We start from the raw sequence: 224405 nt of genomic DNA, 5'->3' as shown, positions 1-224405 counted from the left end.
GGCTCGACCTCGGCCGACGAGGACGGGTTCGCGGACGTACGCAACCGATCGACCAGCTGGACCAGCCGCACCTCGGCCAGCTCGGTGGCGGCGTCGCGCAGTCCGGCGAGCTCGCGTACCAGGCGCTTGCGGAAGCGCAGCGACAGCAGGATGGAGGCGACCACGGCGAGCAGCCCGGCGCCGCCCGCCACGCCGATCTTGGCGAGGATGCCGGCGGCGGCGGGCGTGATGCGCTCCGCGACGGCCTGGCTGGAGTTGCGCTGGTTGCGCTCGATGGCCTTCCACAGGTTGTTCGCGTCGACCGGCCAGGTGGCCGCGGTGGCGGGCAGGCCGTTCATGATGGCCTGCCCCTTCATGGCGTCCTCGGTCTCGATGAACTCGGTGTAGATCGGCGAGATGATGAGCCGCTGGTACGGCGTGCGCAGCTCGTCGTCGAGGTTGGACAGCGCCTGGGACCAGAGCAGGCGCCGGGTGGCGACCATGTCGGCGAAGGCCTCACGCTCGCCGGTGCCCATCCTGCCCCGGCTGACGATCAGCGTGATCATGGCCCGTTCGCGGGACAGCAGCTCCTTGGCCTCGCCCAGCATGGCCAGCGCCTTGACGTTGCGGTAGAGCGACATCTCGGGCACCAGGATCATCGCGTCGTACAGGCGGAAGGACGCGTCCACGATCTGGCTGTAGCCGTTGATCAGGTCGAGCGGGGTGGAGTTGAGGCTGTCGACCTCGCGCCTGAGCTGAGGGAGCTGGTCGAGCTTGCGGTAGAGGTTGGTGAGCTGCGCGGTCATCTCCGGGCTGAGGTTGCGCTGCGCGCCGGCCAGCTCGCGGAAGGACCGCACTGCCTTGTCGGTGATGTCGCGCTGGACGACCAGCCCGGTGTTGTTGCGTCGCGCGGTCACGTACTGCACCGAGGACAGGCGCTCGTTCTGCAGGTGGGTGGTGAGCTGTTCGGAGGGGGCCGCGAGGTTGGTCGCCAGCTCGTCGATCTCCAGCATGCGCAGCCCGTCGCCCGCGGTCAGGGCGGCGGCGAAGGCCCATAGGCCGACCAGCGAGGTCAGGGGTACGAGGAGGAGGATGAGGAGTTTGATCGCGATAGGGCGGCCACGTGTGGGGGGCATGCGACCTCCGGGTGCATGAGGAGAGCGCCTCGCAGATTACACCCCCCATGCCGGAATGCCGCGAATCTCCGGGCGGATCCTCCGGCGCGAGGGCGGCCGGCCCCCGCGCCGGTGAGGTCACCGCGCGGTTTTCTCCGTGCGGCCGGCGACCAGCCGGTCGTCGGTGGTGCGCTCGTGTTCGAGCTTGCGCTCCAGCTCCCGCTTCTCCTCCTCCAGCTTGGCCACGCGGTCGGAGGCGTCGGCGCGGACGCTGCGCAGCCGGCGACGGCGCTGCGCCGACCTGCGCGAAGCCTGTGCGATCAGCCAGATGCCCACCAGCAGGACGGCCGCCGTGGCCGCGCCCGCGAGAAACATCTCGATGTGGTTCGGCTCGAAGGTGACGCCGAACAGGACATACCTAGCGCTCTCCTCGGTGGCGATCAACACGACCGCGGCACCGGCGAGCAGAACCAGTAACAGACCCAGGAAGATCATTTGAACTCACCCCTTGTCTCAGGCGAGTCTCAACTGCCCACACTCCGGCGCGGTATGCCCTCTGTGGCAGGGGGTTGCGGAGATGATGGCGTTCATGAGACCGGAGCCGGGCCAGGTGCTGCACTTCTCCGAAGATCCGACCATCGAGCGGTTCGTCCCGCACGTCGCGCCGACCTCGCAGCTACGCGAGCCGTACGTCTGGGCGGTCGCCGCCGACCGCTGCCCTGACTACTGGTTCCCCCGCGCCTGCCCGCGAGCCATGGCCTGGAAGGGCCCGAGAACCACCGAGGAGGACGCCGGGAGGATCATCGGCGCCGGGAGCGGGGACCGGGTGCACGCGGTCGAGTACGGCTGGCTCAGGGCGATCATGGATGTCCGCCTGTACGCCTACCGGCTGCCCGCCGAGCACTTCTCGCCCGTCGGGGAGCCCGCGCACGCCGTCGTCGCGCGGGTGCCGGTGCGGCCGCTCGGCCCGCCGGAGCCGGTCAGCGACCTGCTGGAGCTGCACGAGCAGGCCGGGATCCAGCTCCGCGTGCTGGACAACCTCTGGCCCTTCTGGAGCCAGGTGACGGCGAGCACGCTGGAGTTCAGCGGGATCCGGCTGCGGAACGCTCGTCGATGAGCCCGGACAGCGTCTCCAGCTCCATCGAGCCCGGCCGCCGCCTCTCCCGCGCGAACCTGTTGGCCTCGCGCTGCAGCACCGCGTTGGCCGGGGTGGGGATGCCGAGCTCGCGGCCGAGCAGGACGATCTCCCCGTTGAGGTAGTCGGCCTCGATCGAGCCGGTGCCCCTGGCGAGGCTCTGCCAGGACGATCCGCCGTCGCGGGTCTCGCCGCCGATCGGCAGCACCTCCACCCGGTCGCGGCGGAGCTCGCGCTCCTCGCGGGGCGTGGAGTAGACGAGGCCGGCCTCTTCGAGCACCGCCATGCCCTCCGCACGGGCCTGCTCCATGATCTCTTCCACGCCGGGCCCGTGGCCGACGAGGGCCTCGACGGCGTTGTTCAGGTTGCCCAGCAGCTTGCCGTACTTCCAGCGCATCACCTCGGGCGAGGGCAGCGCGATGAAGGAGCTGCCGTCGAGGTCGGTGGCGATCTGCTTGGCCATCGCGTCGGCGCCGTGCGGGTAGCAGCCGATGTGCAGCAGACCCGAGCGCGGTGATCCGTAGCAGGCCACGACGCCGGGCTCGGTGTGCTGGGCCGGCAGCCACACGCACATGCCGTAGACCCGGTCGAACCTACGCAGGGCGACGCGTTCGTTCTCGACGCCGTTCTGCGCGCAGACCACGGGCAGGTGCCTGGGCCACGGGTCGAGCGCGGCCACCGTGTCCTGGGACTTGGTCGCCAGGATCAGCACGTCGTCCTCGCGGACCGGCACCGGGCCGGCCGCCACGGGGATGTGCATCCGGAGGTCGTCGTGCGGGGTGATCAGGCGCAGGCCCGCACTCTTCAACGCTTCGTAGTGGGGCCCCCGGGCGATCAGCAGCACGTCGTGCCCGCTTTGGTGCAGCCGGGCTCCGATGGTGCCGCCGATCGCCCCCGCTCCGATCACGATGTAGCGCATGATTCAGAGGATGTCATCTCTCACTTCACGAGTGCCACCTGGGTCCTGGGCGCGTCCGCCGCGCGAAATCGTTCGCGCAGGATCGTCCTGAGCACACGCAGGCCGTCGCGCACGGCGTGCAGGTTGCTCTCGCCGTGGATGCGGCAGCGCTCGTGGCTGGGCACCTCCCGGATGGTCAGACCGGCCTGGACGGCGCGGACGTTCATCAGGGTCTCGATCTCGAAGCCGTCGCAGTCGAGGTCGAGGGCGGCGAGGTGGTGGGCCCAGAAGGCGTTGTAGCCGTAGCACAGGTCCGTGTACGAGGTGCCGTACAGCAGGTTCGTCAGGCCCGTCAGGGCTCTGTTGCCGAGCGAGCGGAGTCGGCTGAGGTCGTCGGAGCCCCCGCCGGGCGCGTAGCGGGAGCCCTTGGCGAAGTCGGCGCCGTCGACGAGCGCGGTGACGAACGAGAAGATCTCCCTGCCGTCGGTGGATCCGTCCGCGTCGATCATGACGATGATGTCGCCCTTGGCCGCCGCGAAGCCTTCGATGAGCGCGTTGCCCTTGCCGCGCCTGGTCTGGGTGACCACGTGCAGATCGGGGCGGAGGGTGCGCGCCACCGCGACGGTGTCGTCGCTGGAGTTGCCGTCGACGAGGATGACCTCGTCGATCCATGAGGGGAGGGTCGCGAAGACGTGGGGCAGGTTGTCGGCCTCGTTCATCGCGGGGACGATGACGCTTACGCTGACGGAGAAGGGCTGCCTGTTCATGTGGTCAAGGTTCACCATCACACATGCAAGTCGCTTGACTACGCCTTGCATTGATTGCGGACCTATGTGTTCACCTGGGACTGTTTTCTTCCCGTGACCTGGGGTCACATGTGATTCAGGAGCACTGTTGTCCGACTTGACCTGATAGGTCAAATATGTGCGGCTAGCGTAGCAGGGGCAGTCTGCCCGTGTGGCGCTCCACCTCCGCGCGCGGCCCGAGCAGGCTCACGGCGAAGTACGACAGGTCCTCCACGGCGGCGCCGGCGAGCTCGGCCAGATAGTCGTCGTAGACGTCGGCCCGCTGCGCGATCGCCGCCATGTCCGTGACGAGCAGCTCCGGATCGCCCGCCGCGTCGTCCCTGACGCGCTTGACGACCGCGGCCGGGGCGGCCAGCACCGTGCAGCCGGTCCACGGCAGGCCCGCGTGAGCCTGACCGGAGGCGTCGAACCCGCCCGAGCCCAGGATCGCCGGCGCCGCCTGGCTCACCGACGCCGCCAGACACGCCGCCGCGTTCGCCTGCAGCCCGCGGGGCAGGTCGCGATCCACCACGATCACCCATTTGACCGGCAGCTTCTTCGTAGGCAGGTCGCTGCGGCGGTCGATCTCCATGATGACCATCAAGGTCTCCCTCTGTCCGAACTTGCTAAGGAAGACTCGCGCTTGTCTCGGCGATGGAGCAACGTCAACAGGCCCATTCCGAAGAAAGTTCGGAACATCGTGAGAGCATGGGCCCGTGGACGAACTTGATACGGCCATCCTGGTCGAGCTGCAGCGTGACGGCCGCCAGACCAACCGCGAACTCGCCGAACGCATCGGCATCGCCGCCTCCACCTGCCTCGAACGGGTGCGCTCGCTGCGCGGCGACGGCGTGATCGAGGGCTTCCACGCCGAGGTCAACCTCGACGCCATCGGCAGGCCGGTGCAGGCGCTCATCCACGTCCGGCTGCATCCGAAGATCCGGGAGGCGGTGGAGGGATTCCGCGACTACGTCGCCGCGCTGCCCGAGACGCTCGCCGTCTTCGTGGTGTCCGGCGGCGACGACTTCATCATCCAGGTGGCCGTCCGCGACACCACCCATCTGCGCGACTTCGTCCTCGATCACGTCGCCCGCCACCGCAACATCGCCGACGTGCGGACCTCGCTGGTCTACGACCACATCCGCAAGACCTCCGTCGAGGTCCTGCCTCCCGGACGGGCCCCCAGGCCGCGCACCGGCCGCAAGTCCCGCTAGCCGGCCCCTTGGCGGCCGACCCTTTGCCGACTTCGTCGGCGACTCCTCAGACGACCACGGCCTCGTCGGCCCTCGCCAGGATCTCCTCGACGGTCTCGGCGGGCGTCTGCGCCGAGGTGTCGAGCCAGAGGCCGATGCGCGGGGTGTCGCGGCGCAGGGCCGTGTCGAGCTGCGCCACCGTCCAGGCGCCGTAGCCCGTCTTGGCCCGCTCCCGCTCGCGCCGCTCGACGGTGACCGCGTCGGGCGCCAGCACGACCACCATCAGCGGACGAGTGCGGATCAGCTTCACGAACAGCGACAGCTCCGGTCCGAGCACCACGTCCTGCACGATCGGGGTGAACCCCTCCTCGACGTACAGATCCGCCGCGGCCGCCGCGATCCGGTAGCGCAGGTGAAGCTGGCGCAGCGCCTCCCGCTGCGCTTCCTGCGACGGCTCCGGCGTCATCCCCTCGCCACCGCTGACCACCATGCGCCTGAACGCGTCTCCCCGTACGTGCGCCGACCGGGGCAGCCGCTCGGCCAGCGCCTGCCCGACCGTGGACTTGCCCGAGGCGGAGATCCCGGTGATCAGGAAGACCCCCTTCACACGCCGACCAGCTTCCGCACCCGGTCCGCACCCACCGCCAGCAGCAGCGTGGGCAGCCGGGGCCCGGTGTCGCGCCCGACCAGCAGCTTGTAGAGCAGCGCGAAGAAGGCCCGCTGCGCCGTCTTCACCTCGGGCGTCGGCTTGGCGTCCGCCGCCAGCCCGGCGCGCACCTTCGGCACGCCGTACACCAGCGTGGTGAGCCCGTCGAGCGACCAGTGCTCGTCCAGCCCCTCGACCAGCAGCCGCAGCGAGTCGCGCGCATCGTCGCCGAGTGAGCCGAGCAGCTCCGCGTCGGGCTCCTCGCGCACCCGGGTGCGCTGGTCGGCGGCCACCTGCGTGTCGATCCACCGCTGCGCCCGGTCCAGCCTCGGCCGGGTGTCCTCCAGCGAGGTGATCGCGTCGAGGTCGCCCAGGATCCGCAGCGTCTGGTCGGGGTCGCCGGTCGTGACGTCCACGATGGAGGCCAGCGTGCGGTAGGCCACCGGCCGCGGCGTCTCCGGCAGCGGCCTCTCCGCCGTCCGTACGGCCCGGTTGTAGGCGGCCAGCTCCGACGGCTGGCAGCTCCCGTCGGCGACCTTGCGGCCCAGGGCGTCCCACTCGTCGTAGAGCCGCTGGATCTCCTGGTCGAAAGCGATCTTGAAGGACTGGGACGGCTTGCGGCGCGCGTACAGCCAGCGCAGCACCGGCGCCTCCATGATCTCCAGCGCGTCGGCCGGAGTCGGCACGTCACCCTTGGAGCTGCTCATCTTGGCCATGCCGGTGATCCCGACGAAGGCGTACATCGGCCCGATCGGCTGCTCGCCGCCGTACACCTCGCCCACCAGCTGCCCGCCGACGATCCACGCCGACCCCGGCGAGTGATGGTCCACCCCCGACGGCTCGAACACCACCCCTTCGTACGCCCACCGCATCGGCCAGTCGACCTTCCACACCAGCTTGCCGCGGTCGTGCTCGGCCAGCCGCACGGTCTCCCCGAACCCGCAGGCGCACGTGTAGGCCAGCTCGGTGCTGTCGTCGTCGTAGGCGGTGACCGTGGTCAGATCACGCTCGCACAGCTCGCAATAGGGCTTGTACGGGTAGTAGGCGGCGCTCTCCTGGACCGTCTCCTTCGTCCGGTAGCGCGCCAGGACCGCGTCGATCCGGTCACGCTCCCGCATGGCGATGAGGATCTGCTCCCGGTAGGCGCCGGAGGTGTACTGCTCGGTCTGGCTGATGCTCCGGTATTCGACGCCCAGCTCGGTCAGCGCGGCCTCCATCGGGGCCTTGAAGTGCGCGGCCCAGGAGTCGTGCGCGCTGCCGGGAGGTGCGGGCACCGAGGTCAGCGGCTTGCCGATGTGCTCGGCCCACGCCGGGTCGACGCCCGCGGGCACCCGGCGGAAACGGTCGTAGTCGTCCCAGGACAGCAGGTGCACGCACTCGTGCCCACGCCGCCTGATCTCGTCGGCGACCAGGTGGGGGGTCATCACCTCGCGCAGGTTGCCCAGATGGATCGGCCCTGACGGACTCAGCCCGGACGCGCACACGATCGGTTTGCCCGGCGCGCGACGCTCCGCCTCGGAGATCACCTCGTCCGCGAACCTGGATACCCAGTCGGTCTCCGTGCTGTCAGCCACGCTCATCGCGCCATTCTTGCGGTTCGTCCGCCTTCAGGCGAACGTGATGCCCAGATCTACCGGGCGGTTCTACTGGGCAGTGCGCCAGGTCTGCTCCTCCACCAGCTCCCGGCTCCGCCAGCCGGCCTCGGTGCGCCGCATCCGGTGGTGGTACCAGCCGCCGCCCTGCAGCAGGCCCTCGGTCCCCGCGGGGATCAGCTCTCTCGACGGGGCGAGGGTGTCGGTGAACGGCGCGTGCACGACCGCCTCACCGTCCTCGAAGCCGATCACGGCGGCGCCCACCAGATGCAGCCGCCCCGGCCAGTGGGAGAGCACGGACGCCAGCCAGGACTTGACCTCCGGCAGCGTCCCCCGGATCCCGCCCGCCGACCGGTAGTCGATCACCGCGTCCGGGGTGAACACCTCGTCGAGGTCGTCCCACCGCCCCGAGTCGATGGCGTAGGTGTAACGGGCCAGCACGTCGATGATCTCCGAACGGTCCATCCGGTGAGCCCCTTGGTCTGTTCGCCTGGTCTATTCGCCGGTCCTGCCGTCGATCCGCTCGCGCAGCAGGTCGGCATGGCCGTTGTGGCGGGCGTACTCCTGAATGACGTGCACCAGGATCCGCCGGTGGGACACGTCGTTGCCGTCGCGCTGCCGCTTGGCGACCGCGTCCAGCGGCAGCCCGGCCGACACCTTGCGCGCCCGCTCGATCTCCTCACGCCAGGTGGCGATGGCCTCCCCGGCCGACGCGCCGTCGACCTCGTCGAAGTCGGCGTCCTGCCGCTCCTCCTTGCCGTACAGCAGGGGCACGTCCTCGTCGTCCAGCATCCGCCGGAACCACGCCCGCTCGACGTGCGCCATGTGCCGCACCAGCCCGAGCAGGGACATGCCCGACGGCGGCACGGCCCGGCGGCGCAGTTGCTCATCCGACAGTCCGGCGCACTTGGCCGCGAGGGTCTCGCGATGCCAGTCGAGCCAGCTGTAGAGGATGGCTCGCTCGTCGCCGTCGTAGATGGGAGGAATGCGCTCGTCCATGACGAAAACCTACTCGCCCGCAAGCCCGGTTAGGCTTCCGGTGTGGCGAGATCGCTGCTGGACCGCTTGGACTATTACGTCATCCTGGCCGAGGCGGGCGCCGGCGAGGCTGAGGCGATCGTCGTGGAGGAGCTCGTGCTCGCCGGTGACGGCACCGCGACCGGTCTCGACAGCGCCGGGTGGGGCACGGCCGCGGCGCGCGTGGCCGGCGACGCGTTCACCTGGGACGTACGCCGGATCGGCCCCGGCACGGCCTGGTGCCTCGACGTGACCGTACGCCTGGGCGCCCTGGTCCCGCGCAGCGGAAGGCCCGCTCGCGGTTGTGCGAGCGGGCCTGGTACGGCGGGTCAGATCAGATGTTCACCTGGTGCCAGGCGCCCTTCCTGATCACGTAGTCGCTGTACTTGCCGATCTGGCTGACGCGGATGCGGACCTTGTCCACGTTGTGGTTCCAGAAGGTGAAGTGCTTCACCGTGCCGGCGTCGCACAGCTTGTAGGAGGGGGCGCTGTCCCACTTCCAGTTCGGCTGGTAGAGGTGGTGGACCTTGACCTGGACGAAGGCGCACTTGCCGCCCTCGGCGAGGGTGCGGAAGTCCAGGTCGTACAGCCGGCCCCTGACCTGGACGTTGTTCGACGTCTCGGCCCCGTTCCAGTTGACCCGGACCGTGCCGTTGGCCCTGGCCTTGAAGTTGCTGGAGTAGTACGAACCCCAGCTCTCCACGGCCGGGCCGGCGACCAGCGGCTGGGGGTCGGTGGAGGCGGAGGCGGGGGCGCCCATGACCACGGCGGTGGCGGCGGTGGCGGCGGCGAGGGTGACCAGGGTACGAATCGAGCGACGCATGATGACTCCTTGAGGGTGAGGACTTCTGGGTTTCCCCCAAGGTCCTCAGGTGCTTTTCGGGGTGTACATCACCATTGATAGGCGCATCCGCCTGCTAGCCACTTACGCCGCCTATGCGCATGCCTGCAGGGTGCTTTATCCGTGGTTGCACGTGATCCGTGGTTGCACGTGCCGATATCAGTCAGCCGGCGAGCGCGCCTCGCCGGCCGCCGCCTCCCTCTTCGTCCTAGTTCGAGAAGCCGCCCGACCGGCTCCATCGCAGCGTGGCCGAGCCGCGCCTGAAGGTGACCTCCTTGCCGCCGTCGCTCGCCGACACCCGCTCCCAGCCGTCGAAGCTCCTGGTCAGGTGGTGGTCCCAGGTGCGCAGGCCGCCCACGCCCACGGCCGCGACGGACTCCATCGGCGGCTCGCCGTCCGAACAGTAGACGCCGAAGTCCGCCACGGCGGTGACGGTCCCGCCGAACGCCCGCAGGTGGATCCCCTGGCACGCCTCGGTCTTGGTGCCGTAGATCAGGCGCGGCTTCGTCCACCCGGCGGCCCGCAGGCTGGAGTGCTGTTCGTAGAGGCCCTTGCCGCGCCGATAGTGCATGGCCACCCGCCGCCCGTCGTCCAGCTCCACCGTGGCGTTGTACGGATCCCCGGTGCCGTGCCACGGGATGTCGCTCTTGCGGAGCTCGTGGGCCCTAGGAGAGGCGGCGGTCGGCGCGGACGCCGCCGGGGCAGGGGTCGCCCGTGTGACCGTCGGCTCCTGACCACCGCAGGCCGCCACCGTCATTAACAGCAGCATCACGGCCGACGCCGACGTGCTTGTCTTACGCATACCCCACGGTCCTCCTCGCTACGGCGACTGTTGTCAAGAGGTGGGCCCCTGGTCGAGGCCCGGCCACACTCTTATCCGCTCGAGTGCTTTCCTTGCCTCCCCGTCGGCATTGCCGATGAGAGCGCCCGCTCTGGCCAGACAGGTGAACGTACCGTCCTTCTCCGCCTGCTTGATCAGCTCTGGTGTCTTGAGCGCGGTGAAGAAGCCCAGGACCGTGTCGAGGAAGAAGAGCCGGTTGCCGATGGCCGGGCTCACCTGCGCCACCTGCTCACTCAGGTCGGTCAGCGTGTCGCACCCGCGCGTGATCTCGCTCCGGATGAGTGCGGACGCTTCGGGCGGGAGTTCGGCGCTCATGTTGCCGGCGATCCGCTTCAGCTCGCGTTCGACCAGTCGCGCCGTCGTCGCCCCCAGGTCCTCCTGGACCGTTCGCTGCCCGCTGCCGTCGACGGCGGTGTGGCCGGCGGTGTTGCCGGCAGAGTGGCCGGCATCGTGGTCCGCGAAGAGGATCGCCGCTCTCGCGATGCGGAGCAAGTTGCGGGGGATGCCGCCGGCCAGGGCGTTGAACAGGGCGGTGAAGCCCACGGGCAGGCCGATGACCCGCGCCGCCAGCAGCCGGCGCGCGTCTTCCTGATCGAGCGGTTCCACCCGCACCACCTCGTCGATGGCGCTGTCGAAGACGTCGCGCCCGCCTACCGGCGCGAGCTCGGCGGCACGTAGTGCCTCGTCCGACACCGACAGCACGAACAGGCAGCCGGGGACGTCGAAGATCACCTTGATCTCGTTGAAGAAGGTCTGCGCCTCGGATGAGGGATGGATCCGGTCGAGTTCGTCGATTCCTATCACCAGGCGGCTGCCGTTGCCGAGCCCGCGACTCGCGCTGGTGAGGAAGCGCTTGAACTCGTGCACGATCTCGGGGTACGTCAGCGGCTGACGCGACCTGGTGCGCCCGAGCTTGAAGCTCACGGCGGGAACGCCGAGTGAGGCATCGACGTTGTGCGACTGCAGGTACCAGATCTGCCGGAGCTGCCGGCCGGCCTGCCGGCGCAGCGACCGTGGGCCGTCCTTGGCCATCCGCTTGCAGACTTCGGCGAACAGGTGCAGCACGAACTCCCTCCTGTCGTAGTTCACCGGCGCGACCACCACCACGCCCACCCTCGTGGGGTCGTCGCAGAATGTCGTGAGCAGCTCGGTCTTGCCGACGCCGCGCGGGCCGGACAGCGCGATGCTGCCGTCGTCCATGCCCTTTCCCGCCACGATCAGGCTCCGCTCCGCCGGCGTTCCGACGTGCAGCGACTTACTCCGAACCCGCTTCAGGCTCGCGGTCGCCCGGATGGACATCCTGATCGCGTGTGCTCGCTCCGCTGCCGCCTCGATCGTCGGGCGGAGCTGCTCGGTGATGTCCCTGGTGAGCTCCCTGAGCCACTCCTCCTGGAGCCGCGCGAGGCGTTCTCTGTCCCTGGCGAGAGTCCCCAGGCGGGCGTAGGCCAGCCACCGGTTCCGGTTGCCGGGGGTGAGGGCGAAGGTCCACGCCGCGGCTGACAACAGCAAGGCGGGCACGGCCGCGACCCCGCTGTCGCACGCCACGGACACCAGGACGGTCAGGCCGGGTGTGACGATGCCGCCGATCACCGCCGCCATCGCGACGTAGGCCTCGTCCGGTGGCTTCCTGCTCGCCGGCCCACCTGGGACCGGCGTCAGCGCCCAGGCGATCCCGAAGGCGACGCCGCCGGCGGCCAGCAGACCGGCCAGGGCCGTCGTCGCGTTGAGCAGGAGTGAGCCGCCGGAGGGCAGGAAGTCCTGTCTGGTGACGGCCCAGCCGTACAGCAGGCAGGCCGCGACCGTCGCCGACAGGCACACAAGCAGATCAACGCCACACAGTACGGCCCGGACCGGGGCATCCGCGGCGCCCGGGGGGATGCGAAGAGCAGTCTGCCGGTAGTCGCGGGCGAAGGCGCTGCGGCTGAGCCGGGACTCCCATTCACGCTCCGCCACCGCCCGCAGCTCATCCTCGTCCGTCTCGGCTCCCTGCTCCGCCGCCTCGTTCTGGATGTCCTTGATGGCGCGGGCGAGGGCCTCATCGAAGATCTTCATCTGACCTCGTACGGTGTGAACTTCTCCGGCAGCCCGGCCGGCTGTGTTTCGCGTCCGAGCTGGACGATGGGGATGAATCGCCCCACGGCCCGCCCCTGCGCCGTCTTGGGGAAGCTGAGTGTTCCCGAGGCGCCGTTCACCTTGAAGGCCAGGACGAGGCGGCTGAGCCTGTCGTGCAGGTCGGCCCGGCTGGGCGGCTCGTGGTCGTCCGTGCCCAGCCTGATCGCCCGGGCCGCGGTGGCGAGCGCGTCGTGGTGGGCGATCGCCATGCCGTCGTTCAGGTCCTCGACCGGGAAGCCGTGCGCCTTGTAACTCCTGAGGAACTCCGTGAACCCAGCGGGCACCGGGGCGCCGACGCTGCCCGGCACCCGTGCGTCGACGGACGTCCAGGCCGCGGGATTGGCGGGGGAGGCGAAGAACACGTCGAGCTTCGCGTGGTCGATGACGGGCCGGAAACGCCGCGCCGACGCGAACCCGGTCGCGGCCGTGAGCACGGTCAGCCGGGAACTGCACGATCGCTTGACCGCCAGAGCCTGTGCGAATGCCCCGAAATCCGTCATCCGTCCGGCATAGAGGACCGTGTCGAGCGGATGCTCACGGTCGTTGGCCGCCGTGCAGACATTCGTGACCAGCTCGGCGAAATCATTGGCAGTCGCGGGTTGATCGAGTGTGCCGCCGTGGTAGGTCTGCGGAGGAAAGTGCAGGTAGCGGGTGAGCCGCGTCTGGAAACCCGCTGCCAACGAGGCCGTGTACGGATCCTCGTTGACGTCCTGGACGAGCACCGCGGACTTCAGATCCGCACGCGCGCTGAGGTAATGCTCGATCGCCTGGACGTACTGCGTGTTGCCGGGCGACACGCTCCAGAAGCCCGGCTTCCCGGTCAGGGTGTCGGCCGAGGTGATGGCGCCGACCATCGGAATGCGCTCTTCCTCCGCGCCCTTCGCGCCCAGGCTCTCCACCAACGTCGCGGTGCTGCCGACGCTTGAGCCGAGCCCGATGACCGTCAGCAGCGGATGCTCCGCCTCCGACTCGCCGCGGATCTTGTTCATCAGGCGGTCGCTCGCGTCCTGCCTGCTGCCTTGGTTGGCGAGGATCAGCTGGATCTGCCGGCCGGAGTCGCCGATCGCCTGGCTGTGGTTGGCGCGGACCAGTGCCGTGTAGGCGCCCTGGAGGGCGTGTTCGATCTGGTCGAGCGGCATCGCGGACGCGTTGGTCCTGGAGACGGTGAGGGGCATGAGCAGGGCGATCTTGACGTACCGGTCGCTGTTCGTGGCGACCCGCTCGTTCTCCTGATAGATCTTCGCCTGGATCTGGTTGATCCTGCGCATGACGGCCGCCTTGGCGGGGTCCCGCTCAGCCGCTGGCTTGTTGAACAGGACGTCGCCGTAACTGGTGCCGATTCGTTCGCCATGACGGGAATCGTTCTGCCAAGTGCGTTGCGCGTTGTGGATCGCGACAGAGAAGATTCCGGTGACCCCGATGACGACAAGCAACGAGAACGCATATATGAGTATTTTTCGTATTGAGCCGCTTTCTGTAGGTGAGTTACTGCCACGGGCGTGTTTCGGCGGCCCGCTCCTGCCGGACTTCGCGCAGCTCAGTACTGCCACGTCAGCACATCCTTTCCCGTTCTGATCGGCGCTGGTCGCCGCAAGTTAGCGCCGGTCTTCGGGGGACGGTCCCGGGCATGCCGGCTCCTGTGCTCGGGCACGCAGGGGAAATGTGAGGTAAAACTGCGCATCGCACATCGGCCCAGTAAATTCGGAGCACGCGATGTTCCGAATGGCCGGCGAGGGGGGATCGCGGTGCGCCAGGGCATGACAGTTGGTGAGCGATATGAGTTGGCCGAATGTCTGGTCGGCAGCCAGGTGACCGAGGTCTGGCTGGCCCGCGATCTCCAGCTGGGCCGGGACGTCGTGCTCAAGCGCCTGCTGGCCGACAGCGCCGAGTCCAACCGGTTGCTCGCCGAGGCACGCGCTCTCGCCGCCTTCAACCACCCGCACGTGGTCACCCTGTACGGCACCGTGGACGACTGGCTCGTGATGGAGTACGTGCCGGGCGGCAATCTGGACGGACGGCCGAGAATGTCGCCGAAGAAGGCGGCACACGTCGGCGCGAAGATCGCCGGCGCCCTGGCCGCCCTGCACGACAAGGATCTCGTCCACCTCGACGTGAAGCCGGCCAACATCGTCGGCGGCGGGGATGGCGTGGTGAAGCTGACCGACTTCGGCGCCGCGTACCGGATCGGGGGGCGGGACACCGCCACCCGCAACGGCGCCATCAGCTGCACCTTCGCGTACGCCGCCCCCGAGGTCATCAAGGGACAGCCGGGGGCGAAAGCGGATGTCTTCTCCCTCGGGGCCACCATCTACGCGCTGGTCGCCGGCCATCCGCCACGTCAGGAAACCGACGGCGGTGAGTCGGACGAGGACTCGGTGGCGTGGGAGCTCGCCCATACGGACGTCCCGCTGACGGCGGACGTGGGTCCGTTGAGGGAGCTGCTGCAGGAGATGCTGCGGCTGGATCCGCGTGCGCGGCCGAAGATGAGGCAGGTGCAGAAGCGGCTCGAGAAGATCGCGGGGGAGTCGACCGCTGTGGCAGGAAGGGCCCTCATCGTGTCGGGGGCCTGCGTGGCGCTGGTGGCCGTCTGGTACGGATACGGGCTGAACCAGGATCGCAAGGTCTCCGCGCCCACACCGCCCACGACTGCGGCGACCCCGGCCCCCGCTCCCTCCTCGAAGGGCCCCGCCTCACCCCTGATCGGCGACCACCGTACGGCCGACCCCTGCGCCATGACCGACCCCGCCGCGCTCGGCCGGTTCGGCGAGACGGAGCTCGACATCGACTACGGCAACTTCGACCGGTGCGATGTCATCATCTCCCCGCCGGGTGGCGGAGCCGTGGACGTCATGGTGGACCTCAACCACCTCGCCCCGCCCGAGCAGGCCGGGGAGCTGAGGACCGTGGGCACGATCACCGTGGCCGGCGAACCCCGCGAGAGCGGGGAGTGCTCGCGGACGCTCGTGCTGCCCGGCGTGGCCGACACCACGGTGCGAGTGCGCGCGCAGTGGGAGGACGAGGGCAAGGCCGACCTCTGTGAGATCGCCGATGCCGCCGCCACCATCGCGGCCCGGGCGCTCGACCGGGGCCCGCTCGAACGCCGGTCCCCGCCACTCCCGGAGAGCTCGCTGGCACAGCGGGACGCCTGCGCGCTGCTCTCCGGCAAGGCGCTGGAGACCATCCCCGGCGTCGACGCCGCGGACCCGGACTTCGCGTTCGCCGGTTGGGGATGCACCTGGGGCAGCACCACCAGTGACACAGGGGTGGACCTCCGGTTCGACCGCGGTATGCCGCCCACCGCGGAGGACGGCACGGCCACCCGGATCAACGGATACCGCGCGGTCATCGAGCCGGCGGGCGAGGGCGGCCGGACCTGCCTGGTCCAGGTGGTGTACCGCTCGTACACCGATCAGAACGGCCGGACGGCGGCCGAGAAGGTACGCCTCGTGGTCAGCGGCTCGCGCCCCGTGGACCGGCTCTGCCGGATGGCGACCACTCTCGCCGACTCCGCCACCGACACGCTTCGCGGCACCTGAGCTTCCCGCTTCCGGGAGGGGTCCCGGAGAGGTTCGGGCATCATACGGCTGCGTCCCGCGAACGCTCAGGAGGCGAGCAGATGAGCTTCACCAAAAGCCTGGCCCACGGCGTGGATCCGGCGGTGCCAGGCACCCTCCGCGCCCGCACTGTCATGGGCCGCATCACGGTCCCGCCACAGCCGGGCCGCCACGTCCGCTTCGGGCGGGACAAGCGCCCGAACGTCGACCTGAGCGTCGGCGCGGACGACCAGTCGGTGAGCCGCCTGCACGCCGAGGTGACGTATCAGGACAATCTGTGGTGGCTGCACAATGTGGGCCGGCAGCTCATCCGCCTGCCACGCGGCCAGCTGATGCACAAGTCCGCCGACCCCGTCCCGCTGGCGGCCGGCTACACCCCGCTGTTCATCAGGGGCTCGGGTTACCGCCACCACCTGGTGGAGCTTCATGTCATGAGCCCGTACGGCGACGTTCTGAAGGATCTGCACGAGGCCGAGACCGTTCCGCCGAAGATCTGGGAGATCAGCGAGACCGAACGCCTGCTCCTGGTCGTCCTGGGCCAGCGCTACTTGCTGTACGAGGAGACTCCTCGCCCGTTGACGTACAACCAGGCCGAGGCCCGGCTGGCCGCTCTCCGGCCTGCGGAGAGATGGCGGGCCGGCATCATCGAGAACCGGGTCGAGGCCATCCGCTACCGCCTCCACGAGGCCGGCTTCCCGTACCCGCTCCGGCACGACCCGTCGGAGGGCCGGCCGTACGACAACAACCTCCTGCACAACCTGCTCAAGGGCATGGTGGAGTCGACCACCCTCGTCCCTCCGGACCTGGACCTCCTGGAGTCCGACCCCGAATGAGCCGTCCCCACCGTCGGTCAGCGGTCAGCCACGGCCCCCGGCACAGTGCTGAAGGCACGGCCTGTGGACCAGCCCTCGGTGACGCTGGAGCACACCGTCGCGCCCTCCCCGCGCCGCGTCAGCAGAGTCGCGCGCTCCCCGCGCCGCGTCATCAGATAGGCGTACGGCGACTGCCCGTAGGCGAGCCGGAACTCACGGTCGAGGTCACCGGGCGCCATGGCCACGTCGCGGGCGAGCGCCTCGATGTTCAGTGGCCGCGCGTACTCCCGGTCGATCCGGTCGCGGACGCGGCGCAGTCGCGCGAGGTCGTTCAGGCGCTGCGCAGCGGCGAGGGCGCGCCCCCATGCGGGGTGACACATGAGACGACTCCTTTCACATCGATCAGCGAACGGCTCAGCGAAGCTCTTGGATGCGGATCAGGTTGCCCGCGGGATCGCGGAGGGCGCAGTCGCGAATGCCGTACGGCTGCTCGGTCGGCTCCTGAACGATCTCGGCGTCGCGGGCCCGCAGCCCTTCGAAGGTGGCGTCGAGGTTCGGGGTGGCCAGCAGGATCCACCCGTAGGTGCCCTTGGCCATCATCTCGAGGATGGTGCGGCGCTCGTCCTCGGTGACCCCGGGGTCGGCGGCGGGCGGCGCCAGGAGGATGGACGGGTCGGGCCGGCCTTCGGGGCCGACCGTGATCCAGCGCATCTTGCCCTGCCCGACATCGCTGCGGACTTCGAAGCCGAGGGTGTCGCGGTAGAAGGCCAGGGAGGCGTCCGGGTCGGTGTGCGGCAGGACGGTCGTGTGAATGGTGATGTCCATGGCTGTCACGTTAGCCGCGGCTCGGCGGCCATCGCTTCTCGGTTCCTGATCAAGGCCCGGCCCGGCGCCCTCCTGGTGCAGCACTTCGACACCAACCCCGTCCGTGGCACCGGGGGACCTCCACCGTGTTCACAACTGGATGGTGGGGAGCGCGCTCAGACGTTCTGGGCTGGCTGATGCGGTGAAGCGGGGATCAGACCCCCGGGAGGCGATCAGGCGCCCCGAACGTGATGACGCCGCTCACGTCACTCGCGCCCAAGACGCCTGATACCTGACTTCTGACTGACCGCTAGCCCAGCCCTACCGGGGTAGCGGTGCCCCATCAAGTCACCTCGAAGACGATGACCGTGTCCCATTCCACCCTTCGGTCAAGCCGGAGGGCATGCTTGACCTTGAAACGCTCGTGGGACTAGATGGCACCCTGCCGTTCCAGCCATTTCAAAATCGCTTGGTTTGTTTCTTCCGGCTTTTCTTGCTGGATCCAATGACCGCAGTCCAGATTGACCACTTCCACATTGGGCACGAACTCTGTCAGGTTTTCGGACCTCGCGACCGCATCCCGGTCGCCGTAGATCATGAGAGTGGGCTGCTGGATGATGGGGTTCGCATCCGCCAACAAGCGCCAGTTGCGGTCGAGATTTCTGTACCAATTGATACTGCCCGTGAAGCCCGATGACTCGAAAGCGGAGACGAAAACGGCCAGTTCGCTGTCGCTCATTATGGACTCACCGAGTGGTGTTTCCGCTCTGGCGAGATTGATCAACGCCATACCCGGCTGGGGCTCCGTGGGTGGCACGTTCTTCCGGTGCATGTTGCGAAGGAACTGGAAGGTGTTGTCTTCGAATACGGCGTCTGCGACGCCTGGCTGCCGATTGAAGTGGACGAAATAGAAGTCGCCGCCAAGCGTATCTTCCATGACCTCGATCCAGGGCTTTTCTCCGCGCTCGAGGTACGGCAAGCTCAGGTTGATCACCTTGTTCACGCGGTTCGGATGCAACAAGGTCAATCCCCAAACGACAAACGAACCCCAATCGTGACCGACAAAGGTGGCATCTTCGTATCCGTAGTGATCGAGAAGTGCGATGAGATCACCCGACAAGTGTTCAATGTCATAGTCTGTTACTTCGGTCGGACGGGATGAGTTGCCGTAACCTCGCTGGTTCGGGACGATGACGTGGTAGCCCGCTGCGACAAGGGCAGGCACCTGATGGCGCCAAGAAAAGGCATGCTCCGGCCAGCCGTGACAGAGCACGATGGGCTCTCCGGCATTTTGCCGGCCTGCTTCGAAGACCTCGAGTTCCACACCGTTGACTGAAATAGCGGTGGGCTCGGGAAAATCGGTTGGATTGAACATCGCATTTCCTCCTTGGCTTTCGGGGTGATCAGGCGATCGCCGGAATTGAAGACGCGAGTGAGTTCTCGGGCCGAGATCGGCGGGGTTTGGGTGACGGCATGACCCATCGAAGTTCCTTTCGGTGGGTTGCCGATCTTGGGGGCGGCTGATCGGTTGCTACCGTAGGACGCATTGCGGACAAGATCCGTCCTCAGTAGGTGGCAAACTGAGAAAAATGCGGAAAGATCCCACCGGTCGAGCGCTGCAGCTGCTCTCGCTCCTTCAGACCCATCGATTGTGGCGTGGTGCCGAGCTCGCCGAACGCCTCGAGGTCACGGAGCGAACGGTGCGCCGTGACGTCGACCGGCTGCGCGACCTTGGCTATCCGGTCGATGCCACGTCGGGAAAGGACGGGGGCTACCGACTTGCAAAGGGAGCGCACGTGCCGCCCCTGGTCCTCGACGATGACGAGGCCGTCGCGGTAGCCGTCGGACTGCGCTACGCCGCGGAGGCCGCCATCGGCGGCATGGAAGAAACGTCGCTGCGCGCCCTGACGAAAATCGAACAACTCCTGCCCTATCGCCTCCGCCGACGGGTGTCGGCGCTGCATTCGAGCGTCGCCTCGATGCGGTGGGCAGCCGACGACGTCGTCGTCGACCCCGAAGCACTCAGTGTGCTCGCCGCGGCGTGTCGAGACCGTGAGGACGTGCGTTTTGACTACCGACGACGTGATGGCGAAGACAGCCGACGGCTCGTCCAGCCGCACCAACTCGTCACCGCCGGCCGTCGCTGGTATCTCGTGGCATGGGACCAACGTCGCCGCGACTGGCGCACGTTTCGGCTGGATCGGCTCCGGGAGCCCCGGCTGGCGGGCAGCCATTTCACGCCCCGCCAGATCCCGGGTGGCGATGCGGCGAGCTTCGTCGCAAGCTCACTCGGCTCGATACCCCGTCACCATGAAGCGAAGCTCACCGTCAACGCCGCGTTCGCCGAACTCGAGGGCGTGCTCCGAGGGGTGGACCACACACCGATCGAGATGGAGGCGGACTCTTGTTCCGTCCAGATCCGCGGCGAAGATCTCGACTGGCTTGCCATGACTGTTGCCCGCATTGCGCTCACCGCCCCAGTGGCCGTCATCGAACCAGCCGAGGTCGCCGACACCGTCAGGCAGCTCGCCACTCACCTCACTGTCTCGCCACCATGACGATCAGGCCATGTGGGGCCCGTCCCCGCGCGCCCACCGTCGGGTGCGACAGCATCGGTCGGTCGGTCTTCTGTTTGTCGCTCAGGCCGGTGGCGGCCGGTCTGAGCGACCTGAAGTCCCTGTACGGTCAGCGCGGCCGTCAGGCGGCGTCGAGGGCTGTGGTGATCTTGCGGGCCATCTCGGTCATGGTGGGGCTGGGTTCGCCGTTCTGGGTGCGGGCGGATGCTTCGATGGCGACGATGACGGTGTTGCGGAAGTTGTCGGCCTCGGCGGGGGCCTGCTGCTTGAGCAGGCTCATGGCCGCCGTCAGGGCCGGCAGCACGACGTCGGCGAGGTCGGCCACGGACTTGCCGTACTTCACGCCCTTGGGGGCCTTGGTCAGGACGTGCCCGACCGGGCCGGTCGCGGAGGTCAGGGCGATGGATCCGTGCGTGGCGACCTTGTGGGGCGAGCCGGCGGCACCGGCGGCCGACATCAGCGAGACCGCGCCCCACGCGGCCGTACGCAGAGTGAGCTTGTCCTGGTCGGTGAGAGCGAGAGACATGGCGGCGTGCTCCTTCGGATCTGAGATGCAAGAGAACGAACGGCCGGTGGAACGCGGTCCTGTCGGTGTCCGGGGCTTGGATCGCTCAGGCCGGGTCGCCTGAGCGGATCTCACCGGGCCTTGAGGCCGCGATCGCTGAACCGTTCATGGCACTGACGATCGCCGATCGCTCTGATAGCGGGCCGTCGCCGTGCTGACACGGCCGCTGACACAACGCCGCATCCCACCCGTTCGCCGCCAGGACCTCGGCCGGACCGTGATTCCGGGCCCTGTCACGCTTCTGGCCGCTTTGTGCGCAGGCACTAGGATGACCATCGTGAGTTCCCGAGGACGGCGCCGGATCGACGAGATCGGTGAAGAGAGTCGTCGCCGCATTCTGGACGCAGCCGAAGAGCTGTTCGCCGAGCGCGGGTTCGACCGGACGTCCTTCGTCGACATCTCCGAGCGCTCGGGCATCAGCCGCGGCTCCATCCCGTGGCACTTCAAGAACAAAGACGGTCTCGTGATGGCCGTTGTAGAACGCGCGATCGACCGCTTGATGCCCCCGGAGCGCTACCAGTCCGTGCCGGCGCTCGCCGAGTTGTTCGACGACTCCGCCGCCTTGGTGCGCAGCGGCAATTCGGCGCTGGTATTCATGATCTTGGGTGAAGCCATCAGCGGCACGGGCGCCGTCCGCACCCAGTACCAAGAGTTCCTCGCCCGGCGGCGCGGCGGCCTTGAGCTCTGGCTGCGCGCGCATCGCCCCGCAAGCGCGGATTCCGCGACCGCGTCGAGGCAGGAGCGCGCCTCCGCGGCCGCACTCAACGGAGCGCTCCTCGGGATCCACCTCCAGGCGCTCGTCGACCCCGAGGCCTTCGACCTCGACGAGGCCTTGCAGTCGGTCGCGGCCATGTTCGACAAGAACCTCGCCGATGTCTGGTCCACTCCGCCGGGCGTCGCCCCCGCACGCCGCGACGCCCCGAAGACCGGCGACGGCCGGGACGTGCGCACCGACTGACCCGATTCCCGACCGGCCGTCGTCCAGGTCCGTGGGCTCGAATCACGAGCGAAAGCGGGACGGTACGGCGGTTGCCGTTCTGTCCCGCTGACTCACCTTCTTGGATGCTCGGCGCCCTGCAGTCCGATCGGGCGTTCTCCCGTCAGAAAGCCCCGTCAGAGAGCCCCGTTGACGGCCGGAGCCGGGATGGAGTTGAGGAGGCTCTCCATCCGCTTCTCCACATAGGGCCGGAGCATGTCTCCGGTGTGGATCCACATCGAGCGGGCCTCCATGCCGGCGATGACCATCTCGCCGACGGAGTCGATGCCGGCACCCCCCTTGAGGAACGTCTCGGCGTCCTGGCGGACGTTGTCCGTCAACCCGATGGAAACGCCCTCGTCCGCTGACCGGGTGTTACGAATGATGTCGGTGTCGACGGGGCCTGGACACAGCACGCTGACGTCGATGCCGTGCTTGCTCACCGCCAGCTGCAGTGACTCCGAGAGCCCGACCACCGCGAACTTGGCGGTCACGTACAGCAGGTTCGTGTCGGCTACCAGACCGGCGCCCGACGAGGTGTTCACGATGTACCCGCCCTCGCCGCGCTCGATCATGCGAGGCAAGAAGGTCTGCAGGCCGTTGACCACACCGGTGAGGTTGACGCCAAGGGCCAGGTCCCACTTCTCGTACTCCAGCTCCGCCACCGGTGAGTACGGCACGATGCCGGCGTTGTTGAACAGCAGATCGACGGGCCCCAGCTTCGACTCGACCTCGTCGGCGACCGAGGCGAACGCCGCACGGTCGCGCACGTCCAGCCGAAAGGTCTCCACGGCCGTCACGTGCGACAGCTCAGCTTCGCTGCGGGTCAGCGCTGCCTCGTCGATGTCGGCCAGTGCGAGACGCACCCCACGTCTGCCCAGGGCGCGTGCGATGCCGAGACCGATTCCCTGGCCACCTCCTGTGATGAAGGCGACCGACCCTCTCCACTCTCTCATGAGACCGCCGTTCCTCAGTGGGCCCCTCTGACGGGCCACTGACGCGAAGTTTCGTACCAACCAACTCTATGTCGATTAACATAGAGAATGACGATCAACAGTGTCTATGTTTGATTACTGTGACCATGCTGGTCAAACCAGGGACAACCCCGTTGAAAGGGCTCCGATGACCGAAGAAGATCGCACGGAGGTCGCGCTCGCCGCCGCCCCCGCGCAGAAGATGACGTTCAAAGAGGTCATGTCCGCCGGCGGGGGCACGATGCTGGGCGTGCTTCTCGGTCTCCAGTTGCTCGACAGCGTCGACAACGCGATGTTCAGCATCTTCGCCCCCGAGATCCGGGAGTCGCTGGGCATCGGTTCCGCGGCGGTCGCCACCGTCGGAACGCTCGCCGGGGTCATGGTCTTCGTCGCCGCGCTTCCCCTCGGTCTGCTCGGGGACCGTCGCCGTCGCACCACCATCGCCGGCGTCTGCACCCTCCTCTGGGCCGTCGCAGCCGCACTCCTCGGCCTGGTCCAGAACCTGTGGCAGGTGGTCATGGTCCGCATCCTCGCGGGCATCGGCAAGGCCAACGAAGGGCCCATCCAGGTCTCGCTCCTGACCGACGCCTACCCACCCGCCGGCCGCGGCCGAGTGCTCGGCGTTCACCGCGGCGGCCAACCCCTGGGCATCGTCATCGGCCCTCTTCTGGTCGTGCTCTTCGCGGCGATCATTCCCGGCGAGTACGAGCCGTGGAGGTGGGCCTTCGCCTTCGTCGCCGTGTCAGGCCTGGTTCTCGCCCTGGCCACCCTGCGACTGCGCGAACCGGTCCGGGGCCGCTTCGAGCAGGAGGCACTGCTCGGGGACGAGCTGCTGCCGAGCCCGACCACCCGGCAGGTGCCGCTGCTGGCCGCGTTCGCGCAACTGAGGAAGATCCGCACCTTCTACTTCGTGATGATCGCACTCGGCGCGTTCGGTCTGGCCGCGACCACGGTGCCGATCTATCTGAACCTCATCCTCGAAGACCATTTCGGGCAGGGCATCATGGCTCGCGGCATGATCGCCGCCGTCAGCTCCGTCGGCGGGCTGACCGGCGCGGTGCTCGGTGGCGTCTACAGCGACCGCCTGTTCCGACGCAGCCCCACAGCGGCCCTGTATCTGGCCGCCGGAGCGGTCGCCATCCTCGGCGTCGGCTTCGCCATCCAGGCCTACTCGCCCGACATCGCGACCTTCGTCGTCATCGGAGTGGTCACTTCGGGCACGACCTTCGCCGGTCTCGTCCCGTTGAGTCTCGTCGTCGCCTCGGTGACTCCTCCCGAGATCCGCGCGACGGCGTTCGCACTGGTCGGCCTGTATCTGGCGCTCGTCGGCGGACTCGGCGGCGCGCTGCTCACCGGTGTGGCCGAGCAGCTGTGGGGTGCTCAGGCCGCCGTCGCCGTGATCGCACCGGCTGCATCCATCGTGGCGGCCCTCGTCCTGGCAGTTGCCGCCGGCCACCTCCTCCGCGACATCCGCACGGGTCACCGCTGACGCGTTCGCGAAGTCTCCCGCCGGTTCACCCTGCGGTGTCGTGTCAGCGACCGCGTCAGGACGGCGACGGGCCGGTATCAGTGCGGTCGGCGATCGTAAAGCCCATCAACGGCTCAGCGATCGCGGCCATGGGCCGCACGCCAGGCCGGGTCGCGCAGATCGAACACGGTACGTAGGGAGATTCGTGATGGAAACCGGCAACAGCGGCTTCTCCAAGTCCGGGCTGCACAGGATGCGCGAGGTGCTGGCACGGCATGTCGATTCCGGGAAGATTCCCGGGCTCGTCGCCCTGGTCAGCCGGGGTGACGAGACGCACGTCGAGGCGATCGGGACGATGCGTCATGACGGTGGCGCGCCGATGCGCCGGGGATCTCCTCGGCGTGCTGGTGGCCAGGGTCACCGGCCAGTCGTTCGAGACGTTCCTGCGCGCGCTCTACCAGGCCATCGACTGACCCCGAGCCCGCGCTCAGGAGGCCTGTCCTCATCGATGTTCCCGCGCGGAGTTCGGTCTTGAGGCCGGGCACCGGCGGGGCCCCTCTCTACCCTCTTGCATCTCAGATCCGAAGGAGCACGCCGCCATGTCTCTCGCTCTCACCGACCAGGACAAGCTCACTCTGCGTACGGCCGCGTGGGGCGCGGTCTCGCTGATGTCGGCCGCCGGTGCCGCCGGCTCGCCCCACAAGGTCGCCACGCACGGATCCATCGCCCTGACCTCCGCGACCGGCCCGGTCGGGCACGTCCTGACCAAGGCCCCCAAGGGCGTGAAGTACGGCAAGTCCGTGGCCGACCTCGCCGACGTCGTGCTGCCGGCCCTGACGGCGGCCATGAGCCTGCTCAAGCAGCAGGCCCCCGCCGAGGCCGACAACTTCCGCAACACCGTCATCGTCGCCATCGAAGCATCCGCCCGCACCCAGAACGGCGACCCCAACCCCACCATGACCGAGATGGCCCGCAAGATCACCACAGCCCTCGACGCCGCCTGATCGCCACCCATGCCCCAGGGTCCTCCCGGACCCGTGACACGGCGGCGTGCGGGGCCGAGCCCGGTCATGAGAACGGGCTCGGCTCACTTGTGAGAACGAGCTCGCCGGGTACTTTACAGATGACATCGGAGAGTTATCGTCTGATTACGTGGAGAATCATCATCCTGGTCAGTCCCCCGCCGAAGGGGGAGGCACGGGCGGTTCGGAGCCCGATGTGCGCTTCACCTTCGCCAACGAGCGCACGATGCTGGCGTGGAACCGTACCGCGCTGGCCCTGGTCGTCGCGGGCCTGGCGATCGTGCAGCTACTCCCGCCCTTCGCCGGATTACCGGGCGGCCGGCGCCTGCTGGCGCTTCCCCTGATCCTGCTCGGCGCCCTCCTGCCAGGTGGCGCCTACCTGGAGTGGCGTCGCAACCAGCGCGCGCTGCGGCGTGGCCGCACCCTGCCGAGCTCGCCCCTGCCTGGGGTCCTGGTCGCGATCATCACGGCCGTGGCGGTCACCGCCTGCATCCTCGCGCTGTGGCAAGGCTGACATGGCCCACTCGGATTGCCGCCCTGGCGAGGCCGATGACCCCGGGGCGGATCCGGGGCTGGCGCGTGAGCGAACCCATCTGGCCTGGACGCGTACGAGCATGTCGTTGATCGCGTTGTGCGTCACCGTGATCAAGGCGGCCCCCCTGCTCGGCCTGGTCACCCTGCTCGCCGGGGTGCTGGCCTGGACCGCCGGTCGCGACCACCAGCCCGCCGAGCGCGCCCACCGCGGCGGTGGGAATCGGCCGTATCCGAAGCGGCGACACGGGCGAGGCGTCCTGAGCAGGCTGCCCGGCAAGGCCGCTCTGGCGGGCGGCCTTGTCGGCCATGGCCCGGTAGCCGCGGTGTGCCAACGCGATGGCCGCGATCAGCAGCGCGGCCCCCATGGCGATCTCGATGACGTCGTGCACACGATCGCCGTCGCCCAGCGCCTTGGCCACCAGCACGCCGCTGAACGCGGCCGGCACCGATCCGGCGCACAACCATGCCACCAGCCGCAGATCGATGGTGCCCCGGCGGTAGTGCACCACGCTGCCCACCGGCTTCATCACCGCGGCGGCCACCAGGTCGCTGGAAACCGCCGCCAAAGGAGAAACGCCGAAGAAGGTGACCAGCATCGGGGTCATCAGCGCACCTCCTCCCATGCCGGTGAGCCCGATCAGCACGGCCACCGCAAAAGCGCCGAATGCCATCGCGAAGTCGAATTGCATGGCTTTCCTCTTGGTTGGTCAGGTGGGGGGATAGAGGTGTTTGGGCAGGTCATCATGGCCAAGATGATGCACGGGAATGTTTATGCAAGGGGGATCGTATGCGGTCCGGCGACGATTTTAATCGCCTTCTCCGGTCTGCCCTCGGCGCTTAATTGCTTAACCTAAATGAGAAAACGCTAATCGAGGCGAACGGACAGAAGTCGTTGTGGCTGATATCAAGCATTTGAACGGGATTTTTGTGAGATCGGGCGACGTAGGCCTCCCATGGAGCTGAACGCCCTCATCGGCCAGAGCGTCCGGCTCCTGCTCACCCGCCCGGACCTGGCGGCGTGCCTGCGCGCCGATCCGGACGCCGTCCCGGCGGGCGTGGGGGAGTTCCTGCGCGTGACCGGGCCGGCCGAGATCGCGGTCATGCGCTACACGCTCCAGCCGGTGGAGCTCGGCGGCTTGGCCATCCCGGAGCGCTCTGTTTAGATGGATGTCTAATTTGACATCCCTCTAATCATGTTGCAGACTTCTTCTTGCTTAGATGTTCTTCTATTCAGGAGTGGTCATGGTTCTCTCACTGCTCGAACGGCTGCGCGGATCGTCCGGGCATGTCACCTTCGACGAGTCCCGCTCGCAGGTCTGTGACGCCGCCTGCCGCGCCGCCGGAGTCATCGATCGCGTCCGTACCCACACTCTGATGTACCGCTGAGCCTGGAGAAACAGTCATGAGCGACGGATGCTGCGGCCCTGCCGCGATCGAGATCGAGCAGTTCACCACCCCGGCCACCCGGTCAGCGCCGTCCGACCCGGTCGTGGTGATCGGCGGCGGCCCCGTCGGCCTGGCCGCCGCCGCCCACCTGGCCGAGCGCGGCCGTGACTTCCTGGTCCTGGAGGCCGGCGAGCAGGTGGCCGCCTCGGTCGCCCAGTGGGGTCACGTCCGGGTGTTCAGCCCGTGGAAGTTCGACATCGACGCCGCCGCCAAGCGGCTGCTGGAGGCCGGCGGCTGGAGCGAGCCGGACCCCGAGTGGCTGCCCACCGGCGCCGAGCTGATCTCGGACTATCTCGCCCCGCTGGCCAAGCTCTTCGGTGACCGGGTACGGCTGGGCGCCAGGGTGAGCGCGATCAGCCGCCTCGGCTACGACCGGGTCCGGACCAACGGCCGCGAGAACGTCCCGTTCCTGATCCGCCTCGACGACGGCGAGGAGCTGCGGGCCGGCGCGATCATCGACGCCTCCGGCACCTACACCAGCCCGAACGTGCTGGGCGCCGGCGGCCTGCCCGCCCACGGCGAAGCGGCGGCGAGCGAGCTGGTCGACCACGCGCTCCCCGACGTGCTCGGCGCCGACCGTGACCGCTACGAAGGCCGGCACACCCTGGTCGTGGGCGCCGGCCACTCGGCGGCCACCACCCTGCTCGCCCTGGCCCAGCTGGAGGATGTCCGGATCACCTGGGCGATCCGCGGAGGCAGCGCAGGGCGTGCCTATGGCGGCGGCGGGGCCGACGCGCTGCCCGCCCGTGGCGCGCTCGGCACCCGCCTGCGCGCCCACGTCGAGTCCGGCCGCATCCAGCTGGTGACCGGCTTCTTCGTCCACTCCGTCACCCGCGACGGCGACCAGGTGAGCGTGGTCAGCCGTGATCCGTCCGGCGCGGAGCAGTCGGTCACCGTGGACCGCATCGTGGCCGCGACCGGCTACCGCCCGGACCACTCCATCGCCTCCGAGCTGCGCCTGGACCTGGACCCGATCCTCGGGTCGACCCGGCGGCTGGCCCCGCTGATCGACCCCAACCAGCACTCCTGCGGCACCGTCCCCGCCCACGGCGTCGACGAGCTGTCCCACCCCGAACCGGGCTACTACGCGGTCGGCGTCAAGAGCTACGGCCGCGCCCCGACGTTCCTGATGGCCACCGGCTATGAGCAGGTCCGCTCGGTCGTCGCGGCCATCGCGGGCGACTGGGAGGCGGCCCGCGAGGTGCGGCTCGACCTGCCGGAGACCGGCGTGTGCTCCTCCAACCTCGCCGAGGCCCAGGAGCAGCGCGTCGGCCTGGCCACCGGCATCAGCGGCGGCCTGCTCGCCACCCCACTGCCGCTCGCCACCGTGGGCGCCGCCAACGACGGCGGCGGCTGCTGCGGCTGAAAGAAGGATCGACATGTCAGACGGCTGCCCCACCGCCGCCCACTCCGGCGCCCCGGGGTGAGCTCCGCCTCCCCGACCGCCGCTCCTGACGCCAGGGGCGGCGGTCAGCCGCGTTCCGGTCACGGCCGGCGCATCGTCGCCGCGCTGGCCGTCACTCAGACCATCGGGTACGGCGTGCTGTACTACGCCTTCTCCGTCTTCCTCGCGCCGATGGCTCGCGACCTGCACGCCACCAACGCCCAGATCGCCGCCGCGCTGACCCTCTCGATCCTGATCGCCGCGCTCTGCGCCCCGCTGGTCGGCCGCCGGCTGGACGCGCGCGGTGGCCGTGGCCTCATGACCGCCGGGTCGCTGCTCGGCGCGGTCGCCGTGCTGGCCTGGTCGCGGGTGGAGAGCGTGCCGCAGCTGTACGCCGTCTTCGCCGCGATCGGCGTCGCGTGCGCGATGGTGTTGTACGAGGCGGCCTTCGCCGTCATCGTCAGCTGGTTCGACGGCCCTGCCCACGCGCGGAGCCGGGCCAACGCGCTGCTGGCGGTCACCGTCGTCGCCGGGTTCGCCTCCGCGATCTTCCTGCCGCTCACCGGCCTGCTGGTGGAGTGGTACGGCTGGCGGCATGCCGTCGTCGTCCTGGCCCTGATCTACGGCTTGGCCGCGATTCCCCTGCACGCGCTCGTCCTGCGTCGCCGTACCCATGCCAGGCAGGCGCCCGCCAGAGCGCGGGAGCGTGCCGAGATCGTCAGGGCGGCCACGCGCCGGCGGCCGTTCTGGCTGCTGGTGATCGCCTTCACCGCAAACGGCGGCGCGGTGGCCGTGATGGCGGTCCTGCTCATCACCTATCTCGTTCATCTGGGCCACTCGCCGGTCCTGGCCGCCACCCTGGCCGGCCTCCTCGGCGTACTGTCGGTCACCGGACGGCTCATCGCCACCGGCCTGCAGACCCGCATGCCCGCCGCGCTCATCGCGGCCACGATCTTCGCCTTCCAGGGCGTCGCCGCCGTGCTCCTGCCGCTGGTCGGGCGGACGGTGCCGGGCGCGATCGGCGCTGTGCTGCTGTTCGGGCTGGGCTTCGGCATCGCCTCCATCACCCTGCCGCACCTGCTGGTCGGCCGGTACGGCACCGCCGCCTACGCCTCGTTGGCGGGCCGGATCGCCGCATTCGCCGTCGCCGACAAGGCCCTGGCCCCGCTGGGAGCGGTCGCGCTCGCGCAGGCGGCAGGCTATGCCTGGGTGATGGGCGCGGTGGCCACGGCCTGCGTGATCGCCGCGTTGGCCTTGGTCGCCTACCATCGCGTATAATTTCGATGGATTTCGAATTAAGGGGTGCCGCATGACCGCCGTCACGATCCAGTGCTGCGCGCCGATCGCGCGCGAGCCGCTGTCGGAGACCGACGCCGGCGAGCTCGCCGTCATGCTCAAGGCCGTCGCCGACCCCGTACGGCTGCGCCTGCTGTCGATGATCGGCTCCCACGCCGGCGGCGAGGCCTGCGTGTGCGACCTCACCGACGCCTTCGACCTGACCGCCCCCACGATCTCCCACCACCTCAAGGTGTTGCGCACGGCGGGCCTGATCGACGGCGAACGACGCGGCACCTGGGTCTACTACCGGATCGTTCCCGAGGCGGTGAACAAGCTGGGCGCCCTGTTCGCGCCGCTGACCGAGCCCGCGCCCAGCAGGCCGGGTGAGCTGGAGCTCACCCCTGTGTGACCGCTGGACCGCGCGAACCGCTCATGCCGGGAGCAGCTCACTGACGAGCCGCTCGATTCGAGCCCGGATGTCATCGCGGATCTCCCGTACGGCCTCGATGCCCTGACCGGCCGGGTCGTCCAGCTTCCAGTCCTCATACCGCTTGCCCGGGAAGATCGGGCAGGCGTCGCCGCAGCCCATGGTGATGACCACGTCGCTGGCCTGGACGGCCTCGGGCGTAAGGATCTCGGGCTGCCGGCCGGTGATGTCGATGCCCACCTCGCCCATGGCCTCGACGGCGATGGGGTTGATCCGGTCGGCGGGCGCGGATCCGGCTGAGCGGACTTCGACGCGGTCCCCGGCCAGGTGGGTGAGCCAGCCGGCGGCCATCTGGGAGCGGCCGGCGTTGTGGACGCAGACGAACAGGACACTAGGCATGGGTGGGCTCCTCGCTGAACAGGCGTCGGCCCCACAGGCTGACGTAGACCAGGGCGACCAGGACGGGCACCTCGATGAGCGGGCCGACGACGCCGGCGAGCGCCTGGCCGGAGGTGACGCCGAAGACGCCGACCGCGACCGCGATGGCCAGCTCGAAGTTGTTGCCGGCCGCGGTGAAGGCGAGCGTGGTGGTGCGGTCGTACCCGAGTCCGATGGCGCGTCCGGCCAGGAAGGAGCCGCCCCACATGAGCGCGAAGTAGGCCAGCAGCGGCAGCGCGATGCGGGCCACGTCCAGGGGCCGCTCGCTGATCGTGTGGCCCTGCAGGGCGAACAGGATGACGATGGTGAACAGCAGGCCGTACAGCGCGATCGGGCCGATCCTCGGCAGGAAGCGGGTCTCGTACCACTCCCGGCCCCTGGACCTCTCGCCGAGCTTGCGGGACAGGTACCCGGCCAGGAGGGGGATGCCGAGGAACATCAGTACGTACTGGGCGATGTCCCACATCGAGACGTCCAGGGCCGCCTCCGCCAGGCCGAGCCAGCCGGGCAGGACCTCCAGGTAGAACCAGCCCAGCACGCCGAAGGCGATCACCTGGAAGACGGAGTTGATGGCGACCAGGACGGCGGCGGCCTCGCGGTCGCCGCAGGCCAGGTCGTTCCAGATGAGCACCATGGCGATGCACCGGGCGAGCCCGACGATGATCAGACCGGTGCGGTACTCGGGCAGGTCCGGCAGCAGGGCCCAGGCCAGCGCGAACATCAGCGCCGGGCCGGCGATCCAGTTCAGCACCAGGGACGCCACCAGCATGCGACGGTCGCCGGTGACCGTGTCGAGCCGGTCGTAGCGGACCTTGGCCAGCACCGGATACATCATCAGCAGCAGGCCGAGCGCGATGGGCAGCGAGATCTCGCCGACCTTCACCGCTTCCAGCGCCGTGTCCAGCCCGGGCACCTGCCGCCCGAGCAGGAGCCCGGCCGCCATCGCCAGGCCGATCCACACCGGCAGGAACCGGTCCAGCGTGGACAGCCCGCCGACCACACCTGAGCTCTTGGCCGGGACGGTCGTGGACGACATCCAGCCTCCTAGACCGTGGCGGGCGTGTTGAGCAGCGCCGACAGGTCGGCGAGCGTCTCGGGCACCAGCCGGTAGTAGACCCAGGAGGCACGCCGCTCGGAGGTGAGCAGGCCGACCTCCTTGAGCACCTTCAGGTGATGGCTGATCGTCGGCTGGGACAGCTCGAAGGCGTCGGTGATGTCACAGACGCACACCTCGCCGCCTTCACGGCTGGCCACGATCGACAGAATGCGCAGCCGTACGGGATCGCCCAGCGCCTTGAACACCCGCGCCACCCCCGCGGCCTGCTCGGCGTCGAGCGGTTCGCGTGCCAGCGGCGGGCTGCACTCCAGGAGTTCGAGCAGTTCCATGCGATCTCCCCGGATAGACCTCGGTCGAAGTCGACTCCTGTCTATATTGACATACATCTATTCATGCTCGTGGCAGTGGGTCAGGTCGGGGTAGGCCGGGCAGGCGCCGCCGCAGCCCATGGTGATCGCGACGATCTCCTCGGTCCACGGCTTGGGGCACTCGCGTGAGATGTCGATGCCGCGCCTGGTCATCATTGAAGTGAGTACTTGATTGACTGATGTTCAATGACTTATATTCAATGAGTTGACGCGTCAACCTTCGACACCGTCGGAGAGGGTCGCAGGGCGCAGGAAAGGAGCTCGCCATGGGGCGAGTAGGGGGAAAGACGGCGTTGGTCACCGGCGGCGCGATGGGGATGGGCGGCGCGGTCGTCCGGCGGCTCGTCGCCGAGGGCGCGAACGTGGTCATCGCCGACGTGAACGTCGCCGCGGCGCAGGCTCTCGCCGACGAACTCGGACCACATGCCATCATCGAGAAGCTCGACGTCCGGTCTCCGGAAGAGTGGGCCCTGGTCGTCGACCGGACCGAAATGCGGTTCGGCTCCGTCGACATCCTGGTCAACAATGCGGGCATCGCGGATCCGGCTCCCCTGGAGCAGTGGGACGCCGCGCGGCTGCAACGCACGCTGGATGTGAACCTGATCGGTGTCTTCAACGGTATCCAGGCCGTGGTCCCGGTCATGAAACGGGCGGGCGGTGGATCGATCGTCAACATCGGTTCCGTCGGAGCGTTGCAGGGGGTGCCGAGGATGTCCGGCTACGTCGTCTCCAAGTGGGCGGTCCGTGGCCTGACCAAGACCGCCGCGCTGGAGTTGGGCGCGTATGGGATCCGAGTGAATGCCGTCCACCCCGGGCAGATCAGGACCCCGATGACCGCCGGCGTCACTTTCGACACCAGCAACGTCGCGCTGGGCCGGGTCGGCGAGCCGGATGACATTGCCGGGATCGTGCTCTTCTTCGCCGGCGACGACGCCCGGTTCGTCACCGGCAGCGAGGTGGCCGGCGACGGCGGACAGATCGCCGGCCAGGCCGACTACCAGGGCCTGCCTCAGTAGCAGCACTAGTGGCGCGGGACCTCGGACGATCACCACACGATCGTCGGCGGTCGCTCATGACATCGGGTGCCGGTCAGGCTCCGGCCACCGCGCTGCGGCGTTCGATGAGCAGTACGTCACGCCAGGCGCCGTGGTGGCGGCCCATCCGCTCGCGGGTGCCGACGACCCGGAAGCCGAGCGCCTGGTGCAGGGAGAGGCTGGCGGCGTTCTCGGGGAAGATCCCGGACTGGATGGTCCAGACACCCGCCTCTTCCGATGCGGCGATGAAGGCGGCGAGCAGCGAGCGGCCGATGCCGTGGGCCTGGCAGCCGGGGTGGACGTAGATGCTGTGCTCGACGACACCCGCGTAGACCGGCCGGCTGGAGACCGGCGAGGCGGCCACCCAGGCCACGACGTCGCCGGTCTCGGTGTCGACGGCGACGTGGCGTAGGTTCGCCGGTCTGTTCGCGGTGAAGGCCTCCCAGCTCGGCGCGGTGGTCTCGAAGCTCGCCTGTCCGGTGTCCAGGCCCAGCTGATAGATGGCGAGCACCTGCTCGGCGTCGGCGTCACGCATCGGGCGGATCTCCAGGCCGGGGCCGATGGCGGGCTTGGCCGCCTGGACGATCGCGGAGTGCACGCCATCGCCGTGATCCGCGGTGAGGGCGATCGTCGCACCGACGAACCCGGTCGCGCGCAGCAGGTCCCGGTACTCCGGCACGCTGAGGGCGCCGGCTTCGCAGCCCACCCGGCGTTCGGCGGCTGTACGCCGTACGGGATCGGTGTCGCCGTCGGTGACCACGTCGCTGATCCCCAGGCGGCCGCCGGGCCGCAGCACCCGGAACGCCTCGGAGAGGACGGCCGCCTTGTCGTCGGACAGGTTGACCACGCAGTTGGAGATGATCACGTCGACCGTTCGGCCGGGGAGCGGGATGTCCTCGATCGTGCCGTGCAGGAACTCCACGTTCGCCGCGCCCGCCTCCGCCGCGTTGCGCCGGGCCAGCTCGATCATGTCGGGGCTGGCGTCCAGCCCGTAGGCCTTGCCGTGCGAACCCACCCGGCGGGCCGAGAGCAGCACGTCGATGCCGCCGCCGGAGCCCAGGTCCAGCACGGTCTCCCCGGCGCGCAGCTCGGCCACGGCGACGGGGTTGCCGCAGCCGAGGCTGGCCCTGAGCGCGCCTCCGGGCAGGCCTGAGGTGTCGTCGTAGCCGGCGGTGCCGAAGCGGCCCTCGCCGAACTCGTCGGTGGCGCAGTCGACGACGGTCTCGCCGGTCAGCGCGGCACGGGCGAGACCGGAGTAGCGCTGGACGACTTCATCGTGTGCCATGGCGGATCTCCTCACTAGCCATCGTTGATCGACGATAATCGATGATATTCCCGTGGTCCAGCCCCGGAGTTCGGGTGGCCCTGGCCGGCGCCGCCCGCTTCGTCAGGACGAGGCCGGTGTCGGCAAGCGGGGTATCGTCAGCAGAACCTTTCGGCTCCTTCTCCGAAGCTCGCCAAAGGTTAAGCTGACGTAAGGGTAGGTTTTGCCCAGGAGCATGCGTACGGGCGAACTCGATGTGGAGGACGGATGCCGGACGGGCTGGTGCAGATCGGCGAGGTGGCCGAGCGGCTCGGGCTGTCCTTGCGGACGATCCGGCACTACGAGGAGGTCGGCCTGGTGGTGCCCGAGCGCACGCCCGGCGGCTTCCGCCTCTACAGCGAGACCGACATCGGCCGGCTGGCCCTGATCAAGCGGATGAAGCCGCTCGGGTTCAGCCTGGAGGAGATGCGTGACCTGCTGGAGATCACCGACCGGCTCGGCGCCGGGGACGACGATCCGACGCTGATCAGCCGGCTGCAGATGTTCGAGCGCGCGGTGGCCGAGCGGGCTGACAAGCTGCGGGAGCAGCTGGCCATGGCCAGGGAGTTCGGTGAGCAACTGCGCCGTCAGCGGATGCGGGCCGAACCCTTCGCCTGACCGGGTGAGACCTTTGTCACGCTGCGATCGCCTGACTCTAACCCTTACGTCAGGGTACCTTTGGTGAGGACGCGCTCCTCTGCGAGCCTGCTCGACACGACGGCGACACCGCCGCGTCACATGCCCGCCACACTCCTGCGTGAGCCTGGGCGGTAGCGCGCGTCCGGCCTTCTCGTTCATGCATCGGTCACGCCGTGCCCGGTCTCCGCCCGCCTGTAGGGATGTGCTGTTGTCTGCTCGTTCCGGCGTGTTCGCGCGCCGTCCGTCCTTGCCCGATCTCCGTCACCTGACGCCCCGCGTGCTGCGTGTGGAGCTGCTGTCCGGCCTGGTGGTGGCGCTGGCGCTGATCCCCGAGGCGATCTCGTTCTCGATCATCGCCGGGGTGGATCCCAGCGTCGGGTTGTTCGCCTCGTTCACCATGGCCGTGGTCATCTCCGTCGTGGGCGGGCGCTCGGCCATGATCTCGGCGGCGACCGGCGCGATCGCGCTGGTGGTGGCGCCGCTGGCCCGCGAGTACGGGCTCGGTCACCTGGTCGCCGTGGTCATTCTCGGCGGCGTTCTCCAGGTGGTGCTGGGTGCGCTGGGGGTGGCCAAGCTGATGCGGTTCGTGCCGCGCAGCGTGATGGTCGGCTTCGTCAACGCGCTGGCCATCCTCATCTTCATGGCCCAGGTGCCGGAGCTCACCGGCGTCCCGTGGGTGGTCTACCCGCTGGTCATCGGCGGACTGGCGCTGATGGTGTTCTTCCCGCACATCACCCGGGCCGTGCCCGCGCCGCTGGTGTCCATCGCCATCCTGACCGCGATCACGCTCGGCGCCGGCCTGGCCGTGCCGACCGTGGGCGACAAGGGCGTCCTGCCGTCCTCGCTGCCCGTCCCGGGCCTGCCCGACGTGCCGTTCACGCTCGACACCCTCACCCTGCTCATGCCGTACGCCATCGCGTTCGCGCTCGTCGGGCTGATGGAGTCGCTGATGACCGCCAAGCTCGTCGACGACATCACCGACACCCACTCCAACAAGACCCGCGAGTCCATCGGCCAGGGCGTCGCCAACATCGTCACCGGCTGCTTCGGCGGCATGGGCGGCTGCGCCATGATCGGCCAGACGATGATCAACGTGAAGAACGGCGCCCGCACCCGGATCTCCACCTTCGCCGCCGGCGTGCTGCTCATGGTGCTGTGCATCGTCTTCGGCCCGTGGGTGTCGCAGATCCCGATGGCCGCCCTGGTCGCCGTCATGATCCTGGTCTCGGTCGGCACCTTCGACTGGCACTCCATCGCCCCGGCCACCCTCAGGCGGATGCCGTGGGGCGAGATCAGCGTCATGGTCATCACCGTCGCCGTGGTCGTCGCCACCCACAACCTGGCCATCGGCGTGGTCGTCGGCAGCCTGACCGCCATGGTCATCTTCGCCCGTCGCGTCGCCCACCTGGCCAACGTCACCGCCTGCCTGGACCCCGACGGCAGGCAGGTCGTCTACGCGGTCACCGGCGAGCTGTTCTTCGCCTCCAGCAACGACCTGGTCTACCAGTTCTCCTACGCCACCGACCCCGACGACGTCGTCATCGACCTCACCGACGCGCACATCTGGGACGCCTCCTCCGTCGCCGCCCTGGACGCGGTGGAGACCAAGTACGCCGCCCGCGGCAAGAAGGTCACCATCATCGGCCTCAACCAGCCCAGCGCCGCACTGCACGACACGCTCGCCGGCCGGCTCAGCAGTCACTGACCCACCTGGCGCAGCGCTTCGATGACGACGGGGGCCAGCCGCTCGGTGTTGGACGGCGCGGGGGAGGCTTTCAGCCGGCCGAGGGTGCCGCAGACGCGAGGCCCTGACAGCCGCGATCCTTTCGCGCCGTCAGTGATCCAGACGCCGTCCAGGAACGAATTGAAGTCACCTCTCCAAGAAGGGACTTCGATGACTCAGCCTCACTGGTTACGCAAGACCCTGACGGCAGGCGTGATCCTGGCCGTCGCCGTAGGCGTTCTGGCGCCCGCGTCCTTCGCCGCCGCCGTGCCGCCGTCCTACGCGGCCGACCTGCCCGACCTCGGCACTCCCGCCGTGGCCTACGACCGCGCCTTCCAGCCCACCGTGACCGGCGTCGCCGTACGCGGCGCCGATGGCTCGCTGCTGTACAGTGCCCGCTCGGGCTCCGCCTTCGGTCCCCTCCAGTCGCTTGGCGGGGCGATCGTCGGCGACCCGTCGGTGGTGGTGACCTCCGCAGGCACCCACTTCTTCGTCCGCGGCACCGACGACCAGGTGTACACCAACACGATCACCCCCTCCGGCGCCGTCTCCGGCTACGCACAGGTGCCCGGTCTGACGGTCACCGGCGACGTCGAGGCGCTTGTGCCCAACCTCGCACCGGCGGGCAGCCTGCGGATCTTCGCCCGCGGCACTGACGGCGCCGTGTGGACCAACAACCTCAACGGCGGCGCGTGGAGTGGCTGGAGCAGCCTCGGCGGCTTCGCCACCAGCGACATCACCGCCGCCCGCACCTTCGCCTTCCCGAACGACACCGTCCGGGTGTTCATCCGGGGGGCCGACCACCGCGTCTACGTCAACAGGGTGAGCGCCAGTGGCGTCACCGGTTTCGAGCCGCTCGGCGAACTGCAGGTCACCAGCAACATCGCCGTGGCCGAGGACGCCGTCTTCGGCGGCGGCTTCATCGCCGCCCGGGGCGCGGACAATGGTCTCTGGACGCTCAACCTGTTCAGCATTCCGTACACCTGGAGGTCGCTCGGCGGCACCGTCACCAGCGACATCGCCTTGAGCTCCCAGCCCAATGTCACCGCCCTCTACAGCCGGGGCACCGACAACGCCCTCTACGTCAACAAGGCGACCTCTTCCGACGCGGTCTACCGCGGCTTCGAACGGATCGACGGCACGGTCACCGGCAACCCGGCGGCGTTCGGCACCGGTCCCAACGCCCCCGGCACCGGGTTCCTGTTGGCCCGCCTCGCCGGCGGATCCCTGGGCCTGAACGTCGAGCCCAGCCCCACCGTCCTGCCGCCGCACAAGTTCGGCGGCTACACCCCGATCCCGGGCCCGGCCGTCAGTTGAGCCACGGTCGCCCGCGTCCCCTGAGGCGCGGGCGACCGTCGCGGCCCCGGCCGATGGTCGCCGCCGGGGTCAGAGGAGTTCGACGTGGTCGCGGTAGGGGTCGAGGCGGTCGTCGGAGACGTCGAGTTCGGTGACCATCAGGTCGATGCCGTCCCAGGGCAGGCAGCGGGCGGCGGCGCCCGTGCCGAGCTTCTGTGAGTCCACGGCCATGACGACGTGGTCCGACAGCTCGGCCATGAGCCGCTTGATCTCGCACTCCTCGGCGCTGAACTCGCTGGTGCCGAAGTGCGGGTCCACCGCGGCGGCGGACAGGAAGGCGCGCGCGAAGGAGAACTGCTTCAGCGCCAGGGAGGCGACCGGGCCGATGAGGCTGCCGGCGTTGGGGTCCTTCTGGCCGCCGGTCAGGTACGCGTGCACGAGGGGGTCGCGGGTCAGGGTCAGGAAGGTCTCGATGCCGTCGGTGACCACGGACAGGTTCTCCGAGCGGGGCATCGAACCGGCGAGGACGCACAGCGTGGAGGAGGCGTCCATGCAGATCCCCACCCCGCCCGAGGGCACCAGGCTGGTCAGCTTCCGCGCGATCTCCTCCTTCGCCCGCCCGGCGCGGGTCCGGCGTGCCTCGAAGGGCTGCGCCGAGCTGACCGCGCCGCCGCGCACCCGGCGGACCAAGCCCTCGTCCTCCAGTGCTTGGAGGTCCCTGCGGATCGTCATGGTGCTGACTTCGAAGCGGGCGGCCAGGTCCTCGATGCGCAGGCTGCCGCTGGACGAAAGCAGGTCGGCGAGCGCCTGACGTCTGCTTTCGAGGTTCACGGTGCTCCTGACGACCATGCCGTCTCCGTCTCCTTCGGTGTTCAATCTTGTCAATTGTCACACAGGTGGGTTCGGCTGGAGACAGCGTCCGCCTGCTGGCGTGTGAACGATAAATGATCCGGCGGATGACTTCAAGGCCCGCCCACCAGGGGATTTGCGGCCCCGACCGGTGGGATGTCGGCTTCGCCGCACCTTCTGTCAGATGTAACAAGTGGGCAACGTCCTCTTGACGTGGGGATGTCGCTTCGTGTGATGTTCACATGAAACAACAACTACGGGTCCCGTCCGGGAGCCCGGAGGGTGGCGGCCGACCTGCCGGACGGCCACCGTCCGAGGAGCGGGCCCCACCGCACACCGAGCCGCCGAGGCCGGGTCTGGAGATCAGTCGTGGAAGATGTCGCTTTGGAGTGCCGGGATCTGGCCAAGGCATTTGGCGGCGTGCCCGTACTGAAGGGCGTCTCTCTGACTCTCACGGCCGGTTCCGTGACCGCGCTGGCGGGTGAGAACGGCGCCGGCAAGTCGACGATGATGAAGATCGCGTCCGGTCAGGTGCGGCCCGACCGGGGCCAGGTCCTGGTCGGCGGTGAGCCGTTGCCCCAGGGGGACCCGCAGGCGGCTCACCGGCAGGGAGTCGCGATCATCCCGCAGGAGCTCGCGCCGATCATGGACATGAAGGTGTACGAGAACCTGTTCATCGGGCGGGAGATCCGTACCCGGGCCGGGCTGCTCGACCGGCGCGCGATGGCCCGCAGGGCGCGCGAGATCCTGGACGTGTTCGGCGTCGAGATCGATCCGCAGGCCACGATGCGGCGGCTGCCGGTCGGCCTGCGCCAGCTCGTGGAGATCGCCAAGAGCACGACCGGTGGCGCGAAGGTCCTGCTCCTGGACGAGCCCAGCTCCGCCATCTCCGAGCGCGAGGTCGACCGCCTGTACGCCGTGGTGGGCAAGCTGCGCGAGCAGGGCGTCGCCATGCTCTACACCACCCACAAGATGGAGGAGATCCGCGCCCTGGCCGACCGGGTGGTCGTCCTGCGTGACGGAGGGCTGGTCCTGGACCGGCCGATCGGCGAGATCAGCGACGACGACATCGTGCACGCGATGATCGGCCGCGAGTTGCAGGACTTCTTCCCCACGCTGCACCCGGCGGGCGACGAGGTCGCCCTGCAGGTCAGCGGGCTGCAGGTGAGCGGCTACGCGCGGCCGGTGGACCTGACCGTGCGCCGCGGCGAGATCCTCGGGCTGGCCGGCCTCGTCGGCGCAGGCCGGACCGAGCTGCTTGAGGCGATCTTCGGCGTGCGCAAGAGCACCGAGGGCGCCATCACCGTCGCCGGCAAGCCGGTCAAGCGCAACGCCCCCGCCGCCGCGATCACCCACGGCATGGCCCTGGTGCCGGAGGACCGCAAGGGAGCCGGGGCCGTGCTGTCCATGAACGTGCTGGACAACGGCTCACTGCCGCGCCTGTCGGGTTTCACCCTCGGCGGCTGGCTGCGGCAACGCGAGCGCACCAAGAAGGTCGGCGCCGCGATGGACTCGGTGAAGCTGCGCAGCCGCGGCCTGTCCCAGCAGGTCGGCACCCTCTCCGGCGGCAACCAGCAGAAGGTGGTCCTGGCACGCTGGCTGACCGGCCACGTGAACGTCCTGCTGCTCGACGAGCCCACCCGGGGCGTGGACGTCGGCGCCCGCAGCGAGATCTACCGCATCATCACCGAACTGGCGGCCTCCGGGATGGCCGTGGTCATGGCCTCCTCCGACATGCCGGAGATCCTCAGCCTCGCGCACCGCGCGCTCGTCATGCGCGGCGGAGCGGTCGCGGGCGAGCTGAGCCGCGACGACCTGTCCGCACCGAACGTCCAGGACTCGATCTTCCGGCTGGCCGCGGGCCTGAGCCCCGGCTCGGCCGATCCACCGCCCCCGGATCGCCAACCCACCCCGACAGCAAGCAAGGAGGACGGCCGATGACCCCGCAGGAGTCAGCGCCGGACAGAGGAACGGCCGCGGGGCTCCTGGCCTGGCGCCCCTCCGGACCGTGGGTCCGCGACCAGTTGATCCGCCACGCCATGGTGTGGGTGATGCTGCTGATCATCGCGTACTTCAGCTACCGGAGCGCGCGCTTCGGCACCCCCGACAACCTGCAGACGATCGCCATCGCCGCGGCCCCCTTCGCCCTCATCGCGCTGGGTCAGACGCTGGTCATCCTCACCGGCGGCATCGACCTGTCAGTAGGCAGCGTGATCGCGCTCAGCGCGATGGCGGCGGCGGCGACGGTCAAGGACCATCCCGAACGCCTGTGGCTGTCGCTCGTGGTCGCCATGCTCGTCGGGCTCGCCGCCGGCGCGATCAACGGCTTCCTGGTCTCTAAGGTGAACGTGCCGCCCTTCATCGCCACGCTCGGCATGCTCACCACGGCGTCCGGGCTGGCGTACGTCGTGGGCCAGGGCGCGCCGATCAACGGCCTGCCGCAGAACTTCGGCGAGATCGCCAACAACCAGATCCTCGGCCTGCAGATCCCGGTCATCGTCATGATCGTCGGCATCCTGGCGCTGGCCCTGATCATGAAGCGGACCTCCTACGGCATGCGCGTGTACGCGGTGGGCGGCAACCCCGTCGCCGCGCAGATCGCCGGTGTCAAGACCACCCGGATCCTGTTCAGCGTCTACGCCCTGAGCGGCCTGCTCGCCGGCCTGTCCGGCGTGATGCTCGCCTCCCGGGTCATCTCCGGCCCGCCCAACCTCGGCCAGGGCTACGAGCTGGACGCCATCGCGGCCGTCGTCATCGGCGGCGCCAGCCTGCTGGGCGGCCGGGGCAGCATCATCGGCACCGCGCTCGGCCTGTTCCTGATCCAGACCCTCAACAACGGCCTGGACATCCTCTTGGTGCCCGCTTACTGGCAGAGCGTCATCAAGGGCACCCTGATCGTCGCCGCCGTCACCGTCGACGTCTGGTCGGCCAAACGCAGGGTCTGACCGTCGTCAGGCCTTCCACATCCATCCAGCGAACAACCCCCCAGTACAAGGAGTTTCCATGCGCATCAAGAGTGCATTCGCCGCCGCGGCGGCGGGCGTGGCCATGCTGGCCACCTCCGCCTGCGGAGCCGGAGATACCAGCGCCAACACCGGTGAGGCCGGGGCGCCGGACGCGAGCGGCGTCCGCGTCGGCATCAGCGTCTACGACATGTCGTCCTTCATCACCGCCGGCAAGGCGGGCATCGACGCCTACGCCAAGGCGAACGACATCGAAGTCCTGTGGAACTCGGCCAACCTGGACGTCGCCACGCAGGCCAACCAGGTCGACCAGTTCATCAACGCCGGCGTCGACGCGATCATGGTCGTCCCGGTGCAGGCGGACTCGCTCGGCCCGCAGGTCGCCGCGGCCAAGGCGAAGGACATCCCCTTCCTGGCCGTGAACGCCGGACTCGCCAGCGGTGACCTCGCCGGCACCGTGCTGCCCGACGACGTCAAGGCCGGCGAGCAGGAAATGCAGATGATGGCCGACGAGCTCGGCGGCAAGGGCAACATCGTCGTCCTGCAAGGCCCCCTGGGTCAGTCGGGCGAGTTGGACCGTACCAAGGGCATCGAGAACGTGCTGGCCAAGAACCCCGGGATCAAGATCCTGGCCAAGGACACGGCCAACTGGAAGCGCGACGAGGCCGTCAACAAGACGAAGAACTGGCTGTCCAGCTTCGGCGACAAGATCGACGGCATCGTCGCGGAGAACGACGACATGGGCCTGGGCGCACTCCAGGCGACCCGCGAGGCCGGCCTCAAGATCCCGATCGTCGGGGTCGACGGCATCGAGGACGGCCTGAACGCCGTCAAGAGCGGCGACTTCATCGGCACCAACCTCCAGCACGGCACCGTCGAGCTGGCCACCGGACTCGCCGTGGCGGCCAAGATCGCCAAGGGCGAGGAGGTCAACAAGAACCCGGTCTACCTGATGCCCCAGGTCACCCCCGAGAACGTGGACACCTACATGGAGCACGTCGTCACCAAGAAGGACGAGTTCCTGGGCCAGCTGCCCGCGCTGATCGAGGCGAACCTCAAGACCGGCGACATCGCCAACGAAGAACTGGCCGGATAGGCGGGTGCGGGCGTCCGCCCGCACCCCGTACCAGCCCGAGCAGCGCGTAGCCGAGGAGAACATCATGACCACGATGCAGGCAGCGGTCCTGCGTGGAATCCAGCAGTTGGCCATCGAGGAGCGTCCCGTACCGCAGCCGGCGCCCGGCGAGGTGCTGGTGCGGATCACGGCGGTCGGGGTCTGCGGGTCCGACGTGCACTACTACCAGCACGGCCGGATCGGCGACTTCGTGGTGGAACGACCCATGGTGCTCGGCCACGAGTCCGGGGGCGTCATCGTCGGCGTGGGAGCCGGCGTGGACGCCTCCCGGGTCGGCCAGCGGGTGTCCGTCGAGCCGGGCGTGCCCGACCTGACCTGCTCCGAGTGCCTCGCCGGACGGTACAACCTCTGCCCGGACATGCGGTTCTTCGCCACGCCGCCGTTCGACGGCTCCCTCGCCGAGTTCGTCACCGTGCACGCCGCGTTCGCGCACCCGGTGCCGGACACGATCTCGGACGACGCGGCGGCGCTGCTCGAACCGCTGTCCGTCGGCGTCTGGGCCAACCGCAAGGGGCAGGTCGGCGCGGGCAGCCGGGTCCTGATCACCGGCGCCGGCCCGATCGGGCTGGTCGCCACCCAGTGCGCCCGCGCGTTCGGCGCCACCGAGATCGTGGTGGCCGACCTCAACCCGCACCGCCTCAAGCTCGCCGAGGACCTGGGCGCGACGGCGACCATCAACGTCGGCGAGACCTCGCTGCGCGACGCGGGCCTCGAACCCACCGTGCTGCTGGAGTGCTCCGGCCACCCGGGCGCGACCGGCGACGGCATCCGTACGCTGGCCAGGGCGGGCCGCGCGGTGCTGGTGGGGATGGGCGACGACGGGCTGCCGCTGCCGCTCACCCACATCCAGAGCCGCGAGATCGAGGTCACCGGCACCTTCCGCTACGCGAACACCTGGCCCACCGCCATCGCGCTCGCCGCGTCCGGGCGGGTCGACGTGGACACCCTGGTCACCGGCCACTTCGCGCTGGCCGACTCCGAGGCGGCCCTGCTCGCCGGCGAGCGAGACCCTCTCGCCGTCAAATCGGTGATCAATCCGCAGCGCTGACCTGGCGACCGAAGGGACAACAATCATGACTCGTCTGTACGACGATCCCAGCGCCTTCACCGACGACATGCTCGCCGGCTTCCTGGACGTGCACCGGGGCAGCGTCGCGGGTGTGCCTGGCGGTGTCGTACGGGCCACCGAGACGCCGCCGGGCAAGGTCGCGGTCGTGGTCGGCGGCGGTTCCGGGCACTACCCCGCCTTCTGTGGCGTGGTGGGGCCCGGGTTCGCCGACGGCGCCGTCGTGGGCAACATCTTCACCTCCCCGTCGGCGCAGGACGCGTACTCGGTGGGCAAGGCGGCGGCGGGCGACGCCGGCCTGATCTTCTCCACCGGCAACTACGCCGGTGACGTCATGAACTTCACCCTGGCCCAGCAGCGGCTGTGCCAGGAGGGCATCGACACCCGGGTGGTGTTCGTCACCGACGACATCGCCAGCGCGCCGCCGTCGGACGTCCACGCACGCCGGGGGATCGCCGGTGACTTCGTCGTGTTCAAGGTCGCGGGCGCCGCCGCCGAGGCGGGCTACGACCTGGACGCGGTCGAGCGGGCCGCCCGGCACGCCAACGACCGCACCCGCACCCTGGGGGTCGCCTTCGGCGGGTGCACCATGCCCGGCGGTACCGAGCCGCTGTTCACCGTCCCAGCAGGGCGGATGGGCGTCGGCCTGGGCATCCACGGCGAGCCGGGCGTGGGCGAGGACGCGCTGCCCCGGGCGGCGGACCTGGCGCGGCGGCTGGTGTCCGGCGTCCTGGCGGAGAAGCCCGCCGGGTCCGGCACCAGGGTCACCGCGATCCTGAACGGCCTCGGCACCACCAAGTACGAAGAGCTGTTCGTCGTCTGGCGCACCGTGGCCCGGCTCCTGGCGGAGGAAGGGCTCCAGGTCGTCGCCCCGGAGGTGGGCGAGCTGGTGACCAGCCTGGACATGGCCGGGTGCTCGCTGACCCTGGTCTTCCTCGACGAGGAGTTGGAGCGGCTGTGGTGCGCGCCCGCGGACACGCCGGCGTACCGGAGAGGGCAGGTGGAGCCGCGTACGGCGGCGCCGGCCCGGCGGACCGAGTCCACGCAGGCGGAGGCCGTCGCGGCGGTCAGCCCGAGCACGCCGGGGTCGCGCGCCTGCGGCCGGGTCGTCGTCGCGGGGCTGGAGGCCGTCGCGGCGGCCATGGCCGAGGCCGAGGGGGAGCTGGGCCGGATCGACGCGGTCGCCGGCGACGGCGACCACGGACGTGGCATGGTCAAGGGCTCGGCGGCGGCGCTCGCCGCCGCCCGTGACGCGGCCGGTGCCGCAGCGGGCGCGCGGTCGGTCCTGGTCGCGGCGGGCGAGGCGTGGGCCGCCAAGGCGGGCGGCACGTCCGGCGTCCTGTGGGGCGCCGCGCTCTGCGCCATCGGCGAGCGGCTGGGCGACGACCGGGAGGAGATCGCGGGCGCCGACGTGGCGGACGCCGTACGGGCCGGGCTGGACGCGCTCCAGCGCCTCGGCGGTGCGCGGCCGGGGGACAAGACCATGATCGACGCGTTCGCGCCGTTCGCCGACGCGCTCGCCGAGCGGGTCCGGGGCGGGACGGAACTCGCCGCCGCCTGGCGTGAGGCCGCCGAGGTGTGCGAGGTCGCGGCGCTCGCGACCGCGGAGCTGCGCCCACTGGTCGGCCGGGCGCGCCCGCTCGCCGAACGCAGCGTCGGCACCCCGGACGCGGGGGCGACGTCTCTCGCCCTGTGCGCCCGCGCTGTCTCGGGCGTGCTGTCGCTCGCCCGCTGAGTTGCTCGACACGAAGGGATGGGGGGCCATGCCTCACAAATGGCGGATCATCGTCGGTTGCGACGATGCCGGTCTGGAGTACAAGAACGTCCTGAGGGCCGACCTGGAGGGCGATGACCGGGTGGAGAAGGTCGTCGACATCGGGGTAGGGGCTGAGGAGACGACGCCATATCCGCACATCGCGGTCATGGCGGCGCGCATGGTGGCCGCCGGCGAGGCGGACCGCGCGTTGCTGGTGTGCGGTACCGGGCTGGGAGTCGCGATCAGCGCCAACAAGGTGCCCGGGATCCGCGCGGTGACGGCACACGACAGCTTCTCCGTCGAACGGTCCGTGCTGAGCAACAACGCCCAGATCCTGTGCTTCGGGCAGCGCGTCGTCGGTCTGGAGCTGGCCCGCCGCCTGGCCGCCGAATGGCTCGACTACCGCTTCGACCAGAACTCCAGCTCCGCGGCCAAGGTTCGGACCCTGTTGAACTATGAGGCCGGGCACGACCAGGCCGACCAGGCCGAGACCCTGCGGCAGGGTGAGGAACTGGTGCGCACGGCCATGCTGAGCACCGAACCGCGCTCCCACAAGAGCGTCCAGACCGACTGCGAGGAGTAGAGGACATGACGGCAGCGGAGAAGGCGCCCGACCTGAGCTTCGGGCTCACCGGCAAGGTGGCGCTGGTGACCGGCGGCGCGTCGGGGATCGGCGCGGCGATCGCGGACACGTACGCGGTGAAGGGCGCCCGGGTCGCCGTGGTCGACATCGACGGCGAGGCGGCCAGGAGGAAGGCGGCCGAGCTGGGGGAGACGCACGCCGGGTTCGCCTGTGACGTGTCCGACCCCGCCGCCGTGCGCGCGGCGGTCGGCGCGGTCCTGGAGGCGTTCGGCCGGATCGACATCCTGGTGAACAGCGCGGGCGTCGCGATCCTGGCCCCGGCCGAGGACCTGGAGATCAGCGCGTTCGACCGGACGATCGGGATCAACCTGAAGGGCACCTTCCTGGTGTGCCAGGAGGTCGGCCGGCACATGCTCGGCGCCGGCGGCGGGAAGATCATCAACCTGGCGTCACAGGCCGCCTCGGTCGCGCTGGACCAGCACGTGGCGTACTGCGCCTCCAAGTTCGGCGTGGTCGGCCTGTCGAAGGTGCTCGCCTCCGAATGGGCCGGCCGGGGCGTGACCGTCAACACGATCTCCCCCACCGTCGTCCTCACCGACCTGGGCCGCAAGGCGTGGGACGGCCCCAAGGGCGACGCGCTGAAGGCGCAGATCCCCACCGGCCGTTTCGCCTACCCGGGGGAGATCGCCGCCACGGCGCTGTTCCTCGCCTCGGACGGCGCCGACATGATCAACGGCGCGGACATCGTCGTGGACGGCGGCTACACCATCCGCTGACCGCGCCGCTGATCGTGCCGATGACGACGGTGGAGCCCGCGCCGGCGGCCGGCGCGGGCCACGGCTCGTCGCTCGGCGTTGCCGAAACGGCAAGAAAGATCGACACCGTCGGAAGGGTTGAGGATGCTGGTGGGCAGAGACGACAACGCGTCCTGTGACCTGCCGGCCAGGGCTGCCGCGGCACAGCACCGGAAGGAACCACCTGATGAGCGGACACGACCATCGGCTCACCGAACATGAGGCTGACGCCATGTTCGAACCGCCGAGCTGGGACGAGCGCTACTCCGGCCCCGAGAAGATCTTCAGCGGCGATCCCAATCCGCAGCTCGTCGCCGAGGCGACCGGGCTGACGCCGGGCACGGCGCTCGACGTCGGTTGTGGCGAGGGCGGGGACGTGATCTGGCTGGCGGGGCGAGGCTGGACCGTCACCGGGGCCGACTTCTCCGCCAACGGCCTGGCCCGCGCCGCCCGGCACGCCGAGCAGGCCGGAGTCGCCGACCGCGTCGACTGGTGGCAGGTCGACGCCAGGACCTTCGCCGCGGGCGGCCGGACCTACGACCTGGTCACCAGCCACTTCCTGCATCCGCCGAACGGCGGCATGGTGGAGGTGACCCGCCGGCTGGCCGAGGCCGTCGCGCGCGGCGGGCATCTGCTCGTCGTCGGCCACGCGCCGTCCGAGGTGTTCACCCGGCTGATGGAGAGCCGGCGCAAGGCGATGTTCCTCGCCGAGGAACTGCTGCCCGCCCTGCCGGACGACTTCGACGTCCTGGTGGCCGAACAGCGGCCGCGCACGATGACCCGCGACGGCGTCACGGTGGACGTACACGACTCCACGCTGCTGGCCCGGCGTACGTCCTGAGGCCCCCGGCCTGGCTTCCCTCAGCTCACCGCCTGCTTCACCAGTGCGCTGATCCGCGCCTCCACCTCGGCCGTCACCTCGGTCAGCGCGAAACCGGCGGCCCACATCGTGCCGTCGTCCAGCGCCGCCAGGTCGCTGAACCCGAGCGTCGCGTACCGTGTCTTGAACTTCGCCGCGCTCTGGAAGTGGCAGACGATCTTGCCGTCCAGCGCGTAGGCGGGCATCCCGTACCAGAGCTTCGGCGCGAGGGCCGGGGCGCTGCCGGTGATGACGGCATGGACCCGCTCGGCCATGATCCGGTCCGAGTCCCGCATCTCGGCGATCTTCGCGATCACGTCGGCCTGGTCCTGCGCCGCCTTGTCAGCACGCGAGCTGCGGCGTGCCGCCTTCTTCTGCCCTTGGGCGTGCTCCTTCATCGCGGCCCGCTCTTCGGCCGTGAATGCCTGGTAAGTGCTGCTCATGGTGGATTCTCCTTGAGATGATCGTGAGACGGTCGCGTGCCTCAGGCGGATGCGGCTTCCCAGACGAAGCCGTCGGGGTCGGTGAAGGGCGCGGCGTCGCCGCCGATCACGATGCGGTGGGATCCGGTGCCCTCCTGGGGGAGGCCGGTGTCCTTGGCGAGGGCGCGGCGCGGGTAGAGCGCCAGCGTGACGGCCGATGACGGGGTGTCGAACTCGACGTACTTGCCGCCGTAGCTCTTGGCCACGGTCAGGCCGCGGTCGACGTAGAACCGCTTGCTCGCCTTGACGTCCGCGACTCCCAGCAGGAGTGCGATCTGGTCGATGTGGCGGGTGGCGGGGCCGGTGTCCTTCTTCTTCGCGGTCGCGATCTTGCAGATCGTCCCGTCCGGAGCCCGTACGACGCCGCCGTAGCCCCAGAACCCCTTCGTGGCCGGCTTCAGCACCGTGGCGCCGGCGTCGAGGGCGGCGCCGATGAGGGCGTCGACGTTGCCCGGCTGGGACACCACGAGTGACAGCGCGAATCCGCGAAAGCCGGTCGTCGGCGCGTCCGAGGCGCGTACGTTCACGTAAGGGCCCAGGCCGAAGGCGTCGTAGAAGGCCTGTGCGGCGGTGGGGTCGGGAACTTCCAGGGTGACGGTGTCGAACGAGGTCATGGCAGGTCCTTCGCGTGAGGTGGGTTCTGTGGGCGAGCCGGCGGTCACCGGTCCTGGATCAGCCCGAGGACGTTGCCGTCGGGGTCGGTGACGGTGGCCACCAGGCGGCCGCCACCGACCTCGTGCGCGGCCTCCTTCACGGTGGCTCCCGCGGCGGTGACCTCGGCGAGCTTCGCCTCGATGTCCCGCACGTGCCAGTAGGCCACCGGCGAGGTCATGCCCTGCGGTCCACCGTTCGGCACCAGTCCGATGTGCTGGCCCTCGGCCTCGAAGCCGACGTAGTAGGGCGAGTCGGTTCCCGGCGGGGTACCGAGCAGGGCCGCGTACACCGCCTTGGCCTTCGCCAGATCGGACACGGGGTGCAGCACGGTCCTGATTCCCTCGGGGGAAGAGCCGGTCATGATCACTCCTGAGGTAGTGGGGGCAGATCGTCCCGCTGTGTGCGTACTCACAGCTTTGTCCTGGCCAGGCCGATCCACATCCGTGCCGACCACTGAACCGCTCCACGGATCGCCAGCACGGATCGCCAGCACGGAGCGCGTACGGTGGCCGTTCCGGAGGGATGCTGCAAACTGGGACAGTGACGGCAACAGTGGACATCTCGCCCCGGGAAACCGAGGTCCTGGAACTGGTCGGGGCCCACCTCAGCAACGCGGAGATCGGGGCACGGCTGTCCATCTCGGTGCGTACCGTGGAGAGCCACGTCTCCTCGCTGCTGCGCAAGCTGGAGCTGCCGGACCGGAGGGCGCTCGCCCAGCGCGCGCCCGAGCCGGCCGCCGGCCCGTCTCATCCGGCACCGGTTCTGCCGGCTCCGCTGACCTCGTTCGTCGGCCGGGTCGGCGAGCGGGCCGAGCTGGCCGAGATGCTCAAGGGGCATCGCCAGGTGACCGCCGCTGGTCCCGGCGGCGTGGGCAAGACCCGGCTGGCGTTGGCGGTGGCCGCGGAGGCAGCCGGCGAGTACGTCGACGGGGTGTGGTTCGTCGACCTCGTCCCGGTCACCGATCCGGACCTGATCGCGACCGCGGTCGCCGGGGCGCTCGGCCTCGGCGAGCAGCCCGGCCGCGACATGACCGAGTCCGTGGGCGCCGCGCTGGCCGACCGTCATGCGCTGCTGGTGCTGGACAACTGCGAGCACGTGGTGGACGGGGTGGCGCTGTTTCTCGAGCGGCTGCTGGCGACGTGCCCTCGGGTGACGGTGCTGGCCACCAGCCGGGCACGGCTGATGGTGCCGTTCGAACGGGTGTATCCGGTCCCGCCGCTGTCGCTGCCCGCCGACGGCGGGTCCGACGCGGTCGCGTTGTTCACGGAGCGGGCGGCGGCGATGGGCCGGTCGCCGGATCCCGCGCTGCGCGATCAGATCGCCTCGATCTGCGAGCGGCTGGACGGGATGGCGCTGGCCATCGAGCTGGCCGCCGCCCGGTATCCCACGCTCGGGCTGGACGGCATCAACGCCGCCCTGTCCCACCCGCTGCGGATGCTCACCGGCGGCTCCCGTGCCGATGAGCGGCACCGCTCGGTGCGGGGGGCGCTGGACTGGAGCCATGCCTTGCTGGAACCGGCCGACCGGGCGCTGCTGCGTCAGGTGTCGGTGTTCGTGGCACCGTTCACCGCTGCTGCGGCGGCGGAGGTGGCCGGGTCCGAGGACGGCATCGCCGCCGAGGGACTGGCCCGGCTGGCCGAACAGAGCCTGCTGGTGGTGACGGCCTCCCCGGGCGGGACCCAGTACCGGGCGCTGGAGACCATCCGCCAGTACGGGACGGAGCGGCTGACCGAGGCCGGGGAGCTGGACGACGCCCGATCCCGCCACGTTCGCTGGTGCCTGGCCATGGCCGCCGAGCTGGCGGTGGTGGCAGCGGACTGGCGGGCCCGGTTCGACGCGGTGGCGGACGATCTGCGCGCCGCCCTGGCATGGGCCGCCGACCGGCCGGAACGACGCGCGGAGGCGTACCGCCTCGCCCGCATCATGGCGGAGCTGACCTTCACCCGGCATCTGATCGGCGAGTCCCAGGGGCGCTATGAGCAGGCCGCCGCGCTCGCCGACGACCCCGCCGCCGGCGCGTCGATGCTCCGGCACGCCGCGGCCGTGGCCGGCTGCCGGATGCACGGTGACGACATGTACCGTCTGCGCCGCGCGGCCGCGGATGCCGCCCGCCGATCCGGTGACACCGCCGGCGCCGCCTGTGATCTGGCGACCGCCGCCGCCGACGCCTACCGGTTCTCCGGCAAGTTCGTCCGGAATCTGCCGCCGGAAGAGGCGCTGGCGCTCATCACTCAGGCGCGGGAGCTGGCCGGCGACGACCCGGCCGCCCAGGCCGCGCTGGCGCTGGCCGAGGCCGGGCGGGCGCTCACCGAGATCGGCGCCACGCCGGGCCTGAACGACAACGCGGTGCCCATGACGATCGAACGCGCCGAACGAGCGGTCGAACTCGCTCACCGCACCGGCGACCCGCTCGCCGAGTCCGCCGCGCTCGACACGCTCACCTGCGCCCAGAGCTGGGCCGGTGACACGTTCGCCGCCGCCGGCACGGCCCGGCGCCGGGTCACGCTGCTCTCGTCCACACCGGATACCCCGGCCGGCACCCACGAGCTGATCGAGGCGCTCGGTGAGGCCACCGAGGCCAGCCTCGGCACCGGCGACCTGCCCGGTGCCCGCCGGTGGGCACGGCAACTCGCGGAGCACCCCTTGCTGGCGGAAGTCGGCCACCGTGCCACGGGCTGGCTCCTTGTGGCGGACGCGCTGGCGGGCGACAGCGAGGGGACACTCGCCGGCAGCATCCGGTTCCTCGACGCGTGGCAGCGCGCCGACGGTCCCGCCGGCTCCGTCCTCGGCCCACCGGCCGCCGCGGTGGCGACGATCCACGGTCTACGCGACGACCACGACGCCTGGCGCGAATGGAGCGCGCTGCTGGGTCAGCTCGACCCCTCACCCAGGAACACCCACGGCTACGGGGCGGTCTTCGACGCGATGCTTCTGCTCCACCGTGGGCAGGCGCCGGAGGCGGTGGAGCGGTTGGCGCCCGAGCCCGGCGAGGTGTGGCGATGGGTGACCTGGATCTGGCTCCACTGGTATGTGGCGCTGCGCGCCGAAGCCGCCGTGCTCGCCAGGAGCTCCGACGCCCGCGACCGCCTGGCCGAGGCCTGGACCGTCGTGGCCGGCAACTCGGTCGCCACTGCCCTGGTGGAGCGGGCCCAAGCGCTGCTCGACGATGACCGGGAGCGGTTGCTCGCCACAGCGGACGCCTTCGACGCCGCCGGCTGTCGCTACCAGTCGGCGCGGACCCTGGTGCTCGCCGGCGGCGACCACGCCGCCCGCGGCGCGGCCGCGCTGGCCGACCTCGGCTTCGCCCCGATGATCCCCGCCTCGGCATCCACGACGACCCCGGAGTGATGTCCGCCGCAAGCGCGGGCGATCTCAGTCGCCGGACAGGTGCTCGACCGCGCCGAGGATCGTATGCGGATCCTGCGCTCGAATCTGCTGGCCGACCGGCATATCACGGGCCATGACCGGGGCACGGTCCTCTCACATCTCGAAGCCCGTAGCGTCCCCTGAGGTGAGGTGTTGCGACGACCACCAGCCAGCGAGCGGTATGAAGGCTCGCCACGGGGGTAGAAGCGGGCGGATGTGGAGAGTGAGTTCGCTCTATCAGCGTAACCTCGCCCATGTCGGTGCACGGGACATCATTCTCGCGGGCTACGGCGGTGCCGGTCAGAGCATCGTGGCCGCCGTCGTGCGACAGCTGGGGCTGGACTACATCGATCCTTACACCGAGCGATTAGTGGAGGATGGCACCAGCACGGAGGTCGAGGGACACCGGGAGTTCCAGGACCGGCTCTCGTTGCCGCAGGGCAGCGACGGTACGGGCGCGATGCGCTTCTTCAAGACGCACCTGCCACCCCACGTCTTCGATGGCCGGGGAGCCGGCGGGTCCTGGCTGGTCGTCCGCGATCCCCGTGACTCCCTCTACTCCTGGTACCGGTGGCGGGTGGCTTTCGGGGAGGAGGAGTGGGACACGTTCGACGGGTCGTTCGAGAGCTTCCTGCGCCACCGCGACGCGACCGGACGCACCCCGGTGGAGGACTGGACGTACTTCCACGACCACTGGCTGCGGTGGCCGCCTCGGCGTGACCGGTTCATCGTCACCCGCTTCGAGGATCTCAAGACCGACCCCACCACCACCTGTGGCAAGGCTCTGCGGACGATCGGGCTGCCCATGCCGCAGGACAGGTTGCGGGAGGCGGTCGAGGCGAGCAGCTTCACCGCCATGCGCGCCCGCGAGGACGCGGCCGCCGGCTCGGGCGCGCGGGTCATGCGTCGCGGCAAGGTGGGCGAGTGGCGGGAGTGGCTGACACCACGGCTCGGCCGCTACTTCCGCGACGAGCAACTGTGGCGGGTGGCCGGGCGCTTCGGATACGCGCCGGCATGAGCCTGATCACCGGTCGCGCCGAGAGCGCGACGCGGCTGTGGGTGATGGCCGCAGTCCTGGCGGGCGCCTTCTTCCTGGTGCTCTTCGACGGGCTGGCCGTCTCCACGGCGCTGCCGACGATCGGCCGTGAGCTGGGCACTGGGCCGGACGGGCTCCAGTGGGTGCTGAACGTCTACTCCCTGTGCATCGGCGGCCTGCTGCTGCTCGGCGGGCGCGCCTGCGACCGGTGGGGCCACCGGCGCGTGCTGGTGTCCGCGCTCGTGGTGCTGACGGTCGCGACCGTACTGGCGGGCACGGCGCATGCCCTGCCGGTCCTGCTGGCCGCCAGGGCGCTGCAAGGAGGGGCGGCCGCCTTCATCCTGCCGGTGGCGCTGGCGATGTCCGGCACGCTGTTCCCGCGCGAGCCGTGGACGAGCCGCGCCTTCAGCGTCATCCTCGTCTCCGGCGCCACGGCCGGGCTGACCGGGGCCATCTGCGGTGGCCTGCTCACGCAGGCGCTGGGGTGGCGGTGGGTGTTCCTGGCGACGGTGCCCTTGGCGCTGGCGGTGCTCGGCTTGGCCATGGCGGTGCTGCCCCGCACTGGACGCGCGGCAGCCCGGCGCGAGGAGTTCGATCTGGTCGGCGCGGTCGTGGCCACCGCCTCCCTGCTCGCCTTGCTGTACGGCATCAGCGAGGCCGAGCCGGTGCCCGCGCTGCTGGGCCTGGCGGGGCTGGGCGCCTTCGCCGCGCTGCAGAGCCGCAGGCGTCACCCTCTGCTGCCGCTGGGCCTGCTGCGGTCGCCCACGTTGATCGGCGGATGCGTGGGCATCGCCGCCCATTCGGCCGTCTACTCGGCGGGTATCGTCGTCACCAGCCTCTACCTCCAGGATGTCTACCACTTGACCCCGGCGGGGGCCGGCCTCGCGCTCGCGCCCACCCTGGCCACCGCGATGCTCACCGGCTTGATCGCCGCCCGGCTGGTACGTCGTCACGGCTCGGCCCGAGTCGCGGGCACGGGTCTGGTGCTGGCTGCGGTGTCGCTGCTGGGCATCGGACTGATGGCCGGCAACACGAGCTACGCGGTCGCGGTACTTCCGTGGCTGCTGCTGCGCGGCGCGGCGGAGGGGGTCAACTACGTGGCGCTGACCCGGCAGGCCATCAGCGGGGCCGCGCGGGAGAGCAGCGGGATCACCTCCGGGGTGTTCGAGGCGACCACGCACATCGGTGGGGCGGTGGCGGTCGCGGCTTACCTGACGCTTCTGGCAGGGGGCGCGCAGTACCAGGGGGCCTATCTTCTGGGCGCGCTGATCGCCGCATGCGCCGCCGTGATCGTCGTGCCGCTGTTCGGCCAGGCGGCACGACCGAGCGGGGCGGAAAACCCAGGATGGGCGGGGCAGGACGTGCCGGTGGAACGCCCCGGCGAGGCGGAGTGAACATGGGACCGATGGGGCTGCGGATCCTCGCCACCACCGCCCTGGGCTTCAGCGAGCCGCGCGCTGCTCACGGTGCTGCGCCGAGGTCGTAGCCGAAGCCGGCCGCGGTCCGCTGGAGCTCACTGCCGGCGAAGTGACGGCTGAGGTCGGCGGTCATCCATCATCGCGATGGCGAAGGCCACACCGGTGCCCGCGAGCACGGGCCAGATGCCGTGCCGGTCCATGCGGCGGCCGAGCAGGGGCGCGACCAGGCCACTGGCGGTGACGTACAGCCCCACGACCACGCCGGCGAAGGAGTAGGAGCCGCTGGAGTGGGCGATGCCGAGCAGCAGGGTCAGGGTGACCATGCCGATCGGCATGTGCCCGATCAGGCTTCCCGCCAGCAGCCTCTTGGCCGAGGGCAGGGCGACCACCGCGCCGTAGCGGTGCCGCCAGGTCGGCGTGGGCCGGTCGGCGGCCTTGGTCATGCGGCGCGCCGGGCCATCCAACCCACCGTCCGGTACGGGATCTCGATCGGGTCGGCGCCGGTAGTGCCCACCACCTTCTCGATCTCGTCGATGATCTCTCCGAAGCGGGCGCCGGCCTGGCGCTGAAGGGTGCCGTGCGAGCGCCAGGCGTCCAGCCAGTCCTGCGCGGGCAGGCGGAAGGTGATCGCCTGGTCCAGGCGGGTGACGGTGCCGAACAGGCCGCTGCCCTCGATGAGGGGCTGCTGGTCCTCGCGTCGCACTCCGTAGGAGTAGCCCGGGATGCGGTCCCGGATGAGTGCCTCGATCCGGGCCTGGAGCGGATCGTCCAGCACCCGGTGATTCCAGATGCAGGCGAACCAGCCGTCCGGCCGCAGGATCCGGGCGCTCTCCTTCAGCGCTTCCTCTCGGCGCGTGGTGCTGAACGCCGACCCGTACGCCACCAGGTCGTACGTCCCGTCGGGCAGGCCGTTGTCCTCGGCGACCGCGTCGATCCAGGTGACGCGGTCACTGCCGGCCGTGCGGGCCATGCCGATCTCCCGCATCGCGGCGTTGGGCTCGACCGCGTCCACCACGCAGCCGCGGGCGAGCAGGTCCACGGTGAGGTGGGCGTTGCCGGCGCCGATGTCCGCGGTGCGCGGGCGCGGTCGGCCGGGGGCCGCCACGATCGTGTCGACCACCTGCGGCGAGTACGGCGGGCGGTTGGTGTAGGTGGCGGCGAGCTGGGTGTAGTCCCAATCCAGCTTCCTGGTCATGGTCATCTCCTCGGGTAGGCGGCCCAGCCGGTGGCGGCCGGGCAGCGGGCGTCGGCGGCTGCCAGGTCCTGGGCGCTGTCGATCTCACACCAGTCCTCGCCGCGCACGTACAAGGGTTTGATGGGCGACTGCTTGGCCAGTTCTCTGATCGCGTACGGGTACCAGGTGTCGCGCACCCCGTCGGCGATCATGCGGGCGGCGACCTCACCGAGCAGCCGCGCGCCCTCCGGGCTCCAGCGGGAGACGCCGAAGAACTCGCCGCACACGCGGCCGGGCGGCAGGTTCTTGTCCAGATGCCACACGTGCCCGTTCCGCAGCTCGACGGCCATGTCGATGGCGGCGATCGGCCGGGTCACGTCCACGGCCATGACGTCGTGGGGGGAGGCCATCAGCCGCTCCAGCGCCTCGGTGGAGATCAGCACGTCGGAGTCGACGATGACGATGCCGTCGTGCCACCAGCGCCTGGTCAGCATGAGCGAGACGATGTTGTCGGAGCGGGCGTAGTCCGGGTTCGGCACGAAGCGTACGGGCGGCCGGTTGCGCAGCGCCCGCACATGGCAGGTGAGCCGCCCAGCGGCGTGGCCGGTGACGCAGACGACCTCGTCGGCGCCCAGCGCGGCGAGCTGGCCGAGCAGCCTCTCGATGATGGGGATGCCGCCGACCGGCAGGAGGCACTTGGGCCGGTCCGCGGTGTGGGGCCGCAGCCGGTTCCCCTGTCCGGCCGCGGGGATGATGACGCGCATGCGCGTCCCTCCTTGGTGATCAGAGCATGGTGGCGAGTTCGCCGACGGCCGTCCCGCCCGTCAGATCCACGGGGTTGTTGGCAGAGCGCGCCGAGCATGTGCCTGCCTCGGCCAGGGCGGCCAGATGCCGGCGGCGGACGCCGTAGGCCCCTAGCCGGTCGGGAAGGCCGGCGCGGGCGAGCAACGCGCGCAGCCCGGCCGGGACGTCACCGTCCGGCGCCAGTGCGGCCAGCGCCTGGGCCAACTCCGGCATCGGATCCAGATGGCGCATGTTGTAGCGGTAGACCCAGATGAGGTTCAGGAGGCACGCGGTCCCGTGATGCACGCCGTGATCGGCGGTCAGCTTGTAGGCGAAGGCGTGGGCGGCGGTGGTCCGCGTGTGGTCGATGGCCAGGCCGGCCGTGGTCGCGGCGTGGGCCAGCCGGCCGCGCCGGTCCCCGTCGGACACCGTCAGCCGCCCGCCCGCCAGCAGCGGGATGAGCTGTCTGAGCGCCGCGAGGGCGAGGGCGCGGGAGAAGGGGCCGGCACGGCGGCTCCAGTACGACTCGACCGCGTGGCACAGGGCGTCGAAGGCGCATGAGGAGGCCAGCCGGCGCGGGCAGTCGCTCAGCAGGTCAGGGTCGACCAGCGCGTGGTCGGGCAGCACGCTGTCGTGGTCGAGGGAGGCCTTGACACCGCGGACGTAGACGGTGGCGAAGCGCGTCACCTCGCTGCCACTGCCCGCTGTCGTGGGTAACGCGATCAGCGGGGGCCGGTGTTCGTCCGGCGCGCGCCTGCCGGACAGCACCTCAAGCGCGCCGTCCATGGTCGCGGGCAGGGAGCGCAGCAGCTTGGCGGTGTCCAGGGTGCTGCCTCCGCCCGCGGCGACAATGAGATCCGGCCGCCAGGACGCGCGCACGCCGCTTCCCGCGAGCACCTGCTCGATCGTGGGATTGGGGGTGAAGCCGGTGAACTGCCGGACCTCGGCGTACTCCCGCAGGTCGAGCACCCCGCTGCAGCGGGCCGCGCGCGGGCTGGCGACGACGAGCACACGGGCGGCGCGCAGGCTCTCGACGAGGGCGGGCAGACGGCGGCGCACCCCGGCCCGGATGAGCACGCTCATGACGCGGCTCGCCTGAACCGGTCGGCGATACCGGGCGCGGAGATCACCGAGGTGGCGCGGGGCGGCGCGGCGCCGCCGCTGGAGACCGGCACCGCGATCAGGTGCGGCCCGGGTAGCCGCGCGGTCTCGCGCAGCCGCTCGCCGAGCTCCCGCGGATTGCGGCAGACCGCGGCGCTGCGGTAGCCGACCGCCGTCCCGACGGCGGCGAAGTCGGTCGTGCCGGAGGTGGTGGCCTGGCCGCCGGTGGAGGCGTAGGAGCCGTTGTCCAGGATGACGTGGACCAGGCGGTATGGACAGGCGGCACCGATCGTGGACAGGCTGCCGAGGTGCATCAGAGCCGCTCCGTCCCCGTCCAGCACGACCACGGGCCGGTCGTCGCCGGACATCGCCACGCCCAGCGCGAAGGCGGAGGCGTGCCCCATCGAGCCCTGCATGTAGAAGGCGCGCGGGCTGTCGGCGAGCGCGAACAGCTCGCGGGAGGTGTGCCCGGTCGTGGCGACGAGCAGCGCGTCGGGTAATTCGTCGACCACGAGGCGCAACGCCTGCGTCCGGCTCATGTCCGCCGGCTGAGGGCATGGCTCTGAGCTGCCGCTGATCGCGCCTCGCTCCAGCAGGACGAAGGCGCAGGCGCCCCGGGCGGTGTGCGCGAGGGCACCGTCTATCACCGTCTCGGCATCGGTGTCGTCGCGGCGCAGCGTCCAGTGCCGTACGCCCATGATGGTCAGGAGGTCGTGGGTGGTCCGGCCCATCACCTCGTGCTGCGGCTCATCGGCACCAGGGTCGGGCCAGCCGCGCAGGCTCATGAGGACCAGCGCCGGGAGCCGGTAGGGGATGAGCAGCGAGGTCAGCGGGTTGATCAGATTCCCGAGGCCGGAGTTCTGCGCGTAGACGGCCGCGCATCCGCCCCGTGCGCCCACCCCGGCGGCCAGGGCGAGCGCGGTCCCCTCGTTGGCCGCCGGGACGTACCGGTGGCCGTGGGTGAGCTCGTCGATCACCGCGGAGAAGGTCGAGCACGGGACACCGGTGTGCAGGTGGACCTGGCGCCGATCGAGGGCGTGGACGAGTTCGCCTGCCGAGATCATCATTCGACCTCTAGCCACTGGTCGAGTTGTTGCAGCCGGAAGATCTCGCTCACCGGGGCGATCTGCTCCTCCACGGGGACCGAGGTGCCCTCCTTGAGAATGGTCTCCAGCACGCTTCGCATGCTGCTGACCGTCGCGCGCAGGGACTGGTTGGCATAAATGATCATGGATACGCCGGCGGCGTGCGCTTCCTCGGCATTCCAGCTCGGATAGGTGGTCGGCACGACGATGACCGGTGCACGCCCGCCCCAATGAGCGAGAAAGCGCATGATCGGCTCGGGCGTGGTGGATTTCGAATGCACCAGGACGGAATCGGCTCCGGCGCAGACATATTGCTCGCACCGTTCCAGCGCTTCGTCGACCCCGTGGCCGGCGATCAGGGCTTCCGTTCTGGCGATAATGTGGAACTGGTCGCTCTGCCGCAGTTCGGTGGCGACCTCGAGTTTTCTGCAGAATTCCATGGTGGGCAGGAGTTCGTGCGCGCCGGCGGCGAAGCTGTTCAGCTTCGGGAAGATCTTGTCTTCCATGCAGACTGCGGAGATCCCCTCGCGCTCGTACTCCCGGACCATATGGGCGACATTCATCGTGCCGCCGAACCCGGTGTCGACGTCCGCGACGATCGGGACGGCGCACGCCTCGAGCATCTGGACCGTCACCTGCAGGTAGTCGGTCATGGTCAGGAGGCTGGCGTCAGGCAGGCAGCGTGCCGCAGAGATCTCGAAGCTCGACGCCCAGATCGCGTCGAAGCCCACCTCCTGGGCGATGGCGGCGCCGAGCGCGCTGTGCGCGCCCGCCGTTCGGACGAGCCGGTCCTGCCGGAACAGGTCGCCCAGCGCGGGCGCCTGAAGGAAGGGTCGTACGGCCGGTCTAGCCATGGCAACTCCCCGTCTAAGGCTCGGATGAGTTGTCCGGCGTACCCGAGAGATTGACGGCAAACATGGTGAAGGAATTGAGCGAGTGACAAATTTCTAACTAGCAGGTTAACGAAGGATATTCCTTTATCATGCGCTTGAAGAAGCGTCCAGTGGTCATTGCGTCAGATGATTCTTACCCGTCCTCCGCTGATATCGCGGGTTTTGTCGCGGATGCCGCGGGTAGCCGGGCCCACCGCGCGAGCGGAAGGAGCCCCAATTGGTATTCTGGATTACCGGATTGTCCGGCGCGGGAAAAACCGCCGTGGCCAGGGAATTGTCGGCCCTGCTCGCCGCCGACGGGCACGCGCCGATCGTGCTCGACGGCGACGACCTGCTGGAGGTCCTGCAAGCCGGCGACGCCTACGATCGGGAGAGCAGGCATCGACGCGCGTACACCTACGCCCGCCTGTGCGCGCTCCTGGCACGTCAGGGCCACACCGTGGTGATGGCCACGATCGCGCTGTTCCACGACGTTCACGCCTGGAACCGGCGCAACATCGCCGGCTACTTCGAGATCTACCTCGACGTTCCGCTGGACGTGCTGCGTGAGCGGGACACCAAGGGCATCTACGGGGGAGGCGGCGAGGTCGTCGGCATCGACGTTCAGGCTCAGGTTCCCCTGCGGCCCGATCTGGTGCTGCCCACCCATGGCCCGCTGACGCCCGCGCACGCAGCCGCACGCATCTACGACCTGCACCTCAGGAAAGGACATGCGACATGAACGACGCGTTCGACGCCCAGCGTTTCCCCCACGACACCGACCTTTCGAAGCTGGTCGACGAGCACCTCGACCACGGGCCCGGATACGTGATCCTCACCGGGCTGGACGTCGGCCGGCACCCCGCCGAGCTGTGCGAGCGCCTTTCGTCCGCGATCGGCGCCCTGCGCCCCCAGGACTCCTCCGGCACCATGGTGCGCGAGGTCGCCGACCGAGGAACGCGCATCGGCGAGGGGACCACCGCCCGCTACGCCGACTCCCGGTTCGGCGGCAGTCTCCACACCGACGGAGCCGAGGCCCCCTTCCCCGTCCCCGACTGTTTCGCGCTGCTGTGTGTGCGCCAAGCCCCGGTAGGCGGCGCCCTGCGCCTGGTGCACGTCGACGACGTGGTGAAGGAACTGTCCGGCGACGACGGCGTACTGGACACGCTGCGTCGCCCCTTCCACTTCGACCGGCGCGGCGACCAGGGTGACGGCGAGGACCCCACGACGTTCAAGCCGGTCCTTCTCCGCGAAGGCGGCGCCAACGCCGTCACCTACCTGCGCGAGTACATCGAAGCCGGTCACCGGCACCCGGGCGTCGGCCCGCTGGAGGAGCGGCAGCGAGCTGCCCTGGACCGCCTCGACGAGGTGCTCACGCAGACGCCGTCAGCGGTGGAGGGCAAGCTGCGGCCGGGGGAATTCGCCGTTTTCGCCAACAAGCGGGTGTTGCACGGCCGCACCACGTTCGAGGATCACGCCGAGCCCGGCCACAAGCGGCTGCTCATGCGTACATGGATCGACCGGACGCCCTCGGCGGCCTGACTCGCCCGCCGGCCCCGCCGCGTCCGGCACCCCAATGAGCAAGAGCGGAGACCGATGCTGGGACGTCGCGAGGGAGATCACGTCGGCGTCGGCGAGAATTCGAATGCAGCTCGGGCGTATCGCCTCGGCGGAATGCCCATGACGCGCTTGAATGGTAAGAATCGTGTCACCCGGCCCGAGCGAACGGGTGTCGCCGAAGATGTGTGTTCGTCTTCGGGCTGACGGGCAGGGATCCTGGATCAGCGGGTTTCGATTGATGGACTCAGGAGGTGCCGGTGCGTACGGCGGTCGCGGCCAGGGTGGTGTAGTTCATCGTGAAGCGGCCTCCCAGGGAGTCGATGGCGGCCCCGACCGCGTCCAGCACCTCGGCCAGCTGATCGGGCCGGAGTTGGGAGAGGCCACCGGTGGTGGGTAGCAGGTCCAGCCATTGGTCGCGCGTGTAGGACCGCTCCCAGTCGAATCGCCACTGGTCGAAATCGGTGAACTGCTCGGTCTCGCGGACCTTGTCGGCGAGCTTCGCGTATCCCGCCTGGTAGAGGTCGAGCGGACGTCGGGCCGGTTGGCCGTTGAGCGGGGAGTCGGGCGCCGCCCGCCGGTAGGCAGCGGCGAACGGCTCGGCCACCTCGGTAGGCGGCTCGTACACGTGCCCGAAGATCGCCAGCCGTCCTCTTGGGCGCAGCACGCGTGCGGCCTTCGCCGCGCCGGCGACCGGATCCACCCAGTGCCACGACTGGGCGGCGATGACCGCGTCGAACATCCGGCCTGCCGGCTGCCAGGATTCGAAGGTCGACACCTCGACCCGCAGGCCACGGGATCGCGCGACGTCGGCCATCCGCGCATCGGGCTCCACGCCGAGCACGGCGCAGCCGGCCGCCTGGAACTGGCGGGCGGCGATGCCGGTGCCGCAGCCGACGTCGAGCACGTCAGGCCCGGGGCTCCCGGTGACGATCCGCGTCACCAACGCATCGGGGTAGCCGGGCCGGGCCTGGTCGTAGTGTTGCGCGTCCACGCCGAACGACTCGGCCATCCGCCGGGCCTTGTACGACTCCGATGGGGACGGCTCTGGCTGCTTTCGAGGTAGTATGGGCACGTGCCCACTTTAGTGGGCGTGTGCCCACTAGGCAACGTGTGCCGGCGGGTCGACGCACGAAAGGATCTCTGAGTGCCGACTGGCGTGCACCTTCGCGACGCGCGGCAGCAGCTGTTCGACGCTGCCGAACGAGTGCTTCTACGGGACGGGCCGAACGGGCTGACCAGCCGGGCCGTCACCGACGAGGCGGGCTGCGCCAAAGGCGTCCTGCACCGGCACTTCGCCGACTTCGACGCCTTCCTCGCCGACCTGGTACTCGACCGGGCCGCGCAGCTCGAGACGCAGGCGAGCGTGCTGCGCGAGTCCGTCGGCACCGGCACGGTGGCCGGCAACCTCACCAGCGGGCTGACCATCCTGTTCGGACCGATACCGATGGCGATCCTCCCGCTCATCACCTTCAGGGACGAGCTGCGCGCACGGCTGCGGCAAGCCAGACCCGGAGGCGGCATCGCGATCCTCGCCCAGGCCACGACCGCAGTCTCCGCCTATCTGACGGACGAGCGCGAACTGGGCCGCATCGCGGCCGATGCCGACATCGACTCACTCACCCTCTCCCTGGTCGGTGGCGGGCATCTCCTGTTCGCAGACCGCGACCCCGGCCCACCGACCCCGGCAGCCGTCAGCAAGTTCGTGACAGCGGTCATCGCCGACGCCGTGCAACGACGACCGGACCAGGGGCACCGGTAACGCCCGTGCCACCGGCGCGACCCGACTGGCCGCCCTATATGGGCGTATCCTGCCGATATGGGGTGGTTGGAACGCTTGTCGGGTGCCCTGCACGGAAGCTGTACGGATCGTGGCGTGGCCAGGGGATAGCGCCGCGTTCCCGGGGGCGGCGGACACGTCGTCTCGTCTGGACGATCTGCTGATCGAAGCCGTGTTCAGCACCGGGGCGCACATCGGCATGGTGTACGTCCTGGCCGCGGACGGTCACCTCCTGCAGATGCAGGCCACGATCGGTTTTCCCGCCACCATCGCCCGGACCTGGGCCAGGATCAGGGTGCACGATTCCATGCCGATCGCGGTGGCGGTGCGTGAGCAGAGGCTGGTCTGGCTGAGCGACCGGGCGGTCCTGGCGCGAGAATTCCCAGCGGCGGCGTTGTCGCTGCCGTACGACTTCGCGCTGGCCGCCTCGCCGGTCTGCGCCGGCGGTGTCGTCTGGGGCGGGATCGTCATGGGCTGGCCCACGGGAGGCGAACCCCGGCTCAGCCGGCGCCAGCTCGACGTCATCGACAGCATCTGCGCTGAAATGGGGCGGCTGCTCCGCCGGGCGAGTGAGGGCGGACGGCCGGTCGTCCCCAGCTTTCCGCCTCGCGTTCTGGACCCGGTTCCCGCTCACCGGCCGGGCTCGGACGCCTGCCTGACCGCCTTGGCCTGCCTCGACTCCTTGCCCGAGGGCTACTGTCACCTGGACGCGCACGCGCGGGTGAGCCTCGTCACCGCCACGGCCGCTGACCTGCTCGCCGCGAACCCGTCCGACATGGTCGGCAAGCGCCTGTGCAAGGCACTGCCCTGGCTGGACGACCCCCTCTACGAAGACCGCTACCGGGCCGCGGTCGTCAGCCACCAGGTCACCCAGTTCACCGCCCGCCACCCCGACGGGCGGCGCCTGTCGTTCCAGTGCCATCCGCGCCTGCCCGGCATCACCATACGGATCACGCCCGCCGGCACGCCCGAGACCGCCGCTGAGGCCGCAGACCGGCGTCCTTCGGTGATCGGGCTGCACGACGGCCTCCACCTCGCGGCCTCCCTCGTACAGGCGACGACCGCTCAGGACGTGGTGAACCTGGTGGCCGACCACGTCATGTCGGCATGCAAGGCCCAGGCCATGGCCATCTTGACCTGGAACAGCGGGCGGATGCACGTGGTCGGCTCGCGCGGCTACAGCAGCCGCGGCCTGGAAGGGTTCAACGGACGCCCGGTGGTCGAAGCGGTCCGCTGGGCGCGCGGCTACGACGAGGGCAAACCGGCGTTCTATCCGACCTGGGAGGAGTTCGAGCGGACCTACCCCGACGCCATCCGCATCGACGACATGGGCGCCTGGGTGCTCCTGCCGCTGGTCGCCATGGGCCGGTCCATAGGTACGTGTGTCCTCGCCTATGACCGTCCCCGCCAGTTCAGCGACAGCGAGCGGTCCAGCGTCACCACGATCGGCGAGCTGATCACCCAGGCGTTCGAGCGTACCTGGCTCTACGACAACAGGCGCCGGCTCGCCGAGTCCCTGCAGGCGGGGCAGCTACCGCAGGATCTCCATGAGTTCCCCGCCTTGGACGTGGCCGCCCGATACGTGCCCGCCACCCCCGGCATGGACATCGGCGGCGACTTCTACGACCTGATCCGCCTCAGCGACACCCTGGCCGGGGCGGTGATCGGCGACGTCCAGGGCCATGACGTGACGGCCGCCGCACTCATGGGTCAGGTACGCACCGCCATCCGCGCCCACGCCACCGCGGGCGCCGACCCCGGCGAGGTGCTGACGCGCACCAACCGGCTGCTCACCGAGCTGGCCACGGACCGCTTCACGAGTTGCCTGTACGTCAGCTTCGACCTGCGCCGCCGCACCGCCTCCCTGGCCAGCGCGGGCCACCTGCCGCCGGTGCTCAGCAGGCCCGGAGGTCCGGCCGAGATCATCGAAACCCCGGCCGGCCTGCTCCTCGGCATCGACCCCGACGCGGAGTACGGCACCACGGACCTGAACATGCCGCCGGGCGCGGTCATGGCCCTCTACACCGACGGCCTGGTCGAGAGACCCGGCCTCGACCTGGGCGACGCCATCGCCGCCCTGGCCACCCGGTTCGCCCCCACGCCCGGACAGCCCCTGCCCGCGCTGGCGGAGTCGCTCATCGAGCACACCACGAACGAGCAGCGTGCCGACGACATCGCCCTCCTTCTCCTGCGAACCACCCCGGTATCCCCGTGATCACGCCCGCCGGCTAGGCGTCGCGTCGCAGCGTGAACCAGAAGGTCGGCACCGAGTTGGTGCCCGGCGTGACGTCGAGCAGTTCCCAGCCGGCGAACCTGGCGTCGAGTTCGTCGGCTGTGACGCCCGCCGCCCACGACGTGATCTCGGAAGTCGGATTGCCGACCGGCTCGGGGCCGTACCCGAACATCAGCAACCGTGCTCCGGGAGCGGCGCGGTGGGTGAGCCCGGTGGCGTAGGCGTCGCGGCGGTGCAGCGGGATCCCGCAGTAGCAGCTCAGGTCGAAGAACAGGTCGAAGGGTCCGGGCACGTTCAGGTCATCGAGGCGGGTGGCGTCCCCGTGCAGCAGCCGGATCGTCACCCCCGCCGCCTCGGCCTGCTCCCTGGCCTGGTCGACGGCGCGGTCGATCAGGTCGACGGCCGTCACCTCCCAGCCGTGCCGTGCGAGGTAGGTGGCGTTGGTCCCCGTGCCGCAGCCGAGTTCGAGAACGCGGCCGGGCGGCAGCGCGCCGCGCCCCTCTACCAGGGCGACCAGCTCGGGCGGTGTCACGCCGGTGTCCCACGGCGGCTTGCCGGCGCGGTAATAGCCCTCCAGCGCACGGTGGACGGACTCCTCCTCCTGGTCTTGCTGCGTTGAGATCCGCTGGGTGGTGTCGGGGTGGTCCATCGTTTCCTCCAGGAAGTTAGAGTTGAACTCTAGTGGACAACTCTAGATATATACTCGCAATATGGACAGAGTCAAACGGCCGGACAAGCGAGCCGAGCGCTCACGCCACACCCGTGAAAAGGTCGTCGAGGCGGCTCGCGAGTTGTTCGTCGCGCAGGGTTACGGGGCGACGAGCCTGCAGGAGGTCGCGGACCGGGCGGGCGTGGCCGTCCAGACGATCTACTTCGTGTTCCGTAACAAGCGCACGCTGTTCAAGGACGTCGTCGACACGTCCATCGCCGGGGACACCGAGCCTGTCGCCACCATGGATCGTGAGTGGTTCCGCGCCGCGTGCGCCGAGCCCACCGCGGCCGGGCAACTGCGCGCGCACGTCCGCGGCACCCGCGAGATCCTGGGCCGGGTCGCCCCGATCATGTCGCTGATCGCGACTGCCGCGGCCACCGATCCCGAGATCGCCGCGCAGTGGCCGGACGGCCCCGACCCGCGTTACACCGTGCACTACACGGCTGCCGAAGCCCTGGCCGGCAAGCCCGACGCCCGTCCCGGCATCTCCGTCGAGATGGCCGCGGACGTGCTGTTCGGCCTGCTCAGCCCACAGCTCTACCTGATCTTCGTCCGCGACCGCGACTGGTCACCGGACACGTGGGAAGAGTGGGCCCGCACCGCTCTGACCTCCCAGCTCTGCGCCGGCCCAGGGTAGACAGGCGGGCGGACGCCATCCGAGCGGCTTGAGGCGCACGGTCGGGGATGTATGCCCTGTGGCAGATGTAGCGGAAGGTCCGCCTGTCTAGCCTGTGAGGTCGTCTGCGGCGCTCGCCGCACTGTTTATCGGAGAATTCGATGACCTGGCCAAGATCAGCCTTGCTCGCTCTGCCCCTGGTGATGGCGCTGGGAGCGTACGCTCCCGCCGGCGCCTCCTCCCTTTCGCCTGCCGCGACACCGGCGTCGTCCCTCACCTGGTCAGCATGCGGCGGGAACGTCTCGGCCGAGTTGCAGTGCGCCGGACTGGCCGTTCCCGTCGACTGGGCGAAGCCCGGCGGGAAGACGATCACGCTCACCCTGGCCAGGGCGTCGGCGACCGGCGAGGCCGCGGGAACCGTCCTGTTCAGTCCGGGAGGTCCCGGCGGGGCGGGCGTCCAGGAACTGTCCCGGCGGCTGGCCCACTTCGCCGGTCTGCGTACCCGGATGGACGTCGTCACCTGGAACCCGCGCGGCGGGGCGAGCGGCGAGCACATCCCGATGGCGTCCTGTGTGAAGGGTCCCGCGTTCGCCACTCCGGACAGCAGGCGCGAGTACGACCGGGTGCTCAAGGCGAACGCCGCCGCGATCGCTCCCTGCCGGGACGCCGTGCCCGAGCTGTTCGCCCACATGGACTCCGCCACCCAGGCCCGCGACATGGACGCCATCCGCGCCGCCCTGGGCGAGGAGAAGATCTCCTTTCTCGGCAACTCCTACGGCGGCGTGCTCGGAGCCTCGTACGCGCGGCTGTTCCCGCAGCGGTTGCGCGCCATGGCGCTGGACAGCGTGCCCGACCACGTGGACCCGGTCGCGGATTCGGAGCGGCTGCAGTACGAGGGTTTGGAGAACGGTTTCAAGCGCTTCGTGCGCTGGTGCGCCGGCGCCTCCGACTGCGCGCTGCACGGCAGAGACGTGGAAAAGACCTGGCAGGACGTCGTGAAGCGGGCCGAGCGCCGTCCCCTGCCCGGTGCCGAGGCCGCCGGTGATCGCCGCTACGACGGCGACGACCTCAAGTGGAGCGCGTACGGCTTGGTCGACGACAGATCGGGCTGGCCCGCGCTCGCCAAGGCCATCGCGATCGCCTCGAAGGGCGACGCGTCCGGTTTCGACCCGCAAGGCCGCGGGCCGGGGACGCAAGTGACCGCCCTGCTGGCGGTGCGGTGTGCCGATGGATACCACTACGACGGCTACCGTGCCTATCAGGCGGCGGTACGGCGCTCGGCCAAGGTGTCGCCGAACTTCTCCGGCCTGCGGGAGAACGGTCATCTCGCGTGTTCGCCGTGGACGGCGGCCAAGGTCCCCAACCCGCCGGCGCCGCTGCCGGCCCGCAAGCTGCCGCCGTTGCTCGGCGTCGGACCCGTTTACGAGTACCCCTCTGTCCGCGCCATCACCGACCAGGTGCCCGGCTCGGTCACGATCAAGTACGACGACATCGGCCACGGCCGGTACCTGAACGCCGGCGATCCCTGCGTGACCACGCACGTCGACCGATACCTGATCGACGGCAAGCTGCCCGCTCCCGGCACCACGTGCCCCGCATGGCCGGCGTGATACTGGTCCCGTGAGACGATCGGCGACTTTCCGCACCTCCCCAGCGGGAGACGCGGTCGGCGTCTGGGGGCGCATCCCGCTGATGGGCCGCGACGCCGTGCTCGCCTGCGCCGTGGCGGTCATCGCGTTGGCGGTCTCGGCGCTGGACGGATGGTGGCGCGGTCAGCCCGCGGTGGTCACCGACGCGGGCTCGGCGGCGGCGTGGGCGGTACCGACCCTGGCCGCCTGCGCGCCGCTGGCGGTCCGCAGGCGGCTGCCGCTGACGGCGGTCGCCGCGTCCGCGGTGGTGATGCTGGCGGCCAGTCTCGCGCTGGAGCGCGACACCGGGACGTGGGTGCTGGGCCTGATCGTCGCCTCAGCGGCCTACTACCGCCACCGGCTGCGCTCGGCCCTCCTGATCGGCTCCGTCGTCCTGGCTGTGGTGATGGCGGTGGGCACCGGGGGCATGTCCACGCCTGATCTCGCCACCGTGTTCGTCTACGCGGCGGCCGGCGCGGCACCGGTCGCCGTCGGGTACGCGTTGCGACTGCGGGCCGACCGCGCCGCGCAGGCCGTACGGCTGCAACGGGCCCGGGAGGAGTGGGCGCGCTCGCAGGAGGCCGCGCGGATCGCCCGGGACGTCCACGACATCGTGGGTCACCACCTCAGTGCGATCAGGCTCCAGGCGGTCGGCGCCCGGCGGGCGCTGGCCGGTCGCGACGGCGAGGCCGACCGCGCACTGGCCGGGATCGCCGGTCTCTCGGCCGAGGCGCTGGCCGAGATCCGGGGGCTCCTCGCGACGTTGGTGCGATCGGACGGCGAGGAGCATGTGACGGGGCGAGGCCTCGCCGACCTGCCCGCACTGGTGGAACGCAGCGGCGGTCCGGAGCTGGCCGTCGCCCTGGAGGTCGATCCCCGCTTGGAGAGCACCGTCCACCCCGAGACGGCGGTCTGCGCGTACCGGGTTGTGCAGGAGGCGCTGACCAACGTGGCGCGGCACTCCACGGCCGCGACGGCCTCGGTCACGGTCCATGGGGCCAATAGCCGGGTCATCGTCACCATCGACGATCCGGGTCCGCCCCGCCCATCGTCCGGCGGCGAACCGGCGGACGACCGCGTCCCGAGCGGAGGGCCCAGCGGAGGGCCCAGTGGAGGGCCCAGTGGAGGGTGCGGCGGCGGGCCCAGCGGACGGCCCAGTGGAGGGACCAGCGGACGGCACGGTGGAGGGCACGGCGTGGCGGGCATGCGCGAGCGCGTGGCGGCACTCGGAGGGCGCTGCCACATCGGCCCGCGTGGCAAGAACGGCTGGCGGGTGCGCGCTGACCTGCCCGCGCTCCCCCCGAACGCGCGTGCGGAGCGCGGATCGGCGGCGAAGGCCGGCGGTGCCGAGCTCGGCCCCGCCACGGTGTCCCCGGCGCACGATCATCCGGCCCGGCAGGTGGTCCCGTGATCCGCCTCCTGATCGCCGACGATCAGCATCTCGCCCGCGAGGGCCTACGGCAGTTGCTGAGTCACGAGCCCGAGATCGCCTTCCTCGGCGCCGCGCGCGACGGGGCAGAGCTGATCAGCATGGCGCGTGAGCACCGGCCGGACGTGATCCTCACCGACCTCCGTATGCCGGGCACGGACGGGATCACGGCGATCCGGCGGCTGACGGCGCGGGCGCCGGACACGGCGATCATCGCGCTGACCACGTTCGACACGGACGAGTACCTCTTCGGGGCGCTCGAAGCGGGTGCCGTGGGCTTCCTGCTCAAGGACGGTGACCCCGACCTCTACCTGGCGGCGGTGCGCGCGGCTCACCGAGGTCAGGGGCTGATCGACCCCCAGGTCACGCGCAAGCTTGTGCGCCGCTTCGCGACCCCGCCGGTTCAGGCCGACGCTCGGGAGCTCACGGTGCGGGAAACGGAGGTGCTCCGGCTGGTCGCGCTGGGCGGGTCCAACGCCGAGATCGCCGACGACCTGGCCATCGCCGCGGGGACGGTCAAGATCCACGTGTCCCGCGTCCTCGCCAAGATCGGCGTGCGCACCCGTGTCCAGGCCGCGATCTACGCGTACCGGTCGGGACTGGTGTCCCCAGACGAGTAACGCACCCGGAGGCCCGGGACGTGTTCCGGGAGCCCGAACGGCAGGCCGTCCGGCCTCGCCTTCCTCGGCGACCCGTGCGCCGAGGCCGGCACCCTCGCGCGCCCGGGGAGCCAGGCGCCGAGCTCGCCGGATCCGGGCCGGCGCACGCAGCGCCTGGGGCGATCAGCCTGCCCGCGCCCACCCGCGCAACGCGCCGCTGTAGGCCTCGGTCAGCCGGGTGATGACCTCGCGGCGGGACAGATCCGTCACCTGCACCAGGTCCTGGATCTCGCGCGGATCGAACATCATGTTACAGAGGAACAGGGCGTACTCGATCATCTCGTTCGGGAGGCCGATGTCGTCGAGCAGCCCCCGCACCGGCTCGTTCCAGGCATCCCGCACGGCGGTTATGATCGCGTCGCCGTCGTTGAGCCGCTCCAGGTAACCCTGGCGGGATCGAAGCTGCACCAACGCCGGGCCGTGCTCCGCGAGCAGGTCCACCCATTTGTCCACGACGGAATCGAACAGCGGTCGCCCTTCCGCGGTCGACCTCGCGCTGAAGTCGCGGAGTTCCTCGACGACGCTGAGCACGTAGGCCGCGAGCACGTCGTCCATCGAGGAGTAGTAGCGGTAGGCGGTGGCCGGGCCGATCTCCGCCCGGGACGCGACGGCCTGCATGGTGAGCTGGCCGGGCGCCTCCCGGGCGAGCTCGCCGACGGCCTTGAGGAGGCGCCGGCGGTTACGGCGGGTGTCACTGCGCAGCTTGTGCCCGCCGTTCGGGGCGGCCTGCTGATCGGTCACGCGCCTCCTTCGCCCCTCATCGAAGTGCAGGCGAAGTATATCCCCTGAGTGAACGTCCGTTCGGCTGCCCGGACATGCGCCGTATGCTGTACGGTCGCCGGACCTCGTCAGGATCTCGCATCGCCGAGGTGACGGACGATGCGGTCCAGCCCGGTCCGCAGGTCGTCCTCGGAGGCCGCGAACGAGATCCGGATGTGCCCTTCGCCCGAGGGCCCGTACTCAGCGCCGGCCCGGACCATCACCCCACGCCCGGCGAGCTCGCGGGCGACCGCCTCGGAGGGCAGGTCGGCGTCGTAGCGGAGGAACCCGTAGAACGCTCCCTCCGGCGGAACCAGGTGCAGGCCGGGAATCCCGGACAGGTGCGCGACCACGAGCTCTCGGCGCTGCCGGTACCTGTCGGTCATGGCGTCGAGGACGCCGTCCGGCAGATCGAGGGCGGCGAGGGCCGCGTGCTGGGCCGCCGTGTTCAACGAGCCGTTGTAGGTCCGGTGCACGTGGGCCGCCGCGTCCACCACCTCGCGTGGCCCGGTCAGGTATCCCACCCGCCAGCCGGTCATCGCGTACGTCTTGGAGAAGGTCTGGACGTACACCGTCCGGTCTCGCAGCGATTCGATCTCCAGCGCCGAGGTCAGCGCATGCCCCGGGTACACCAGCCGGTGGTACGCCTCATCGCTGACGAGCAGGACGTCGGAGCCGTCGAGGATCTTTCCGAGGGCCTGGAGCTCCTGCTCGCGGTGCACGATACCGGTCGGGTTCGACGGGTTCGAGAAGATCATCATCGCGGCCCCGGGAAGCGCGGCGGCCAACGCGTCGAGGTCCCAGTGCAGGTCCGGGGCGAGCGGGACGAAGTCCACGGTGCCCCCGGCGAGGACGACCAGGTCGGCGTACAGCGAGTAGGCGGGCTCCGGGATGACCACACGGTCGCCGGGGCCGATCATCGCCAGCACGACGGCCGCCAGCGCGGCGGTCGCGCCGTGGGTGACCACGACGTCGTCCGCGGTCCAGGTCCGGCCGGGGTGCGCCGGCAACCTGGACGCGAGCGCGGCGCGCAGCTCCCGCAGGCCTTTCTGGTCGGCGTAGTGGGTGTGCCCCGCGCGCAAGGCGGCCACGGCGGCCTCGATCACCGGCGGCGGTGTCGGGAAGTCCGGCTCACCCATGGCGAGGGAGACGGCCCCCGGCGGGGCCGGGGCGAGGGCCGGACGCCGCGAGCAGCGGCGCAGTTCCTCGATCCGGAAGGCGGGCAGCATGGCGGTCATCGGGCCACCGCCGCATGGTCGGAGCGCGCGGCGAGGATGCGCTGCCGGAGCTCCTCCTCCTTCTCGACGATCCCGTCGACCGCGCCCACGACCTCGTGCACGCGGAGCCGTGGGACGACGACGACGCCGTCGGCGTCACCGACGAGCACGTCACCTGCCGCCACCACCACGCCGCCGACTGCCACCGGGGCACCGATGGTGCCGGGCCCGCCCTTGAACGGCCCGGCGGGGGTGATCGCCCGCGCGTAGACGGTCAGGCCCATCTCGGACAGCGCCTGGACGTCGCGGACGGCACCGTCGACCACTGCGCCGGCGACCCCGGTATTCACCATGATCTCGCCGATGAGGTCGCCGATCAGCGCACGGGTCATGTCCCCGTGCCCGTTGACGACCAGGACGTCACCTGGTCGGGCTTCGTCGAGCGCCCGGTGAATGGCCAGGTTGTCACCCGACCGCACGTCCACCGTCAGGGCGTTTCCCAGGAGCGCGGCCCGCTCGGTGAACAGCCGGATGCCGCCGTCCATGACGGTCATCCGCTGCAGCGCGTCGCCGACGTTGGCGGCCGGCACTTCCCCCAGGCGGCGAGTCTCCTCCGCTGTTACGCGATCCCAGTTCGGAGCGATGAACACGCTGTCCGTCGCCGCAGCAATGAACATAATAGGGCTCCATCCTTAAATGAGAATCTTTTCTCAGATGAGACGACTATAACTCTCAAGGCGTCCGCCTACAATGACTCAAGCCGTTGGACTGGGCCGTCCGCCGCGGCGGGGCCGGATGCGTGAGGTGACGCCGCGCGCGAGCGGCGAGGACGGGGCATCGGCCGGTGCGACGGTCGTCGCACCGGCCGCACGCGCGTGCGCGACGGCCTTCACGCTGTCCACGATGTGCCGCCGGATCGATGCCGCCACGACTGCGAAGAACGTGCCGAAACTGGCCAAAATCACGGAATGGGCCGGTCGGCGGGTGGGAGTAGCGCTCCCCGATCGGCGCACCCACCGTCAGCGGCGCCCGGGTCCGTACCGGTGGCCCCGGCCGCCGGGGACGCCCGTCATCGGCGCGCGTCCCCGGGCTGCTCAGGTCATCGACATGAACGCGGGCAGGGTGAGGGCCGAATGGGCCGGACGTCCCTCCGCGACGGGTATGGCGCTGAGCTTGCGCAGCCTGTTGTTGCGCTGTTCCAGGGCCTGAGCGGTGGTCGGGAAGAGCGTGGCGGAGCCCTCGCCGACCAGCCCCTGGTTCAGGGTCACGAACTCACGGGTGTCGTGTTCGTAGGCGGCGAAGCCCTCGGCGTGGTCCCGGTCGGCCAGGGAACCGGCGAGCATGTACGCGCCGACGAGCGCCAGGCTGGTGCCCTGTCCGGTAAGGAAGGAGGGCGCGTACGCGGCGTCGCCCACCAGCGCGACCCTGCCGCTGGACCAGCCGGGCATGCGGATCTGGCTGACCGCGTCGAAGAACAGGTCGTCCGAGTCGCGCATGGCGGCCAGCATGCCCGGGACCTCCCAACCCGCGTCGGCGAAGACCGTGGCGATCAGGTCCCGTTGGGCTTCCGGGTTCGGGAACGCGTCGAACGGCGGTTGCGGGTGGGCGAAGTTCAGGAACGCGTGCACTTCGTCGTCGTCCCCTACGGCGTATAGTGCCGCGGCCCTGCCCGGGGTGTTCCACATCACGGTCTCGTGGGAGAGCCCGAAGGTGTTGCGCATGGTGAACACGGCGAAGCAGTACCCCAGGAAGCGGTGGAACTGCTCTTCGGGGCCGAACAGCATCTCGCGGGTGCGTGAGTGCATACCGTCCGCCCCGAATACCATGTCGAACGTACGCTTGCCGCCCCCGCGGAAGGTGACGTCGACCCCGTGGCCGGACTGGTCGAGGGTGTCGATGGAGTCGTTGAACAGAAACTCCACGTCGTCACGGACCGCCGCGTAAAGAGCGTCGCTCAGATCCCCGCGCCGCACCTCCAGGTCCCGTCCCGCGACACCGCCGGTGACGGCGTGCGGGTTGACCGAGACCACCTCGCTGCCGTCCCCGTCGAGGAAGGTCAGCCGGCGCAGGTCGATGTGCGAGTCCCGCAGTCGCGGCAGGATTCCCATCCTCTCGACGACATCCAGTGCGGTGCCGCGCACGTCGATGGGATAACCACCGGCACGAAGCGTGTCCGCCTTCTCCACCACCGTGACGTCGAAACCGTAGCGGTTCAGCCAGAACGCGAGGGCAGGACCCGCGATGCTGGCTCCCGAGATCAGGACCTTGCGCCTCGGCGCGGTACGGACATCCGTCCTCAGGTCGGTGCGGGTCATTCCTTGGCTCCTTTGCTCAGGGTTCGGACGGCAAGCAGGGACAGCGCCGTGACGACGCCGGTGATGACGAAGACGGTGGTGAAGGCCGATTCGGCCGGGATGTTCGACCCGGCAGGGGTCGCGGCGGTGAGGAAGGCACCGCTGATCTGTGCGCCCGCGGCGTAGGCGATCACGCGAATCACCAGGACCAGGCTGGTGGCGGTGCCGGTGTCGCCTTGATCGACAGAGGTGGCGGTCTTGACGACCATCGCCGTGACGCAGATGCCACTGGCCAGAGCGACCAGCACCTTGCCGATGACGAGATGCCAGACATCGGTGTGGATGAACGCCATGGCGACCAACGTGGCCGACAGGAAGCCGATTCCGGCAGCGACCACGGCACTCGCGCCGAAACGCCGCGCCAGGACCCCGCTGAGCGGCCCGGCGACCGCCGCCGCGACGGCGCCGGGCAACAGGTACCGCCCGATGTCGGTGGCGCTGGCCCCGAAGCCGTACGCTTCGGCGGGCACCTCGAACAGCTGCGGAACGAGAAACATCGACGCCGAGGTACCTAGGCAGATGGCGAAGGTGATCACATAGGAGCTCCAGATCGCAGGCTTCGCGAGCATCTGCAGATCGACCATCGGCGAGGCTGACCGGCGTTCCACGAAGACCCACCCGGCCACGAGGGCGGCCAGGAGAACGACGACGGCGCCGAACACGAGTGGCTGGCTGCCGATCTCGGCCACCATCGAGAGGCCGAACATGAGCGTCAGCAGAATGCCGCTCAGGAGAACCAGGCCGGGCCAGTCCATCCTCGCGCCGGTCCGGGCCGGCGGATCGTTCGGCATCAGCCTGTGCACCAACAGGGTCGCCACGACGATCGCGAACGTCGGTATCGCGAACATCCAGTGCCGGGACAGCCCCTCCGCGATGGGCCCGGCTATCAGCGTGCCCAGCATGCCGCCGCCCAGGAACAACCCGCTGACCAACCCGATGGCCACCCCGGACTCTCCCGCTGGGAGGTACTTGCGTACCAGGATGAACGACAGCGGCATCGCGCCCACCATCGCGCCCTGCAGCACCTGACCGAGCAGCATCACCGGCAGGTTCGGTGCCAGCGCGGACACCAGACCACCGACCACGACCACCGCCATCAGCCGGGTGATGACCCATTTCCCGCCGTGACGGTCACCGAGATTGCCCGCGATGGGCGCGAAGATGGCGCCGGTGATGAGCATCGCGATGCTGAGCAGTGCCCCTTCGGCACGAGTTATCGACAGTTCCTGTTGCAACAGCGGAAGCGTCGGTGACACCACCGCCTCCAGGACGCCAGTGGCGAGTGCCAGAATGCCGAGAGCCCCGACAGCGGCCTTCCCGATGCGGACCGGGGGAGCCAGGGATGGTGTGGTCATGAACGTCCTTTCCTCGTTGCCGTGCTGGTGCAGGGTCGGCAGCGCATGTAGCGCTGCCGCCTAGCGGGGAGTACTCACGCCGCGAGCGCGGTCAGGCTGGAGGTGCCGGGCGTGAAGTACTCGTCGTCGGCGGGCGGCGTCATCGCGCCGAAGCCGGGGGCGGTCGGTCCGGTGCCGAGGCCAAGGACCTGCTCGTCGGGGACATGGTCGATCCGGTCGTGGCTGCCGCCACGTAGCCGGCGGAGCGAACGGCCACGTGGCCGAGGACGGTCACGGCCAGCACGACGAACGCTGCCGCCGCCACCGCGAGACCTTCGTGCACGTGGCACAACGCCGCGCCGGTGACCGCTCCGACGATGATGAGGGTGACGGCCGCGCCGCGGCGCAGTGCCCCTTGGCCGCGGGCCGCTCCCAGCCGGGAGTCCGCCGCGAGGCCGGTCAGGGTGGAGGTGACGACCACGGTGGTGACGTCCTTCACCGCCAGATGGCGGGCCGTCGCCGCCTGCACCCCCATGGCCAGGGCGAGCGACGACGCCATCACCACGCGGGCGGCAGGGGCGCCCACCCCGGCTACGGCCAGGCCGAGCGCCGTGGCGGCCAGGACCAGTCCGACGCCGCCCAGCAGACCCGTGCACCGGCGGCACCAGCCCGGGGCGGCGGTGCGCAGCACCCGCCCGGCCACGGCCGCGCCGACGAGAAAGAACACCAGCGCCATGGCCGGACCGAGCACGGGCAGCCCCGTCCCGCCTGCGGCCGCCATGCCGAGGATGACCACGTTGCCCGTCATGTTGCCCGCGAACACCTGGTCCAGGCGCAGGTACCCGACAGCGTCGACGACGCCCGTCGCGAAGGTGAGGGCGAGCATCAGACCCACCGGCGTGACACGCCGTCGCACGAGCCGGCCGCGGGTGCGGGGGCGGGTGCGGGGGCGGGTGCGGGACGCAACGCCGTTCATCGCCCTGCCGCGTAGCCCTGAGCGCCGCGCGGGTTCGCCGCCGCCTGGAGGACGCCGCTGTCCGGATCACGCGTGACGACTGACAGCCGGCCCTGGCTCCAGGGTCCGGAGACGGTCACGTCGTGGCCACGTTCGCGCAGTTCGTCGATGACCGCCTCGTCCGCTCGTTCCTCGATCACCAATCCCCCCGGCGTCCAGGTCCGGGGCCAGAACGAGCTCGGTACCGCGGTGGTGTGGAACGCGGGTGCGTCGATCGCCTCCTGCGGATCCATCCCGAGAGCGAGCGTGCGCACCAGGTAGAGCAGTTGCCACTGGTCTTGCTGGTCGCCTCCCGGTGTGCCCAGCGCGGCCACGGGGCTGCCGTCGCGCAGCAGCAGGGTCGGAGTCAGCGTCGTACGAGGCCGCCGCCCCGGCGCCAGGCGCGACGGGGCAGCCGGGTCCAGCCAGGTCATCTGGAGCCGGGTGCCCAGCGCGAAACCGAGATCCGGCACGGCGGGGGAGGACTGGAGCCACCCTCCCGACGGCGTGGCGGAGATCATGTTGCCCCAGCGGTCCACGACGTCGATGTGGCAGGTGTCGCCCCGGGTCTCCCCGGTCTGTTGCACGGTGGGCTCTCCGACGCCGTCGGCCTGGACGGCGTGCTGACGGGTGACGAGCGGTGGCGTGAACGGTGTGACGCCGATGTCACCGGGCCTGAACGCGGTCGACGCGACCGCGCTGATCAGCCCGGCGCGCTCCTTGCTGTACCGAGGGGACAACAGACGGCACACCACGGCCTTCGCGTCCGCCGGATCGAGATGCCCGTAGAACGCCTCCCGGTCGGCCATGGCCAGCTTCAAAGCCTCGGTGATGGTGTGGATGCCCCCGGCGGTCGACGGATCGATCTGTTCGTCGTCGAAGTGGTCGAGCATGGTGAGGGCCTGCAGCAGCACGGGACCCTGGGACCACAAGCCCGCCTTCGCCACCGTGATCCCCCGGAACTCCGCGGTGACCGCGGGTTCGATGGACGGAAGGAAGTCGGTGAAGTCGGCGGCGGTGATCACTCCGGCGTGGTCCCCGCCCGAGGAGTGCCGATGCGGCTTGGCCGCGAACTCCGCCAAGGCGGCCGCCACGAACCCGGTTCGCCAGGTGTGCCGCGCGGAGTCGATCCGTGCGGTTCTCGTCTCGCCGGCACCCGCGGTGATCAGCCGGCGCAGGGTCCGGGCGTAGGCGGGGTTGACGAGAGTCGCATGCGGTTGCGGGACCTGTCCTCCGGGCATCCACAGCGCGTACGACGTCGGCCAGTGCGTGCGGAAGAGATCCTCGACCGTGGCCAGGACACGCGCCAATTGGGGTACGACCGGAACTCCGTGCTCCGCGTAGTCGATCGCGTAGGCCAGGACGTCGGCGAGCTCCCAGGTACCGAACTCGGAGAGCAGCCAGAGCCAGGAGTCGACGGCGCCCGGGACGGCGGCGGCCAGGGCGCCAGCGCCCGGGACGTGGTCCAGTCCTTCGGCCCGGAAGTGCTCGATCGTGGCTCCCCGCGGAGCGTGGCCCTGTCCCGCCAGCACGAGCGGGGACGAGTCCGCCGCGGTTGCCAACACGGCGACGAGATCACCGCCGGGCCCGTTCAGATGGGGTTCGGCCACGTGCAGCACGAAGGCGCCGGCCGTCGCCGCGTCGAACGCGTTGCCACCCCGCTCCAGTACGGACTGGGCCGTCGCGGAGGCCAGCCAGTGCGTCGACGCGCACATGCCGAAGGATCCCCGCAGCGTGGGGCGCGTTTTATGGGAGGGAGCGTCGGTCGGTGATGGCTGTTGGCCGGCCATGTCTGTCTCATTCCGTTCTTATGGCACGTGGTGAGCTGCGTGGTGGGCGGCGAGGACGTCGCCGCCGAAGTCGGTCTCCGGGTCCCGCCACACGGCGTGGGCGTGGTTGACGCCGCGGTGGATGTTGGTCCACTCGACGAGCAGCCGCGGGCCCTGCAGGCGGTAGTAGTGCGGCTCGCCCGCCGTGGTGGAGCCGGCCCAGGCGAGGTGCACGGCGTCCAGCGCCGCCGGGTCGTCGTAGCGGGGCAGCGGGGACACCCCGTCCGGGACGCGGTCGAGGTAGGTGCCGAGCAGGGCCCGCAGCAGCTCCCGCTGCGCGGCGTCGAGCTCGGCGCCCGGCACGCCCTTGGGCGTCGGGGTGAGGGCCAGCGCCTGCCGGTTCGCACCGTCGAGGCCGGTGGCCGGGTTCTCGGCACCGTCCGGGGTGAACGGGCCGGGACGCCAGAGTTCGCTGCGCTTCACCACGCGGTCGTCGATCCGGGCGCTGTTGCCCGCCACGATGTCGTTCGGGGCGCGCGCCAGCAGGACCGCGCGGGCGGCGAACTCGGGGCGCAGGGAGCGGACCAGCTCGCGGGCCAGGTCCTCGGCCGTCCCCAGCGGGCGCAGCGTCGCGCCGCCCAGCAGTGGCGACGCGGCCGGGTCGGCGCCCAGGAAACACGGCGTGGTGGCGGCGACGCGCCCGTCCACCACGAGGTTGTTGAGCGAGACGTGGTGGCCGCCGAACCGCCATCCCCACGGCTGTGGCCCGCCGGGCTCGCCGAAGACCCGCAGGTAGTACATGCCGGGGTCGCGGGTGCGTTCCCGCCCCCAGTTCACCGAGAAGCCCTCGACGCGGTCGAGTACGTTCTCCAGGCCGAGCACGGTGGCGACGGTGGTGTACCCGGCTTCGGACAGCCCGCTCGCGACCAGCCGCATCACCAGCCGGTGCTGGGCGGGGCGTTGCTGGTGGAAGGTGAGGCCGCCGTGATCGGTGGGCGTGTAGAACCAGCGGGTGCGTTCGGCCTCGGCCGCGCCGTCGGCGCCCGGCGGCGGTCCGACCGCCATCGGGCGCTGGTCCGCGTCCAGGGAGTCCAGCCATGCCTGGGCCGCCTCGGCCATCCGGTTCGCGACCTCGCGGCCGGCGTCACTCATGGCTGCGGAGCCCGCCGGACGCGGGCGTGCGTCGTGTCGCTCACGCTGCTGTCACTTCGAGGAACTCGCGCACCCAGGGGCCGATCGTGGGCGCGAACTCCATCGCGATCGCGTGGCGCCCATCCTCGATCGAACGCAGTTCGGCGTTCGGAATCTGTTGCGCCATCAGGGTGGCGCCGGTGTAGGGCGCCAGCAGGTCCGCCGTGCCGTGCACGATCAGGGTGGGTGCGGTGATCTCCCCGAGGCGGTCCCGGACCTCGTGCTGCCGGGCGGCATCGTGGCGGCGGCCGCTCTTCTCGGGATCACGGTAGGCGAGCGTCTGGGCGGCCCGGGTGTGGAGCTCGTTCTGGCCTCCGGGTCTGACGAAGAAGTCCTTGACCGCCTTCTGCCGGTTGTCATGGGACATGTCGAACAGCTCGTTGACCTTCCCGGGACACAGCGCGAAGCTCGGCGTGGTGGCGACCAGGATGAGGGAGGCGACCCGCTCGGGATGCCGGAGCGCGGTGTGCTGCGCGACGGCGCCGCCGAAGGAGGTGCCCAGCAGGTGCGCGCTCTGGAGCCCCAGCGCATCCAGCAAGGCGACGAGGTCATCGGCGAGGTCGCCCAGCGTGTACGGAACCGGCGGGTTCACGGTGATCCCCGAGTCGCGCTGATCGTAGGAGATCGCCCGGATTCCGGCGCCGAGGTGGGCGCGGAGTGTCGCGTACTGGGTACGGTCGCTCTCGCCGCCATGGACGAGCACGAGCGGCACACCACTGCCGCCGTCGTCGATGTACCCGACTTCGAGCTCACCCGCCCGGATAGTGACATTTGCCGATTCGGCGGGTTCGTGCTCCACCTGCTGCTTGGCCACTGCTGGCTCCCTTTGTCTAACAGTACGTAGACAACTCTACGAATTGAGATGAACGTATCAGTTCATGTCGCGCGTGGGAAGGTTCATATCACGCGACTGAAGCGCAGCGCCTGCCGGGGCTGTGCGGCGGCGCATCGGGCGCCAACGCGTTGACCGCCATGTTCGGATGTCCTCTCCATCGTTGCTGGTGGGCAAGGGGTGACCTGCAAGATATGCGCACGTACGCCCCTCCCTGAGTGACAAGTTCCCTGGGCGCTCTGGGGGGTCTGTCCGGATTGAGGTGTCGGCCTGCGCCTGGGGGAGGACACCTTTGCGGTCCAGAACACTGAGCGAGCCGTGGCGACGCATGGACACGCGGGTGTGGGCCCTGCGGTGCTCGCACGCCCGAGATCAGAGCCTTAACGACGGCCGCTCCCAGTGGCTCCCGAGATTACACTGCAGCATGTAGTGTAGGAAGCTACAACATGCAGTGTAGTTCTGGTGGGATTCGGTTCATGCCGATGGCACAGGCCCTGCGTGAGGCTGGTCGACGCGACGCCTCCAGCGTCGCGATAGGGGAGACCCTGTCCTTCCCGGCTTCCGTACGCAGCCGCGCCCTTGGGGAAATTGGTAGCGGTGCCGGAACCCGGGTCGGTGGCGTACGTCATCAGGTGGCGAAGATCTGCGAGTCGTCGGCGAAGGCCTTGAACTCCAGGGCGTTGCCCGCCGGGTCGAGCAGGAACATCGTCCACTGCTCGCCGGCGTGGAGCGCACGCTCCTGAACTTGGTCCACTCGGCCAGCAGCATGCCCCTCATCGCGCGGCCCCCTGTCCGGCGCTGTACTCGACGCTGTCGCGGGTGAGCTCCATGAACGCCGTCTCCAGCGAGGTACGGCGCGGTGTCAGCTCGTACAGGGTCACGCCCTCGGCGGCGGCCAGCCGGCCGACGTCGGGCGCGGTGATGCCGGCGACGACGAATCCGCCCTCCTGGGACAGCACCTGGGCGCCCACGAGCTCCAGCCGCCGGGCGAAGGCGGGATCGTCGGTCCGGACGAACACCTCCTCGCCGGTCGTGGTGAACTCGGCGGTGTCCGCCTCGGCGATGAGCCGGCCCTTCCCGACGATCACGAGGCGGTCGGCGGTGAGCGCCATCTCGCTCATCAGGTGGCTGGACACCAGCACCGTGCGCCCCAAGCTGAATCATGCGGCCAGCCTGGCCTGCCAGGTTGGAGGCGATCTGAGGCAGTCTGTGAGGGTTCTGTGAGGGGTGGAGCGTCAGGGGAGGAGGGGCGCCCGACTCACCGGGAACTCACAGGTTCACAGCCAGCCCATGTCGCGGGCGCGGCGGACGGCGGTGTGCCGGTTCTCGACGGCCAGCTTGGTCACCGCCGAGGACAGGTAGTTGCGCACGGTGCCCTCCGACAGGCTCAGCTCGCGGGCGATCCGCGACACGGGAGCCCCGCTGGAGGCCGCGCGGAGGGTGTCGAGCTCACGTGGGGTCAGGGGGCACTCGCGCATCGACAGCGCGTCCGCCGCCAGCTCCGGGTCGATGTAGCGGCCGCCCTCGTGCACCTGCCTGATCACCTTCGCCAGCGCGGCCGCCGGGTTGTCCTTGCCGACGAAGCCGCGCACGCCCGCCGCCATCGCCCGGCGCAGGTAGCCGGGCCGCCCGTGCCCGGTCACGATCACCACCTGGCAGCGGCGGTGTGCTGCCGGCCATCCTGGCCGGGGGAGGCCGGGGGAGGCCGAGGGCTGTGCGGTAGGTCAGGCGGGGGTGAGGACGGTCTTGCCGGCCAGCCGTCCGGTGATGGCCTCGTCGTGGACGGCGGCCAGGTCGGACAGGGGCCGCCGGGCGGCGACGTCGATCTTCAGATCGCCGGAGTCGACGCGGGCGACGAGCTCGGCGAGCTGGGCGGCGTCACTGCGGGCGAAGACCCGCACAGCCCGTACGTCCCGGTCGGTGTCATCCTGGCCGGGGGTGGTGGTGCTGACGAACACCCCGCCGTCGGCCACGAGGCCGACCAGCGCCGCGGTCTCCTGCGGTGAGGTGATCACCAGGTTGAGGACGACGTCGAACCGCTCACCGGTCCCGGTGACGGGGGTGGCGGTGTAGTCGACGATCTCCTCGGCGCCGTAGCCGCGTACCCGGTCGGCGCTGCGGGCGCTGGCGGTCGCGGTGACCACGGCCCCGGCCTGCGCGGCGAGTTGGACGGCGTACCCGCCGACCGCACCGCCCGCCCCGTTGACCAGGATGCTCTGCCCGGCCTTCAGATCGGCGTGCTCGAACAGCGACTGCCAGGCCGTCAGGCCGACCGCGGGCAGTGCCGCGGCGTCGGCCGGCTCCACCGTCCGGGGTGCGGCGGCCAGGATCTCGGCCGGGACGGCGACGTAGGCGGCGGCCGCGCCGTCGGCGTTCATCGGCGAGAACCCCACGACCGCGTCGCCGGCCCTCCAGCCGAGGACGCCCGCACCGACCTCGTCGACGGTTCCCGCCACGTCTATGCCCGGCACGTGCGGGAAGGCCAGGGGGAACGCCTGCTGCAGATGACCGGCGCGGATCGCCACGTCGACCGGGTTGAAAGAGGTGCCGGCCACCTTCACCACCACCTGCCCTGCCGCCGGAACCGGGCGGGCGGCCTCCTCGTAGACCAGGACGTCGCTGTCGCCGTAACGGTGGTACCGAACTGCCTTCATGGCTTGTCTCCCTCACTCATGTGCTTCGAATACGAAGCAGATGGCGACTGTAACCTGCTTCGAGTTCAAAGCAATACCCATGAGTCATGTGACGTCGGTCACTATGCTGCGAATTTGAAGCAGATACGGTAGGGGGATGACCGACACCGACGACCACGGCGCCCTCAAACCCGAGCAACTGGGGGCCTACTTCGCTCTCATGGAGGCCGTCAGCCTGCTCCAGCACGCCGTTGAGCAGCAGCTACGCGCCGAGGGCGATCTCAGCTGGGTGCAGTTCCAGCTCCTGGCCCGTCTGGCCGACGCCCACGGGCAGCTGACCATGACCGCGCTGGCCGACAGCGTCGTCTACAGCCGCAGCGGCCTCACCTACCAGGCCGCCCAGTTGGAGAAGGCCGGTCTCGTCACTCGCGCCCCCAGCTCCGACGACGAACGTGCCACCCTGGTCACCATCACCCCCGCCGGCCTCGAACGCGTCGCCGCCGTGCTGCCCGGCCACATCGAGGTCGCCCGCCACCTGCTGTTCGACCCCCTCGCCGACGACGACCTGCGCCACCTCGGCGACATCATGACCCGCGTTCGCGACCACATGCGCGCCCAGCCGCCCCGCTCCGCCGCCCCCCGCAAACGCCGCACACCCACCGACGAACCCACAGACCCGGCCGCAGCACAGCCCTGACCCCCACCGAGCTGCGACCCGCTGCCGATCACCCCTGGAAGTACTCGACGAGTCCCGTCACACAGCCGGCGGCCCGGCACACAGCGATCCCGGCGGCGAAATGCACGTTCCGGGACAGATCACCGCCATCGGTGACGTACGCGGCGCATTTGCCAGCCGCAGCCGAGAACGCATCGCCCCTGCCACCCGACCGGTGACCGCTTCATCGTCAAGGAATACCCCAAGGACAAGGAGTTCCGTCGATTCAAGCTGAGCCGGCAGATGGTCGACAAGCTTGAGGAGCACGTCAGGAACGAAGGGCTGGAAGATCCGAGCCGGGCCCAGCGCTCAAGGGCGGACGAGCACCTTTCCGACCGCGCCCTTCTCCACGGCCAACTGCGCGGCGACTATGTCGCTGAGTTCGTAGTTGGAGATGGGCAGCGCGGACAGTGCGTCCGCCTCGATGGCGGCATTCGTCCATGACAACAACCGCTTGAACTCGGCTGCGGAGACGGTGTACATCAGCGCGAACTGAATCGACGCATTCGCCTTCGCCAATGGCAGGATCGGTATTCTGGGCTGTTCGGATTCCCCGGCGTAAACGGCGATCACGGCATTGGGTCCGATGACGGCGGCGTCGGTGTCGATGTTCGCCCCCAGCGCGACCTCGACGACGCGATCGACATGTCCGACGGACGCCAGGATTCTTTCCGCGACGTCCTCCTCGCGATAGTTCAGCACGAGGTCGGCGCCTGCGGCACGCGCCAGCTCCCCCTTCGCCTCGGAGCTGACCGTGGTGATCACGTGGGCCCCCGCATGCTTCGCCAACTCGATCGCGAAGTGCCCGACGGCTCCCGCGCCCCCCGCGACGAGGACCGTCCGCCCTCGTACCGCGCTGGGATCGCCACCGAGGCAGTACGCCGCCGTCAGCGCGGGAACACCGAGGCAGGCGCCGAGCTCGTCCGACGCGTTGTCGGGGAGCGGGACCACGTTGTCCGCCGGTACCACCGCGAACTCCGCGGCCGTGCCGTACCGGTTACCGGCCGCGGCGAGATAGAGCCACACGCGTTGGCCGACGGCAAGCCCGGTCACCCCCGGGCCGATGGCGTCCACCCGGCCGGCGCCGTCGTGATGGGGCACCTGGAAACCGTCGGGATCGCTGCCGGTGAGCCCGGCGCGGGCCTTCCAGTCCGTGGGGTTCACACCGGAAGCCGAGATCTCGACGCGTACCTCTCCCGCCTTGGGGTCGGGTACATCCAACTCGACGAGTTCGAGCACGTCCGATGCCTGCCCGGTCGCCCGATAAATTGCTGCTCTCATGCAATACATCGTGCCCGGGCCTGGTTGGAGCGCGGCACAACCTCGTCGCGGCAGAGTTGGTCGCACCGCCATACCCAGACATGCCCGAGTGGCGAAGAGTGAGCGGCGTCACACCCACACAGGCCCCGATGGGGAGAAGTGAGCGGCTACGGCATCTGGTGCGGTCGGTCTGACCGAGTCGCCGCGCCGGATGGGCCGAGCCGCTCAGCCCACGAGATCCGCAGGAGCCACCTATGAGCACGACCCAAGACCCGGTAGTCACCGACCCCCTGACGGAGCGCGAGATCCTCGCCATCCACCACCTCATCGCCGAGATCGCGTTCGCCTTCGACAGCGGCGGCGACTACGCCGTACGGCTGGGCGAACTGCTGGCCGACGACATCCAGTACGAGAACCCCGGGAAGACGCACCTCCACAGCCTGGCGGAGCTCGTCGAAACGCTCGAGAACTCGGCCGACCCCGCGTTGAGCCACCACCTGTCCACCTTGACCGCCCAGCCGGCGGGACCGGGCACGGCGACCTGCCGCTCCAAGGTGGTGACCTTCCGCTCGGGTGGACGGCTGAGTGTCGGCGAGTTCACCGACACGGTGCGCCGCGGGCCGGACGGCCGCTGGAAGCTCACCCACCGACTCGTGCGCCCGATCATCTGACCCCCTCGGAGGAGACCCATGACCATGCCCTTCGGGCCGATTCGGCAACTCGGCTACATCGTCACGGACATCCACGCGGCCATGCGGCAGTGGATCGAAGGCCCAGGCGTCGGGCCGTTCTACTACCTGGAGAACAACGGCGCGCTGGCCCAGTCCGGTGGCGTGCAGATCGAGCTGATCCAACTGCGCGACGACTCGCCGTCGTTCTTCCACACGTTCGTCGGCGAGTTCGGCGAGGGCCTGCACCATGTCGCCTTCTGGACCGAGCACTTCGACGCCTGCGTGGAGGCCGCGCTGGCCCGCGGGTACGTCGAGATCCACCACGGCAGGTCGGGTCGCGGCAGGCCCGACGACCGGTTCGCCTACTTCGACGGCGGGTCCGCCGACGGCACCGCCATCGAGATCTCCGAGCGGGGGGTCGATAAGCGTGCGCTGTTCGACGCGATCGCCCACGCCGCCGAGGGCTGGGACGGCACCGGGCCCGTCCGCGACATGGCGGCCCTGCTGTCCGAGGTCACCGGGACGGGGAACGGGACGCCGCGATGAAAGCAGTGCTGATCGACCGGCACGCCGACGGCGCGACGCTCGCCCTCGGCGACGTCCCGGAGCCGAAACTCGGCCCCGGCCAGGTCCGGATCTCCGTCCGCGCCGTCTCGGTCAACTACGTCGACCGGTTCGTGCCTCAGGGTGGGTACGGCAAGCCCCCGGCGGACGGCGTTCCGTGGGTGGCGGGCCTGGACGCCGCCGGGGAGGTCACCGAGGTCGGCGACGGCGTCACCGGCGTGCGGGTCGGTGACCGGGTGATGGCCATGGTGCCCAGCAGCCTGGCCGAGCAGGTGGTCGCCGACGCGCGGTTCACCGTCCCGATCCCGCCGGAATGGTCCCACGAGGAGGGCGCGGCCGCGATCGTCGCGCTGCTGACCGAATGCAGCGCGCTGACCGCGGCCGACGGCCTGCGTGCCGGCGAGAGCGTCGTCATCACCGGGGCCACCTCGGGCATGGGCCTGCAGGGGGTGCAACTCGCACGGCATCTCGGGGCCGGCCGGATCATCGCCGTGGCGCGATCGGACCGCGCGGACGACGTCCTCCACCGCCTCGGCGCCGACCTGGTCCTGCACAGCACGGGGCGCGGCTTCGCGGACCGCGTGCTCGACGCGACCGGCGGGACGGGCGCCGACGTGGCCGTGGACCACGTCGGCGGGAGCTACTTCCCCGACCTCGTCGCCGCGGCGGCGATCAAAGGGCGGATCGTCAACGTCGGGCGTGCCGCGGGCGCGGAGGTGGCGGCGGATCTGGAGGCGTTCTCGCTGAAGCAACTCACCCTCCGCGGGGTCACGTTCCGCACCCGCACCCCGGCCGAGCTGGCCGATCTCTACCAGCAGGTCCGGAATCTGGACCTCACGAAGCTTCGCCCGGTCATCGAGCGTGTCGTCCCCTGGCAACAGACCGAGGAGGCACAAGGACTCCTGTCCACCGGCACCGTCGTCGGGAAGGTCGTCATCCGAGTCGCCGCCGAGGACTAGCACTTCCGGGGCCGTCCCTCGCGACCCCCACCCCCTGCACCAAGGAGTACGGTCATGACAACAGATCAGCGGGGGACATACCCCTCCCACTCTCTGAAGCACACGCGGCGTGCGGCCGCCGCGAGCTTGGGTGGGACGATACTCGAGTACTACGACTTCGCCATCTACGGGCTGGCCTCGGCCCTGGTCTTCGGACCGCTCTTCTTCCCCTCCGCCGATCCGACGCTGGGTGTGCTGGCGTCGTTCGTCACCTTCGGCGTCGGCTTCCTCGCCCGCCCGCTCGGCGGCATTGTCTTCGGCCACTTCGGTGACCGGCTGGGGCGAAAGAACGTCCTCGTCACGACGATGCTCATCATGGGCGTGTCGACGGTGCTGATCGGCTGCCTGCCCGGATACGACTCGATCGGTTACTGGGGAGCGGTGCTGCTCGTCCTGCTCCGGCTCGCGCAGGGGTTCGCCTTCGGCGGCGAACAACCCGGGGCGGTCCTCCTCGTCGCCGAGCACGCCGCCGAGGGGCGCCGGGGGTTGTTCGCGTCACTGCCCGGAGCGGGTGTGTCCTTCGGCCTGGTCCTCGGCAATCTCGCGTTCCTCGCCGTCAACAACACGATGGACCCCGTGGCGGTGCAGACGTGGGGCTGGCGCATCCCGTTCTGGGCGGGCGGTCTTCTGGTCCTCATCGGACTCCTGATCAGGTTCGGACTGGCCGAGACCCCGGACTTCGAGCGGAACAAGGCGAACGATCAGGTGTCGGCCTCCCCGATCCGCGACGTCATCCGCACCCACCCGGCCCAGATCCTGCTCGCCGGCGGCGTACAGGCAGGCCAGGCGGTGGCGTCGTACATCACCGTCATCTACAGCCTGGCGTACGCACGCGAGCACGATGTGCCCGCCTCACTGCCGCTGCTCGGGATCATTCTCAGCGGCGCGCTGCACCTCGCCCTCGTCCCCGCCGCAGGCGCCCTGTCCGACCGTTTCGGCAGGCTGCCCACGTATCTCGCGGGCGCGGTGTTCATCGCGATCACCGCGTTGTTCTTCTTCCCCATGATCGGGAGCGGCTCCGCGGTGCTCGTGATCTCCGCCTACCTGCTGCTCTTCGGAATCGGCTGGGCCGTCATCACGGGCGTCTACCCCGTGATGATCGCCGAGGCTTTCGCTACGAAGGTCAGCTATTCCGGCCTGTCGCTGGGAATGCAGCTCGGGGTCGTCATCGGCGGTCTGACACCTTTCGTCGCCACACTGGTCGCGACGTTGCCGAACGGCTCGACGCTGCTCGGCATCGGCCTCTCGGTGGTCGTACTGCTGTCCGGCTGGTGTGCCGCGGCGATCGTCCGGCGCACGACCCGGGCGGGCGTGGCCGCCGCCATGGATCGGTCCGTCGCCGTCAGGGCCGACGACGCGGGGCTGTGACGGCGGGCGGCGTGCCGACCTTACCTGGCCCGTCTGATTGGAGGCCGCTACAACGGGTGTGCGACTGGCCGAGGACTTTCTCCGCGACCGGGCGATTCATATCGTCTCGTCCGGGTCCGCGGCGAGGGCCCAGGCCACTTCGAGCAACGTATCCGCGGAATCCAGGTTCGCCCCGGTGATCTCTGTGAAGCGCGCGAGCCGGTAGCGAAGGGTGTTCTGGTGGACGACCAGTGCCTCGGCCGCGCGAGCCACGCTCTTGTCCGCGCTCACGTAGGCACGGACGCTGCGCCAGATGAGCGCGCCGAACTCGCCCATCGAGTCGAGCGGCGCTCGGTAGCGGCGTAGCAGGAGCGAGGTGACGGCGGCGTCCCGGTCCACCGCGAGCCGCCAGCCGATGTCCTCGATCCTGCGCCGGCCGCGAACGCCATGCCGCCGCATCCAGTCGTAAATGCGTGTCGCGAGCTCGAACGAGCCCGCCACCTCGGGCAGCGGTGCCGCGGGACCGAGCGCGACGACGTCCTCGCCCGCCAGTACGCCGATGGGACCGGACAGCAACCCGAAGCAATATCCGTCGGCGACCACGAGCAGGTCTGTCGCCCGCGTTTCCAGGCGACGTCGCAGAACCTCCACCGACGCGCCCTGCCCGGTGCCGGCCTTCACCGTCAGGTAGTCGATGGTGGTGTCCAGGCCGAGCTCCTCCCCCCGCGCGTGAACCTCGGGAACCGGTAGCCCTCCGGCGAGGACCTTGTCCAGGAACTCCGCGCGCAGCTGGGAGTGCCGCAGCGCGCCGGTGAGCTGCCGGCTCCGAAAGAGCCCGGTCATCTGATTGGTCATCAGGTCGCTCAGTTGCCAGAGCACGCGGACGGCATTGAGCACTTCGGCCACGTCGACGTCTTGTTCGGCCGCGATCTCGATGAATCGTTCCTGGATGACGCCGATGGACTTACGCCAGCCCTGGATCCCGTCCTCGACCCGGAGGCCCTGTCCGAGGCGCTCGTCGACCCGGATGGTCAGGGCCTCGACATCGCGGTCGTCGATGACGGGCGACCCGGCGAGAAGGGAGTTGCGGACGGTCTCCAGGTTCATCCGGACCGACGCCTCGATGGCACTGCGCGGCACCACCGCGTACGGCGGCCGTTGCTCGTCGCCGAACGCGACGGTTCGCGCGACGAGTTCGTCGACGTCGTCCATCAGCCTCGCCACGCTGTCGCGAAACGATTGCCCGGCGACATCGCCGCGCGGTGCTGATGGTTCCAATCCCGCCTCCTGCCACGGCATTGTGCCAGACGTTGTAGCCGCATCCAATCGCGGTCGCCGACGGTTGGGCCGCTCGCCGTAGAAGCGGGGGTGGCCGCACTGGACCATCGAGTCGTTGAAGCACTGCGCACCCGGCGACACGCCGGCCGGTTGGCAGTGCCACAGGTCGACGAGAGGAGCCGGCTGAATGAGCAGCGCTGCCGACATCGTGACGAACCTCATATCGCCGTCCAAGCCGCCCCGCGTCGGCGACGCCGGCACGTCGAAGGGACGTGGGGCGTGAGAATCACCGAATTCTTCGATCGCGGGCTCCGTCAGAACCCTGACGGTCCGGCGTACATCATGGACGGCCGCCAGTGGACCTACCGCGAGGCCTATGCCTTGTCCTGCCGGGTGGCGCAGGGGTTGAGCGCCGCCCTGGAGCCGGGCACGAAGGTCGCCGTCCTGTCGCCGAACCACCCGGAGGCCTGGATCTGCGTGATCGGCAGCTGGCGGGCCGGGATGGTCTGGGTGCCGCTGAACCCCGCCATGCCGCAGGAGGAGACGGCCGAGCTCGCCGCGGCCTTCGACTGCGAGGCGATCTTCTACCACTCGTCGATGGCAGGCGTGGTGGAGTCGCTGCGGGCCAAGTCGCCTGGGTTCCGATTGGCCGTATGCCTCGACCGGGAGATGGCGGACGGCCGCGAACTGCACCGCTGGTGCGCCGCCTACCCCGCCGAACCCCCGGACGTCCGGACCGCGATCGACGACGTCGTCGCGATTCCGCCGACCGGTGGGACGACGGGCAGGCCCAAGGGTGTGATGAGCACCCATCGCAACTTCCACACGTCCACCGCTCACCTGCTGATGCTGCTGAGCTATGAGGCTCACCAGCCGATCGTCAACCTCGCCGCGGCGCCGATGACGCACACCAGCGGGCTCCTCAGCCTGCCGGCGACAGCGCGGGGCGGCACGGTCGTGGTCCTGGAGAAGGCCGACTACACGGTGCTCGCCGACGTGGTCGAACAGTACGGCGTCACCGAGATGTTCCTGCCCCCGACGGTGATCTACCGCTGGCTCGACCATCTGGAGGGCCAGAAACGCGACTTCTCGTCGCTGCGCTACCTGATCTATGCCTCCGCGCCGATGTCGGTCGAGCGGCTCAGACAGGCCATCGACGTCTTCGGACCCGTGATGACGGCCGCGTACGGTCAGACGGAGTCGCCGGGAACCATCGCGCTGATGCGATGCGCGGAACTTTTCGATCCGGACGGCAGCCTCAACGAGACGCGGCTCGCCTCCTGCGGCCGGCCGACCCCGCTCATCTCCTTCGAGATCCGCGACGACAAGGGCAACGCCGTGCCCCGGGGGACGGCGGGCGAGATCTGCGTGCGCGGGGACACGGTCATGGCGGGCTACTACGCCCAGCCCGAGCAGACGGCGGAGACGGTGGTCGAGGGCTGGGTGCACACCGGTGACATCGGCCACCTCGACGGCGACGGCTACCTCTACATCACCGACCGGAAGAAAGACCTGATCATTTCGGGAGGGTTCAACGTGTACCCGAGCGAGGTGGAACAGGTCCTGTGGAGCCACCCCGCGGTGGGTGACTGCGCCGTCGTCGGCATTCCGCATCCGGACTGGGGCGAAGCGGTGACCGGCGTGGTCGAGCTGCGTCCAGGGGCCGACACCACCCCCGAGGAGCTCGTCGCCTGGTGTCGCGAGCGGCTGGGCGGCATCCGGGCTCCGAAGCGCATCGACATCGTCCGGGAGCTTCCGCGCAGCCCCAACGGAAAGGTTCTCAAGAACCGTGTGCGCGAGCCGTACTGGCGTGGCGTCGACCGGCAGATCTGACGCCTGCCGCAGAAGACCGAAGGAGAACCCCCCATGCCATCCGACGAGCCGATCCGACGGCGACGCCGTCTTCCGCGGTGGTCAGACCTCACCGACGTGATCGACCTGCGCGCCTTCGCCCCGCCGACGACGGAGCGCCGCCTCGCCCGCGCCCGCACCCTCGGGGATCTCCGTGCGATCGCCCGGCGGCGCGTTCCCCGCGCCGTGTTCGACTATGTCGACGGCGGCGCGGAGTCGGAGATCAGCCTGGCCCGTGCCCGTGCGGCCTACCGGGACGTCCACTTCCACCCGGCGGTACTGCGCGACGTCTCCCAGGTCGAGCTCGGCCGCGTGCTGCTCGGCAAGAGGTCGGAGCTCCCCGTCGTGTTCGCGCCGACCGGCTACACCAGGATGATGCACCACGACGGGGAGGTGGCCGTGGCGCGCGCCGCCGCGCGGGCGGGCATCCCCTACACCCTGTCGACGATGGGGACCACGTCCGTCGAGGACCTCGTCGCCGCCGAGCCCACCGGCCGGAAATGGTTCCAGCTGTACCTCTGGCGCGATCGGGCGGCGGGGGAGGACCTCGTCAAGCGGGCCCTGGCGGCCGGCTACGACACCCTGGTGCTGACCGTCGACACACCGGTCTCCGGCGCTCGGCTACGGGACCTGCGCAACGGCCTGACCATCCCACCGATGATCGGCCCCCGGACGCTCGCTGACATGGCCCTCCATCCGCGTTGGTGGGCGAACCTGCTGACCACCGATCCGCTGAGGTTCGCGTCGTTCGGCTCCTGGAAGGGCACGGCCGCCGAGCTCGCCGACAGCCTGTTCGACCCCAGCGCGGGCATCGACGACCTCCACTGGCTACGCGGTGCCTGGCCCCACTCGCTGGTGGTGAAAGGGATCCAGACCGTCGAGGACGCCCGCATGGTGGTCGACGCCGGAGCCGACGGCGTGGTCGTCTCCAACCACGGCGGGCGGCAACTGGACCGGGCGGCGACGCCGTTGCGGGTGCTGCCGCACGTCCGCGCGGCCGTCGGCGACCGTGCCGAGGTTTTCGTCGACGGCGGTGTCAGGTCCGGAGCGGACGTCGCCGCGGCGATCGCCCTCGGGGCGACAGGCGTCCTGGTGGGTCGGGCCTACCTCTACGGCCTGATGGCGGGCGGGGAGCGAGGCGTGGACCGGACGCTGGACATCCTGCGCACCGAACTGACCCGCGCCCTCCGCCTGCTCGGGGTCGCGGAGATCGACGCGCTCCCGAACGGCCACGTCACGCTGGGCGACCCGACAGGTGGATAGGGCGTGTGGTCGTCACGAGCCGACCGCACGCCGGGTTTGGAGCGGCGGCCAACGTCGCGCCTTCTGCGTTGGGTTCTCCTCCGTTGGCGCGCCCCGGACCGGCCGGGATCATCGGTCCTGTCCCTCTGCGTGCGGGCACCGTACATGAAACGCACAGAGTCGACGACACCCGCTCAAGGAGCACCGATGTTGTTGTCCCAGCCCATCGACGACTTCCGCCTCGCCTACGACCGGCATGGCGACCCTGCCGGGTCCCCCGTCCTGCTGCTGCACGGCTGGCCGGGTGACCGGACCGACCATGCGGCTGTGGCCGAACGGCTCGCCGGCACCGGGTACGACGTCGTCGTACCGGACCTGCGTGGGTTCGGGCAGTCCGACAAGCACGACCGGGATCCCTCCGAGTACTACCGCGCCCCCGCCCAGGCGCGCAGCGTGGCCGGGCTGCTCGACGAGCTGGGAGTCTCGGCGGCCGTGGTCGGCGGTTACGACATCGGCGGCCGCGTCGGCCTGCAGCTCGCCGTCGACCGGCCGGACCTGGCGCGCGCCCTGGTGGTCACCCCGCCGGCTCCGGGCGTCGGGCGGCGGGTCCTCGACGAGCATCCGATACGCGAGTTCTGGTACCAGTCGTTCCACCAGCTCGAACTCGCCCGCGAGCTGATCGACGGCGACGTGAGCCGCGCCCGCGCCTACCTGAAGCACTTCTGGTCACACTGGTCCGGCCCGGACTACACCGTCGACGACGAGCGGCTCGACCACCTCGCCGCCGTCTACGGCGCTCCCGGGGCGTTCGTCGCGTCGATCGGCTGGTACCGCGCGGCGAGCGGAATGGTCGCCCGCGCGCTCGCCGAGACCGAGCCGGACCCCGCCGACCGGATCGCCGTCCCGACGACGTTCCTGTGGCCCGAACACGACCCGCTCTTCCCCCGCGCGTGGTCCGACCGGCTCGACGCGTTCTTCGCGGACGTGACGGTGGTGCCCGTGGACGGGGTCGGGCACTTCGTGCCCGTGGAGGCACCCGGCGTGTTCGCCGACACGATCGCCGCAGTGGCGGCGTAACCCGCTCCTGGCAGACGGCCACCGACACGGTCCATGTCGATCCGGGCCGGTGTTCGCCAGGCCCCCTCAACACCGACGATGACAGGAGCAGCAGATGTACAGCGACTACGAATTCCTCAAGGTGGAGCCGGGGGCGGATCGAGTCCTCCGCATCACCATGAACCGCCCCGAGAAGCTGAACGCGTCCGGCGAGATCGGGCACGCCGAACAGGGCCGCATCTGGCGTGAGTTCGACGCCGACCCGGAGATGAACGTCGCCCTGATCACCGGCGCGGGACGTGCCTTCTGCGCGGGCGGTGACATCAAAGAGGGAAACGGGCCCCTCCCCACCGACACGCGCGACGGCCGCGCCCTGGTGCGCAACATGATCGCATGCCGCAAGCCGATCGTCTCCGCCATCAACGGAGTCGCGGTCGGCGGAGGTTTGGCGATCGCCCTGCTCGCGGACATCTCGATCGCCAGCGAGCGAGCGGTGCTCATCGACGGCCACGTCAGACTCGGTCTCGCGGCGGGCGACCACGCCGCCCTCGTGTGGCCCCTCGCGATCGGCATGGCCCGCTCGAAGTACCACCTCCTGCTCGGCAACCGGATCACCGGCCGGGAAGCCGCCGAGATCGGGCTGGTCGGCACGTGCGTCCCCCACGAGGACCTCATGCCGACCGCGAACGAGATCGCGACGCGGCTCGCCGAGGGGCCGCAGTTCGCCATCCAGGGCACCAAGGCGGCGTTGAACGACTGGTACCTGCACAACATGGGCATCTTCGAGCACTCGCTCTACGTCGAGGCCCTCAGCGCGACGCTGCCGGACGCCGAGGCCGGAATCCGTGCCGTGCGCGAGGGCACCGAACCCGAGTTCCCCGGGGCCGTCAACTCCGACAGGTACTAGCCCACGCCCCTTCCCGACCCCCAGCCAGACGAGAGAAGAGGAACTCGCACATGCAGCAGATCACCGTCTCGGCCGACATCCCGCTGGAAATCGCCGTCGACGCGCTTCCAGACGACGACCGGGTGTGGGTGCCGCAGGCCCCGGGCGTCTTCTTCCGCCCGCTGTTCATCAATACCGTGACCGGCCAGTGGTGCAACCTTCTCAAGGTGACCAAGTCAGGCATCGTCTCCCGCCACAGGCATCCCGGCATCGTCATCGGATACGTCATCGCGGGCGAGTGGAAGTACGACGAGCACGACTGGACGGCTCGCGCCGGAGGGTTCGTCTACGAGCCGCCCGGCGAGATCCACACCCTGCGGGTTCCCGACCACTGCCAAGAGATGATCACCTTCTTCAACATCAGCGGCGCGATGATCTACCTCGACGAGGACAGCCGCCAGATCGGCTACGAGGACGCCTTCACCAAGTTGGACATGTGCCGCGCCCACTACGCGGCGAACGGCCTGGGAGCCGACTATGCCGACCAGTTCCGACGCTGACCCAGGCACCCCGGCGAGCCCTCGACGCCGATGGCGAACCGGACCGAAGAGACTCAAGGAGCTCTGACCATGGCGACGAACGCCGTGTCGCGGAACGCCACCATGCGTGCCGTCGTCTGGACCGATCCGGGACGCGTCGACGTACGCGACGTCCCGTACCCGCAGGTACCGGACGGATGGCTGCTGCTGCGGGTGGAGTACGGCGGCATCTGCGGAACCGACCTCGCCATCGTCGCGGGAAGGCACCCCCGAGCGACCGCCCCCCTGGTGATCGGCCACGAGATCGTCGGAACCGTCGAACGAACGGGTCCGGACGGACCGCCCGTCGGAACGCGAGCGGTCGTCGAGCCGCTCATCACCTGCGGCCGTTGCTGGGCCTGCCGCCATCAGGCAGCACACGTATGCCGCGAGCTCGAACTGTTCGGAATCGACGCGGCGGGCGGCCTCGCCGACTACATGGCGGTGCCGGCCAACCGGGTCGTCCCGGTGCAGCCTGGGGTGCCAGTTCGTCGCGCCGCATGGGCGGAGCCCCTCGCCGTCGCGGTGCACTCGGTGGCTCAAGCGCAGATGCGGGGAGGCGAGTCGGTGCTCGTCTTCGGCGCGGGCCCGATCGGCATCCTCGTCGCACTGGTCGCCCGCAAGGCCGGTGCCGCCCGAACAGTCGTCGCCGAACCGAAGGCGAGCCGCAGAAGAACAGCCGCCGCCTGCGGCTTCGAAACCGTCCCCGACGGCGTCGACCCAGCGACATGGTTCCGCTCCACGAACGAATCCGAGGGGGCGGATATCGTCTTCGACACGGCAGGACATCCCAGCGTCGCCGGCGTGCTGCCCGCCTCGGCTCGCGAGACCGGCACGATCGTGCTGGTGGCCGTCTACCAGGACCCGGTAGCCCTCGACCTGAGAGCCATGTGTTTCGGCGAGCAGCGCCTACTCGGTTCCCGGGTCTACACCCGCGATGACCTCACCAAGGCCGTAGCACTCCTCCCGGACGACCCACTCGGCCTCGACCGATTGCCGGTGGCGGTCTTCCCTCTGGAGGAAGCCGCTGCGGCCTTCCACGAAGCGCGCGCCGACGACGCCCCCATGAAGGTCCTGCTCGAAATCGCCGAGGCATCCACCACGAGGAGGAGGAGCTAGTGCTCTGACCGGGAAGGTTCGCCGGGGCGATCGTCCGGGCGGTTGGATGCACGGTGACGTCCGCTCCGACTGCTGGGGGTTGTGGTGATTGGCCCGGTGGTGTGAAGGTCATGAATCTCCGAACCAGTTCGTGAAGGTTGGGTGGGCGACCGAAGCACGGGCTTCCCGGCCGCGACAGTGCGCGCGTTTCGGCGACCGGGATGCCATGTGGCGGCTGGTGGCACGTATCTAACGGCGCCCCGACCCGCGCGCTAGCCACGCTGTCAGCTCTCTCACAAGCGTTCCCGTGAGCGTCTCAAACCGCGATCTTTCGCGCACCGGACTGGGCTGGCCGGCCATCCGACGTTGCGCTCGACGCCAGGATCGGGAGTGGGCCCAGGGTGGCCGGAATCCCTTCATCTCGTCGTAGATCTGGTCCATGAGCTCGGACAGGCGTTGGGCGAACTTCTCATCTGTTGCCTGGATCGTCGCCATGTGGATCGCGTACCGGTTGAAGAACGTGGTGCGGGCCTCGTCCAGTTGCAGGAGCCATTCTCGCTGGTCACGCGGTCCTGGCACGCGTGCCAGGCGCATTATCGATCGCATCAGTTTCTCCGTGTCCTGGATCAGCGTCCGCGCCGCGTTCCGGGCGTCGATGACAAGCGCCTGGCGGTGCGCCTGTCTTCCCGTGCCGGCGACAACGGCCCAAGCCGTGAGGGCTGCCACGACGCCGCCGATGACGGCGCTGATGGCGCCCTGCAGAAGATTTGCCCACCAGTCCATGAAATGTGGTCTACCGGCAAGCGCCTGGTCCACGCCAGGGGGCCGAGACTAGAGAAGCCTTCCGCTCGTCTGGGGTTCATGACACATGTCCTAGCAGCACCCCTTCTTGTCGCCGACGGACTGGGAACGGGCGCACTCCAACAAGCGCCGGTGTGGCGCAAATCCCCATCCATTTCGCGATGATACGACTACTGATTGTGACGAAATGGAATGCGGCAACGGCCGCGCAGCACCACACATACGCCGCTGAGCACCCAAAGGTAGCGAGATCCAGCGGATCGAGGAAACCATCGCCCAGGTCGATCGCCGCAGCGGGGTCGGTCAGCGTCCTCATGGCAGGAGTGATCGCCTGGTCCGGGGTTGCCGACGCCAGGACACAACCGCCGACGTGCTTCGGCGTGCCGGCCACGATCATCGCGGCCCCCAACATGCCGACCAGCGGAACCGCAGGCCGGGATGTGATCGTCGGGACCGCGGGTCCGGACGTCATCGACGGCCGGCAGGGTAACGACCTGATCTGCGGCATGGCCGGAGACGACATCCTCGTCGGCGGGCTGGGCGACGACCAGATAGATGGCGGTACCGGCAATGACGGCGTGCATGGCGACATCTTCCGCCAGAGCGGACACGCCTCCGGTAAAGGCAATGACCGCCTGTTCGGCGGCGCCGGAGACGACCTCATGAACGGCGACAGCTTCGCCCCCGACGGCACCGCCGCGGGTGGGGGGAACGACCTTCTGTTCGGCGGTGACGGCGATGATCTCATGACCGGCGACAGCCGGGGGCTCAGGGCATCCGGTGGCGGAAACGACCGTCTGGACGGCGGCGCCGACAGCGGCACCGGCGAGGAACACCTGGTCGGCGACTCCGGCTCAACAGTCGGCGACGCCTCGGGCGCCGGGGACGACCTACTCCTGGGTGGGCCCGGCAGCGAAATCTTGATCGGAGACAGCAACGCTGCCCAGAACGCGAGGGGAAGCGGCGGGAATGACCTCCTTAACCTGGGCACTGACGGCGGATTCGCGGCGATCGGGGACCACAACATCAATGACCCCGCAGGGGGAAGGGCCACCGGCTCCGGCCGGGACCTGATCATGGGCGGCAGCGCGGACGACTTTCTCGTCGGCGATAGCGCCGTGGTGGATGCCACCGTCACCAGAGCCGGCGACGATGTGATCTCCGGCCGTGGGGGCAACGACGCACTGTTCGGCGACAACACCGACTTCGATGTCACCATGACCGTGGGGACGGCAGGCGGCAACGACCGCCTCGATGGCGGCGACGGCGGCGACACGCTCAGGGCAGGCCCCCGCAACGACTTCCTCGACGGCGGCCCCGGTGCCCCAGACGACTGTGATGGGGAGGCAGGCATCGACGCCGCAACCCGCTGCGAGATCGTCTCGAACGTCCCATAGGCGCATACGCCGGCCCTGGCGTTGTGGTGGCCAACATGGGTTCCCGTCGGTGAGAGCGTGCCGGCGGCGTTGTCGCTAACCCGCAGCCGCGGAGCGGCGCATTGAAGAGCCGTAGATGGGGCCATCGGCGTAGCCACGGTGAACTCACCCGCCTCGGCCACAAGGTCTCGGCTTCTACCGTGTGGAACATCGTGAAACGGGCCGGGATCGATTCCGCACCGCGTCGCGCCGCCCGGCGTCACCCCGGAACGTCAAAGACCGTAGGTTCGAGACCGCCGATGTGCGGTTCTCCGGCTGGGGAGACGCCATCGACATCAAGCCGCCTCCCGCCGAGAAGGTGGCCACCCGCGATGAACTGGTCTTCCCTGACGACGACTGAACGCGGTGCTGCCGCCGCGTTCACGAAAGACGTCGACCATGTGGCACGGGTAGTCGAACCCATCGGCCCCCACCACTGCGCCGGCAACGGCCCGGATGAAGATCAACCCAAGGTCGAGAAACTTGCCTGACCGCGCTCTTCGTTATCGCGGTTCGTAACGGAGAGAGGGCCAGCGCCTCCCAAACCGGATGGGCGCGGCTCTCTTTGGGGGAGCCGCACCCGTCGAGCGTTCTGGGCGGCGGCGGAGCGTCTGTGCGTGTCAGGTCTGTTGGTAGATCGTGGCGGCAAGGCCGCAGGACGCGTCGAGGAATAGGTAGGTGGTGCCTTCGGCGATGGGGTCGCCTTCCGGGTCCTGTGCTTCCTCTCGCCCGATGTAGTCCATGGTTCGCGCGCAGCTGGGGCAGGTGGGGTACTCCGCGTCGTTGATCCATTCGGGGTGCCCGCCGATGGACGGGGTCGTCATATCCCAGCCACCGGCGGACATGTCGGGGTTGGTGAGGAGCTCTCCTGGCACCTTGCGGAGGGTGACGGGCGGGCTTTGGTCGTCGATGACGCGGAAGGGTTCCGCGGAGTAGTCGGAGAGACCGGATCTGCCGTCGGGGCTTACCGTGGAGTAGAGGGTGGTGTAGGCGTGACATCCCTGGCAGGTGACGATCCTGAGCCGACCGGACCAGCCGGTGTGGGCGAGCGCTTCCGCGACTCGCCGGTCGCCGGTGTCGATGTCAAGAACCGTCCATAGTGGGGCACGGCACCAAGGGCACTCGCCTTGAGCCGGGGGCTCCACCGTCTTGTCAGGATCGGGCTTCAGCGAGTAGGCGGTGCGCCCGCAAAGTTCGCGGGCCCGGCCGTTCTCCAGGGCCCAGCCTCCTTCCGGCATGTAGTCGGCCGGGCGGACGCAGAGGTCATCGGCCCCTGGTGGCAGTTGTTCCTGCCAGCGGCGGAAAGCGTTCTCGGCGACGGGGCCTCGCGTGTGCGCCAGGATGAGCAACAGCGCGTTCAGTTCCGATGTGCCGTCGTCGATCATGGTGACGATGGCCCGTTGCATGTCGTCGCCGGCCGTGCGGTAAAGCTTCGCCGGGTGCAGGACACCGGCCGCGAGCAGGCTCGACAGGTGCGGGGTGAGCATTGACGGGGTCTCATCGGCCAGCCGCTCAAGTTTGTACTCGGCATCGAACTCCTCCGCCGCCGCGCGGAGTATCAGATCCTGGATCATCTGCGGGATACTAGCCGCTGGCTCCGACACCCTTCGATCGACCTTTCGTGACACGTAGAAGCCCCCAGATGGCAATTCGACGTGGGTGCAAACCCGAACAGTGTGCGGCCCCCTGAAGCGAGCGGCCATCGGGGACCATCCCCACAGCGGTGATGTGGTGCGACCCGTACCCTGAGGCTACATTTCCCTCGCTACCTGCATATTCCACACTACTAGTCGGTCGAATGGTAGCTGTGAAACTACGGCGTCCACGCCTGGAACGGACCCTGAGTCGGCCGGTAAGTGCGGTCATCTTCACCGCCATCGACATTTCGACCCTTCACCTGCTCGCCGACGGTCCTGCCCGCGACTGGTGGCAGCCGGTTCTGGGATGGCTTCCCGACTACCTGACTCCGCCGTACTCCACAGCGGACCTCCCGCCTATGCTGCTTACCGGCCTGGTGGTCGCCGGTCTCTTGTTCGGTGGGATCCGCTGGATCGTGACCAGAGGACGTCCCCGGTTGCGGCCGCTCACCGGGGTGGAGCTCGAGTCCCTGCAGCCGAAGGAGCGCTTCGACGCTCTCATAGCCGAGCGTGGGACGCGGCTCCAGCGGTGGAGTACCTGGGGCGTCGTCTTCGGGTTGGTGTTCACCGCAGGTGGCCTGGTCTACACCGCCAGCTCTTTGGAGACCACTCAAGAAGGGCAGATCACCGACCGTTACATCAGAGCCGTCGAGCAGCTCGGCTCCAAAACGATCGACGTACGATTTGGAGCGATCCACGCATTGGATCGCTTGGCGCAGGACTCTCCACGTGACCGTGTCACGATCGCCAACGTCATGGCCGCATATGTGCGTGAACACGACCCCAAGCCAAAGAAACGGCCCCCCGAGCAGCCGACTACCGATGTCCAGGCGGCCCTGACGGTGCTGGGCAGCGTCTACGGTACGCCGCGTGCTGAAAAGGGGTACGAGCGCCGATGCGATTGCAGGCTAGCGCGGATCCGTATACCAGGCGCGGATTTGAGTTTCCTGAATCTCAGCAGAGCCAACTTGAGCAGGGCGGACCTGCGAGGGGTGGACCTGTCCTCAGCAGATCTCCCCAAAGCAATCCTGTTCCGGGCGGACCTGCGCGGCGCGAAGCTGGATGACACGGATCTGACCGGAACAGACTTGCGCCGTGCGGACCTGCGCGGGACGGATCTAAGTGAAGCGGACCTAACTGACGCAAACCTGATTGGCGCGAAGACCAACGACGAGACGAAGTTCCCTCCCGGGATCAAGGGAACGTGAGTGCGGGACCCCGCCACCATGCGCCGCATGGTCTGACGGGGCAGACGCCGGGCGAAATCGATCGGTCGGGCGCCCAGCCGGGAAGCCAGATGCAGGTAGATGGTGAGTGCCTGCTGGGCGGTGGCGCAGCCGGCGTCGACGTCGCCGCAGCGGGCGTGGAGGGTGGCGAACGCCAGTACGGCCAGGAGCCCAACCTGGAGGAGTACATGGACAACCTGCGGGCCACCTTCACCGAGGCCCGCCGGATGCTCGCCGACGACGGCCCGCGCTGGCGGCAACAAGTCGAACAGCATCAAGACGGCCTGGCCGCCAACCGGCAAGTACGGCATGACCAGCGAGGACTCCGCCTGCACGCGGCACGGAACGGCAACGCAACCCACAGCCCACACCTCCGGAAGGGTCTCCGATTCCCGATGGCGGAGACGAGAGGGGGCTTCATGAGGCCGCTGACGCTCGCGGAGGTGCAAGCCCTGCCGGCCGTCGTGCCCCTCCTGGCGGCCGCTCGCGCTCTTGGCCTGAGCAGTTTCCCTGTCGGGTCATCAAGGTCGGCGACACCTACCGCGTGCCGACCATCGAGCTGCTCGTTCTGATCGGCGTGGACAAGGAGAACGTACGGAGAGCTTCCGGCTCCAGCGCCTGACATCCGGCTCGTGAGGCTCTGGACGGAGCCTTGAGCGATTACCGGCGGATGGAGCGGCCAGGTTGCTGCTGGAGGCGATGGATGGGCCGATCGGTGAGCAGCGGGATCAATCCAGATGCAACTCCTGAGCTCAGCCTCATAGCCTCGGCCTCATGAACGACCATGCCTTCGTCCCTGACGACTTCGCTGTCCCTCTGTACCTGGCGACCCCGCAGTTCCGTCTGGAACCCTTGGGACCCCAGCACAATGCTGCCGACCACGTCGCCTGGACCAGCAGCATCGAGCACATCCGCGCGACCCCCGGCTACCCGGACGGAGACTGGCCTCCCGAGGGCGGCATGACCCTGGAGGCGAACCTCGCCGACCTGCAGCGCCACGCGAACGACTTCGCCCAGCGCCGTGGATTCACCTACACCGTCCTCGACCCGGACAGCGGCGAGGTGATCGGATGCGTCTACATCTACCCCTCACACAGCGACGACCACGACGCCGATGTGTCCTCCTGGGTCCGGGCCGACCGAGCCGAGCTGGACGTACCCCTGTACGAAGCCGTGACAGCCTGGCTGTCCACGCACTGGCCCCTCGGAACGCTCAACTATCACCCGCGCTGAAGACCACAGCATTCCGTAGGGAGCCCCAGCGGCCTCTGCGGACGGCTTCCTCCTCGACTTTCACAGCACCACCCGTCGCGTCCGGAGCTGGGCGGCAGGGTCCGGTACGCAGCCTCGGGCACGACATGGGTCCGAACCTGTCATGTGCGTTGTCGTTCGATCTGTCAGGCGAGCAGGTGGAGGACAGCAGCGGCACTACGGGTATCACCCGCAGGATGCTCAGGATGATCGCGGCAGCAACGCATATCGGCCCGCGCACGCGCCGCCACCTTGATACCTACCAAGGCTAGGTTCTGCGATCTTCTGGGCCTCGACGAGGTCGGCTACGAGGGTGACCATGCCCCGACGTTGATGAATCAAGCGGTGATCCGGGTCATCTGCCGAAGTTCCCCCCGGGTCGACTCGCAGTCCATCGCCCGCAGCCGGGCCAGCACCGGTCCGGCGTCCGCGTTGAATCGCAGCTCCTCCGGGCAGCCCTCGACGATCCGCCACAGCAGCGCCATGGCCGCGCTCGAGTCGCCGTCCATCGCGTGCGCGGTGGCCACGGCCAGCAGGTGCCGCGCCTGGCGGTCCTTGTCGGGGAGGCGGTCGGCGTCGACGCCCGCCGCGAGGCGGATCGCCTGCGCGCACCGGCCCATCCGGACCGCGACCGCCACTCGGTGCAGGTCCACCTCCATCGCGAACTCCGGGCCCAGCCGGTCGCCGATCCTACGGGCGTGGTTCAGCAGCTCCTCGGTTCGCAGCACGTCGCTCTCCTCGGCGGCGGCGAGCGCGGCCGTCAGATAGCAGAGCCCGGTGACCTCCAGCGACTCGGGCCGCTCGTCGATCACCGCCAGGCACAGCCAGCGCGCGTCGGCGTACCGGCCGAGCGAGACGAGCACGCCCGCCACCTCAGCCTTCGTGATCGCCGAACCCGCCGAGGAGGCCACCGCGCGATCGGCGGCGACCAGGGCCAGCGCGTGCTGGCCGCAGCTTCGCAACAGCGCCGCGAACAGCCGGTACACCTGGGTGAGGCCGGCCGTACCGGCTTCCCGGTCCGCGCCGGTGGCGACCCTGGCCGACAGGTCGGCCATCGACAGCAGCGGCGGCAGGCGGCGCCGCGTCTCGGTGTAGCGGTGGGGCGAACGCTGCCAGATCTCCCACGCCGTCATGACGTGGTGCTGCACCCGCAGCACGCTCTCGGTCGCCTCGCCGGTGAACCGGCCGGGCAGCAGCAGCGCGTTCCCGACCGCGTCGGATTCGCCGTGGTCGAAGGCGGGCGGGAGTTTCGTCCGGCCGCCGACGAACTCGGAGAGATCCTCGACGCGGAGCACTTCGGCGATCCGCATGACGGTCGACAGCCGATCCAGGGGTTTCACCCCGTTCTCGACCAGGCGGAGCCATTCCTCGCTGCAGCCGACCAGGTCGGCCAGAATTCTCCGGGTAAGGCCGCGCGAACGGCGCCTGGCCATGATCCGCGCGCCGTCAACCAAGAAATCGCCGACCATGCCGCCACATTAAGTGAGGAATTCGAGGCCCTCGGTGGCCGGAAATGACGGCAACTCCTTGCCGCTCTATCCTCCTGAAATGTGGGTTACGCTGGAGGTTTCGCCATGACGCAACTCCAGTTGGATCTAGCCGGTCGGGCTCCGCCGACACTGCCGCTACACCATTCGGCAGGAGGAGACCACGATGGCGATCGACGTCGAGTCGATTCGGAAGGAATTCCCGTTCTTCGAACCCGCCCCTGACGGTTCCCGCCCACCCGTGTACCTCGACAGCGCCGCCACCACGCAGAAACCCGCCGTTGTCCTGGACGCGTTGAACCACTACTACATCCGCACCAATGCGAATGTGCACCGTGGCGTGTACCGGCTGGCCGTACAGGCGACCGATCTGTACGAAGGGGCGCGAAGCAAGATCGCCGCGTTCGTGCGCGCACCGCGAGCCGAGGAGATCGTGTTCACCAAGAACGCGACCGAGGCCGTCAACCTGCTGGCCAACTCGTTCATCTGGGCGGACGGACGGCTCCGCGTCGGTCCCGGCGACGAGATCGTCCTGACCGAGATGGAGCACCACTCCAACCTGATCCCCTGGCGGCTGCTGGCCGAGCGGGTGGGTGCGAAGGTCAGATATCTCGGCATCACCGACGACGGCCGCCTGGACCTCTCCGACCTGAGCGAGAAGATCAACGAGCGGACCAAGGTCGTCACGGTCGTGCACGCGTCCAACATCCTGGGCACGGTGAACCCGGTCGCCACGATCGCCGCCCGTGCGCACGAGGTCGGCGCCCTGATGGTCGTCGACGCGGCCCAGTCGGTCCCGCACCTCGGCATCGACGTCACCGCGCTGGGAGCCGACTTCGTCACGTTCTCCGGCCACAAGATGTGCGGCCCAACCGGAATCGGCGCCTTGTGGGGCAGGTACGAACTCCTGGAACAGCTCCCGCCCTTCCTCGGCGGCGGCGAGATGATCGAGCATGTCGCGGTGGACGCCATGCACTTCGCCGCGCCCCCGCTCAAGTTCGAGGCCGGTACACCCCCGGTCGCGCAGGCCGTCGGCCTCGGCGCCGCCTGCGACTTCCTGAGCAACATCGGCATGGACGCGATCGCCGCCCATGACCAGGCCCTGATCGAGTACGCCCTGGGCCGGCTCGGCGACGTTTCCGGCATCCGCTTCATCGGCCCGACCGACACCGCGAACCGGCTGCCGCTCCTGTCGTTCGTGGTGGACGGCATCCCGCTCCAGCGCATGCGCGCGAGTCTGGACGAGGCGGGCATCGCCGTCCGGTCCGGCAACCACTGCGCGCAGCTCGCGTGCAGCCGATTCGGCGTCCCCGCCGCGATCCGGGCCTCGTTCTACCTGTACAACTCCCCCGACGAGGTCGACATCCTCGCTGAGACCCTCGAAACGGCCACGAGGTCCCGGGCCGCCGTGACCGCGGACACCTCCTTCGATGTCAGCCTGGTACGGCCGTACCAGGACATCCTGCTTCCGTCGATCTTCCAGCCGTGGGCGGAGTACATGGTCGAGGCGCTGGCGCCGGCCCCCGGCACTAAGGCGCTCGACGTCGGCACCGGCCCCGGCACCGTCGCCCGGGTGCTGGCCAAGGCGGTCGGCCCCACTGGCGCCGTGGTCGGCACCGACCTCAACCCCGCCATGCTCGCCCTCGCCGCTGAACTGCCTGCCCTCGACGGCGCCCCCATCCAGTACGTTGAATGCGGTGCTACTCCGCTGCACGTCTCCGACCAAGCGTTCGACCTGATCACCATGCAGCAGGTCCTGCAGTTCGTTCCCGATCGCGGCGCGGCGCTGGCCGAGATGCGGCGGGCCGCCCGCCCCGGCGCGCGGATCGCCATCGCCACGTGGCAGCCGCTGCACCGCAACCCGCTCTTCCGCGCCCTGCACGACGCCGTCGTCACCGTCCTCGGCCCCGACAAGGCGGAGCTCTTCGAGGAACCGTGGTCCCTGCCCGGGATCGAGGTCGCCACGCTGGCGAAGGAGGCCGGTTTCGACGACATCGAACTCCGCGAATGGACGCTGCCGGCCACCCTCCCCGGGGAGCCTGACGCGATCTGCTGCCTGTTCGACTTCTCCGCGGTCAGCCCGTACATCGGTTCGCGTCGCGCCGACCTCACGGCCGCCGTACGCGCGAATCTGGCGCACTGCACGGATGAGACCGGCGTCCACTCGGAGACCGCGGTGACGCTGGTGACCGCCCGAGCCTGACCGCCGCTCCTCCCACGAAGGCCACTTCCCGCCGGGAGGTGGCCTTTCGGCGCCCCAACCCACGAGTTCGCCGTGCCCAACCTGACGGCCCCACAACCTGGTGTTCTGTACGAACGTCGGCACTCCGCTCAACGCTTGCGAACGTACGGCGAGCGTTCCGGCACATCACCAAGAACGCGGGGATCGGAACCGACTGGACACCCCGCGAACCACGTCACTCATTCGTCTCCATCATGAGTGACCAGGGCGTACCCCATCGAGACCATCGCCGATCTCGTCGGGCACCAGCGTCACAGAAGCGGTCTACCGGCACCAGTTCAAGCCGGTGATCACCAAGGGCGCCCACACCATGAACACAATCTTCGGCGACAAGCCGACGGGTTGAGTCCGAGTGAGTTGGCTCCCCGATTGGCTCCTGTCGACCTCCAGAACGGAAAAGGGCCCGACCCGCTAAGCGGATCAAGCCCTCTACCTGGTCAAACAGCGTCGGGGTGGCGATATTTGAACCCTGCCTGGCACCGTCCTGGCCCAGTGCGGTCCCAACGAGTGGCGGATAGTCGTCGAGGTGCCCTCTCTGGCCATACCTGACCTCAGCGTGCCCAACGGCGACGCTCCGGAAAACCTGCTCTACCCCGCTTGCTTCCGCGACGCGAACGAGATCCGCGCCGTCTGCATGCATGTGTGGCAGCATGTACGGAACGAGGCAGAGCACGGCTGAACTCTTAGAGCACGGCGACGAGCAGGCCCAGCCCGACCGGCAGCATCATCGTGCCGATCACCCAGATCAGCGTGTTGCGCACCGAGGTGAGCAGGGCGGGGTCGTCGAGCAGCTTGACGAAGTTGGCCGGGCCGATCCACTCCGCCGGCGCGAGCCCGTCGTACCGGGTCAGGCTCAGGTACGCCGTCCACACGAAGCTCGGTGAGCGCGTCGGAGAGGGTGGGCCGTGCTACCTCTGACATATGCCGGTGATGCTGCACCATCATCTGTACGAACATCACGTCGTCGGCGTTCACCGGCGGCTCACCGGCGTCGCCGGACCCGCAGGCGGCCACTAGCAGGAGCGCCAGGGCGGCGAGCCAGCGCGCCACCCCGCCGCGGTCGCGGATCGTGCTCTCGCCCACCGGCGCTCCCCTGATTCGGAGAAGAAACCTCCCCAGGTTTGGGCATACCAACCCGGTGCGTCAAGGGACGGGCCCCGCCGCCCTCACCAGCGCAGGCCCGAGCTCAGCACGTGCCCGCCGAACGGGCCGTCGCTGGGCTTACGCCACCCGGCCCGCGCCGCGTACTCCGGCCCGTACGGCGGCCTGATCTCGTGCCAGCCGCACGTCTGGATCTGGCCCTCTGACGTGACGTACATCCGGTGACACTTCAGCTCCTTGGTGACCGGTTTCTCCAGAAACGTGTCGTACGCCTGCACCACCATGTCCGCCCGGGTGCCGACCGGGCCGCGCAGCCGGCTCCTGATCAGCATGCGGCCCTCGCGGATCCGGACGCACGCCTCCAGTTGCACGCCTTCGCCCGCGTCGGCCCACGTGCTGCAGCGGTCCCCGCCGCTCTGCCCGGCCGTCACGGTGGCGGCGACGGACGGCGCCGGTTCCGTGCCCCAGCTCCGGCCCGCGAGCGCCCCGCCCAGGAAAGAGATCACCGCCACCGTCGCGGTGGCGACGGCGGCGGTCAGGGGCGGCACCGACCTGCGGGGGGCCGGGGCGGGCTGGAGAGCGGCCTCGCGGCCGCGGTGCTCGGCGGCCCTGGCTCGCCAGCCGCGTTCCTCGCCCTCCAGCCGCTTGCGCAGCTCGTCGATGCCGCCGCCGAGCGCGATCAGCGTCCGGGCCCGCTCTGGGGGCAGCTCCAGCGCGGCGGCGATCTGCCGCATCGCCTCCTCGCCGGGCAGGCGGTTGCGGTCGGCGAGTTGGCGGGCTCCCGACAGCCAGCGGGAGATGAGCGAAGGGCTGGCGTCGGCGACCCGGTTCGCGAGGTACTTCTGCGGGCGTCCCTGCGAGCGCAGCGCCTCCCTAATGCCCTCCGCCGCCTCGTCCAGCTCCGCGGCGAGCCGGTCCACGAGCTCCTCGAACGCCCCCATCCGGCGCGCACTCCCTTCCCGCAATTGTTCACCGGACCGTGAAACCGCAGGTGAAGCCAGGGGTGCAAGGCCGCGCACGATTGCACGCCATGCACCCTCTGGCCCCGCCACCGGTCCCGGGCCAACCTGCGTCTTGCGAACCACCCATGCTCGCACAGCAGTGCGAGCCGAAGCCTTGAGGAGACATCATGCGATCGCTGATCGTCGGGCTCGTCGCCGCCGCCGCGCTGGCCGGTCTGCCCGCCGCCGCGTCCGCCCAGTCGACCGCCCAGTTGCCTACCTGCTCCGGAAAGCTGGTGATGCGCGAGGCGGTCTACACGCGGGAGATGCTGAAGGCGGCGTACATCCACGTGTTCTACGACTCCCGCACCTCGACCGCCTGCGCGTACCTCAACTCCACGAACGCCACCTGGGGGACCAGGAAGCACATGACGATCATGCTGAAGCAGTGTGCCCGGCCCGGCCAGGGCTACGGCTCCTGTGACGGCCAACTGCAGTCGACGGCCAGGCGCGGCTGGTACACCGGCCGCACCGACACCGCCCGGCTGAACATCTCGCGCGGCTGCATCATGGCGACGGGCCGGATCTACTGGGGCAAGCACTACGGCCTATTCTCCACCAAGTCCAACATGTGTGTGAGCGGCGCGGGCAGCGCGACCCGGGGCTAGCGAAGCCCGTCAGTGCAGGGGGCCCGTGTTCCACGGGCTGTTCGGGGGCGGCCAGGAGAGCGCGGTGGGCGGCCAGGACCGTGGTGTACCAGTCGCCGAACGTCTCCTCGTCGAAGTGCAGGCAGCGGCCGAGGATGCGTGAGACCCGCCAGCAAGATCTCGGACCTGACTTCTACGAAACAAATATCAACAGACAGCGCCGGGAACGTGACCTAGTACGTCACCTCGAACGTCTCACCGGCAAGAGGATCACCCTTGACCAGCCCGACCAGCAGCCCGCCGCCTGACCACCCCGCGCCCACAGCCTCCTCCCACGATCACAGGCTGAGGTTCGCCGCTGCCTGCCCAGATCAGGTCATGTTTCCACGGTTCGTTGCCGCGGTTAGCTCTTGCGAGGTCGAGCTGAGCGCGGCTGATCAGGACGCCGGGATGCTTGAACGCGGCCGAACAGCCATAAGGGGCGTGCTCAGGGCCTCCCGACCGGGTTCACCGGCGTGGGCACACTGGGCGCCGTACGAGCCGAGGGGGTCGCCGCGATCATGAGGATCGCGGCGACCGGTGCCGCGAGCAGCCATGCCACCCTGCTGTCTTCCCCATGTTCGTGGCCGGGCTCGGACGTTCCCGTACGAAGGCGGAAGGTTCGCCGCCGGTCACGCGCCAGGTGGGCGTCCTCGGCGGCGCGAACACGCGCGAGACGCGCCTGGCGCGTTCCCCCGCCACCTGCAGGAGGCGTCGATGGATCGATCACCGGTCAGAACGCATCGGGGTAGAGCTGCTTCGCGATCTGTCGCACGATCGAGATGTTGCCCAGCGTTCCGGGGAACACATCGGCGCTGGAGACCGCGATCAGCCGACCAGCGCGCACCGCCGGCATGTCCGGGAAGGTAGTGGTGAGGTACTTGCGGGTCGCGGCCTCGTGCTTCTTGTCGTACACCGAGAACACCAGCGCGTCGGGCTGCTCGGCCGCGAGGGACTCGGGGGTGATCGTCGCGGCGAAGAACTTCGCGAACGCCGGCTGATCGGGAGTGTAGACGTTGTCGGCCCCGGCCAGGCGGAGGATGTTGTATTCGACGCCGGCGCCGATGGCCTGCAGCGTGGTGCCGTCGACATACACCTGCGCGACGCGCAGCTTGTCCACGTCAGCAAGCGCCTTGGCGACCTCGTCGAGGTCGGCTCGGCTCTGCGCGATGAGCTTGGTGGCGGCGTCTTCAACGCCGAAGACCTCGCCGATGTTCTTCAAATCGGTGAACAGGTCCGTGACCTCACCGGTCATGCGCCGGTCTTGGCATCCGCCGTTGGCGACGTAGACGGAGGCTCCGGCCTGGTCGAGCTGCTCGATGCTCGCAAAGCCCCGCTCTGCCGTGAACTCGTAGGTGGTGGGCGAGTAGACGAAGTCCGGTTCGACGGCCAGCAGGTCCTCACGGCTGGGCGGGGTGACCCCGCCGATCACCGGAATGTCTTCGGCCAGCGGCGCCACGTCGTCCGGCAGTGCCTGCGCCGTGGCCTGAGCCTGACCGGCGATGCGGTCGGCCAGCCCCAGACGCAGCAGCAGCTCGGTCTACGCCGGATGCATGCCGACGGCTGCTTCTGGAACACCGTCGACGACGACCTTCCGGCCGCAGTTCTCCAGCGTCACCGCGGCGGCCGCGCCGGATCCTTCGGAGGCCTGCGTCACAGAGGAACCGCAGCCGGCGAGAAGCAAGGCCAGGGCGGCGTTCGCGATGGCGGCGGATCGTACCGGGATGCGTGAGACGCGGGTCATGTGCGGACGCTGCTTTCTGTTTGGGTGGAGGGCCCATCGATGTGGCCTTCACCTGCATCGAGGCGGCGGAAGGCGAAGACGGGATCGTCGGTGTCGCCGAGGACGCGGACGTCCACGCCGAAGATGGTGCGGATCAGCTCAGGGCTGAACACTCGGGCCGGCGGCCCGTCGGCGACGATGCGACCGGCGGCGAGCACGACGACACGGTCGCAGTACTGGGTCGCGATTTTCATTGTTGACGCTGGGAGGTCCTGTGCCCACCCCTGTCGTCCTTAGGGCGGGCCAGCGGCCGAGCCCGCCGGCGCGGCCGACCTCAGCATGTGGCCGATCGCCAGAGGATCGGCCCAGTGACCGTCACTTCCTGGGGCATGGTGACCATGGCGCGGTGGACAGCGATATTGAAAGCGGCCGGCATTCGGGCGACGACGCAGCGGCTGCGCGTGCTCGACGTCCTGGCAGCCCACCCGCTGCCCATCTCGGCCCAGCGCATCCACACCGTGCTGCAGGACAGCGGCGAGAACGTCGGTCTCACCACCGTCTACCGCACCCTCTCCTCGATGGCCGAGGTCGGGCTCATTCACGTCTTCACGCACGCGGGTGAGTCTGTTTACCGGCTGTGCGGCCCGGCCAGGCACCACCATCTCGTCTGCCGCGTCTGCGGTCTGGTGGCCGAACGGCAGGAGGAGGACATCGTGGACGGTTTCCGGGCTGAAGAGGTGTACGGCGTCTGCGCGGCGTGCGAGAAACGCTAGCGGGCTACGGGTCACAGCAGAGGAGGAAACGGCCACCGGGGGCCGTCCGTGCAGCCGCGCCCGGCTTGTCCCATGCACGGTTCGGTCCCCGATGACCGGGTCACCTCATTCGACCGTGATCAGGCCCCGCTGGTAGGCGCGGACGAGGCGGCGGGGCACGAGCAGCTCGCGCCCGTTCACGGTGATCGGCACCAGGTCGGGGGCGGTGGCCTTCCACTGGCTGCGGCGGTGGCGGGTGTTGCTGCGGGAGGTCTTGCGCTTGGGTACGGCCATGGCTACCAGCTCGCTTTCGTGATGCCGGGCAGCTCGCCCCGATGCGCCATCTCACGGAAGCGCACCCGGGAGAGCCCGAACTTGGTCAGGTGCCCGCGCGGCCGTCCGTCGACCGCGTCGCGGTTGCGCACGCGAGTGGGGCTGGCGTCGCGCGGCTGGCGGCTCAGCTCGCGTACGGCCTGCTCCCGCTGCTGCGGCGTGCCGGTGCGGATGAGCTCCTTCAGCTCGGCCCGCCGTGCGGCGTAGCGCAGCACCACGGCCTTGCGGCGCTCGTTGGCGGCGATCTTGCTCTTCTTCGCCATCAGACCTTCTCCCCTCGTGCCCGGATCCGGGCGATGGCCTGCTCGATGCCGATCTTGTCGACGGTCTTGATCCCCCGGGCGCTGAGGGTGAGCCGCACGAAGCGGCCCTCGCCGGGGAGCCAGTGGCGGCGGCTCTGGATGTTGGGGTTCCACCGTCGGGGGGTGCGGCGGTGGGAGTGGGAGACGTTGTTGCCGAAGACCGGCTTGACGCCGGTGAGCTGGCAGTGCGCGGACATCAGGTCCTTCCGTAGCGCTGGTTGAACCGCTCGACGCGGCCCGCGGTGTCCAGGACGCGGCTGCGGCCGGTGTAGAAGGGGTGGCTCGCCGAGGACACGTCAACGTCCACCACCGGGTACGTGTTGCCGTCGGTCCACGTGATCGTCTTGTCGCTCCTGATCGTGGACCGGGTGAGGAAGGCGAAGTCGGAGCCGGAGTCGCGGAAGACGACCGGGTGGTAGCCGGGGTGGATGCCCTTCTTCATCGGTCCTCCCGGAAGAGCACGTGCTGGCGGATGGTGGGGTCGTACTTGCGGAGGGTGAGCCGGTCAGGGGTGTTGCGGCGGTTCTTCCTCGTGACGTACGTGTAACCGGTGCCGGCCGTGGACTTGAGTTTGATCACGGGGCGCACCTCATTTCTGGCCAAAGCGGTTCGTTCCTTTCCACGTGTGGTCGTGTGCCATGATAACGATAATGATTTTCATTCTGCCACGTTGGGAGATTCGATGCCCACCCCCGTCGTCCTCGTCGCGGGCCTGCATGGCACGGCCCGCACCGCCGCCGTCCGGCAACTGCTCGTCCGGCATCCCGGATCCGTCGCCATCCACCACGACTTGCGCGAGGTCACCCGGGACCGCGTCCTGCGCGGCGTCCGCGACGCCACCGGCGTGCTGGACACCGCCGAGGTGCACCTCGCCCACGGCTGCATCACGTGCACGGTGCGCGAGGACCTGCTCCCACAGCTCGTACGGCTGGCGGCCACGGCCACGCTGCTGATCGTGGACCTGTGGGACTCCGTGGAGCCTCGCTCGGTGGCCGAGGCCATCGACTGTGACGAAGCCCGCGAGACGATGCGGCTCACCAGCGTGCTCACCGCCCTGGATGCCGAGGCCCTGCCCGACGACATCACCCGCGGCGAGCTTCTCCGAGAGGTCGGCAAACTGGCGGCCACCGGCGACCAGCGCTACCTGGCCGATGTCCTGGCGCGGCAGGTCGAGTACGCCACCGGGCTGGTGCTGCACGGCGGCGACGAGGACGACCACGACCTCTCCCGGCGGGTGCTCACCCACCTGACCCCGGTCACTCCGATTCACTCCGTCCATGACCTGCCACCGATCACCGGTCCGGCTTTGTGCGTGGCTGAGCTGGCCGAACGCGTGGACCCCGCCACCGCTCAGCTCCCCACCGACGCCCGTACCGAAGAGATCATCACCACCGTCTGGCACAGCCGCCGCCCCCTGCATCCCGCCCGCCTCTTCGACGCGGTGGACGAGCTGGTGACGGAGTCCGTGCGCTCACGCGGCCGCTTCTGGCTCGCCACCCGGCCCAGCCGGCTCCTGGGCTGGAGCGCCGTCGCCGGCATCATCTCGGTCGAGGATGCCGGCCCCTGGCTGGCCGCACTGCCCGAAGCGGCCTGGGACCTCGTCTCTCCCGCCCGACGCCTGGCCGCCGACCTCGACTGGGACTCCGAGCACGGCGACCGTGTCCAGCATCTGGTCTTCACGGGCCCTGACCTCGATGTCGAACGCCTGCACGCCCTGCTCGACTCGTGCCTGCTGGCCGAGGGCGAACATCCCGGCCACGACGACCCGTTCGCCCCCGCCCTCAACCTCGAGGAGATCTCATGAAGCCCCGCCGTGTCCCCCGCAAGAAGCCCAACCCGCTGCGGAACGTCGACCGTATCGACTACAAGGACACCGCCCTGCTACGCACGTTCATCTCCGACCGGGGCAAGATTCGCAGCCGCCGCGTCACCGGCGTCACCGTCCAGCAGCAGCGCCGAATCGCCCAGGCCATCAAGACCGCCCGCGAGATGGCCCTGCTGCCCTACACCTCCCGCCCCACCGCATGAACAAGCTGCCGGTGACCGTCCTTTCGGGATTCCTCGGTGCGGGCAAGGCCACCCTTCTCAACCCGGCTGGGGTGACTCTGACGGTGACGGAATCGTGGAGAAGGGCGGGCGGAAGGCCGGGTTCACTCTGATGTACCCGTCGGACGACAAACTCCGCAGCGACCTTGCGCTGGTGGTGGCGGATCAGGCGCGTGCGCTCGGCATCGAGATCACGACCAAGGGCAGCACCTGGGACGGCATCTACATCGACGGCAAGGCCAATGCCGTGACCTGGGGCGGCGGGCGCCACCATGCGCACCAGCTGTACTCGATGTACTCGTCGAAGGTCATCGACACCGGCTACAACAACATGCCGCAGTATTCCAACCCGGCGGTCGACCGTCACCTCGACCGTGCGTTGTCCGCCACCACGCAGGCCGAGGCGAACAAGCATTGGAAGCAGGCGCAGTGGGACGGCGAGACCGGCTTCGCCGGGGAGCACGGCGACGCGCCGATCATCTGGCTCGTCCGGATCGACCACCTCTACCTCGTCCGCGACGGGCTGCACCTCGGTGACCAGCTGATCCAGGGTCACGGACACGAGTGGGCGCTGTTCAACACTCTTGCCCAGTGGCGCTGGGAGAAGTGAACGCCCACAAGACGGTCGGGGCGGTTCTTGTCATGCCGAGATTGATTCTGCTGCGCGTTCTGCGCCTGGCGACCCTGCTGATCGGGGTGTCGGTGCTCGCCTTCACCCCCGTCTACAACTCACCGATCGACCCGATCCAGGCGTACATCGGCGCCGACGTGAACATCACCGATGAACAGCTGGCGAAGCTCCGCGAGCACTGGGGCCTGGATCGCTCGCCGGTCGAGCGGTCGGCGCCGTTGATCAGGGCACCAGTCGTGGCTTGGGTCCTTTGCGGCGAGAGCCCTTTCCGTGGCGGACGTTCAGCTTGCCGAACCGGCCCAGCTCCCAGCGCACGTCGTCCAGGTCCAGCATCCGGGCCTCGTTGATCCGTAACCCGACATCGGCGACCAGTCGGGCCACGGCGTAGTTACGGGCCGCCGGGGCGAACTTGCGGCAGCTCAGTAGCTCTTCGCGCCACCCGGCGAATAGTTGCTCGATCTCCTCGACTGTTGGCGGGACGCGCAGCTGCGGATCCACGGACAACCGTGGACGGTTGACCTCATCGAGCGGACACTCGACGACCCGGCCGGTGAGGTTGTGCAGCTCAACCTTGTGCCTGAGCTCCAGAAACCGGAAGAACACCGTCAGCGCGGCCGCTCGCCCGGTGCGGGTGGAGGGCTTGGCCTCTCGCAGCACCTTGCCGAAGTAGACGTCGCCGTCTTCGGGCTGCATCTCCCACAGCGGCCGGCCGAACCAGTCCCGGATCAGCTCCAGGTGATTGGCGTCGTTGCGGAGGGTGGCGTCGGTCAGCCCGGCCGACGCGCGAGCCAGCACGAACCCGGTCAGGACATCGGCCTCGAAGGCGGCAAGATCTTCTTCGCTGCCAGGGGCTCGGTGCTCGCGTAGATCTCGTACGACTCCCAGCGCCAACCCACACCTCCTGACTTCACCAACGTTGCCGTCTCATCACTCCTGTGACAGAGGCTTCACGGAGAGTGAAGCTACTTCAGGGCGTGGTGGTCGATCCGGCAAACAGAAGAAGACGCAGTTCGCAGTCCGCGAGCGTGCAAGGTGAGGAGGATCCAGCACCCTCAACTCAAGAACTGTTGCTTACCCTAGATGGAACACGGGTGGAGACCCCGCGAACGCCCCGGACTGGGGAAGTGCCCCTCAACTCTTGCGGCCCGCTGGTGCGGGTGATGTACGACCTGGTAACCGACTGGCGCTCGACTGCAGCAGCGCGCTTGCTTCGGCGACGCCGGTGAACGAGCTGATCCACGCGGCGGCTGAGCACGTGGTCGCCTGCGGAGCAATACTCGCCGTCGGCAACGGCTGAATACTCACTGACCCGGCGGCCGCTGGCGACGAGGCTGTTTTGCCAGATTGGCAAATTAGTTTGACGATCGGCCGAGGTGGGCGGTTAGTGTCGAATCATGTTCGAAGAACGTGTGGAAGTGGACTATGAGGCGTGGCGGCGTGGCCGCTGGGACGAGATCGCCGGACCTCTCGGGAAGGCCGGGGTGGTCCAGCTCGCGACGATCACCGGATCGGCTCAGACGGTCGAGGGCGTGCCCGGACGGTGGGACGCGAGCGGCTCGGACGGGCTGAAGTTCACCGCGGCTGGTGCGGACGGGGTGTCGCTGGACGGCCGTCCGGTGAATGGCACAGTCACACTGACCGGGGGCAGCAGTCTGCGGTTGTCGGGTGAGCGCACTGTGGCTATCTCCGGGGCCGAGAAAATCTACGGGCTGACCGTATGGAACCCCGCCGTCCCCTCGCTGGCGCGGTTGCGGGAGATCGCGGTGTTCCCGGTGGATCCGGCGTATGTGGTCGATGCGGAGTACCGGAGGACGCCGGGGCGGGAAGTGGAGATCGAGCGACTGACCGATCCGCCCACCAAGCACATTCTCCCGGCACCCGCCGATCTGGTGTTCGACCTGGCGGGGCAACAGCGCTCTCTGACGGTGATCGAAACGTTCCCCGGCAACCTGCTGGTGGTGTTCACCGACTCCACCAGTGGAGCCGAGACACCGGACATCGGCAGATGGGTGGTGTTACCGCCCGTGGAGGGCGACACCGTCCGGGTCGATTTCAACCAGGCCGTGCTTCCCCTGCACGTCTTCTCCCGCGCTTTTCCGTGCCCGCTGGCGCCGGAGGGCAACCACGTGCCCGTGCCCGTACCGGTGGGTGAGCGCGCACCTGTTTACGGCGAATCGAAAGGAACGCGGAAGGCTATGAGCACCGATATCAAAGACACCGCTATCCGCTACCTGCGACGGCTGGAAGCAGGTGACTACGCCGGGATGCGTGCGCTGTGCACGGACACCGCGATCGTCTGGCACAACGACGGCAAGGGACAGCAGACCATCGACGAGAACCTCGCGATGCTCAAGGACGGTCCTGCGGCGGAGGCGTCGCTGCGGTACGACATTATCCGCCAGTTCACCGAAGCGGACGAGGTACTCCAGCAGCACGTCCTGCGTATCACCAACGCCGACGGGCCCGTCGGCGAAGTGCAGGCGGCGATGTACTTCCGCTTCAAGGACGGACTCATCGACCGGATCGAGGAGTACGCCAACTTCATCCCGGCCGCTGGCTGACGCCGGATGAAGGTGGTGATCGTGGGTGGCGTGGCTGGTGGAATGTCAGCGGCCACCCGCCTGCGCAGACTTGACGAGAAGGCCGAGATCGTCGTGTTCGAGAAAGGTGAGTACGTTTCGTTCGCCAACTGTGGGCTGCCCTACTACATCGGCGGCGTGATCGGTGAACGGTCGGCGCTGCTGCTGCAGAGTCCGGACGGGCTGAGGGAGAGGTTCGCGCTCGACGTGCGAGTGGGCCAGGAGGTACTGGCGATCGACCGAACAGCTCGCACGGTCACGGTGCGGGATCATCGGTCCGGTGTGGACTACGCACAGCACTGGGATCACCTCGTCCTCAGCATGGGTGCGGAAGCGGTGGTGCCGCCCGTGCCTGGCGTGGAACGCGCGCATGTACTGCGGGACGTCGTCGACGCCGACACCATTGTCCAGGCAGCCGAGCATGCCCGTACCGCCGTGGTGATCGGCGCTGGGTTTATCGGGCTGGAGATGGCCGAGAATCTCCACGCCAGGGGCCTGTCGGTTGCGTTGGTCGAGCAGGCAGGACAGGTGCTGTCCCCGCTGGATCCGGAGATGGCGCAGCCGGTGGCGGCACATCTACATGCTCACGGTGTCGCGGTGCGGCTGGGTACGCGGGTGGCCCAGGTTGGTCCGGACACCGTAGTGCTCGGCGACGGGTCCGCCCTGCCCGCCGACTTGGTCGTCCTGGCCGCCGGGGTACGTCCGCGAAGCGGCCTGGCCAGGGCCGCCGACCTGGCGATCGGCCCAGGTGGTGGAGTCCTGGTAGACGCCTCGTTGCGCACCTCCGATCCACGCGTCTACGCGGTCGGTGATGTCGCCGAGAAGATCGACGCGGTATCGGGGAAGCCTGTGCTCATCCCGCTGGCCGGCCCCGCCAACCGGCAGGGCCGGCTGGCGGCGGATTCAATCACGCGCCGCCCAGCGCGCGACACCGACGGTCGTCGTACCGCCGTGGTCGGCGTGCTTGGGCTCACCGCCGCGGTCACCGGCTGGAATGAGAAACAGTTACGAACCGTCGGACGCGCGCATCGGGTCGTCCACATCCACCCGTCGGCACACGCCGCCTATTACCCAGGGGCAGCGCCGCTGTCGCTGAAGCTGCTCATCGACGGGGACACGGACGGGATCCTTGGTGCGCAGGCAGTGGGAACCGAGGGCGCGGCCAGACGCATCGACGTGCTCGCCACCGCCATGGCCGGAGGACTGAGCGCATCGGATCTGCTCGGGCTCGACCTGGCCTACGCGCCGCAGTACGGTTCGGCCAAGGATCCGGTGAACATGTTGGGGTATGTCGCGGAAAACCTCGCCTCTGTGGCCACGACCACCGTGCAGTGGCACGAGTTGGATGCGGCGCGGGCCGGCGGTGCGACGGTCCTCGACGTTCGGGCACCGGACGAGTTCGCCGCCGGTGCGATCCCCGGTGCGATCAGCGCGCCCCTGGACCAGTTGCGTCAGAACCTAGCCGACCTGCCACCAGGGCGGTTGATCGTGTACTGCCGCGTCGGACAGCGCGGCCACACAGCCACCCGTCTGCTGAGCGCGTACGGTCGGGACACGGCCAACCTCGACGGCGGCTTTCTCACCTGGCAAGCCGGTGTCAGGTCGGCGTCCATGTGACCGAACAACGAACGGTAGTACGTAAGTACACGGCTCCCGCCGAGGCTATGAACGATCAGATTTCCCGGGGCGAGCCCGGATATGCGCACGTTCGCCCTGTTTGCCGAACAGGCTGAGGAACTCGACAGACTCCGTGCCGGCGGCGCCGAACCAGTGGGGAGTGTGCGTGTCGAACTCGGCCACTTCGCCGGGAGTCAGTACGAGATCGTGCTCACCGAGCACCAACCGCAGGCGTCCGTTGAGGACGTACAACCATTCGTAGCCTTCGTGAGTCTGCGGGGACGGTTCTTTCGGGCGGGCTGCGGCCAAGAGTACGAACTTGTATGCCTGGATGCCACCTGGGCGCCGCGTGAGCGGCAGGACTGTCATCCCGCCGTGGCAGCTGATCGGCCGCAGGTGCAGGCGTGGGTCGCCAGTGGGTGGGGCGCCGACAAGCTCGTCGAGTGTGACGTTATGTGCCTTGGCCAGCTGGAGCAGCTGCTCCAGGGTCGGACGGCGACTGCCCGATTCCAAGCGGGACAGGGTGCTCACCGAGATACCGGTCGCAGCGGACAGCTCGGCGAGCGTGGTGTCCCGGTCCTGGCGCAGTGCGCGTAGCCGGACTCCCACGGCGCCGAGTGTTTTCTCCCTGTCGTCCATACCAACCCAGCTTGCCAGTTCAGCAACTCGATTTTCAAGGCTCGGGTAAGGGTGCGATGGTGGCTGTGGAGGTGATCCACGGGTGACCGAAGAGTTGGACGGCCGCTACGACGTGGTGGTCGTTGGTGGGGGTGCCGCTGGCTTGGGCGCGGCGCTGGGGACCTGGGACTCTACTCGCCGGTATTAGCGCTAAGGGTCGCATCTACAGGTCAGCGCGCTGACCTGTAGATGCGAGAAGGGTTCATTGGTCTCGCTTCGGGAGTACCGACTGAGCCGTCAGCCGCCGCCCCACCGAGGCTAGGAACCGCCGCCGCTCGGCCGGCAGCACCGACACATCCAGGGTGTGAGCATCCATCCCGCGCAGGAAGGCCAGCTTGGCCAGCTCGCAGGAAGCCCGCCAGGATCGCGATGTCGACGTCCACGGGGTCTCCGTGCGGCAGGTCGCGGGTCAGGGAGAGCGCCGTTCTGCGCAGGGCCGGCATCGCCATCCACGCGGCGGCGACCGTCCAGGCCGACTGCGGCTGTCGGGCACGGGCGATGAGTTCCGTCCAGACCGCGTCTCGGGCCTGCTGGGTGACGGTCTGGCTGGTGAGCAGCACTCGCAGCTCCAGCAGTTCGATCGGCCCCCGAGGCAGGCCGGGCGCGAATGCTGTGCAGTCCATGGACAGGCAGCCGGGGCCGGTGGTCAGCAGCCGAAACGATGTTTCCGCGGTGTCCAGGGGCGATTCGGTGAGGCGAGGTGCGCTCATGTCGTGCTCCGATTCGAGAAAGGCTCTCGTGGTCTCGGAAACCGGTCTACGCAGCGCCTCAGAAACCGCTCAGAGGTGTGTGGGGAATCGGCTCAGAAATTTCTCAGAAGTCGGCCCTTCTGAGGGCTTCGCCAGCCGCTGATCGGGTGTTTTCGCTCGTTTCTGAGCGGCCTCTGATCCGGCTGCTTGCCTGGTCATGCGCCTCCAGGGTCATGCCTATGGCCTTGAGGGCGCGCATCCGGAAATCGTGTCCCGACAACAGCGATGGAGAAGTCGAATGACATCTACGCGACCGTCAACAATCACCGGCTGACAAAGCCCCTCGGGTGGGAAGAACGGCACCTGGTCATTTCACCGGTCGCTCTCCAGACGGCGCGAGCCTTTGCCGTATGGACACGCCGCGATCTCACCGTGCCCGCCGATGTCGAGCTGGTTCTCGGCGTGTGGGACAGTAACGCGACGTTGGCCGGGGTGGTGTTCGCCGGCTTGCCCAGTTCGTGGCGGGACGACGACGGCGCCACGGTAGAGATCCTCTGCCTGGCCACCGACGGCACACTCGGCGCCGAACGGGCGCTGCTGGGTGGGGTCTGGTGGGCGGCCCGGGTCAAGGGCTATGAGCGGATGCTCGTCAGCGCCTACCCCGGTGGTGCGCGCGCCGTCAAACAGCGGACCTACTGGTTCGACCTGGACCCGATCCGCCAGACTTACACCGGCGACCGTCCACTCACCAGACGCGCCCGAACCGGCGGCACCAAGCCGAACAGCATCACGACGCCCTGGCCACCAACCGGCAAGTACGGCATGACCTGTGAGGACTCCGCAGGCACGCGGCACGGACCGGCAATGCCCCCCACCGGGGAGCGGCACACCACAGCCCACCTCAACGGCAAGAACCCTGGAGACGTCTGGCAGATCTCCACCCGGCCACTGCGGGCGGCGCACTTCGCGGCCTTCCCGATCGACATCCCGTTGCGCGCGATCGCGGCAGGCTGCCGCCCAGGCGGCACCGTCCTTGACCCGTTCACCGGTAGCGGCACGGTCGGCATTGCCACGCGGCGACTCGACCGGCAATTCGTCGGCATCGAGCTGAACGAGCCGTTCGTCCAACTTGCCGTGGCAAGGATCCGAGAGGCCGGAGCGACATTGGGAGGCAGTGCATGAAGCCGATGACCTTTCGTGATCTGCAGGACCTGCCACCCACGGTCGACCTGATGACCGCCGCCTGTGCCCTTGGCATCGGCCGGTCCAAGGCATACCAACTCGCCCGCGACGGCGAGTTCCCCGTTCGCATTATTCGCATCGGCGATCTCTACCGTGTCTGCACTGCTGACCTCATAAAGGTCCTCGGGGCCGACGGGGTGGGCGACTGAGTTGAATTCGAGGTTGCGTCCGTGCCTGCCGGTACGGACGCGACCTCGCAGACAGGTGAGCGCATTTACCGATGTGTGCCCCCTCGACAGTCCAAGCCGCCAGCGTCGTGCCGGCGCCCGTGAAGATCGCAAACCCGCGAACCGGATGTCGGGCCATTCCGTCAGTCCGTGCGATGCGCCGTCCACGTGAGAGCATGCGGCCTCATGGCGCGCATCCACGACATCGTGGTGGACTGTCGGCATCCGGCCTCGCTGGCGCGGTTCTGGGCGGCGGCGCTCGACGATTACCGGATCGCCCCGTACGACGAGGCCGAACTGGACCGCCTGCGGAGCAACGGCATCGACGATCCGGAGGATGATCCGAACGTCCTGGTGGAGGCCGGGCCGGGGGTCAGGCCGCGGTTCTTCTTCTCGCTCGTGCCCGAATCGAAGGTCGTCAAGAACCGGATGCATCTGGACCTGACGGCTGACTCCCCGGCCGCCGAGGTCCGCAGGCTGGTCGGGCTGGGCGCGCGCGTGGTGGCCGAGCATGACGACTGGGTGACGATGGCCGACCCCGAGGGCAACGAGTTCTGCGTCATGCGCTGACCTCAACGGGCTCCGGCCCTCCCTCGGTGATCCAGTCACGGAGCGCAGGAATGGTCGGTCACCCGTAGCGGAGGACGCGAGCCCCGCGCCACCGGCATAGGTCGCTGTCGTCCCAGGTCACCGGCACGTCTGGCGACTCCGTCACCCACGGTTTGCTCCGGCTGGGCTCCGCCGAAGCGCACCCGTGACAGGGTTGAGATTTTCCTTCGCGAAGATCTTCCACAGCCTCCGTTCCGGACGGCACGGAATCGAGAGGGGAAGTATGAGCATGGGTCGATGGACGATGGGGATGGCTCTCGTGCTGACAGCATCGGTCTCGGTCATCGTCCCGCACGCCGAAGCCGCTACCCGTCCCGGTCCGGTCACGGCGCTGAAGCAGCAGCTCAACGGTCATGGCGGAGTGCGGCAGAGCTCGGTCTACCGAGCCGTCTGGGGCCCGAAGAAGGATCACACCACCAGCCGATCTCGGACCGTCTACAAGTTCGGTGGCGGTAAAGTCGTGGCCCTCGACTTCCGCTCCCCGACGTCCCCGACCGGCAGCGGTGCCTCTCGGGCCATCGCCTTCCCGCACCGCACCTACGGCTGGGCGCACGACCCCCTTGATGAGCTGCCGGCGGGCAAGTCCTGGCTCTTGGATACCAAAAAGAACGACCTGTACCTGGATTGCGGGAAGATCAGGCTGAGCAATCCCGCCACCCTCCGGCACGTGCTGGCCACCACGGCGGTCAAACGGCCCGCCGGCGTCTACGACGGCACCCGCACCACCCTCTACGAGGGCAGCACCACCATCGGCGAGCTGTACAAGCTGGATCCGAGCCTGTTGGTGAGCTTCTTCGAAAAGCCCACAGGAAAGTACGCGAGTTACCGCAAATTGCCCGTGAAATGGCGGCTGTGGCTCGGCTCGGATCAACTCGTACGAAGGTGTCAGACGCGGTATGACGAGCCCGACCACCTCGGGAAGGGCAAAGACCGTACGCTCTGGACCGCCGATGTGCGGTTCTCCGGCTGGGGCGACGCCGTCGACATCAAGCCGCCTCCCGCCGAGAAGGTGGCCACCCGCGATGAACTGGTCTCCGACGACGACTGAACGCGGTGCTGCCGCCGCGTTCACGAAAGACGTCGACCATGTGGCACGGGTAGTCGAGCTCATCGGCCCCGACCACTTTGCCGCCAACGGCCCGGATAAAGATCAACCCAGGTCGACAAACCTGCCTGACCCCGCTCTGCTACTGCCACCTGGTGCCGCGACCGGCTGACACTGTCTCGGCTTCGGTTCGCTCTGGATGATCAGCGACTCAGAGTGAGCTCGGTGGGGTACTGGGGTCACATTGTCGTTATCGCGATCTGTAACGGAGAGAGGGTCAGAGCCCCTCAACGGCACGCTCACTCGGCCTGCTCGAACCTGCCGACCCGACACGGAGCAGGGTGCTCAGCCAAGGGGAAACGCTGTGCGCCGGGCCATCGGGACGTGGGCTCCCTCACCCAGATGGCACGGCACGGCCCAGTGCGCCAAGTTCAATCCGATCAATGATCGGGTGATCTTCAGGGTTTTCCGGGGCTGCTAACGGTCACATGATCGGGTTCAAACCACTAACGCCACGCTAACGAACGGTCAAGGGCCTGATCGCTGTCTCCAGCGATCAGGCCCTTGACCTGCTACTGCACTGTCGGGGTGGCGGGATTTGAACCCACGACCTCTTCGTCCCGAACAGGGAAAACGCGTTCATACGGCTCCCTGGTCAGATCGCTTCTTGGGCGTAAAATCGCAGGTAGAAGGGGGTGTTGAGGCACCCAGTGATGACTACGGGTGCCCACTGGTGACAGCGGGTCTCACGGTCAAATGACGGTCAAACGATCAAGGAGGTGATCGACAGGTTGGGATTCTCACGGAAGCGCGGCGGCAGGGACGGCAAGCCTCGATACACGGCCTACTACCTCGACCTGAAGGGTCGGGAGAAGTCCGCCGGTACGTTCTCCAGCAAGAAGGAGGCCGACAGGGCGTGGCGGGACGCCGAGAGTCTGGTCGCGCAGGGGAGGGTGGGGGATCCACGGAGGGGGCGGCAGACGTTCGAGCGGTACGTGCTCGACACCTGGTTGCCGAACCACGAGATCGAGGCCACCACCCGGCAGAGCTACACGTACACGATCCACCGGCACCTGATTCCGGAATTCGGTGCGATGCGGATGATCGACATCTTGCCTGAGCATGTCCGGGTCTGGGTCGCGGCGATGAAGAAGGCCGGGGTCCGTCCGCCGACCATCAAGTACGCCAAGGTGCTGCTGAGTGCGATCTTCACGACGGCGCTCAACGACCAGGTGACGTACCTGCATCCGTGTCGAGGCGTGAAGGTCCCGCCGACGCCGAGGAAGCCCCGGACGATCATCACGCCTGAGCAGTTCGACGAGCTCTATCAGGCGCTGCCCGACGCCGACTCCCGGCTGCTGGTGGAGGTGGCCATCGAGACGGGTCTGAGGTGGGGCGAGTTGACCGAGCTGCGCGTCAAGGACGCGGCGCAGAGGTCGAGAATACTCACCGTCTCCCGCGCGGTCGTCGAGGTAAACCCGAAGTTTCATCCCGACGGTGAACGGTTCATCGTCAAGGAATACCCGAAGGACCGGGAGTTTCGGCGCTTCAAACTCACTGCGCAGATCATGGCGAAGCTTGAGGCGCATATTGAAACAGAGAAGCTGGAGCCCGACGATCTCTTGTTCGTCTGGAGGCAGGAATCGAAGGACAAGCCGATACTCCGGCTTGCTCCAGATCCGCTCAAGCTCGGCCTCACCGAGCCGAACGAGAAAGGGAGAAGTTATCGGCATGGCTCGCTGAGCGCCTACACCGCAGGCAAATGCCGCTGCGAGCACTGTCGTGCGGCCTTTGCCATCTACCGCGCTGGCCGCCGGTCCTCAGGTAAGGACAGCCCGCGCGAGCCACGGCGTCGGGCTACCGATGGCCACATTCCCGCTGACTGGTTCCGGCGACAGATCTGGAAACCCGCGTTGAAGGAGGCTGACCTGGGGATCGACGTTCGAATTCACGACATGCGGCATGCGCATGCCTCCTGGCTGCTCGCGGGTGGTGCGGACTTGCAGGTGGTCAAGGAACGCTTGGGCCACGCCTCGATCGCCACCACCGAGAAGTACCTGCACACGCTGGATGACGCGGACGAGACCGCGCTGGACGCGTTCTCGAAGATCCGGAACCGGTCGGCGAGATGAAGATCAACAGAAGGGGCTATGACATGCGCACTCGTTTTCCCGATTCCCCTCTGACGTTGCCGATCGTGACGTCGCGGACTGCCGTCGGTTGCGGTGCGCTGGCGCTTGCAGGAACTCCTTCGTCGTGCCGGGGGACAGGCGATAACCGCACGCCGCTGGGTGTGTTCGCTCGCCCTGTTCTCCATGGTCGAGAGGGGGTGGGCGGCGCTGGCGCCTGATAATCACGTTGTACTCCGTATCCAGCGCACGACGGTCGTAGGCGTTGCATTCCTGGCCTTGATTGCGGCCGTGGTGTCCTTTCGCCACATGCACGAACTCTGCCTTCGGCACGGTGAAGATGATCTTGCCGCTGTGCTGATCCCTCTGGCCGTGGATGGGTTGATCGTCGTGGCTTCGATGTCCATCTTGCTGTCGAACCAGTACGGCTCCCGAGGCGGCCTCCTGGCCTGGACGCTGCTCGTGGTCGGCAGCCTCGCCAGTCTCGGGGCGAACGTCGCCATCGCCGAACCCAGCTTGATCGGCAGAGTCATCGCCGCTTGGCCGAGCGCCGCTCTGATCGGTAGCTATGAGCTGCTGATGTCCCAGATCCGGCGGGCCGCCGGAGGGCGGGTACGAGATCAGGATGTGCCTGCTTGTGGTGCTGATCCTGTCGCCGGTGCCGATGCCGACCTGGTGGACCAGGAGGAAGAGGCTGGGTTCCCGGTTGAGCACGCCAGGGACGGTCGGGCTTTGCAACGCGAGGCTTGGCGGTGGGCGCTGCAGAACCGGCAGGCGGACGGGGATCTGCCCAGCGGAGTGACCATCGCTCGGGCCTTCTTTCGAAGCCCGCGTTGGGGCCGGCTGGTCAAGAAGGCCGGGCTTACCGGGGAGCTGGTCGACACCGAGAGGTGACAGGCGCGGGGCTGGCTCTCGATACCAGCAGTCCGAGTCTTCGTACAGCAGCCCATCTCCGCAGGACGTGGGGCCGACGCCGTGCGCCACCCCGCTCGAATGCGCCGTAGGGGCCATACCCGCGGTCAGTTAGCCGCAGTCATCTACGACAACCGAACCGCCAACTGATCCGACCGCAACAGGGCCACCCCGGTACCGCCGGGGTGGCCCTGTGTTTGTTCATGGAGGAACCCGGATGATGACGAAGACACCGGCACGCGTGCTCATCAGGGCTCTGTGCCTGATTGGCGCGCTCGCCCACACGGCCGCATGCTTGTCCACACCGCAGGGGCCGGTCACCGCCAAGCGGATCCAGCCCAAGATTTTCACCAAAGGCTGGGACTGTGACCGCGAGCCGATCGCCGGCCACCGCTCGGACGAATGCGTATGGAAAACGCAGTATGTGCCCCAGCGGTACTGGCTGACGGTCAGCCGGACCGACCAGGTGGAGGTCAGGCACTGGCAGTACCGACGTTGCCAAGTCGGCGACCGCTACCCGGACTGCACTCGGGACTGACCCAGTCCGATGGGCTATCCCTAAAGGGGCGCGACAGACGACGGGCCCCTTTAGGCGGTCGGTGTCAGCCATCGTCCGGCGGCGTAACGACCGGAGGGTGGGGTGAGGCCATAGCGACGGGTGGCGACGAGACCCCTAGCATGGAAATGAGGATTCAAAGGCGCCGTCAACATGATCGCCGACTTATTGAGGCCCCTCGTAAGAGCGATGAGGACCAACGCCACCAGCGGCGACACGCAATCGGCCGTTGACAAGACCCTTGGTAGGGGCGATGAGGACCCAAGGCGTACCGGTCCGGCCAGGACGCCGCGATCGTGTTGAGACCCCTCGTAGGGGCGATGAGGACAGACGTCGGACACCGGCACGGCACGCGAAAGCCTGTTGAGACCCCTCGTAGGGGCGATGAGGACCAGGTCGCGGGCGCGTTGAGGGACGCGGCGCTGCTGGTGTTGAGACCCCTGGTAGGGGCGATGAGGACCGAGGAGTACGCGGGGTCGCGGTCCCAGCCCAGCGTTGAGACCCCTCGTAGGGGCGATGAGGACCCTGCGCTTCCGGATGGGCAAGGACATCTCCTACAAGTTGAGACCCCTCGTAGGGGCGATGAGGACAACTGGGCAGGCTCGTTGACACCCTCGTCTGGATCATGTTGAGACCCCTCGTAGGGGCGATGAGGACGTTCTTCACCGCCAACCCGCGACGGGAACCGATCAAGTTGAGACCCCTCGTAGGGGCGATGAGGACCGAACAGCTCAAGGCCGAGTACCGCGCCAACCTGGAGTTGAGACCCCTCGTAGGGGCGATGAGGACGTCGGGTAAGAGCCTGCTGACAATCACGCCGATCAAGTTGAGACCCCTCGTAGGGGCGATGAGGACGCTTCACGGTCCACATCCTCAGCGTCTACATCTGGGTTGAGACCCCTCGTAGGGGCGATGAGGACGACGGCCTCTCCGTCCTGCAGTTCTGGACCTGACCCGTTGAGACCCCTCGTAGGGGCGATGAGGACCCCAAGGTAAAGCCACAGCTCAGGAGTCCTTTTAGGTGCGTCAAGCGGCGAGAATTTGCAGTGAACCTCCGGTCGTGCAGGAAAGCCGGGAGGTTCGCTGCAATATCCTTGATCACCGTGTGCTTAACGCTCCCTGCAGAGCGGAGCACTCGATCAACGTACATCTGAGTTCGGCGAGGCAAGTGGGGGAAGCTTCTTGATCGACATAACACCGTTGCCCTCGCTCTCCATGACGTTCAGCACCCTCAGCCTTCTGCGGTTGACCGTCTATGCGTCGACGGAGAACGCCGCGGTATAGCCGTGGCCTGAGCCAAGATCCTCGTAGACGGTGGTGGGCGCGACGCGGTTCCACCGGTGGCCAAGCAACAGGGCGAGACCTCCGGGGCCAGCGAGGAAGAGGTGTACTCGCTCGGCTGGCGTGCTTTCGAGCTGTGCGCGGACCGCGTTGCGCAGAGATTGCGCGTATGCGACCGCTTGACCAGGGCCGGCCACCGATTGATCATTGGGGCCTTCGGCGGGCATGAGGACCAACAGGGACTGGATGGGAAGGTTCGTAGCCTCAACGAAGGCGGTCACTGCCGAGGTTGGGTCGTTGGTCATGCCGATGGCGACTGCCAGATGGTTGCCTGCGTCGATCGGCACGAGGGAGCGCTGGAGATCCGGGACTGCGATCCGCGGAGCGTTGGAAGCCCAGGGCATGCCAAATCGGACATGACTGACGTTTGTGCCGGTTACCTGCGCCAGTCGGGCGCCCACCGTGAAGAAGGTGGCTTGTCGCATCGCGCCGCGGACGACAACATCCTGAAAGCCTTGGGAGCGGAGGCGCGCTACGGCGTCATCGATATCGTTGCTCATGGCAGCCCAGTCGGCGGGGTCGCGCGGTTGGCGCCTGGTCGGTGGTGACTCTCCCTCATACAAGTCGACCCAGTCCAATGCCACCGTGGCGTCGCTGGGATTCGGGTCGCGGTCGATGGCCTGTATGAGGAGCACCGCGCGTGGGTCGTCGGAGCGTAGTCGCATACGTTCGACCTCCATGGTGATGTCGTCGAGGGTGATTTCTCGCCGGCCTCCGAGAACCCAGTCAGCGACGATGCCGATGCCGCGATCAAGGGCGTCGGCGTCGCTGAGGAGTCCGTTTGCCAGCATGAGGCTCTGGGCTCGGTCTCGCTCGCTGCCGACTGACAGGCCGGGTTTGAAGTGGAGCGAGTCGAGCATGTCGAGGACTTCCTCGCGGGTACAGCTCAGATGCTCTGCCCATTCGTTCAGACGTGCATCAGCGGCCGAGCCTGGTGTCAGCAGGCGGGCAGCGGGATTGAGCAGGTCAGTTCGACCGTCCAACAGGCGGAGCAGGGGATCGCCCGGATCGAGGACGCGGTTGGTGACCAACTCCATGACCGGCGAGTCTCCCGCTGTGGTGAGCTTCTTCCAACTGTTGAAGAACTTCTGCAACAGCGACTTGCTCTTCTTGGTGTCCTGTTTGGTGAGGTAGGCATAGTCAATCATGTTGGTTGGATTAGTGGTCCATTTGACCTGGGTGTAGTGGTGTCGTCCGTTCGCGGAACGAAGGATTACGTCATCGACGTTTCCGACGCCATTGACTTCGATTTCCAGTTGCTGAATTTCGTTAGAGGGGTGCATTACGCGCATTGCGGCGCTCCACCCGATCAGGTCCTGGTAACGGTCGCCGGAGCGGCGAACGCCGCTGCGAGAGTTGGGGCCGGCGGCAGGTCGGAGTACGGTCATCAGACCTCCTAAGGAGATGGATTTTCGGATAGGGATGCCGTTGAGCGGGGGTCCATTTGAGACCCCTCGTAGGGGCGATGAGGACCCGTTTCGGGGTGGTCGGTGAGCGGCAGCTTTTTGCGTTGAGACCCCTCGTAGGGGCGATGAGGACGCGCCCGCGACGGTGTCGATCGTCCACTCGAAGCCGTGTTGAGACCCCTCGTAGGGGCGATGAGGACGAGGACCGGCGACCGGGATAGTGACCAGGTCCGGGCCCGCGTGTTGAGACCCCTCGTAGGGGCGATGAGGACCTGCCCGTCACGCCTGCCTCGATTACGCCCTGTCCGCCAAGTTGAGACCCCTCGTAGGGGCGATGAGGACCCGTCCACCGAATCGGTACCGCTCGATCCCTGGAATGGTTGAGACCCCTCGTAGGGGCGATGAGGACGAGCTCGCGCTTGAGGCCGTCAGCACCGAGATAGAGATGTTGAGACCCCTCGTAGGGGCGATGAGGACATGCCCCCAGTGGTCGGCCGCGCGCGGCAAGAAGCGGTTGAGACCCCTCGTAGGGGCGATGAGGACCCCAATGTAAAGCCACAGCTCAGAAGCCTCTTTAGCTTGGCCTACCGGGCGTGTTTTGCAGTGAACCTCCGGTTGTGCACGCGAGCCGGGAGGTCTGCTGCAAAAACCTTGATCATCATATGGTCGTGGTCTCTAGAGGATGTCGCTTGGAGCGGGTTGGCCGACTCCCCACTCCTGCCGCTCCGGTGTCGTCCCAGGGGGAAAGGTGAAGACGAGCACGCTGTCGTACCCAGCGTCGATCACCTCCTTCACCTGGTGATGGAAGCGTCGTAGCTGTGCCGGGCTGAGGCTGCCTTCGAAGACGCTGCGCTGCACGTGGTGCAGGTACTGTCGGCACAGCCTCAAGATCGCGGCGTTCCGTATGGCGAGGGTGTCGTAGACGACCACGACGTACATGTCGCGTCACCACCAAATCTTGAACGGCTTGTACGGGACGCCTTCCAGGCAGCGGCGGGTGAGCTGCAGAGCCTCGAGGTAAAGAAGTTCGTCATAGGCGACGTTGCGTCCCAGGCCACGGTGATGGATCGTTACGGCCAGCTCGTCTCGTACCGTCTGTACGACCAAGCGGCGGCCGGTCTCGCTGAGCATGGCCTGGTTGACGTCGAGGTCGAAGTGGGTGGGCTTGAGCTGCCCCCGGCCTGCGAGCCGTAGTAGGAGACGTTCGGCGAAGAGCGGCTTGAACACTTCCGACAGGTCGAGGACCAGCGAGTGGCGTTGGCGCTCCATGGTGCTGTGGAGGAAGGCCACACCTGTATGCAGGGGCGTCAGGCGGATCGCGGACAGCAGCCGGGCGTAGACGATGCCGTTGACGTAACTGATGAAGGCGTTTCCGGCATTACGCGGAGGCCGTCTGCTGCGGCCTTCCAGTTTCAGCCAGTCGGGCAGACGGGTGTCCATGACGGCCCAGGCCGAGCGGCGGAAGGTTCCTTCGGCACCCATGAGTTCTTCTCGGGTGGCCGCCGCGGCGACGGAGGATTCAAGGCGTTCCATGGGACGGGTGAGGAGTTTGCGGTCGATCACGCGACGGATGTTGGCCGCCGCGCTGGTCACGATGGCACGGGCGATGTCCAGAGAGGCCGCGTCGTCGCCGGCCAGGCGGGCTTGGGCGATGACGGTCTGACCGGAGGCGCTGGTGTCGGCCGTCAGGAGTGAGCCGGCGTAGTCGCCGTAATGGCTCAGGAAATGGACGTTGATGTGGTGGCGGTTGAGCAGGCTGATCACGGCGGTGTTGAGGTCGACGGACTCGCACGCCACGATGTCGCGTACGTCGGTGATCGGGATGTGTACGGGCTCGCCTCCGATCCGTTCGATACGCAGGGACTGGTCCTTGCGCTGGATCCGGCAGGGTGTAGTGAGCCAGTAGGTGCGGGAGGCAGTAGGCATCTACTCGTTCCAGCAGTAGTCGGTGTAGGAGCAGCCACGGCAGGCCGAACGTGACAAACGCGGTGGTGAGTCGGGCTCTGAGACGACCGCGAGCACCTCGCGGATGTCGGCGGCGGCCTGTTCGGCGGCTTCGGGGGTGTACGGAAGGCGCTTGGTGCGGCGGGTCTTGGGATAGTGGAGGATCCCGCCCTGTGCCGCCACTCCGACTTCATGGAGTCGGAGACAGTAATGCATGGCCTGAGCTTCGTCGGCTCGGCCGGGTTTGGCGGAGGACTTGATTTCGTGCACCCAGGCGGCACCGTCCAGGTGGTCGAGTTTCGCGGCGCCCAGGTCAATAGGTGAGCTCCGGCTGTAGGACGTTTCGTGGACCGCTTCGCCGAGTTGGACGGTGCTGCTGAGCTGTTCGGGCCGGAACCCTCGGGCGTACAGCCACAACTGGCGTCGGCAGTGGTAGAGGTACTTGATATGAACTCCACCCACGTCATCCGCTGTGATCACAGGACCTCCCCTGCTTCATAGGCTTGTACGGCCGGTCCTCGGATCTGGCCCAGGCCCAGCAGGGGGTCGTAGTCGGCGTTCAGGAGGCGTACGCCGAGCTTCTTTTCCCAGACGGTGAGTGGCGCAGCCCAATAGGGCATCGGGATGAGATACCGCTCGGCGAGCAGGCGTCCCGCCTTCTGGTCCCCGTCGGCGCTGTGCAGGTCCGCTTCGTACGCATCACGATCTTCCGCCAGAACGGCTTCTGTCCCGTCGAACAGTTCGTCGAAGCGTTCGGCGAGGTCATCCCTGCTGATGAACGGGTGGGCGAATCCCAGGAAGGCGTCGGTGAACTCCTGACGGTGGCGCTCGACTTCGTCATGCCATTCCTGGCCCCACGCCGTGCCGTACACCTCGTCCAGCCAGAGCCGAGCCTGGGCTTCGTCGACCGGTTCGCCGTCGTACGCGCTGAGGATGTTCCATCCGCTCTCCACAGGTGTTCGCGGGTAGACGCCGTCGGCGAATTCCGGGCCTTGGGCGCGACGAGGTGCGAACGTGGCCGGGTGAACGATGACGTCGGCCGGCGGTCGGGCCGCGATGCGGTTGACCCGGCCGAAGCGCTGCAGCAGGGCCTCCAGGGGCGCCGCCGAGGTGAACAGGCAGTCGAAGTCGACGTCCAGGCTCACCTCGACGACCTGGGTGGCGACCACCAACCCCGGATGACGGCCACAGCCGACGCCGAAACGTTCCCCGATGGCGGTTTCCAGGGCGGAGCGGTCCATGCGCCGGAACCGTGAGTGCAGCAGGTAGGCCGCGTCTTCGTCCACAGCGGGTGAGAGCTCGGCGAACAGGTGCTGGGCGTCGGCCACGTTGTTGGCCACCACCAGCACCGCCTGATGCTCCGCCAGTCGCTGCCGTATCTCCTCGACCGATTTCGGGTCGGTGAGGTGCCTGTCGCGCAAGCCGAGCCGGTGGCGTAGCGGCGTATCCGCCGTATCGGCCTCGACCACGTGAACCGCCGCCTCCAGCGCGGTGCGGAACAGGTCGGCGAGGGCATCGGGCAAGGTCGCCGAGAGTACGGCGATACGTCCGCCGAGCTTCTCCCACAGGCCCGCCATGGCCAGGATGTAGCCGAGCCGCCGAGGATCGTAGGCGTGCAGTTCGTCCAGGACGAACACCGAGTTCGCGCTGTCGATCAGCGTGGAGGAGTGCGCCGGTCCAGCCAGCACGCCGCGCAGGATCTGGTACGGCGTGCCGACGCGTACGGTCTCCCGGAACAGCCGGGTCGCCGCAGCCCGGGAGACGGCCTTGCGGGCGGCGGTGATCTCGTCGTCCGGGCAGACGGCGGCGGCCAGGTGGAAGGAAGCGGCGCGGGAATGCATCACGCCGACCAGGTCGTCGTTTCCCAGCAGCCGCCCGAGCCGGACCGCCATGGCGTTGATCGAGGCGAGGTAGGGCAAGGTGAGGAAGACCCGGGGGATGCCGCCTGTCCCGGTGGAGATCTGGCCCACCTGCGCGGCTGCCCAGAGCAGTCCGGCCTCCGTCTTTCCCGAGCCTGTGGGGGCGCGGAGCAGCAGGTGACCGTCGGTGGCTGCGGCGTCGAATTGGTGGGGGCGGAGTTGATGGCCCTTGTTCGCCAGCAGGCGTTCCAGCTGAGGGCGGAATGCGGCATCCAGCGGCTGGTGCGTGTGCATGACGCCGTGGGCGGAAGAGAGGTGGTCGGCCAGCGTGACAGCCCCTTGCAGGAGAACCGCGGCCAGCCCGCGTTCCTGCGAGGCGGGCTGTTCCCACCACTGCCACAGGGAGGCGAAAAGCTGCCGGGCCTCCCCGATGACGTCGAATTCATGCTGTGGGTCCGGGGTTGTCGGTAGCTGGGCCCCTTGAGCCGTGCCGTGCAGCCAAATGGACAACTCCACAGCGGCGTTCTGCGGAATCGGCTGAAGACGGTCGCGCCATTCGGCGTCGGAGGCGTTGCCATAGGCCAAGAGGAGTGGCCCACGGCCGCCCTCCAGCGAGCGGTGGTGGGTGGCGACGCCTGTCGCCGTCCACAGCAACAGGTGATCATCCTTGATCAACGCCGGGAGGAAGCCCAGGGAGACGACCTCGTGCCGCTCTCCCCATGCCTTGATCTGGCCTTTCAGCATCGCCTGAAAGCCATCTGGGATCTTGCCGGCGTCATGGCACAGCCCGGCCAGGCACGCCGCCGCCCAGAACAGCCCATCGGTCGCCTCCTCCAGGGCGGAGACGGTCCCGACGCGCCGACGCAGGGCGATGGCGCCGTTCAGAGTCGCAGCCAGATGCGCGGTGAGCTGTTCGCGTGGCCGGCTCTTCGCGAGGAGACCTTGCAGGTTCATGACGACGTACTCACGGCGGTGAACTGGCAGGGATGGACCGGCGGCACGAGCGCGATCGCCTGCCCCTCCTCGTCGACCCAATCGCCGGCCACCAGGATGCTTCCGCGGCCGGTGGCGTCGAAGTGATAGCCGTCCCATCGGGTGCGCCCCCGATCCACGGAGATGGCGGTGGGCAGCCGCAGCAGAGTGCCGACCGGCCGCGGCTCTGAGCCTTCGGGCAGTACGGCGTGACCCTGCAGTCCCGATCCGACGTGCAGGATCACACGCTGCGTGGTGACCGCGACCAGGTCTTGGCTCCGGCCGAGCCGCAGCGGCCATACGGGTCTGCGCAGCCGGCGCTCCCACACCTCAAGGTCGGTGTTCAGCCACAGGGTGAGCGTGATGCCGGCGAGGAAGCCTCGCTCTCGCGGAGTCGGATCGGCCTTCTTCCCCGTGGCGTCCAGCGGATGGTAGGTCTCCAGATCGGCTCCCGCTCCACGAGCGTGGAACGCCATGCCGAATCGCAGCGCCGGGTCGACCGCGTCCCATCCGCCTGCTGCGGCCGCCAGCATGCCGCCGACCGTGGCGGGCGGCGGACACGGCAGCGTCAGTTGGACGCCGGCGTACAGCGGGTTGCGGAAAGAGACGATCGGCGCCGTCACCGTCACCCGCAACGCCTCAACCGGCGTCGTCATCCCTTCGGGTCCTCGAACCAGGAATCCCGCTCGCCGCGCTCGATCTGCTGGGCCAGCGCGTTCAGCAGCGACCTCGGATGATCGAGGACAAGGGTCCTGGCGGTGATCAGCTCGGCGAGTTCGGACCGTACGTGATCCTGCTGCGCGCCGAGGAACCCGGGCGCCCAGCCGAGCAGGACCGGGCCGTCCAGCTCATCGGCCCACGCCTCTATCTCGGCCCGCAGCACCGCCGCGTCGAACTGGGTGCGCTCCATCCGCACCCCGAGCACCCTCGTGAACGGATTGATGCCACCCTTGACCGGCGCCAGCAGGACCATGGCCGGAGTCCGATCACCATAGTGCAGCGACTGCTTGGCCCCGCCGCGTACGGCGGACAGGGTCCGCAGCAGCAGGGCGGCCCGGCGGCGCCGCTCCACGATCCCCAGCCGCAGCGCGGACGCTCCCCTGAAGCTGACGTCCTCCGCGCCGTTCTCCTTGGCCTCCTTGGCGGCCGGCTCGGGAAGCGCCACCTTCAGCCCGCCGCCGTCGGTCTCGAACACGCCGATCCTAGGCAGGTCCAGCAGGACGTCGCCAGCCAACTCGGCGCTGTAGAACTCGTGCCCGTGCAGCACCGGATTCTCGCCCGCGGCGAAACCACGGCTCATCGTGCCGAAATCCCGATCCGGGCGGCGCGGTGCGACCGAGACGAACGTCCCCGTGGCGAGGACGGTGTCACGCTGGCAGGTCTTGGCCTTGTCACCCTTCACCGCGACCATGTAGCCGAAGATGTCGTCGTCCAGGTAGAGGTCGGGCCGGCCGCTGGTGTACGCCTGCTGCTTCTGACCACTGCCGGAACGGATCACCGGCGACACCGGCTCGTTCGCGGGCATCGAGTCCCGGACCCAACGCCGGAACGCCTGCGCCGAGACGTACGGATGGACGTCTCGGCCGACCCGTAGCTGTTTCACCCGGGCGACGTTGTCCTCGCCCAGCCCGTTATTCGGTGCCCCGGCGGTCACGTCCAGGACGATTTTCCCCACCAAGTAGCTCATCTACGACTCCTCGCCTTTGAGATAGTCCAGGTCCTCGGGGTGTTCTTGGTGCTCCTCGGCTACCTCCGCCCGATCCGCGGGCGCGAATCCGAGCTCGTGCAGATGCTGGACCACCGACACGACGAGTAGCTGCCGGTGGAACCAGGCCTGGTCGACCTCCGGGTCGAACAGCAGACGGAACTGGCTCTCGGTGATGAGCGGACCATCGATTCTGTCTGCCGTACCGAGCAGCGCATCGATATTGCGACGCATCAGCCAATACCGCATCCGTGACTGGTCCTTCCTGGTCGCGTTGAACGCACGCAGCTGTCCGGCGGAATTCTCCGCCTTCAGCCACGTCGCCACCTGCGCGCCCACGGCCTTGATCTCGTCGATCTCGTTCTGGTTCATTCGCGTCACCTCGCTCACGAAGGACAGGCACAACTCGGCGAGCTCCGTGGTGTCCTTACGGATCAGGCCCTGGTCGAGGTGTGCCGTCAGATACCGGCTGCAGGCAGCGACGATGCGCTCTGGCGCGCGAAAGGCGTTGCGCGCCAGAGCGACGATGCCTGCCTTTTCCGCAGCCGCATGGGCGCGTAGCAGCGCCGCGAAGCCACGCGAGCGCGGCGGGCGTGACGAGCGCCGCAGCCATTCGGCCAGCGGCTGCTCCAAAGACTGGATCTCAAGCATCTGGCCGCGGTTGTTGTTGCTGAATACCAGCAACTCCACGCCCGCCGTCAGCCGATCCTCATGCAGCCTCAGCGCCTGCAGGGCCAGCACCTCGTCCGTGCCCACGCCCTTCGACTCCGGCCGACCCAACGCGATCAGCTGCTGATTCCGCTCCACCCGCCGCGACAGGGTCCGCGCCATGAACCGCTCGTCCCAGCTGTGCAGCGCGATCGACGGTCCGCCGGTCAGGCGGCAACCGTACGGAAGGGCGTAGAAACAGCACAGGCACGGCCAGCAGAGAGCCATCCCGGAGTGCCCTCGGGGCGTGTTGTTCCGGTAGAGATCGCTCTCGGCCAGCGGGACATCCACCTTGCCGAAGAACCCCACCGCCTGCCGCCCGCACAGCATGCACGCCGCCGCCGGCCACAGCACTTCGTCCGGCATCCGACGCCAGGTCCGCACGGCGTCGCCGATCGTGGTGTCGTCCCTCTTCGCATTGGTGTGATGATTCATCTTGGAGTTCGGGAAGAACGACATGCTCGCCTTGAGCCAGAACCCCTCCGCGCTCTTGCCGTCCCGCACCAACGCGGCACGGACGGCGTCCTTCGTCACCGTTTCCACGGCATGGTCGAACGCCTCGGGCAGCAGCGACTCAGGGGCGGGCCCCTTCCCCAGGTGCACCAGTGCGTACGCGCCTATCCGTTGAAGAGGATGTGCTGTCAGCGCCAGTCGGCTTTGGTGGCCGCCTTCGCTCACGCGGTCACCCAGCCGAAGCCGGCGGCGTTGGCCTGCCCCAACCCCCAGCTCCAGATGGCCTGCAGAGTCTCGGGCGCCCCGACCAGCTCCACCTCTATCGGCGCCCCCGGCTTCGCCCCCTGCCCGACCCGATACGAGCGCTTGCCGCCGACCCAGGAGATCTCCGTCAGCGACACCTCGGGATCCAGCCCCAGCGTCTCCGCCTTGCGTCGGAGATTGCCTTGCAAGTACGCCGGGAATTCCTGATCCGTCGGCAGTAACCACGCCTGGCGAGTGGTCCGAATCCCTGCCGAGTCGCGCCCCGACCCCTTCATGACGACCGGGGTACTCGTCCTGAAGCGCGCCCGTCCCGAAGCGAATTCCGGCGGATCCATCGCGGTCACGCTCACCACGTGAAGCGCCGTCCCGCCCCAGTCGAGCAGCTCGCGCTGCTTGATGCCCTGTACGAGTACGGCCGCCACATCGAGGATGGGACTTCCCACCTCGAACCAACCCTGTCCGCCCGCCGCGTACTTTCCCTTCCGGCGCTTCGCCAGCGGAAACATCGGAGCCCCATGCCCCACCGGCACCATGCCGTACGGCTGCATCCCCCCGGCATGGAAGTACCGACCGACCACGGGGGCTTCGCGTTCGAGCACGTCATAGATCAGCCCCCTGCCCGGTGCCAGCACCATGCCCCACGGGATTTCTGCGGCCGTCGTACTGACCTCCACACGCACCCGCATCTCTGCCTCCTCGCTTCTCTTCGTCCTTCACCTACTACAGATGGACGAAGACTCGGCTGACCCCGATCTACGGTCATTCCTGCAGGCCAGGCAGATGGTACGGGCGGTCACGAGATCAGTTGGTATGGTTACTCGCGGCTCTCAACGTGATCAAAGCACGGCCATGCGATCATGGTTTTTGCAGCGAACCCCCAGGGTTTTTTGCACGACCGGAGGTTCACTGCAAAACAGCCCTGAGGCCGCATTTCTTGTGACGTTTGACCTGCGGCTTTACCTTGGGGTCCTCATCGCCCCTAAGAGGGGTCTCAACCGCAGCCCGCCCTGTGGCCGGCACTCCTGGACAGGTCCTCATCGCCCCTAAGAGGGGTCTCAACGAGAGATGGCCGACGTCCGATACGTCACCGCCTACAGTCCTCATCGCCCCTAAGAGGGGTCTCAACCGGTAGATGTCTACGTAGCTGGCCACCTCGGCGTCCAGTCCTCATCGCCCCTAAGAGGGGTCTCAACTCGTGATAGGCGACCAGCAGCAGGTGATCGGCGGAGTCCTCATCGCCCCGGAGAGGGGTCTCAACCCGTCCCGCCAAATGCGGATCTCGACCCGGCCCGGCCCGGGTCCTCATCGCCCCTGCAAGGGGTCTCAACTACATCTGCACCTGCAAGCGAGAATGCTGAATGTAGTAGTCCTCATCGCCCCTGCGAGGGGTCTCAACTCCGGGGAACGGCTGAAGACCAGGTCGTTTGACGCCCGCGTCCTCATCGCCCCTGCGAGGGGTCTCAACCTTGAAAAGAGCCGCAACAGGCCACCGGCACGGGCGGTCCTCATCGCCCCTGCGGGGGGTCTCAACTGGATGTGCAGGCTGTTGAGGATGTTGCTCAGGATCTGGTCCTCATCGCCCCTACGAGGGGTCTCAATATGTTCAGCCTCGCACCCTGGCTGGCCTGGGCAAGTCCTCATCCGCGGGGTCCAATCGGATCTACCTCCCGGGCATAGCGACGAGCGGGCCCATTTCAGCGCCTCCGCGCGTCGTCCATCAGTAAGAGATGGAGGGCAAAGTTGGGAGGGAACGCGCATGGCGGTGCTCAGAGGGCCTGGGAACCTTTGGGAAAAGGCGTCCGGCTGGATGGTGGCGGCGCTGGCGGGTGTGGCGGCGGCCGTGGCTGCTGGAACGTTGCCCGATGTGATCAAAGGTTGGCTGGGCCAACAACAGTGGTTGTTGGCGATCTTGTGCCTGGGGGCGGCCGGGGTCTTCGCGGGCATCAACCTGTGGCAGCAGCGCAGCAAGGGTGTGGGCATTGTCATCACGTTGCCCAGGACACCCTGGCGGGATCCGTGGAACAGCCAATGGACCAGGGCCGCGATCCATCATGCCAGACGGCACAGGGACTCCTGCTTCACCGTGGAGCGGGACATCTCCGGGCCATTACCGGAGGCGGACGCCGCGGCCCGTTCGGCCGCGCGGCGGGATCGTGCGAACACGCTGGAGCTGGTCCGTAGCCTCGTGACGGCTCGGCTCACGGAGTTGTCCGAATCCGATCCGGCCACCCCGGTCTCGATCTACATCAACGCCGCTCTCCCCGACGCCTTCGAGCTGGGGACCAAGCTCAAGTTCCACGTACACCGGGAGTTACGAGGGCTTGGCGTCGATCCAGACCGGCAGCGGCCTGGGGAGATCACGCCGGTCGTTCCGCAGCGCTCGGAAAGCGTCGATGCGGACTTCTTCCCTGCTGTACGGCTGAGCAGCCGGTTGAAGGAGCCGCTGACGAAGGACGAAGCGGCACAGGCGGCGAAGCTCGCCACGGTGATCGAAGAGCCCGCGTTCGAGGCCGACCCGGACGGTCAGGCGGTCGCGCTCATCGTGCATCTGTCGGACAACCCGCAGATGGTGGCCGAGGCGCTCCTCGCAGCTCAGCAGGGCTGCGCTGATACCGATGGCCGCGAGGAAAAGTGCCGGGCGGCGCTCGTCATCGACGGCGGCTCGGCGAACATCCCGGAGACCATACGGGACTTCGAGTTGGCGGTGCGGTTGACATACGCGACCTGGCGCACCTGGAACATCGCCCACCTCGAGTACGCCTCCCTACAGCCCCGCTTGTTCCTGGCCGCACCCGCCAGCGTCGCACTGGCCCTGGGCTGGCTCCTCGGCCACAAGGTGCGAGCCGTGCCGAACCCCTACCGGAAGGAAAGTGAGCCGTGCACCTCGTTGTGATGGCCACAGCCGGCAACCAGAGATACATCTTCGCCTCGGGCAAACGCCAGGAGATCGTCGGCGCGTCCGACCTCATCGCGAGGGTGAACGAGACCTGGGTGTTCGAGGCGTTGGCCGACACATTCCAGGGTTTCGATCATCGTACGTGGCGCATCGAGACCCACGAGGCGGAGCTCCTGGTCGCTGCCGCAGGCCGGATTTCAGTGCTGGTCAAGGATCCGGACGCCGGACGCCGGCTGGTGACGGTGCTGACCCGCCGGGCTCTGGAAGAGGCGCCTGGATTGGACCTCTGCGGAGCGGTGATCGAATGTCCCCCTGGCGAGCTGGGAGCAGTCCTGCGTAGCTCGCAGTCGCAGCTCGGTGCCGTACGGGAGCTGCGACCGAGCCCAGAGGGCCGATTCCTGCGGCTGCCCCTGGTCGCCGACTGCGCGTCCAGTGGCCTGCCCGCATCGGGCGTTCGTCGTGAAGGGCGGGACGAGCCCGTACAGGCGAGGTCGGCGGAGGCGATGAAGAAGCTGGCCGCCTATCCCGGAGCGCTGGAGCGGTTGGGCGAGCGGGTCTCGGCTGATCGGCGGCGGATGCAGGAGATGGTGGACCGGCTGGGGCTGGAGGCCGACTGGGTGGCGGTGGTGCACGCTGACGGCAACGGCTTGGGTGAGGTGTTCCGCAGCGTGGTCGAGTCCAGGAACGGTGATGACGACCGAGCCCAGGCGAACGCGCTACGGAGTTTCTCCCTCGGCGTGGACGGTTGCGCGAAGCGTGCCTTGACCAGCGCACTGGAACGTACGAGCGGAGGGCGGGCGACACTCCCGGTGCTGCCGCTCGTGGTCGGAGGCGATGACCTCACGGTGGTGTGTGAGGGGGACGTGGCGCTGCCTTTCACCCGCAACTATTTGGAGGCGTTCGAGGAAGAGACGGCCCGCGACGAGCACCTGCGCCCGTTGCTGGACGCCTTGGAGCTTCCGCATCTGGGCGCGGGCGCCGGTGTGGCGATCGTGAAGCGTAACTATCCCTTCCACTTCGCGTACGAGCTCGCGGAGAAGCTCGCTACTGAAGAGGCGAAGAAGGTCAAGCAGTGGAGTTCCGCGCTGGCCTTCGTGGCGCTGTACGAGAGCTCGGCGCCGAACCTGGACCGGATCCGTACGAGCGTCTCGCTCTCCGGCGGATCGAGCCGCTCCGCTTCTCCGTACCTGGTCGGAGCTGGTGCGCGGGAGGAGCGCGCTCGCGGGCGTACCTGGGGGGACCTGGAGCGGCGAGTGGCGGCGCTGCGGCGGGAGGACGAGCACGGCGAGCTGCTCATCGCCCGCGGGGCGGCACACGACCTGCGCGAAGGGCTGTGCCTCGCGTCGGACGTGGCCGCCTCCCGGCTCGAACTGCTCCGCCATCGATACGCCGGGGACAGGGTGCGGAAACGGGCTCTGGAAGACCTGACGCACGAGGGCCAACTGGTGTGGACCGTCCACGACGGAAGCGAGGGCAAGCAGGTGACGGGTTTGCTGGATGCGATGGCGGCGCTGCAGTTCCTGCCGGAGGCACGATGAGCGGCGACGGAGAGTTCACGATCTCGCTGTTCATGATGAGCGACTGGCGGGTGGGCACGGGAACGGGGGCGCGAGGCTATGTCGATCGCATCGTCCAGCGGGACGGCGAGGACGGCTCCGGCGGCCCTGCCGCGCCCATCATTCCGGCCAAGACGCTCGTGGGAGTGTGGCGGGACTCCTGCGAAGTCGCGGCGCAGGCGCTCGACAGCGGAGCCGACGGGGTGTGGCACGAGTGGCTGGGCTTCTTGTTCGGTGATCAGTACGCGACCGGTGACGGCCTCCTGCGAGCCGCCGCACTGACGGTCGAAGGACCGTTGCGGCTGCCGGAGAAGTTGACCCGGTTGCTGCGGGAACGGCCGCAACTGGCCTGGGCGACCACGTTCCGCAAGCCGGGCGTGGCCATCGATCCGGCGTCGGGGACCGCCAGTGAAGGCAAGCTCTGGTTCGACGAGATGGCCCGGGCGGGGCTGACGCTCTTCGGGCGTGGCCGCGTCGAGGGGTTCGCCGACCTGGGCGAGGGGCAACGGCGGGCGGCGATGCTGCTGCTGACGGCCGGGGCACGGCTGCTGGAGAACATCGGCGGCAAGCGGCGGCGCGGCGCGGGCCGCTGCACGATGGCTCTCGAAGGGCCGGATGTCGTACCGGACTGGTCGATCACGGACGTGCCCGGTCCACCTCCGGCTCCTGCCTGCGCCATCCCGGTCCACGCGACAGCGCCGGCCGGGGGAGAGCAGGGCTGGGAGCGGGTGGAGCTCGTCATCGCCGTCGAGCAGCCGATCCTGGCCGCCACCACGGTTCTGGGCAACGTCATGAGCGGCGAGAGCCATGTTCCCGGCTGGTGCCTGATGCCGGAGGTGGTCCGGAGGCTCGGCGGCAGAGCCCACGCGCTGGTACGCACCGGCGATCTCGTGGTGACGGCCGCGACACCCCAGGCCGCGACGGGTTCACGTACGCTTCCCGCACCTCGGGTGCTCATGCGCGCCAAGGGCGGCAAGGAGGTCATCGGCAACCGGATGGCCGGCTCCGTCGAGACAGGCAAGCCGTGCAAGAACGGATATGTCGTCCCAGAAACGGCGGAGATCGTCGAGCCAGACAGCACGGTTCGGATGCACAACAGCATCCAGGACCTCTCGCAAAGGCCCACGCGGGAGATCGGCGGCATTTACGTCTATCGGGCGCTGGCTGCCCGGACGGTGCTGCGCGCCGAGGTACGCGTCCGCGCGGGTCGCTTGGACGCTGGCTGGGAGCAGCGGTTGTCGGGCCGCTGGCGGATCGGCCGCTCCTCCAAGGACGACTATGGGCAGGCGAAGGTGACCGTACGATCCGTCACCGATCAACGCAGTGACAAGGAAGCCGTTGATCAGCTCCGGGTGTGGCTGCTGTCGGATCTGCTGGTCCGCGACTGTCGGCTACGTCCCAGCACGGACCTGAAAGATGTCGCCCGGGCCTTGGAGCAGGCGCTGGCGGAAGCAGGCGCCCCCGGCGTATACCTGAAACCTGAGATCACCCCGAAGGATGGCCGCGCGACGGTCGCGATCGGTGCGCATCGTACGGAGAGCTGGCACCGTGGCTGGCGGATGCCACGCACCACCCTGTACGGCCTGGCCGCCGGAAGCTGCCTCACCTTCGCGGTCACCGGCGGCCCCATCCCGGCCCACGTACTGGCGGAAGTGCGTGCAGCAGGCGTCGGGGAGCGTCGAAGCGAAGGTTTTGGGCAACTGGAACTGGATCACGACCTGCTGACTCGTCCCATCTCCGCAGGGGAGACGGCTGCCGAGCCGGCCGAGCAGGGCGCTGCCCACACCGAACCCCTGCTCGCGCCCGGTGAGGCGGGATACGAGGAAGCGCGGATCTTCGAGCGTGCGGCGTGGCTGAGCGAGATCCGGCGCAGCTGTGACGGCATTCGCGGTGACAGCCGGCGCCGTGCCGAGATCGTACCGGCCGGAGTGAGGCCCACCCAGCTGAACGCCCTGCGCGCGATCGTCCGTGAGCCGTCGTCCGGGCGAGCCGTTTCCCGCTTCCTATGGCTGACACGGAAGAAGGCGGGCCGCCCCGACTGGCCTCAGAAAGAGGTCGATGGGTTCCGTGAACTGCTCGAAGACCCGGACAAGATCTGGATGTTGCTCTCGCTTCGGGAGGACCGCTTGGTCGCCACGACGGATGGCGCGGAGAGGCTACGAGCAGATCTGCGGGCGGAGGCCCTGCGCGTCCTCGTCGACTCCTGTCTCGCCGCACACGGCCGGGCCGAGGCAGCCGAGCAAGTCGAAGGGAGCAAGCGATGAGCGCGCTGACAGAGCGTCGGGTGACCAGCCGGATCAGAGTGCGAGGCTGGCTGCGTACCGAGTCGCCTCTGCACGTCGGCGGCCTCGGCCACGACCCGTCCGACCCCCAGCCCATCGCCGTGGACGGAAAGGGCCGGTTGTACGTGCCGGGCACCACGCTCGCCGGAGTACTGCGGGCCTGGTGCCGCGGCGCGGGCGGGATATCCACCGCGATGGACGAGCTGTGGGGGTACGCCCCCGAGGAGGGCGATGACGGTCAGGCCAGCCGGATGATCGTCGCGGACGCGCTGGTGGCCGACACGACGGCGACCGACGAGCGTGGTGTTCCGGTGGATCCTCTTGAGCCCGATGCCCTGGAGTTCCGGCCCTCCGTGGGCATCGACCGGGTGACCGGCGCGGCGGCGCCGGAGTTCCTGTACGGCAGACACGTCGTCCCCATCGGCTGTTACCTGCGGCTGGAACTCGTCATCGAGTCGAGGGATGCCGCCGACCGTGATGAGGCCCTGCTGGGGGCGTTGCTGAGTGCGCTCAGCGGACAGCAGGTCCGCCTCGGCGCGGCGACCAGCAAGGGGCTCGGCTCGGTACGGCTGCTGGACGACCCGCTTGACGTGGTCGTCGACCGGTTCGACTCTCCTGAAGGACTCCTGGCCGTACTGCGGAACGATCCCTCCAGGCAACGGACGGTCGCCTCACTGCGCTCAACATCACTGGAGCTGCCGGAGCGCCGGCGCATTCTCGACGTACGGATCGCGTGGACTCCCACCGCGCCGGTCATGGTGCGCTCCGGCGCCGACGGGCTGTTCGTCGACACGATGCCCCTGACCACCCGGATCGACGGACGACACCTCACGCTGGTGCTGCCGGGCTCATCGATCAAGGGGATGCTGCGTACGCATGCCGAGCTGGTCGAGCGCACTGTACGAGACATTCCTGCGCCCTCGGCTTTGCCTGGCGAATCGGCCGCTAAACACAGTGCGGCGTTCCGGGCACAGCTCGATCAGCTTCTTGCGGTGCGTGCGCTGTTCGGCGCGGCACGGGACGACGTCGGCAGCCGGGGAGCGGGAGCGTTGCGCGCGGAAGAATGCCTGGCCGGCGTGACCATTCCCCAAGAACTGTGGGCGAAGGTGACGGGATTCGACGAGGAGACCGGGCCTTCGGAAGGTGACCAGTCGCCCTCGATGCCGGAGCAGGTTCGTGACCGTCTGGCGGACCTGGGGCTGGAACGCTCGGACCACGTCGCGCTCGACCAGTGGACCGGAGGAGCGGCGGACGGGCGGCTGTTCAGCGTGCTGGAGCCGTACAACGTGCGATGGGAGCCGATCCGGCTCTCGGTGGACCTCACCCGCCTCGACACGGCAGAGGACATCGGTCTCGCCTTGCTGCTCTTCGTCCTCCGCGACCTGGCGGAGGGCCGGATCGCCATCGGCGCGGCCACCAACCGGGGGTTCGGTGATGTGGAGGTCCTCGACATCAAGTTGACCGGCGGCCCGTGGCCGGAGCAGGTGTCGCTCGCCAACGCCCTCACCGGACCCACAGCCTCTGCTCTGTCCGAGGCGTGGGCCGCGTATCTCGCGCAGGAGGCATCGTGACCATGCTCTACACCGCCTACGCCGACGATCTTGCTCTGGGTGAGGCGTTGGCTCAGGCAGGCGTCGAGGGAGGCTGCGCCCTGCTGACCTCGCCCGCGGCTTACCGCGTCGCCAAGGTCCAGGCCAGTGAGTGCCGGACACCCACAGGCGCGGTCGACCTGGACCCCGTGTTCGAAGCTCGGGTGTTCACGTCCCAGGTCGAGCTCCGCTGGGTGGAAAGCGGGCGGCGCGCTGTGGTGCTGGCCGAACAGGAGCACCTGCTTCCGTCCGCGTTCCCCGGGCGCCTGGAGCCGATGCGGGCTGTGACCACTCTGCCGGCTCACTACCTGGTGTGGGGCAAGGACGCGGCACCTGCGGCGGGATGGGTGACGCTGCGCTCCAGGCAGGTCGGCACGCTCGCCCTTCCGATGGCCGGCGTGGCAGCGGAGCGGGTACGGCTCGTCGCCCGCGAATACGTCGTCGCCGACGAAGAACACGGCAACGCCTATGTCGCCGAGGAGAGGCTCGTCGGCTTCGAGCCCTATGCAGTGGAAGGACCGGCATGATGGCCGAAGGCTTTCTCAACCCGTACACCTTCGTCCCGGCATTTCCCCGTGACGGGCTGCCCGAGCCGCTTCGGGACGGGCCACCGCCTTCCCGGGCTCGCCTGCATCCGGAGCGCTGGAGCGGTCGTATCGAAGTTGCCTTGACCACCGAAACGCCGCTCCTGCTCTTGGACCCCGCGCGGGCGCATCCACCGTCGAGTGGGGAGGAGGAGCACAACGTATATCCCGTTCGACTGCGTGATGGTCGTCCTTATCTGGCGTCGACCGCGGTGAAGGGCATGCTGCGATCAGCCTTCGAGACGGTCACCAACTCGCGCTTCGGCGTTTTCCACGGGCACGAGGAGTTGCTGGGGTTCCGTCGGGACGCCGGTTTTGCGCTCAAGTTGCAGCCTGTACGTGTGGCAGGGGAGGGAGCACTCGAGGAATACAAGACGGCACTGCTGCAGATGTACGACGATGAGGGAAATCTGCTGCCGGGACCTCAGCCCAGGCATATGGAGAAACTTCAGGCGGTCATCAAACGCAAAGGCAAGAACAGCGCAAAGGTCGAGCGCATCAAACTAGAAGGCGACAACCGGAGACTTAGAACCGATCAAGGAGAGCGTCGCGTTGACGGCATCGCGTACGTTACCGGTCGTACGGTAGAGGGCAAACGGTTCGAGAGGTTGTTCTATTCAGAGACGGAGAGGCCGAAACGGCTCAAGCTGGGACGTGCCTGGAAAGACATCATCTCCGACTGGGATCGGCTCATCGTCAACTATAAGCGCGCCTCCAAAAACGGCGACCTTCGCGAGCGGTCTGCGGCCGAGGGGCATGCCGCCGAACGTGGTGAGCGAATCGCAGATGGACTGGGTCAGCCCGCATGGAACCCGCACATCCACGACGACGCTTATCAGAAGCTGAAGGTCGGCACCCTGTGCTATGCCTTCATGCGCGGAGGAAGAGTCGAACGACTATACCCCGTCCTGATTCCACGAGACGTATATCCTATCTCTCCTACCAATCTACTAGATGAGTCACTGGCCCCAGTCGGCTCCTACGAGGACATGTCACCAGCCGATCGTTTGTTCGGCTGGGTCGACCAATCCGGAAAGAATGTCAGGACCGCCTATCGAGGACGCCTTCGTATCGGTCCCGTGACATGTCTCGACACAGCAGAAAAAGCCGTACTTGAATTCCCCTTGGATGGGCTGCCACTAGCCATCCTCAGCGCACCCAAGCCTCAACAGGGCCGCTTCTACGTCGCTGAGAGCAACACGCGCCCCGATCAGCCGATCCAAGACGGCACCACGAAGGCCGACATCTACCGCCATGGGCGGGGGTTGCGTGGCCGGAAGGTGTACTGGCACCATGCCGGACTGGATGCGGAGCGACACTGGAAGCCGAACGAAGGCACAGATCCCACTCAGGTCGTGGTAGGTGGACGCTACCGGGAATACCTACGCCCGCGTACTCTGATCGACGATTCCAAACCTCTGACACCCGACCGTAGGCTTTTCGCCACCGCCTATCCGGAGCAACGGGACTCCCAGAATCGATCGATCAGCGGTTGGGTACTGCCTGGCACCACATTCCGCTTCACTGTGGAAGTCCGCGACGTTGATAAGTACGAGCTAGGCGCACTCGCCTGGCTGCTCACCCTCCCCGCCGGACATTTCCATCGCCTCGGGTTCGGTCGCCCTCTCGGTTTCGGTAGCGTCCGTCTGGACATCGAAGAGGCCGAACTGCACGACGGGACCGACTACATGGCCTATTACCAATCGCTCTCCGAGGTCCTTCCGGAAAGCGATTGGCGGGCAGTCCTCGATGCGGCGCGCGAGGCGTTCAACTCTCTGGTGGAAGCATCACCTGCCTTGAAGACCGTACGTGAGGCCATACTCGCTGCCTCACGTGGCGTCCCGACTCTGCCGGTCCACTATCCCCGGCTCCGGCACGAAAAGCTCGACGCCAGGGTCTCGACACCGCCTGATCCACAAGGCCTCCAATACAAGTGGTTCACTGCTAACGAAAAGATAGAAAAAGGCGTAATGATGGACGGGCGAGGACGCTCGCTGCCGCGACCGGTGGGAAGTGAGCCACCCTTGGAGATCTATTTGGACGAGAACGGAAACGCGTCCGCATCAAGAGATACGGGCGGGCGAAGTCGGTCTCGAAACGGGAAAATCGGACATCAAGAGCGTCGAGCGAATCGTAAGAACCGGGAATAGAACTAGTTTTCGATAGCACCCGAATTGTCGGCGGCGGGGGCTAGTCTCATCCAGTTCGCTTCGGTTTCTCTGTCGCGGAGGATGAGATTCCAGACACCCGAGTGCTTTTGGTGCATGCCGTCGGCGACGGAGACCTAGGGTTCTCAGTCCCGGGCTCCGCGCCCGACCTCGAAGGCGACCCGGAGGGGGCAGACAAAGATCGTCGCCCCCTCCGCAAGATCTTCGACGCGATGGCCGCCGGGCTCCGCATCACCGGCATCGTCTTGCTGGGCACCACCAACAGCCGTGGCGCGCATTCCGCGACATTCGCCGCCTGCGCCGCGGAGATCAAAGCCGGATTGACCTCGGACGACGGCCTCTGCGGAGCCCGCTTCCCATCGTCGACCGTCTCCGTGGTCGAAGTCGCAGGCCCCACCATTCACGACACTTCTGCTGCGCTGTGCGACTGGCTGGATCAGAACCCGGCTTCAGAGCTCCTGGTCACCTGCGGCTCAGGGGCCTTCTCCCTCAGCGTCGGTGCCGTCTGCGCCGCCCTGGAGACCCACCACCCGGTCCGCATCTTCCACATCGACGCACCGACAGAGCCCCACACACTGAACCAGCCCGCCGACCCGGACTCGCACCTCAAGTCCTGGCTGTTAAGGCACCGCTTCTGGGATGCGCTCTCCGACGTAGATCCCGCCGGCGCACCCTTGTGGCAGATCCTCGCGGCCCGTCAGGCGGCCGACCCTGGGCTGATGAAACACCTCTCTGCCGGTCAGCCGGAGTGGTCAGGCTCGGCAGGAACGTGGGCGACCGTTCAGGCAGCCGTGTCCGAGCGCTTCGGTCGGGGCGAGGCCGCAGACTATGGCCTCCTACGCGCCTGGTACGGCGAACAACTGCGCCGGTTTTTCGAGGTGGAACAGGAGAAGTTGGCCCCCCATGTGCGGAACGAGATCGAGCGCCTCATCGACACGCTCCGAACTCGAGCCGAAGACGGCGGAGGCATGTCCGCCTACATCAGGCAGATCTCCCGATCCATCGACGAGGACCTGGACTCGGCCTGCGTACGCATGATTCGCGACTCAGCCCTGGCCAAGCTGTACACCGAGGCCGCCACGCACCGCGCACACCTGAAACCCGAACAGCTCCACCCGGGCCCTCTCCCACCGACTCTGTTGTCAGCCATCGAACGATGGGAGAACGGGGATCGAGCGAACCGGCTCATCGCTGATACCGGCCAGACCGCATGGCCCGTCGTCGGCAGCGGCGATGTCCTCGCCCTTGTCGGAGTCGGCCTCGACCGCGAGGGCGTTGAGGTGGAGGACCGGCACACCACGGAAGTCATCCTCACCGAGCTCTGGAAACGACGGGAGCGATTTCTCCGCCGTGGCATGGCCCGGATCCGCCTACTGGCCAGTCCCGAGAGTCTCAACCGGGCCCGCCGCATCGCGCGGGAGATCACCATGACTTACGCCGGCGTGGACGTCCGTGTGGTGGAAGGCGTCCAGGGAGGGGTCGACCACGTCCGTGACACCGTCATCGACGCTCTGAGAGCGGAAGCCCAGCCCACCGGCCGCACCGGATCGGGCAGTCTGCGAGACGTGGACGAGATCGTCCTGTTCCTCAACCCCGGCCCTCCCCTGACCAACTACGGCATGATCGCCGCAGGAGTGGCATGGTCACTGACCGCCGCGTGCCCCCTGTCGATGATGGAGCTGACCCGCATCGGCTCCTCCACACAGGTAAGAGGCGGTCGTCCGGTGCTCGCTCGGCTCGGCGCTGATCGGATGCTGGCGCAGCTAGCCGTAAGCGCCGTCAAACACCTCGACCTCCGCACGGCCCGCCGGCTGCTGGAACGTGGCTCCGCTCAACTGCACTCCGTGCTGCCTGCCCTCGAAAGCCTGGAAGCCAACCTGTACGGTGCCTGTCCACGCATCCCCAGAGGCCCAGACGAGTTCGCTCTTGCCCGGCAGAGGCTGCTCCTCATCGCCCATGTGCACGGTGACCAGCCTGACCTGGCGGCTTATCTGGCGGTCACGGCGCTCCGGCCGGCCTTGTTCTCCTGGAGTGGCTGGGAAGAGATCCGCGAACCCCGCCCTGCCATCGACAAGCTGTCGCTGTGGGCCAACCGTTCGGCACACGGCCATGGGCTGGACCGTCGATGGCGTGCTCCTCGTCGCCGGGGTGGCGGCGGTGATGTTTACGAACTTCTGCTGCAAGCCGTACGCGAGCTTAAGGGGCCGTCTAAAACGGACACAGAACTCATCATGAAGTACAAATCGGTTACAAAAGCACTTGAATTCATATTTCAGGAAGGTGGTTGACGTGGTGGGAAGGTTCCTGCCAATCTCGTGATGTCCAACGGCGACTGCCAGCGGACCTGAGCGATGCAAGTCGCTCCTTCTGAGGGTTCCCGAGACTTCGGGAGCCGATGCCGTCAGAGCGCGTCCCCCGACGCCCTCTGTCGAACTCGGAGGGAGCTTCCGCGTGTCCATCGCCGATCTGGGTGTCAAGCCCATCGATTTCTGCTCTTACTTCATTCTCGTGTCCCCTGCACTTCGCGACGCCGCAGCCCGGCCCCTCCGTCGGGCACGCCATCGCGGTCGGCCGTGTCAGGGCGTACAAGCTCCACGTTGGTGCGACGAATGTGAGCAGACCATCGCTGACCTCCTCCTGGCGGGATACAACCGGCTCAGCGGCACAATGAGTGGCACCCCGCCACGGACGAAGACCGGTGAACCCATCCGGGAAATGCACACCGTCGTGCAGTGGCTGGCCACCCCTCGGGCCGCCGAAGATCTCCATCAGGCGGCCACCCAGATCCGCCGACGTCCAACGCCGCACGAGCTGCCGTACATCCGTGCCGCCCGTGCGCAGCTCGTGTACTACGAGCTGCGCAGCATCGAAGCGAAAGTGGCCCGAGCCGATGCCCAAGCCCGCGGCGCCTCCGCACAACCGGTCCGGGACCTCAAGACAGCGGGCTGGGCGGCACCGCTGCGCACCGACGACCATGAGTTCGAGCTGCTCCTCAACGCCGTCCTGCGCCTGCGGAAGGGCGCCCGTGACCCGCTGGACATCCCCGGCGACCTGATCGATCGCGCCCTCGGCGTGGACCGCTCCCACGCGCAGCGCATGCTTCGGAACAAGCTGGAACAGCTTCGCCAGTTGCATCCCGGCTTCTACTGCGCCAACGTGGTCACCTACCTGTCCACGACAGAGGAACTGTCGGCGTCCGCCCAGACCACGGTCTCCGCGCCCGAAGAGTTGATCATCGACCGAGAGAACGCCCACCTCGCTCGTCGAACCCTCACCGCACTCATCGCCGACCAGGGAGCCCGACCGCCCAAGGACCACTACCGGGCCCTCCTCAAGGACATCTCGGCGACTGTCCTTCCCAGCGGCCCGCAACTGCTCGCGTGGGTCACCCGGCAGTTCGGCATCGACATGAAAGCCGCCGAGACCTTCGTACGAACCCTGATCCGGCTCGCCTGCTCGGCCGGCCTGGACTGGGTGGCCAAGGAGTGCACATGATCTATCCGAAGCTTGGGGTATCCAACAGGCAGGTGAGCGTGTGATGGCAGCGCTAACGTCTGAGGTCGGGGAAGATCGTCCTCGGCGTCCCGGGATTCAAGGAGTTTGGAGATCGGTTTCCTTGGTGGCTCGAATGTGATCTCGGCGTGCCTGCTGCACTGGTTTATGCAGCGAACCTCCGGGGGTTACTGCGCGACCGGAGGTTCGCTGCAGAACTGCTCAGCTGGAGTGTCCTCTTGCGCAGTCTGGCCTGGGACTTTACCTTGGGGTCCTCATCGCCCCTGCGAGGGGTCTCAACGAAGCGGAAGTGCCTCCTGCGCCGATGTAGATCACGTCCTCATCGCCCCTGCGAGGGGTCTCAACCTGGTGAAGGACCGGCAGGGCCTTGCCGCCTGAAGGTCCTCATCGCCCCTGCGAGGGGTCTCAACATGACGGCGCGCTGGTCGCAGTCTGCGCACCCGCAGTCCTCATCGCCCCTGCGAGGGGTCTCAACGCTAAGTGCCCGACCAGATTTTCAGTGAGCAGCGTCCTCATCGCCCCTGCGAGGGGTCTCAACAGCATCTCCCCGGTCCAGTCGTCCAGATCTTCATACGTCCTCATCGCCCCTGCGAGGGGTCTCAACGCGGAACGGCGCACCGTGACGCCGGCCGCCCGCGCGTCCTCATCGCCCCTGCGAGGGGTCTCAACTCGAGCTCGGGGGCCTGGAACCGCTCGCTACACAACCCGGTCCTCATCGCCCCTGCGAGGGGTCTCAACGTGAGCTGGGCGTGGTGGCTGGCGCGGTGCGGGATGGTCCTCATCGCCCCTGCGAGGGGTCTCAACGCGATGTGGTCCCACATGCAGCGCGGCGTGAACTTGAGTCCTCATCGCCCCTGCGAGGGGTCTCAACGCCGAGAGGGCTGACCACAGGGGTCGTCCGGGGTGGGTCCTCATCGCCCCTGCGAGGGGTCTCAACGGCGGACGCCATAGCGGATCTCCACGAGCGAGGCAGTCCTCATCACCCTGCGAGGGGGTCTCAACGCGACCGTCTGCCCGACCTTCGCCGTCGCGGCCGTCCTCATCGCCCCTGTGAGGGGTCTCAACGCGTTGGCGGAGTCGATCGCCTCCTGGAGCTCCGCAGTCCTCATCGCCCCTGCGAGGGGTCTCAACAGGCCGACGCCGCCGTCCTAGGACTCGTGCCACACGTCCTCATCGACCCTGAGAGGGGTCTCACGCAGCCACTAGAACAGCCGTGAAGATCATGGAAAACCGGAATGACGGCGTACTGCTCCTACGTGCTCAAACTGCGCGTCGTCCTACAGATGTCCGGAGCCGGGCTCGACTTGGTGGGAAGAGCGAAAGTTACGGCTTTGCTTGGGTGGCCGGTGGCGGAGGAGGTCGAGTAGGCGACGCAGCGGGCGCCTGAGAGCTGGTGGACCAGAAGAAGCCCTCGGCCGCTCTCCTGGAACCACGTGGTGAGCGGGTCCGCAGTGGTCAGATCGCGGAGAATCTTCGCGACGCGTGTGAAACATGGATCGCCGTCAATGATCTCGCACCAGGTGGGGATGCCGTTCACGGTGGTGATCCGTAGTTCGTACGGCGGGCAGGCGTGCGTCTCGGCGTTGGCGGCGAGTTCGCCCACTGCGAGCTCCGCGTCGTCGACGTCCTCGGTCGCAACGCCGGCGTTCTGGAGTACCTGGCGGAGGATGGTGCGGGCTTGGTGGGCCACAGAACCAGGCTGCAGTCCTTCGGTCACCACGTCGTAGTCGTGCAGTCTGATGGGGAGTTCCACGCTTACCTCCGGAATGGGCCACGACAATTTCGTCGCTCAGTGCATCAGAATGGTGACGAAGGGTTAATGGTCTGGTGGTGTGAAGGTCATGAATCTCCGAACCGGTTCGTGAAGGTCGTGAAGGTTGGGTGGGCGGCCCAAGCGAGCCGCAAAAGACGTAAGGCTGGGAATTACCGTCGCCTCAGGCAGGAAAGGGCCGCGATGACACATGAACCCACGGCGCTGGCGGAGGTCCTGCAGCGCGCCGGTATGAATCCGCGGCAGCTTGCTGTGGCGGTGAACGCGTGGCTGGTGGACCGCGGCCTCGGCTCCCGGCGCATCGACCCCACCGCTCCCTACTCTTGGGTCAGGCACGGCTACAAACCGTATGACCCCCTGCCCTCGGTGGTGGCAGCCGTGCTCTCAGAGCAGGTCGGCTATACGGTCCGCGTAGATCATCTCTGGCCGACTCGGCGCCCGGCGACCGTCTCCGCCGTTTCTGGCTTCGACAAGGACGGGACCGTCGACGAGATGCTCCAGTCGCTTAGCGAGCTGACGACCGTGAGCGCGGCACGGAATGCCGATGTCGGTGCGGCATCGGGTCATGATCTCGCAGCGGCCGTACTCGACGGGCTTCGCATGACGACGACCTGGACGCAGCGGAACGCGAGCCGGGAGCGCGTGCTGCCACCGCAAGTACGGGTCATCGGTGCGCACATCGAGGCGTTGCGCAAGCTCGATGACAGGCACGGTGGCGGCGTGCTCAGCCTTCGCTACGTCACCAGCGAACTGCGCAACATTCTGGACCTGGTGCAGTTCGCGGACTACGAGCCGGCTGTCGGACGGGAGCTGATGGCGATCATCGCAGACCTATCCCAGCTCGTTGGGTGGGTCCACTTCGACGCCAACCGGTACGGTGCGGCTGAGCGTTACCTGCTGCTCAGCGAGCGGATCGCCCGCGGCCTGGGAGAGCCGGGCCGCGCCTGCAACGCCATCGGCATGCTGGCGTACATCTCCGCCTTCGCTGACCACGGCCAGGAGGCTGTCAGCATCGCTTCCGCAGCCATACGCTGCTGTCCTGCTGACTCGATCCTGCGGGCCAGGATCATGGGACGGGTCGCCACCGCGGCAGCCGCCGCAGGGGATCTATCGGCGTTCCGGCAGGCGGCGGAGAAGGCCGGGGAGCTTCTGGCGGAGGGCGGGGATCCTCCGCCGTACCTGTACTACCTGGAGCCTGACCAACTCGCCGCCGAAGCGGGGCAGGCGCTCGTCGTCCTGGGCGAGCACATGACCGTTTACCGCAAGCGCCTGCTCGCGGAAGCGATCGACCTGCTGGCACCGCTTTCCCAGGCCGGAGCCCGCCCCGAGTATCCTCGCTCCGTCGTGATCCACGGGGCGTTCCTGACCAAGGCCTACCTGCTGTGCGGGGACACCGAAGCGGCCGTGAGCGCGGCCCGGGCCACGCTCGGTCGGCTCGACGAGGTCCAGTCGATCCGGAGCATCACCTATCTGCGGCACCTACGTCCGGCCTTCGCGCGGCGGAGCCGTTCTGCTGTGGTGTCGCAGTTTCTTCCTGAGTTCGACAGGGGAGTGCTGCAGCGATGACCATCACCGTCCGCCTGGATCGTTTCGCCCTCCGCGCCCGCCCCTACGATCATCCTGACTCCTCGCTACTGGTCCGGGCGCTGTTCGACGACCAGGTGGAGCGCTACGGCTACGCTGACCCGTTCGAGGCCGATGCCGCGTACTACGCACCGCCGGATGGCCTGTTCCTCGTCGGCTACCACGACGAGGTCCCGGTCACCTGCGGCGGGTATCGGCCCTTTTCCGGACGGCCGGGCACCGTCGAGATCAAGAAGATGTACACCGTTCCGCACCTGCGTGGTCTGGGGCTGGGCGAGCGCATCATCACCGCGCTCGAACGTCGGGCCATGCTGAACGGTGTGCAAGGCTCGATCCTGGAGACCGGCATACGCAATACTGCGGCTCTGGCGCTGTACACCCGGATGGGCTACCAGCCGACAGAGCGGTACGTGGACAACCGTGACCCTGCGATCAACCGGGCTTTCATCAAGGACCTCACTCGCTGCCCTGCCCCTCCTTGAAGACCCGAACGGGATCTGAGGAGAAGTACGGAGGTGCTCGAACATGATCTCGGCGTACCTGCTGGGCTGGTTTGTGCAGCGAACCTCCGGGGGTTTCTGCGCTACCGGAGGTTCGCTGCAGAACGGGTCAGTAAGCGCGGCCTCTTGCGCAGCCTGGCCTGGGACTTTACTTTGGGGTCCTCATCGCCCCTACGAGGGGTCTCAACGCGGCCAGGCGGTGAGCGGCGGCGTAGTTCTGCAGTCCTCATCGCCCCTACGAGGGGTCTCAACGCCAGGTCGCAGCCCTTGGCCGTGGCGGGCACGATCGCGAGTCCTCATCGCCCCTACGAGGGGTCTCAACGTGCTGCCCGCGCGGTGGCCGGCCTGCGAGAGGAGGTCCTCATCGCCCCTACGAGGGGTCTCAACAGCGTGGTTTGCAGGATGGACACGTCGACGGGCGCGTCCTCATCGCCCCTACGAGGGGTCTCAACAGGTTCGCCTGACGGCTCTAGAGACTGCCGTCGAGTCCTCGTCGCCCCTACGAGGGGTCTCAACGCACGCCGACGCTGTGGCGGGCGTACAGGGCGCGGAGTCCTCATCGCCCCTACGAGGAGTCTCAACACAGCGCCGGGCCCGGCAGCGCTGTGACGGCGGCGTCCTCATCGCCCCTACGAGGGGTCTCAACACGAGCGGGACGCTGACGGGCAGGGCGGCCAGTTCGGGTCCTCATCGCCCCTACGAGGGGTCTCAACCTGACTCCCCGAGCCCGGCCGTATCGGACGCGGCCTTGTCCTCATCGCCCCTGCGAGGGGTCTCAACACGGTCCAGAGGCGGTATCGCCCGTCGTAGCCGGTCCTCATCGCCCCTACGAGGGGTCTCAACTCAGAGAAGATGCGCTGGGCGGGCAGTCAGAGGAGGTCCTCATCGCCCCTGCGAGGGGTCTCAACGCGAGCTCGGGCGCCGTGTAGAGCGCATTGCGGCCGGTCCTCATCGCCCCTGCGAGGGGTCTCAACGCGGTGTGGCCGCGCTCCTTCGCCTGGATCGGCCAGGTCCTCATCGCCCCTGCGAGGGATCGCAACACGATCTCGGTTGCGGCTACTGGTGCTCGGTGATCATGCATTGGTTCCTGCAGTGGGCGCACTAAAGTATGCGCGGCGCATTTCGAGGGGCGTTCAGTTGTTGCAGGACAGCTTGAGTTTCGGGTGACGGGATGGCGCCGAGGGTGTTGAGGCGGGTTTTGAGGTGGCGGGCGCGTTGACGGGCTTCGTCGGTTCGGCCGAGGGTGGTCAGGAGGCGGATGGCGGATCGGGTGGCGGTTTCCATGTCGGGGTCGAGGGCGCAGGCTTGGTCGTAGGTTTCCAAGGCGCGTTCGTGGTTGTCGGTGCGTTCGTGGAGGGCGCCGAGCTGGAGGAGGGCTTTGATGCTGGCGATGGTGAGGGGCCAGCGGTGGTCTTGGTCGAGCCAGTCGTATTTGAGTCCTCGGGCGAGTGGGCCGCGGCATAGGGCGGCGGCGGTTTCCAGGGCGGTGAGTTTGGCCTGTTCGGTGGTGGCGGTGCGGGCGTCAGCGAGGGCTTGGTGGAAGGCCCACAGGTCTACATCGATGTGCTGGGGTTGGATGCGGTAGGTCTTGCCGCTGCGTTCAATGAAGTGGGCTTTCTTGTCGTCGGGGGTGGAGGCGTCGCGCAGGGCGATGCGCAGGTCTTTGAGTGCGGCGTGGAAGCGGTAGCCGGCCAGGGTTTCTTCCAGGTCGGGCCAGAGGTGTTCGCAGATCTCCTCGCGGTCCAGGCCCTTGGGGTGGAGAGCGAGCAGGACGAACAGTTCGAGTGCTTTGGTGCGTTTGGACAGGTCGACGGGTGTGCCGCGTACGTCGATGGCGGGTTCGCCCAGGAGGGTGACCCGTACTGGTTGAGGTGTCGTGCTGGGTGGGGGGATGGGGAGGTCGGCGGGCTGTTGGGGGTGGTCGGTGGGCAGGTCGTTGCCGGTGGCGAGGGTGTGGAGCACCGAGGTGGCGGCTTGGGGCGGTAGGTGGAAGAGCGTGGCGTCGCGGAGGTCTGTGGCCAGTGGGCCGGTCGCTTCGGTGATGTGGTGGGTCTGGTCGAGTTCGCAGGTGGTTCCTGATGGGGAGTGGCCTGCCAGGACGGCGCCGATCCCGAGGTTGGTGGTCATGGTCAGGAGGTTGCTGAGGTAGGGGTGGCCTTCGGGGGCGGAGGCGGCCAGTAGGAGTGCGGGCAGGGGTTCGCCGGGTTCGGTTTGGCGGAGTTGGTGGATGTCGTCGGTTTCGTAGTCCTGGAGGATCATTCGGCGGCTGAGGAGTTGTTCTTCGAGGTGGTTGATGGCTTCGTCGAGGGTGGTGGTCAGGCGGAGTCCTGGCAGGTGGTCGGTCAGGGTGGTGATGGTGTTGCCGAGCCAGCGTTCGGCGTCTGGGGTGGGGATGATGATGTCGGCGCGGTAGATGTCGGCTTGGGTGAGCAGGTCGAGGACGATGGCGCGGATGCAGTCGTCGGCGCCTGGGCCGGTGAGGGCCAGGTTCAGCCCGGACAGGGTGAGGTGTACGGGCTTGTCGTCGCGGGTTCCGGCTTTGAGGGTGATGGGTGGGTCGATCTCGAAGGCGGAGCTGACCAGGTCGAAGTCTGGTTCCGTTTCTGGGTTGGCTCGGCGGTGGGCCTGTTCCAGTGCTCGTACGGCTGGATGTTGTGGCTCGGGGGTGAGGACGCTGATGGGTTCGTCGATGGACGGGGCGGGCAGGCGGCGTCGGCGGTGCAGGCGGGCGGCTGCGAGGGCGACGGCCACGCCGGAGGCGAAGGAGAGCGCCATCATCCCGCCCTGGGGCAGGACAACCACGTCGGCAGAGGACGCGGCAGCAGTTGGCGCTAGCTGAGCGGGGCTGGCGGTAGAGCGGCACGAACGCGGCTCGGCTACGGGGCGGGGCGAGCTGGTTGCGGCGGTGGCCGGGTGCACGGCGTGGTGATCGGTCGGGTACAGCGCCGTCTTGATCACATGCTGGGAGAAGGTGCGGCGGTGGACCGGCTGGGCCTTCTGAGCGTCACGCCCGTGTCGGGGCAGGATCAGTCGCCAGCCCGGTTCCAGTACGTCCGGGTCGGTCAGTCGTGTCCCGCCTGGTTGCGGACGTCCTTTGTTCAGCTTGAAGATCTTCTTGTAGCGGTTGCCCTTGCCGAGGTGCTGTTCGGAGATCCCCCATAGGGTTTCGCCGGATGCGACGGTATGGGTCCGTGGCCGGGTGTGCTCGGGCTTGCTGGCGTCGGTGGGCAGACGCAAGACGCATCCGGGTTGTAGCCACTCGCCGCGGGTGAAGGGTTGCCCGTCGGTCAGGGTGCGGCCCTGGTTGAGGGCGATGATGTCGCGGTAGCGCATCGGGTCCCCGAGCTGCTGTTCGGCGATCGTCCAGAGGGTGTCCCTGGGCTGGACCACGTAGGTCACGTACGACCGCGGGGTCTCCTGCTGGTCGGGCTCGGCGGCGGGAGCGTGATCGGATACGTCGATGGTGACCGCTGCGGCCGGGATCAGGGCTCGGGGTGCGGCGATGGGGGCGGTCGCGGCGACGGTGATCGTGGTGATCAGGTACGCGGCCAGTCGTTGAAACGGCAGCCGTACCTGACTGCGCCGGGCGCGGACGGTGCCCACCAGCTCCACCGTCACCGTGAAGGCGAACAGAGCCCAGCAGATCCACACCGTGGCCAGCAGCAGGGTTTGGATGACGATGGGCTCGCCCGGGGTGGCCAGGTCGTCGAGCGTGGGCAGGTCCACAGGCCAGAAGAAGATCAACAGGATGGCGGGGATACCGGCCAGCAGGGTGGTGAGTGCCGTGCCGGCGGCGGTTCTGGCGAGCAGTGGATGACGCAGCCCGTACATCGTCATGGTCGTCCTTGTTCGATGCCGTGGAACATCCGCGCGGTGGCGGTAGCTGTGGCGGTAACGGTGTCGATGCCGATGAGGGAGATCAGGAAGGTGGGCCGGGACACGGTGACGGTGACCCGTACCTGGTTGCCGGTTGTGGAGACGGTGCCGGGGTGGCCGGCGGTGGACAGGTAGGCGCGGGCGGTGGCGGGTGCCTGGGTGGTGTCGATCTCGAACTGGCCGCTGGTGTAGGCGCGTGCGGTGTTCATTTGTCCGGCTCCGGCGCGGGCCGCCTCCTCGGCGGCGGCGTACGCCTCGCGGTAGGCGCGGATCTTGGCGCCGCCGTCCACCATCAGTCCGGCGCACAGCAGCAGCGCGAATGCGATCACCGCGGTGAAGACCGTGATCGAACCTCGCTCATCGTCCACGGCTGGCCGCGACTCGGCATCTTCGATCATTCCGGCCGGATGGCGACCGGGTGCTGATCGTCCGGCTGGTGCAGGCATCATGGATGGGTGACGCACTGGTTTCGCGCCTACTGGGACGAAGAGGACATCTGGTTCTACTTCGAGGTCGACTCCGAGGGCTGGGTTATCCGGCAGATCGAGCTCCGCGGTCTCGACCACACGCCTATCGCCGCAGCATCGCTGGCCGAATGGCAGGAGGCCCAGAGCACAGGACATCTCAGGCAGTACGAGTCGATCTATGGCCTGACTGCGGAGTCTCCGGTCCATGAATGGGACGGCTACGATCCCCAGCGCCTGACCTTGAGCGATTTCGAGAGCGTTTGGCATCGTGCCCGCCGCCATCTCGAGGCCACTCGCTGAGTCGCAGTTGTTCCGGTTTGGCCGGGCTGCGGTTGGCCAGCCCACGTACCTACTCACGATCGAGCCTTGCCCGAGTGCTCCATGCCGAGAAGCCTTTTGAAGGTGCGAGTCCGAGATTCCTGGCGCGGTAGGGGTCGATCGGGCTGGTGAAGCTGCTGGTGATGTTCTTGGTGCCGGGGATGCCCGGTACGGCGAGGTCGGCCAGGTTCACCTCGCAGGAGACGCGGGCGACCACCACGGCCGGCCTGCCGAGCGGGGCGGACAGCCCCGTGGTGTCCACGGTCACAGACGGCGCGCAAGTCAGCCCTTCACGGGCGAGAGCCGCCCGTGCGCTGGTCACGGCGGCCGATCGCGCGGTGGCCGGGTCGCGGGCGATGGAGGCTTGGCGGGCGGCGTCTCGCGCGGCGGCGTCGAGGGCGTTGTGGGCGAAGGAGACGCGTCCCAGCCCGATGACCATCACCAGCAGGGCGATCAGCGCCGGTGCGACGATCGCCATCTCCAGGGCCATGGATCCGCGCTCGCGCGTCATCCGGTGGTCCATTGCTCGACGGGAGCGCGGGCGACCTGGGTCACGGGCAGCGTGAGCAGGGGGACCAGGGTGATGGCCTGGCCGCTGACGGACACTTCGAGGGTGTTCGCGTCGCGGGTGATGGCGACCTTGGCATGGGTGAGGAACGATCCGCCCGCCTCGTGGATGAAGCGTTCGGCGGTTGCCTGCCCTGCCGACGGGCTGGAGCCGTGGGCCCGGCCGGCGCGTAGTCCCTCCTGGGCGGCGGCCATGGCGAGGGTTCTGGCGTGGTACCACAGCGCGGTGTTCATGGTGAGCATGACGAGCAGGAGCACCGCCGGATAGACCAGGGCGGCCTCCAGCGTCGCCGATCCCCGCTCACGTCCGCTCATTTGATCTTGGCGAGCTGTTCGTTGACGACGGAGGTGATCTTCGTGCCGACGGTGATGGCCAGCAGGAAGACCACGGCCGCGATGATCACCCATTCCACGGTCGACGCGCCGCGTTCAGGGTCCAGCCCTCGTCGTACGGCACAGCGGTTGACCAGCCGCACGGCGAGGGCGAGCACGCGATTACGGATCACGGGTACCTCCGGAAAAGGGGTCAGCCGCCGGTCATCCGCGCGAAGGCGGGATAGCCGAGCAGCAGCAGGAACCCGAGGACCGACAGGGCCATCGGGACGGTCATGGTCTCGGTACGGGAGCGGGCCTTGGCGACCTCGGCCGACAGGTCGGCCTCGCGCAGGGACTGGGCCTTGGCCATCAGGGTGTCGAGGATGCTCGCTCCCCGTGTCCCGGCGAGCTGGGCGATGGCGGCCAGGTCCGCCAACTCGGGGACGTCGACCTCCTCCGACAGCCGGGTGAGCTCGTCCCACGCGCTGCCGGTGCCCCGGCGTGCCGGGTCCAGGGCTTGGGCCAGCCGCTGGAAGGTCCACCCGTGGCCGATCTTCGCGGCGGATTCCAGTGCCTCGGCCGGGCCCGCTCCTGCGGCGCGGGCGAGCGCGACCAGGTCGAGGTAGGCGACGATGGCCTGCCGGAATGCCGTACGCGCCTCGGCCGCCTGGCCGCGGATGGCGGCATCGGGGGCGAAGAACACCGCGACGGCGAATGCCAGGCACGCCGCCCACGAGACGGGCCAGGGCAGCACGACGCCGAGCAGCGCGCACCACGCCCAGAACACGAACGGACCGGCCGCTCCCAGGGCGATCATCAACGCCTTCTGGGCGAGGTGGTCGTGGGGCGTCTTGCCGAGCAGGGCCAGATCCGTGTGCGGCACCCGCGCGCCGATCATCGTTGCGGAGAGTCTCGTGACCAGGCGTGATTTCCAGTCCTGCGCGGGTTCGGCCCGTGGGCCGGGGCGGAGGCGTTCCATCGCGGGGGCGAGCGCCGGAGGGGAGGGGAAGGCGGTGGACAGGGCGAGGGCGACGCCGAGGCCGCTGATCGCGCCGCAGGCCAGCACGATCTCGATCATGTACGTTCACCTGCGGTGTTGAGGAAGCGGTGTCCCTTGGGCGGTCGGGCCAGGCGGTGCAGCCAGGCGAAGGCGCCCGCGTACAGGCCGATCACGATCGCGAGGACGAGCTGCCCGCCGATCGTGCCGAACGGGGCGACGTAGGTGGTGTTGAGCAGGGCGAAGGCGGTGTAGCCGAGCAGGGCGCCGACGACCCAGCGGGCGGTGACGCGGTGGGTGGCGCGTTCGGCGTTGATCTCCCGGCGGGCGGCGACGTCCTTGGCGACCGTACGGGCCAGGCGTTGCAGCACCTCGCGCAGCCCCTGGCCACGGGCCCGGCAGGCCAGGATCAGCGCACCGGCGATCATGTCGCCGGTGGGGTCGGCCAGATCGTCGGCGAACGCCCGCAGGGCCTGCTCGGTGGGGGTGCGGTAGGTGAGGCGCCGCGCCAGCGCCCGCACCTCCGGGGCGATCGGCGCGGGTGGGTGGTCGGCGCTGGAGCGCAGCGCCTCCTCGATGCCCGCGCTGCCGCCGAGCACGTCGGCCAGGTGGCGGATCCAGGCTTCCAGCGCTTCGAGCCGTTCGATCCGCTGGACGGTGTCGCGGCTGGTCAGCATGCGCGGCAGTGCGACCGCGCCGACCGCGGATCCGGCGGCGGCGACCGGCCAGCCGGTCAGCCACCACGTCACGCAGAACGCTCCCAACCCGTACGCCACCGGCATGGCCGCTGAGCGGGGTATCCGGCGACGTGGCGGGCGGGGTGGCCGTACCGGAACCAGGCGTGACCCGGCGGCGGCCAGGAGCGGCCCGGCGATCAGCGCGGCACCGGCGAGAGCCGCGAGCCAGCCGGTCATGCCCACCCTCCGGTGAACAGGCTGGGGTCGAAACCGGCCGCGACCAGCTCGTTCATGCACTGCGGGATGGTGTTCGGCACCGCGCGACCGTCGGGGCCGGGGACGTAGACGCGGTTGACCGCCGGCTCCAGGCCGTCGGCGGGAGGCAGGACCTCGTGGATCTCGGCGACGTAGCGCCGGTTGATCAGGCCGTCCAGGTCGTGGCGGAGTTCGTGGCGCAGATGGACGACGAAGTCCACGGCCATGCCGATGGTGCGGAACAGCGTCTCCGGGGCGATCGACAGGCCGCCTGATCCGGCCAGGATGAGCATGCGGGAGAACACCTGGTCGGCGGAGTCGGCGTGCATGGTGCAGATGGAGCCGGCGCCGCCAGTGTTCATGGCCTCCAGCATCGGGACCAGCTCGTCGCCGCGGACCTCGCCGACGATGATGCGGCGGGCGTTGAAGCGCAGGGCGTCCTCGATCAGCTGGTGGAGGGTAAGCGCGCCGAAGCCTTCGGTGTTGCCCTCGCGGGCCTCCAGGGCGAGTACGTCGCGGTGGCGGTCGGGCTGGGCGTGGAGGAAGAGCTCGTACTCCTTCTCCACGGTGGCGATCCGCTCGTCGGGGTCGATCTCGGCTGCCAGGGCTCGGGCGAAGGTGGTCTTGCCGTCGCCCATCCCGCCGGTGATCACGATGTCCTTGTGGGCGCGTACGGCGGCGGCCAGGAACGCGCGGCAGCTCTTGTCCAGGGTGTCGGAGGCCATCAGGTCGTCCAGATCGGCGTGGAGCATGCCGTGCCTGCGGATCGACAGGGACGGGCGCGGTGTGACGCCCATCAGGGCGGCGATGCGCGTCCGGCCGACCGACAGGTGCAGGCGGGGGCGGGCGATGGAGAAATCCCGGGCGGTCTGGCCTTGGTAGGCGGCCCAGCGGCGGACGTTGGCCACCAGGTCCTCGTCGCTGTCGGCGATGGGCGGGCCGAGCACCTTGCGGCCGTCGGAGTAGGTGATCCACACCTGGTCGCAGCCGTTGACGTCAATGTTCTCCACGTCGGGGTCGTCGACGAACGGCTGGAGTCGACCCAGAGCGAAGATCTCGTTGTGGACGGCTTCGGCCAGCAGGCGTTCCTGCGGCAGGGTGGGGGCGCTGGTGCCGGCGAGGGTTCGGGTGTCGGCGTACTCGCGGACCAGGTTGATGATGACGGCTCGCGCGTACTCGCGGACGGCTTCGTCGCCGGTGACCGTGGCGGTGTCGAGGGCTTCGGTTACCTGTGGCAGGAGCTCTCGCACTGCTTTCTGTACGTCGAAGCTCATGATGCCGGTACCTGTTCGCGCAGCTTGGTTCCGAGTGATCGGGTGGCCCGTAGGAGGAGGGATCGGGACAGGTGGCGCTCGCTGCCTGTGCCGTGTGTCAGGACGGCTGCCGCTTTCGGATCGTGGGGGAGGTGGCCTGCTACTTCGATGTTCAGGGTCTTGGCCACCTCTCTACGGCTGTAGGGGCCGTCGCCGGTCAGCAGCACTCGAGGGCTCGGCCGGTGGGCGCGAGCCGTTGTGATTGCTGCGAGGCGGGGAGCGAGGGCGGACAGGTCTCGTAGCGTCGGCTGGGCGATGAGCAGGACGTGGTCCGCATGGGTCAGCAGGGGGAGGGGTGTGTCCGGGCCGCCGATGCGTCCGACGTCGGCGATCACATCTCCGGGCAGGGTGGCAAAGGTCTCGGCGATGTCCCGCCACAGCGGCTGGACCGACGACACCTGGGAAGGGTTCGCCAGGCCGGGCAGGATACGGTGGTTGTCCGGACCGTTCAGCTGCAGGACCTGTTCGGCCAGCGTGTCCGCCGCGCTGGCGCCGCGTCGTAGCTGTACCGCCCACTCGCCCAAGCCGCGATCCTGTTGATGGCCGACCAGGAACCCCGACAGGACACTCCCACCTGCCGGGTCGCACTCGGCGAACAGGACCGTACGCGGCCAGGCCAGGGTCAGAGCCAGGCCGGCTGTGGTGACGCCGGGGCTGTGGCCGCCGGAACACAGAACGATCAGCATGGGTCACTCACCCGGCCCGCGACTGCAGGACGAGCGCGATCTGGCCATCCGCTGCCTGCCTGGCCAGCGTTGTCCCAGCCTGTGCCGGGACGATCAGGTCGACGACCACCAGGCCGTCCACGTCCGGCTGCCCGACTCGATCCACCTTGGCCGGATGATCCTGGGGGACTCCGCGGCCCGGCTCAGTGGTCGACGCCGTAGTGGCCACGACGCGATCACCCGGCTGGATCCCCCTGGCCGGCAACCGGCTGGGCTTCAACGCCACCGGCACCACGACCTCACCCGGCCCCGGCACCAGCGCCTCGGTCACGTGCACCGGGGCGAGCAGGCTGCCCGCCTTCAGATCCACCGCGGCGCGCTTGCCGATCAGCCCGCCCTTGCCGGCCGCGTCGACGGACTGGACCGCCGGATCCACGCCGAGCGCGACCGTACGCAGATCCTGCGCTTGAATTTGCTGGCCGACCGGCACGTCACGGGCCATGACCAGCACCGGCACCCGTTGACTGGCGACCCCGTACACCTGCCAGGCCACCAGTGCCCCCAGGGCGGTCAACGCGACGCCGGCCACGAGCATCATCGGGCTGCGCCGGCTCGGCAACGGACGCACCTGACCCGCCTCCCTGGGCGGCGAGAGCCGCTGAAGCAGCATCGACCTTCATCCCTTCGTGACGAGCGCCTGGGCTTCGACGATGCGGACCGGGAACGTGACTGACCTGGTGATCGGCGGCAGCACGCCGCCTGCGCCGCCGGAGCCGCGCCAGGTGCCGGCCCAGGTCACAGAAACCGTCACCTGATTCGCATGAGCCGGCTGCTTGTACAGGTGCGAGCACGTTGAACGCTGCACCTCGATCGGACGGTGAGGATCGAACGCGGTTCCCGGACCGTGGCAGGTGATCGTGCGGCCGTCGCCCGTCTCAATGGTCATGCGCTGCGGCTTGGCGGTCGCTTCCGCCCATGTCGACCCGGCACGCACCCGCTTGGATTTGGCCGCCCACTGTCCATCGGCCAGGAAGAACCAATGCGGAAGCCCGACCAGCCCCTCCCGGCCACGCGGTGGCGCGGTGAGCACCTGCGGTACCGCGATCGGAATCTGTTTGTACGCCCGTCGCGCGAGCTGTTCCGAGGCGTCTGGGGCGTGCTGGTTCGCGATCCAGATGATGTTCCGGGAGCCGTCAGAGCACTTGCGCTCGTACCAGGCGCCGTCCTTGGGTTGTTCGGTGCTGAGGACCCGATCGGGATCAACATACCCCCGCCCCACTTTCTGCAGCGTGCTCACGTACGACCATCGTTGGTACGTACAGGTGACCTTCGGCTTCGCGTTGCCAGCCGGAGCGGCGGGCCTGTGACGGGGTGTCTCGTGGGCCCAAACGGCGTAGTGGTCAAAGGGCTGGTGCATCACGCCGACATCGTCCCCGTCGTCCTTCGCTAGGGAGACGACGAGAAATCCGGCGACGAGGAGATGAGTCATGCAGCTGGCGAGCATGGTGCGGTCAACCGTTGCATCTGGACGACACGCCACATGCCGTCCTTCTCTTTGGAGAAGGCCGCAACCATGTGAATATTGGCCATGCCGCGATTGAGGGTTTTTCCTGTCCTGTAGTCTGTCTGGCCGGCGTTTCGGAGGTCCTGGCAATCGTGCAGGGCGGCCCGGTCGCCGTGGATTTCGACGTCGAAGGGGTGAAAGACAGGCTGCCCCCAGGTGACCCTGCCCTTGGCGCGCAGTGCGGCGATGCCCTTCAACATCGTGCCCAGAAGGGGCTGGGTCGCGACCGGCTCGAGAACCGCCCGGCGCTCTTCGGCGGGAGCGTGTTCGGCGCGCGGCCCGGCCCGGAACAGTTCACGCCACACGGCTAGGACGGCGTCCTTGCCCGAGGTGGGGCTGGGAGTTGGCGTGGGGGTGGCAGAGGGCAGTGCCGCCGTGGAGGACGGTTCAGGAACGGAGTCGCCGGATTGGCACGCAGCCAAGGCAATTGCCGTAGAGACGAGCACCGCCGTCAAAGGCATGACTCTTACGGAACTTGGCGAATCGCCCCTCACTGGCCAACCCCCTGCGGACAGCAATTGATATACTACATACAGTTGCCATGTTAGATTAGTCGTCTCTCCCTAGCCTCTGGCGTAACCATCAGCCGATCATTGCCCGATGTTTAGCCGCGGTCAGGAGGCCGTATTCACCTGGGCGCTCGAGACAACGCTGAAGACGAGGCCCCCTTAGGTCAACTTGTCGGCATCGATGCGCCCGCCACGAACTGACGTCGCGGTTCCTGCAGGTAACCAACCAGGAGCGACGAGCGTGCGCCGAAGGCATATGCTCCAGCCTCGATCTTTCGTGAAGTCGGTTGGGTCGCGTAGCGGGGTCAACCGGCCTGGTTTTCGGGTCTTGGTCAGCGTTGGTGCCCAGCTGTCGCGCTGGGTGGGCGGGGTTCCACGGGCCCGGGCGGTTTCCTTCTGAATCGGCTGGGCGATGGGGGCTGGTCAGGGTGCCGGCAGCATCTGCAGGCGGGGGATCGCGGTGGCGATCAGATCGGCCCATGGCCAGTGGTGTGCGAGGCGGAGGCGGAGCCGTCGTCCGCCTTTGACCATGCGTCCGACGGTCGAGAAGAGGCGCAGGCGCAGGCGTTTGGGTTCCCAGCGGCGGGCTGGGTGGCCATCGAGGGCGAGCATCTGCATCCAGGCGGTCAGCTCCGAGGCCAGGGCGACCAACTCGCACCAGATCTGGTTTTGAGCGAATCCGTGCAGCGGCATGTTCCGTAGCCCGGTGTCTTTCGCGCAGCGGATACGGTCCTCGCGGCGGGCTCGGCGGCGGTGACGTAGTTCCAGGTCGGCGAGCTGGCCGCGGCTGCCACCGGGCCGAGTGCCGGTGACGAAGCAGGTGTAGCGGTGTCCGTCGATGTCGGTGAAGCGCAGCTGCGCGCCGGGGTGGGGGCGTTCCTTGCGGACGATGACTCTCATGCCCTTGGGCCAGGACGACAGGTCGAGCAGGCCGGTGAGTTCGGCGACCCAGGCGCCGTCGCGGGGCTGGCGTTCGGCGTCGTAGGCGACCTCCCGCACATCCTTGGGCAGGTGCGGGATCGCGGCGCAGATGTCGTCGGTGAGGTTGAACCCGATGGAGTATTTCAGGCGACGTGCGCTCACCCAGGCGAGGAATGCGCGGGTGCCGCCTGCCGAATCGGCCCGTATCAGGACTTGTTTATGCAGGTGGGCCGGTATCTGATTGAGGGCGAGTCGGCCGGCGGTGATGTGATCGTCGGCGGTGTTCGATCCGGCGTTGCCACGGCGTAGGAGCAGGGCGGCGGCCTCCCCCGTCCCGTCCTGGCCGTGGTCGATGAACGCGGTCATCGGGTGAAAGCCGTAGGTATGTTTCCAGGTCGGTGCTGCTTGTTCTTTGTCGGAATGCGCGATCACGATGGTTGCGTCCAGGTCCACCGGGATCAGCGTGCCGTCCGCCCCCGGAGCGCGTTCACCCGCCAGGGACCATGCCGTGGCCCGCGCCTGGGCGCGGGCGGCGCGGATGGCCCGCAACGCCTTGCCTCCTGCGGCGGCCAGGGTGGTGACCAGCCGTGACACCGTGGGATCGGAGGCCACCGGGCCGTATAGCTCCCGCGAGGATCGCAGCACTGCGATGTCGGCCAGGCAGTCCCCGCCCAGTGCGAGTGTCATGGCCAGATCTGCCACGATCTTGCCGGGATCATGTGCCGCCCGGGGTGCGCGCCATGGCTGGAGCGCCTGCGACAGTCCCTTGCTCAGGCCAGTCGCTCTCAGCGTTTCCATCAGCAGCAGATCGCCGGCCTGGCTGATTAATCCCTTGCCGTCCGTAGACGTGACGATCTTGGAACGATGACCGATAAGCTGCACCTGAAAAGTGCCTCTCGAACTGGTGCGGACAGGACCCTCAGCAAGTCCAATCCTTCCAGTTCAGGGCACTTTTCGCGTTTAAACGATCAACACGGGGTGTCCCCTCGGCGAAAACGCGAGGCTAGGCGCCAGCCGTGGCCAAAGCTTGGCTTGGTCTGTTGTCCGAGCCCGCGCTGTGGCCAGGTTCTTGGAGGATGGCGTCCGTGGAGTGGTGTAATCACCGATCGACGGCTGTGGTTCTGGTTGCGTGGTGAGATCGGCGAGTGGTGTGGCGGTGCCTGCGCGGAGTTCGGCCATGGAGGTCTCCGAGAGGTAGCGGCGGTCGGTGACCTGCCGTTCGTCGTGCAGCTTGGCCAGGCCGCCGTCGGCCAGGCGCTCCAGAGCGGCGGTGTTGGAGAAGGCCTGCACGACGTCGGCGCGGCGTTTGACCTCGCGGTTGAGCCGTTCCATTAACCGGCCCTTGCTCTCGGGGGCGAGGCAGTTGAGGAAATCGCTGGTCAGTGTTCGAAGCGGGGCAGGTGGTCGGCGAGGGCGTCGGCAACGCGAGCATGTCGGGCCGCTTCACCGTTCCAGCCGCGATCTTCGGCGTCCGCCTGAAGGGCTTGAACTTCGGTGAGCTGGGTGCGGAGGCGTCGGTGACGAAGTTGTCGCAGGTCTTGCAGATGTTGGCGTAGGGGCAGGCGCCCGCTGCCTCGTGCCGGGAGCAGTAGCCGTGAGCGACGCGAGTCTTGATCATCTCGCTGTTGAGCCAGGTCACCTTGTCGGGGACGATCGGCTTGCCGGCGGGGGTGAGGGTGAACTGGCGGCGCATCTTGCCCATCGCCTCGTCGTAGGCGGTGCGCAGCGTCGGGGAGGCTAGGGTGGCGTAGCGGATCGGCATCTGCGGGGTGACATGCCGAGCAGCGCCATCAGCGCCTGCAGACTCATCCCGCCGGTGGCCCAGGTGCGGTGAAGCTGATGCGGGGTGACGACGAGCACGCAGCCGTCGGGCGAGCGGAGCCCGGCCAGTTCGGCAGCAGCGAGCAGCCCGTTGCACAACCGGGTCGCGCCGAGTCTGCGGCCGTGCAGGGTGAACAGGAACCGGTGCGTGGACGCGGCAACGTTCGGTGAACTCCGCGCAGCGCGGCCCATTCATCCAGCGCGACGAGGGTGTCGGCGTCCAGGGGGACCATGCGTTCGGTGGCGAGCTTGCCGAGTGGGACTTTCAGCCAGGTCCCGGTGGGGCCGTAGTCGATGATGGTGCCGATCTCCAAGTCGAGCAGCTCCCCGACGCGTAGTCCCGCGCCGACCCCATCGGACTCTGAACCAGAGACCCCCGAACGGACGGCCTGATCTGCCCCCGCCGACAGGCCCCCACTCGGCTCGTCGCAGAGATCGCCTCTGTGGTCTGATCCATGAGTACGCGCAGGTCGCTTAGAGCCTGCTGACAAAGGGATTTGGTGTCGGGGCTCGGGTCAGGAGAGTGCCGGGGTGTGGTCATGATTGGGCTGTTGACCGACGAACAGGAGCGGGCTCCCAGTAGCTGAGATGGTGTCTAAGCAGCTCAGCGGCCAGGAGCCCGTGGTTGTCTGTCTACACGCCTGCGGCCGTGAACGCCAGCGGTTGTGCCTCACCGGGATGCGCATGTCGTGGCCGGAAACCGGCATACCCATCGGATCTGGCCGATGCCGAGTGGTTGGTGCTGGAAGGCGAGGCACGGGCGGTGATGGCCGAGCTGGTCGCGGGCCGGCCGATGGTGCATGACCTGCGCGCGGTGCTGGACGCGATCGGCTACGTGACCCGGTACGGGATCGAGTGGCGGGCCCTGCCGGTCGACTTCCCGCCGCATGAGGCGGTGTATGCGTTCTTCTTGCGCTGGTCGCGGCGTGGTCTGCCCGAACGGCTGGCCGGGAGGTTGCGCGGCCGGCTGCGCGTCCTGGCTGGACGGTCGGAGCTGCCGACAGCCGGGTGCATCGACTCCCAGACGGTCCGGGCGGCTGAGACCGTCGGCGCGGCGACCTGCGGGTACGACGCGGGCAAGAAGCTCAAGGGGCAGAAGCGGCACATCGTGGTGGACACCCTCGGGCTGCTGTTGTGCGTGATGGTCACCGCCGCGTCGGTGCAAGACCGCGACGGCGCGCATCCGGTCCTGGCGCTGCTGCGCGAGAAGTTCTCCACCATCGGCCTGATCTGGGCCGACGGCGGCTACGCCGGACGGCTGGTCATCTGGGCCAGGCAGGTCCTCGGTCTGGCCGTCACGATCGTCAAGCGCAGCGACGACCTGCGCGGCTTCGTGGTGTTACCCCGCAGATGGGTGGTGGAGCGGACATTCGCCTGGCTGGTCCGCTACCGCCGCCTGGTGCGCATCTACGAACGCAAGCCCGAACATCATGAAGCCATGATCTGGTGGGCCACCGTGCACCAGATGACCCGCCGCCTGACGCGCGAACTGGCCGGCCTGCCGCCCCCTGGCCGCTGGAGCGACCCGCCACCGCTGCCGGTCTTGTCCAGCCCCGACCGGCGCGGCAAGGTCCTGCAACTTCTGGCCGCCCAGCCCTGGCACGCCTGGAGAGGAAGCGAACTGGCCGCCATCCTCGGCATCGAGAACGTCAACAGCTTCCGCGTCCAGCTGTCTCAATGGTCCCACCAGGGCTACATCAACAAGATCGGACCAGCCCTCTACGGGCCCATGCCCGCCACCACTTAAGCCTTTGTCAGCAGGCTCTTAGGGTGACACCATTTTCGGCACCCACACGCCTACAGCCGCCTGTGCCTGGAGAAGCTCGGCCGCCTGCCCGGCCTCGACAAGCCCACCTCGCAGAACGCCATGAAAGGCCCTTAAGCGAGGCAGCTCGCTGCCCCTGTGACGCTCAGAAGTCGTCGGCGCGCCAGTAGACCGCGTTCGGCGCGTTGACTGTGACGGAGGGGTCGACCGCCAGCGGGCGGGCCATGCCCGCCGCGTCGAGGACCGGGCGCACCTCTTCCAGCAGGTACGGCAGCGCGGGATCGTCCGGAGTGAGGCGGGCCGAGGCATCGGTGATGCCGCGCCTGGCGGCCTCCGCCGCGACCGCCGACAGCAGCGGCGGCAGGTGGCCGGCCGCCTCGAGTAACTCCACGGACTCTTCGTGCCAGCGCGTCGCGACATAGCCCGAGCCTTCGTCGAGGAGCAGGTCTACGGCGTTGTCGTAGAAGAGCGGGACCCGCCGCCGCCAGTCGCCGGCGGAGCGGGCTGTGCTCAACGGGCGGCTCGCGTTGTGGCGGTCATAGAGCTCGGCAAGCAGGGGCCACTCGTCGAGCGTCGCGCGCCGTACAGACGGGGAGGGGCCGCCCGGCCGCGAGAGCCGGCCGCGGACGTGGGACCGCTGAAAGACCTTCCACCCCGAGCTTTCGTAGACGCCGGGGGTGCCGGTGAACAGCAGCGACCACGCGCAGCCCGAGGCCGTCATCGACTCGACGGCCATGGCCAGCAGCCTCCTGATGTGGCCGCGGCCTCGCGCGGCTGGCGACGTGGCCACGTTGGCGACGCAGCCCACCAGGCCGGACCCGCCGCCGGCGGAACGCAGGCGGCGCGGCATCCAGTAGACGACCGACTCCACCCCCTCCGCCCCTACCGCCACGAAGGTGCGGCCCAGCCGGTCGTCATCGGTCTCGTAGAGCGGGACGAGGCGCGGGGTCGCGAAGGCTGCCGACCAGATGGCGTGAATCTCCGGCTCGTCGGCGGGTACGGCGGCGCGGTAGGTGATCATTCATCCCATCCGTTCGAGGAGTGCCTGGTGACCGCGTGCCGGCGACCAGAACGGCCTCGTGGAGGGCAGCGCGCTGGGGAAGGACCGACCCCGCAGTCGCGGGAACACGCTGACGAGCACCTGGAACCTTTCGCGGGAGCCGATCACGAATGAGATCTTTTGCCACCCCCGAGCCCATGTCAACCGCGTCCCATCATTTTGCCGCGCTGTGGCGACCCCGGCCCCGGATCCGGAGTCTGCCGCGACGAGGGGCTCGGGTCGCCGGACAACGGGGCTCTCGGATTGCTGGGTGAAGTGGTGGGCGGTTGCCGGGCAACGGGGCGATGCCGCGCGACGCGCGGATCGCCCGTCCCGGTGGATGGGCATTTCCACCGGGTCGCGGGCTCTGTCGCAGAAACGGTGGCGACTGATCGTGATGTCACCCGAGCAGGATCCGGTGGCGTAGCCGGAAGCCAGCCCGTTCGTACATCTGTCGTTTGGTGTGTCCTGAACGTGAAGGGGAGTCGATGTAGGTCGAGTTCTTGATGCGGTGCTGCACGGATGATGAAGGATTTGGCCCTTCGGAGCCGCCCTGCGGAGGGAGGCTTCAAACCGCCTCATGCTGCCTTGGCTGAAGACCGTCGTGGTGAGCGATGAGGAAAAGGCGCCCCCGAGGTGTCAGGTGGGGATCAGGAAGACGAACGCAAGTGAATCGTTGCTGACGTGTCGAGACAGATGCAGATGACATCAAAACCGGGGTGTCAAACGGATCCCGGGATGGGTCTGGCGGGTGTTCCGTTTACTGGCCAGACGGTGTCCGGCATGTAGACGACGTGAGCCTAATCTGCGGCTTCCGTGTGGAACAGGAGAAGGCGTGCCCGGATACGCCCTGCTCGCGTGAGCAGGGGAGAGGGAGTATCCCAAGCGGTGCCCCCGCAAGGGATTGAGTACCGTCGCCGGGCGACGCTGGCGGACCGGTTCGTAGTAGCGGTGAGGTCTCTGTAATGGAGACGGAGCGAAGGGGCCGGGTTGACCGTGGCTGGTTTATTCGATCAACCGGAAGTGCTCCGGGAGGAGTCGCGTGAATGAGCTGAAAGCACCAGGCAAGCCGTTCGAGGTTTCGAAGCGGGCAGTCTGGGAGGCGTGGGAGAAGGTCAGGGCAAACAAGGGCGCGCCGGGAGTGGATGGGCAGACGATCGCGGAATTCGAATCGGATCTGAAGAACAACCTGTTCAAGATCTGGAATCGGATGTCGTCGGGGTCGTACTTCCCTCCGCCGGTGCGCGCGGTGGAGATCGAGAAGGCGCACGGAAGCGGCACCAGAATTCTGGGTGTTCCGACCGTCGCTGATCGGATCGCGCAGACGGTGGTGGCCATGGAGTTGGAGGCGAAGGTCGAACCGATCTTCCACCCGGACTCCTATGGTTACCGCCCCAAGCGCTCTGCGCTCAACGCGGTGACGACCTGCCGGCAGCGGTGCTGGAAGACGGACTGGGTAGTCGATCTGGACATCCGGAAGTTCTTCGACAGCGTGCCGTGGGACCTGGTCGTCAAGGCGGTCGAGGCGAACACCGATCTGCCGTGGGTGGTGCTATATGTCAAGCGGTGGCTGAAAGCGCCGCTGGCCCTGCCCGACGGCTCGTCGCAGGTCCGGGGCCGGGGAACCCCACAGGGCTCCGCGGTCTCGCCCGTGCTCGCGAATCTGTTTCTGCACTATGCGTTCGACACTTGGATGACTCGGGAGTTTCCCGGTGTCGCCTTCGAGCGCTATGTGGACGACGCGGTGGTGCATTGCGTCAGCGAGGCCCAGGCACTCCACGTGCTCGCGGCCCTCCAGATCCGGATGCGCGAGGTGGGGTTGGAACTGCACCCGGACAAGACCAGGGTCGTGTACTGCAAGGACAGCAACCGGCACGGCTCCTACGAGCACACCGCGTTCACGTTCCTGGGGTTCACGTTCCGGGCCCGACAGGTGCGGTTGAAGACAGGGAAGATGTTCACCGGCTTCAACCCAGCGATCAGCAACGACGCCTTGAAGAAGATCAGTGCGCAGGTGCGGTCTTGGCGACTGCACCGACACACCGAGGTCTCCGAAGCGGACCTCGCCCGGCGGATCAATCCGATCGTGCGAGGTTGGATGAACTACTACGGCGCCTTCTACCGATCAGCGCTGTATCCCCTCCTGGGGCGCATCAACGCCTACCTGATGCGCTGGCTCCGCAAGAAGTACAAACGACTGCGAGGACGAAAGAAGGCACAGGACGCCTGGACCAAAACCGTCACCAGACGGCCTCGGTTCTTCGCCCACTGGGTCTGGGTACCAACCGTCCCCGTCGTCTGGTGACCAGGGCAACAAGAGCCGTATAACGAGAGATCGTTACGTACGGTTCTGTGAGAGCCGGAGGCTGCAATGCCTCCGGCTACTCGACATCTTTTTTGTCTTGTTGACGCCCTCGGTGCCGCCGTTTTGATGCAGGAGGGTGAGTCCGGCGTTGACGGCGGCGCGGTCCTGATCGAGGCCGGTGCAGAAGCTGTGGAGGTGGGGCAGGTCCGCCTCGCGGCCCACGGTGATCCAGGAGTCGAGGCCTTCGGCATTGTTGGGATCGGGTTTGAGCCTGGCTCTGCTTGGAAGATGAGGCCGGTCAAGGGCTGAGACCGCCCAAGGACCGCAGTTGGGGGCGGCGCGGGGGTGACGCCGGTCGTGAGGGTGTCCGGTAGCGGGTCGGGGACGGTGATGATCGCCGGCTTGATCGCCACCAAGCCCGGCCACATGCCGCGGCTGATCTACCGGATCCGGTTACGGCGCGGCCGCAAGGGCGAGCGCAAGTCGTTCTCCGAGGCCTACCACATCGCGCTACTCGATGCCGCCCACCAGCAGCTGGGCGGCCCGATCGTGCTCGTGTGGGACAACCTGAACACCCACGTCAGCGCACGGATGCGCGGGCTGGTCGAGCATCGTGCCTGGCTGACGGTCATCCTACCCGCCTACGCTCCCGAGCTGAACCCGGTCGAGGGCGTCTGGGCTCACCTGACGAAGAAGATGCTGAACGAACTCGCCCGACTGATCAAGACCCGGCTCAAGAAGAGGCAGTACCGACCCCATCTGATCAGCGGCTTCATCACCAAGATCGGACTGAGCGACAAGCCACCATAACCTCAGCTTTCAAAGCTCTTCTAAACAGCCCTATTGCCCGCCACCCCAGTGAATGCGAGAGACTACGAGTCGAGCGACATTCGGCTGCCCCATGGCGACGCTGTGCGGACCACGCGTATCGTAGATCGAGGTCGCCAAATTCCTCCGTCAGTGGTTAAATAGGGTCCTCCAGGCTTAGCTCCCAGGCTCTCGGGCGGTTACTCATGACTGAATCTAATCAGCAGAAAAATGAGTTTATGTCTTACATAAGAATGGCATATGGGCTGAAATGTGGATCGAAGATGGAGATCACGCCCATCGGTAGAGGTGCGATGGGAATGGTGCATAGGTTGGCTATAGATGGACACCTATATGCCATAAAGGAGTTCTACTGGGAGATGAACGAAGGAGCGGCCCGGAAAGAAGCGGCGTTCCGTGATTTGGCGGCATCAGTGGGAGTCAGATCACCGATAAATATCCGAGCCGTGGATGGTAATTATCTGCAGACCCTTCCCGAAAGCCTAGGCGGTAGGATGGTTCGGCTTTATACATGGCTTGAGGGTGAGCATGTAGACACCAACGATCCGGCGACGGCTGCACAACTCGGAGAATTGATGGGGCGATTGCACGGGCTTGCATCCCCCGTCTACGGAAAATCCCATCCCTGGTATGAGGTTGTCCCGGAGAAGAGCGAATGGGAAGAGATCGCGCGCGCGGCGACCGCAGCTGATGAGGATTGGGCGCCGCTCTTTCGTGAAAGTCTTGAGGAAATCCTCGATCTGGCGAAATGGGTGAAGCCGATACCGGAGCATGAGCGGATCATGTGTCACTTGGACGTCCAACCGTCGAATGTGCTCGTCGACGGTGCGGGTCTCATGCTGCTCGACTGGGATGATGCCGGCCCGGGAAACCCGGAGCGAGAGTTGGCATCGGTACTGTACGACTGGCATGTGCGAGACGGTGTTGTGAACCGTGCCGGGGTATTGCAAACCCTTGCTGCCTATCGACAGGCCGGTGGCCGCGCCGTGTTGAGGGGAGAGCATGCCTTTGCCATGAGCGCGGCAGTGCTTCTCAATTATATCGCGGTTCAGGCGCGGCTCAGACTGGACGCCAATGCCGAACCCATGCATCGCGAGAACGCCCAATCTGAATTGGAGAGCGTGCTGGCCGATCTTCCATCGCAAAGTATATATACGGAAATCCTAGATGTCGTTTCCGAAGAATCGACAGTGGGCCGTCACAAAGAATGACGGTTATTAAGGAATGGAGTCGCGATATGCGGCTTGCTCTCGAAGAGATTGAAAACGTCCAGGGCCTTCCCAAGGTTGCCGGCGACTTCTTCTCAAAAGAGTTCCTACATGCATAGGTAGGTATGCCCTCCTCGATTGATCTCCTCAGGGTAATATCTGCATCATGAGCACCTTGGCCAGACACCTGCGATCATCGTTCAGATATGAATGTCTCCCAAGAGAAGGAAGATGACACGATGCGCGTTCTCCATATCTTAAACAACGGTGGAGTGAGCGGCTCGGAGCGCCACGTCGAGGAGTTGGCATCGGCCCAGCGAATGATAGGTGACCGCGTCGGTGTCCTGTGTATGACGGGGGAGTTCCCAGCAGGAAGCCTCCGCTCGCGTGGAGTGGATGTCGTGGTCGATCCGCAAGTCTCACCTGATAGCACGCTCAGTTCCGGGACGCTGGCAGCGGCCCGTAAGATCGCGATGAAGCGGATAAGAGATTTTGACCCCGAAGTGGTGCATGTGCATTCGAGATGGGCGGGGACGATAGTAGTACCGCCCGCCCTCTTGGAGGGCGTTCCTGTGGTCTATACCCATCATTCATTGGATTGCTCCCCATTTCTGCTTGCGGCCAGTGTGCAAGGACTTCAATTTCCCGTTATTGCCGTCTCTGAGGCGAGTGCTGAGAGGCTACGCTTACGCCTTGGGACTAGCTCACACATTACGTGTGTTCCGAATGGGGTCCGACCCACCACGCCTCTCGCAGATGCTGAGGTCAAGAATGGTTCGCGTCAAACCATAGCCCTAGTTGGCAGCCTCATCCCGGTGAAAGGTATTGACATTGTCATTCTGGCCCTCAGATTAATCTACGACATCAGAGGCGTCGAACGGACCCCCACTCTGAACGTCTTTGGCCAAGGTTGGGAGGAGTGCACGCTACGCATCCTTGCTGAGCAACTTGGAGTCGAAGACTTGGTGCGATTTCGAGGGGAAAAACTTGGCGCCGTGAACGCGCAGATGGGAGCTGATGCGATCATTATCGCTTCTCGGGAAGAGTCCGCTCCGTTAGTTTTGTTGGAGGCTATGCATGCGGGAATTCCGGTAATCGCATCGTCAGTCGGCGGAATTCCTGAAATCCTCCCGGATGCCAGCTTTGGGCTCACATTCGCGGCAGGGTCATACAGGGAACTTTCCGCCAGAATAATGGACACTATCGACGACCCATCTGCGGCAGCGTCCCGAGCTCGGAATGCACAGGAACGATACTGGACGGAGTACACCGCTGAGGTCATGGCCCAGCGAACGCGCGCCGTGTACGCTCATGCTCAGAGCGGTTGATGCGCCGGTACGAACCGAACCAGGCCGTAACCGTTGATCCGGAGCCAGCGCTTGCGCCTAATACGGCCGACGCCATTCACTTGCTGAGGAGGACGTACGCGGTGGCCAGGCGGGTGCCGCCGTGGAACCCGCGGGCGCGGGCTTGATGGCAGCGGCTCCAGGCGGACCAGTAGGCGGTATGTTCTAGGAATGGCCGGTGGGCGATAACGGCGGTAAATAGCCGTTTGATCTGGGTTCCCCCTCGCGAAGTGCTACACAGGCTGAATTCAACCTGTGTACAGAGGTTGAAAGTTCGGGGTTTCATGTCGACCGCGGGTTCGTGATCAGGCCGGTGTGTGCCAGGAAGGCGTCCAGGAGGCTGGCGCGGTATTGCATCTGCTTGAGTCGGCTGCGGATGACTACGGCGAGGTCGTCGAGCGTGCAGGGGGCCAGATTGCCCAGGCCGCGTTTGAGGTGCGACCACACCATCTCCACGGGGTTGAGATCAGGGGCGTAGGTGGGCAGGGGGAACACCGTCAGCCACGGGCGCGTGTCGATCAGGGCGCGCATCCGGGCGTCGACGTGAATGTTGACGTTGTCCCAGATCAGCACGATCGGCTCGCCGAGTTGCTGGTGAGCGGCGTCCAGCAGACGGGCGTAGTCGGTTTCGCTGAAGCCTTTGCGTTCGTTCTTGCGGCGCCGGTAGATCCTCATGCGGTAGATCAGCCGGGTCCGCTGCCCCGGCTTGAGGCAGATCAGTCCGGCCAGATTGATTCGGCCGGAGCCCTTGCCCGAGACGGTGACGGCCGGGTGTGTCCACGGCGGGACCAGGTGCGGGCCTTGGGAGGCCTCAGCGATTGTCCTGCTTCGTCGGCGAAGCAGATCCACGCGTCCTGGTCCCGCGCCGTTGTTCCGCCAGCGGCCAGGTGTCCTTCACCCAGGTGGCGATCGCCTCGTCGTCGCGCTCGGCGGCGCGGCGCCGGGGGACCTGCGGGCTCCAGCCTGTCGACGGCGCGTGAATACTGATCCCCAGGCGACGCTCGGGTTCTAGTGCTTGTCGCAACACACCTGATCATGGAGGGCGTGTTGATGGCGAGGCGAGGGCCCAAGCGCAGGCTGGATGTGGAGTCGGAGTACTGGCGGCTGGTGCTGTCCGGCGTGGGAACGGTTGGGGCGTGCCGGGTTCTCGGAATCGGGCGCAAGACCGGCTACCGGTGGCGGGCGGAGAACGGCGGGCTACCGCCGGTGCGGGTGGCCGAGAGCGCCCGATCCAGCCGGTTCTTATCGCTGCTGGAGCGGCAGCGGATCGCGACCTTGCGGGCGCAGGGCCTGGGAGTGCGCGCGATCGCCGGCCGCCTGGGGCGTTCCCCGTCGACCATCAGCCGCGAGCTGCGGCGCAATACGCTCCCACATGATCGAGGCGCCTACGATGGTGATCTCGCTCATGCGCGAGCGCGGCAACGGGCGAGGCGGCCGCGTCAGTGACGGCTGCTGGAAGACGGGCAGCTCCGCGCGGAGGTGCAGGCCAAGCTGGAGCTGGACTGGAGCCCAGAACAGATCGCCGCGTACTTGCGCAGAGCGTGGCCGGACCGACCGGGCTGGCACGTCTGCCACGAGACGATCTACCAAGCGCTCTATCACGGCGGCAAGGGCGGTCTGAGCCGCAACCTCACCCGCCGGCTACGCACCGGCCGACCGTTGCGCAAGCGCCGCCGCCGACCCGACCGGCGTCAGCCGCGGTTCGTCGCTCCCGCACTACTCATCGACCACCGGCCCGCCGTCGTCGAGCTCCGCCATCGAGTCGGGGACTGGGAGGGAGATCTGATCACGGGTCGGCTGAACCAGTCTGCGATCGCCACCCTCGTCGACCGCAAAAGCCGCTACCTGCGCCTGGTTGCGCTGCCGGCTCGTCACGACGCGCAAGCCGTTCGTGATGGCCTGATCGCTGTCCTCGACGGCCTGCCGACGGCCGCGCGGCTGACGCTGACCTGGGATCAGGGTGCGGAGATGTCTTGCCACGACCAGATCGCCCCGTACCTCAGCGAGGGCGTCTTCTTCGCCCATCCGGGCAGCCCGTGGCAGCGCGGCACCAACGAGAACACCAACGGGCTGCTCCGCCAGTACTTTCCCAAGCGCACCGACCTGTCCGCTCACACCGAAGCAGATCTACGCGCCATCGAGGAACGCCTCAACAACCGTCCCAGGAAGACGCTCGGCTGGCGCACCCCTGCTGACATCTTCCACGAAGGTCTGGCACTATGACTGTCCGTCACCGTTGCGATGATCACTCGAATTCGCCCTAGAACCCGAGCGTCGCCAGGGGGTCAGGATTCGGGCTCTGGCACGATTTTCGTGAAGTGGTCCGGTTCAGTCGGCGAGTAGGACGCGTTTGCGGAGAAGGTCCGGATTCGCTCGCCCGTACATCTGCCGTTTGATCATCTTGACGCGGTTCACATGCCCTTCCACCGGGCCTGAGCTGTACGGCAGGGTCAGCCCGGCGCGTGCGGCGTCCAGGTCGCGGTGTAGGCCGGCGATGAAGGAGTGCAGGTCGGGCAGGTCATCGGCCCTCGCTGCGGCCATCCATTGCTCCAGTCGTTCGCCGTGGCGGTGCAGCATCATGTGTGCGAAGGCGCTGACGTGCTCGCGCAGCGCGGCCAGGGGCGGGCAGGCGGTGGTGAGGTGGTTCAGATGCCGGCGTTCGTCCTGATGCAGGGTGGCCGGGTCGCGGAGCAGCCATCCGGCGGCTTGCCGAACGCTCGGCGGTCGTGCGGGCGCGGGTGGGCGGATGGCGGTGGCGCGCCAGGGGCGCAGGTATTGGCGCAAGGTAGTGGGCCGGCCTTGGTAGCCCTGGGCGCGTAGTTCCTGGTAGAGCTGTTCGGCGTTGGTGTATCCGGCGTTCCAGCGCTGGCGCAGGTAGGGCTCGAAGGCGTCCAGGAGCCGGGGGCGGCGGCCGGTGCCGTCGTTGACCAGGAGTTCTTCAGGGCTGTCGGCGCGGGCGAAGCGGCGTACGGTGTTGCGGCCCAGACCCAGGTGCGTGGCGATGGCACGCAGGTCACGCCCCTGGGCGAGGAGGTCATGGACTGCCGCGTGCCGTTGCCGGGTGCGTTCGGCCATGCGCCCGCTGCGAAGCTGCGGCTCCGGCGCGGGGACGGCTTCGGAGGCCGGTTCGTCCTGGGTGGGCGCGTCAGGAGGCGACGCGGACTCTGTGGGCAGGGTGCGTAGGACGGCGCGGTGCTTGGCCATCGCGCGTTCGACGGCTTCGCCCAGGTTCCTCCACATGTGCCAGCGGTCGGCGACCTGGATCGCTTGCGGGGCGCCACGGGCGGCGCCCTCGGCGTAGCAGCCGGCACGGTCGCGGCAGATGATGTGCACGCCGGGATGGCCGGTCAGCCAGGTGGCCAGCGCATCGGCCGAGCGTTCGGCCAGCATGTCGATCGGGCGGCCGGTACCGATATCGATCAGCAGGGTCCCGTAGCGGTGGCCGCGGCGCAGCGCGAAGTCGTCCACGCCCAGGATCCGCGGCCCCGCGGATAAGACGGGGTCGGGCAGAGCGCGGATGATCCGCAGGAGAGTCATCCGGCCGACCGCCACTGCCAGACGGGCGGCGAGACGAGCCCCGGCCCGACCGCCCAGTGCCAGCGCGATCGCGGTCAACGCCTCACGCAGAGCGGTGCTGTCACGGCCATGACGCCGGGTGAGGCCGGGCACCTGCTCAGCGAAGGTCGCCTTGGCGCACCCGGCGTCGCGGCAGAAGTACCGGGCCACCCGCAGGTGAATCACCACCTCCTGACCGGCCAGCGCCTGGTCGCACAAGCGCCGTTCATAGCGGCTGTGCACCTGCCGCGAAACGATCCCGCACGCCGGGCATCGGGCCTGGGAACTGCCCGTTCTCGCTTCGATCCGCACCGTGGCGCCCGCGCGGAACAGGCGGTCGATGTGGACACCGGCCAGATGGGGAAAGCAGATCCCGAGCAGCTCAGAGACGATCACGCGCCATGATCCACGCTAGCCTGAGCCGCCCGCCGGAAGAATCACGAAAATCGTGCCAGAGCCAGGATTCGACCGTCGTTGACACAGCCCAGCCGATGTAGCAGATAGGAGATGCCGCGCGGGGTGTAGGACAGGTGGAACAACCTGCCGACCAGCACCGTGATGCGCGCCAGGGTCCAGCGCTGATCCTCGGTCCATCCCCAGGTGGCCGGACCGGCGTCCAACGCGGCCTCTAACCGCTGCACCTGTGCATTGCTGAGCCGGCAGCGCTGCCCGCCCGGCCCTTTCGACTCCAGTGCCCCGGTTCCTGCCGTACGCCAGGCCTTGTGCCAGACGTAGGCCGACTTGCGGGAGACCCGCAGCTTCTTGGCCACCGCAGGCGGCGACATGCCCGCGGCGAACAACCCGGCAGCCTCCAAGCGGACCTGTTCACGCTTGGCTCGCGCCGCCGGGGTCAGACCACCACCATCCGGATAACGCATCCCACCGGCATACTCCCGAACCCCGCCGCGAGCAGGCAACCGCGCGGTGACACCTCAGTCTTTCAACCTCTGTACCGCTTCATCGATGTCGTCTGTTCCGAAAATGCGTGGCCGTTCTTTGAGAACTGCATTCTTCACGCGGCTACGCTCGGATCCCAGTTCCATTTCTGACCCTGGAAAGAAGCCCATGAGATCCACATGCCGTTCTATCCGCAGATTTGTAGGTCCAGCCCAGCTCTCCGGCACTCTTCTACAATTCGGTTGTCTGCAGATCCCCCGGTCAGCAACAAATCAGCCTCGGTAAGCTGACAGATCGTTGCCAGATCTTTATGGCCCAACTTGGAGCCCGCTGCGACAAACACCCGGCGCGAGGCAGAACGAATCATCATCTGCTTGATTTCGACCTCTGGCAGATTTCGATCAGTGAAACCATCCTTGGAATGCACGCCACTGCAAGCTAGAAAAGCTGTGTCGACATGGATCTCAGTGAGAATTTTCGTGGCCAGAGGATTAACCAGGGAGTGTTGCAGCGGTCTGAGTGAGCCCCCCGTGACGAATATAGTAAAACGGGGGATGGCGCATTCGAGCCCCAGTGCGATCGGTAAGGAGTTGGTGAATATCACTACATCATGCAAATCGGCGCGCTTGACTAGACTGTGAGCCACGGCCATGGTTGTGGTTCCACCGTCCAGGATGATGCTCTCGCCCGATGAGACAAGCTGAGCAGCGGCATGGCCAATGAGGATCTTTTCCGTTAGAAAGTCATCTTTGGAGTCCTGAAGTGGGGATTCCATAGGATCGCTCGTACGGTCAGAGGGTACGCCGTCGGGCTGTCTACTGTCTAATGCACCACCGCGTACCCGCCGAAGTCTGCCCTGACTGGCCAGGGCATCCAGATCAGTTCGCACGGTGACGCGCGAGACGCCGAACTCGTCGGCCAGATGTCCAACGTGGACAAAACCGCGATCGGCGACAAGGCCTGCGATACGTTCCCGGCGTACTCCTGCTGGTAAACCTTCAGAGTTAAGAATCATGAGAATATTTTGCCGAGTTCTTCAAACGGTCATTGGCGTTCGGGCTAGCGAATCGCCTGCTTGATCAACACTCTAGAATGGCTGGTTGTAGGGTTCGATTGCGCTTATATCGATAATAACAGTGTCTCTCGTGCCCCTCGGGCGATAGGGAATTGCGCTTCAGTGTGGGCCGGTGGTGGTGAACAAAGTAACCTATTCGAGGCCATCTTCCAGATCGGTTTCGCTGGGCCTGACAGCCGTCTCGCAACTTAGCCTAAATCTACTGGGGGAATCCGGAGTGACGGCTGTGAAGTGAGGTGAGTTGCCTCCGAGCTGGGAGGATTCGAGTGTTTAGGCTTCCAACGGTCGCAGTCAAAGAAGACCTTGAAATAAGATTCCTCAACAAGCTCATCCCATGATCTATGAATGTAGTTCTGGGCCCCCTATTTCATCGCCTCCCGTATTCCTGTGGCCACAATCGTATCTGCTAAATGGCAGTCCTGTGCACCTCGAAGGCCTCCGCATGCCTGACACCCATCTCGGCGCCACGCAAGGTCGCCAGCGCTCGCACGGACTCTTCGCTGCGAATGTGCGGACTCGGCCGGTACTGCGTCGCATAGGCCTTTAGGGCCTGTAGCTTCATAAGCAAGTGATCACCAATGTCGGCGAAGGCGGCGCAGCGGCCGAGCGGCTTGACCGCCCACTGGATCTTGGCCATTTCATAACTCATCACATCGGAGACGAGCCATTTGCCGAACTCTCTGCCGATAGGCCTCGCCGCCGCGAAACCCGCCGCGAAGACAGCCGCATGGTCTTGGTCGTAGTCGTCGCCGCTGGGCAGGAGTAGCAGCTCGGGCTCCCGTTTATCGATGTGGTCCTGGATCAGGTCGACAAGATCTCGTTTAGGCAGTGTGTCCAGCCGCTCTGTGAGGCCTCTGTCGCCATAGGCGATCGAGTAGGTGAAGGAGAGTAGCTTGCTGACCTCTTCGACCTCGGCCAGTCGCTGCTCGTACGTCGTCGGCACCGCGAGGCCGTAGTGCTTCATTCCGTCGATAGCGCAGTAGAGGACGTGCACGTCGCTGCCCGTCGAGCTGAGACGGGACACCAGCCCTCCGCAACCGAGCACTTCGTCGTCGGCGTGCGGAGAGACGATTAAGACCTTATTATAGTGGCGCACTGCGACCTCGCACGTCATTGCAATCGCGGTAGTAACGTCCGACGCGCTGAATGAGCTCGTCCAGTTCTACTTCCGGATACCAGCCAAGATCATGAGCGGCCTTGAGCACGGGTATCTTCTGGAAGGAGGCAGCCTCGGCGTACTCAGGCCCGTGCACCTCTCGACCGTCGACGTGAAGAATGGGAGAGTCGCTGGACAGTTGGCTTTTCACCCGCTCGGCGAGCGTGACGATCGATGTCTCATTCGCCGGGTTACCGATGTTGATGATCTCGGTAGGCCCAGCGAGCGCTGCGTCCAGATGCTTGGTGAGGAAGTTCGTCAGGTCCGAGACAGCCGTGAATGCACGTCGTTGCTGCCCGGTACCGAATACCGTGATCGGCCGGCCAGACAGCGCTTGTTGCACGAACGTCGGCATCACGAAGCCACCCGCCCGGGACTGTCGCGTGCCGGCAATGTTAAAGGGACGGATGATAACGACGCAGAGTCCGCGCTGTCGGCTGTTCAGAGCCATAGCCTCGGTCAGGGTCTTGCTGGCGGCGTATTCGATGCGCGCGTTGTAATTCGTCGGAATTCGAATGTCATCGCCTTCGGCGAGCAGGCCGCTGCGACCGTAGACTTCGGCGGAGCTGAACACGCACAACGGGACGTCCGCCACTAAACACGCCTCGATGACGGCAGCAGTGCTGTTGACGATGTCAAATCCGAGACGTCCGGCATGGGGCAGAATTCCTGCCGGCCCCACGTGAGCAGCAGCGTGGATGACCCGGTCCGCACCTGTGAAGTCTCCATGCACAGCCAGATACTGCTCGATCGGCTGGCGAATCACCGTGCACCGATGATCATCGTCATAGTCCGCGCCATCGATCACCGCTCCGACGGCCGAGTCGATGATCCTAACTCGATATCCGGCGGTGAGATACGCGTCTACGACATGTGATCCTATGAACCCAAGCCCGCCGGTAACGACCACTTCTTTCATGCACTCCACCCGTATCAGTCAGGTCAGCGGAACGGTTATTGCGAGTACTCTTGGTTGGACATCCCTCCTAGCCTGTACCGCAGAGTCGCCCTCTCGGAGCACGCCGTGGGGACGGCGAGGCGGCGGAGCTGATCTAGCAGGATGTCGTCCTCCCCGACCCGCCCGGCAACCTCTTCCGGTGTGCGTTCCCGCTGAAACTTAAGGATGTTCAGAAGTCGCCTGCTGAACATCCACTCCCCCATATCTACCATTCCGACAGACACGCTGTCTCTGACGATGTTGAGGCCACTGCGAAAGACCTCTCGAGCGGCCAATTCGCGATATCGCAAAGCAGCCGCTTGGCCGGCGGGCAACCATGGGAATCGGTCCACGGTTGTCGGTTCACCACGCGGATCCATGAGAGTCCGCCACGAATGAACCGCCTGATACCCCCGGCTGATCAGCCTCAGCAGAGTGGAGAGATGATCTGGTTCCCAGATGTTGTCATCGTCGAGGAACGTTACGTAATCCGCAGTGGAGCCGTCCGCTGCTGCTTGACGAATCGCTGCGATTCTGGCGAACGGCTCCTGTGGGGCGATGTCATTGCCCACATGGCGGATCTCCGCGATCGCGGGGTCTGCATCCCGGAGCAGCGCCAGACTCTCAGACGTCTGCCTGGATGTACTATCGAGCCAGAGAGTGACCCGCACATCCGCGTTTACCTGTTGCCGCGCGACGCCCGCGAGCGCGTCGGAGAGACTCTTGCGCTGGCCTTGCGTCGTCACGATCACGTCGATCGACGGCCTCCCGGTGGCGCGTGCGGACCCGAAGGGTGCTGCTGTCCGCCCGTCGAACATGGCATCCGCCAGTCCCGTGAGTTGCTGCCGATCCGCGAGGAAGGCCTGGTGAGGGACCACGACATGGCGTTCGTGCCATCGCCTGGAATGCGTAATCTGGTGACCTATGTGGCCAAGCAGGGCGTACTGTTTGATGGTGTTTGGGCGGTAGAGAGGGCCTTCGACGACTGGTGGGTACACCCGGTCCAGGAGCAGGCCGGTGATTCGATGCACCTCGGCGACGAATTCGCTGGCATCCCCCCATTCGTCGGGGATCTGAACCGCGAGGCCGTAGAAATTTCCTGACTCCAACGCACCCTGATCGGCGAAGTACCTCGCGCCCAGCTCGATGAGACGGTCGCAGAAGGCCGCTGCACCTGAGGACCGCCGTGCCGACTGAGCGGGCATTCGCTCAAGCTGATCCATGAGAAGGCCCGCCGCCAGTTCGGATGCCGCATGGTTAGCTCCGTGAAGCAGGAAGGCAGGCTCCAATTCGTTGGCCGCGGTCTCCTCAACGACCAGCGCGCGACGGCGGGAATCCATCACTAGGGATTCGACTCGCGCTGCAATCGCGGGGTCATCCGTGAGGATCGCACCGCCTTCCCCGCAGGTGAGAATCTTCGTGGCCTGCAGGCTCATGATGCTGATGTCGCCGAGCGTACCCGCCAGGCGCCCTGTCGAGGTAGGCGCCAGCTGCGCGTGCGAGGCGTCCTCGACGAGCTGGACCCCGGGATAGCGTGCGCGCAGCGCTTCTAGGTCGAAGTGCTGCGCATAGAGGTGAACACCCAGCAGCACCGTCGGCTCGCATCCGCCATCGATCGGCAGACACGGAGAATCATCGGTGGCGTCGAAGAATGCTGGAGTCGCGCCGACCCGCAGGACGGAGGTGGCGCAACTGACCCACGTGGTGGCTGGCATGAGCACGATATCTCCTGGGCCGACGCCCAAGGCCTGGAGAGCCACCACGATCGCACTTGATCCACTGGTGGTCAGAGTGCAGTGGCGGCGGCCCACGCGCACCGCGAGCCGTCGAGACGCCACGCTGCCGCGCGATTCCCACGGGCTAGTGGACCCACTGACGGCCAGTCGCCCGCTGAGTAGGGTCGCCGCGAGAGCCTGGGTCGACCACTGGTCGGTCTCCGGCCATTGCGGCCAATGAGATCGGTCGACGGCGGGGGTCATGAATCGCTGCCTTCCTCGGTCAATGGGAGGGGCGCTATCAGTGGTAGAGGGCGTCGATCTGACGGCAGCGGCTGGAAGGAAGCGCAAGCCGCAGAGGTCAACAGCACACGATGCTTCTCGTACGGCGGATAGGAGAGTTCATCGAAGTCGGTGTACCGATTGCTATAGCACCAACGGCACTCTTCGAATCGGGACGAGATTGCTGAACGTCCAACGGTGTGTTCGGCCCGAAGCTGGCGATAGGCCGGTCCGTTCCAGATCTGGCCGAATTCGCTGACGGACAGATTGCCCAGGAGGTACTGGTTTCCAGGGACTCCGATGAGGTGATCGCAGAAGCCGACCTCGCCACGATGATTGATGTAGCAGTACATCCATGGATGCGTGCAGGTCTTGTCAGCGTGCTCAGGGGCGGCCCATTCAGGGGCCAAGGCCGCGTTGAGCTGAACCTCGACATTCTCCTTCTCAGCGGCTGCCGCAGACTGTCGTAGCCGATCAAGCAGCTCCTCGCGGTGGAAGCGTGGGTTATCCGGATCCTCGTCCCCGAGCGAGACGGGATTGAGCCGGATGCTAAGGCCGAGCCTGGCGGCATGCCCGACGATGCCGATCAGCTCTTGCAATGCGGCGGTCTGGACCACCACGTTGAGGTGGATGTTGCCGGTGCCGACCCCGCTACGATGACCTTCATCAGCTAGAATCTCCAGATTGCGAAGAACGATGTCGAGCTTCGTGCCCTTTCGCAATGCACCGAACGTCTCCTGCTCTGCCGCGTCGAAGGAGACCGTAATCAGTGCGCCGCTGCTGACCAAACGGCGCCACAGCCGTTCGTTGGAGACCGTCAGGTTGGTCACCAATCTGACGCGACAGCCGTACGCGAGCGTTTTCTCGACGAACTCGGGGAACTGCTTGAGTATGGCGCTCTCGCCCCAGCCACGCAGGTCCACGATCTCGGCGGTGGGGAACAGCTCTTCCGCGATGCGATCGAAGAGCTCCTGCTTCATGTTCTTCGACTTCTCGAACGGTCCGGCCGAGCGGCACATCGGGCATGCGAGATTGCAGTTCTCGGTCAACTCGACGAACAGTACGCGCGGCCTGCTGATCAGTGCGGTTGCGCGCCGCTCAAATTCCTCCAAGTTGATTCTGCGATTGGTCTCACGACGGACAGTCCAGTCGCTGATCATGGTCACGCCGCCTCCCTCACACCGCTGCGGCCGATATGAAAATGTGGTCAAGACCGGGTGGAAACGCCGCAGGATCCACCTGAGTGATGGCGAACCCGTTGAGCTCTAGGGTTGCCGTGACCTCTCTGAGTCGGCGCGGGTACATGCGCAGGGTTCGATACCAGGTCCGTTCTACGAAACCGGCGGGATCGAGCAGTTCATAGCGGAAGGTGCTCTGGATGATCCCCAAGCCGTCATATTCCGACTGCTCACCGACGCGCAGCGTGCGGTCACCGGGATAAGGGAACGATCCGTGGGTGCGCGTGAGCCCGCCCTCTGTGCCCGTGATGGAGCCCAGGAACACGACGTCGAAGCGGGAAGCATCGAGCAGAACCGTCCCGCCTGTCTTAATGACCGTGCGTACGTTCGCCGCCAGTTCGTTCAACAGGTCATCGCTGAGCATGTGGCCGATGAAGTCGTTGGGTAGAAGGACCGCGTCGACCGTCCCGAGATCCGGCAGCCGTGGTAACTCTTCTTGCTGCAATCGCACCCGTGCTCGCACGTCGGGGCTCTCCTTCTCCAGATGGTCGCTCAGCCGGGCGAGCATGGTTGGAGAACTGTCCAGGCCGATGACGTCGAATCCGTGCCTGGCGAGCGGCAGAAGGGTGTCGCCAGTGCCACAGCCCAGCTCCAGCACTCGGCTTCCAGGAGCCAGCTCACTCGTGTATTTGTGATAGGTCGGCCCGACCCGGGGCGCGTGGCCGACGTTGAGGTCATAGAGATGCGGGTCGTAGAAGTTATTGATCGAGTCCATCACCGTCAGACTCCAGCTGAATGAGTTCTAGACTTGCCATGACGTCGGCAAACGCTGGTCGTGAAGCTCCCGACCACGCAGGGTCGTAGTAGGGGTAAACCGCAAGATCGAAATTGTGGCCCGCGGAGAGAAAGGAGCTGATATACGAGCGGACAGATTCGCGATCAAGGTTGCCGACGGGGGTTGCGGCGTAGGAGACGCTCCACTGCAGCCGGTCGCGCCCAAGCAGGCTGGCGTGCCACAAGTGAACATCGAAGAAGATGACGTCACCTGGATTCGTGGCGAGGACGACTCCGGGCCAGCGCCCAGCCTCGTCGCGCTCATCGAACACCGGTTCCCTGGCTGGCCAACGGTCGCGATATCTGGCGAGGCGTCCTGCTTGCTCGAACTGATGCGAGCCTGGCAGCACCTGAAGCGCTCCCGTGGAAGCTGCCAGTGGGTCGAGGTATGCCACGGCCTTCACCGCCCGCAGCCGTTCATCCGCTGAGTCGCAGTGCCATGGCGACGCGTCCCGGTACAAGATTCCCTTCGCGGGCTTGGGCACGACTTGTGAGCGAAGCAGGGTCCCGGCCACACCCAGGAATCGAGAGTCGGCCAGCAACGCACGGCTGAGCGGCGTGGCAGGCCCGACCATCGGCAGGTACAGGCCGGCCGTTCCCGTCGCGAAATCAAGAGGCCGCCGCCGAAAATCGTAGCTGGAACTCAATGCCTGCTGGACTTCCTCTCGAAGGGCATTGACCTCGCCAGGTTCCAGCAGGCCCCGGACGAGCAGATATCCGTGAACTTCGTAGAAGTCCCTACTGAATCCGTCGATGGAGCACATGCGTCCTCGATCCGTGTCCATCCGGCGACTCTGCGTGCCGCGCATAGGCCGGACTCCTTGGCAGCGGCTTGCTATCGGCCCCTCACTTGCCCCATCGTGGCGCCCATGCCAACGCGCTCCCAGGGCGCCTCAGTCAGCAGGAAGCCCGCTGGCCCGTCAGGAATGACGGCCAGCTCTGCGAGGTCGAACTGGTGAAGCTCCCGCTTGACCTCGACGGTGAACTCCCAATACGGCTGATCATGCTGGTGGAGGGCGGCCGCGAGCTCAGCGTCGGGAGCTGCAGCCGGAGCCGTGCTGACCTTGGACAGCACCAGCACCTCCCGGCAGGTGCGCAGCAGCTCGGAGAAGATCCTCGCGATCGTGCGCTCGGGGAAGTGCCGCCAGTAGTCGGTAATGATGCCGAGGTCGAAGGCCCCGGCCGAATAGGGGATACGCGTGCCGATCAGCGAAAGTCGCTCATCCTCCTGCCTGGTCCCGTGCCCAGGGAAGCAGGACGTCACCGGGAAGGGTAGATCCTTGGGCCAGCCTTCCATCGAACCGGCCAGAAGTATCCGATCAGCGGCGGAGATCCTGGGATGCAGTTCCTCGAGTTCGGCGAGCTTCGAGCAGTCTGCCGACTCCGTGGTGATCCCACCGGCGAATCGCTGGAGCACGGGCGCAAGTTCGCGGGCTCGTACAATGTCGTAGCTGCACACTGCCTCGACTTCGACGTTGGGAAACTTCCCCACGAACACGAGTTCGTTCTGCCGGTCCTTGATGATGTCGCCGTTGCGATCTCTGACGTGCGGCTGGTGCAGCGCCACTACGTTGGGATCAAAGATCGTGGGGAACCCAGCCAGATAGAGCCGATAGCCCATCTCCACGTCTTCGACACCTTTGAAAGGGAAATCCTCAGAGAAGCCGCCGGCCTTATGAAACGCCGCCCTTGTAACGCTGACGTTGTGTGTCCAGAAGAAGGACCAATCGACCGGTGTGGGCATCGCCAGTAGCTCGGTCAATGGGTCGTGCAGAAGACTTTCACCGGCCGCCCGCGCAAACGTGGCCCGGCTGTCAGAGAAGTCCCAGCCATCACCCATGAGCAGCCGCCAGCTGCTTGGGGACAGCTCACGCGTACTTGTGAAGCCACAGATCGCCACATCCCTTCCCTCGTGGGCGACAATATGATTGGCTACGAGGTCAGATCGAGCAATGCAGTCGACATCCAGGAAAATCAGGACTTCGGCTCCGGCTAGTTCGACGCCGGCATTGCGAGCTGCCTGAACTCCTTTCGGCGCCGTATGCCGGAGAAACTTTATCGACGGAGCAGAGTTGAGTTCAGGGATTTCCTGGTCCAAAGGTACGGCCGAGCCATCGTCCACGACGACGACCTCGAAGGTGTCAGCCGGAACATCCTGCTCGCGTAAGCTCGCCAGGACATTGCGTATGGCAGTCGTTCGATTGTGGCAGGGAATGATTACCGATGCGAGTAAGGAAGGCATGGAGATCCCATTTCCTGGCATTAAACAAGTCGGATGAAAGAGAGAACGGTTCAGGCGGTAATGACGTCGATGGTTTCTTGGTAGACGGTTTGCTGCAGGGTGACGTAGAGCGCTCTGAGCGCTTGGTGGTGAGCCCTCTCACGATGTTCCGGGTCGGCTGCCCGATCTAAGGCGAGTCTCGTCTGAGCCCCCTTGTAGTTCATGTTGATGGTCGCGTGCATGGCGATGGATATGCTGGTCAATAGGCCAAGGCCACCCGCCTCGCGGCAAAATCTTCGTCGTCCGGACGGGAGCTTCCAGGTGTAGAGCGCCGTCGCTCGCAAACCAGCGCGGCAGTATGGCCGCCAACTCCCAGCCCGGTGAGCTCGGCCCCGCGTCGTCCCAATCGAGGAGGGTGAAGTCTTCAGAGGTGGTGTGAACATTGGAGGATTGCACATCGAGATGACAGATAATCCGCTCCAGCTGGCCGGGCTGCGTCCTCACGTTGACCTCACCGAAGTGACGAGTTAGATAGGCATGGGGGGCCGCCTCGGTCAAAGCGGCAAGATCGTGTTGCTGTCTCCGTTGTGAGATTCTCCCGTTCTCCTTTCTGGCATTTCCTCATACTGAGGATTCGGTAGCCTGGAGACAACCGTGTTGATTCCATGGAGCGTTGTGAGCAGTGGGCCTAGCTAATCCGGCGCGCTCGGATCAGATGCCTATATCGGTGCCCTGTCCGCCATTGATAGAGCCTGACCATCCTGCCACCCAGAGTCTCTGGAAACCGGTAAAAAGACTTCTATCCGGCGGCGGAATATTTAATGGGACCCGGTGTGGCGGTGGCGACAGCGAGACCCCTGGGTTGAACCGCCCGCACCACAGGCGCGGTATCGACACCGCAGAAACATTCTTTTACGGCATACTGATTGCCACCAACATGCCGCTGCCACGGGCAGCTCATCGCGCCCTTATCGTTGGGCAACATGTGAGTCTCGCCGCGAGACGCCAGCCCAAATACGACCTGAATATTGCTGGGCAGTTCAAGGTGTATGAAGACACAACGATCATAAAACCACGGCGATCTGACAAGCGCAAGATCCGCCTAGTCATAAACCTTGATTGGTTACGGCTTGCACGTGCGTGATCGTCCGGCTGGGTCAGGCCGTTCTACTCTGTCGTCTCGATCCTTCTTGTCAAGCGGCTGGGCAGCGGTCTTGCCCCCTGTGGTCACGTCCACGGACATGGGTAAGCATTCACGTTCGGCGCATTCCGGCGTTGCGTGATTGCGGTGTGTGATCGTTTTCGGCTGTAGGTCATCGCCGGCTGTAGCCGGAATCAGACCGGTGCCGGGTCGGGCGGTATCCAGGCCCGGCCCAGGAGTGCGTCGCGGATCACGGTCATGATGTCCACGCCGTGCTTGGCTGCGGTGTAGACGAAGCCGCAGATGGCGTAGGGGGTTTCAGCTCGGCATGTCGGCAATGACTCGCCGGCCGAGCTGCCGTCGACGTCGGAGCGGGTGAGCGGCTTTTTTGATTTCCTCAAGGTGCAAGCTGCATGTCGCTTCGGCAAGGGTGCTCACACCTCCGGGCCGCGGCCGCGGTGGGTACCCATGCTGGATGGGCTGGACGTGGTGCTGCGTTGGTTCCTCAATGACGTGCGCAGCCGCTTCCCCGACTCGGCGGTGCTGTTCGCCGATGAGTCCGGCGGGGTCCTGCATCGCGGCACCATCCGTAACCGGCTGCGCTATCTCATGCAGTTGGAGGGCCGTCCTCAGAGCGAGTGGTCAGCCCGCATGCGCTGCGCCGGGCGTGTGCCACCACAACTACGAGCGCGGCGTGGACCTGGTGGCCATCTAGCAACTGCTCGGGCACTGCACGGTCAGCTCGACGATGCGCAATGTTCGCCCCTCAGCCACCTTCATCGAAGATGCCTATCGCCGGGCGGTGGCCAGCACCCTGGGCGAGTTGACCGCGCTAGGGGAGCCGACCGCATGAAGATCCGGTGGAAACTGCGGATGGCCGCGGCGCAGCGAGAGGTGTGGACCGGCACTCAGCTGCGGTGGCTGCTGGCGGTTAAGGCCGGGGTGGAGCTGTCGGCGGCGTCGGTGTCGGCGCTGCTGACCAAGAAGCCCACGCAGGTAAAGCTGTCCACCCTGGCCGCGTTGTGCACCGCGTTGGAGTGCACCCCAGCGACCTGTTCGAGGTGGACACCACTCCCGTCGAGCGGCCCGTCCGGCCGCCGCAACCGGTGACCGCGCCGAAGACCGCCTCCAGCGGCGGCCGGTCCATGCCACCGCTGTGACCTGAGCTCGGAGGGCGGCGATGGGGCAACGGCAACGCGACTGCGTGGACTGGGTGGCCCGGTCGGCATCATCGACCGCCAGCGCTGCGGCCGCTGCGTGAGCAGGCTCAAGGAGGCAGCCGCCAAGACGTCCTGCCCGGCCTGTGGCAGGCAACGGGTGCTGCAGACCGGCACCGGCCGGTGCATCACGTGCTCGCGCGTCTGCCTCGAGTACGGGCATCTGGTCCGCTCACCGGATGCGCCGCTGTGCCGGGACTGCGCCCGCAAGGCGCGGCAGTGGGCGGCTCAGCAGCCGTGCCGCCGACTCACCCGAGAATCCACCCCAACCTGGCGATGCACCTGAAATACGAACCAGTCAGAACTCGCATGATCAAACACCCACTTAAGGACTTAAGCATCTAGTGAGCCGGTTTTGAGATTCGGTCGCAGTACAGAGGTTGAAAGACTGAGGTGTCACCGCGCGGTTGCCTGCTCGCGGCGGGGTTCGGGAGTATGCCGGTGGGATGCGTTATCCGGATGGTGGTGGTCTGACCCCGGCGGCGCGAGCCAAGCGTGAACAGGTCCGCTTGGAGGCTGCCGGGTTGTTCGCCGCGGGCATGTCGCCGCCTGCGGTGGCCAGGAAGCTGCGGGGGGTGCAGCTCTTCTGCAGGGCCCCGTCGACCTGGCCGACGCCGAAGCTGTCCTCAAGCTCTGCGCCCTCACGCGTTCAGAGCCGCGCCTCCAGACGTTCCTGCAAAGGCGCGTAGTCATGGCCCGGGAACATCTCCGGACAGATGCGCAGCACTTCGGACAGGTGTCGTGCGGTGTCGTGGAACTCAGGCTCCTTGAAATTGACCTCGGCGAAGAGATACTGCCACTGGTAGGCACCCTTGGTGACCAGTAGGTTCTCCAGGTAACCCGCGTAGTCGAGGTCGAGCAACTCGAGGCGTTCGTGGTTCATGTCGTAGAGCCACACCTGCGGGTCGTCCCCGCCGGGTGTGAGGCGCAGTGCGGAGAGCCGGGCCGTTCCGGCCATCGGCTCCTGGTCCAGAATGCGAAGCTGACCAAGCACCTCCATCTTCACGGGATCCCTGCTGATCGTCCCGAAGCATCCTGCGGCACCTCGCCCCTCAGCAGCGCCCAGTGCAAGTGATTGAGGCAGAACTCACCCCTCAGATCAGGTTTGCTCATGCTTTACCAGAACACTTGCACCCGGTCGGCCGCGGAGAAGTACTCGCGAACGCCAGGCGCCAAGGCCAGCCCGGTTCGCTCGTAGGCATTCAGAAGTTCGTGATCATGCTGGCGTGAGCATCACCAGCAGGGTGGGATGATCTTGGGGTGTCGAAGACCCCGGAGCGCCGCCCGTCGTATGACGAGCTGGCCGCGCTGGTGGTCCGGCAGATGGCCACGATCGAGGCTCAGCGTGAGACGATCTCGCGGCTGGAAACGACGGTGGAGCGGCTGAGCGCGCGGGTCGCCGAGCTGGAACGCAGGCAGAGCCGCAACTCGGGGAACTCCTCGTTACCGCCGTCCAGTGACACTTGCGTCCGTCCGGAGAAGCAGCCACCGGCCAAGGGCGGGCGCAAGCGGGGCCGCCAGCCTGGCACGCCGGGCAACGGCCTGGCCATGGCCGAGGTCCCCGACGAGCTCGAGGGCCACCTCCCGGCCGCCTGCGGCGGATGCGGGAAGACGCTGTCGGCCACCGACAGTGTCGGCTACTCGCGCCGGCAAGTCCGCGACATTCCCCTGGTCACCGTGACGGTGACCGAGCATCGGGCGCATCGCTGCCGGTGCGGCGGGTGCGGTCGCCTCACCAGTGCGGACATGCCCGAGCAGGTGGCGGGCGCACCGTCGTCGTACGGGCCGAACCTGCGCGCGTTGGCGGCGTATCTGCTGGTGTTCCAGCACGTGCCGGTGGAACGCTGTGCCCAGCTGATCGCCGACGTCACCGGAGCGCAGGTCTCGCCCGGCTGGGTGTCGTCGATCCTCGGCGAGGCCGCCGCCCTGGTCGCCGACAGCATCACCGTGATCCGCGCGCTGCTGACACTGGCGCACGTACTGCACGTCGATGAGACCACCACCCGGATCGGGACCAGGCGCCGCTGGCTGCACGTGGCCTGCACGACCACCTTGACCCTGCTCGGCCTGGGCGAACGTTCCCGCCAGGGCGCCAACTCCCTCGGCGTCCTGCCCGAGTTCCGCGGGGTGCTGGTGCACGACTCGCTGTCGCTGTACGACGGCTACCCGCACGCCCGGCACCAACTGTGCGGGGCGCACCTGGTCAGAGAGCTGACCGCCGCAGCCGAAGACCACCCCCGCCAGCGGTGGCCGGCCCAGATCCGCTGGGCCCTGGCCGAGCTGAACAAACACGTCATCAAGGCCCGCGAGGCCGGACTGTCACAGATCCCGCCCGAACGGGCGCGGATCTACCTCGAATCCTTCCACCACGGGATCGCGGTCGGGCTGTCGCTGCATCCCCGCGCCCCAGGACGGAAACAATCCCCGGCCCGTAACCTGCTGGAACGCCTGCGGGACCGGGCCGCTGACGTGCTGCGCTTCGCCGACTTCCCCGGCTGGGTGCCGTTCACGAACAACACCGGCGAGCGCGCGCTGCGCCCGGTCAAGACCCAGGTGAAGATCTCCGGCTGCCATCAATCCGAAAACGGCGCCACGCACTGGCTGACCATCCGCTCCTACCTCGACAGCGCCCGCAAGCACGGGCTGAGCGCCTTCAAGGCGATCCACCGCGCTTTCACCGGCAACCTCTGGATGCCGCCCGTCGCACTCGACGCCTGATCAGCACGTATCACCCAGCGTCACAGAACCCTCTGATTGCTTACCCTCACGTGGCGTCCTTCATACTCACAACCGGCTTACTAGGCCGCGCGCCACCAGCCCACCGACCGCTCGCTCACCGGGAACTCGACCGCCCCCTGCCTGGTCGTGGCCCTGCCTCGAACCTATCGGCTGCCTTCATCCATAACCGTTCACGCCATAGCTACTCCTCAGGCGTGTATCCGCCCCGCTCGCCGTATCGTACACCTCCGGCATACACCCGAAACAGCAGCCAGTCACGATCTCATGACCCTACGAACTCAACATGAGTAAACCGGGTGGTCATCTTCCAAAACCGACGCTTGGGTGATTTCATCACTGGCAAACCAGCGGTCCTTGCTCGGGGCAACTTCCTCTCGAGTGGTCCCATGTCGCTGGCGACAACACCCTGACAAGAAAGCGTGCAGAACTACCACACAACTGATCAGAATGCAAGATCCAAAAGACTTGATCTACGACTTGTTGTATCTGAAGCTAGCGTAAAGATGACAACACTGCATGAAGCAAGAGGTCTGACTATGCACAAGCGCCTTCCAATTACAATACTGGCTGGGCATCTAGGCCATGGGGGCGCGGAGGGCGTTGTGGTCGCACTTGCAGAAGGATTAAGTCGAATGAACTTCGAAGTGACAATCCTTCTTCGGGGAAGGTGGATAGCCCGAGCGATTCCCCCCGGTATCGAGATCGTCATGTTACGTGGCACCTCGGATCGACAGCGAGTGCGCGAGCTTCAAAGCATGTGGCACCGCAGACCGCCAAAGATCGCGATATCCCACTTAACGGAAGTCAATATACAGACGTTGCATGCTCGACAACGCTTAGCGAAAGACTTTCCTGTCGTCGTAGTAGAGCATACAATGCCTTCTCGATTGATCAATGACTACACGGGTGGAGGTTGGATCTATAAGAGAAACCTCTTAAGAAAGGTTCGAAAATACTATCGCGAAGCAGATGCGGTTATTGCTCTATGCGAATCCGCGGCAGTGGATATTTCAGAACTTGCACATATGCCGCGAAATAAGGTAATAACAATCAACAACCCCGTCATCCCGTCGGATATCGATCAGCACATGGACGAAATGTCGGGACATCCCTGGCTAGATAGCACTTCTGGGATAAATGTAGTGCTTGCTGCCGGCAGGTTCGCGCCAGAGAAGAACTTTGAGATGCTAATACGAGCGTTCAAGAAGGTCCACACGGCCCGACCGGACACTCGATTGGTTATTCTAGGCGCAGGTGAATGTGGCCGGAATTATGAAAGACTAGCCGACGAGCTGGGCATTGCCGGCTACATTGCTTTCCCGGGACATATTTCTAATATATATGCCTTCATGAGTCGAGCTTCCGTGTTTGCCTTGCCGTCAATTATTGAGGGCGTTCCCAACGTACTTGTTGAGGCGCTTGCGTGCGAAATTCCTATCGTTGCAACGGATAGTCTAGGAGGAAACCGAGAACTACTGATGAATGGCGTCTACGGGACACTAATCCCGCTCGGCGACGAGGACTCGTTCGCGTCTGCGATCATATCAGCAATCGAAAATCGCCCAACGACAGAAGGCTATCGTGAACGAGTTAAGGATTTCGAAGTAGACTCGTCCATTAATAAGTATGCGCAGCTTATCTCGGAGCTCACTGAAAAGGGGAACGCAAATGCCAAGTCAACCTAGCAATCGCGACCTAAGAAACCTTCTGCTTCGAGATTATCGGCCTCGTACCCAGTTAACTCTTCCAGAACATCATGTCTCCGCCGCCCGATTTCCGGCAATTGACATGCATAATCACCTTGGGAAATGGCTTACCTCCTTCATAGGAGACGGACGAGAGTGGACAGCTCCAGATGTTGGAGAACTCGTAGGATTGATGGATTCGTGCAACATCGCAGGAATAGTCAATCTAGACGGGAGATGGGGCCAGGAGCTTCTAGAGAATCTGAACCGGTACGATAACGCTTACCCGGGACAATTTGCCACCTTCTGTCATGTTGACTGGAACGAGTTAAGAGTACCTGGCTTCGGCCATAGACTCGCAGCAAGCCTTCGACGATCTGTAGAATGCGGAGCCAAAGGGCTCAAGGTGTGGAAAGATCTCGGTTTAAAAGTGAGGGACGGTTCTGGTGATCTGGTCTTGCCGGACGATCCGCGACTTGAAGAACTTTGGATCATGGCAGGCGAGCTTGGCGTACCTGTAGCTATTCACACGGCCGACCCACGAGCCTTCTTTGATCCTGTTGACGAGGAAAATGAATTCCTCGAGCTGCTTTTAACGGCACCTGAATGGTCATACGCAGGAGCTGACACACCTAGCTTCGAACGTCTCATAACGGCCTTCGAGAAGCTAGTACTGAGGCACCCTGGAACGACCTTCGTGGGCCTCCATGTTGGATGCCATGCGGAGGATCTCGGCCGTCTGGATAGGCTACTTCAAAAAGCACCGAATCTATATATCGACATTGCAGCACGCCTCTATCAGCTGGGCCGACAACCGAGAGCTGCGCGGTCTCTAATAGAAAAATATCCGCGACGATTCATGTTCGCCACTGACCACTTCCCACCCGCCCGTAGAGCCTATGAGCTATATTTTCGATTCTTGGAGACGGAAGACGAGTATTTCCCATATAGTTCCAATCCGAAAAACAGTGGCAGATGGAACATTTCAGGCTTAGGACTCTCCGAGAAGATCTTGGAAAGCTTCTATCAACAAAATGCAATTCGGATTTTGCCGAGTCTAACCGTACAATAGCGTCGAGGTTAATGATTTGAATACAGGTGAGCTCGGCAGCATCAGAGCTAATGGCCTTGTCCGAAAATATCGTCGTCCGCAGCGGCAACCTGGGTTACGGGGAGCTCTTCGCCATCTTGTGAAACCTTCCTTCGAGGAAGTTTCTGCCGTAGCAGAGATCGATCTGACGATCGAACCCGGGGAAAGTGTCGGTTACGTCGGAGCCAATGGCGCAGGTAAATCCACTACAATAAAGATGCTGACCGGTGTTATTGAGCCGACTCACGGAACAGTGCGGGTTAATGGTATTGACCCGGCTCGCAAGCGTCGCCAGAACGCTATGCACATCGGTGTTGTATGGGGACAACGGGATCAGCTTTGGTGGGATTTGCCTGTGAGAGAATCATTTCTTGCTCTTAAGGCGATCTATGGGATAAAATCTACGCGGTATAATCGCATCCTCGGCCGACTCGTTGACCTATTAGAGATTGGCGATATTCTATCCGCCCCAGTCCGTCAACTTTCGCTAGGGCAGAGAACGCGTGCCAATATATGTGCAGCCTTACTCCACGAGCCGGCAGTTCTATTTCTAGATGAGCCGACCATTGGTTTGGACATATTCATTAAAGAACGAGTACGTACGGTCCTACGAGAAATGCAGAATCAACGAAGTATGACGCTCGTTCTTACTTCACATGATCTCACGGACGTTGAGCGAATCTGTGATCGCCTAACTATGATTGACAAGGGTCGTTTAATTTTCGACGGCTTGCTGCAGTCTGCGATTAAAGAGTTCGCTAGAATTCGAACACTGCAGGTGACTACGCGGCAAACGGCTGATGCTAATTTGCTGATAAGGCTACCTAACATCGAAGTAGAACAGCCGATGGCGACACAGCTACTCGTGCATTTTGACGAGCAGGCTGTTCAAACAGCGAAATTAGTTTCCGACGTTCTCGCCAACTACGATGTGATAGACCTTGTGATTGAGTCACCTTCTATCGAAGACGCCATTAGACAGCTTACTACAAATGGCCTAGGTGAGAAATCGAGATGAGACACATATGCAGAAGTTGGGAGCCGATATGTGATCTGCTTTATACTCGAATGCTTTTGTACGCGACAATATTGAGACTTAATATTCAGCTTGGATTTGTTGCCAGAGGCTGGCTCTTAGTAAGAATTCCCGCCACTTTAACCGGAGTGGCCGTACCGTTCTTTATTTGGGAGATGGTTTTTGTCGATCGCGCTCAAGTCGCTGGATTTGAATGGTCGCAGATGAAAACCTACGTGCTTGTTTCTGCCCTCTTTACAGTTTTAATGGATAGCAATGGCGGATTGGGTAGCAGAATTTCTCGTGGTGACGTTATCTGTGACTTGACGCGGCCTTGGCGGCTTAGCGTGCTGCGCCTTAGTGAGTCAATTGGACAGTGTAGTCTCGATCTGCTAGCTGGAATCGCTCTCTTTATTTCCCTCAGTTCTCTCATGGGTGATTTAGCGCTACCATCGAGCTTAACTGGCTGGCTACTCTTCCTTGTTTCCGTCTTACTTGCCGTCGTTGTTAAGGCTTGTATTAGTACAACGTGGGTCTTGGGAACTCTTTGGACTTACAACTCCTATGGGGTGGAGCGGATCCGCCGGGCCGTAACAGCCGTTCTGTCTGGGGCGGTAGTTCCCCTTTCCATGTTTCCCGCATGGCTTCATAGTATTGCCAGTTACTTGCCATTTCAAGGCATAGTAACCATTCCCGCTCAAATTGCGATAGGGCGGGGTGGGTACAGTGAAGCCCTCATAGGCATTGCGATTCAAGTAGGATGGATATTTGGTCTTATTTTTCTTGCCGAACTACTGTGGTATTACGGTCTTCGCCGTATGACGCTGCAAGGCGGGTAAGTTGTGACCAATTGGAAAAGAAATATTGCCTTATATTTCTGGTTTTTCAAGATCCGGCTGCATATATATGCTGAGTATCGATCGGATGCCGTTCTCTTGGCAGGGTCTTCGGCACTATCCGACGGAATGGGCCTACTATTTATTCATGTAATCTATCAACAGGCACCGAATATCAATGGATGGCCTGCCGCTAAGCTTGTCTTAATTTATGGGGTGATGACTATTGCCGCAGGTACTACGCAACTATTCTTTGACGGGATATGGACAACGAGCGATGCGATCTATCGCGGTCGCTTTGATATTTATCTAACTCGCCCCATTTCACCCTTCCTTTCTGTGCTGACCTCATGGATGTCTCCTGAGGGTATCGGCAGTGTCGTACTTGGTGTTGCGTTATGTGCGGGAGCACTCTGGCAGACAGAAATCTCCTGGAGTTTTGCCCATGGGTTGATTGCCACCTGTTTAGTAATTGCCGGATTGGCCTTGCGTGCGGGACTCACTCTTCTCGCGAATTGCATATGTTTCTGGGTCAATAGCCCGTTCGAAACCGGAGACATGGCAGAGCCGTTGTACGAACTTGGACGTTATCCACTCTCGATTTATTCCAGCGCCATCAGAGTCGGATTGACAATCGCTTTTCCGATCGCTTTCATAGCGTATTTTCCGGTGAACTATTTGACGCAGGCTGAAGAGATGGCGTGGGTGGCTCTGATGGGCCCTGTGTGTGCTGCGATTGTCTGGGTGCTAGCCCTGCGGCTCTTTAGGCTTGGCGTACGATCTTATAGCAGCTCCGGTAACTAGTACGGCAGCCGCCATTTGCTGCGTGACCTGAGATGACGCGCGCCTGGTCGCTGTGATCTTCTGATGGGTTTCCCCGACAATGAGAGCAGCCGCTCGTGATCATGTCTGTGTGACGAGAACAAGATCCAAAGCGGCTGCTGCCCTCATCGTAGAGGCCACCCTGGTGCAACGGAACCTCGACGACCTCATGACCGCGCTGGCGCCGATGTTCACCCGGATCGAGCCGCGACTGCAGGCCGCCAAGTACGTTCGAGCCGTCCTGTCTGAGTTGCCCAGACGCAACGGCTGGACGATCGCCGAGTGGATCGGCGATGCTGTCCGGACGCTACCCAGCGCCTGTTGAACCGTGCCCGGTGGGACACCGCGGGCGCGATGAGCACCATCCGCCGCTTCGTCGTCAGCCGACTCGATGCCGCCGCCCGGTCAGGAAGTCTGACCGTGGGCGTGCTGGACGAGTCCGGACAGGAGAAGAAGGGCGTGGCCACGGCGGGCGTCAAGCGCCAGCACATGGGGTGCGCCGGCGGCATCGACAACGGCATCAACACCGTCTACCTGGCCTACGTGCGCGCCGGAGCCGGGCACGCGCTGATCGGTGCCCGGCAGTGGATCCCCGCCGAGCAGATCAGCGACCCCGTCACCGCCATCACCACCGGCCTGCCGCTGGATCTGACCTTCGCCACCAAGGGCGAACTGGCCGGCGATCTGCTGCGCGAGGCCTACGCCGACGGCGTGCGCCTGGACTTCGTGACCGGTGACGAGGTCTACGGCGCCTGCACCAGCCTGCGCGCCTTCCTGGAAGAACACGGCCAGGCCTACGTCCTGCGCATCCGCGCCACCTTTACCCTCACCCTCGGCGCCGGCACCTGCCTGACCTGCGAGCAGGCCGTGGCCAGGTACTTGAAGCAGAAACACAAGTGGACCATCCGCTCAGCTGGAGACGGCTCCAAGGGCGAACGCACCTACGCCTGGGCCTGGATCGCCACCGCCAGCCCCACCCACTTCCTGCTCATCCGCAAGCACCGCACGACCGGCGAGCTGGCCTTCCACTACTGCTTCGTCCCCGACGGCCACCCGGTCACGCTGCCCCGCCTCATCGCCGCCGCAGGCTTGAGATGGCCGGTGGAGGAGAGTTTCGAGGCCGGCAAGAGCCTGTTCGGCCTGGATAAATCCCAGGTCCGCCTCTATGAGGCTCTTCGGCACCTCGTGCTGGTCATGGCCGCCCTGGCCGTCTGCGTGGCCAACGCCGCAGCTGCCCGGCACTGCACCGACACCCAGGCCATGACGCCCAGGCACCCCGACGAACAGCCGCCCGAGGATCTCGGCCTGATCCCGCTGACGGTCGCCGAGATCAAGCATCTGTTCAACGCCACAACCACCCCCACCTCGTCGCTGGAACACGCCGCGCATTGGTCAGCCTGGAGACGACGTCATCAAGCACGCGCCCGCTGGTTCCATCACCGAGCCCGCTTGGCCACCGCATATTCCAGGTCCGCTAACAAATGGCGGCTGCCGTACTAGAGACCTTTAAAGGTGAGGGTTATATGGCCTGGCCTGGGCGTGAGTCGGCAGAGGGCGTCGGTGTGCTTTCTGGAGTGCATGAGGTATCCCGATGGTGGTGGGCTGATACGGCAGGTGCGGATGCGGGCGGCGGACCGTTTCGCTGAGGGCGCGACGGATGCGCAGGTGGCGCGGGAGTTTCGGATGTCGGCCGACCGGTGGCGGCGGGCGCTGGCTTCCAAAGGAGCGGGCGGGGCGGTGTGCAAGCTGGATGAGGCCCAGTTGGCGCGTCTGGAGCAGGTTCCTGGCCGGCGGGCCGAGGGCGTATGGGTGGCCGGATCAGTGCTGGACGCTGGCGCGATGCCGAGGTGATCGGGCGAGTCTTCCGGGTGGATTACACGGTGGGCGGGGTGTGTTACTTGCTGCATCGGCTGGGCTGGAGCTGGCAGGCGCCTGGGTGGCTGTGCTTCGAAGACGAGGCCGGTCAGAACCTGAGGTCGCTCCAGGGGCGTACCTGGGGCCGCAAAGGACACACGCCGATCGTGTCGTTTCCGGTCCAGGGCACCGGTCGGGTGTCGCTCGCCTGGCCTGCGTGAGCGAAAACTTAGCCAGACCGGCTCTTTGCTGTGCGGATCACGTTGTTCAGTCTCTACAACTCGGAGTTGGAGACCATTTGGTGACCACCTCGACGCAAGGTGCGAGTCGAGGGCATGTCCCGGTTCGGCGAAAGAGTCAAGGTCGGGATGGAGATACCGTGGTCAACCACACGGTGTGGTTCCACTCGCCGTTGAAAGGAAGTAAGGAAGCATACCCACAGGAGCATCGACCTCGATGACCGCGGGGCCCTCGATAGGTTCTCGCTGTGGGTCGTTGCCATCCTGCCAGGTCCCCGGTGGCAGATGCAAAGTCCGTTGTCTAGTTCCTTTGGTTACTACGGGAGCGACAAGGATATTCTCACCGAGGACGAACTGATCGGTGATGGACTCATATCCGTGACCGGGCCACTGGTAGTCGAGGGAACGCTGGATGGGCTCCCCGGTCTGTGCTGCCTGATCAGCGAGACTATCGATCAACTGCCCGAACCTCGCGCGGAGCTTGGCAGCCTCCAGGCAGTACGCCAGATGCTCCTCGTCGAGTACACGCCAAGGCGCGACAGAGAATTGCATCATCGGGAAGAGCGTCGAGCACTGAGCATATCGAACGAACAACTCCTGGTCGAAGCTCCCTTCATCGCCGTTGAAAGGGAACACTGCATCGTCGCCGCCGCCGATCATATCGGGGCAAGTGAAGGGATGTCCGGTCAGACCTTGGGCGATGCCATTAGGGATCAAACTACCCAGTCCGTTAGCAGCCCCCCAGTCGTGGAACTTGTCGCGCTGCCGCTGGACCAGTGGTAGACCGCCAGCGAGCCAGGCGTCCCGGTACTCGGTGAAATCCTGGCCGAGCCCTACGCGATTCCAAGCGATGGTGTACTGCTCGGGTCGAGCTTGGCCAAGTGCCGCGTAAAATGGTGCGTCTCCGCCGTCATACTTAAAACCGGCGACCCCCATGGCCCGCAGTCGACGGAGCTGTTCGGTGAGCCAGCGGAGCGCCCTGGGGTTGAGTAGGTCGAGGGCGGCGCTGCGACCGTTCCACCACTTCCCTATCGCGGGCCGTCCGTCGGGGCCAGTGATCAGCATTTTTTTAGCGGTCAGTTCACGGTACACCGGAGAGTCGGCGGTGACGTATGGGACGAGCCAGAGCATTACCTCAAAACCCATTTCACCTAGCTCGTGGAGCATGCCAGGAGGATCTGGAAACCGACCGGAATGGAAGGTCCAGTCGCCGTAATCCTCATGCCACCGATCGTCGATCATCAGAACCCCCGGCGGGAAGCCGTGGGCTAAGAGGCTCTTGGCGTAGTCGAGCACCTTAAGCTGTGAGGGCCAGTAGAGCGTCTCAATCCATAGGTTGTATTGCGGAGCGGTGAACAGCAGTGAATGGGGCCGTCCGCCGGCGGGCGGGAAATGTCGGGCTGCAGCTCCGACATAGGCGGAGCGGAGCGTGCCACCGCCCTCTGCCTCGTCGCCCGTGATGGTGAACTCCTGGCCCGGCCGTGTGCTGCACAGTTTGATCTGGTCGTCGTGGACTGTGAAGGAAAACGGCTGATCGGACCAGATTGAGCGGCCGCGGTTGCTGACCAGCAATGGCATGCCTTGATTGGCGCCGACATCGTCGAGGTCGCGATGGTAACCGGGAGCGAAGGGCATATGGTAGCCGTCGACCACCGCGCCACCCCACCAACGTTCGGCTGGGAGTAGGTGCACTCTGGTGACAGTCGGTGTCCCGTTCACTGCATCTTGTCTCATATCAACCCCGTGAATGCGGCACTCTTGGCGTAGTCACGTGACATTAGGTCACAGATCACGGTGACGATCTCCGCAGATCATGCCTACTCGGCCTATTGACATTGGAGCACACCGAAACAACGGTGTCGATCAGATCGCTCACCTCGATGGCACATCACTTTACATGAGCCGATCGGCAAGTTGGACGGTCCGTCAGGAGACGGGTTCTCATCCTTCGCTGGCGTTCAATTCTTCCAGAATCGAAGCAAATCTCCCACAAGTAACTTCATGAAGACTTGAGCATGGCCGCTCTGTGGATCGGTCGGCTGGATCCCGAAACCACGCTTCACCTGACTCCATGCGAATGGTACATCAGGCCAATCGTGCCCCGGAAGCATGTAACCACCTCGAGCCCAAGCGGTTGAAGTCTGCGCTTTTCGAGTCAGTCGCGTCCGCCAGAAAGCTCACCTTCCAGTCCAAATATCCCACCTCAAGTACCGAGGTTGAACGGTTGAGGTGCCTGGACGTGGGTGCGTGCCTTCCTGCTGGTCGTGAGTATCCCGGTGGGATGCGGTATCCGGATGGTGGTGATCCGACCCCGGCCGCCAGGGCGAAGCGCGAGCAGGCGCGCATGCAGGCCGGGGGAGTTATATGCGCTGCGGGTGTGATGCTGTCGCAGGTGTCCAGGCGGCTGAGAGTGTCGCGCAAGTCCGCCTGCACCGGCTCGGCTGGAGCGAGCTTGCAGGTCCCGCAGCGTCGGGCCGCCGAGCGCGATGAGGACGTGGTGGCCACCTGAATCAAGGAGGCCTGGCCGAGCGTGGAAAGGCAGCGCGGGACCAGGACGCATGGCTCTACTTCGAGGATGAGGCTGGCCAAGCGCTGAAGCCGCCCAAGGCCCGCACTTGGTCCCGCCGGGGATCTACCCCGGTCGTCACCGTCACCGGCAAGGGCTCTGGACGTGTCTCGGTGGTTGGACTGATCTGCCTCGAGCGCGGGCAGCGTACGCGCCTGACCTACCGCATGCTCCTTTATCGAGGTCGCGGCGAGCGGAAGGGCTTTCGTGACGCCGACTACGCCCGCCTGCTCGATGCCGCCCACCAGCAACTCGGCGGGCCGATCGTGCTGGTCTGGGACAACCTGACCACCCACCGCGACGCGCTCATGAGCCTGGCCTACCGTTGTTCTACCTGCCCGCCTACGCCCCGAACTCAATCCCACCGAGGACGTCTGGTCCACCCCAAACGCAGCCTGGGCAACCTCACCTCCGCCACCCTCGACCAGCTCGGCGCGCTGATCCGCACCCGGCTCAAGCGGATGCAGTGCCGATCCAGCCTGCTGGAAGCCTTCGTCGCCGACACTGACCTGGCCATCACCGGAACTCACAATGAACCCTGACCTTTCAACCTCTGTAGAACTCCCTCCCAGCCCGGAGAGCACTCACTCCATTTCGCGGGCGTCATTCCGAGCTCGCCCCCGTGGTTCAGACTTCGCCTGGCATGCGCTCATGCGCTCTCTTCGCCGGCCAATTGGCGCTGTTTACGTCGTTCGTAACTCTCTACCCAGCTGCCCGCCCAGTGATGGACCGCATATGCCTCAGGAAACGGGCCATTTCGTAGATGGCGTTCCTTGCGGCCGTAAGGATAGAATATACTGCTCGGAAAAATATGCATTGGTGGATTATTGGAAGATCCATACATCTTTTTGAATATATCCGTTGCGAACCCTGGTCCCAGAGTTTCGCTAGGGCGGCCATTGGGCATGGATTTGATTCTTCCAGGAATGCCGTTCGCCAGCGCGGAAAAGTAGGGATGATGGGGTACTGCTCCCATAAGTCCCGTGGATACATGAGTTCCGTTTTCGCTCCCTGCAAAAGCGTCGAGTTCATTGATAAGCTCGTCAATGGGGCGTAAGCACTCAAAATCGGTATCTGCATATACTCCTCCATAACGCATCAATATCTCATAACGTGCGACGTCGGACTTTTCGGAATAGGTTTCCGCAGACATCATGCAGGAGTGGTTGGTGAGGAAGTAGAGATCCTTTTCTTCCCACAACTTGTACCTCCATCGAGGATGATGCGAAACCCACGTCCTCGTGTACTCGCTGAACTGATCGGGCATAGAGTCGCCGAACCAAATCTGATGAATAATTCTAGGGATTTTCATGTACACTTCCTAGGTATCGCCGACCACGGATTTTCGATTTAATGATTATGCAGCTTATGTGTAATTCTAGCTGATGATGCTGCGGTGATCGTTCAGGCATATCTTCTAAATATAACTGGTTCCGTATATCAAGGCGTGCGCCTGCTAGTCATTGACACCAATGATTGACTCGGTACTCAGCGTTTTTCTTATGGTCAGTGCATATGCCGTTCAAGCCGATGAGAACAGGTGATACCGGTGCTAAATTCACAGATCATGGAATGAGGTTGTGAGGAAGGTCCTTGACTCGGGGCGAAAATTTGATCACCTGGATTGGGTCATACCTTGACAGGAAGATCTCCGTGAGATGGTCGAGGAGATTGCCGGACCGTTGTTCGCCTGTCCCGAGTCGCGGGTCACGTTCGCGGACTCGCTGGGCGAGGTCGGGCGGAAGATTCCCTGGCAGATCGCTGAGCATGTCGGAACCTCAAGGCACATCGGATTGAATGGCTGCTGAAGGGCGAGGCCTGCGATGCCGATGTGCTGCGGGAGATGGCGGTAGCGCTTCTGCATAGTCAGACCTCTTGCTTCATGCAGTGTTGTCATCTTTACGCTAGTTTCGGATACAATAAGTTGTAGATCAAGACTTTTGGATCTTGTTTTCTGCGCAATTTTGTGGTATTTTGGCACGCCTTCTTTTGTTGGAATGGGATCGAAAGTGTTTGCGGGTTTGAGTGGGTTGTCCTCTGCGGTTGGAAGTGGCGACATGTCCTATCCGCCTTAGAGGCATGGATGACGCAAGGGGGGCATGCTTCGTAGACTCATCAAGCAGGAGACCATAGGCGCAGTTGGTAGTGTGACACGCTTGTATGATGTCGACTGAACGACCGTCGGTTCGGAAGTAATCACCCATACAATGCAGGGGTGGCCTCAAGTCCACGATCACTTTGCCAACTGTAAGGGTGTCCGAGTATCCATTTAGGCATTAACCTCGATCTTCCTCGGTCAGGACCACGGCGAGGTATCGGTAAGAGTCCTGAGTGTCCGTTTCGCGGAGTGATTGTTCGGGGCTGCAAGAGTGCTTGGAGACGCGTCTGGGGGCGAGAGCAGGCACCACCTTCGAGATCATGAGGTTCTCGACGCCTTATGATCATCAGAGAAGGTAAGCATTCACGCCCTACGCAGTGAACCCTTGAGCCCTTTTCATCCTGAGTAGCGATCTTCGTCGATGAGTTGCAGGACGAGGATGGCCTGCACGATGGCGGTGGCGCGTCGTGGGCAGCAGCGCAGCTTGGTTAGGACCTTCCAGGTCTTCAGCGTGGCGATGGCGCGCTCGCCGAGGGCGCGGATGCGGGCGTGGGAGCGGTTGACGTCTTTCTGTACGCGTGACAGCCAGGGACGGTGGCGATGGCGCTTCAACGGGGTGCGGATCGTGCCGCCCGCGCCCTGATAGCCCCTATCAGCGAAGGTCGCCACGCCGGCGTTGGTCAGCGCGTCGATCAGACCGACCGTCCGGGCCGCGGTCAGATCGTGGGTGGCACCGGGCAGGGCCGGTGAGGCCCACACCAGCCGACCGGCTGCGTCGGCGAGGACCTGGACGATCGCGGAAAGTGTGCCTGATCCCCAGACGTCGTTGACAGCGATGGCCCCGGCACCAGATATGACCCCGCCACACCCGCCGCCCAGCAGCGTTCCACCTGCTCGTACCGACTCCCGCCCGAGCAGCTCCAACCGGGTCACCGTATCCGTGACCTGGGGCGGCACCTGGCGCGGCTCCGGCGGAACAGGCGGCACGCTGCCGCCCATCACCCGATCGGTCACCTTCCCGGTCCGTGTCGTCGAAGCCCAGGCGCTTGTCACAAAGGAATAGCCCCCCGCTCTTTCGTCTCGCGCCGATCAGAGGACAAGATCACTGTCCCTTTCAGCATGAGATGATCATCTTGGTGGGCCGACGAGATCTCGGATCTGGTAGGCACAGCCCCAGGAAAGAGTTACCCCGGCTCCTCCATGTCCGTAATTGTGGAGCAATGCCCGGCCTGCGGCTGGATCCACCTCTACACGGACGTGGTCACGCGTAGGGCGCAGCCCAACGCGATGGCTGAGAACGCAGGCTTGTGCGAGACGCGGTTCGACTGCTCTGCAGCGGGCCAGGATCGCCTCAGCAGCCTGGTGATCGACCTTCAGGGACTCGTCGCCGTCGATGGCGGTGCCGCCGAGGACGGCGACGTCGCCGTGGGGGTAGATGCACAGAAGCTCGGGCGATGTGCCGGTGTCTTCTGAGAAGAACTCGGTGAGGCCCGGGTTGGTCACCACGACCTGCTGTCCGCGTATGGACCGTAGGCGGGGATCGTCTGCGAGCGAGCGTGCCGAAAGGCCCGTGCAGTTGACGATGGCGGCTGCCGGTTGCGCCTCCTTCAGGGAGGACAAGGTACGGAGGTCGACGGCGACGCCGGCCGCTTCCAGCCGGTGTCGGAGGAAGCCGAGGTAGGCCGGCATGTCGATGAGGGGAACCGTGAACCGGTAGCCCGAGGTGAAGCCCTGGGGGAGTTCGGCGCGGGGGCATGGTCGGAAGCCGGGGAGTTCGGTGGCCCAGTCCGGTGGGTTCTGGGCGGTACGGGATGCCTCGATGCCGCTGGTGAGGCGGACGCCGGTGCCAGGGTGCGCGGCGAGTTCCTGGAAGGTCTGAAGGGACTCCCGGCTCCACTGGTCGACCTTGTCCTTAGGTTCGACCAGGTAGGGGCCCCACATGGCGCCAGCGGCCAGCGACGTGGCGCCCGGAAGCTCGGAGGCGATGACGTGAACGTTGTGGCCGGCTTCGGCCAGGACAAGGGCGGTGGTCAGGCCGGACACGCCGGCCCCGACAACGACGACGCGGCGGGAGTTCATAGCTCAGCTCCTGTTGGCTGTGCACAGGGCATGCTCAAGGCGGGGAAGGAAGCTGCCAACGAAGGGGTTGCGTTGGCGGCGGCGTAGGTCGACCGCGAGTCGGCGGAGCAGCTCCGTGCTCCGAGGGGAGCGGACGGTGCTCAGCCGTTGAGCCGCGATCTCCCCGATCCGACAGGCCGATTCGAGTTCACCCTGTGCGCTGTTGCCGAGGGCAAGCCATGCGCCCTCGAACAGGGCTCGTCGTTGATGTTCTGCTTTGTTGCTCCGGCCGTGCGCACCGGTCTGCAGCAGATCGATGCCTTGGCCGAGCAGCGTGCGGGCCTTGGTGGTGATGCCGTCCTGCTGCCGTGACATGCCGAGGTGGATGAGGGCGTAGCCCGCCTGGCAGTCCAGATGGTTGGGGGTGAGGAAGTACATCCAGCGCGGCTCGTACCCAGTGAGCGGCTGGTCGACGAGTTCGCCGGCCAGGCTGCGGCTTCGCTGGAAGTCCGCATAGCGGCCCGCAGTCGCGTATGCGAACGCGAGGCGAGAGAGAACCGACGATCGTACGGCGGCTGGTGCGGCGTCGCTGGCGCGGCGGGCCGCTTCGCCGAGGGTGATGGCGTCGGCGGGGTGGTCGCGACTCGCGGCCTGGAAGGACAGGTCGGCGAGGATGTGGGCGCAGAGCGGCAGGTCGTTGACCTGGTGGGCGGCGCGCAGGGCGGTGACGAAGTAGCGCTGGGCCAGGCCGTGGTGAGCGGCGTCGAAGGCCATCCAGCCGGCGAGCTGGCCGACTTCGGCCAGCGCTTGGAGAAGCCGGGCTGTCACGGCGTCCGAATGACCGCTTTCGTGAAGCAGGAATCCGATGCTGCGGAACTGGGCGCCGATGTAGCCGAGGTGGCGGGCGCCGCCATGTTCGTCGTCAAGGGCCTGGAGCCGGGGCAGCTGACTTTCGATCTGCTCGATGAGGGACGCTTCGCTGGTGTCGGCCGTGGGTTGTGAGAGGTACCTGCCGCGCCCGGCGGTGCCATCGAGGTAATGGGCGACGACGGCGGTCAGACCCGATCCGGAAATGGCGAGAAATTGGCGGCGGTCGACGAGACCTCCAACCACCCAGTCCTCCACGATCCTCCATAGTGCTTGCGCGGTCCACGGCAGCTCCATGCCGCCGCCGGCCGGGATGAGCATGGGCGACTCCGGTGCTCGCCCCTGCCATAGCTGGCCGACGGTCATCACTCTTCCCATTTCCTGGGAGAGCACGTACGCCGTCATCATCGGCAAGGGAGAGCGAGGCACCCGAGCGGAGTCCCGCCAGTGGTAGGGGGCGGACTCGGCCACGGTCCCCGGCCCGAAGACCTTGTTCAGCTTGCGCGCCAGAGCCTTCGGACTCCAGCCCAATTCTTCCAGGCATGCGGCGAGTACGGGGTTCGAGCGCTTCGGCTGCGGTGTCATGCCGCTCACCTCGCTGTCGTGGGGGGCCGCTCGCGCATGTGGAACCTCTTCATGATGTGCCCATCCTCAGGCTCCGCGGCACGTCGCGCGGAAAGTTGACCGAGTTGACCGGTTGACCACCTCGTCGCCGCGTATCGCTTTGGGCTGTCGTAGGAGCAGCCCGAACGAGGCCACCGAGGAGGGACCTGCCATGTTGATCGAACCGCTTGCCGTGGGCAAGGTCGTCGTTGCTCTTCAGGACGGGTTCTATGGGGCGAGTTCGGGATCGGGGTTCAGCAACAGGGACTTCCTCATCGCGCTCACCCGGTTGCTTCCTCCCGAGCGGCTCGTCGTGGTGTCCGTCCGGGGGTACTCCGATCCGATCGATCCTTGCTGGGCTGCCGCGCTTCTGAGGAGCCTGCGCAGAGCAGACGCTCAGACAGTTCTGATCAACCACTGCAGAGATGATCCGGCTCACGGTCGGGAGCTGCTCGCCGAGATGGTCACCCGCGTTGCCTCCGGGGCGGATCGGTGCTTGGTGGTGGGCCTCGACGGATCCCTCCTCGGACTCACTGTGGACGACACCATGGATCTCCTCCTCGTGCCTCGCTCCACAGCCGCTCTGACCTGTGCTGATCTGTCCGAGATCATCTGGGAACGGGACTGCCTGCACACCGCGGTCAAAAGTGGTGGCCACGTCGCAACCATCTCGGAATACATGCGCCAGCACCTCCGGGACGACTACGGCCTGCCTGACGACGCGCTTGTGGGCATGCACAACGGCCTGCTCCTGGACGGGGAGCCGTCGGAGAACGCGATTCCTCTGCCCGGACCGGCCGAGGAAGTTTTCTCCTCGCTCTTGGGCGGCCTGTTCCGGACAAAGGTTTCGAAGACCTGCTGGCCGCTCTGGAAATCCTGCGCAGCCGCCGCGTACCCGTTCCTCACCTGGTCCTGGCGGCGACCGCGCAAGGTGCACCCACCGCGTACCAGCGTCACCTGGCGAGAGTCATCAAGGACAGAGACGTGGACGCCACTCTGATCACCGAGTTCAGCCCTCGGATCAGGGCCTGGATGAGCAGCCCCGTGCTGCGTGGGATTGTCGTGCCGTCTCGCCGGGAGCCCTTCGGGAGGATTCCGCTGGAGTCATTCGCGGCCGAGGCAGGGCCTATCATCGCCACCCGCACCGGAGGTCTGCCCGAGACGGTTGTGGACGGCTGCACGGGGTTCATCGCCGAACCGCGTGACCCCGCCTCATTGGCGGACGCGATTAACCGAGCCCTCACGGTAACTCCCCTTGAACGCGCTCGCCTCATCAAAGCCGGGGTTGCCCTCCTGCACGAGCGGCACGACTACCTCGCGAACATCCAGGCCGCGCTCGCCGCCGTTGCCCCCTGGGCTCTGTCCTGGAGTGGAGTCCGGTGAGAGTCACGATGTGCCTGACTTCCGACCAGGACTTCTGGCAGCTGTCGCAGGGGCATGCGGGCCACCTGCGTTCGACCTTCCCTGATGTGGATTTCCGCGTTGCCACGCCCGCCACGGTGCCGAACGAACTGCCGGCGAGCGAGGTGTACTTCGGCTGGCGCTTCGCCCCGACCTGGTTCTCCCTCGCGCCCTCTCTGCGGTGGATCGCTTCCCCCGCAGCCGGCACCGACCACCTCCCTGTACGACAGGCGCAGCAGGAAGGGGTGATGCTGACACGTTCGTACGGCTTCCACGGTGGCCCCATGTCGGAACACGCGATGGGGTTGGTCCTCGGCTTCTCCCGCGGGCTGTTCACCAGCAGCCGCTTGCAGCTCACTCAGCGCTGGTGGAAGAACGAACTCGCCACCGAGTTCTTCGACCTGGCCAGCGCCACCATGGCCATCGTCGGATGCGGAAGCATCGGCGCCCACCTGGCGCGAGCGGCGGGCGCCTTCAAGATGAACGTCATCGGCGTCCGCCGCACCCCACCGGCCGATACTCAAGACGGGATCCGTTGGATACGGGCTTCCAGCACCCGACAGGCGGTCGCCAAGGCAGATGTCGTCGTCGACCTGCTCCCTGCCACCGCCGAGACCGCCGGCTTCTTCGACCAGAGGGTGTTCAACTCCTGCAAGCCAGGGGCGATCTTCATCAATCTGGGTCGTGCCAGCACGGTTGACCACACGGCGCTGCTCCAAGCTCTGGAGGATGGCCCGCTGGGCGGGGCAGCCCTGGACGTCACGACTCCGCGTCCCCTTCCGATGGAGGACGCGCTCCGCCTGCACCCTCGGGTGATCCTCACGCCCAAGAGCGCCACGTTCTCGCGCTTCTACATGGACGAAGCCATCACGTTCTTCACCGACAACCTACGCCGCTACCTGAACGACCAGCCCCTACAGGGCTTGGTGCCCCTGCCCACGGAAGGCGGATCCGATGTCTCACTCTGACCGGAACGCGCTGCTCGCGGACTTCTCCGCGACCGGCCGTAACCATCCGTATCTCGCATTCACCCTCAACTCGCTTTGCAATCTCGACTGCGTCTTCTGCAAGCCGCGGTGCATGCCCGACTACGGGCACAAAGATCGTCCCCTGGGCGCGGACGGCTACGCCGCGATCGCGCGCGAAGCCGCTGCCTGGAAGGTGACGAAGGCACACTGTTCGGGCGGGGAGCCGACTCTGCGCCGCGACATCCTCGAGGTGATCGCCGCCCTGGCCGGCGGGCTCGGTACGGGTTCCTCGGTCGGCATGACCACTCACGGGAATCTCCGGCGCGGCCTGACCGTCGAGCAACTGGCCGGAGCCGGGCTCACCTACCTCAATGTCTCTCTCCACAGCCTCGACCGAGGGCGCTCGGCAAAGATCATGGGCGGTGGGGACCCTGATCAGGCGCGCGACACTGTCAACGCAGCCCTCAGTCTCCAGCTCAAGGTAAAGATCAACTGCGTTGTACAGCGCTCGTATCTTCACGACGCGCTCCACGTCGCCCACCTGGCCAAGGACCTGCCGGTGGCGGTACGGCTCATCGAGCTGCAGAACATCGGACCTGCCTCGGCGATCTTCGACACGGAGTTCATTTCCGAGGCCGAGGTTCGTCCTCATGCGCAGCAATGGCTAGACGACGCCGGTCAGGTCTCCCGCGCGGATCTCGGCGTGCGAAGTCCGGGGAAATACCTCCGGCCTGAGGGATGGGCTGGATCGATCGGTTTCATCTCCAACTCCAGCTGCGCCACCTGCTCGGATGCCAACCGCATCAAGATCACCCCTAGCGGCGTAGCCCGACCCTGCATCCTCCACAACCGCGACATCGCGCTGAAACCGCACCTCGCAGACGGCACGCTGAACGAGGCCTTCGCCCATCTGTTCCGCGCCATGCTCGACCGCAACAACAACCCCGCCTGGCAGGGCTTCCACTACGTGGATTACGACCTTCGCTGGGATCGTATGGAGCGCCCCTTCGGCGCACCCGTCATGCTTCCCGTTCTCTCCGCCGGCTCATGCAGCAGCCGTACTGGGTTGGGGGAGGCGCCGTGACAGCCGTGCTCTCCGTGAAGGCGTCACCGTACACCCAGCTCGGTGTCACGTACGAGCGGGAGTTGAGCGTCCAGGGGATATCCCCGGCGATGCTCGCCCACAAATGGCAGCCGGCGGACCTTCTGGCGCCGCACTCAGATCTCGACATCCGAATTCTTCTTGCCCATCCACCGCAGGATTGGTGGGAGTGGAACCATCGCCTCGCCGCGGCCCACACAGCGGTCGTCTCCCAGAGGATCGTCAACCGGCGCGTGCTGGAGCATCCACCCGGCTTCGCTTTCATGGTGCCAGAAGTCGATCAGCGTCGGGTCTCCCCGGCAGAGCTCGCCACGTGGAGCCTGATCAGTGGACACCCGCGGACCTTTCACCGCTGGAAGGCCCAGGCCCAGATGGCCCCGTGGAGCCGTACCGATGAGGTGTTCTACCGGAGCATCCTCAACGCCCGGGTCGATGGTCGGTACCGGTTGTCCGCTGACAGTACCGCCAACGTCCACATCGACCTTCCTGGATACCGTCGTCACTGCATCCTGTGGCACTATCTCGCGCCCTGCTGGTTCGCGATCGCGTCGCTGGCCACCCGCACCCGGTGCCCTGGGAAGTTCGCCGCTCTGGCCCAATGGCATCCCCCGGACCTCGAGCACTATGGTCGGGCATTCGCACGCCTGGCCCGTAACCACCGCGAACAACCCCTCACCGACCTACTTCACCAGACGCATGCCGCAGTGACGGCGGCCATGCGGCACCTTCCAGCCGCAACGGGGACCGGCGAAGCACTGCGGTCGTCCTGCACGATGACGGCCGGGATGCTGCGCGTCCGAGTTGCCCGGTGGGTGTACTACCTGGACCCGCCGGTTGACACCGCGACCGCCTATCTCGTCCGCCGCGAGGCACGCGAGTTGCAGACCGCTGCCGCAGCTCTACGCGCGTTCGCGGCTGACCAGGACACGCAGGAACAGCGGCAGGCGGCTCGTATGGCCGACCTGCTGCCTGCCGGCCCCACCACCGAGCGCGTCCTCCGCGACACGCTCACCGTGTGGCGCCGACACCGCACGTTGGTGGAGGACTTCCTCAATATGGGAGGCCCCTCATGAGCGTCCGAATCCTGAAGACCGCGAAGATCAAAATCACGACCAAGTGCAACCGCGACTGCGCCTTCTGCGTCTTCGCCAACGGCGCACAGGGCGAGAACATGTCCCTGGAGCTGTTCTCCACCATCCTGGACAGGCTGGAGTCGATCCCGTTCCGGCAGTTGCACATCAACGGCGGCGAGCCGACCGTCCACCGCGACTTCCCCGCGCTGAGCCGCCTGGCGCGCGCACGCCTGCCCGAGACGGTGATGGTGCTCGGCACCAATGCCATCACCCTGGCCCGCAACCAGCGCCTCATGGCGACCGTCATGGAGTGCTACGACCAGGTCCTTATCGGCAGCGACGACGAGCACGGCAACTACGAGCAGGTCGAGGCAGTCGTCCCCGGACTGTGCCAGGCAGGAAAGACCGTTGTCATCAACAGCGTCCTCGAAGCGATCGACGAACCGCGCCTCTCCCAGCTCGCCCAGCTGTGTGATCGGCACGGCGCTGTCCACGTCACCAACCACGTCCACCACATCGACGTCGGCCAGCCCGTCAACCAGCTCGGCGGGCTGTGCGCCCGCTACCTCGACCAACACCTCATGATCGAGATCGACGGATCCTGCTACCGCTGTTTCAACGCCATGGCCAAGGAGGACAGCGAGTTCAGCGTCTGGGATCCCGACTTCGCCGCCAAGGTGTTCACGCCCCGGCGCGAGCACTACCACTTCTGCGTCCGATGCCACGAATACACCGACTCGGGAGCATCTGTCGTCCCGTTTGGGAGGTAACCCGGCATGCCCGCCGTCCTCGGCCTGAACTTCCACCACGACACTTCATCTGCCTTGATCGTCGACGGCCGCCTTCACGCGGCCGAGGAGGAACGCTGGAGCGGCATCAAGCATCATCGGCAGCACCCTTGGAAGGCCGTATTCACCGCACCCGCGCAGGCGCTCGCCTGGTGCCTCGAAGCCGGAGGCATCAGCCCCCACGACATCGACGCGGTATGGGTTCCCTCGATGCGCCCCACACCGCCGGCCGGCGTATGGCTGAGCACCGAACGCGACGAACTCGCGGCCGGCTTGCCCGAGCCTCTCGGCTCGCGGCTCCAGCTCATGTCCCATCACACGGCGCACGTGCTGTCCGGCTATCTCTTGTCCGGCCTTGAGCATGCCGCAGGGCTCGTCATCGACGCCGGCGGCTCCACGCTCGGCTCCGACTTCGGACCGGGACGGGAACGCATCACCGGGTATGACCTGACCCCGAATCGGATCGATCGCGTCTATCAGGCCACACCTACCGTGCTGCCTGGTCCCCGTCGAGTGCATTCCTCCCTCGGGCACTTCTACCGCAACCTCGCTGCGAGGATCATTCCGCCCGGTGATGAAGCAGAAGGCAGCATGATGGCCCTGGCCGCTTTCGGAGACCCGAGCCGGTATTGGGACGACATTCAACAGCTTCTCCACCTGGGTGCCGACGGCGCCGTCCACATCGCGTCACCTTTTGGATCGGCCGACACCACCACGCCCATACGCATCGGCGACCGGACCTGGACCGCCAGATCAGCGGCGGACGCCTCGTTCGGCGAACGTGCCGACCTGGCCGCAGCCGTACAAGAGGCCTTTTCCCGCGCCGTCATCCACGTCGCCCGTCACCTGCGCCGCATCACCGAAGCGGCCGGCCTGGTGTTCTCCGGGGGCTGCGCGCTCAACTCCCACCTGAACGGACGCCTCGCCGAAGAAGCCGACTTCGAAACGCTGTTCATCGCCCCCGCCCCGCACGACGCCGGAACGGCGCTCGGAGCCGCCTTGTACGGCTGGCACTACCAGTTGCGCCAACCACGGCTCCCCGTGCCGGTGGATGCCGCATGGGGGCCTCACCCCGGGCCGATCCCCACCTCAGCGATTCCAACGGGGTACCGACTGATGACCGGCCTGGAAGGCCGCCTGTTCCCGGTTGTCGCGGACCTGCTTGCCGGCCATCACGTGGTCGGCTGGGTGCAGGGCGGGATGGAGTTCGGCCCCCGAGCCCTCGGCCACCGTTCCATCCTGGCCCACCCAGGCCGCACGCAGACACGAGAACGCCTCAACGCGATCAAGCAACGCGCTGCCTACCGGCCGTTCGCCCCAGCCGTCCTCGCCGAGCACGCACGCGAGTGGTTCGTGACCGAAGGCGATCCGTTCATGAACCGGGTCGCCAGAGTACGGCACTGCCGCGCGCCGCAGATCGGCGCGATCGTTCATCACGACGGCACCACCCGGCTGCAGATGGTCGCCGAACAGCACTCCGGCCTCCGCCCGCTGCTGGAGGAATTCCACCGGCGCACCGGGTTGCCGATCCTGCTCAACACCTCCTTCAACACCAAGAGCGCCCCCATCCTGATGCGTGCTGAGCAGGCCGTACGCGCTGCCGCCGACCTCGGCCTCGACGCGGTCGCCATCAACGACTCCCTGCTCGTCTCCGACAAGCTCCCCACGAGGTAATTCACCATGCACGACCGCAACAGCATCCTCGCCGTCCTGAACACGAACGCCTGGCCCGCGGGACACCATGACCGCGGCCTGGTCGCGGCCGACCTGTCCCTCACCGTTTACGGAGGACGGACAAGAGATCAGGGCACTCCCTACATCGAGCATCCCCTTTCCGTGGTCGCGATCCTGCGCGATGAGCTCCACGTCACGCGCCCCGAAATGCTGATCCTCGGCCTGCTGCACGACGCCCTCGAGGTATCGCCGAGTTTCGAGCCCGAAATCGCCGCCCGCCTGGGTCGCTTCTTCGCCGAGAAACTACGGGCACTCACTCCTGACCATCGCCTCGAAGACCGCCCGAGGTGGGACACGGAGGAAGCCGCCTGGCGTGCCAAGATGCGGCGACTGAGCCCGGACGGGCTGCTCATCCGGTTCGCCGACCGCATCCATAATCTCCGTGACCTGAGCCGTTCTCCAGACACCTCCCGCCGCCAGCGGTACATCGCGTCGCTGGTCGACTTCTACCTTCCACTCGCCGAGGCGGCCCAGACAGAAGGCGCTGAGCTGAAGGCGGCGTACGAGCTGCTCATGGGGGAGTACGACCGCTACCGCAGCAGCGGCATGGCGCACGTATGAAGCCCATCATCCACTCGCTGGCTCCCACCGGCCACACCGGAGGACGCGTCTACCTGCGAATGCTCCAACAACTGACCAGCGAGGAGATCAGCTGGCGGACAGTGCCGGACTTCAAGCGCAGCGACCGGACTCGCCGCTGGCGAACCATGCGACACCTGTCCACTATCGCCCCGCACATCCGCGCCCTGCACGACGCGCCAGGCGCCTTCGTCTGGGACGACCTCAGCCTGCTGCTGTTCGCTCCCTCCATGAGGGCACGGACGATCTTCATCCTCCACCACTACGAGCCGCTCCAGCACGACTCCGCACCGATCCAGGCCCAACTCTGGCAGCAACTCTTCAGCGTGTTGCCGCAATGCGCGGCCGTCGTGTGCGTAGCACCGTAGTGGGCCCGATTCCTCCAAGCCCGAGGCGTGGACAAGGTGCACATCGTCTACAACTCCGTCGACATGACCGAGATCGACCACGTCCGTAACCTGGACAAGGCCGAATGCCGAGCCGCATACGGCCTGCCGCCCGAGGTGTGCTGGTCTACGCAGGCAAGGCGGTACACGGGAAAGGCACCGACCTCATCACTACCGCCGCCGCCCAGGACCGACGGCTGCATGTGATCACCACCGGCAGCAACACCATCGGCCGTACCGGCCCGCACTTCAACCTGCCCCGCCAGCAGTATCTCCGCCTGCTACACGCCTGCGACGTTGGCGTGTTCGCCCCCCAGGTAGCTGAAGGCTGGAGCCGCTGCGCCGCCGAGGCTCTCCTGGTCGGCCTGCCCTGCCTCATCCAGCCGATCGCCGGGCTGGGCGACCTCGCTCACCTGACCGGCCAGCCCACTCCCGATCTCCACCGCCTGGCGCACCAGCTCCACGAGCGCGCCGCCGCGCCACCGGTGGACATGAAGCTCGTCTACGACGCGCTCGCACGCTATGACCTCACCTACTTCCAGCAGGCATGGAACGCCATGCTGGCCACGATCATCTAGGATCCGGGCAGCCGCAGCAGCGCTGCGTCCAGACGCGCCAGCGTCCGATCGCGGCCGAGCAGTTCCAGAGACTCGAACAGCGGCAGCCCGACCGTCCGTCCTGTGACGGCGACCCGGACCGGGGCCTGTGCTTTGCCCAGCTTCAGCCCGTGGCTCTCGCCCACGGCCGTAAGCACGCTCTTCAGCTCATCGGCCAGCCACGTCGCACCGGCGTACGCGACCCGAACATCATGCAGCAGCTCGGCCGTGCCCGGCTTCATCGCCTTGGCCCACGACGCCTCATCGGACACCGGCACGTCCAAGAACAGGAAGTCCACGTAGCTCGTGATCTCCGACAGGAGCGTCAGCCGTGTCTGCGCCAGCGGAGCCACCTCCGCGAACACAGCCGGGTCGAACGCTTCGTCCGGCCACGGTGCATAGGGGGCGGTCAGCCACGGCGCGCAGGCTGCGCTGAACGCGTCAGCAGACAGCGCCCGGATGTACTCGCCGTTGAACGCCGTCAGTTTCTTCACGTCGAAGAACGCCGGTGAGGTGTTCACGTCCTCGATCCGGAAGAGCCGCTCCATCTCCTCATACGGCATGATCTCCCGATCGTCGCCCGGCCCCCAGCCCAGCAACATTAGGTAATTGACCATCGCCTCCGGCAGGAACCCATCGGCCAGGTAGTCCTCCAGCGCCACCTTGTCGCGCCGCTTCGACAGCTTCTGCCGCTTGGCATTGACGATGACCGGCAGATGCGCCCACACGGGCGGCCTGGCGCCCAAAGCCTCCCACAGCAGTTGCTGCTTGGGCGTGTTCGACAGGTGCTCCTCGCCCCGGATCACCTGCGTAATGCCCTCGTCCAGGTCGTCGACCACGTTGGCCAGCAGGAACACTGGCGACCCGTCACCCCGGGCGATCACGAAGTCCTCGATCGAGGCGTTAGGGAAGATTGGCCGGCCGCGGACGAGATCCTCCACCACGGTCTCGCCCTCATCCGGCGTACGGAACCGCAACGCCCGCCCTTCGACGAACTCAAGCCCCCGCTCACGGCAGAACCCGTCATATCCGAGATGCTCGGATCCGGTCCGCTCCTTGAGCTGCTCGCGGGTGCAGTCGCAGTAGTACGCCCGCCCAGCCGCAAACAGCCGCAGGGCCGCTTCCCCGTGTCGCTTGGCGTTCTCAGACTGGAAGTACGGCCCTTCGAAAGCCGGATCAGCGGCGTTGATCCCGATCGCCGCCAAGGCGTCGATGATGCCCTGGGTCCACTCCGGCCGGTTACGGGCCGCGTCGGTGTCCTCGATGCGGAGCACGAACGTGCCCCCGGATTGTCGTGCCACCGCCCAGTTGTACAGAGCCGACCGCGCCCCGCCCACATGGAACATCCCAGTAGGAGAGGGCGCAAAACGCACACGAACCGAAGACGCTGACACGCTGCAC

218 protein-coding genes, 7 pseudogenes and 5 CRISPR repeat arrays (1 of these 230 only partly in view) are annotated in these 224405 nt (G+C 67.2%); of the genes and pseudogenes, 111 read left to right on the top strand and 114 right to left on the bottom strand.

The window, feature by feature from the left end; all coding sequences use genetic code 11:
* On the bottom strand, nt 1-1115 hold the 5' portion of the coding sequence (locus ACIBQX_RS20265) for a nitrate- and nitrite sensing domain-containing protein (RefSeq protein ID WP_397006561.1). It extends 787 nt beyond the left edge of the window; only the first 1115 of its 1902 coding nucleotides appear in the window; its start codon is at nt 1113-1115; its stop codon lies off the left edge, out of view.
* Between the two features lie 117 nt (nt 1116-1232).
* A complete protein-coding gene (locus ACIBQX_RS20260) occupies nt 1233-1589 on the bottom strand; it encodes a hypothetical protein (RefSeq protein WP_397006559.1) in 357 nt (118 codons plus the stop codon).
* 94 nt (nt 1590-1683) lie between these two features.
* On the opposite strand from ACIBQX_RS20260, the gene ACIBQX_RS20255 reads away from it, so the two are divergent.
* A complete protein-coding gene (locus ACIBQX_RS20255; protein WP_397006557.1) occupies nt 1684-2211 on the top strand; it encodes a DUF6886 family protein in 528 nt (175 codons plus the stop codon).
* Here ACIBQX_RS20255 and ACIBQX_RS20250 read toward each other — a convergent pair.
* The 3 genes from ACIBQX_RS20250 to ACIBQX_RS20240 all read right to left on the bottom strand — a co-directional run bounded on the left by ACIBQX_RS20250 (nt 2177) and on the right by ACIBQX_RS20240 (nt 4513).
* Nucleotides 2177-3148 carry a ketopantoate reductase family protein gene (locus tag ACIBQX_RS20250; RefSeq protein WP_397006555.1) on the bottom strand — a complete coding sequence of 324 codons (972 nt, stop codon included), beginning with the start codon at nt 3146-3148 and terminating at the stop codon, nt 2177-2179. The two genes, ACIBQX_RS20255 and ACIBQX_RS20250, sit on opposite strands and share 35 nt — an antisense overlap.
* Before the next feature lie 20 nt (nt 3149-3168).
* A complete protein-coding gene (locus ACIBQX_RS20245) occupies nt 3169-3894 on the bottom strand; it encodes a glycosyltransferase family 2 protein (protein WP_397006553.1) in 726 nt (241 codons plus the stop codon).
* Between the two features lie 163 nt (nt 3895-4057).
* Nucleotides 4058-4513 carry a DUF2000 domain-containing protein gene (locus ACIBQX_RS20240; protein WP_397006551.1) on the bottom strand — a complete coding sequence of 152 codons (456 nt, stop codon included), beginning with the start codon at nt 4511-4513 and terminating at the stop codon, nt 4058-4060.
* 115 nt (nt 4514-4628) lie between these two features.
* On the opposite strand from ACIBQX_RS20240, the gene ACIBQX_RS20235 reads away from it, so the two are divergent.
* Nucleotides 4629-5126, top strand: coding sequence for an Lrp/AsnC family transcriptional regulator (locus ACIBQX_RS20235; protein ID WP_397006549.1), 498 nt, complete (start codon nt 4629-4631; stop codon nt 5124-5126).
* 46 nt (nt 5127-5172) lie between these two features.
* Here the strand turns inward: ACIBQX_RS20235 and ACIBQX_RS20230 are convergent, their stop codons facing one another.
* The 4 genes from ACIBQX_RS20230 to ACIBQX_RS20215 all read right to left on the bottom strand — a co-directional run bounded on the left by ACIBQX_RS20230 (nt 5173) and on the right by ACIBQX_RS20215 (nt 8342).
* Nucleotides 5173-5712 carry an AAA family ATPase gene (locus ACIBQX_RS20230; RefSeq protein ID WP_397006547.1) on the bottom strand — a complete coding sequence of 180 codons (540 nt, stop codon included), beginning with the start codon at nt 5710-5712 and terminating at the stop codon, nt 5173-5175.
* The gene (gene lysS / locus ACIBQX_RS20225; RefSeq protein ID WP_397006545.1) at nt 5709-7331 is read right to left on the bottom strand and encodes a lysine--tRNA ligase; all 1623 of its coding nucleotides are present in this window, start codon (nt 7329-7331) and stop codon (nt 5709-5711) included. Before lysS ends, ACIBQX_RS20230 begins: the two co-directional genes overlap by 4 nt.
* Before the next feature lie 63 nt (nt 7332-7394).
* Nucleotides 7395-7808, bottom strand: a complete 414-nt coding sequence (locus tag ACIBQX_RS20220; RefSeq protein WP_397006543.1) for a nuclear transport factor 2 family protein — start codon at nt 7806-7808, stop codon at nt 7395-7397.
* Between the two features lie 30 nt (nt 7809-7838).
* The gene (locus ACIBQX_RS20215; protein WP_397006541.1) at nt 7839-8342 is read right to left on the bottom strand and encodes a DinB family protein; all 504 of its coding nucleotides are present in this window, start codon (nt 8340-8342) and stop codon (nt 7839-7841) included.
* Nucleotides 8343-8384: 42 nt separating this feature from the next.
* Here ACIBQX_RS20215 and ACIBQX_RS20210 point away from each other — a divergent pair, with 42 nt between their 5' ends.
* Entirely contained in the window at nt 8385-8729 is a 345-nt protein-coding gene (locus tag ACIBQX_RS20210) for a hypothetical protein (protein ID WP_397006539.1), read from the top strand.
* Here the strand turns inward: ACIBQX_RS20210 and ACIBQX_RS20205 are convergent.
* The 4 genes from ACIBQX_RS20205 to ACIBQX_RS20190 form a co-directional block, all read right to left on the bottom strand.
* Nucleotides 8695-9183, bottom strand: a complete 489-nt coding sequence (locus tag ACIBQX_RS20205; RefSeq protein WP_397006537.1) for a hypothetical protein — start codon at nt 9181-9183, stop codon at nt 8695-8697. The genes ACIBQX_RS20210 and ACIBQX_RS20205 overlap by 35 nt on opposite strands.
* A gap of 226 nt (nt 9184-9409) precedes the next feature.
* Complete coding sequence (locus tag ACIBQX_RS20200; RefSeq protein WP_397006535.1) at nt 9410-10003, bottom strand: hypothetical protein; 594 nt, start codon at nt 10001-10003, stop codon at nt 9410-9412.
* A 33-nt stretch (nt 10004-10036) separates the two neighbouring features.
* The gene (locus ACIBQX_RS20195) at nt 10037-12094 is read right to left on the bottom strand and encodes a P-loop NTPase fold protein (RefSeq protein WP_397006533.1); all 2058 of its coding nucleotides are present in this window, start codon (nt 12092-12094) and stop codon (nt 10037-10039) included.
* The gene (locus ACIBQX_RS20190; RefSeq protein WP_397006531.1) at nt 12091-13422 is read right to left on the bottom strand and encodes an ABC transporter substrate-binding protein; all 1332 of its coding nucleotides are present in this window, start codon (nt 13420-13422) and stop codon (nt 12091-12093) included. The genes ACIBQX_RS20195 and ACIBQX_RS20190 overlap by 4 nt, the downstream gene beginning before the upstream one ends.
* Nucleotides 13423-13911: 489 nt before the next feature.
* Here ACIBQX_RS20190 and ACIBQX_RS20185 point away from each other — a divergent pair, with 489 nt between their 5' ends.
* Both ACIBQX_RS20185 and ACIBQX_RS20180 read left to right on the top strand, forming a co-directional pair.
* Complete coding sequence (locus tag ACIBQX_RS20185) at nt 13912-15690, top strand: serine/threonine-protein kinase (RefSeq protein WP_397006529.1); 1779 nt, start codon at nt 13912-13914, stop codon at nt 15688-15690.
* An 80-nt stretch (nt 15691-15770) separates the two neighbouring features.
* Complete coding sequence (locus tag ACIBQX_RS20180) at nt 15771-16541, top strand: FHA domain-containing protein (RefSeq protein ID WP_397006527.1); 771 nt, start codon at nt 15771-15773, stop codon at nt 16539-16541.
* Nucleotides 16542-16558: 17 nt separating this feature from the next.
* On the opposite strand, the gene ACIBQX_RS20175 is transcribed toward ACIBQX_RS20180, so the two are convergent.
* The 3 genes from ACIBQX_RS20175 to ACIBQX_RS20165 all read right to left on the bottom strand — a co-directional run bounded on the left by ACIBQX_RS20175 (nt 16559) and on the right by ACIBQX_RS20165 (nt 18699).
* Complete coding sequence (locus ACIBQX_RS20175; protein ID WP_397006525.1) at nt 16559-16900, bottom strand: AraC family transcriptional regulator; 342 nt, start codon at nt 16898-16900, stop codon at nt 16559-16561.
* 34 nt (nt 16901-16934) lie between these two features.
* The gene (locus ACIBQX_RS20170) at nt 16935-17345 is read right to left on the bottom strand and encodes a VOC family protein (RefSeq protein ID WP_397006523.1); all 411 of its coding nucleotides are present in this window, start codon (nt 17343-17345) and stop codon (nt 16935-16937) included.
* A 409-nt stretch (nt 17346-17754) separates the two neighbouring features.
* Complete coding sequence (locus tag ACIBQX_RS20165; RefSeq protein WP_397006521.1) at nt 17755-18699, bottom strand: alpha/beta fold hydrolase; 945 nt, start codon at nt 18697-18699, stop codon at nt 17755-17757.
* A 214-nt stretch (nt 18700-18913) separates the two neighbouring features.
* On the opposite strand from ACIBQX_RS20165, the gene ACIBQX_RS20160 reads away from it, so the two are divergent.
* On the top strand, nt 18914-19882 hold the full coding sequence (locus ACIBQX_RS20160) for a helix-turn-helix transcriptional regulator (protein ID WP_397006519.1): 969 nt from the start codon (nt 18914-18916) through the stop codon (nt 19880-19882).
* 139 nt (nt 19883-20021) lie between these two features.
* Here the strand turns inward: ACIBQX_RS20160 and ACIBQX_RS20155 are convergent, their stop codons facing one another.
* Nucleotides 20022-20426 carry a hypothetical protein gene (locus ACIBQX_RS20155; protein WP_397006517.1) on the bottom strand — a complete coding sequence of 135 codons (405 nt, stop codon included), beginning with the start codon at nt 20424-20426 and terminating at the stop codon, nt 20022-20024.
* Nucleotides 20427-20733: 307 nt separating this feature from the next.
* Between ACIBQX_RS20155 and ACIBQX_RS20150 the strand changes: the two genes are divergently transcribed.
* On the top strand, nt 20734-21423 hold the full coding sequence (locus ACIBQX_RS20150) for a TetR family transcriptional regulator (protein ID WP_397006515.1): 690 nt from the start codon (nt 20734-20736) through the stop codon (nt 21421-21423).
* Between the two features lie 155 nt (nt 21424-21578).
* Here ACIBQX_RS20150 and ACIBQX_RS20145 read toward each other — a convergent pair whose 3' ends face one another.
* A complete protein-coding gene (locus ACIBQX_RS20145; RefSeq protein WP_397006513.1) occupies nt 21579-22397 on the bottom strand; it encodes an SDR family oxidoreductase in 819 nt (272 codons plus the stop codon).
* A 166-nt stretch (nt 22398-22563) separates the two neighbouring features.
* On the opposite strand from ACIBQX_RS20145, the gene ACIBQX_RS20140 reads away from it, so the two are divergent.
* The 4 genes and pseudogenes from ACIBQX_RS20140 to ACIBQX_RS20125 all read left to right on the top strand — a co-directional run.
* Nucleotides 22564-23904, top strand: a complete 1341-nt coding sequence (locus tag ACIBQX_RS20140; RefSeq protein ID WP_397006511.1) for an MFS transporter — start codon at nt 22564-22566, stop codon at nt 23902-23904.
* 578 nt (nt 23905-24482) lie between these two features.
* Complete coding sequence (locus ACIBQX_RS20135) at nt 24483-24887, top strand: hypothetical protein (protein ID WP_397006509.1); 405 nt, start codon at nt 24483-24485, stop codon at nt 24885-24887.
* Nucleotides 24888-25101: 214 nt separating this feature from the next.
* The gene (locus tag ACIBQX_RS20130; RefSeq protein ID WP_397006507.1) at nt 25102-25419 is read left to right on the top strand and encodes a YidH family protein; all 318 of its coding nucleotides are present in this window, start codon (nt 25102-25104) and stop codon (nt 25417-25419) included.
* Nucleotide 25420: 1 nt separating this feature from the next.
* Nucleotides 25421-25546, top strand: a pseudogene (locus ACIBQX_RS20125) (DUF202 domain-containing protein); the annotation flags it as partial.
* Nucleotides 25547-25663: 117 nt separating this feature from the next.
* Here the strand turns inward: ACIBQX_RS20125 and ACIBQX_RS20120 are convergent.
* Nucleotides 25664-26062 (bottom strand): annotated as a pseudogene (locus ACIBQX_RS20120) (sulfite exporter TauE/SafE family protein); the annotation flags it as partial.
* Between the two features lie 330 nt (nt 26063-26392).
* Between ACIBQX_RS20120 and ACIBQX_RS20115 the strand changes: the two are divergent.
* From ACIBQX_RS20115 to ACIBQX_RS20095, 5 genes are all read left to right on the top strand, one after another.
* Nucleotides 26393-26602 (top strand): hypothetical protein, encoded by a 210-nt coding sequence (locus ACIBQX_RS20115; protein ID WP_397006505.1) that lies wholly within the window; start codon nt 26393-26395, stop codon nt 26600-26602.
* Nucleotides 26603-26681: 79 nt separating this feature from the next.
* Complete coding sequence (locus ACIBQX_RS20110; protein WP_397006503.1) at nt 26682-26825, top strand: hypothetical protein; 144 nt, start codon at nt 26682-26684, stop codon at nt 26823-26825.
* 16 nt (nt 26826-26841) lie between these two features.
* Entirely contained in the window at nt 26842-28251 is a 1410-nt protein-coding gene (locus tag ACIBQX_RS20105; protein ID WP_397006501.1) for an FAD-dependent oxidoreductase, read from the top strand.
* A gap of 57 nt (nt 28252-28308) precedes the next feature.
* Nucleotides 28309-29547, top strand: a complete 1239-nt coding sequence (locus ACIBQX_RS20100; protein ID WP_397006499.1) for an MFS transporter — start codon at nt 28309-28311, stop codon at nt 29545-29547.
* Between the two features lie 31 nt (nt 29548-29578).
* Nucleotides 29579-29956, top strand: a complete 378-nt coding sequence (locus tag ACIBQX_RS20095) for a metalloregulator ArsR/SmtB family transcription factor (protein ID WP_397006497.1) — start codon at nt 29579-29581, stop codon at nt 29954-29956.
* A 21-nt stretch (nt 29957-29977) separates the two neighbouring features.
* On the opposite strand, the gene ACIBQX_RS20090 is transcribed toward ACIBQX_RS20095, so the two are convergent.
* Genes ACIBQX_RS20090 through ACIBQX_RS20075 form a run of 4 tightly spaced genes read right to left on the bottom strand, consistent with a single transcriptional unit; the run spans nt 29978 to nt 31993 of the window.
* Nucleotides 29978-30373, bottom strand: a complete 396-nt coding sequence (locus ACIBQX_RS20090; protein WP_397006495.1) for an arsenate reductase ArsC — start codon at nt 30371-30373, stop codon at nt 29978-29980.
* Nucleotides 30366-31448, bottom strand: a complete 1083-nt coding sequence (gene arsB / locus ACIBQX_RS20085) for an ACR3 family arsenite efflux transporter (RefSeq protein ID WP_397006493.1) — start codon at nt 31446-31448, stop codon at nt 30366-30368. The genes ACIBQX_RS20090 and arsB overlap by 8 nt, the downstream gene beginning before the upstream one ends.
* 8 nt (nt 31449-31456) lie before the next feature.
* On the bottom strand, nt 31457-31798 hold the full coding sequence (locus tag ACIBQX_RS20080) for an ArsR/SmtB family transcription factor (RefSeq protein WP_397006491.1): 342 nt from the start codon (nt 31796-31798) through the stop codon (nt 31457-31459).
* A 57-nt stretch (nt 31799-31855) separates the two neighbouring features.
* Entirely contained in the window at nt 31856-31993 is a 138-nt protein-coding gene (locus ACIBQX_RS20075) for a hypothetical protein (protein ID WP_397006489.1), read from the bottom strand.
* A 110-nt stretch (nt 31994-32103) separates the two neighbouring features.
* Here ACIBQX_RS20075 and ACIBQX_RS20070 point away from each other — a divergent pair, with 110 nt between their 5' ends.
* The gene (locus ACIBQX_RS20070; protein ID WP_397006487.1) at nt 32104-32853 is read left to right on the top strand and encodes a glucose 1-dehydrogenase; all 750 of its coding nucleotides are present in this window, start codon (nt 32104-32106) and stop codon (nt 32851-32853) included.
* A gap of 73 nt (nt 32854-32926) precedes the next feature.
* On the opposite strand, the gene ACIBQX_RS20065 is transcribed toward ACIBQX_RS20070, so the two are convergent.
* Complete coding sequence (locus tag ACIBQX_RS20065; RefSeq protein WP_397006485.1) at nt 32927-34156, bottom strand: GNAT family N-acetyltransferase; 1230 nt, start codon at nt 34154-34156, stop codon at nt 32927-32929.
* A gap of 246 nt (nt 34157-34402) precedes the next feature.
* Between ACIBQX_RS20065 and ACIBQX_RS20060 the strand changes: the two genes are divergently transcribed.
* The 3 genes from ACIBQX_RS20060 to ACIBQX_RS20050 all read left to right on the top strand — a co-directional run bounded on the left by ACIBQX_RS20060 (nt 34403) and on the right by ACIBQX_RS20050 (nt 37853).
* Nucleotides 34403-34792: a MerR family transcriptional regulator gene (locus ACIBQX_RS20060; RefSeq protein WP_397006483.1), complete on the top strand. Its 390-nt coding sequence runs from the start codon at nt 34403-34405 to the stop codon at nt 34790-34792.
* 247 nt (nt 34793-35039) lie between these two features.
* Nucleotides 35040-36518, top strand: a complete 1479-nt coding sequence (locus ACIBQX_RS20055; RefSeq protein WP_397006814.1) for a SulP family inorganic anion transporter — start codon at nt 35040-35042, stop codon at nt 36516-36518.
* Nucleotides 36519-36707: 189 nt separating this feature from the next.
* Nucleotides 36708-37853, top strand: coding sequence for a hypothetical protein (locus ACIBQX_RS20050; RefSeq protein ID WP_397006481.1), 1146 nt, complete (start codon nt 36708-36710; stop codon nt 37851-37853).
* A 69-nt stretch (nt 37854-37922) separates the two neighbouring features.
* Here ACIBQX_RS20050 and ACIBQX_RS20045 read toward each other — a convergent pair whose 3' ends face one another.
* Nucleotides 37923-38681 carry a DeoR/GlpR family DNA-binding transcription regulator gene (locus ACIBQX_RS20045; RefSeq protein WP_397006479.1) on the bottom strand — a complete coding sequence of 253 codons (759 nt, stop codon included), beginning with the start codon at nt 38679-38681 and terminating at the stop codon, nt 37923-37925.
* Between the two features lie 369 nt (nt 38682-39050).
* On the opposite strand from ACIBQX_RS20045, the gene ACIBQX_RS20040 reads away from it, so the two are divergent.
* The 8 genes from ACIBQX_RS20040 (at nt 39051) to ACIBQX_RS20005 (ending at nt 47819) form a co-directional block, all read left to right on the top strand.
* Nucleotides 39051-40622: a sugar ABC transporter ATP-binding protein gene (locus tag ACIBQX_RS20040; RefSeq protein ID WP_397006476.1), complete on the top strand. Its 1572-nt coding sequence runs from the start codon at nt 39051-39053 to the stop codon at nt 40620-40622.
* On the top strand, nt 40619-41626 hold the full coding sequence (locus ACIBQX_RS20035; protein ID WP_397006474.1) for an ABC transporter permease: 1008 nt from the start codon (nt 40619-40621) through the stop codon (nt 41624-41626). The genes ACIBQX_RS20040 and ACIBQX_RS20035 overlap by 4 nt, the downstream gene beginning before the upstream one ends.
* Before the next feature lie 58 nt (nt 41627-41684).
* Nucleotides 41685-42740 (top strand): substrate-binding domain-containing protein, encoded by a 1056-nt coding sequence (locus ACIBQX_RS20030; RefSeq protein ID WP_397006472.1) that lies wholly within the window; start codon nt 41685-41687, stop codon nt 42738-42740.
* A 64-nt stretch (nt 42741-42804) separates the two neighbouring features.
* Complete coding sequence (locus ACIBQX_RS20025) at nt 42805-43827, top strand: NAD(P)-dependent alcohol dehydrogenase (RefSeq protein WP_397006470.1); 1023 nt, start codon at nt 42805-42807, stop codon at nt 43825-43827.
* A 25-nt stretch (nt 43828-43852) separates the two neighbouring features.
* On the top strand, nt 43853-45580 hold the full coding sequence (locus ACIBQX_RS20020) for a dihydroxyacetone kinase family protein (RefSeq protein ID WP_397006468.1): 1728 nt from the start codon (nt 43853-43855) through the stop codon (nt 45578-45580).
* Nucleotides 45581-45608: 28 nt separating this feature from the next.
* The gene (locus tag ACIBQX_RS20015) at nt 45609-46184 is read left to right on the top strand and encodes a ribose-5-phosphate isomerase (protein ID WP_397006466.1); all 576 of its coding nucleotides are present in this window, start codon (nt 45609-45611) and stop codon (nt 46182-46184) included.
* 5 nt (nt 46185-46189) lie between these two features.
* Entirely contained in the window at nt 46190-46960 is a 771-nt protein-coding gene (locus tag ACIBQX_RS20010) for an SDR family oxidoreductase (RefSeq protein ID WP_397006464.1), read from the top strand.
* A gap of 205 nt (nt 46961-47165) precedes the next feature.
* Entirely contained in the window at nt 47166-47819 is a 654-nt protein-coding gene (locus ACIBQX_RS20005) for an SAM-dependent methyltransferase (protein WP_397006462.1), read from the top strand.
* A gap of 20 nt (nt 47820-47839) precedes the next feature.
* Here ACIBQX_RS20005 and ACIBQX_RS20000 read toward each other — a convergent pair whose 3' ends face one another.
* The 3 genes from ACIBQX_RS20000 to ACIBQX_RS19990 are packed head-to-tail and all read right to left on the bottom strand — an operon-like array spanning nt 47840 to nt 49334.
* Nucleotides 47840-48280, bottom strand: a complete 441-nt coding sequence (locus ACIBQX_RS20000) for an iron chaperone (RefSeq protein ID WP_397006460.1) — start codon at nt 48278-48280, stop codon at nt 47840-47842.
* Between the two features lie 41 nt (nt 48281-48321).
* A complete protein-coding gene (locus ACIBQX_RS19995; RefSeq protein WP_397006458.1) occupies nt 48322-48933 on the bottom strand; it encodes a glyoxalase in 612 nt (203 codons plus the stop codon).
* Between the two features lie 44 nt (nt 48934-48977).
* Nucleotides 48978-49334 carry a VOC family protein gene (locus ACIBQX_RS19990; protein WP_397006456.1) on the bottom strand — a complete coding sequence of 119 codons (357 nt, stop codon included), beginning with the start codon at nt 49332-49334 and terminating at the stop codon, nt 48978-48980.
* Between the two features lie 179 nt (nt 49335-49513).
* Here ACIBQX_RS19990 and ACIBQX_RS19985 point away from each other — a divergent pair, with 179 nt between their 5' ends.
* The 3 genes from ACIBQX_RS19985 to ACIBQX_RS19975 all read left to right on the top strand — a co-directional run bounded on the left by ACIBQX_RS19985 (nt 49514) and on the right by ACIBQX_RS19975 (nt 54769).
* Nucleotides 49514-52321 (top strand): ATP-binding protein, encoded by a 2808-nt coding sequence (locus ACIBQX_RS19985; protein WP_397006454.1) that lies wholly within the window; start codon nt 49514-49516, stop codon nt 52319-52321.
* Between the two features lie 241 nt (nt 52322-52562).
* A complete protein-coding gene (locus ACIBQX_RS19980) occupies nt 52563-53357 on the top strand; it encodes a sulfotransferase domain-containing protein (protein ID WP_397006452.1) in 795 nt (264 codons plus the stop codon).
* Nucleotides 53354-54769, top strand: coding sequence for an MFS transporter (locus ACIBQX_RS19975; RefSeq protein WP_397006450.1), 1416 nt, complete (start codon nt 53354-53356; stop codon nt 54767-54769). Before ACIBQX_RS19980 ends, ACIBQX_RS19975 begins: the two co-directional genes overlap by 4 nt.
* Before the next feature lie 119 nt (nt 54770-54888).
* Here ACIBQX_RS19975 and ACIBQX_RS19970 read toward each other — a convergent pair whose 3' ends face one another.
* From ACIBQX_RS19970 to ACIBQX_RS19945, 6 genes are read right to left on the bottom strand one after another with little or no spacing between them, the layout of a single operon-like run.
* A complete protein-coding gene (locus ACIBQX_RS19970) occupies nt 54889-55236 on the bottom strand; it encodes a hypothetical protein (RefSeq protein ID WP_397006448.1) in 348 nt (115 codons plus the stop codon).
* Nucleotides 55233-55988, bottom strand: a complete 756-nt coding sequence (locus ACIBQX_RS19965; protein WP_397006446.1) for a class I SAM-dependent methyltransferase — start codon at nt 55986-55988, stop codon at nt 55233-55235. The genes ACIBQX_RS19970 and ACIBQX_RS19965 overlap by 4 nt, the downstream gene beginning before the upstream one ends.
* Nucleotides 55989-55990: 2 nt before the next feature.
* Nucleotides 55991-56731 (bottom strand): NTP transferase domain-containing protein, encoded by a 741-nt coding sequence (locus ACIBQX_RS19960; protein WP_397006444.1) that lies wholly within the window; start codon nt 56729-56731, stop codon nt 55991-55993.
* A 19-nt stretch (nt 56732-56750) separates the two neighbouring features.
* Nucleotides 56751-57833, bottom strand: coding sequence for a phosphonoacetaldehyde reductase (locus ACIBQX_RS19955; protein WP_397006442.1), 1083 nt, complete (start codon nt 57831-57833; stop codon nt 56751-56753).
* Nucleotides 57830-58918 carry a phosphonopyruvate decarboxylase gene (aepY, locus tag ACIBQX_RS19950; protein ID WP_397006440.1) on the bottom strand — a complete coding sequence of 363 codons (1089 nt, stop codon included), beginning with the start codon at nt 58916-58918 and terminating at the stop codon, nt 57830-57832. The genes ACIBQX_RS19955 and aepY overlap by 4 nt, the downstream gene beginning before the upstream one ends.
* Nucleotides 58915-59790 (bottom strand): isocitrate lyase/phosphoenolpyruvate mutase family protein, encoded by an 876-nt coding sequence (locus tag ACIBQX_RS19945; RefSeq protein WP_397006438.1) that lies wholly within the window; start codon nt 59788-59790, stop codon nt 58915-58917. Before ACIBQX_RS19945 ends, aepY begins: the two co-directional genes overlap by 4 nt.
* A 256-nt stretch (nt 59791-60046) precedes the next feature.
* On the opposite strand from ACIBQX_RS19945, the gene ACIBQX_RS19940 reads away from it, so the two are divergent.
* Together ACIBQX_RS19940 and ACIBQX_RS19935 are read left to right on the top strand one after the other, a co-directional pair.
* Nucleotides 60047-60550 (top strand): adenylyl-sulfate kinase, encoded by a 504-nt coding sequence (locus tag ACIBQX_RS19940; protein ID WP_397006436.1) that lies wholly within the window; start codon nt 60047-60049, stop codon nt 60548-60550.
* On the top strand, nt 60547-61350 hold the full coding sequence (locus ACIBQX_RS19935) for a TauD/TfdA family dioxygenase (RefSeq protein ID WP_397006434.1): 804 nt from the start codon (nt 60547-60549) through the stop codon (nt 61348-61350). Before ACIBQX_RS19940 ends, ACIBQX_RS19935 begins: the two co-directional genes overlap by 4 nt.
* Nucleotides 61351-61612: 262 nt before the next feature.
* Here the strand turns inward: ACIBQX_RS19935 and ACIBQX_RS19930 are convergent, their stop codons facing one another.
* Nucleotides 61613-62440 (bottom strand): class I SAM-dependent methyltransferase, encoded by an 828-nt coding sequence (locus tag ACIBQX_RS19930; protein ID WP_397006432.1) that lies wholly within the window; start codon nt 62438-62440, stop codon nt 61613-61615.
* 72 nt (nt 62441-62512) lie between these two features.
* On the opposite strand from ACIBQX_RS19930, the gene ACIBQX_RS19925 reads away from it, so the two are divergent.
* Complete coding sequence (locus ACIBQX_RS19925) at nt 62513-63127, top strand: TetR/AcrR family transcriptional regulator (protein WP_397006430.1); 615 nt, start codon at nt 62513-62515, stop codon at nt 63125-63127.
* A 109-nt stretch (nt 63128-63236) separates the two neighbouring features.
* Nucleotides 63237-65360 (top strand): GAF domain-containing SpoIIE family protein phosphatase, encoded by a 2124-nt coding sequence (locus tag ACIBQX_RS19920; RefSeq protein ID WP_397006428.1) that lies wholly within the window; start codon nt 63237-63239, stop codon nt 65358-65360.
* 13 nt (nt 65361-65373) lie between these two features.
* On the opposite strand, the gene ACIBQX_RS19915 is transcribed toward ACIBQX_RS19920, so the two are convergent.
* On the bottom strand, nt 65374-66027 hold the full coding sequence (locus ACIBQX_RS19915; RefSeq protein WP_397006426.1) for a class I SAM-dependent methyltransferase: 654 nt from the start codon (nt 66025-66027) through the stop codon (nt 65374-65376).
* Between the two features lie 61 nt (nt 66028-66088).
* On the opposite strand from ACIBQX_RS19915, the gene ACIBQX_RS19910 reads away from it, so the two are divergent.
* The 4 genes from ACIBQX_RS19910 to ACIBQX_RS19895 all read left to right on the top strand — a co-directional run bounded on the left by ACIBQX_RS19910 (nt 66089) and on the right by ACIBQX_RS19895 (nt 70383).
* Nucleotides 66089-66727: a TetR/AcrR family transcriptional regulator gene (locus ACIBQX_RS19910; protein WP_397006424.1), complete on the top strand. Its 639-nt coding sequence runs from the start codon at nt 66089-66091 to the stop codon at nt 66725-66727.
* 161 nt (nt 66728-66888) lie between these two features.
* The gene (locus tag ACIBQX_RS19905; RefSeq protein WP_397006422.1) at nt 66889-68316 is read left to right on the top strand and encodes an alpha/beta fold hydrolase; all 1428 of its coding nucleotides are present in this window, start codon (nt 66889-66891) and stop codon (nt 68314-68316) included.
* Nucleotides 68317-68326: 10 nt separating this feature from the next.
* Entirely contained in the window at nt 68327-69745 is a 1419-nt protein-coding gene (locus ACIBQX_RS19900; RefSeq protein WP_397006420.1) for a sensor histidine kinase, read from the top strand.
* Nucleotides 69742-70383, top strand: coding sequence for a response regulator (locus ACIBQX_RS19895; RefSeq protein WP_397006418.1), 642 nt, complete (start codon nt 69742-69744; stop codon nt 70381-70383). Before ACIBQX_RS19900 ends, ACIBQX_RS19895 begins: the two co-directional genes overlap by 4 nt.
* 162 nt (nt 70384-70545) lie before the next feature.
* Here the strand turns inward: ACIBQX_RS19895 and ACIBQX_RS19890 are convergent, their stop codons facing one another.
* The 13 genes and pseudogenes from ACIBQX_RS19890 to ACIBQX_RS19830 all read right to left on the bottom strand — a co-directional run bounded on the left by ACIBQX_RS19890 (nt 70546) and on the right by ACIBQX_RS19830 (nt 83526).
* Entirely contained in the window at nt 70546-71163 is a 618-nt protein-coding gene (locus ACIBQX_RS19890; protein ID WP_397006416.1) for a TetR/AcrR family transcriptional regulator, read from the bottom strand.
* A gap of 107 nt (nt 71164-71270) precedes the next feature.
* Nucleotides 71271-72419: a pyridoxal phosphate-dependent aminotransferase gene (locus ACIBQX_RS19885; protein ID WP_397006414.1), complete on the bottom strand. Its 1149-nt coding sequence runs from the start codon at nt 72417-72419 to the stop codon at nt 71271-71273.
* The gene (locus tag ACIBQX_RS19880) at nt 72416-73075 is read right to left on the bottom strand and encodes a methyltransferase (protein WP_397006412.1); all 660 of its coding nucleotides are present in this window, start codon (nt 73073-73075) and stop codon (nt 72416-72418) included. Before ACIBQX_RS19880 ends, ACIBQX_RS19885 begins: the two co-directional genes overlap by 4 nt.
* Nucleotides 73076-73492: 417 nt before the next feature.
* Nucleotides 73493-74713: an FAD-dependent monooxygenase gene (locus ACIBQX_RS19875; protein WP_397006410.1), complete on the bottom strand. Its 1221-nt coding sequence runs from the start codon at nt 74711-74713 to the stop codon at nt 73493-73495.
* Nucleotides 74710-76107, bottom strand: coding sequence for an MFS transporter (locus ACIBQX_RS19870; RefSeq protein WP_397006408.1), 1398 nt, complete (start codon nt 76105-76107; stop codon nt 74710-74712). Before ACIBQX_RS19870 ends, ACIBQX_RS19875 begins: the two co-directional genes overlap by 4 nt.
* A gap of 139 nt (nt 76108-76246) precedes the next feature.
* A complete protein-coding gene (locus tag ACIBQX_RS19865; RefSeq protein ID WP_397006406.1) occupies nt 76247-77062 on the bottom strand; it encodes a YoaK family protein in 816 nt (271 codons plus the stop codon).
* Nucleotides 77059-78795 (bottom strand): gamma-glutamyltransferase family protein, encoded by a 1737-nt coding sequence (locus ACIBQX_RS19860; RefSeq protein ID WP_397006404.1) that lies wholly within the window; start codon nt 78793-78795, stop codon nt 77059-77061. Before ACIBQX_RS19860 ends, ACIBQX_RS19865 begins: the two co-directional genes overlap by 4 nt.
* A gap of 93 nt (nt 78796-78888) precedes the next feature.
* On the bottom strand, nt 78889-80001 hold the full coding sequence (locus ACIBQX_RS19855; protein WP_397006402.1) for a DUF3500 domain-containing protein: 1113 nt from the start codon (nt 79999-80001) through the stop codon (nt 78889-78891).
* A gap of 40 nt (nt 80002-80041) precedes the next feature.
* Nucleotides 80042-80854, bottom strand: a complete 813-nt coding sequence (locus ACIBQX_RS19850) for an alpha/beta fold hydrolase (protein ID WP_397006400.1) — start codon at nt 80852-80854, stop codon at nt 80042-80044.
* Between the two features lie 646 nt (nt 80855-81500).
* A pseudogene (locus tag ACIBQX_RS19845) lies at nt 81501-81593 on the bottom strand (glyoxalase); the annotation flags it as partial.
* A gap of 52 nt (nt 81594-81645) precedes the next feature.
* Complete coding sequence (locus tag ACIBQX_RS19840) at nt 81646-82026, bottom strand: hypothetical protein (RefSeq protein WP_397006398.1); 381 nt, start codon at nt 82024-82026, stop codon at nt 81646-81648.
* Nucleotides 82027-82149: 123 nt separating this feature from the next.
* Nucleotides 82150-82530: pseudogene (locus ACIBQX_RS19835) on the bottom strand (DNA-binding response regulator); the annotation flags it as partial.
* 66 nt (nt 82531-82596) lie between these two features.
* Entirely contained in the window at nt 82597-83526 is a 930-nt protein-coding gene (locus ACIBQX_RS19830; RefSeq protein ID WP_397006396.1) for an NADP-dependent oxidoreductase, read from the bottom strand.
* A gap of 136 nt (nt 83527-83662) precedes the next feature.
* Between ACIBQX_RS19830 and ACIBQX_RS19825 the strand changes: the two genes are divergently transcribed.
* Nucleotides 83663-84202: a MarR family winged helix-turn-helix transcriptional regulator gene (locus ACIBQX_RS19825; RefSeq protein ID WP_397006394.1), complete on the top strand. Its 540-nt coding sequence runs from the start codon at nt 83663-83665 to the stop codon at nt 84200-84202.
* A gap of 327 nt (nt 84203-84529) precedes the next feature.
* Here the strand turns inward: ACIBQX_RS19825 and ACIBQX_RS19820 are convergent, their stop codons facing one another.
* Nucleotides 84530-85459, bottom strand: a complete 930-nt coding sequence (locus ACIBQX_RS19820; protein WP_397006392.1) for an NADPH:quinone reductase — start codon at nt 85457-85459, stop codon at nt 84530-84532.
* Between the two features lie 275 nt (nt 85460-85734).
* Between ACIBQX_RS19820 and ACIBQX_RS19815 the strand changes: the two genes are divergently transcribed.
* From ACIBQX_RS19815 to ACIBQX_RS19800, 4 genes are read left to right on the top strand one after another with little or no spacing between them, the layout of a single operon-like run.
* Nucleotides 85735-86151, top strand: a complete 417-nt coding sequence (locus ACIBQX_RS19815) for a YybH family protein (protein WP_397006390.1) — start codon at nt 85735-85737, stop codon at nt 86149-86151.
* 18 nt (nt 86152-86169) lie between these two features.
* A complete protein-coding gene (locus ACIBQX_RS19810; RefSeq protein WP_397006388.1) occupies nt 86170-86697 on the top strand; it encodes a VOC family protein in 528 nt (175 codons plus the stop codon).
* Complete coding sequence (locus ACIBQX_RS19805; protein WP_397006386.1) at nt 86694-87674, top strand: zinc-binding alcohol dehydrogenase family protein; 981 nt, start codon at nt 86694-86696, stop codon at nt 87672-87674. Before ACIBQX_RS19810 ends, ACIBQX_RS19805 begins: the two co-directional genes overlap by 4 nt.
* Before the next feature lie 54 nt (nt 87675-87728).
* Nucleotides 87729-89081 carry an MFS transporter gene (locus tag ACIBQX_RS19800; RefSeq protein WP_397006384.1) on the top strand — a complete coding sequence of 451 codons (1353 nt, stop codon included), beginning with the start codon at nt 87729-87731 and terminating at the stop codon, nt 89079-89081.
* A 96-nt stretch (nt 89082-89177) separates the two neighbouring features.
* Here ACIBQX_RS19800 and ACIBQX_RS19795 read toward each other — a convergent pair whose 3' ends face one another.
* Complete coding sequence (locus tag ACIBQX_RS19795) at nt 89178-90560, bottom strand: PucR family transcriptional regulator (RefSeq protein WP_397006382.1); 1383 nt, start codon at nt 90558-90560, stop codon at nt 89178-89180.
* Between the two features lie 57 nt (nt 90561-90617).
* On the opposite strand from ACIBQX_RS19795, the gene ACIBQX_RS19790 reads away from it, so the two are divergent.
* The 6 genes from ACIBQX_RS19790 to ACIBQX_RS19765 all read left to right on the top strand — a co-directional run bounded on the left by ACIBQX_RS19790 (nt 90618) and on the right by ACIBQX_RS19765 (nt 97070).
* The gene (locus tag ACIBQX_RS19790; protein WP_397006381.1) at nt 90618-92171 is read left to right on the top strand and encodes a class I adenylate-forming enzyme family protein; all 1554 of its coding nucleotides are present in this window, start codon (nt 90618-90620) and stop codon (nt 92169-92171) included.
* Nucleotides 92172-92204: 33 nt separating this feature from the next.
* Nucleotides 92205-93452 (top strand): alpha-hydroxy-acid oxidizing protein, encoded by a 1248-nt coding sequence (locus ACIBQX_RS19785; protein WP_397006379.1) that lies wholly within the window; start codon nt 92205-92207, stop codon nt 93450-93452.
* A 186-nt stretch (nt 93453-93638) separates the two neighbouring features.
* The gene (locus ACIBQX_RS19780; protein WP_397006377.1) at nt 93639-94508 is read left to right on the top strand and encodes an alpha/beta fold hydrolase; all 870 of its coding nucleotides are present in this window, start codon (nt 93639-93641) and stop codon (nt 94506-94508) included.
* Nucleotides 94509-94602: 94 nt separating this feature from the next.
* Nucleotides 94603-95394, top strand: coding sequence for an enoyl-CoA hydratase/isomerase family protein (locus ACIBQX_RS19775; protein ID WP_397006375.1), 792 nt, complete (start codon nt 94603-94605; stop codon nt 95392-95394).
* A gap of 50 nt (nt 95395-95444) precedes the next feature.
* Entirely contained in the window at nt 95445-95933 is a 489-nt protein-coding gene (locus tag ACIBQX_RS19770; RefSeq protein WP_397006373.1) for a 2,4'-dihydroxyacetophenone dioxygenase family protein, read from the top strand.
* A gap of 69 nt (nt 95934-96002) precedes the next feature.
* Nucleotides 96003-97070, top strand: coding sequence for a zinc-binding dehydrogenase (locus tag ACIBQX_RS19765; protein WP_397006371.1), 1068 nt, complete (start codon nt 96003-96005; stop codon nt 97068-97070).
* Between the two features lie 228 nt (nt 97071-97298).
* Here the strand turns inward: ACIBQX_RS19765 and ACIBQX_RS19760 are convergent, their stop codons facing one another.
* A complete protein-coding gene (locus tag ACIBQX_RS19760; RefSeq protein ID WP_397006369.1) occupies nt 97299-97832 on the bottom strand; it encodes a hypothetical protein in 534 nt (177 codons plus the stop codon).
* A gap of 341 nt (nt 97833-98173) precedes the next feature.
* Here ACIBQX_RS19760 and ACIBQX_RS19755 point away from each other — a divergent pair, with 341 nt between their 5' ends.
* Nucleotides 98174-99247: a calcium-binding protein gene (locus ACIBQX_RS19755; RefSeq protein ID WP_397006367.1), complete on the top strand. Its 1074-nt coding sequence runs from the start codon at nt 98174-98176 to the stop codon at nt 99245-99247.
* Between the two features lie 350 nt (nt 99248-99597).
* On the top strand, nt 99598-99756 hold the full coding sequence (locus ACIBQX_RS19750) for a hypothetical protein (protein WP_397006365.1): 159 nt from the start codon (nt 99598-99600) through the stop codon (nt 99754-99756).
* Nucleotides 99757-99885: 129 nt separating this feature from the next.
* Here ACIBQX_RS19750 and ACIBQX_RS19745 read toward each other — a convergent pair whose 3' ends face one another.
* Complete coding sequence (locus ACIBQX_RS19745; protein ID WP_397006363.1) at nt 99886-100839, bottom strand: hypothetical protein; 954 nt, start codon at nt 100837-100839, stop codon at nt 99886-99888.
* 233 nt (nt 100840-101072) lie between these two features.
* Between ACIBQX_RS19745 and ACIBQX_RS19740 the strand changes: the two genes are divergently transcribed.
* The 3 genes from ACIBQX_RS19740 to ACIBQX_RS19730 all read left to right on the top strand — a co-directional run bounded on the left by ACIBQX_RS19740 (nt 101073) and on the right by ACIBQX_RS19730 (nt 103361).
* Nucleotides 101073-102110, top strand: coding sequence for a pentapeptide repeat-containing protein (locus ACIBQX_RS19740; protein WP_397006361.1), 1038 nt, complete (start codon nt 101073-101075; stop codon nt 102108-102110).
* Between the two features lie 89 nt (nt 102111-102199).
* On the top strand, nt 102200-102700 hold the full coding sequence (locus tag ACIBQX_RS19735) for a hypothetical protein (protein ID WP_397006359.1): 501 nt from the start codon (nt 102200-102202) through the stop codon (nt 102698-102700).
* Nucleotides 102701-102902: 202 nt separating this feature from the next.
* On the top strand, nt 102903-103361 hold the full coding sequence (locus tag ACIBQX_RS19730; RefSeq protein WP_397006357.1) for a GNAT family N-acetyltransferase: 459 nt from the start codon (nt 102903-102905) through the stop codon (nt 103359-103361).
* A 356-nt stretch (nt 103362-103717) separates the two neighbouring features.
* Here the strand turns inward: ACIBQX_RS19730 and ACIBQX_RS19725 are convergent, their stop codons facing one another.
* On the bottom strand, nt 103718-104848 hold the full coding sequence (locus tag ACIBQX_RS19725) for a helix-turn-helix domain-containing protein (RefSeq protein ID WP_397006355.1): 1131 nt from the start codon (nt 104846-104848) through the stop codon (nt 103718-103720).
* A 184-nt stretch (nt 104849-105032) separates the two neighbouring features.
* On the opposite strand from ACIBQX_RS19725, the gene ACIBQX_RS19720 reads away from it, so the two are divergent.
* Nucleotides 105033-107069, top strand: coding sequence for a SufS family cysteine desulfurase (locus ACIBQX_RS19720; RefSeq protein WP_397006353.1), 2037 nt, complete (start codon nt 105033-105035; stop codon nt 107067-107069).
* Nucleotides 107070-107791: 722 nt separating this feature from the next.
* On the opposite strand, the gene ACIBQX_RS19715 is transcribed toward ACIBQX_RS19720, so the two are convergent.
* Together ACIBQX_RS19715 and ACIBQX_RS19710 are read right to left on the bottom strand one after the other, a co-directional pair.
* On the bottom strand, nt 107792-107980 hold the full coding sequence (locus tag ACIBQX_RS19715; RefSeq protein WP_397006351.1) for a hypothetical protein: 189 nt from the start codon (nt 107978-107980) through the stop codon (nt 107792-107794).
* 294 nt (nt 107981-108274) lie between these two features.
* The gene (locus ACIBQX_RS19710; RefSeq protein WP_397006349.1) at nt 108275-109150 is read right to left on the bottom strand and encodes a helix-turn-helix domain-containing protein; all 876 of its coding nucleotides are present in this window, start codon (nt 109148-109150) and stop codon (nt 108275-108277) included.
* A gap of 188 nt (nt 109151-109338) precedes the next feature.
* On the opposite strand from ACIBQX_RS19710, the gene ACIBQX_RS19705 reads away from it, so the two are divergent.
* On the top strand, nt 109339-109818 hold the full coding sequence (locus ACIBQX_RS19705; RefSeq protein WP_397006347.1) for a hypothetical protein: 480 nt from the start codon (nt 109339-109341) through the stop codon (nt 109816-109818).
* A 751-nt stretch (nt 109819-110569) separates the two neighbouring features.
* Here the strand turns inward: ACIBQX_RS19705 and ACIBQX_RS19700 are convergent.
* The 3 genes from ACIBQX_RS19700 to ACIBQX_RS19690 are packed head-to-tail and all read right to left on the bottom strand — an operon-like array spanning nt 110570 to nt 111813.
* Nucleotides 110570-111364 carry an ABC transporter substrate-binding protein gene (locus ACIBQX_RS19700; RefSeq protein WP_397006812.1) on the bottom strand — a complete coding sequence of 265 codons (795 nt, stop codon included), beginning with the start codon at nt 111362-111364 and terminating at the stop codon, nt 110570-110572.
* Between the two features lie 12 nt (nt 111365-111376).
* Nucleotides 111377-111580: a hypothetical protein gene (locus ACIBQX_RS19695; RefSeq protein WP_397006345.1), complete on the bottom strand. Its 204-nt coding sequence runs from the start codon at nt 111578-111580 to the stop codon at nt 111377-111379.
* A complete protein-coding gene (locus ACIBQX_RS19690; protein WP_397006344.1) occupies nt 111577-111813 on the bottom strand; it encodes a hypothetical protein in 237 nt (78 codons plus the stop codon). Before ACIBQX_RS19690 ends, ACIBQX_RS19695 begins: the two co-directional genes overlap by 4 nt.
* Nucleotides 111814-111927: 114 nt before the next feature.
* On the opposite strand from ACIBQX_RS19690, the gene ACIBQX_RS19685 reads away from it, so the two are divergent.
* Entirely contained in the window at nt 111928-112332 is a 405-nt protein-coding gene (locus ACIBQX_RS19685; protein WP_397006342.1) for a Fur family transcriptional regulator, read from the top strand.
* Nucleotides 112333-112437: 105 nt separating this feature from the next.
* Here the strand turns inward: ACIBQX_RS19685 and rpmF are convergent, their stop codons facing one another.
* From rpmF to rpmG, 5 genes are read right to left on the bottom strand one after another with little or no spacing between them, the layout of a single operon-like run.
* Complete coding sequence (rpmF, locus tag ACIBQX_RS19680) at nt 112438-112605, bottom strand: 50S ribosomal protein L32 (protein WP_397006340.1); 168 nt, start codon at nt 112603-112605, stop codon at nt 112438-112440.
* Between the two features lie 2 nt (nt 112606-112607).
* Nucleotides 112608-112907, bottom strand: a complete 300-nt coding sequence (gene rpsN / locus ACIBQX_RS19675; RefSeq protein WP_397006338.1) for a 30S ribosomal protein S14 — start codon at nt 112905-112907, stop codon at nt 112608-112610.
* Nucleotides 112907-113143: a 50S ribosomal protein L28 gene (rpmB, locus tag ACIBQX_RS19670; protein ID WP_397006336.1), complete on the bottom strand. Its 237-nt coding sequence runs from the start codon at nt 113141-113143 to the stop codon at nt 112907-112909. Before rpmB ends, rpsN begins: the two co-directional genes overlap by 1 nt.
* Nucleotides 113143-113388, bottom strand: coding sequence for a type B 50S ribosomal protein L31 (locus ACIBQX_RS19665; protein WP_397006334.1), 246 nt, complete (start codon nt 113386-113388; stop codon nt 113143-113145). The genes rpmB and ACIBQX_RS19665 overlap by 1 nt, the downstream gene beginning before the upstream one ends.
* Nucleotides 113385-113549 (bottom strand): 50S ribosomal protein L33, encoded by a 165-nt coding sequence (rpmG, locus tag ACIBQX_RS19660; RefSeq protein WP_397006332.1) that lies wholly within the window; start codon nt 113547-113549, stop codon nt 113385-113387. The genes ACIBQX_RS19665 and rpmG overlap by 4 nt, the downstream gene beginning before the upstream one ends.
* A 79-nt stretch (nt 113550-113628) precedes the next feature.
* Here rpmG and ACIBQX_RS19655 point away from each other — a divergent pair, with 79 nt between their 5' ends.
* The 3 genes from ACIBQX_RS19655 to ACIBQX_RS19645 all read left to right on the top strand — a co-directional run bounded on the left by ACIBQX_RS19655 (nt 113629) and on the right by ACIBQX_RS19645 (nt 115602).
* The gene (locus ACIBQX_RS19655; protein WP_397006330.1) at nt 113629-114750 is read left to right on the top strand and encodes a CobW family GTP-binding protein; all 1122 of its coding nucleotides are present in this window, start codon (nt 113629-113631) and stop codon (nt 114748-114750) included.
* Nucleotides 114747-114974: a 30S ribosomal protein S18 gene (rpsR, locus tag ACIBQX_RS19650; RefSeq protein ID WP_397006328.1), complete on the top strand. Its 228-nt coding sequence runs from the start codon at nt 114747-114749 to the stop codon at nt 114972-114974. Before ACIBQX_RS19655 ends, rpsR begins: the two co-directional genes overlap by 4 nt.
* Before the next feature lie 94 nt (nt 114975-115068).
* Nucleotides 115069-115602, top strand: a complete 534-nt coding sequence (locus ACIBQX_RS19645) for a hypothetical protein (RefSeq protein WP_397006326.1) — start codon at nt 115069-115071, stop codon at nt 115600-115602.
* A gap of 243 nt (nt 115603-115845) precedes the next feature.
* Here ACIBQX_RS19645 and ACIBQX_RS19640 read toward each other — a convergent pair whose 3' ends face one another.
* Nucleotides 115846-116514 (bottom strand): hypothetical protein, encoded by a 669-nt coding sequence (locus ACIBQX_RS19640; RefSeq protein ID WP_397006324.1) that lies wholly within the window; start codon nt 116512-116514, stop codon nt 115846-115848.
* Between the two features lie 503 nt (nt 116515-117017).
* Between ACIBQX_RS19640 and ACIBQX_RS19635 the strand changes: the two genes are divergently transcribed.
* Both ACIBQX_RS19635 and ACIBQX_RS19630 read left to right on the top strand, forming a co-directional pair.
* Nucleotides 117018-118184 carry a DUF1684 domain-containing protein gene (locus tag ACIBQX_RS19635; RefSeq protein WP_397006322.1) on the top strand — a complete coding sequence of 389 codons (1167 nt, stop codon included), beginning with the start codon at nt 117018-117020 and terminating at the stop codon, nt 118182-118184.
* 6 nt (nt 118185-118190) lie between these two features.
* Nucleotides 118191-119819, top strand: a complete 1629-nt coding sequence (locus ACIBQX_RS19630; RefSeq protein WP_397006320.1) for an FAD-dependent oxidoreductase — start codon at nt 118191-118193, stop codon at nt 119817-119819.
* A gap of 45 nt (nt 119820-119864) precedes the next feature.
* Here ACIBQX_RS19630 and ACIBQX_RS19625 read toward each other — a convergent pair whose 3' ends face one another.
* A complete protein-coding gene (locus ACIBQX_RS19625) occupies nt 119865-120458 on the bottom strand; it encodes a helix-turn-helix domain-containing protein (protein WP_397006318.1) in 594 nt (197 codons plus the stop codon).
* Between the two features lie 1013 nt (nt 120459-121471).
* Here ACIBQX_RS19625 and ACIBQX_RS19620 point away from each other — a divergent pair.
* The 7 genes from ACIBQX_RS19620 (at nt 121472) to ACIBQX_RS19590 (ending at nt 127828) form a co-directional block, all read left to right on the top strand.
* The gene (locus ACIBQX_RS19620; protein ID WP_397006316.1) at nt 121472-122368 is read left to right on the top strand and encodes a DNA methyltransferase; all 897 of its coding nucleotides are present in this window, start codon (nt 121472-121474) and stop codon (nt 122366-122368) included.
* The gene (locus ACIBQX_RS19615; RefSeq protein ID WP_397006314.1) at nt 122365-122577 is read left to right on the top strand and encodes a DNA-binding protein; all 213 of its coding nucleotides are present in this window, start codon (nt 122365-122367) and stop codon (nt 122575-122577) included. The genes ACIBQX_RS19620 and ACIBQX_RS19615 overlap by 4 nt, the downstream gene beginning before the upstream one ends.
* A 204-nt stretch (nt 122578-122781) precedes the next feature.
* Nucleotides 122782-123165, top strand: a complete 384-nt coding sequence (locus ACIBQX_RS19610; RefSeq protein WP_397006312.1) for a VOC family protein — start codon at nt 122782-122784, stop codon at nt 123163-123165.
* Nucleotides 123166-123463: 298 nt separating this feature from the next.
* Nucleotides 123464-124252 carry a hypothetical protein gene (locus ACIBQX_RS19605; protein WP_397006310.1) on the top strand — a complete coding sequence of 263 codons (789 nt, stop codon included), beginning with the start codon at nt 123464-123466 and terminating at the stop codon, nt 124250-124252.
* Between the two features lie 776 nt (nt 124253-125028).
* Nucleotides 125029-126381: a tyrosine-type recombinase/integrase gene (locus ACIBQX_RS19600; RefSeq protein WP_397006308.1), complete on the top strand. Its 1353-nt coding sequence runs from the start codon at nt 125029-125031 to the stop codon at nt 126379-126381.
* A gap of 93 nt (nt 126382-126474) precedes the next feature.
* Nucleotides 126475-127272, top strand: coding sequence for a DUF2637 domain-containing protein (locus ACIBQX_RS19595; RefSeq protein ID WP_397006306.1), 798 nt, complete (start codon nt 126475-126477; stop codon nt 127270-127272).
* A gap of 235 nt (nt 127273-127507) precedes the next feature.
* On the top strand, nt 127508-127828 hold the full coding sequence (locus ACIBQX_RS19590; RefSeq protein WP_397006304.1) for a hypothetical protein: 321 nt from the start codon (nt 127508-127510) through the stop codon (nt 127826-127828).
* Between the two features lie 185 nt (nt 127829-128013).
* Nucleotides 128014-128832: direct repeats of the CRISPR family, unit length 30 nt; unit sequence GTTGAGACCCCTCGTAGGGGCGATGAGGAC.
* 267 nt (nt 128833-129099) lie between these two features.
* Here ACIBQX_RS19590 and ACIBQX_RS19585 read toward each other — a convergent pair.
* The 9 genes from ACIBQX_RS19585 to ACIBQX_RS19545 form a co-directional block, all read right to left on the bottom strand.
* Nucleotides 129100-130575 carry an SAVED domain-containing protein gene (locus tag ACIBQX_RS19585; RefSeq protein ID WP_397006302.1) on the bottom strand — a complete coding sequence of 492 codons (1476 nt, stop codon included), beginning with the start codon at nt 130573-130575 and terminating at the stop codon, nt 129100-129102.
* A gap of 55 nt (nt 130576-130630) precedes the next feature.
* Nucleotides 130631-131136: direct repeats of the CRISPR family, unit length 30 nt; unit sequence GTTGAGACCCCTCGTAGGGGCGATGAGGAC.
* A gap of 132 nt (nt 131137-131268) precedes the next feature.
* A complete protein-coding gene (gene cas2, locus ACIBQX_RS19580; protein WP_189140158.1) occupies nt 131269-131532 on the bottom strand; it encodes a CRISPR-associated endonuclease Cas2 in 264 nt (87 codons plus the stop codon).
* A gap of 6 nt (nt 131533-131538) precedes the next feature.
* Nucleotides 131539-132519: a type I-B CRISPR-associated endonuclease Cas1b gene (gene cas1b / locus ACIBQX_RS19575; RefSeq protein ID WP_397006299.1), complete on the bottom strand. Its 981-nt coding sequence runs from the start codon at nt 132517-132519 to the stop codon at nt 131539-131541.
* Nucleotides 132520-133017 (bottom strand): CRISPR-associated protein Cas4, encoded by a 498-nt coding sequence (locus ACIBQX_RS19570; protein WP_397006297.1) that lies wholly within the window; start codon nt 133015-133017, stop codon nt 132520-132522.
* A complete protein-coding gene (cas3, locus tag ACIBQX_RS19565) occupies nt 133014-135350 on the bottom strand; it encodes a CRISPR-associated helicase Cas3' (protein ID WP_397006295.1) in 2337 nt (778 codons plus the stop codon). Before cas3 ends, ACIBQX_RS19570 begins: the two co-directional genes overlap by 4 nt.
* Entirely contained in the window at nt 135347-136024 is a 678-nt protein-coding gene (gene cas5 / locus ACIBQX_RS19560) for a CRISPR-associated protein Cas5 (RefSeq protein WP_397006293.1), read from the bottom strand. The genes cas3 and cas5 overlap by 4 nt, the downstream gene beginning before the upstream one ends.
* On the bottom strand, nt 136021-137055 hold the full coding sequence (gene cas7i, locus ACIBQX_RS19555) for a type I-B CRISPR-associated protein Cas7/Cst2/DevR (RefSeq protein WP_397006292.1): 1035 nt from the start codon (nt 137053-137055) through the stop codon (nt 136021-136023). The genes cas5 and cas7i overlap by 4 nt, the downstream gene beginning before the upstream one ends.
* On the bottom strand, nt 137056-138459 hold the full coding sequence (locus ACIBQX_RS19550) for a hypothetical protein (RefSeq protein WP_397006290.1): 1404 nt from the start codon (nt 138457-138459) through the stop codon (nt 137056-137058).
* On the bottom strand, nt 138456-139184 hold the full coding sequence (locus ACIBQX_RS19545) for a CRISPR-associated endoribonuclease Cas6 (protein WP_397006288.1): 729 nt from the start codon (nt 139182-139184) through the stop codon (nt 138456-138458). The genes ACIBQX_RS19550 and ACIBQX_RS19545 overlap by 4 nt, the downstream gene beginning before the upstream one ends.
* A gap of 280 nt (nt 139185-139464) precedes the next feature.
* Nucleotides 139465-140097: a CRISPR direct-repeat array (repeat unit 30 nt; unit sequence GTCCTCATCGCCCCTAAGAGGGGTCTCAAC).
* A 157-nt stretch (nt 140098-140254) separates the two neighbouring features.
* Between ACIBQX_RS19545 and ACIBQX_RS19540 the strand changes: the two genes are divergently transcribed.
* From ACIBQX_RS19540 to ACIBQX_RS19505, 8 genes are all read left to right on the top strand, one after another.
* Complete coding sequence (locus ACIBQX_RS19540) at nt 140255-141391, top strand: hypothetical protein (protein ID WP_397006286.1); 1137 nt, start codon at nt 140255-140257, stop codon at nt 141389-141391.
* Entirely contained in the window at nt 141376-142932 is a 1557-nt protein-coding gene (locus tag ACIBQX_RS19535) for a Cas10/Cmr2 second palm domain-containing protein (protein WP_397006284.1), read from the top strand. The genes ACIBQX_RS19540 and ACIBQX_RS19535 overlap by 16 nt, the downstream gene beginning before the upstream one ends.
* A complete protein-coding gene (locus ACIBQX_RS19530; protein ID WP_397006282.1) occupies nt 142929-145214 on the top strand; it encodes an RAMP superfamily CRISPR-associated protein in 2286 nt (761 codons plus the stop codon). The genes ACIBQX_RS19535 and ACIBQX_RS19530 overlap by 4 nt, the downstream gene beginning before the upstream one ends.
* Nucleotides 145211-146803 carry an RAMP superfamily CRISPR-associated protein gene (locus ACIBQX_RS19525; RefSeq protein ID WP_397006280.1) on the top strand — a complete coding sequence of 531 codons (1593 nt, stop codon included), beginning with the start codon at nt 145211-145213 and terminating at the stop codon, nt 146801-146803. The genes ACIBQX_RS19530 and ACIBQX_RS19525 overlap by 4 nt, the downstream gene beginning before the upstream one ends.
* A gap of 2 nt (nt 146804-146805) precedes the next feature.
* Nucleotides 146806-147348: a CRISPR-associated protein Csx19 gene (csx19, locus tag ACIBQX_RS19520; protein ID WP_397006810.1), complete on the top strand. Its 543-nt coding sequence runs from the start codon at nt 146806-146808 to the stop codon at nt 147346-147348.
* Nucleotides 147345-149555 carry a TIGR03986 family CRISPR-associated RAMP protein gene (locus ACIBQX_RS19515; protein ID WP_397006278.1) on the top strand — a complete coding sequence of 737 codons (2211 nt, stop codon included), beginning with the start codon at nt 147345-147347 and terminating at the stop codon, nt 149553-149555. The genes csx19 and ACIBQX_RS19515 overlap by 4 nt, the downstream gene beginning before the upstream one ends.
* A 230-nt stretch (nt 149556-149785) precedes the next feature.
* The gene (locus ACIBQX_RS19510; RefSeq protein ID WP_397006276.1) at nt 149786-151861 is read left to right on the top strand and encodes a hypothetical protein; all 2076 of its coding nucleotides are present in this window, start codon (nt 149786-149788) and stop codon (nt 151859-151861) included.
* Between the two features lie 427 nt (nt 151862-152288).
* A complete protein-coding gene (locus ACIBQX_RS19505; RefSeq protein ID WP_397006275.1) occupies nt 152289-153068 on the top strand; it encodes a hypothetical protein in 780 nt (259 codons plus the stop codon).
* A 268-nt stretch (nt 153069-153336) separates the two neighbouring features.
* A CRISPR array of direct repeats spans nt 153337-154282; the repeat unit is 30 nt; unit sequence GTCCTCATCGCCCCTGCGAGGGGTCTCAAC.
* 56 nt (nt 154283-154338) lie between these two features.
* Here ACIBQX_RS19505 and ACIBQX_RS19500 read toward each other — a convergent pair.
* A complete protein-coding gene (locus ACIBQX_RS19500) occupies nt 154339-154839 on the bottom strand; it encodes an ATP-binding protein (protein WP_397006273.1) in 501 nt (166 codons plus the stop codon).
* 201 nt (nt 154840-155040) lie between these two features.
* Between ACIBQX_RS19500 and ACIBQX_RS19495 the strand changes: the two genes are divergently transcribed.
* Nucleotides 155041-156423 (top strand): hypothetical protein, encoded by a 1383-nt coding sequence (locus ACIBQX_RS19495; RefSeq protein ID WP_397006271.1) that lies wholly within the window; start codon nt 155041-155043, stop codon nt 156421-156423.
* Nucleotides 156420-156923, top strand: a complete 504-nt coding sequence (locus tag ACIBQX_RS19490; RefSeq protein WP_397006269.1) for a GNAT family N-acetyltransferase — start codon at nt 156420-156422, stop codon at nt 156921-156923. Before ACIBQX_RS19495 ends, ACIBQX_RS19490 begins: the two co-directional genes overlap by 4 nt.
* Before the next feature lie 176 nt (nt 156924-157099).
* A CRISPR array of direct repeats spans nt 157100-157981; the repeat unit is 30 nt; unit sequence GTCCTCATCGCCCCTACGAGGGGTCTCAAC.
* 61 nt (nt 157982-158042) lie between these two features.
* Here the strand turns inward: ACIBQX_RS19490 and ACIBQX_RS19485 are convergent.
* Complete coding sequence (locus ACIBQX_RS19485; protein ID WP_397006267.1) at nt 158043-160778, bottom strand: LysM peptidoglycan-binding domain-containing protein; 2736 nt, start codon at nt 160776-160778, stop codon at nt 158043-158045.
* Nucleotides 160775-161185, bottom strand: coding sequence for a TadG family pilus assembly protein (locus ACIBQX_RS19480; RefSeq protein ID WP_397006265.1), 411 nt, complete (start codon nt 161183-161185; stop codon nt 160775-160777). Before ACIBQX_RS19480 ends, ACIBQX_RS19485 begins: the two co-directional genes overlap by 4 nt.
* Nucleotides 161186-161272: 87 nt before the next feature.
* On the opposite strand from ACIBQX_RS19480, the gene ACIBQX_RS19475 reads away from it, so the two are divergent.
* A complete protein-coding gene (locus ACIBQX_RS19475) occupies nt 161273-161584 on the top strand; it encodes a hypothetical protein (RefSeq protein WP_397006263.1) in 312 nt (103 codons plus the stop codon).
* Between the two features lie 49 nt (nt 161585-161633).
* Here ACIBQX_RS19475 and ACIBQX_RS19470 read toward each other — a convergent pair whose 3' ends face one another.
* The 12 genes and pseudogenes from ACIBQX_RS19470 to ACIBQX_RS19415 all read right to left on the bottom strand — a co-directional run.
* On the bottom strand, nt 161634-162113 hold the full coding sequence (locus ACIBQX_RS19470; RefSeq protein ID WP_397006261.1) for a TadE family protein: 480 nt from the start codon (nt 162111-162113) through the stop codon (nt 161634-161636).
* Nucleotides 162110-162484 carry a TadE family protein gene (locus ACIBQX_RS19465; protein WP_397006259.1) on the bottom strand — a complete coding sequence of 125 codons (375 nt, stop codon included), beginning with the start codon at nt 162482-162484 and terminating at the stop codon, nt 162110-162112. The genes ACIBQX_RS19470 and ACIBQX_RS19465 overlap by 4 nt, the downstream gene beginning before the upstream one ends.
* The gene (locus tag ACIBQX_RS19460; RefSeq protein ID WP_397006257.1) at nt 162481-162675 is read right to left on the bottom strand and encodes a hypothetical protein; all 195 of its coding nucleotides are present in this window, start codon (nt 162673-162675) and stop codon (nt 162481-162483) included. The genes ACIBQX_RS19465 and ACIBQX_RS19460 overlap by 4 nt, the downstream gene beginning before the upstream one ends.
* A gap of 20 nt (nt 162676-162695) precedes the next feature.
* The gene (locus ACIBQX_RS19455) at nt 162696-163562 is read right to left on the bottom strand and encodes a type II secretion system F family protein (protein ID WP_397006255.1); all 867 of its coding nucleotides are present in this window, start codon (nt 163560-163562) and stop codon (nt 162696-162698) included.
* On the bottom strand, nt 163559-164395 hold the full coding sequence (locus ACIBQX_RS19450) for a type II secretion system F family protein (protein ID WP_397006253.1): 837 nt from the start codon (nt 164393-164395) through the stop codon (nt 163559-163561). Before ACIBQX_RS19450 ends, ACIBQX_RS19455 begins: the two co-directional genes overlap by 4 nt.
* Nucleotides 164392-165687, bottom strand: coding sequence for a CpaF family protein (locus ACIBQX_RS19445; protein ID WP_397006251.1), 1296 nt, complete (start codon nt 165685-165687; stop codon nt 164392-164394). The genes ACIBQX_RS19450 and ACIBQX_RS19445 overlap by 4 nt, the downstream gene beginning before the upstream one ends.
* Nucleotides 165684-166412 carry a hypothetical protein gene (locus tag ACIBQX_RS19440; protein ID WP_397006249.1) on the bottom strand — a complete coding sequence of 243 codons (729 nt, stop codon included), beginning with the start codon at nt 166410-166412 and terminating at the stop codon, nt 165684-165686. The genes ACIBQX_RS19445 and ACIBQX_RS19440 overlap by 4 nt, the downstream gene beginning before the upstream one ends.
* A gap of 7 nt (nt 166413-166419) precedes the next feature.
* On the bottom strand, nt 166420-167061 hold the full coding sequence (locus ACIBQX_RS19435) for an SAF domain-containing protein (RefSeq protein WP_397006247.1): 642 nt from the start codon (nt 167059-167061) through the stop codon (nt 166420-166422).
* Nucleotides 167062-167067: 6 nt separating this feature from the next.
* The gene (locus tag ACIBQX_RS19430) at nt 167068-167880 is read right to left on the bottom strand and encodes a hypothetical protein (RefSeq protein WP_397006245.1); all 813 of its coding nucleotides are present in this window, start codon (nt 167878-167880) and stop codon (nt 167068-167070) included.
* Nucleotides 167877-168260 carry a hypothetical protein gene (locus ACIBQX_RS19425; RefSeq protein WP_397006243.1) on the bottom strand — a complete coding sequence of 128 codons (384 nt, stop codon included), beginning with the start codon at nt 168258-168260 and terminating at the stop codon, nt 167877-167879. Before ACIBQX_RS19425 ends, ACIBQX_RS19430 begins: the two co-directional genes overlap by 4 nt.
* Nucleotides 168261-168887: 627 nt before the next feature.
* Nucleotides 168888-170267 (bottom strand): IS1380 family transposase, encoded by a 1380-nt coding sequence (locus ACIBQX_RS19420; protein ID WP_397006241.1) that lies wholly within the window; start codon nt 170265-170267, stop codon nt 168888-168890.
* Nucleotides 170268-170552: 285 nt separating this feature from the next.
* A pseudogene (locus ACIBQX_RS19415) lies at nt 170553-170717 on the bottom strand (transposase); the annotation flags it as partial.
* Between the two features lie 50 nt (nt 170718-170767).
* On the opposite strand from ACIBQX_RS19415, the gene ACIBQX_RS19410 reads away from it, so the two are divergent.
* The gene (locus ACIBQX_RS19410) at nt 170768-170941 is read left to right on the top strand and encodes a hypothetical protein (RefSeq protein WP_397006239.1); all 174 of its coding nucleotides are present in this window, start codon (nt 170768-170770) and stop codon (nt 170939-170941) included.
* Between the two features lie 181 nt (nt 170942-171122).
* Here ACIBQX_RS19410 and ACIBQX_RS19405 read toward each other — a convergent pair whose 3' ends face one another.
* Nucleotides 171123-171398, bottom strand: coding sequence for a hypothetical protein (locus ACIBQX_RS19405; protein ID WP_397006237.1), 276 nt, complete (start codon nt 171396-171398; stop codon nt 171123-171125).
* Nucleotides 171399-171855: 457 nt separating this feature from the next.
* Between ACIBQX_RS19405 and ACIBQX_RS19400 the strand changes: the two genes are divergently transcribed.
* Nucleotides 171856-172953, top strand: coding sequence for an IS5 family transposase (locus tag ACIBQX_RS19400; protein ID WP_397006808.1), 1098 nt, complete (start codon nt 171856-171858; stop codon nt 172951-172953).
* A 163-nt stretch (nt 172954-173116) separates the two neighbouring features.
* On the opposite strand, the gene ACIBQX_RS19395 is transcribed toward ACIBQX_RS19400, so the two are convergent.
* Complete coding sequence (locus ACIBQX_RS19395) at nt 173117-173992, bottom strand: GNAT family N-acetyltransferase (RefSeq protein ID WP_397006235.1); 876 nt, start codon at nt 173990-173992, stop codon at nt 173117-173119.
* Between the two features lie 1060 nt (nt 173993-175052).
* On the opposite strand from ACIBQX_RS19395, the gene ltrA reads away from it, so the two are divergent.
* The 4 genes from ltrA (at nt 175053) to ACIBQX_RS19375 (ending at nt 179679) form a co-directional block, all read left to right on the top strand.
* On the top strand, nt 175053-176315 hold the full coding sequence (gene ltrA / locus ACIBQX_RS19390; protein WP_397006233.1) for a group II intron reverse transcriptase/maturase: 1263 nt from the start codon (nt 175053-175055) through the stop codon (nt 176313-176315).
* 402 nt (nt 176316-176717) lie between these two features.
* On the top strand, nt 176718-177125 hold the full coding sequence (locus tag ACIBQX_RS19385; RefSeq protein ID WP_397006231.1) for a transposase: 408 nt from the start codon (nt 176718-176720) through the stop codon (nt 177123-177125).
* A 281-nt stretch (nt 177126-177406) separates the two neighbouring features.
* The gene (locus ACIBQX_RS19380) at nt 177407-178354 is read left to right on the top strand and encodes a phosphotransferase enzyme family protein (protein WP_397006229.1); all 948 of its coding nucleotides are present in this window, start codon (nt 177407-177409) and stop codon (nt 178352-178354) included.
* 203 nt (nt 178355-178557) lie between these two features.
* Complete coding sequence (locus tag ACIBQX_RS19375) at nt 178558-179679, top strand: glycosyltransferase family 4 protein (protein ID WP_397006227.1); 1122 nt, start codon at nt 178558-178560, stop codon at nt 179677-179679.
* 300 nt (nt 179680-179979) lie between these two features.
* Here the strand turns inward: ACIBQX_RS19375 and ACIBQX_RS19370 are convergent, their stop codons facing one another.
* Nucleotides 179980-180546 carry a transposase gene (locus ACIBQX_RS19370; RefSeq protein WP_397006225.1) on the bottom strand — a complete coding sequence of 189 codons (567 nt, stop codon included), beginning with the start codon at nt 180544-180546 and terminating at the stop codon, nt 179980-179982.
* Nucleotides 180509-180724: a winged helix-turn-helix domain-containing protein gene (locus ACIBQX_RS19365; RefSeq protein ID WP_397006223.1), complete on the bottom strand. Its 216-nt coding sequence runs from the start codon at nt 180722-180724 to the stop codon at nt 180509-180511. The genes ACIBQX_RS19370 and ACIBQX_RS19365 overlap by 38 nt, the downstream gene beginning before the upstream one ends.
* 23 nt (nt 180725-180747) lie before the next feature.
* On the opposite strand from ACIBQX_RS19365, the gene ACIBQX_RS19360 reads away from it, so the two are divergent.
* Nucleotides 180748-181143 carry a helix-turn-helix domain-containing protein gene (locus tag ACIBQX_RS19360; RefSeq protein WP_397006221.1) on the top strand — a complete coding sequence of 132 codons (396 nt, stop codon included), beginning with the start codon at nt 180748-180750 and terminating at the stop codon, nt 181141-181143.
* Nucleotides 181144-181146: 3 nt separating this feature from the next.
* On the top strand, nt 181147-181920 hold the full coding sequence (locus ACIBQX_RS19355) for an IS30 family transposase (RefSeq protein WP_397006806.1): 774 nt from the start codon (nt 181147-181149) through the stop codon (nt 181918-181920).
* 105 nt (nt 181921-182025) lie between these two features.
* Here ACIBQX_RS19355 and ACIBQX_RS19350 read toward each other — a convergent pair whose 3' ends face one another.
* The 13 genes from ACIBQX_RS19350 to ACIBQX_RS19290 all read right to left on the bottom strand — a co-directional run bounded on the left by ACIBQX_RS19350 (nt 182026) and on the right by ACIBQX_RS19290 (nt 195089).
* Complete coding sequence (locus tag ACIBQX_RS19350) at nt 182026-183648, bottom strand: ISL3 family transposase (RefSeq protein ID WP_397006219.1); 1623 nt, start codon at nt 183646-183648, stop codon at nt 182026-182028.
* Nucleotides 183649-183689: 41 nt separating this feature from the next.
* Complete coding sequence (locus ACIBQX_RS19345) at nt 183690-184130, bottom strand: transposase (protein WP_397006217.1); 441 nt, start codon at nt 184128-184130, stop codon at nt 183690-183692.
* A gap of 206 nt (nt 184131-184336) precedes the next feature.
* The gene (locus ACIBQX_RS19340; protein WP_397006215.1) at nt 184337-185164 is read right to left on the bottom strand and encodes a DeoR/GlpR family DNA-binding transcription regulator; all 828 of its coding nucleotides are present in this window, start codon (nt 185162-185164) and stop codon (nt 184337-184339) included.
* Nucleotides 185165-185630: 466 nt separating this feature from the next.
* A complete protein-coding gene (locus ACIBQX_RS19335) occupies nt 185631-186338 on the bottom strand; it encodes a PIG-L deacetylase family protein (protein ID WP_397006213.1) in 708 nt (235 codons plus the stop codon).
* Entirely contained in the window at nt 186307-187299 is a 993-nt protein-coding gene (locus ACIBQX_RS19330; RefSeq protein WP_397006211.1) for an NAD-dependent epimerase/dehydratase family protein, read from the bottom strand. The genes ACIBQX_RS19335 and ACIBQX_RS19330 overlap by 32 nt, the downstream gene beginning before the upstream one ends.
* Before the next feature lie 35 nt (nt 187300-187334).
* The gene (locus ACIBQX_RS19325) at nt 187335-189296 is read right to left on the bottom strand and encodes a DegT/DnrJ/EryC1/StrS family aminotransferase (protein WP_397006209.1); all 1962 of its coding nucleotides are present in this window, start codon (nt 189294-189296) and stop codon (nt 187335-187337) included.
* Nucleotides 189293-190474, bottom strand: a complete 1182-nt coding sequence (locus ACIBQX_RS19320) for a radical SAM/SPASM domain-containing protein (RefSeq protein ID WP_397006804.1) — start codon at nt 190472-190474, stop codon at nt 189293-189295. The genes ACIBQX_RS19325 and ACIBQX_RS19320 overlap by 4 nt, the downstream gene beginning before the upstream one ends.
* Before the next feature lie 16 nt (nt 190475-190490).
* Complete coding sequence (locus tag ACIBQX_RS19315) at nt 190491-191267, bottom strand: class I SAM-dependent methyltransferase (protein ID WP_397006207.1); 777 nt, start codon at nt 191265-191267, stop codon at nt 190491-190493.
* Nucleotides 191251-192135, bottom strand: coding sequence for a phytanoyl-CoA dioxygenase family protein (locus ACIBQX_RS19310; protein ID WP_397006205.1), 885 nt, complete (start codon nt 192133-192135; stop codon nt 191251-191253). The genes ACIBQX_RS19315 and ACIBQX_RS19310 overlap by 17 nt, the downstream gene beginning before the upstream one ends.
* Nucleotides 192136-192161: 26 nt before the next feature.
* A complete protein-coding gene (locus ACIBQX_RS19305; protein WP_397006203.1) occupies nt 192162-193568 on the bottom strand; it encodes a glycosyltransferase family 2 protein in 1407 nt (468 codons plus the stop codon).
* Nucleotides 193569-193618: 50 nt separating this feature from the next.
* Nucleotides 193619-193789 carry a hypothetical protein gene (locus ACIBQX_RS19300; RefSeq protein WP_397006201.1) on the bottom strand — a complete coding sequence of 57 codons (171 nt, stop codon included), beginning with the start codon at nt 193787-193789 and terminating at the stop codon, nt 193619-193621.
* A complete protein-coding gene (locus tag ACIBQX_RS19295; protein ID WP_397006802.1) occupies nt 193707-194141 on the bottom strand; it encodes a phosphotransferase in 435 nt (144 codons plus the stop codon). Before ACIBQX_RS19295 ends, ACIBQX_RS19300 begins: the two co-directional genes overlap by 83 nt.
* 741 nt (nt 194142-194882) lie before the next feature.
* Nucleotides 194883-195089, bottom strand: coding sequence for a hypothetical protein (locus ACIBQX_RS19290; RefSeq protein WP_397006199.1), 207 nt, complete (start codon nt 195087-195089; stop codon nt 194883-194885).
* Nucleotides 195090-195537: 448 nt separating this feature from the next.
* On the opposite strand from ACIBQX_RS19290, the gene ACIBQX_RS19285 reads away from it, so the two are divergent.
* Nucleotides 195538-195798, top strand: coding sequence for a helix-turn-helix domain-containing protein (locus ACIBQX_RS19285; protein ID WP_397006197.1), 261 nt, complete (start codon nt 195538-195540; stop codon nt 195796-195798).
* A gap of 756 nt (nt 195799-196554) precedes the next feature.
* Here ACIBQX_RS19285 and ACIBQX_RS19280 read toward each other — a convergent pair.
* Nucleotides 196555-196911 (bottom strand): hypothetical protein, encoded by a 357-nt coding sequence (locus tag ACIBQX_RS19280; RefSeq protein WP_397006195.1) that lies wholly within the window; start codon nt 196909-196911, stop codon nt 196555-196557.
* A gap of 254 nt (nt 196912-197165) precedes the next feature.
* Here ACIBQX_RS19280 and tnpC point away from each other — a divergent pair, with 254 nt between their 5' ends.
* From tnpC to ACIBQX_RS19230, 10 genes are all read left to right on the top strand, one after another.
* On the top strand, nt 197166-198623 hold the full coding sequence (tnpC, locus tag ACIBQX_RS19275; RefSeq protein WP_397006193.1) for an IS66 family transposase: 1458 nt from the start codon (nt 197166-197168) through the stop codon (nt 198621-198623).
* A gap of 524 nt (nt 198624-199147) precedes the next feature.
* Nucleotides 199148-200329 carry a glycosyltransferase gene (locus ACIBQX_RS19270; protein WP_397006800.1) on the top strand — a complete coding sequence of 394 codons (1182 nt, stop codon included), beginning with the start codon at nt 199148-199150 and terminating at the stop codon, nt 200327-200329.
* On the top strand, nt 200271-201401 hold the full coding sequence (locus tag ACIBQX_RS19265; protein WP_397006191.1) for an amidohydrolase family protein: 1131 nt from the start codon (nt 200271-200273) through the stop codon (nt 201399-201401). The genes ACIBQX_RS19270 and ACIBQX_RS19265 overlap by 59 nt, the downstream gene beginning before the upstream one ends.
* Nucleotides 201402-201417: 16 nt before the next feature.
* The gene (locus ACIBQX_RS19260) at nt 201418-202437 is read left to right on the top strand and encodes an ATP-binding cassette domain-containing protein (protein ID WP_397006189.1); all 1020 of its coding nucleotides are present in this window, start codon (nt 201418-201420) and stop codon (nt 202435-202437) included.
* Nucleotides 202438-202583: 146 nt separating this feature from the next.
* Nucleotides 202584-203273 (top strand): ABC transporter permease, encoded by a 690-nt coding sequence (locus tag ACIBQX_RS19255; protein ID WP_397006187.1) that lies wholly within the window; start codon nt 202584-202586, stop codon nt 203271-203273.
* A 3-nt stretch (nt 203274-203276) separates the two neighbouring features.
* Nucleotides 203277-204074, top strand: a complete 798-nt coding sequence (locus ACIBQX_RS19250; RefSeq protein ID WP_397006185.1) for an ABC transporter permease — start codon at nt 203277-203279, stop codon at nt 204072-204074.
* A gap of 109 nt (nt 204075-204183) precedes the next feature.
* Nucleotides 204184-204417: a hypothetical protein gene (locus ACIBQX_RS19245; RefSeq protein WP_397006184.1), complete on the top strand. Its 234-nt coding sequence runs from the start codon at nt 204184-204186 to the stop codon at nt 204415-204417.
* Complete coding sequence (locus ACIBQX_RS19240; protein ID WP_397006182.1) at nt 204414-205592, top strand: IS701 family transposase; 1179 nt, start codon at nt 204414-204416, stop codon at nt 205590-205592. The genes ACIBQX_RS19245 and ACIBQX_RS19240 overlap by 4 nt, the downstream gene beginning before the upstream one ends.
* Nucleotides 205593-205670: 78 nt before the next feature.
* Nucleotides 205671-205943, top strand: coding sequence for a hypothetical protein (locus ACIBQX_RS19235; protein ID WP_397006822.1), 273 nt, complete (start codon nt 205671-205673; stop codon nt 205941-205943).
* A complete protein-coding gene (locus ACIBQX_RS19230; protein ID WP_397006180.1) occupies nt 205898-206167 on the top strand; it encodes a winged helix-turn-helix domain-containing protein in 270 nt (89 codons plus the stop codon). The genes ACIBQX_RS19235 and ACIBQX_RS19230 overlap by 46 nt, the downstream gene beginning before the upstream one ends.
* Before the next feature lie 162 nt (nt 206168-206329).
* Here ACIBQX_RS19230 and ACIBQX_RS19225 read toward each other — a convergent pair whose 3' ends face one another.
* Nucleotides 206330-207838 carry a glycoside hydrolase family 31 protein gene (locus tag ACIBQX_RS19225; protein ID WP_397006178.1) on the bottom strand — a complete coding sequence of 503 codons (1509 nt, stop codon included), beginning with the start codon at nt 207836-207838 and terminating at the stop codon, nt 206330-206332.
* Between the two features lie 628 nt (nt 207839-208466).
* Here ACIBQX_RS19225 and ACIBQX_RS19220 point away from each other — a divergent pair.
* Nucleotides 208467-208694 (top strand): hypothetical protein, encoded by a 228-nt coding sequence (locus ACIBQX_RS19220; RefSeq protein ID WP_397006176.1) that lies wholly within the window; start codon nt 208467-208469, stop codon nt 208692-208694.
* The gene (locus ACIBQX_RS19215) at nt 208691-209293 is read left to right on the top strand and encodes a transposase (protein ID WP_397006798.1); all 603 of its coding nucleotides are present in this window, start codon (nt 208691-208693) and stop codon (nt 209291-209293) included. The genes ACIBQX_RS19220 and ACIBQX_RS19215 overlap by 4 nt, the downstream gene beginning before the upstream one ends.
* A gap of 107 nt (nt 209294-209400) precedes the next feature.
* Here the strand turns inward: ACIBQX_RS19215 and ACIBQX_RS19210 are convergent, their stop codons facing one another.
* The 4 genes and pseudogenes from ACIBQX_RS19210 to ACIBQX_RS19195 form a co-directional block, all read right to left on the bottom strand.
* Nucleotides 209401-210018: a glycosyltransferase family 32 protein gene (locus ACIBQX_RS19210; protein WP_397006796.1), complete on the bottom strand. Its 618-nt coding sequence runs from the start codon at nt 210016-210018 to the stop codon at nt 209401-209403.
* A 1227-nt stretch (nt 210019-211245) separates the two neighbouring features.
* Nucleotides 211246-211641 (bottom strand): annotated as a pseudogene (locus tag ACIBQX_RS19205) (transposase family protein); the annotation flags it as partial.
* A 336-nt stretch (nt 211642-211977) separates the two neighbouring features.
* Nucleotides 211978-212928, bottom strand: a complete 951-nt coding sequence (locus ACIBQX_RS19200) for an FAD-dependent oxidoreductase (protein WP_397006174.1) — start codon at nt 212926-212928, stop codon at nt 211978-211980.
* Nucleotides 212929-212931: 3 nt separating this feature from the next.
* Nucleotides 212932-214359: a carph-isopro domain-containing protein gene (locus ACIBQX_RS19195; RefSeq protein ID WP_397006172.1), complete on the bottom strand. Its 1428-nt coding sequence runs from the start codon at nt 214357-214359 to the stop codon at nt 212932-212934.
* An 861-nt stretch (nt 214360-215220) separates the two neighbouring features.
* On the opposite strand from ACIBQX_RS19195, the pseudogene ACIBQX_RS19190 reads away from it, so the two are divergent.
* From ACIBQX_RS19190 to ACIBQX_RS19150, 9 genes and pseudogenes are all read left to right on the top strand, one after another.
* Nucleotides 215221-215760: pseudogene (locus tag ACIBQX_RS19190) on the top strand (glycosyltransferase family 4 protein); the annotation flags it as partial.
* On the top strand, nt 215757-216746 hold the full coding sequence (locus tag ACIBQX_RS19185; RefSeq protein ID WP_397006170.1) for a D-2-hydroxyacid dehydrogenase: 990 nt from the start codon (nt 215757-215759) through the stop codon (nt 216744-216746). The pseudogene ACIBQX_RS19190 and the gene ACIBQX_RS19185, both read left to right, overlap by 4 nt.
* Complete coding sequence (locus ACIBQX_RS19180; protein ID WP_397006168.1) at nt 216733-217830, top strand: radical SAM protein; 1098 nt, start codon at nt 216733-216735, stop codon at nt 217828-217830. Before ACIBQX_RS19185 ends, ACIBQX_RS19180 begins: the two co-directional genes overlap by 14 nt.
* Nucleotides 217827-218921 carry a hypothetical protein gene (locus ACIBQX_RS19175; RefSeq protein WP_397006166.1) on the top strand — a complete coding sequence of 365 codons (1095 nt, stop codon included), beginning with the start codon at nt 217827-217829 and terminating at the stop codon, nt 218919-218921. Before ACIBQX_RS19180 ends, ACIBQX_RS19175 begins: the two co-directional genes overlap by 4 nt.
* Nucleotides 218918-219691, top strand: a complete 774-nt coding sequence (locus ACIBQX_RS19170; protein WP_397006164.1) for a radical SAM protein — start codon at nt 218918-218920, stop codon at nt 219689-219691. Before ACIBQX_RS19175 ends, ACIBQX_RS19170 begins: the two co-directional genes overlap by 4 nt.
* A 6-nt stretch (nt 219692-219697) precedes the next feature.
* On the top strand, nt 219698-221383 hold the full coding sequence (locus ACIBQX_RS19165; RefSeq protein WP_397006162.1) for a carbamoyltransferase C-terminal domain-containing protein: 1686 nt from the start codon (nt 219698-219700) through the stop codon (nt 221381-221383).
* 6 nt (nt 221384-221389) lie between these two features.
* Entirely contained in the window at nt 221390-222004 is a 615-nt protein-coding gene (locus tag ACIBQX_RS19160; protein ID WP_397006160.1) for an HD domain-containing protein, read from the top strand.
* Nucleotides 222001-222390: a hypothetical protein gene (locus tag ACIBQX_RS19155; RefSeq protein ID WP_397006158.1), complete on the top strand. Its 390-nt coding sequence runs from the start codon at nt 222001-222003 to the stop codon at nt 222388-222390. The genes ACIBQX_RS19160 and ACIBQX_RS19155 overlap by 4 nt, the downstream gene beginning before the upstream one ends.
* 137 nt (nt 222391-222527) lie before the next feature.
* Nucleotides 222528-222986 (top strand): glycosyltransferase, encoded by a 459-nt coding sequence (locus ACIBQX_RS19150; RefSeq protein ID WP_397006156.1) that lies wholly within the window; start codon nt 222528-222530, stop codon nt 222984-222986.
* Here ACIBQX_RS19150 and gltX read toward each other — a convergent pair.
* The gene (gltX, locus tag ACIBQX_RS19145) at nt 222983-224350 is read right to left on the bottom strand and encodes a glutamate--tRNA ligase (protein WP_397006154.1); all 1368 of its coding nucleotides are present in this window, start codon (nt 224348-224350) and stop codon (nt 222983-222985) included. The two genes, ACIBQX_RS19150 and gltX, sit on opposite strands and share 4 nt — an antisense overlap.
* Nucleotides 224351-224405 lie beyond the last annotated feature (55 nt).

The sequence above is a fragment of the Nonomuraea sp. NPDC049714 genome, assembly GCF_044465295.1.
Lineage (GTDB): Bacteria > Actinomycetota > Actinomycetes > Streptosporangiales > Streptosporangiaceae > Nonomuraea.
Note: the sequence above shows the minus strand (reverse complement) of the source record. Positions and strands in the feature narration are given on the sequence as shown.

Excerpts from the sequence above, each read along its gene's own strand:
- ACIBQX_RS19170 (WP_397006164.1), top strand. The coding sequence starts at position 218,918 with ATGAGCGTCCGAATCCTGAAGACCGCGAAGATCAAAATCACGACCAAG.
- ACIBQX_RS20095 (WP_397006497.1), top strand. The coding sequence starts at position 29,579 with ATGACCGCCGTCACGATCCAGTGCTGCGCGCCGATCGCGCGCGAGCCG.
- ACIBQX_RS19450 (WP_397006253.1), bottom strand. The coding sequence starts at position 164,395 with ATGACCGGCTGGCTCGCGGCTCTCGCCGGTGCCGCGCTGATCGCCGGG.
- ACIBQX_RS19765 (WP_397006371.1), top strand. The coding sequence starts at position 96,003 with ATGGCGACGAACGCCGTGTCGCGGAACGCCACCATGCGTGCCGTCGTC.
- lysS (WP_397006545.1), bottom strand. The coding sequence starts at position 7,331 with ATGAGCGTGGCTGACAGCACGGAGACCGACTGGGTATCCAGGTTCGCG.
- ACIBQX_RS19375 (WP_397006227.1), top strand. The coding sequence starts at position 178,558 with ATGAATGTCTCCCAAGAGAAGGAAGATGACACGATGCGCGTTCTCCAT.
- ACIBQX_RS20205 (WP_397006537.1), bottom strand. The coding sequence starts at position 9,183 with ATGCGTCGCTCGATTCGTACCCTGGTCACCCTCGCCGCCGCCACCGCC.
- ACIBQX_RS19935 (WP_397006434.1), top strand. The coding sequence starts at position 60,547 with ATGAACGACGCGTTCGACGCCCAGCGTTTCCCCCACGACACCGACCTT.
- ACIBQX_RS19730 (WP_397006357.1), top strand. The coding sequence starts at position 102,903 with ATGAACGACCATGCCTTCGTCCCTGACGACTTCGCTGTCCCTCTGTAC.
- ACIBQX_RS19620 (WP_397006316.1), top strand. The coding sequence starts at position 121,472 with ATGGAGAAGTCGAATGACATCTACGCGACCGTCAACAATCACCGGCTG.
- ACIBQX_RS19285 (WP_397006197.1), top strand. The coding sequence starts at position 195,538 with ATGAAGATCCGGTGGAAACTGCGGATGGCCGCGGCGCAGCGAGAGGTG.
- ACIBQX_RS19345 (WP_397006217.1), bottom strand. The coding sequence starts at position 184,130 with ATGCGTTATCCGGATGGTGGTGGTCTGACCCCGGCGGCGCGAGCCAAG.
- ACIBQX_RS19515 (WP_397006278.1), top strand. The coding sequence starts at position 147,345 with ATGATGGCCGAAGGCTTTCTCAACCCGTACACCTTCGTCCCGGCATTT.
- ACIBQX_RS19705 (WP_397006347.1), top strand. The coding sequence starts at position 109,339 with ATGCGATCGCTGATCGTCGGGCTCGTCGCCGCCGCCGCGCTGGCCGGT.
- ACIBQX_RS19445 (WP_397006251.1), bottom strand. The coding sequence starts at position 165,687 with ATGAGCTTCGACGTACAGAAAGCAGTGCGAGAGCTCCTGCCACAGGTA.
- ACIBQX_RS19860 (WP_397006404.1), bottom strand. The coding sequence starts at position 78,795 with ATGTGCGCGTCGACGCACTGGCTGGCCTCCGCGACGGCCCAGTCCGTA.
- ACIBQX_RS20145 (WP_397006513.1), bottom strand. The coding sequence starts at position 22,397 with ATGAGAGAGTGGAGAGGGTCGGTCGCCTTCATCACAGGAGGTGGCCAG.
- ACIBQX_RS19760 (WP_397006369.1), bottom strand. The coding sequence starts at position 97,832 with ATGGACTGGTGGGCAAATCTTCTGCAGGGCGCCATCAGCGCCGTCATC.
- ACIBQX_RS20165 (WP_397006521.1), bottom strand. The coding sequence starts at position 18,699 with ATGTTCAATCCAACCGATTTTCCCGAGCCCACCGCTATTTCAGTCAAC.
- ACIBQX_RS19470 (WP_397006261.1), bottom strand. The coding sequence starts at position 162,113 with ATGACGCGCGAGCGCGGATCCATGGCCCTGGAGATGGCGATCGTCGCA.
- ACIBQX_RS19955 (WP_397006442.1), bottom strand. The coding sequence starts at position 57,833 with ATGAGCGTGCTCATCCGGGCCGGGGTGCGCCGCCGTCTGCCCGCCCTC.
- ACIBQX_RS20000 (WP_397006460.1), bottom strand. The coding sequence starts at position 48,280 with ATGAGCAGCACTTACCAGGCATTCACGGCCGAAGAGCGGGCCGCGATG.
- ACIBQX_RS19325 (WP_397006209.1), bottom strand. The coding sequence starts at position 189,296 with ATGACCCCCGCCGTCGACCGATCTCATTGGCCGCAATGGCCGGAGACC.
- ACIBQX_RS19455 (WP_397006255.1), bottom strand. The coding sequence starts at position 163,562 with ATGATCGAGATCGTGCTGGCCTGCGGCGCGATCAGCGGCCTCGGCGTC.
- ACIBQX_RS19720 (WP_397006353.1), top strand. The coding sequence starts at position 105,033 with ATGGCGATCGACGTCGAGTCGATTCGGAAGGAATTCCCGTTCTTCGAA.
- ACIBQX_RS19735 (WP_397006359.1), top strand. The coding sequence starts at position 102,200 with ATGCAGGTAGATGGTGAGTGCCTGCTGGGCGGTGGCGCAGCCGGCGTC.
- ACIBQX_RS20200 (WP_397006535.1), bottom strand. The coding sequence starts at position 10,003 with ATGCGTAAGACAAGCACGTCGGCGTCGGCCGTGATGCTGCTGTTAATG.
- ACIBQX_RS19360 (WP_397006221.1), top strand. The coding sequence starts at position 180,748 with ATGGCGAGGCGAGGGCCCAAGCGCAGGCTGGATGTGGAGTCGGAGTAC.
- ACIBQX_RS19430 (WP_397006245.1), bottom strand. The coding sequence starts at position 167,880 with ATGACTCATCTCCTCGTCGCCGGATTTCTCGTCGTCTCCCTAGCGAAG.
- ACIBQX_RS19870 (WP_397006408.1), bottom strand. The coding sequence starts at position 76,107 with ATGACCACACCATCCCTGGCTCCCCCGGTCCGCATCGGGAAGGCCGCT.
- ACIBQX_RS19235 (WP_397006822.1), top strand. The coding sequence starts at position 205,671 with ATGAGGTATCCCGATGGTGGTGGGCTGATACGGCAGGTGCGGATGCGG.
- ACIBQX_RS19270 (WP_397006800.1), top strand. The coding sequence starts at position 199,148 with ATGACAACACTGCATGAAGCAAGAGGTCTGACTATGCACAAGCGCCTT.
- ACIBQX_RS19265 (WP_397006191.1), top strand. The coding sequence starts at position 200,271 with ATGCGCAGCTTATCTCGGAGCTCACTGAAAAGGGGAACGCAAATGCCA.
- ACIBQX_RS19960 (WP_397006444.1), bottom strand. The coding sequence starts at position 56,731 with ATGCGCGTCATCATCCCCGCGGCCGGACAGGGGAACCGGCTGCGGCCC.
- ACIBQX_RS19805 (WP_397006386.1), top strand. The coding sequence starts at position 86,694 with ATGAAAGCAGTGCTGATCGACCGGCACGCCGACGGCGCGACGCTCGCC.
- ACIBQX_RS19825 (WP_397006394.1), top strand. The coding sequence starts at position 83,663 with ATGACCGACACCGACGACCACGGCGCCCTCAAACCCGAGCAACTGGGG.
- ACIBQX_RS19945 (WP_397006438.1), bottom strand. The coding sequence starts at position 59,790 with ATGGCTAGACCGGCCGTACGACCCTTCCTTCAGGCGCCCGCGCTGGGC.
- ACIBQX_RS20020 (WP_397006468.1), top strand. The coding sequence starts at position 43,853 with ATGACTCGTCTGTACGACGATCCCAGCGCCTTCACCGACGACATGCTC.
- ACIBQX_RS19505 (WP_397006275.1), top strand. The coding sequence starts at position 152,289 with ATGCACACCGTCGTGCAGTGGCTGGCCACCCCTCGGGCCGCCGAAGAT.
- ACIBQX_RS19630 (WP_397006320.1), top strand. The coding sequence starts at position 118,191 with ATGAAGGTGGTGATCGTGGGTGGCGTGGCTGGTGGAATGTCAGCGGCC.
- ACIBQX_RS19485 (WP_397006267.1), bottom strand. The coding sequence starts at position 160,778 with ATGACGATGTACGGGCTGCGTCATCCACTGCTCGCCAGAACCGCCGCC.
- ACIBQX_RS20250 (WP_397006555.1), bottom strand. The coding sequence starts at position 3,148 with ATGCGCTACATCGTGATCGGAGCGGGGGCGATCGGCGGCACCATCGGA.
- ACIBQX_RS20175 (WP_397006525.1), bottom strand. The coding sequence starts at position 16,900 with ATGTGTCACCCCGCATGGGGGCGCGCCCTCGCCGCTGCGCAGCGCCTG.
- ACIBQX_RS19970 (WP_397006448.1), bottom strand. The coding sequence starts at position 55,236 with ATGACCAAGGCCGCCGACCGGCCCACGCCGACCTGGCGGCACCGCTAC.
- ACIBQX_RS19885 (WP_397006414.1), bottom strand. The coding sequence starts at position 72,419 with ATGACCGCCATGCTGCCCGCCTTCCGGATCGAGGAACTGCGCCGCTGC.
- ACIBQX_RS19380 (WP_397006229.1), top strand. The coding sequence starts at position 177,407 with ATGGAGATCACGCCCATCGGTAGAGGTGCGATGGGAATGGTGCATAGG.
- ACIBQX_RS19785 (WP_397006379.1), top strand. The coding sequence starts at position 92,205 with ATGCCATCCGACGAGCCGATCCGACGGCGACGCCGTCTTCCGCGGTGG.
- cas2 (WP_189140158.1), bottom strand. The coding sequence starts at position 131,532 with ATGTACGTCGTGGTCGTCTACGACACCCTCGCCATACGGAACGCCGCG.
- ACIBQX_RS19635 (WP_397006322.1), top strand. The coding sequence starts at position 117,018 with ATGTTCGAAGAACGTGTGGAAGTGGACTATGAGGCGTGGCGGCGTGGC.
- ACIBQX_RS19810 (WP_397006388.1), top strand. The coding sequence starts at position 86,170 with ATGACCATGCCCTTCGGGCCGATTCGGCAACTCGGCTACATCGTCACG.
- ACIBQX_RS20160 (WP_397006519.1), top strand. The coding sequence starts at position 18,914 with ATGCGGAAAGATCCCACCGGTCGAGCGCTGCAGCTGCTCTCGCTCCTT.
- ACIBQX_RS19690 (WP_397006344.1), bottom strand. The coding sequence starts at position 111,813 with ATGAAAATCGCGACCCAGTACTGCGACCGTGTCGTCGTGCTCGCCGCC.
- ACIBQX_RS19305 (WP_397006203.1), bottom strand. The coding sequence starts at position 193,568 with ATGCCTTCCTTACTCGCATCGGTAATCATTCCCTGCCACAATCGAACG.
- ACIBQX_RS19745 (WP_397006363.1), bottom strand. The coding sequence starts at position 100,839 with ATGATCCAGGATCTGATACTCCGCGCGGCGGCGGAGGAGTTCGATGCC.
- ACIBQX_RS20170 (WP_397006523.1), bottom strand. The coding sequence starts at position 17,345 with ATGGACATCACCATTCACACGACCGTCCTGCCGCACACCGACCCGGAC.
- ACIBQX_RS19770 (WP_397006373.1), top strand. The coding sequence starts at position 95,445 with ATGCAGCAGATCACCGTCTCGGCCGACATCCCGCTGGAAATCGCCGTC.
- ACIBQX_RS19525 (WP_397006280.1), top strand. The coding sequence starts at position 145,211 with ATGAGCGCGCTGACAGAGCGTCGGGTGACCAGCCGGATCAGAGTGCGA.
- ACIBQX_RS19195 (WP_397006172.1), bottom strand. The coding sequence starts at position 214,359 with ATGACACCGCAGCCGAAGCGCTCGAACCCCGTACTCGCCGCATGCCTG.
- ACIBQX_RS19665 (WP_397006334.1), bottom strand. The coding sequence starts at position 113,388 with ATGAAGAAGGGCATCCACCCCGGCTACCACCCGGTCGTCTTCCGCGAC.
- ACIBQX_RS19435 (WP_397006247.1), bottom strand. The coding sequence starts at position 167,061 with ATGCTGCTTCAGCGGCTCTCGCCGCCCAGGGAGGCGGGTCAGGTGCGT.
- ACIBQX_RS20150 (WP_397006515.1), top strand. The coding sequence starts at position 20,734 with ATGACCATCGTGAGTTCCCGAGGACGGCGCCGGATCGACGAGATCGGT.
- ACIBQX_RS19165 (WP_397006162.1), top strand. The coding sequence starts at position 219,698 with ATGCCCGCCGTCCTCGGCCTGAACTTCCACCACGACACTTCATCTGCC.
- ACIBQX_RS19155 (WP_397006158.1), top strand. The coding sequence starts at position 222,001 with ATGAAGCCCATCATCCACTCGCTGGCTCCCACCGGCCACACCGGAGGA.
- rpmF (WP_397006340.1), bottom strand. The coding sequence starts at position 112,605 with ATGGCCGTACCCAAGCGCAAGACCTCCCGCAGCAACACCCGCCACCGC.
- cas3 (WP_397006295.1), bottom strand. The coding sequence starts at position 135,350 with ATGAACCTGCAAGGTCTCCTCGCGAAGAGCCGGCCACGCGAACAGCTC.
- ACIBQX_RS19310 (WP_397006205.1), bottom strand. The coding sequence starts at position 192,135 with ATGCGCGGCACGCAGAGTCGCCGGATGGACACGGATCGAGGACGCATG.
- ACIBQX_RS19510 (WP_397006276.1), top strand. The coding sequence starts at position 149,786 with ATGGCCGCCGGGCTCCGCATCACCGGCATCGTCTTGCTGGGCACCACC.
- ACIBQX_RS19200 (WP_397006174.1), bottom strand. The coding sequence starts at position 212,928 with ATGAACTCCCGCCGCGTCGTCGTTGTCGGGGCCGGCGTGTCCGGCCTG.
- ACIBQX_RS19585 (WP_397006302.1), bottom strand. The coding sequence starts at position 130,575 with ATGACCGTACTCCGACCTGCCGCCGGCCCCAACTCTCGCAGCGGCGTT.
- arsB (WP_397006493.1), bottom strand. The coding sequence starts at position 31,448 with ATGTCGTCCACGACCGTCCCGGCCAAGAGCTCAGGTGTGGTCGGCGGG.
- ACIBQX_RS19625 (WP_397006318.1), bottom strand. The coding sequence starts at position 120,458 with ATGGACGACAGGGAGAAAACACTCGGCGCCGTGGGAGTCCGGCTACGC.
- ACIBQX_RS19395 (WP_397006235.1), bottom strand. The coding sequence starts at position 173,992 with ATGATCACCTACCGCGCCGCCGTACCCGCCGACGAGCCGGAGATTCAC.
- ACIBQX_RS20140 (WP_397006511.1), top strand. The coding sequence starts at position 22,564 with ATGACCGAAGAAGATCGCACGGAGGTCGCGCTCGCCGCCGCCCCCGCG.
- ACIBQX_RS19320 (WP_397006804.1), bottom strand. The coding sequence starts at position 190,474 with ATGATCAGCGACTGGACTGTCCGTCGTGAGACCAATCGCAGAATCAAC.
- ACIBQX_RS20065 (WP_397006485.1), bottom strand. The coding sequence starts at position 34,156 with ATGGCACACGATGAAGTCGTCCAGCGCTACTCCGGTCTCGCCCGTGCC.
- ACIBQX_RS20075 (WP_397006489.1), bottom strand. The coding sequence starts at position 31,993 with ATGATGACCAGGCGCGGCATCGACATCTCACGCGAGTGCCCCAAGCCG.
- ACIBQX_RS19975 (WP_397006450.1), top strand. The coding sequence starts at position 53,354 with ATGAGCCTGATCACCGGTCGCGCCGAGAGCGCGACGCGGCTGTGGGTG.
- ACIBQX_RS19530 (WP_397006282.1), top strand. The coding sequence starts at position 142,929 with ATGAGCGGCGACGGAGAGTTCACGATCTCGCTGTTCATGATGAGCGAC.
- ACIBQX_RS19775 (WP_397006375.1), top strand. The coding sequence starts at position 94,603 with ATGTACAGCGACTACGAATTCCTCAAGGTGGAGCCGGGGGCGGATCGA.
- rpmB (WP_397006336.1), bottom strand. The coding sequence starts at position 113,143 with ATGTCCGCGCACTGCCAGCTCACCGGCGTCAAGCCGGTCTTCGGCAAC.
- ACIBQX_RS20220 (WP_397006543.1), bottom strand. The coding sequence starts at position 7,808 with ATGGACCGTTCGGAGATCATCGACGTGCTGGCCCGTTACACCTACGCC.
- ACIBQX_RS20245 (WP_397006553.1), bottom strand. The coding sequence starts at position 3,894 with ATGAACAGGCAGCCCTTCTCCGTCAGCGTAAGCGTCATCGTCCCCGCG.
- ACIBQX_RS19875 (WP_397006410.1), bottom strand. The coding sequence starts at position 74,713 with ATGACCCGCACCGACCTGAGGACGGATGTCCGTACCGCGCCGAGGCGC.
- ACIBQX_RS20185 (WP_397006529.1), top strand. The coding sequence starts at position 13,912 with ATGACAGTTGGTGAGCGATATGAGTTGGCCGAATGTCTGGTCGGCAGC.
- ACIBQX_RS20025 (WP_397006470.1), top strand. The coding sequence starts at position 42,805 with ATGACCACGATGCAGGCAGCGGTCCTGCGTGGAATCCAGCAGTTGGCC.
- ACIBQX_RS19915 (WP_397006426.1), bottom strand. The coding sequence starts at position 66,027 with ATGGACCACCCCGACACCACCCAGCGGATCTCAACGCAGCAAGACCAG.
- ACIBQX_RS20115 (WP_397006505.1), top strand. The coding sequence starts at position 26,393 with ATGGAGCTGAACGCCCTCATCGGCCAGAGCGTCCGGCTCCTGCTCACC.
- ACIBQX_RS19965 (WP_397006446.1), bottom strand. The coding sequence starts at position 55,988 with ATGACCAGGAAGCTGGATTGGGACTACACCCAGCTCGCCGCCACCTAC.
- ACIBQX_RS19695 (WP_397006345.1), bottom strand. The coding sequence starts at position 111,580 with ATGACCCGCGTCTCACGCATCCCGGTACGATCCGCCGCCATCGCGAAC.
- ACIBQX_RS19405 (WP_397006237.1), bottom strand. The coding sequence starts at position 171,398 with ATGGGCCGCGCTGCGCGGAGTTCACCGAACGTTGCCGCGTCCACGCAC.
- gltX (WP_397006154.1), bottom strand. The coding sequence starts at position 224,350 with ATGTTCCATGTGGGCGGGGCGCGGTCGGCTCTGTACAACTGGGCGGTG.
- rpsR (WP_397006328.1), top strand. The coding sequence starts at position 114,747 with ATGAAGCCCCGCCGTGTCCCCCGCAAGAAGCCCAACCCGCTGCGGAAC.
- ACIBQX_RS19815 (WP_397006390.1), top strand. The coding sequence starts at position 85,735 with ATGAGCACGACCCAAGACCCGGTAGTCACCGACCCCCTGACGGAGCGC.
- ACIBQX_RS19440 (WP_397006249.1), bottom strand. The coding sequence starts at position 166,412 with ATGCTGATCGTTCTGTGTTCCGGCGGCCACAGCCCCGGCGTCACCACA.
- ACIBQX_RS19540 (WP_397006286.1), top strand. The coding sequence starts at position 140,255 with ATGGCGGTGCTCAGAGGGCCTGGGAACCTTTGGGAAAAGGCGTCCGGC.
- ACIBQX_RS20080 (WP_397006491.1), bottom strand. The coding sequence starts at position 31,798 with ATGGAACTGCTCGAACTCCTGGAGTGCAGCCCGCCGCTGGCACGCGAA.
- ACIBQX_RS20035 (WP_397006474.1), top strand. The coding sequence starts at position 40,619 with ATGACCCCGCAGGAGTCAGCGCCGGACAGAGGAACGGCCGCGGGGCTC.
- ACIBQX_RS20050 (WP_397006481.1), top strand. The coding sequence starts at position 36,708 with ATGACTCAGCCTCACTGGTTACGCAAGACCCTGACGGCAGGCGTGATC.
- ACIBQX_RS19880 (WP_397006412.1), bottom strand. The coding sequence starts at position 73,075 with ATGTTCATTGCTGCGGCGACGGACAGCGTGTTCATCGCTCCGAACTGG.
- ACIBQX_RS19725 (WP_397006355.1), bottom strand. The coding sequence starts at position 104,848 with ATGGTCGGCGATTTCTTGGTTGACGGCGCGCGGATCATGGCCAGGCGC.
- ACIBQX_RS20155 (WP_397006517.1), bottom strand. The coding sequence starts at position 20,426 with ATGTCTCTCGCTCTCACCGACCAGGACAAGCTCACTCTGCGTACGGCC.
- ACIBQX_RS19220 (WP_397006176.1), top strand. The coding sequence starts at position 208,467 with ATGCGGTATCCGGATGGTGGTGATCCGACCCCGGCCGCCAGGGCGAAG.
- ACIBQX_RS20070 (WP_397006487.1), top strand. The coding sequence starts at position 32,104 with ATGGGGCGAGTAGGGGGAAAGACGGCGTTGGTCACCGGCGGCGCGATG.
- ACIBQX_RS19330 (WP_397006211.1), bottom strand. The coding sequence starts at position 187,299 with ATGAAAGAAGTGGTCGTTACCGGCGGGCTTGGGTTCATAGGATCACAT.
- ACIBQX_RS19590 (WP_397006304.1), top strand. The coding sequence starts at position 127,508 with ATGATGACGAAGACACCGGCACGCGTGCTCATCAGGGCTCTGTGCCTG.
- cas1b (WP_397006299.1), bottom strand. The coding sequence starts at position 132,519 with ATGCCTACTGCCTCCCGCACCTACTGGCTCACTACACCCTGCCGGATC.
- ACIBQX_RS19465 (WP_397006259.1), bottom strand. The coding sequence starts at position 162,484 with ATGAGCGGACGTGAGCGGGGATCGGCGACGCTGGAGGCCGCCCTGGTC.
- rpsN (WP_397006338.1), bottom strand. The coding sequence starts at position 112,907 with ATGGCGAAGAAGAGCAAGATCGCCGCCAACGAGCGCCGCAAGGCCGTG.
- ACIBQX_RS19910 (WP_397006424.1), top strand. The coding sequence starts at position 66,089 with ATGGACAGAGTCAAACGGCCGGACAAGCGAGCCGAGCGCTCACGCCAC.
- ACIBQX_RS19180 (WP_397006168.1), top strand. The coding sequence starts at position 216,733 with ATGTCTCACTCTGACCGGAACGCGCTGCTCGCGGACTTCTCCGCGACC.
- ACIBQX_RS19610 (WP_397006312.1), top strand. The coding sequence starts at position 122,782 with ATGGCGCGCATCCACGACATCGTGGTGGACTGTCGGCATCCGGCCTCG.
- ACIBQX_RS20240 (WP_397006551.1), bottom strand. The coding sequence starts at position 4,513 with ATGGTCATCATGGAGATCGACCGCCGCAGCGACCTGCCTACGAAGAAG.
- ACIBQX_RS19830 (WP_397006396.1), bottom strand. The coding sequence starts at position 83,526 with ATGAAGGCAGTTCGGTACCACCGTTACGGCGACAGCGACGTCCTGGTC.
- ACIBQX_RS20260 (WP_397006559.1), bottom strand. The coding sequence starts at position 1,589 with ATGATCTTCCTGGGTCTGTTACTGGTTCTGCTCGCCGGTGCCGCGGTC.
- ACIBQX_RS19780 (WP_397006377.1), top strand. The coding sequence starts at position 93,639 with ATGTTGTTGTCCCAGCCCATCGACGACTTCCGCCTCGCCTACGACCGG.
- ACIBQX_RS20110 (WP_397006503.1), top strand. The coding sequence starts at position 26,682 with ATGGTTCTCTCACTGCTCGAACGGCTGCGCGGATCGTCCGGGCATGTC.
- ACIBQX_RS20135 (WP_397006509.1), top strand. The coding sequence starts at position 24,483 with ATGTCTCTCGCTCTCACCGACCAGGACAAGCTCACTCTGCGTACGGCC.
- ACIBQX_RS19990 (WP_397006456.1), bottom strand. The coding sequence starts at position 49,334 with ATGACCGGCTCTTCCCCCGAGGGAATCAGGACCGTGCTGCACCCCGTG.
- ACIBQX_RS20215 (WP_397006541.1), bottom strand. The coding sequence starts at position 8,342 with ATGGACGAGCGCATTCCTCCCATCTACGACGGCGACGAGCGAGCCATC.
- ACIBQX_RS19995 (WP_397006458.1), bottom strand. The coding sequence starts at position 48,933 with ATGACCTCGTTCGACACCGTCACCCTGGAAGTTCCCGACCCCACCGCC.
- ACIBQX_RS20030 (WP_397006472.1), top strand. The coding sequence starts at position 41,685 with ATGCGCATCAAGAGTGCATTCGCCGCCGCGGCGGCGGGCGTGGCCATG.
- ACIBQX_RS20255 (WP_397006557.1), top strand. The coding sequence starts at position 1,684 with ATGAGACCGGAGCCGGGCCAGGTGCTGCACTTCTCCGAAGATCCGACC.
- ACIBQX_RS19315 (WP_397006207.1), bottom strand. The coding sequence starts at position 191,267 with ATGGACTCGATCAATAACTTCTACGACCCGCATCTCTATGACCTCAAC.
- ACIBQX_RS20045 (WP_397006479.1), bottom strand. The coding sequence starts at position 38,681 with ATGGTCGTCAGGAGCACCGTGAACCTCGAAAGCAGACGTCAGGCGCTC.
- ACIBQX_RS19210 (WP_397006796.1), bottom strand. The coding sequence starts at position 210,018 with ATGCCCGATCAGTTCAGCGAGTACACGAGGACGTGGGTTTCGCATCAT.
- ACIBQX_RS19300 (WP_397006201.1), bottom strand. The coding sequence starts at position 193,789 with ATGCACGCGACCATCAACATGAACTACAAGGGGGCTCAGACGAGACTC.
- ACIBQX_RS19795 (WP_397006382.1), bottom strand. The coding sequence starts at position 90,560 with ATGAGGTTCGTCACGATGTCGGCAGCGCTGCTCATTCAGCCGGCTCCT.
- ACIBQX_RS19160 (WP_397006160.1), top strand. The coding sequence starts at position 221,390 with ATGCACGACCGCAACAGCATCCTCGCCGTCCTGAACACGAACGCCTGG.
- ACIBQX_RS20005 (WP_397006462.1), top strand. The coding sequence starts at position 47,166 with ATGAGCGGACACGACCATCGGCTCACCGAACATGAGGCTGACGCCATG.
- ACIBQX_RS19495 (WP_397006271.1), top strand. The coding sequence starts at position 155,041 with ATGACACATGAACCCACGGCGCTGGCGGAGGTCCTGCAGCGCGCCGGT.
- ACIBQX_RS19800 (WP_397006384.1), top strand. The coding sequence starts at position 87,729 with ATGACAACAGATCAGCGGGGGACATACCCCTCCCACTCTCTGAAGCAC.
- ACIBQX_RS19340 (WP_397006215.1), bottom strand. The coding sequence starts at position 185,164 with ATGATTCTTAACTCTGAAGGTTTACCAGCAGGAGTACGCCGGGAACGT.
- ACIBQX_RS20105 (WP_397006501.1), top strand. The coding sequence starts at position 26,842 with ATGAGCGACGGATGCTGCGGCCCTGCCGCGATCGAGATCGAGCAGTTC.
- ACIBQX_RS20180 (WP_397006527.1), top strand. The coding sequence starts at position 15,771 with ATGAGCTTCACCAAAAGCCTGGCCCACGGCGTGGATCCGGCGGTGCCA.
- ACIBQX_RS19750 (WP_397006365.1), top strand. The coding sequence starts at position 99,598 with ATGAACTGGTCTTCCCTGACGACGACTGAACGCGGTGCTGCCGCCGCG.
- ACIBQX_RS20015 (WP_397006466.1), top strand. The coding sequence starts at position 45,609 with ATGCCTCACAAATGGCGGATCATCGTCGGTTGCGACGATGCCGGTCTG.
- csx19 (WP_397006810.1), top strand. The coding sequence starts at position 146,806 with ATGCTCTACACCGCCTACGCCGACGATCTTGCTCTGGGTGAGGCGTTG.
- ACIBQX_RS20010 (WP_397006464.1), top strand. The coding sequence starts at position 46,190 with ATGACGGCAGCGGAGAAGGCGCCCGACCTGAGCTTCGGGCTCACCGGC.
- ACIBQX_RS19855 (WP_397006402.1), bottom strand. The coding sequence starts at position 80,001 with ATGAGTGACGCCGGCCGCGAGGTCGCGAACCGGATGGCCGAGGCGGCC.
- ACIBQX_RS20190 (WP_397006531.1), bottom strand. The coding sequence starts at position 13,422 with ATGCGCAGGATCAACCAGATCCAGGCGAAGATCTATCAGGAGAACGAG.
- aepY (WP_397006440.1), bottom strand. The coding sequence starts at position 58,918 with ATGATGATCTCGGCAGGCGAACTCGTCCACGCCCTCGATCGGCGCCAG.
- ACIBQX_RS19710 (WP_397006349.1), bottom strand. The coding sequence starts at position 109,150 with ATGGGGGCGTTCGAGGAGCTCGTGGACCGGCTCGCCGCGGAGCTGGAC.
- ACIBQX_RS19545 (WP_397006288.1), bottom strand. The coding sequence starts at position 139,184 with ATGCGGGTGCGTGTGGAGGTCAGTACGACGGCCGCAGAAATCCCGTGG.
- ACIBQX_RS20090 (WP_397006495.1), bottom strand. The coding sequence starts at position 30,373 with ATGCCTAGTGTCCTGTTCGTCTGCGTCCACAACGCCGGCCGCTCCCAG.
- ACIBQX_RS19335 (WP_397006213.1), bottom strand. The coding sequence starts at position 186,338 with ATGACGTGCGAGGTCGCAGTGCGCCACTATAATAAGGTCTTAATCGTC.
- ACIBQX_RS19865 (WP_397006406.1), bottom strand. The coding sequence starts at position 77,062 with ATGAACGGCGTTGCGTCCCGCACCCGCCCCCGCACCCGCCCCCGCACC.
- ACIBQX_RS20195 (WP_397006533.1), bottom strand. The coding sequence starts at position 12,094 with ATGAAGATCTTCGATGAGGCCCTCGCCCGCGCCATCAAGGACATCCAG.
- cas7i (WP_397006292.1), bottom strand. The coding sequence starts at position 137,055 with ATGAGCTACTTGGTGGGGAAAATCGTCCTGGACGTGACCGCCGGGGCA.
- ACIBQX_RS19230 (WP_397006180.1), top strand. The coding sequence starts at position 205,898 with ATGGGTGGCCGGATCAGTGCTGGACGCTGGCGCGATGCCGAGGTGATC.
- ACIBQX_RS19655 (WP_397006330.1), top strand. The coding sequence starts at position 113,629 with ATGCCCACCCCCGTCGTCCTCGTCGCGGGCCTGCATGGCACGGCCCGC.
- cas5 (WP_397006293.1), bottom strand. The coding sequence starts at position 136,024 with ATGACGACGCCGGTTGAGGCGTTGCGGGTGACGGTGACGGCGCCGATC.
- ACIBQX_RS20060 (WP_397006483.1), top strand. The coding sequence starts at position 34,403 with ATGCCGGACGGGCTGGTGCAGATCGGCGAGGTGGCCGAGCGGCTCGGG.
- ACIBQX_RS19490 (WP_397006269.1), top strand. The coding sequence starts at position 156,420 with ATGACCATCACCGTCCGCCTGGATCGTTTCGCCCTCCGCGCCCGCCCC.
- ACIBQX_RS19615 (WP_397006314.1), top strand. The coding sequence starts at position 122,365 with ATGAAGCCGATGACCTTTCGTGATCTGCAGGACCTGCCACCCACGGTC.